We start from the raw sequence: 230,686 nt of genomic DNA, 5'->3' as shown, positions 1-230,686 counted from the left end.
CTCCTGGTCTTGTGCGTGGTTTCCAAATCCCTGCTCTAAAGATAGACACATCTGAATCTTTTAATTCGCGTGCTATTTGTAAAACTTGTGCCTCGGTTTCGGCACTGCAAGGTCCTGCGAGAACTAATGGATGCGACAAATTTAAGTTGTCCAACCATTTTCTGTTTGCTGCTGTAATTTCCATGACACAAATGTAGCATTATTCTATTTTTAACAAATCAGAATATAGGGTTTTTTTAACAAATTTGGAATAATTTGTTCCATTTTTAGAAAAGTGAGATTAAAGCAGGATGTCTTTCGCAATTTAATTTTTGCTACTTTTGTTTCAAATCAAATCACATGTCAATAGAAGTTACAGCCCTTTCGAAAAGTTACGGAACCCAAAAAGCTTTGGACAACATTACATTCTCCATTAAACGCGGAGAAATCGTGGGATTTTTAGGGCCAAATGGTGCCGGAAAATCGACATTGATGAAAATTTTGACCACGTATATTAATGCGGATTCTGGTTCAGCATCTGTAAATGGTTTTGATGTTTCGACACAAGAACAATCGGTTCAGAAATCGGTGGGTTATTTGCCGGAGCACAATCCGTTGTATGTGGATTTGTATGTCAAAGAATATTTGGCTTTCAATGCCGATGTATATAAAGTGGCGAAAAGCAGGATTCAGGAAGTGATTGATTTAACGGGTTTGACGCCGGAGAGTCACAAAAAAATTGGGCAACTTTCTAAAGGATACCGTCAGCGAGTTGGTCTTGCGAATGCGTTGTTGCACAATCCAGATGTGTTGATTTTAGATGAACCTACAACGGGTTTGGACCCCAATCAGTTGGTTGAAATTCGTCAATTGATTAAGAATGTGGGGAAAGACAAGACGGTTTTTCTGTCCACACATATTATGCAAGAAGTGGAAGCGATTTGCGACCGTGTGATTATTATTGACAAAGGTGTGATCGTAACGGACAAGAAATTAAAACAAATCATGACCGATAAAGAACAAATTCTGGAAGTGGAATTTGATCATAAAATTGAAGAACAACTGATTGCGAAACTTCCGAACTTAACGGCTTATAAAAACATTCACGGCATGATCTGGGAACTGACTTTTGTTGCCGATAAAGACATGCGACCTGCAGTGTTTGATTTTGCTCAAGAAAATGGTTTGAAAACATTGCAGTTGAATCAGAAGAATAAGAATTTAGAGGCGGTGTTTAGGGAAATGACGGGGAAGTAATACGAAAAAATATTTACCTTTTCTTACAGGTGTTTTGCTAATGCTTTATTCTTGCAAACCAAATGACGAGCAAAAACAAAAAGATAAGATACTAAATCGTGAAAGTGATTTAGCTGTCGAATCAGTTTCGAGCGAAGATTTATATTTTAAAAGCGACAGTTTAACGGAATTTTTATCTTCTCAATTAGATAAAATTGCCACTGATTCAAAGTTTAAGATTGAGAAAACATTAACCGAAAACAGACATGTTGACAATCTAAAAGACACCCTTATTGAGCGGGCTTTTAAAAACACTAAATTAACATCTTATAAAGGAGTTGGCTACGAAGCAGTAATTGAAGCGTCAATTGAAAATAGTGATTTTAAATTAAATAATTATATTCAAGTTGGAACCAGTAAAAAGGTTGTTGAAAAATCTCTTGGAATAGTAATTCCAGATGAAATCTTGAAAATTGTAAAGTTTGAACAAACTACACAATTTAGTTTAAAGTTTGAAAACGGATATTTAAAAAAAATTGAGTTTGAAGGTTATCTTGATTAATATATTTTCTAACTCGCAATAGCCTCAAGTTGCTAGAACTTCAAAACAAATAAACAAACAAATCACCAATGACCAACATTATCTACACACGAGAACTACCCCTAATGAAAAAAATATTTGGAATCGTCTTAATGCTTGGCGGCGTTGGAATATTTATTACAAGTAATATGTTTTTCGGAATCATGATTACTGTTATTGGATTAAACATGTTAGTTACTGAAGGCACAGAAATCAATTTAGAAAACAAAACATACCGCAGTTTAAAATCAATTTTGGGAATTAATTTCGGAAAGTGGAAACCTTGTCCCGAATTTGAATATATTTCTGTGTTTAAAACCAAAGAAGGAACTGAAGTCTCAGCTTATGGCGCTACCATGGCCACTTTTAAAAATGACATCATCATGCTAAACTTATTCAGCAAAGGAAACAAGCATCTAACCGTATATAAAACAGAAGATAAAGCAGATGCTTTTAAAGTCGCCGAACATTTTAAGTTAGCCTTAGCTATTGATGTTTTGGATGCTACTCAAAAGGAAAGCGTTTGGATGTAATTGCGATAAGATTAACGCTAAAATTTACTTCTTGAAACCCTATTCTAAAACTGTGTACCAAAAAAAAGCCCAATTAAAATTGGGCTTCTTAAGTACTAAAGATAAAATCTTTTTAGTTTTTTACAATTTTAGTTGTTCCTTCTCCATTTGCAGTTGCAATTTTCAAGAAGTAAACACCTGCTGTAAGATCGCCAATGTTGATTGATTGAACAGCAGAATTAATTTGCTTAACAGTTCTTCCATTTACATCTACAATAGCTGCACTTGTAATTTCCAATTGGTTCGTGTTTGAAATATTGATTACATCAGTTGCTGGATTTGGGTATACTGCAAAGTTCGTTTTAAAGAAATTATCAGTTCCTAATACTTCAGCGGTAACTTTAAAATCGTCTACTGACAAACCGTATTGATCTTCAGAAACGCAGTTAATTGAGAAATAAACCGGCTGACCATTGAAAGAAGCTGGCACTGCATACGTGTACTGAGCCCATGTAGCAGTAGCAGGAGTTGTAATAATACCTGCAGATAATAATGTCACATTAGCGGTAGTATTACCAGCTGATATTCCAACTTTAAATTTCTCATTACCATATTCAGTCGAAACAGATTTCGCCCAGAATGATACAACATTTCCTGAAGTACCAAGATTAATCTGTGGAGAAATTAACCAGTCATTGTTGATTGCAACAGGACCTGGGGAGGCTTGTGACGCCATACAATTCATGCTCTTGTTTCCTGTTCTAGCAGTCCAATCACCCTCTGCAGAGGGTAGCAATGGAGGTGTTGTTGTAGTTGTATTAAAAACCATAAAAGACCGTACTGCAGCAGCATTATCAAAGCTTGTAGTTCCTATAAAATACGGATTGTTCAAATCAACATCAATCAGGGTCCACGCCCCAACATTAGAAATTGCAAAATCGGTGTACGTTTCAAATGAATCTTCAAAAATGGTAGTTTGAGCACTTAAACCAATTGAAGATAAAAACAATAAAGAAAGTAGTGTTTTTTTCATAATTAATTATTTTAGTTTAATCAAAAATAGTAAACTTTAGATTTATTCCAAGTCTTTAAAGCAACTTTAACAAGTTTGCTATGAACTAATATCTTAAACATTATGAAAATTGCTAGGTTGATTAAAAATACATTCTTTATCTTTGCAGTCTAAAATTTAGAGGAAAAATTTGACTGATTGCAACCTCTGATACTGAAAATAATTCAGTACTCAAAAAATGCTAAAGCAGAATCCCTTCTTTAGCCTGTCCTTGCAATTATTTTTTCTCTTTTAATATAAAATAATTATGGCTTATTTATTTACCTCAGAATCTGTTAGTGAAGGACATCCAGATAAAATTGCAGATCAAATTTCAGATGCATTAATCGATAATTTCTTAGCTTTTGATCCCAATTCAAAAGTTGCGTGCGAAACATTAGTGACTACAGGTCAAGTTATTTTGGCTGGTGAAGTAAAATCAAAAACATACTTGGACGTTCAAGAAATTGCACGAGAAGTAATCCGAAAAATCGGTTACAACAAAAGCGAATATATGTTTGATGCGAATTCATGCGGCATTCTTTCCGCAATTCACGAACAATCAAGCGACATCAACCAAGGTGTTGATAAGATAAATCCAGAAGACCAAGGTGCTGGAGATCAAGGAATGATGTTTGGTTACGCGACAAATGAAACCGAAGATTATATGCCTTTGGCGTTAGACCTTTCGCACAAACTATTACAGGAATTGGCGGTAATTCGTCGTGAAAATACTGAAATTACGTACTTACGACCGGATGCAAAATCGCAAGTTACTTTAGAGTACGACAACGACAACAAACCCGTTCGTATCGATGCGATTGTAATTTCAACACAACACGATGATTTTGATGAAGAATCAAAAATGTTGGCAAAAATTAAAAGTGATTTAGTGGGTATTTTAATTCCAAGAATCATTACGAACAATCCTCAATATGCACATTTATTCAATGATAAAATTGAATACCACATCAATCCTACAGGGAAATTTGTAATTGGTGGACCTCATGGGGACACGGGTTTAACGGGACGAAAAATAATTGTTGATACGTATGGTGGAAAAGGAGCTCACGGTGGTGGTGCTTTTTCTGGAAAAGACCCAAGTAAAGTAGACCGTTCTGCAGCTTATGCGACACGTCATATTGCTAAAAATTTAGTTGCCGCTGGAGTTGCTGATGAAATTTTAGTACAAGTTTCCTATGCAATTGGTGTAGCAAAACCTATGGGAATTTACGTGAACACGTATGGCACTTCTAAACTATCCATTACAGATGGTCAGATTGCTAAAAAAGTAGAAGAATTGTTTGACATGCGACCTTACTTCATCGAACAACGATTGAAATTAAGAAACCCAATTTATAGTGAAACTGCCGCTTATGGTCACATGGGAAGAACACCAAGAACCGTCACAAAAGAGTTTACAAATCCTTACGGAGACACAAAAACTGTTACCGTAGAGTTGTTCACTTGGGAGAAATTAGATTTCGTAGAGCAAGTGAAAACTGCTTTCGGCATCTAAAATATAATTCAAACTATACTGCATAAAAAAATCGGAAAGTAAATTTCCGATTTTTTTATACCTTGTAGTTATGCTTTCTTACAACAACCATCTAGTTTTTCGTACGATGCTCGATCTGCTTTCATTTCGTCCGCATCATAGCCCATTTTAGTGATTGCTACTTTAATTTCGTCTAGATTTGTTTTCTTTCCATTGTAATAAACGGTCAGCGTCATTGCTTTTTCATCCAATTCATACATTTTCAATCCTTTGATTTTATATAAATTCTCTTGGAAGTTTTGACCACAAGTTTCGCACGCTTTACAATGATCGCAATCAATGGTGGTCTGAATCACCGCTTTTTCGTTCTTGCTGTTTTGAGCAGAAAGTGTCAAAGAGAATAGTGCAAAGAATATAAGTAATAACGTATTTTTCATAATATTTTTTTTATGTAATTTTCAAATATAAAATTTTTAAATGAATGAGGCAAGTTTCACTAAAACTTGATGTAATTAAAAGCAAATATTACAAGTGAAATAACAATAAAAAAATAGAAAATATAATATTTCTTAGGATTGAATCGGCCGTCTTTCTTTTCTAAAATCATGATGTAAAAAAAAGAAGCAATACTTGTTAATGCTAAAAAAATAGTGGCAATCAATACAAGAAATGCATTTTCATCACCGATGAAATTTCGCAATATGATGATTAATAGAACACAGACAAACGGCACAAGTCTTAACCTTTTTTCAAGTTTTAAATTATTCATATTCTTACAAATTGTATTTCAAACTAAAAATAATATACCTCGGTTGAACGGTATATTGGGACGTTCGTGTTGAAAATTGAGAAAAACTATCGTCGTTTAGCGAAGTTGTATTTAATAAATTGGTCGCCGAAACCTTATACTCCCATTTGCTGTCTTTTTTCTGATAAATCATACTGGCGGAAAGGAAATCGTATTCATTGGTAACTGATTTGTTTTTGTTGTAATAATTATAAAACTCGTATTCTGCTACAAACGAGAAACTTTTCAAGAAAAAATAATCCAATTTAGCCGAAGGACTTTCAGTATAGAAAGTAGACCCTGCATATTCATTGATTGTGATGCTGTAACCTACTTCTAGATTGGGCAGATTCTTGTAGTTCGTCGATGCTTTCAAACTGTAATTCTGCGTAAAACTTTCATTGGTAAACAACGTTTCTAAGTTCGTTTGAAAATCTTTTCTGATGTTATTGTACTTACTCCAGTTTAAACGAGCATTTACAGAAGCTTTATAATTTCGAAGAAACGAGCGTCCGTAACTTCCAAAACCTGAAATATTTTCATCTGCAAAAGCTGAATTATAAGGAGACGAGGTTTGATTTACGTTATCAAACGAAGCTTTCGTTTTTACGGCATCCATCGTTCTTGAATAATTAATTCCTGCATAAATATTTTCAAAATTGAATAAGTTGAATTTTCTGTAAAACAAACTATGTGTTTGCGCAATTGCATTTTCTAAAGTTCTATTCCCGCTAGAAAGACTGTTGTAATTATTGAAAACATATCCTTCTGCAAGTTGATTGATGTCGGTAAAATTATTTGTAAAAGCAAAGTTATACGTCAAAGATTCTGATTTTTTAATTTGGTAAATCGCCAAGAAATCAGGTAAAATTCTGTTGAAAGAAGCTTTGAAATCGGTGCCTTTCTGCGAATTATTCAATTGGTAATTGTGAATCGAAACTCCGGGAGTCAACGTGAATTTTCCCGTCAAAATTTTATAATGCAACCCTACGAAAGCATCATTAAACCGGTAATCTACCTCGTTGAAATTTTCAGGATTCGTCAATGGATTAATAGTTTCATTGTCTAAAACTTGGAAAATGGACGAATTAAAATTTTGATACGAATACGTATTTCCAAGTGTTACATTAATGTTGCTTTTTGGCGTAATCATGTAATAGTAATCAATTTTAGTATCTAATTTATTAGTTTTCACAAAACGCTCTTGATTGATGTCGTTTCTGTTTTGACCAGCGGTGTAACCCGATAAGTCAAAAGGTTGACTTGCTAAATTTGCGTTGTAAAATGGATCTTCCTCTTGAAATAAATATTGGCTTTCAACTGCAATAATGTGTTTTGGCGAAGCCGTATAATACAAACTCAAATTCTGATTTACGGAAATTGGCGCTTGATTTTTTGCTGTGAAGATCGATTCTGAATTGGAATTATTCATCACAACCGTTTCTCTTAATAACGAACTGTACTCGTCTTGTTTGGATAATTTAGTCAAAATATCGTAGTCAAACTGCAAATTTGTGTTGGGTTTGTACGAAGAACTGAATTTTATTAAACCCAATTTATTTTCTTGTAATCCCGTTTCACTTCGGTTTTCAGTCGAAGCAATTGCGTCTGAATTGGGCAATAAGAAATTCGTTGTAGATACCGTTTCTGTATCCGTTAATGATTTTGAAAAAATTCCAAAACCACTCAACGTCCACGTTTTTGTAGGATTGTACGAGAAGTTGAATGCGCCAAAATTGGTTTCAATTTCCTTCGCACGATTGTTTCTAATCAATGAAATTCCCAATCCATTAGAACCCACATTAAACGACGAACCACCTTTCGCCATCATACTACGAAAGCCACCGGTAAATTTAAAATAATCCTGAGCGGTAAGTGGCAATTCGCCAATGTTATTGAAATTCGTAATTAAATTAATGCTGTATTTGGGACTGTAATAAAATAATTTTGGGTTCACATTGTAGCGTTCTTCATCGTGTCCTACTCCAATTCCTGCCGTAACATCACCAAACCAAAAATTCTTTTTACCGTCTTTCAGTTTGATGTTCATCGCAATATTATCCTGGTTATTTTCAACACCTTTCAGAATTGAATTTTCATTATAGTTTCGCAATACTTGTACTTTATCCACTGCATCGGCCGGAATATTTTTGATTCCAAGCTTGGTGTCACCGTCAAAAAAATCCTTTCCATCAATCATTAATTTCTGGACTTTCTTTCCTTCCACTTCCACTTCTCCATCTGCATTTACTTGAACTCCGGGGAGTTTTTTAAGAATGTCTTCCAACTTACGTTCCGTTCCTGTTTTAAAAGAATCGGCATTGTATACAATTGTGTCGCCTTTGATGGAAACGGGCATTTCACGTACCACTTCTACACCGTCAAGTTCCATTCCTTCGGCAAGAACAATAATTTTAGTACTATTTTCAGTACCTGTGGTGATATTTTCTTCAAAAGTGGCGTAGCCAATGTAACTCACTTTGATTGTATAAGGCGTATTTGGTTTCAAGGAAAGCTGAAATTTTCCTTTATCATTGGTAATGGAATAACCGTCCATCGCTTTTGTTTGTTGGTTTACTGCCATGACATTTGCCATTTCTAAACCAATTTTTGTATTATCAGTCACCACTCCTTCAAGCCTGATGGTTTGTGAAATTGCACTGTACGAAACGATAATAAATAGTAGTGAGAATAATTGCTTCATCTATTTTATATTGATTTATTAATTCATGTGGATTTCAATAACGCCATCTTTATTGGTCATTTTCTCCATCTGCTTTTTTATTAGACTATCAAATTCCTTTTTTGTTACTCTTTTTCCTCTTTTTGGAATTTTAATTTCTGTTTTGTTTTTTGGATTCAAAATAATTTTAGAACATAAAACAATTGTATCATTAAAACTTGCTTCCAAAATCAAACCTGGCAAACCCCATAACTCACCTGGACCTTGACTAATAGGGATTTCTGGCGTGTACCAAACCGTTGTGATTTGTTCCCTTGGTTCAATAACTGTAAAAAAAGAAGTTTTAGAAGTTTCTTGTTTTTCTTTCTGTTTTTCATATTCGTCTACATCTTCTTTGGTTACTTTCTTCACACTTACCGCTTTGTAGCAGGTATAATTACCAATTTTCTTAGTTTCGTTTTGCAATTCCCAATTGTAAACTTTTAGCGAATCGACAATTAGAAATTCTTTTCCAAAAAACTCTTTCTCTTCAAGTTTTAGTTTACTTTTCACATTCTTGTACGTCACTTCATCATCACTAGAACCCGAAGTCCGCATCGAAAGCCCTTTAGATGGAATGTCTAATTTTACCTCCTCCTGATAAGTTGATTCATATTTATTAAAGTTCAGAATAAATGTTTTTTCAAATTGCTTTTTCAAGTCTTCCATGACTTCCTTCAAAATTTGGTCGTTCATATCCTTGCTTTCAATTTTCATATCTTTCAAGTTCTGTTTGGACTCATAAACCGCAACTCCGTGAAATTCCTGTCCATAAAATGTAGCCGAAGCCAATAACACCAATGTAATAATCAATCTGTTCATAATATATTTCTTTTAAGGTTAATCTTCTTTTTTTTGGAGCTTAATCCCGCCAACGTTTCAAGTCCCAATACTCTTAAACCCTGAGATTACTGGGCGCTTTCCACTCATATCGGGGCTAGCTTCGCCGTCTGAATCTTCTAGCTTGTACTAATCTTTTTGTATTTCAACTTTTAGTCACTAACTCAAATAACGGTATGCTGAACAACAAAGCAAATAAAGAGGTTTTATATTGAGATTTGGGTTAATGAAAGTTAACGATTGTTAACACCACCATATTTCTAATTTTCCGCCTTACTTTTGAAAAATGAAATCCAAAAATTACAAATACATTCTCACATTAATCACGCTAACCGTATTTGCAACAATTGGGTTACAAATTTTTTGGAACATAAAAAATTATAGAGAGAATAAAAGCCAACTAATTAAAGAAGTACAAACTGCTTTTGACAACAGCATTGAATACTATTATGTAGAAGATTCCAAAAATGATTTCATGGCTTTTATCGGAGATGAATCTGAAAATATAGATGAGGATTTTTTTGATAAAATTAAATTAGATACCGTTTTTGAGAAAATTAAAAAATCTAAATTTGATGTAAACACAGGTGCTAGAACAAATAATTCTGATAGCTTAAAATATAAAACTGATGGTATAAAGATTACGTCCATCGAAATTAAGAGTGATCATAAAACCGACCTAAAATCAGCTGATTTAGATAGTTCGAAAAGTGATGTTTCAAACCTGCTGCTACAAACTAAAAACTTTTTGAATGGAAAACCTGATAAAATCAAATCTATTAAGGTTTTAAAAGGAAAAAAAGCAACAGATAGTATTTCAAAGCTTAAAAATCTTGTCAACAAAGTTATATTTTCAGTGGTAAAGGATTCCATTGAATTTAAAAAAGTGAGTATAGCACTCGATAAAGAATTAGTTCGAAAAAATATAAATGTAGTTTACAGCTTTCAACATTTTAAAGCAGACACGCTGTTCGCTGAGTTTAGAAATAATAAAAAGGCAGATTTACCTTTGTCAGCAGTTTCTGGAAGCACGTATTTGCCTTCGGAACAAAAATTACAAATCTCATTTTCTGATCCTACAATTTTACTTTTAAAAAGAAGTATAACAAAAATTATTCTTTCATTATTACTTTCATTATCAATCATTTTCTGTCTACTTTATCTCTTAAGAACAATCAACAAGCAGAAAAAAATTGATGAAATTAAGAACGATTTGATTAGCAATATCACACACGAATTTAAAACACCAATCACCACAATTTCAACCGCAATTGAAGGAATTAAAAATTTCAACGCAATTGACGATAAGGAAAAAACCAATCGCTATTTAGATATTTCCACACAGCAACTCAATAAATTAGCAATCATGGTGGAAAAATTGCTTGAAACTGCTTCTTTAAATACGGACCAATTGATACTTAATAAAGAGCAATTAAATATTGTGGAGCTCATTAAATCCAATATTGAAAAGCACCAAATGGCTTCTGAAAAGAAAATTCATTTCACATCAAATCAAGAGATTATTAATTGTGAAGTAGATGCCTTTCATTTTGAAAATGCAATTTCCAACTTACTTGACAATGCCATAAAATACGGCGGTTCGAACATTTCAATTGATTTAATTCAAAGTGCTAAGCAACTAGAAATAGCAGTCGAAGACAATGGAATGGGAATCGATAAAACACAACAAGAAAAGATTTTTGACCAATTTTACCGTATTCCAAAAGGAAATATTCACGATGTAAAAGGTTTCGGAATTGGTCTTTTTTACGCTAAAAAAATCATTGAGAAACACGGAGGGACTTTAGAATTAGTTCCCAATTTGTCTACAACCACTTTCAAAATCACGCTGAACAATGCCAACTAAAATCAAAATACTTTTAGCCGAAGACGAACCAGCATTGGCTTTAATCATCAAAGAAAGCTTGGAAACCAGAAACTTTGAAGTCACGCATTGTGTCAATGGTGAACATGCATTCGATTTATTCTCAAAACAGAAATTTGATATTTTAGTATTGGATGTGATGATGCCTAAAAAAGACGGTTTTTCTGTGGCAAAAGATGTTCGGAAAATGGACAAGAACATTCCAATTATTTTTCTAACAGCGAAATCGCAAACCCAAGATGTTGTGGAAGGTTTTAATGCTGGTGGAAACGATTACCTCAAGAAACCATTCAGTATGGAAGAATTAATTGTCAGAATCCACTCTCTTTTAGGCCGAATTAATTCCGATAAAACAGCAGAAAAAAGCATTCTCGGTAAGTATTCTTTTAGCTTCACAAAACAAACATTACATTTTTCCGATCTCATTATTACACTCACACATCGCGAAGCAGAATTGCTCCAACTTTTAATTGAAAATAAAAATGAAATCCTAGATCGATCCATCGTGCTTAAAAAAATCTGGGGAAACGATGATTTTTTCAACGGCAGAAGTATGGATGTTTTCATTACAAAATTGCGTAAAAAACTAAACCTTGACCCAAACATTCAAATAATAAATGTTCGCGGTCAAGGCTATAAATTAATTTGCTAACGGTAAATTATCTTCTACTCTCTCGCATCTCTCTTAATTTTTTCTGTTCTAAATCATCATAGTCTTTTTGAGAAATTACAGTTCCTTTCGTTGGAGCATTTATCTTTAAATTATTCTTTGCATTCAGAACTATTTTAGAGCACAAAGTAATTGTTCTACCATCATTCACTTCTAAAATTAAACCAGGTAATCCCCACAAATTTTCCGGTCCATGATTAACCGGAATTTCTGGAGTGTACCAAACTGTTATATTCTGAGGCAGAAGTTTTTCAATCCCTAAAATAAGCGAGTTCCGTTGCTCTTGTTCAAGAACTCTTTTATTATAAGCTTCTTCCTCAGCTTCAGAAATTGGGATAATTCCTGTTGCTTTGTAACACGTATAATCACCTATTTTTTTAGTTTCGCTTTCTAATTTCCAATCTATTAAAACCAATGGCTCAGTGACAAGAAATTCTTTCAAAAACATATCTCTTTCAATTATCTCTTGCTTTTTTACTAAGTTCTTATATGTTTTTCCAAAACCTGAAGAGACCATTTTTATCACCATACCTTTTGTAGGAGCTGTTGGTAATTCTAATTGTTCTTCTTCTTGGTAAACCGATTCAGTTTTATTAAAATTGAGCACGAACGTTCTTTTTCGGCTATGAAAAACTTTCATACTTTCTGCCAAAGCAGCAGCTTTGTCTTTATCCAACGTGGAATCATCTAACGTAGAAACTACAGCATCAATCAATTTTACTTCATATATTGCAGTGCCCTGAAAATCTTGAGCATTTAAAAGGTTAACTTGAATAAACACTAATAAAATTATACTTCTTAATAAGTAATTCATTTTCTTTATTTAATTATTATCGCCCAAAATGCATATTTCTTCCCCCACCCATTTCTTGCATTTCCTTCATTTTTGCCGCGACAATTTCGTCGTATCCTTTTTGAGTAACCTCTTTACCCACTTTTGGCGCTTTTATATCCGCTTTTTCTTTCGTGTTCATCACTACTTTTGAACATAAGATAATCGTTTTGCCATCGTTCACTTCTAATATCAAACCTGGCAAACCCCAATAGCCTTCTGGTCCTTGATTCACAGGAATTTCAGGTGTATACCAAGCCGTAATTAAAACTTCTTTTGGCATTTCAAAATCCTCCATGAAATTCGTTGTTTTTGCCTTATCTTCTTTTTTGTCTTCTTTTTTATCATCGCCTTTAGCACGGTAATTTCTAAAATCAGAACCATCAACTGGTTTTACTGCAGTTGCTTTGTAACACGTATAACCACCAACTTGCTTGGTTTCGGATTCCATTTTCCACTCTAATTGCGGAAGCGCGTCTTTGATCAGGAATTCTTTACCCATAAATTCCTTGTCCACACTGTACATTTTTTCCTTGACATTTTTATAGTACGTTCCACCGCCACCCATCATAGACGCCATCATTCGCATACCACCATTTTGTCCTGGAGCTTCTAGTTTTTCTTCTTCTTTGTAAATAGAAGCGGAACGATCAAAGTTCAAAACAAATGTTTTTTCAAACATGCCTTTCATCCGTTCTTCAATCATTTTCTTCATTTCCGGAGTAATGTCTTTGTTGTCGTCCATCCGTTTACTCATATCAGACGTACTCGTTTTGGATTCGTAAACGGCTAAACCTTGAAATTCTTTTTGTGCGGAAACACTTAAAATTCCAAGTAGCATAAAGGCGAAAGTAAATATGGATTTGTTCATTAGACTATTTTTTTGAATTACATTATAGATTAGACTGTAAAGCTGAAAATTTGTTACACAATTACCATGCTAATAATTTATAACCTCTTTTACATTCAAAGGTTTAATCGTACTTTAGCGGTTATGAAATTGAAAATCACGCTTTTTCTTTTACTATCGTCTTTTTTTGTTTTTGCGCAAGCGGAATCAGAAACTACTGAATTGATTGACGAAATTACGATCAATGCAGATACTTTTATTGGTTACGACAAATTTGATTTTCTTTACTTCATCAAAGACAATGCGCTTTTTAAAGTCAAAGACCACATTTCGGAAACCTACAAAAATTTGGCTTTAGGCCAAATTACGAAAGTAGATTTACTTAATCCCTTAAAAATCATTGTATTTTACGAACGATTCAATACCGCGATCACGTTAGACAATCAATTGAATGAGACCTTAAAAATTAAATTTTCAGAATTAAAAACACCTTTAGTAGTAAGTAAAATAGGAATTGCATCTCAAAATCAGTTGTGGGTTTTTGATGAAATTACAAGCCAACTTTACTTATACGATACCGGAAACGGGACTTTAAAATCAGTTGGCACACCACTTTCAGAAGCGATTGTTTTCTACAATTCTGATTTTAATTATTTTGAATGGATGGACAAAAGCAAGAATTGGTATCAATGTTCCGTTTTTGGAACGATAAAGAAGTTGGATTATGCATTTGATTTCGATTCGATTTTATACAGCGACAACGAACAGATTTTTTATAAAAAAGAAGGAAAAGTATTGATTTTCAACCGAAATACGATGAAAATTACTTCGGTAGAAAATATTGATAAAACCTTTAAAAGTTTGACCTTCAAAAACCAAATTTTGTCTATTTTTACCAATCAAGGAATTAGCAATTTTAAAATCACAAAACCGTAATGCATATAGCAGTAGCAGGAAATATAGGTGCGGGAAAAACCACTTTAACCCGATTATTAGCGAAACACTTTAAGTGGGAACCGCATTTTGAAGACGTGGTAGACAATCCGTATTTAGATGATTTTTACCATCAAATGGAGCGTTGGAGTTTTAATCTTCAAATTTATTTCTTGAACAGTCGCTTTCGCCAAGTGTTGCAAATTAGAGAAAGTGGCAAGAAAATCATTCAAGACCGGACGATTTATGAAGATGCACATATTTTTGCGCCAAATTTACACGCAATGGGATTGATGACGAATCGGGATTTTGAAAACTACACTTCACTTTTTGAATTGATGGAAGGGCTTGTTGGCGCTCCGGATTTACTCATTTATCTGCGAAGTTCAATTCCAAATTTAGTGGGTCAAATTCACAAACGGGGAAGAGAATACGAAAACTCCATTTCCATCGATTATTTAAGTCGGTTAAACGAACGCTACGAAGCTTGGATTCATACTTATGATAAAGGAAAACTTTTAATTATTGATGTAGACAATATTAATTTTGTGGACAATCCCGAAGATTTAGGAATGATTATCAACCGAATTGATGCAGAAATCAACGGATTATTTTAGATACAAAAACGCCTCAATTGAGGCGTTTTCTATTTTAAAGTATCAAATATTATCTTTATTTTTATGCTTCGAGCTGGCTTATTTAATTTAATGATTCGCTTTTGATTTGGCAACAAATCAAAATAATTATCATCAAAAAATACTTCGTTTTCTGAGTAAAGATAAACGTCTTTCGCCAATACATCTGTAGAAACTTCTATCGTTAAGTCATCAATCTGTTCGACTTGAATTGTAGGTTTTGTCAATTGCAAATCTTTCGGTTTTGCAAAATAATAATTTGAAGATGCATTTTTAAACCGAACGTCTAAAACAGCTTCTTTTAAATCAAACTTTGAAAAATCTTCTTTGGCAATTTCAAAAACGATTGTACTTGAATTTTCTTCTACATTTATTTTCTTTGAACTTTGCCAAAGTATTTTTCCATCAAAAGACAATAATTTTAAAGTCAATTTATCGGAATATGTTTCAAAATTATCGTTGATCAAATACACTTTGTAGAACTCATTTTCTTCATTTACTGAAATTAATAGATTCTCAAAACTTCGTTTCGCTTGATAATGAAACGCTTTCCAATTGCCGTAAAAATCCAGCGAACTCCAAGAAGTTACGGGCCAACAATCATTAAATTGCCAATATAAAGTTCCCATATTATAAGGTTTTGCCCTTCGGTGCGCTTCCATTGCCGTTTTCATTCCATCAGCTTGCAGCAGTTGCGAAACATAAATATAATCTTCAAATTTTGTTGGAACTATAAAATCCCGTTCCATATATTCTCGGATTGTTTCGTAACCTATTGGATGTTTTTGATGGTTTTTTAAGGCTTCAGAATTGAAATTCAAATCTGTTTCAAGAACTACTTTTCTCAAAGTTTCGATGTTTGGCATACTTTGAAAACCGTATTCACTCATGAAACGTGGCACTTTAGTTTTATAGATTTCAAAAGGTTCTTTTCCCCACCAAACGCCCCAATAATGCGAATCACCTTGCGTCATACTTTCTTTTCGTCCCCAACCAATTGATGGCGACGAAGACCAATACACATTCTTTTCTTTCGAAACTAAACTATCTAACGTGTTCGGAATTACTTCGCGAAATACTTTTTTATAGTCGTTCCAAATTTGCATTGAATCCGACTTTGTGTAACTGTGTTGTTTTTGCCAACCCCAATTGTGCCAACCTTCATCATTCTCATTATTACCACACCAAAGCGCTAAACTAGGATGATTTTGAAGTCGATTTACTTGATAAATTACTTCTTGTTTTACATTTTTTATGAACTTTTTATCGCCAGGATACATGGCACAAGCAAACATAAAATCTTGCCAAACTAAAATTCCATTAGCATCGCAGGCATCATAGAAAGCTTCATCCGGATAAACGCCACCACCCCAAACGCGAAGCATATTCATATTCGCTTTCTTTGCGTTTGCAACTAATGATTTATATGTTGAATCTTTAACTCTTGGCAAAAAACTATCGGGTGGAATGTAATTTGCCCCTTTCATATAAACCATTTTACCGTTTAATTTAAACGCAAAACCTGTTCCTTTATCGTCTTTCTGCTGAATTAATTCGATCGTTCGTAATCCGATTTTCAACTGTTTTTCGTCCAACTTTTCATTGTTTTTTTGCAATTGAAAGTGAAACGCATATTGATGGGGAATTCCCAAACCATTACTCCACCACAAAATTGGATCCTTAATTTCAATTGGAATTTTAACCGTATTTATTCCTTTTTTTAAATTGAAATGAAACTGCTTTGCGCCAAAATAAATCTGATACTTACCGCTTTTCTGAACCTCAATTGTAAAAATAAAATCCAGCAAAGCTTTCTCTGCATTCAATACTTTTTGGTCGTACCGAACATTTTCGATCTTCGCTGAATTCCAAAATTTCAGTTGTACTTTTCGCCAAATTCCTGCCGTTACAAACCGCGGTCCCCAATCCCAACCAAATTGATATTGCGCTTTTCGCACAAAAATTCGTTCATTTTCAGGCAAAGTATACGGTAACTTTTCGGCTTCTTCTTTTCCTTTCTTCACTGTGGAATGAAAAACGATTTTCAAATGATTATTGTCTTTCTTCAAATATGATTTAGCAGAAATAACCCATTTCCGAAACATATTATCGGCTTCCAAAACTACTTTCCCGTTCAAGTACACGGTTGCATACGTATCTAAACCGTCAAATTCTAAATCGATATTTTGATTTTGAAATTCCACTTTTGAAAGTGGAAAGTACGTTTCATATTCCCAATTTTCGTGTTCAATCCATTGCAGTTGCTTTTCATTCGCACCAAAAAATGGATCAGGAATTAGTTTGTTTTGAAATAAATCCGTGTGAACCGTTCCCGGAATAGTAGCTTTGTACTTTTGAGCATCGTTTTGCTTATTGAACGTCCAATTTTCACTAGACAAATTTCTATGGGAAGTTTGCGCTATCGTTGAAAAGCAAATTAACAATGAAACAAAAAATAGTATTTTTTTAAACATGAATGCTTCTTTATCGGTTTGAAATGTTCTTCTTCAATTGCGCAACTTCTGCGGGATTAGCGGTTTCACTTCCGTCCGTTATTGCTGATGAATGATAGAAATTCGCGTTGACTAATTCATCGAATTCTGAAATATTTGTTGAACGCAATCCACCACCTGGCATAATTGTAATTCTGTCATTTGCTTGAAGCACCAACTCTTTCAAAACTTCTTTTCCTTCCATCACATTTGGAAAAGTTCCAGAAGTTAACATCGTAGAAAAACCACATAAAATAACATCTTCTAAAGCTGTTTTGTAATTGTCAACTTCGTCAAAAGCTCTATGAAAAGTGCAAGGAATTGGCTTTGCTAAATTTACTAATTCGCTATTTTTTTCAATGTTAACAGAATTATCCTCATTCAAAATTCCATAAACAAAACCGTTGACTGCAAGTTCCTTTCTCGCTTCAATTTCAGATTTCATTTGTTGAAATTCTTCATTCGAATAAACGAAGTTCCCACCTCTCGGACGAATCATTACATAAACATCAATTGAAAGATGCGCTTTTGCTTGCTGAATGATTTCAATACTAGGAGTTGTTCCTCCTAAATTAATTTCAGCACAAAGTTCCACTCTATCGGCTCCGTTTTCTTGAGCGATTAGGGCTGATTGTAAATTAAAACAAGCAATTTCCAGTTTTTTAGTAAACATACTTTTTGAATTTTCAAGCCACAGATTCAAAAGATTTCCACAGATTAAATAAAATCTTTTTTAATCTGTAAAATCTGTGGCAAATAACTATTATTTCAGATGATAATTCGCATCAATCAATCGATTTCCTGTAGCATCGTGAACGGCATAATTGAATCCACCTTGAACACAATACGAACCATATTCACCCTTTTTATTCAAAGCAATAAAACCAACCTGAATGTCTTTTAATTCTTTTCCACGCAGTTTGATTTTTTTGACAATTCTGGAAACCGCTTCTTCACAAGCTTTCTGTGGCGATTTTCCTTGACGCATTAATTCAACTACCAAATGACATCCTACTACTCGAATTACTTCTTCACCGTGACCTGTTGCCGTTGCAGCGCCAATTTCGTTATCCACAAACAATCCCGCACCAATTATCGGAGAATCACCGACTCTTCCGTGCATTTTAAACGCCATTCCACTTGTGGTGCAAGCTCCAGACAAATTTCCGTGACTGTCTAATGCAATCATTCCTATCGTGTCGTGGTTTTCGATATTCGCTTTGGGCAAATATTCGCTGGTTTTCAACCATTCTTTCCACTCTTTTTCAGACTCTGGCGTTAGCAAGTTTTCTTTTTTAAAACCTTGTTCTAATGCAAATTGTAACGCACCGTCACCAACTAACATTACATGTGGCGATTTTTCCATTACCAGTCGTGCGACAGAAATCGGATGCTTGATGTATTCCAAACAAGCGACTGATCCAATATTTGAAAGTTCGTCCATAATACAAGCGTCTAATGTCACTCGACCATCCCTGTCCGGACGACCGCCATATCCCACACTTCTTTCCTCTGGATTTCCTTCCGGAATTTTTACACCCGCTTCAACCGCATCTAACGCTTTACCGTTATTGTTTAGAATTTTCCACGCTTCCGCATTGGCTTCGATGCCAAAACGCCAAGTAGAAAGTACGATTGGCTTGGTTATTTTATTTGAAATTGATTTAATTTCAGGATCTTCCAGATTTCTTTTGAAAGCGGTAAACGCTAATCCAGCAGAAGCCAAAGCTGTATTCTTCAAAAAATTTCTTCTATTTGCCATTATTCTATACTTATTTCGTCCACAAATAACCAACTTTGGGAACCTGCACCAGGCATTCCGTCAGCGATAATTCCGTTATTTACAGCAATTACTTTTACAAATTTTGCTTTAGTTTTCGGGAAATTCACTTCAATTCTTCCTCCTTTTTGAGAAATTTCTTTCTGGCTAATGGTCTGAATTGTTTTGAAATTTTTTCCGTCTTCAGAAACTAAAAACTGGATTTCCTTTGGGAAATAAATCCAACTTCCTTCGCCTAATAAAGTATTGATTTTGATTTTTGAAATCGTTTCAGTTGCACCCAAATCAATCGTTGCATTCAAATCTTTTCCCCAAAACCCCAACCAATCTCTTCCATATTTAGATGGATTCCCGACCATTCCATCGACTAATGTGAAACTTCCACCGATAGAATAATTTTCATGTGGTGGAGCTACTAATTCAATCTTTTTTCCAGTAGATTTATTGATGAAAAAATCTTGTTCGATCGTAGCACTTTTCACTTTTCCTTCTTCAAAATAATTCGCTTTTACAGTTGTGTTTTCAGTAATACTAATTGGTTTTGTGTAAGAAAACGAATTTAAAACGGGTTCAGAACCATCTGTTGTATATCTAATTCCACTAGGATTAGGTGATTTCAATTCGAAAGCCACGCCTTTATCACTTGGAAGAACTGCTGAAGTGACTTCGAAAATGGACTTGCTGTAATTGATTCCCATTTTCTCATAGAAATCGAAATGCTGAATGATTCGTTTTTCAAATTCTTTGTAGTTTTTTGGATTTGAAGTTTCCCACAAAACTTCAGAAAGCGCTGCCATTCTTGGCATGATCATGTATTCGACTTGCTTGGTCGTTGGAATATATTCCGACCAAACATTGGCTTGAGCGCCTAAAATATATTTTGCTTCGTCTGCAGTTAATTCATCTGGAATTGGATTAAAAGAATATACTTTTTCCAAAGGCGTATAACCTCCTATTGCGATTGGTTCGTTTTTTGGTTCGCCTTGATAATGGTCGAAATAAACATGAGAACCCGGCGTCATCACCACATAATGTTTGTCTTTTGCTGCAATAATACCACCTTCCGTTCCTCTCCAACTCATTACGGCTGCATTTGGCGCCAAGCCGCCTTCAAGAATTTCGTCCCAACCAATGATTTGTCGCCCTTTTGAATTTAAGAATTTCTCTATTCTATTGATGAAATAACTTTGCAATTCGTGCTCATCTTTTAAACCTTTTTCTTTGATTAAATTCTGACAATGACTGCATGCTTTCCAGCGTGTTTTAGGAGATTCATCCCCTCCAATGTGAATGTATTCTGATGGGAAAAGTGCAATCACTTCCGTTAAAACATCTTCTAAAAAAGTAAATGTTTCTTCTTTTGGACAATAGACATCTTCCAGAACACCCCAAATCTTTGCTACTTCAAACGGACCTCCTGTACAAGAAAATTCTGGATAAGCGGCTAATGCAGCGAGTGAATGACCTGGCATTTCAATTTCAGGAACGATGGTTACGTGTCGCTTTTTGGCGTAGGCCACAATGTCTTTTACCTCATCTTGGGTATAAAAACCGCCGTGCTTTATAGTGTCAAATTTCTGATCGTTGTAATGTTCAATCATCGAACCTTTTCTCCAAGCGCCAACTTCCGTTAATTTGGGATACTTTTTAATTTCGATTCGCCAACCTTGGTCTTCCGTTAAATGCCAGTGAAAAGTGTTCATTTTATACATGGCGATGTAGTCAATGTATTTCTTGATAAACTCTTTTGGAAAGAAATGACGACCCACATCCAAGTGCATTCCACGCCATTTGAATTTCGGCTGGTCCTTAATTTTCACGCTTGCAATTTTAGCATTCTTCGTTTTTTCGAACGGAATACTTTGTAGCAATGTTTGAATACCATAAAACAACCCTTGATTTGCAGAAGCCGTAATCTGAATGTTACTTTTATCAATTATCAAATTATAATTTTCAGATAAATCTGTTACTGATTTAACTTCTTCAATTACAAGCTTGATTGCGTTTTTGGAAATCGGTTTCGTAGTAATTTTCAAATCCAATCCTGTTTTTACTTTTATATTTTCTTTCAAAAAAAGCGCTTCAAAAGCTTTTACGTCAGCAACCTGAATAACCGTATTGGGATTTAATGAAAAAGAATCCGCTTGGTATTCAATATTTTTAGGCATTGGAATCAACGGTTCTTTTTGGGCCAAACAAAAATTAGAAATAAGAAGTACAATAAAAAATTGCAGTATTCGCATAGTAGTAAGATTTTGGTGCATAAATATATAAAAAATGCCCCACTTTCGTAGGGCATATTATTTAAATAACAGTAAAACTATTGTGCTTTAAAAGCTTTAATTTTAGCAGCAACTTCGGCTTCAGTACCTTCAAATTCGGCATTTTCTTCGACACCGTTGATCGTTTTTGAGACTCTTGCAGAGAATTTACCATCTGTATTGGTTTGTTCTATTTGAAACTCATTCGTCATCACCGTTGTTTTTCCTGCCATTTTCATGTGTTCACAATTCATGTTGGTGCAACCCATTTTCACACATTCTTCGTTTGACATGGATTTACACATCATTTCAGTACCTTGTTTAGAACAACAGGAAGCCATTGCAGTATTTGATGACGAACCGTTTCCTAAAATTGGTGCGATAACCAACCCAATCAAACAAGTCAATTTAATCAAAATATTCATTGATGGCCCAGAAGTATCTTTAAATGGATCTCCAACCGTGTCGCCCGTTACCGCTGCTTTGTGAGCGTCCGAACCTTTGTAAGTCATTTCTCCGTTAATCAAAACACCCGCTTCAAAAGATTTTTTAGCATTATCCCAAGCACCTCCAGCATTATTTTGAAACACAGCCCAAAGTACACCAGAAACAGTAACTCCAGCCATATATCCACCTAACATCTCTGCTACTAACTGATTGTTTTCTGGATAAACTAACATTCCTAAAAGCACAATTGCAATTGGAAAACCAATCGTTAAAACTCCTGGCAACATCATTTCGCGTAAAGCGGCTTTCGTTGAAATTTCCACACATTTGCCATATTCTGGTTTGCCCGTCCCTTCCATAATTCCAGGAATTTCCTTGAACTGGCGACGTACTTCATACACCATATCCATTGCGGCTTTTCCAACAGAATTCATTGCCAAAGCGGAAAATACTACTGGAATCATTCCACCAACAAATAACATTGCTAAAACTGGAGCTTTGAAAATATTAATTCCGTCAATTCCTGTGAATGTTACATAAGCTGCAAATAAAGCTAGAGAAGTTAAGGCTGCTGAAGCGATTGCAAAACCTTTTCCTGTTGCAGCAGTTGTATTTCCTACCGCATCCAAAATATCTGTTCTTGTGCGAACTTCTTTTGGTAATTCACTCATTTCAGCAATTCCACCTGCATTGTCTGCAATTGGACCGAAGGCGTCAATTGCTAATTGCATTGCCGTAGTGGCCATCATTGCTGAAGCTGCTAAAGCTACTCCGTAAAATCCTGCTAAAGCATAAGACCCCCAAATTGCCGCTGCAAATAAAAGTACCGTTGGAAATGTAGAAATCATACCTGTTGCTAAACCTGCAATTACGTTTGTTCCAGCACCAGTTGACGATTTTTGTACAATTGCCATAACTGGTTTTGTTCCTAATCCTGTGTAATATTCTGTTACTGATGAGATAATTCCACCAACGGCTAAACCAACAATCGTTGCATAAAAAACACGCATTGATGAAATATCTTTCAATCCTTCGCCGTAGAAACTCATTTTCATAGTTTCAGGCAACATGAAGTCAACTAGAAAGTAACACGCGATTAACGTCAACAGAATTGAAATCCAGTTACCAATATTCAGTGCTTTTTGTACTTCATTTTCTTTTGCATTATCATTAGAAATTTTCACCACCATCGTTCCGATAATTGAGAATAAAATTCCAAAACCGGCGATTGCCATTGGTAATAAAATGGGTCCAATTCCGCCGAAAGCATCTTGAATACTTCCACCCATATCTTTAATTACGTAGTTTCCTAAAACCATTGCTGCAAGAACGGTTGCCACGTAAGAACCGAATAAATCGGCACCCATTCCTGCAACGTCACCTACATTATCTCCAACGTTATCTGCAATTGTAGCTGGATTTCTGGGATCATCTTCAGGAATTCCAGCTTCCACTTTACCTACTAAATCCGCACCAACATCGGCAGCTTTAGTGTAAATACCACCACCAACTCGTGCGAATAAAGCAATTGATTCAGCACCTAAAGAAAATCCTGCTAATGTTTCCAAAACGATGGTCATCGCTTCAGTGTCTTGCCAAACGCCCTCTGAAAGCACGTGAAAGAAAATGATGAAGAAGGTTGTTAAACCTAAAACGGCTAAACCTGCTACTCCAAGTCCCATTACGGTTCCACCGCCGAAAGAAACTTTTAAGGCTTGCGGCAAACTTGTTCGAGCGGCTTGCGTTGTTCTAACATTTGTTTTTGTTGCGATTTTCATTCCCATATTTCCCGCAAGAGCAGAAAAGAAGGCTCCAAAAATAAAAGCAACTACAATTAATAAATGTGTTTTAACTCCCGGTAAAAAAGTGATTCCGGCTAACGCAATACTTGCAATAACTACAAATACTGCTAATAATTTATATTCTGCTTTTAAAAAGGCCAAAGCACCTTCGTAGATGTAATCTGAAATTTCTTTCATTTTTCCGTCACCGGCGTCTTGCTTTAATACCCACGATCTTTTCATCCACATAAAAAGCAGACCAATAATTGCCATAACTATCGGTACGTAAATCATCATTGATTCCATAAAATGTTTTTGGTTTTTTGTTAATATTATGTAAATATAACGAAACGGAACGAACTACAAAACAAACTTCCCAATAGATTCTACAGTATTTTAGTAATAATACAAGTCTAAATTTAAACTATCGTCACCATTATTTCTAACACTTCCCACATGAAGTAAAAATTTTAACATTTTTATACAGCAATGCGCGTTAAAAATTCAGAATATTCAAAACTCAAAATAGTTCATAAAAAAACACCTGCAAAAATATATTTACAGGTGTTTTTATTTCATATCAGTACGTTCTTAAATAGCGAACAATCCTTCTGGCTTATTTTCGATTTCTTGGAAACGATTCACGCATTTAGAAATAATATCTCTTGCTTCGTTTACATCTCCCCAACCTTCTACATCAACTTGTTTATTTTCAAGATCTTTGTAAACTTGGAAAAAATGCTCAATTTCCTTCACTAAATGTGGATTCATATCGCTCAAATCATTTAAGTTACTCCAAATTGGATCTGAAATTGGCACACAAATGATTTTCTCATCTGGACCTTTGTCGTCTGCCATATGGAACACGCCAATTGGTTTTACTTCAATCACACAACCTGGAAACGTAGGCTCCGTGATCAAAACTAAAACGTCTAATGGATCACCATCTAACGCTAAAGTTTCCGGAATAAATCCGTAATCTGCAGGATACATCATCGATGAGAACAACATTCTATCGAATCGCATTCTTTTTAAATCAAAATCGTATTCATATTTATTTCTACTTCCTCGTGGAATTTCGATTAAAACATCGAAAGAGTGTTTTTTATCAGCTGTCATTTCTGTATTTTTCAATTTTTACGACTGCAAAAGTAAGCAAATATTAGTGTTTTTCAATACAGAATGCACGTTATCTCTACATTAACTTTTTAAATGGCTGAAAATTATTTTCAGAAATTAGAATCTTATTCCCAAAGACGCCTTCACTCCGAAATTATTTGTGTTTTCAGTACGGTAATTTCCACGCCAAGCGAATTCAATTTTCAACACTTTAAATATGTTTCCAATTCCTGCATTGTATTCGTAATAAAAATCTTCTGGTGCTTGGTATAAAAGTCCCGATGCATTGATTGCGCGATTTTCATCACTAATTGTTCCATAAACTCCTTTAATTCCAATTGTCTCTCTCCAGTTTAATTTTCTTAAAAATGGGATTCTTGAAAAAATTCGTCCACCAAAATTATGTTGCAATTGAATGGTCGCGTAGGTATCTGTTTGAAATTCGTAGAAATCAAGTAAATTAAATGTATTTGCGATCGTCCAGTAAGTTTGGTTTCCTGGAACAATACTTAATAACGACAACGGTATCTCTCCGAATGTTTTTCCCAATTCAGTCGTCACATCTAATCGTCCAATTCCGCCCATATTTAAAGGCTGTTTGTAATACAATTGTACTTTCTTGTAGTCAAAATCACTATCAAACACATCCTTAAGTCCTTGACTGTAATTTAGAAATAATTGAGCATACGGTTTATTTGTTGTTCGTCGTTCCACGCCACTTCCCACTGTTTTTCTTGAAAATGTATAATCAAGTTGCACATTAAATTCCGATTGTTTTACACGACTTTGAATTTCTCCTAATGGATTTCCGGCTGTAGGTAAAACAGTATAATAATCCATACTGAAACTGTCCGAAGCTGATATTAAAGTTCGGTAAGACATCCCGGCTGCTACTGTGAAATTTCGAGCAGGTTCAATTTCCGCAGAAAAATTAGTCAAGCTTACGTTCGTTAATTTACCATTATTTCCCGCCGAAAACAGCGAAGAAGACGCAAAACTTCTGTCCATTTCATCATTTGTTTCTGTAAAACTGGCACCAATTTGCTCCACATCGCGTCGATTTCCTAGTGAAAGAATGAGTCGACTTTTGGGTTCTACCATCCATTTTCCTGAAATTCCGTATTTGAATTTATTGTCTTTAAATCCGTAAGCGGTATATCCTTGAACACGCCATTTATCATTTTCACCAAAATAAGTTCGACCACCAACCCGCAGACGAAGACCTTCAACCTCGTTGTAACCCACTGTGGATAGAATTGGACCAACATCAAAATTACCGTAATGCAGGTATCCACTTCCTATAATTTGCACGACGTCGTATATTTGCAGAAAGCGCTTGTTGGTTTGCAACGTATCAAGCATTTTATAGACGCCTTTCTCGTCTTTATTTAAATGTTCAAAACGATTGTCTTGCCAATAATCATCAGATTTGACATACACTTGCGGATCTGAATTTTGAATTTCAGGCTTATAAAAATCCTCCGGCCTTTCCTTGTCAAAAATATGGTCGCGAAACATGGTCGTTCTTTTCCCATAAACCCCTTTCGACTTTTCTTTTTTGCTTAACGCAAAATCAGTCATGATGTAATCTCTTTTCAACAGAAAAACAGAATCGTTTAAAACGTCAAAATCTTGTTCAATGTAAATTTCTTTGACCCAGTTGATGTTGGCACTTTTAGTTACTTCAAGATTGATTTTTTTGATTGCCCAAGTGGTATCGTTTACCCAAAAATTTCCTTTAAATGTCAATTCGTTTTTTCGACGGGGATAATATACAATATTGTAACACCATTTATTCTCGATAAAAGAACTGTCTGCTAGAACGTAATTGTACACATCAATTCCAGTTCGAGAAAGCGGACTCGTAAACGCTTTATCAAAGAATTTCAAGTAATTGTCGTAGATGTCGTAATCTGCATATAAATCGCTTACGTACGATGTTATTTGCTGATTATTACTGAAACCCGAATTTTTATTGGCCACCAAAACCTCTTTTACTTTGCTTCTCACATTATCACCATAGACGTTTGAAAGTGCTTCGTTGATAAAAATAGGCAAATAAGTTTTTCCTGTAATCCTTGAAGTATCAACTGAATTAAAGATGAATTCCATGCCTTTGAACAACCGTTGCTTCATAAAAGCACTGTCAATGGTGTTCATGTCAAACTCAATTTTCTCATACTTGCCCATTTCATATTGCTTGAATTGACGCAAACCATTTTTACGTTTACGTTCCCATATTTTTCGCAAAATATCAATGGCAGGATTGTTTTTCTTGGAAGTTTTGGCACTGTAAATTTTAACCTCAGCTAATTCTTCGCCTGACGTTAAAATCACTTTCATATTATAAGTTACCGCTTTCTCTAAAGTAATGTCTTGTGTGGCATAGCCAATAAAGGAAACTTGCAGCGTCTTGCGATTCTCTTTTGACTCGAGGTAAAAAATTCCGTCTTCATTTGTAATCATCCCTTCTGCAGTGCCAAGAAACCCAACATTGGCGTAAGCCACCGGTTTTTTATTTTCGTCTAAAACGATACCGCTTACTTTTGTTTGTGCGAATGAAAATGAAATCATCCAGAATAACAAACCTAAAAATATTTTATCTTTCATATATTAAATGCTGCTAAAAAAAGAAGTTGGACTTTTATTTGGGGTAAACTTCTAAAAAAAAACTTCACCAAAGTTACCCATGATGAAGTTCAAATATAGTAATAAGTTGCAAAGAAAAAATATTTTTAATTCGTAAACTTATGGTATGTATTGATTGCAAATTACTTTTTGTAAGCTACTTTTTTAACCGCTTTAATTACGTCTTCTGCATTTGGCAACCAGTCTTTTAATAAGTTTGGAGCGTATGGAGCTGGCGTATCAGCAGTTGTGATTCTCTGAATTGGAGCATCTAAAAAGTCAAAAGCTCTTTCTTGAACCATATACGTAATTTCTGAAGCAACACTTCCAAAAGGCCAAGCTTCTTCAAGAACTACTAATCTATTTGTTTTCTTAACCGATTTGATAATCGCGTCATAATCCATTGGACGAACCGTTCTTAAATCGATAATTTCACATGAAATTCCTTCTTTTGCAAGTTCTTCAGCAGCAATATGAGCTTCTTTGATAATTTTACCAAAAGAAACAATCGTTACATCCGTACCTTCTCTTTTAACATCAGCAACTCCAATAGGAATGATGTAATCTTCTTCAGGAACTTCTCCTTTGTCGCCATACATTTGTTCCGATTCCATGAAAATAACTGGGTCGTTGTCGCGAATAGCTGCTTTCAAAAGACCTTTCGCATCATAAACCGTTGATGGAACTACTACTTTTAAACCTGGACAGTTTGCGTACCAACTTTCAAAAGCTTGAGAGTGTGTCGCACCTAATTGTCCTGCAGAAGCGGTTGGACCTCTAAAAACCATTGGCATTGGGAATTGTCCCGCTGACATTTGGCGCATTTTAGCTGCGTTATTGATAATCTGGTCAATTCCTACTAATGAGAAGTTGAACGTCATAAATTCTACAATCGGACGGTTACCGTTCATTGCTGAACCTACTGCAATTCCAGCAAAACCAAGTTCTGCAATTGGAGTATCTATCACACGTTTGGGACCAAATTCGTCCAACATTCCTTTGGAAGCTTTGTAAGCACCGTTGTATTCGGCCACTTCTTCTCCCATTAAATATATTGATTCATCGCGACGCATTTCTTCGCTCATCGCTTCACAAATAGCTTCTCTAAATTGGATAGTCCTCATATCGTAAAAATTTATCTTCTTAAATTTTGAACTGCAAAAATAAAAATTAAAACCTATATAACGACATAAATAACTTTTAAAATATTTAGGAGCTATTTCCGGCTATCCGTTTTATCTTTTTCCTGCTTAAAGAAAGCAGGAAAAAGGATGCTCACTCCTCTCCGTCCCGAGACTTCGGGATAGGGATTTTATGGTTTTCAGCTATTTTAAATTTCACACTAAAAATCTTAATTTCAATAGAAATTAAAAATATACGGCATTTACCGTATTTACTTCATTTCCAATATTGTGCAACTTTGGTAAACTATTAAAAGTTTAATCATTAAAAAAACCATATCATGAAAACAACAATTACCTCCTTATTGATTCTATTTGTTTCAATAACGGCACTTGCCCAAATCAAAGGAAAAAAATCAGAAGAAACATTTACCGCTAAAAACGGCCGAACATTTAATGTGGACGAAATCATTCAACTAAAAGAACCAAGTAACGGCGATAAGTTTGCATTTGTCTACGAATTCAAATCTTCGCTATCGCTAAAAAACATCACCAATGCAGCAAAATCAATTAATGATGTCAGAAACATGAACGTAACGGATGTCAATAGCATTTCAGCTAATCTTGACAATGTTCAAACGTTAGCAAGCAACGACATGATCAGCGACAGTATGGGAAGTTTGATGAACGCCGTAGTAAGCGAAAAATATGTAACTGAAAACGCATTAGACAAAACTGCTGCAAATACGAAATGGAAAATCGACACTTTTAAAATCTACACGGACAAAGATACCGGCGAACAAATCGTGCATGCTATGGCAAAAGGAGCTGGAAAAACAATTGCGATTTTGATTGATTTTGCCATTATAAAAGGGGAATTATAGTAAAAAAGACATTTACATTCAATAACAAAGGCTAATTTTCTAGAAGATTAGCCTTTTTTGTGTACAATTACCAACCTGATAAATAGCTCAAAATATCACTATATATTATGCATGCATAGTTCTTTTTTTAAAAAATAGTTGTATTTTCGTAGCCAAAATACGATAATCTAAATAACAATAAAGATGAAAATATTAGTTTGCATCAGTCACGTGCCTGATACTACTTCCAAGATTAATTTCACCAATGGAGACGCTGAGTTTGACACAAATGGCGTTCAATTTGTAATTAACCCTAACGACGAATTTGGTTTAACAAGAGCAATTTGGTTCCAAGAACAACAAGGAGCAAACGTAACTGTTGTGAATGTTGGTGGTCCAGATACAGAACCAACTTTGCGTAAAGCATTAGCTATTGGAGCAAACGAAGCAATTCGTGTAAACGCTGCACCAAAAGATGGCTTTTTCGTAGCGACTCAATTAGCAGAAGTAATTAAAGCAGGAAACTACGATTTAATTATCGCAGGAAAAGAGTCATTAGATTACAACGGCGGAATGGTTCCTGGGATGTTAGCGGCTATTTTAGGCTACAATTTCGTAAATTCTTGTACGGAATTAAAAGTAGATGGAACTTCAGCAACTGCTTCAAGAGAAATCGACGGTGGAAAAGAAATCGTTTCTACAACTTTGCCATTAATTATTGGTGGTCAAAAAGGTTTAGTAGAAGAGAAAGATTTGAAAATTCCAAACATGAGAGGAATTATGACAGCAAGAACTAAAGCCTTGACTGTTTTAGAGCCTGTTAATGCCGAAGTAACTACGAAAGCGGTGAAGTTTGAAAAACCAGCGGCTAAATCAGCAGTAAAATTAATCAGTCCTGATAACTTGGATGAATTAATTAATTTATTACACAACGAGGCTAAAGTGATTTAAGATGTTTGAATTTAGATTTGAGATTAAAATCTATGTCTAAAATCAAAATTAAACACGCTTCAAAAATCATAATTCTAAAATCAAATATTTAAGACTATGTCAATATTAATATATGCAGAATCTTCTTCAGAAGGAAAATTCAAAAAAGTAGCTTTCGAGTTGGCTTCTTATGCAAAAAAAGTAGCTGAATCATTAAATACAACAGTAACTGCAATTACTGTAAACAATACAAATGCAGCTGAATTATCAAAATACGGTGTAGATAAAGTGTTGAAAGTTTCTAACGACAAGTTAAAAAACTTCACAGCAAAAGCATACGCTGACATAATCAAACAAGCAGCTGACAAGGAAAACGTAAAATTAGTTTTACTTTCTTCTACAACAGACAGTTTATACATGGCTCCACTAGTTGCTGTAGGATTAAACGCAAGTTTTGCTTCAAATGTGGTTGGCTTACCAGTAAGCATGTCACCTTTTCAAGTAAAAAGAACAGCTTTCTCTAACAAGGCTTACGTTATTTCTGAATTAGAAACAGAAGTAAAAGTGTTGAGCTTAGCTAAAAACTCTTATGGATTGGTTGAAAATGCTTCAACTCTAACTGAAGAAGATTTCGCTCCAACACTTAACGACGGTGATTTCAGCGTTAAAGTGGAAAGTGTTGAAAAAGCTTCTGGAAAAGTAACGATTGCTGATGCCGAAGTTGTTGTTTCTGGCGGACGTGGATTGAAAGGTCCAGAAAATTGGGGAATGCTCGAAGATTTGGCTTCCGTTTTAGGAGCTGCAACAGCATGTTCTAAACCCGTTTCAGATTTAGGATGGAGACCTCACAGTGAACACGTTGGTCAAACTGGAAAACCAGTAGCCACCAATTTATATATTGCAGTTGGAATTTCAGGAGCTATTCAGCATATCGCGGGAATCAGCTCTTCGAAAGTAAAAGTGGTAATCAATTCAGATCCGGAAGCGCCTTTTTTCAAAGTAGCAGATTACGGAATCGTAGGTGATGCATTTGATATCGTTCCGAGATTAACTGAAAAATTACGCGAATTCAAGGCTAATTCGTAAATATTCTTTAAATTGTGCCCATATTGGGGCTATCTGAATTGAGATAGAAATATCAAGTTCAGATAGCCTTTTTTTATTTTAAAAATCAAATTTATTTCCTTAAAAATGAGCTTAGTAAAACTAACCATCAAAGGTATATCCTATAGCCAAACGCAGAATGGGGCTTACGCTTTAATACTAAATGAAGTCGATGGCGACCGCAAACTTCCAATTGTCATTGGTGCTTTTGAAGCCCAATCGATTGCAATTGCGTTAGAAAAAGAAATCAAGCCACCTCGTCCGTTGACGCACGACTTATTTAAAAGTTTTGCCGACCGTTTTGATATTGTGGTCAAACAAGTCATTATCCATAAATTAGTGGACGGCGTTTTCTTTTCAAGCATCATTTGCGAACGCGATAAAATTGAGGAAATTATTGACGCTAGAACGTCGGATGCAATTGCACTAGCCTTGCGTTTTTCGGCTTCCATTTTCACTTATAAAAACATTCTAGACAAAGCGGGAATTTATTTGAAAACCAATCCCAAAGAAGGTGAATTTGACGCGTCAGGTGATGACATTTTATCAGCTCCTGAAACTTTTGGCATTCCAGAAGAATCAAATGTAGCGGAAGGCGGAACGTATGCAAAGCAAAGTTTATCTGAATTGAATGACTTGCTTAATGAAGCTGTTGAAAATGAAGACTACGAAAAGGCAGCTAAAATTCGGGATGAGATTTCGAGAAGATAGCTTTATAGGTTCATGGTATTAGGTTTAGGGTTCAAGATGTTAGGTTAAAAAGTAGAGTAAAATACATTAAAATGAAACAAAAATTGATTTTAATAGCTACAATTTCAGCACTTTACTCCTGCAAAAATGCTACGGTTATTTTTGAAGTTAGTCAACCTGAAAATGTAAAAGAGCAAAAGGAATTTCCTAAAAAACTCATTGGCACTTACTATAATCCTGATGAAAATTCTCAATTAGAAATTGGAAAGTATTTTATTTTAAAAAAAATCACGCTAGATGACACCTTGAAAATTTCAGAATTAGACAAAAATGAACGTATTGTAAATGATACTTTATACTTGTTAAACTCAAAGGTAAAATACAAAATTTTAAAAATAAATGATTCCTTATTTAGCAATTACATTTATGCTGATACCACTTTTAATCTTAAAAAAACGTACGTTTTAAAGAAATTCAAAGGTTATTATTTTCTAAATAATAAAACTGATACTGACTTTTGGGAAGTCGAAAAACTATCTATAAATAAGGGTATTTTGCAAATTAATGGCATAAAAACCATTGATGAAATGAATTTGATGGAATCTATTACTGAAAGCAAAAAAGATACAACTAAACCTTTTAGAGTTAAACCGCCTAAGAAGCAATTTAAAGCTTTCATCAAACAAAATGGTTTTACTCAAGGTGAAATTTACATAAGACAATAAAATAAATTTGTCATTGGCGAATGCCTAAAAACTCTACAACAATGAAACAATATATTGAATTAGTTAACTACGTTTTAAAACAAGGCGTTCAAAAAGGAGACCGAACAGGAACAGGAACAAAAAGTGTTTTTGGATACCAAATGCGTTTTGATTTATCCGAAGGTTTTCCAATGGTTACAACTAAAAAATTACATTTAAAATCAATTATACACGAATTACTTTGGTTTCTAAAAGGCGAAACGAATATTGCCTATTTAAAAGAAAATGGCGTTCGAATCTGGGATGATTGGGCTGATGAAAATGGGGACTTAGGTCCTGTTTATGGCCATCAATGGAGGAATTGGAATTCGGAAGAAATCGACCAGATTACTGAAATCATCGAAACGTTGAAAACCAATCCAAACAGCAGAAGAATGTTGGTTTCCGCTTGGAATCCATCTGTTTTACCAGATACTTCAAAATCTTTTTCAGAAAACGTAGCAAACGGAAAAGTGGCTCTCCCTCCTTGCCATGCGTTTTTCCAATTCTATGTCGCTGAAGGAAAATTATCTTGTCAATTGTATCAAAGAAGTGCAGATATATTCTTAGGTGTTCCATTCAATATTGCATCTTACGCTTTATTGACAATGATGATTGCACAAGTTTGCGGACTAAAAGCAGGTGATTTTATTCACACTTTTGGTGATGCACATATTTACAACAACCATTTTGAACAATTGGAATTGCAACTTTCCCGTGATGTGAAACCATTGCCTACAATGATTTTAAATCCTGAAATCAGTAATATTTTTGATTTCAAATTTGAAGATTTCACTTTAGAAGGTTACGATCCACATCCTGGAATTAAGGGAAGTGTTGCTGTTTAATTATATTTTATAGCCATTTACAGCTGATATTCTATAATAGATATTTTACATTATCAGTAAGAAACTACTTTCTTCTATTTAAGGTTTAACACTTAAAAGCACGGATTATTGCTTTTTTTTCACTAAAATTGAATGTTTTTTTAACTTACCAAAAATGAATCATTTTAAGAAATTCTTATTTCTCTTTTTATTAGCTACGATAAGTACTTTTGCACAGCAAAAAATTACGCTTGAAGAAATCTGGGGCGGTGCGTTTCGGACGCAAGGCATGGACGAATTGCAGTCCATGAAAAACACCAACCAATATACTATCTTAAATTTCGATCGAAATTCAAGAAGTATGCAAATCGATCTTTACGACTTTGCCACACTCAAAAAAGTGGATACTTTTATTGATACCAAAAATTTTCCAAATTTCCCTTCTATTGATAGTTACACATTCAACAAAAAGGAAGATTTGATATTAATTGCTACAAATTCGGACCAAATATTCCGTCATTCTTTCGTAGCTGATTATTATTTGTATGACATCAAGAGCAAGAAGATGACCAAGCTTTTTGACTATAAAATTCAAGAGCCAACTTTTTCGCCTGACGGCAGTAAAATTGCTTTTGCCAAAGAAAATAATTTATTCGTTTACACCATTGCCAATCAATCTTTAGCACAAATTACGACTGACGGATTGAAAAACAGTATCATCAACGGAATTACGGATTGGGTTTACGAAGAAGAATTTGCTTTTGTACGAGCTTTTGATTGGAATGCATCAAGCGATAAGATTGCATTTATAAGATTTGATGAAACAGAAGTGCCTGAATTTACAATGGACATTTACGACCAAGGTTTATATCCGGTTCAGCAAACTTTTAAATACCCAAAAGCAGGAGAGAAAAACGCAATTGTGAGTTTGCATATTTACGATTTGAATGCCAAAAAACCGACAAAAATTAATTTAGATAAATACAACGACTTTTACATTCCAAGAATTAAATGGACGAATGATGCTAATGAATTGAGTGCTCAAATCATTAACCGTCATCAGAATAATTTGGATTTACTTTTTGTAAATGGAACTACAGGAACCACAAAAGTAATTCTGAATGAGAAAGACAAAGCATACGTTGACATTACAGACAACTTAACTTTTCTAGCTGATAACAGTTTTATTTGGAGTAGTGAAAAAGATGGTTTCAATCATTTATACCATTACGATAAATCAGGAAAACAAATTAGTCAAATCACAAAAGGAAATTGGGAAGTGACTTCTTATTATGGTTTGAATGAAGCAACAAAAACTATTTTTTACCAATCAGTCGAAAATGGTTCTATTAACCGCGATGTGTATTCTATTAGTTTAAACGGAAAAAATAAAAAACGTCTTTCTTCAAAAACGGGAACGAGTTCAGCTACTTTTAGTCCAAATTTTGCGTATTATATCAATACTTTTTCAGATGCAAAAACGCCAATGATTTACAGTTTGAACGACGCGAAATCTGGAAAAGAATTGCAAATCATTCGTGAAAACGAGGCGCTTTCAAAGAGAATGGAAAAGTACAACTTACCTTCCAAGGAGTTTTTAGAATTAAAAACAGATGGAGGTCAAGCACTGAACGCTTGGATGATTAAACCTAAAGATTTTGATGCTTCGAAAAAATATCCGGTTTTGATGTACCAATATTCAGGACCTGGTTCGCAACAGGTTGCAAATAAATGGTTGGATACAAATGACATGTGGTACATGATGCTTTCCCAAGAAGGATATATTGTGGTTTGTGTGGACGGAAGAGGAACTGGATTTAAAGGAGCTGATTTCAAGAAAGTGACTTACAAAGAACTTGGAAAATTTGAAGTTGAAGACCAAATTGATGCTGCGAAAACCATTGGAAAATGGAATTATGTTGATGCTTCTCGAATTGGGATTTGGGGCTGGAGTTACGGTGGCTTCATGTCGTCTAATTGTCTTTTAAAAGGAAACGATGTGTTTAAATCGGCAATTGCAGTAGCACCTGTTACAAACTGGAGATTTTATGATTCGGTTTATACGGAACGCTACATGCAAACACCTCAAGAAAATGCTTCAGGTTACGATGAAAACTCACCAATCAATCACGTAAGCAAATTAAAAGGACCTTTTTTATTGATTCACGGTTCTGCAGACGACAATGTACATGTTCAGAATTCCATGTTGATGATTGAAGCTTTGGTTCAAGCCAACAAACAATTTGATTGGGCCATTTATCCGGACAAAAACCACGGTATTTATGGCGGAAAAACACGTTTACAGTTGTATACGAAAATGACTAATTTCATAAAAGAAAATTTATAATAGTATGGCAAATTATAGAGAAATTATAAAGAGAAATGCAAGTAAACGTTTTGGAAAACCTTGTATAAGAGATACTAGAATTTCAGTTTATGATGTTTTGAATTGGCTTGCAAATGGAATGACAGCTAAAGAGATAATTGCTGATTTTAAAGAATTAAATGAGGAGGATATTTTAGCATGTTTATCCTATGCAGCAGACAGAGAACATAAAATTGAATTAGCTTAATGAAACTCTTATTTGACCAGAATATCTCATATCGAATTGAAAAGCAAATTAGTTCAATTTTTATTGACTCGAAACATGTGTCGAATGTTGGTTTATCAAACACAAACGATTCCGATATTTGGCAATTTGCAAAACAAAACGAATATGTAATTGTTACTTTTGATTCTGACTTTTATGACATTAGTCTACTAAAAGGAAGCCCACCAAAAATTATTTGGATTAGAGGAGGAAATTTAACTACGAAAAAGATTACTGAAATTTTTGAAGACAAACATCTAGCGATAAGAGATTTTATCGAAAACCAAGACAAAAAAGAAATCGCTTGTCTTGAAATCTATTAAAAAAACGAACAAAAATTAAAAACCCATGATAGAGCAAAAAGACGACTTACTAATAAAGCACTTACACAACAGAGGAATTGACGACGCGATGGTAATGAATCATCCGGCATCACTTTTCGTATTATTTTTTACAGAAATGTGGGAACGTTTTTCCTATTACGGAATGCGTGCTTTGCTAACCGTCTTTTTAGTTAGCGAACTTATGGATGGCGGTTGGGCCTGGACCAGTGAAGAAGCGTTAAAACTTTATGGTTTATACACTGGTCTTGTTTATTTAACTCCATTATTAGGAGGAATGATCGCCGATAAATTTACAGGCTATCGAAAAGCAATTTTAATTGGTGCTTTGATTATGACTTTAGGTCACGCTTCGATGGCACTTGAAGGAATTAGTCAAAACTTTTTCTATGTAGGATTACTATTTATGATTTTGGGTAACGGTATGTTTAAGCCAAATATCTCCTCAATGGTAGGCCAATTATACCCGGATTCAAGTACTAAAAAAGATGCAGGTTACACCATTTTCTACATGGGAATTAACGCGGGAGCTTTCTTAGGAATGTTACTCTGTGGTTATATTGGTGAAAAAATCGGATGGCATTTTGGATTCGGATTAGCGGGTGTTTTTATGTTCTTTGGAATGCTACAGTTTTACTTTGGACAGAAAATATTTGGTGTAATTGGACAAGATGTCAACATCGCTCAAAAATCAGAATTGACTGACGAGCAAAATTCAGAAGTTGTTTCGGCACCACATATTGTAAGAGATCGATTAATTGTAGTTGGAGTTTTCATGGTGGCGAGTATCTTTTTCTTTTTTGCTTTTGAACAAGCAGGAGGTTCGATGACTTTATTTGCAAAAGATTACACACAAAGAGCGTTAACTGGAACAACAGGAACAATTTTCAAATGGGTGGATGCAATTTTGACTATTTTCCCAATAGCTATTGTAACCTATGTATTGTATGGTTTGTCTCAAAAAATTTATAAAAAATATCCGCTTACAATTATTTTTACAGCGATTTCGTTTGTTATTATTTGGGGACTTGGAATATGGAAAGTAAATCGTGAATTTAATTTAGAAACAACTGAAGTAACTGTTTCTTGGTTTCAAATTTTAAACTCATTTTTCATTATTACGTTAGCGTCATCGTTTAGTAAAATGTGGGAAAAAGTTTGGAATCCTTCGGGACCCGTTAAATTTGCCATGGGACTTATTCTAGTAGCCGTTGGTTTCTTCTTCTTGTCTTATGGAAGTTTGAGTATTCCTCAAGGAGCAAAAACAGCAGCAGTTAGTATGATCTGGTTAATATTAGCTTACTTTTTCCACACGATGGGAGAATTATGTCTTTCGCCTGTTGGATTATCGTACGTAAGTAAATTGTCACCAAAGAAATTCGTAGGATTATTATTTGGATTGTGGTTTACCGCTTCAGCAATTGCAAATTTCATCGGAAGTTTTATGGGTGCTTACATTGACAAAATTTCGGCGGCGTATTCACTTTCGTATTTCTTTATATTTATTGCAGGAGTGCCTTTGTTTGCGGCAATTATGTTGTTGATTTTCAATAAGAAACTTGTAAAAATGATGCACGGTATTAATTAGATTAATTTATGACAGAACAAAATTCGTCAGCGTCCGCGCTTTCTTTAGCAGAAATTCAAAATTTTGAAGGAAAATACCCAAAACAGCTTTGGTATTTATTTTTAGTTGAAATGTGGGAACGTTTTTGTTTCTACGGAATGCGAGGAGTTTTAACCATTTTTATGGCAGATCAATTGCTTGGTTTGGCATTGTCAGACAAGGAAGCCAATCTAAAATACGGAGCGATTCAAGCATTTGTTTACGCTTTTACTTTCATTGGTGGAATTTTCGCAGATAAAATTTTAGGTTTTAAAAAGTCGTTGGTTTTCGGAGGAATTGTAATGGTTTTGGGTAACTTATTGATTGCTTATAATCCGCATGATTATTTCTTTTTTGGAATTACACTTTCCATTATTGGAACGGGATTTTTTAAACCGAATATTTCCTCGATGGTTGGTGACTTATATGTAGAAGGTGACCCAAGACGTGATGCTGGATTTGGATTATTCTATTCTGGAATTAACATTGGAGCACTTTTAGGAGGAGCTATTTGTGTTTATTTAGGAACAAGTGAAGATTGGGGTTGGAATTATGCGTTTTTAGCCGCAGCAATCGTAATGGTTATTGGACTGATTACGTTCGCAATCATTCGAAAAAGTTTAGGGCCAATTGGAAATTCTCCTCTTTTAGAATTGCCAAAAACCAAAAGAACTACAAGAGAAATTGCAGTATATGTTGGTTCGCTTTTAAGTTTACCGCTAATCTATTTAATGATTCGAAATACGGATTACACCGATTATTTCATGTACACTATCGGACCAATTGCCATACTTTATTTCTTGTATGAAATGTTCAAAGAGAAAGAAGTGAAAGCACAAAAGAAACTTCTAGCTGCATTTACTTTCATTATTTTCTCTATCATTTTTTGGGCGTTTTTCGAACAAAGTGGTGGTTCATTGGCTTTGTTTGCGAAAGATAATTTGCACCACAGTTTGCTTGGAATTGAAATCAATCCGAACATTGTCAACAATACTTCTAATTCACTTTTTGTAATTATTTTTAGTCCAATTCTTGGATTAATCTGGTTAGCGATGGCCAAAAAGAAAATTGAGCCTAATACCGTAATGAAGTTTGGTATTGGATTTTTATTCCTTGCAGCCGCGTTTTACACATTTTATTACACTAGATTTTTCGCTGACGTTGAAGGATTAACTTCTTTGAATTTATTTACGTTTGCGTACTTAATTATCACTTTTGGTGAATTATGCTTGTCGCCAATTGGACTTTCTATTATGACCAAGCTTTCGCCAAAACGCCTATCAGGTATGATGATGGGAATGTGGTTTTTAGCCAGTGCCTACGGACAATATGCAGCCGGATTATTAGGTGCGGGAATGTCTTCACCAGACGAAAATGCAACTTTAGTAACGAAATTACAAGGATATACAGAAGGGTATTACCAACTTTCAATTTACGCTTTAATCGCAGGAGCATTATTGATCATTGTTTCACCATTGATTCGTAAATTAATGCAGGACGTAAAGTAACATCTTAAATAAGAAATAATAAAAGCGACCTCAACAGTCGCTTTTATCATTTTGCAACAAATAGCCACTTGTATCCAATTATTCGTTTTATTTGTAAAACCAAAACATTTTAAAAATAGATTAATATAAAACTTTACTATGGAGACAACTAAAAAAGCTGGTTTTGTCCAAACCGTAACTTCATTCAACAAAACATTTTGGATTGCCAGTTTCATGGAACTAATGGAACGTTGGGCTTGGTACGGGATTTTTACACTTTTCGGATTGTACTTAGTTGGATCAACCAATGAAGGCGGATTGGGTTTTAACCACATTCAAAAAGGAAACATTATGGCGAATGTAACAGCCATCTTGTATCTACTTCCGTTATTTTTTGGCGTGATTGCCGACAGAATTGGCTATAAACTATCACTGACCATTTCGTACGTGATTATGATGGTTGGTTATTATTTTATGGGAGAAGTCAATACGTATTGGAGTATGTACATGGTTTTCTTGATGGTTGCCATTGGTGCTGCTTTCTTTAAACCTGTTGCTTCGGCAATTGTGGCACGAAATACAGATGAAACAACTGGGACCATGGGTTTCGGTATTTTCTACATGATGGTGAATATTGGAGGTTTCCTAGGACCCGCGATGTCTTCGTATTTGCGAACAGAATACGGTTGGAGAATTATCTTTATCCAAGCCGCTGTCGTAATAGGAATCAATCTTCTCGTAGTTTTATTTTTCTACAAAGAACCAAAAATTGAAAAAGGTCCTAAAACACCCATACTTACTGAATTCAAAAACTCAATTGGTAATATTATCGAAGCGTTAAAAGATAAGCGTTTGACTATCTTACTGATCTTAATGGTTGGCTTCTGGACGATGTTTAATCAGTTGTTTTATACGTTGCCCAACTTTATTGAAGATTGGATTAACTCAAATGAATTGAGCATTTGGTTGAATGAAAACATTCCGTTTCTCGGCTCTTTGATGACGCAGGACGGACAAGTAAAACCGGAATGGTTTTCAAATCTTGATGCGTTCATGATTATCATTTTGCAGGTTTTTGTTTCCTATTTTGTAATAAAAATGCGACACCTTCACGCTATTATTCGTGGAGCAATTATCGCTACAATTGGTGTTGGATTGACTTTTTACACTCATAATCCTTGGTTCACGATCTTTGGAACAATGATTTTTGCAGTGGGAGAAATGATGTCAAGTCCTACTCTATCATCATTTATTGCTATTATCACACCAAAAGGAAAAGAAGCGTTGTACCAAGGAACTTACTTTTTACCCGTTGCCGCTGGAAACTTTTTTACCGGATTTATCGCGGGAGATTTGTACCAAAAATGGTCGGATAAATTGTCCTTACTTCAAACAGAAATGGGCAAAAGAAATATTACAATGCCAGAAGTAGTCAGTAAAGAACAATATATTGAAGAAGCTTCGAAAGCATTAAATGTTTCGATCACTCAGTTTGAAACGCAATTTTCATTGAAACAAGATAACTTAGATTGGAATCTCGTTGGAACAAAAGTGTCCCAATTTGCATCAACGAAAGGAGTTGATCTTTCAAATATAGCAATGCCATTTTCGAAAAATGAATATTTTGCACTTGCTGAACAAAAATTGAGCATGTCGCATTGGGAATTAACCGACTTCCTTTGGAACAACTACCAACCCAATAAATTATGGTTTGTAGTTGTCGGAATTGGACTAATTTCAATCGTTTCTTTATTGATTTATGACAAGATGGTGATCAAGCCAATGGAACTAAAACAAGCAAAATTAAAGGACATAACATAGTTTTCAAGGTTTAACACATCGGGAATCGAATATAAAATTCGGATAATAGTTGAGTTTAAGAATTTTTTACTTTATTTGCGGGTCTTTCGACGAACCAAAAACTATTAATTGATAAATTATTTATATGAATCAAGTTACAGAAGCGGGAAATCCAGATTTTTTTGAATCAAAAGTTTTAGGACATCCAGCGGGATTATTCGTTTTATTCTTTACAGAAATGTGGGAGCGTTTTTCATTCTACGGAATGCGCGTTTTACTAATTTTATTTTTAACTGCCGCAATAACAGGCGGAAATCCAGGTTATGGATGGAGTTCTGAAAACGCAGGAGCATTGTACGGAACTTATGCCATGTTGCTTTACATTACCCCTATTTTTGGTGGAATAATAGCCGACAGATACATCGGTTACCGTTGGGCTGTAGTAATTGGTTCAATAATTATGACCCTTGGACATGCTGCGATGTTCATGGATTCTGAATTCATGTTGTATTTAGGTCTTGGATTATTAGTTATCGGTACTGGTTTCTTTAAACCAAACATGACTTCAATTTTATCAGAAATGTATAAAAATTTCCCAGAGAAAAAAGATGGTGCTTACACGATTTTCTACATGGGTGTTAATGCAGGAGCGTTCTTCGGAATGATGTTATGTGGTTATTTAGCTGCGAATTTAGGATGGCACTGGGGATTTGGATTAGCAGGTATTTTCATGTTATTAGGAACAATACAGTTTTGGTTAGCTAAACCGTTATTTGGCGATATTGGCGAAGTTCCAAATAAAGAAAAGAGAGCGATTGAATCTGCAAGAGTAGCAGCATCTAAAAATGAGGACGACAAACTAAATCCTTATACGACAGTTGATATTGCATTAATCATATTGACAACAGTAATCGGTTTATTATATGCTTTTAATGATCCTTTATCTAAAATTGGTGGAATTAATTTATTTGACTTTAAAGTAGGAAATCTTGACGGTTCAATTTTCATGATATTACTAGCTTTAGTATTATTTCTTTATTTGGTAGTAAGTCGCTTGATGCGATACACAACTGTAATTCGTCATAGAATGATTGCGGTAATTATCTTTGCCTTCTTTACCATTTTCTTCTGGATGTCATTTGAACAAGGTGCTTCGTCCTTAGTGATTTTTGCACGTGATAGTGTAGACCGCTCATTAGAAGGAACTTCATTGACCGTTTTTAACGTTGTAAATACCTTACTTACAATAGTTCCCTTATTGATTATTTCTTGGGTACTTATTTTATTGGCAAAACAAACTTATAAAAAAGCTTTAGGTTCAAATATCGTTTTAGCTATTACTTTCCTTGGAATTTGGGGAATTGCAATCTGGATGTTATTAAATGAATTCAGTAAATCTGCTTCAGAAATTGATCCAAGTTGGTTCTCAATCTTGAACTCATTCTTCATCATTGCATTCGCTTCTACGATTTCTAAAATTTGGGACAGTAAATTCAATCCACCCGCTGCTGTAAAGTACGGTTTGGGATTAATTATTATGGCAATCGGTTTTGGATTATTGGCTTACGGTTCTTACGGAATTACAACAGGAGTTAAAGTATCAATGATTTGGCTAGTGTTGGCTTACTTATTCCACACGTTAGGAGAATTATTCCTTTCGCCTGTTGGTTTATCTTATGTGTCTAAATTGGTTCCTGCACGAATGATTGCTTTTATGTTTGGAATGTGGTACTTGGCAATTGCAATTGGAAACAAATTAGCAGCTGTTTTAGGTGGCGAAATTGACAACATTACAAAAGCCTACTCATTGTCAACATTCTTCTTAATCTTTGCAATTGTACCAACGGTAGCAGGATTATTAGTAATAGCTTTGAATCCTGTATTGAAAAAATTAATGCACGGTGTACGATAGTTAAAAAGGTTAAAGTTAGCGTTAGGTTGATTTGACTTCAATCATTTGGTACTGTTTTTGAAAATAATGTAAAAAATAAAATTATGAAAAAGTATTTATTAGTTTTTGTATTAGCTATTGGAAGTTTCGCTGCTACTGCACAAGAAATAAAATGGATGACTTTCAACGAAGCTATTGCCGCTCAAAAGAAAAATCCAAAGCCTATTTTTATGGATGTTTACACGGATTGGTGTGGACCCTGTAAGATGTTAGACAAAAACACTTTTCACGATCCAAAAATCGTAGAATTAGTAAACAAGAACTATTATGCTGTAAAGTTTAATGGCGAAGGAACAGATGTAATCAATTACAAGGGAACTACCTTTAAAAACGCAAATCACAATCCGAACTCTAAAGGCAGAAACTCAATCCATGATTTCACTACTTATTTGCAATTGAGAGGTTATCCTTCCATGTATATTTTTGATGCAAAAGGTGACGTTAAAAGTCCAATAGTCGGTTATTACACAGCAGAACAATTACTGCCAATGTTGTAGTATTTATTTCTCAATTTTATAGAATCCCTTTTCTGCAACTGCATGGAAAGGGATTTTTTGTTGTTCACAAGTCGTTCTAATTCGATCTACTACATTTTTATAATTTGACGCATCAGCAATAACGATTTCAGGTTTGTAATGACGCAATAGTCGATCGAAATTAATCTTAGGTGATTGCGTAATCAGTATAATATTTGGTTTCAAATCGGCAACAAAAACAGCACTACTATCCAAAATCAAAATTTTCTTTTGGTTATAAAACATCAAGTTAGGAATTTGTTTTCTACTACTTACTGTGGTTCCGTTTGCCACATTGTAGGACTGAACGTTTCTATTTAACAATGTATCTTCACGCGAAAAAACAGCAATGTGTTTTCCTTTTCGTTCCAAGACAAGGGAACTATTTCGTTCCTGCAAAACCAAAAATTCGGTTTTGTTTTTAGATTTAAAATCAAATGAAAAATAACTGAATTGGAAAAATAGTATCGAACATAAAAGTATTGAAATCGTTCTGAAATTTCGATTGATAAAGAACCAACCCAATGCAAAAACAGCAAAATACAAGGTTGCCATCATCCAAAAATTAAAAGAAATATCTCTGAAAATAAAGGATTCGTAAGAAGCTACTTGTTCAACGATAAAATTTAAGAACCAAATCAATTTTTCTAAAATCTTCGCTACAAATTCGGGAATCGGCGTCCAAAATGCGATTAAAACCAATAACAATCCAACACCCATAATTAAGGTCAAAAGGAACATAATTAGCAAATTAGTAACGAAAAATAAGCCCGGAAATTGATGAAAATAATACAAACTCAACGGCATTGTTCCTAATTGAGCGGTTAGCGTAATTGTAAAAACTTGCCACAAATGATTCCCCACTTTATTTTTCGGATTCCAAAATTTAACTAATTCTGGTTGCAACCAAAGAATAAAAAACAAAGCTAAGTAACTCAGCTGAAACCCAACGTCAAAAAGAAAAGACGGCTCAAAAAGCAAGATCAAAAATATGGAACAGTAAAAGGTGTAAAATACGTACGTTTTTCGCTTCATGTACATTCCAACTGCTACAAATGAAAACATGGTAACTGAACGAACAACAGAAGGTGAAAATCCAGCAACCAAAGCAAAACACCATAACACAAAAATAATTGCAATGACTTTAAAAATACGATATCGGTTCGTATTCGGTAGAAAACCCAAGAAATAATTCAGAAAAAGCAATACAAAACCCACGTGCAATCCTGATACAGAAAGTATGTGAATCGCTCCTGCATATTGATAATTTTGCAGAACGCTGGGATCTAAATCTTGTCTTTGTCCGAGAATTAAAGCATGAACCACACTCAATTCCTTATCGTTAAACGAACTGTTTTTTAAGTTTTCAATTACGCGATTTCTAAAAACAGCGCTGTAATAATAGAGGTTCTTTTTATGCGTTGAAAAAAGAGCAACAGAAGTATCATCTGCATAAATTTGACCAAAAATCGATTTATTTTTTAAGAATGCACCGTAGTCAAACTGATCTGGATTAAGTGGCTTTTGAAGTGGAAGAATTTTGGAGTGTACCGCTAATTTCATTCCAACCTTCATATCTGAAGACGTTTTATCTTTTCGAAAGTTGACTAGAATTTTTCCCGAGGAAGATTTGTTGTTTAGCTGATATACCTCAGCAACAAAACGATTGTTTTTTAAAGTAGGTTTCCAGCGTTCTATAAGAACGACCTTTAAAGTAGAAACAGTGTCAAAAGCATTTGCATTGTGCGAATAATGGGTAGAATCATTGGTGTCCTGATGAGCAATGGCAGTAAAATTGCCTAATGCAAACGAAACTAAAAAACAAATTCCCGTAAAGAGTTTTAAGAAACTAGAATTTTTACTTTTGTAATTTAGCAGAAATAGAATAATAAAAATAGAGAATGAAGCTACAAGTAAAAGCAAACCGCTATTAAATGCTAGATTTAAATACCGATTGAAGATAATACCAAAAACAAAAAATAAAGTTATTTGCGTTAACGGATATTGAAGCACTTTCATTATCCGAAATTAGTGAAATATATTATAGGTTTGACAAAACCCGATTTACTTGTGCAAAAGCTTTTTTGTAGTAACTTTCTTTAGTTGAAGATATTATAACGCCTTTTGAAGTCGACGAATGTATGAATTTAATTTCATCGCCAATAATATCAACTACCATTCCCACATGATTAATCACCCTTTTACCGTTGGTTTTGAAAAATATTAAATCACCTTTCTTAACACTTGACGAATCCACTTTTTCACCCACAGTTGCCATATCTCTTGAAGAACGAGGAATTGATATGTCAAATAAATTATAAACTGCTGTAACCATTCCTGAACAATCCATGCCATCTGGCGAAGTTCCTCCACCACGGTACCGAACGCCCAAAAATTCCATAGCATTATTAATCATTTGCTTTGCAACGTAGTTTTCAGGTTTAGAAATAATAATATCTTCGTCTTCCACATCAGAAATTACTGCTTTTAAATTTGCATTAGCGACTGCAGAATTCGACTTTGCATTCTTTGCATCTGCTTTTTTACTACTTTTTTTGGAAGGCTTTTCGACATTCATAGCTACATCATTTTTAGAATCTGATGCAGGTTTTTGATAAATTCCCTTTTTTACGGCTTCTTTTTTAGAAGTAACAATTTGGCTGTGGCCAAAAGCAAACGTAAATAACAATATGAAAGTGAAAGAAAGATTTTTTGTAATGGACATATTTATTTTTATTTTTCAAGAGATTTAAACTAAACCCCTTTTAGATTTATGGATAAAAATGATTTTTATATTGTAATAAATTACATTTAAAACGTAATACAAAAAACAATTATTGTGCCAAGAACAAACTTAATCAAAAAAAACAGAACTTAAACCACAAGCGATTGATTTTTAACTAAATAAATTTTATTGAATAGCATTTACAATAAGTTTTGCGGTTTTATCACTCGCTCCTTCTCCTCCTAAATGTTGCTCCAGCTGGTTATAATCCTCAAAAATACGCATTCGATTGGTAGTATCTAAAATTTTTGAAAGCTCTACTTTTAAATTTTTAGTATTGAAATCTTCTTGAATCAATTCCTTAACCACTTCCCGATCCATAATTAAATTGACTAGCGAAATGTACTTTAACGTAATCACGCGTTTTGCAATTTGATACGAAACCCAACTTCCTTTATAACAAACCACTTCCGGAACTTTAAACAAAGCCGTCTCTAATGTGGCCGTTCCCGAAGTAACCAGTGCTGCATGAGAAATGGACAACAAATCGTATGTTTTATTCGAAATAAAATGCACGTTTTCATTTTTTAAGAACGTTTGATAGAACGAAAATTCTTGACTTGGAGCTCCAGCAATTACAAATTGATATTCTTTGAAATTTTCTACGACACTTAGCATCACAGAAAGCATCTTGGTAATTTCCTGTTTTCTACTTCCAGGAAGCAAGGCAATTATTGGTTTCTCGTCTAAATTATTCTCTTTTCTAAAATGCACTTCAGTGGTAACTTCTCGGTTTTTAATCGCGTCGATCAGCGGATGACCTACAAAGTGAACCGGGAATTTATGTTTCTTTTCATAAAAATCTTTCTCGAAAGGCAGAATAATATACAATTCATCAAAATCACGTTTTATAGCGGCAATTCGGTTTTCCTTCCAAGCCCAGATTTGAGGAGAAATGTAGTAATGTGTTTTGATTCCGCGTTTTTTTGCCCATTTTGCAATTCGCATATTAAAACCAGGGTAATCGATAAAAATAATAACGTCTGGATTAAAATGTAGAATATCTTCTTTACACATTTTAATATTTCCAAAAATCGTCTTTAGATTCATTATCACTTCTGAAAAACCCATAAAAGCCAATTCTCGGTAATGTTTCACTAGAGTTCCACCCGCTTTCTCCATTAAGTCGCCTCCCCAAAAACGGATTTCAGCGTGAGCGTCTTCCTTGTAAATAGACTTCATTAAATTTGATCCATGCAAATCTCCCGAAGCTTCTCCTGCAATGATATAATACTTCATAATCGTTTGTTGCCTCTTAATAAATTTATGCAAATATAGTCACAACTGCTAATAAAATGGTAGCGAAAACAACTCCTCGCGCCATCAGTTCCTTATTTATTTTCAACAAATAGAAGAAGACAAATAAGTTCAAAACCGTACCTAATGCGATCAACTTACCCAACTTTCCCTCTGTTTTCAAAGTCGAAAGTCCATTAACAAATTCATAATCAGTAAATAAAGCGATAAAAAGATATACGCCTATAAATGCTGTAATAAGTCCAATCAGCAAACCGTAAAGCAAATCAATCTTTTTCATTCAAGTTCCATGTATTTAATTGTTGCATCGCATAATGAGCGGTCATGTCAAATTGAACGGGAACAATAGAAATAAAACCATTCTCTAAAGCCCACTCATCAGTATCGTTTCCTTTATCGTGGTTGACAAACTCGCCAGTTAGCCAATAATAATCGCGGCCTTGAGGTGTTTGTCTTTTATCAAACTTCTCTTGCCAGACTGCTTTCGCCTGACGGCAAATTTTAATTCCTTTAATCTGATTTTCTTCGAGCTTCGGAATATTGACATTCAAAACTACACCTTCGGGCAATCCTTTATCAAGTACTTCAAGCGCGATTTTTTTAATAAACGTTTTACATTGACTGAAATCAGCATTCCAATCGTAATCCAGTAATGAAAACCCAATAGCGGGAATTCCTTCAATACCAGCTTCAACGGCAGCACTCATCGTTCCTGAATAAATGACATTTATGGACGAATTAGAACCGTGGTTGATTCCAGAAACGCATAAGTCAGGTTTTCGTTTTAAAATTTCTGTTACCGCTAATTTTACACAATCAACCGGCGTTCCGGAACAACTCAGTTCTTTGAAATCCGAATTTTTATCAGAGATTTCATTTAAATACAACGTGTTATTGATGGTGATGGAGTGTCCGGTAGCACTTTGAGGTTTGTCTGGAGCAACAACAATAATGTCGCCTATTTCCTTCATTACTGCAATTAAAGCTCGAATACCAGGTGCCGTAATTCCATCGTCATTGGTAATTAAAATTAGTGGTTTTTTTTTCATATCTTGTGTTTGTAATTTCAATAAAGCATTGAATCACCTCTTATTTATGGTCAAAAATATTTTAATGCTAAAATAAACATTTTTCACGTTAACTTAGTATTTTAGCACCTTTAACAAAAAATTATCGCTAGTGCTACTACTTGGCACGGTTTTTAACTTAATTTAGTTGAAAAATTTAGATTGTTGAAATCGATGAATATCATATTAAATTTTATGAAAAAGAATATAAAAATTATTGCCTTTGTTGCCATTCTTTCGGCAGCATTATTTAGCTTTCTACCTAACAAGGTCAAGGAAAGCGATCCTGAAAAAGACAAAGCCTTATTACAGTTAATCACATTTGTAATTGAAAAAGGACATTACGACCCTAAAGCCATTGATGATAATTTTTCAAAGTCATTATATAAAAGTTACATCGAAGGATTAGATCCTTCAAAAAGATTGTTTCTACAAGGTGACATCGATGAGTTTTCAAAATACGAGACCTTATTAGATGATCAGATTCTTGGTAAAGATTTGTCTTTTTTCGACTTGACTTACAATCGATTGATGTTGCGAACAAAAGAAAGCAAATCGTACTATAAAGACGCACTTGCAAAACCTTTTGATTACACTCAAAATGAAGAGTTAGACACCGATTACGAAAAATCACCGTACACAAAATCTACTGAGGAATTGAAAGACCGTTGGAGAAAACAAATCAAATTGTCTACATTAGCTTCATTGACTGACAAGTTAGATTTTGAGAAAAAGAAAGATTCATTATCAAAAACAGATCAAAAGAAACTAAAAAAGGAAGATCTTGAACCTAAATCTTTCAAAAAGCTTGAAGAAGAAACAAGAGAAAATTCACTAAAATCCTTAAATGAAGTGTACGATTTCATGAGTGATTTAACTCGTGAAGATTATTTCGGGATTTATTTGAACAGTATTGCTGAAAATTTTGATCCACATACCTCTTATTTGGCACCAGAAGACAAAGAGAAATTTGACGTCAGTATGAGTGGAAAATTCTTCGGAATTGGAGCGCGATTGCAAAAAAAGAACGATTATACAGAAATTACAGATTTAATTTCAGGCGGTCCAGCTTGGAGAGGAAAACAACTTGAAGCCGGTGATGTAGTTATGAAAGTTGCTCAAGGAAAAGAAGAACCCGTTGATATTGTAGGAATGCGATTAGACGACGTAGTTAAAAAAATCAAAGGTCCAAAAGACACTGAAGTTCGATTGACCGTAAAGAAAACAGATGGAAGTATTAAAGTTATTTCTATTATCAGAGACGAAGTTGAAATTGAAGAAACGTATGCAAAATCAAGTATTGTCGAGAAAAACGGCATTAAATATGGCGTGATTTATTTACCGAAATTTTATATTAATTTTGAAAACAGAGACGATCGTGACGCTGCAAAGGATGTCAAATTAGAAATTGAACGCTTGAAAAAAGAAGGCATTCAAGGAATCGTAATGGACCTGAGAGATAACGGTGGAGGTTCGCTTTCAACTGTTGTTGACATTGCAGGAATGTTCATTAAAGATGGTCCAGTAGTTCAAGTAAAAGCAGTAAATCAAGAGAGAGAAGTCCTTTCTGACATGGATAAATCGATACAATGGGACGGACCTTTAGTAGTGATGATTAATAACTTCTCTGCTTCTGCATCCGAGATATTAGCCGCTGCAATTCAAGATTACAAACGCGGAATAATTGTAGGAAGTAAACACTCTTTTGGAAAAGGAACGGTTCAAAATGTATACGAATTAAATCGTTACATCAGAAACAGCGATTTTGGAGATTTGGGTGCTTTGAAAACAACCACTCAAAAATTCTATAGAATTAATGGTGGCTCAACTCAATTAAAAGGAGTAGCAAGCGATATTCATTTGCCAGACCGTTTTTCTTATGTTGAAATTGGAGAAAGTGATATGGAAAATGCAATGCCATGGGACAAAATTGAGGCTGCAACTTATCAGACGTGGGCTATTCCAAATTACGACAATGTAATTGCAAAAAGTCGTGCTCGTTTGAAAGAAAGTGCCCAGTTCGCTTTGATTGATGACAATGCAAAATGGTTGAGCAAACGACGTGATGAACATGTGTACAGTTTGAATTTGAAAAAATTTGAAGCAGAACAAAAAGCGATTGAATTAGATATTAAAAAATATAAACCAATTACTACCTATAAAAGTAATTTAGAATTCCAATCTTTGCCGTACGAAACAGCAATTATGCAGAAAGACACTTTACTGAAAGAGAAAAGAGTCCGTTGGCATGAAAGTTTATCTAAAGACGCATATGTTGAAGAAGCTTTAAACATCTTAGACGACATGCAGCCAAATGGCGGAAAAAAAATGGCTGTTCCTGCATCGAAAACAAAAAAAGGTAAAATTGTAGGTTCTCTATAAAAAAGAATGGATAATACGACTAAGTCATTAACTGGAATCGCGCTCCAAAAATTCAAAAAGAATTTTTGGGGCGTTTTCAGTTTCTGGTTTATTGTACTTTTAATTTTTATCTCACTTTTCGCATACGTATTAACACCGGATCATTCGGAGAATGCAAATCAAATGCATCTTTCTATTCACTCAAAATCACCGGGTTTTGAAGTTGAAATGTTAGCTATTCCGTTGAATGCAAATGAGGAAGTAAAATTAAGCTATTACTTCTTCGGCTTCCCCAATAACACAACTGAAATTCCGATTACCAATTACCAGATTAAAAACCAGAAGCTAACGTACACCGAATATTCAGACAATCGTTCTTTGGCACAAACAAAAGAACTTGGACTCGACAAATTTTCAGGTTATACGTCGATGAACGAAGTAGTGAAAAAAAACATCGAGAAACAAAAATTCTATTTGGGAACAGATAAATATGGTCGTGATTTACTAAGTCGGATGATCATTGGCTCTAGAATTTCATTATCCATTGGTTTCATCGCCGTATTTATTTCCTTAATTGTCGGTATTTTCTTTGGTGCTTTAGGCGGTTATTTCGGCGGAAAAACGGATGCTTTCGTAATGTGGTTGGTCAATATTATATGGTCCATTCCTACTCTATTATTAGTAATTGCAATCACGTTAACTTTAGGCAAAGGTTTTTGGCAAGTTTTTGTCGCCGTTGGATTAACCATGTGGGTTGAAGTCGCGCGAGTTGTTCGTGGTCAGGTCATCAGCTTGAAAGAAATGCAATACATCACGGCTGCAAAAGCATTGGGTTTTGGACATTTTAGAATTATTTTTAATCACATTTTACCCAACATCATGGCTCCTGTGATTGTCATTTCTGCGGCAAATTTCGCTTCTGCCATTTTAGTGGAAAGTGGTTTAAGCTTTTTAGGATTGGGAGCTCAACCGCCAATTCCAAGTTGGGGTGGAATGATTAAAGACCATTACAGCTACATTATTTTAGGAAAACCCTATCTCGCCGTTGTTCCTGGACTTGCAATTATGTTTTTAACTCTGGCGTTTATGATGGTTGGTAACGCACTTCGCGACGCACTTGACGTCAAATCCTAAGAGTGATTCTGCACTTTTTTATTCAATTATGAACTAATGACCTGTTTTTCATAAATAAGTTTTATCTTTATTTGCTCAAAAACATACGAATGCAAAAAGAATTTCACGAACGATATGAGTATGCTCGAAATCGGATTAAAGAGAAAAAGTTTCTGTATTACCACTTTATTTTTTTTATAATTGGTAGTTTATTCATGTTTGTTGCTAATGAGTTACTCGAATATGGATTGCCGACTTTGTGGTACAAATGGGCAATTGTAATTTGGTTTTTCATATTCACTTTACATTTTATCCGTGTATACATCACCAAGCGATTTATGAATAAGGCTTGGGAACAACAGCAAATTGAACACCTTATTGCGAAACAAGACAAGAAAATTGAGCAACTCAATTCAAAATTAGATTCAGAAAACCAAAATAAATTTTCATGATTACATTAATTGCTGCAGCAGCTGAAAACAATGCTTTAGGAAAAAACAATGAAATGATTTGGCATTTGCCGGACGATTTCAAACGATTCAAACAATTGACTTCGGGACATGATATTATTCTTGGACGAAAAACATACGAAAGTTTAGACGGTCCTTTGCCTAATCGGAAGCACATTATTATAACGCGTCAAGAAAACTATGCGGAACAAGTAGATGCAGAATGTTGTATTGTAGTCGATAGTATGGAAGAAGCAATTGCGAAAACGAACCCAAATGAAGAAAATTTCGTGATTGGTGGTGGCGAAATATACAAACTTGCTTTACCGCTTGCTGATAAAATAGAGTTAACTCGTGTTCACGGCACTTTTGAAGCAGATGCTTATTTTCCTGAAATCGATATGGAAAATTGGAATTTAGCCAAAGAAGTGTATCATGCAACGGATGAAAGACACAAAGTCGATTTCACTTATCAAACGTTCGAACGAAAATAAATTAGTTTTCATTTCACAATTGTCCAATTCTATAATTAATGAATTAGACGTACATTTGCACAAATTTCTTACAATGTCAAAAAACATCACGCCTTACAAGGATTCTGAATTAGGAAAAAAAGAGCAAGTTGCTCAAATGTTTGATACTATTTCAGGTAATTACGACGGTTTAAATCGAGTAATCTCTTTTGGAATTGACGTGAAATGGCGCAAAAAAGTATTGAAATTGGTTTCCGATAAAAATCCTCAAACCATTTTAGATATTGCTACGGGAACAGGCGATTTAGCACTTTTGATGACCCAAACCAATGCGACAAAAATCATTGGTTTAGATATTTCTGCTGGAATGCTTGACGTAGGAAGAAAAAAAATTACAGAGAAAAAGCTGGATGGTAAAATAGAAATGGTACTTGCTGATTCTGAAAACATTCCTTACGAAGACGCCACTTTTGATGCAATCACTGTTGCTTTTGGAGTTCGAAACTTTGAAACTCTAGAGAAAGGTTTGGCTGAAATCTTACGCGTTCTTAAACCGGGCGGTATTTTCGTAATCTTAGAAACTTCTGTACCTGAAAAATTCCCGTTCAAACAAGGTTATAAATTCTACAGTAAAAACATTCTTCCGTTAATTGGAAAAATATTTTCGAAAGACGATTCTGCCTATCAATATTTATCAGATTCTGCTTCCGTTTTTCCTTATGGTGAAGCGTTGAACAATATTTTACGAAAAATTGGGTTTATAGATGTGAAAGCTTTACCACAAACTTTTGGTGTAGCCACTATTTATTCAGCGTCTAAAAAATAATTACTTTCGTTTTTTATTTATGAAAAAACTCATTTTACTTTTACTTTTAATCGGCTCTTTTCAAGCTCAAGCACAATTATTTGGACGCGATCCTATTGTTAATCTTGAAAATTGGGACAAACAGCGGGTGTATTGGGGTTATTTTTTAGGAATGGGTTATTACGACTTCAAATTTGAATACAAAGATCCGGGACAAGATATATTAGTGGACAACGGAATTGGATTTAATGTAGGTTTAATTGGAAATTTACGACTGACGGAACATTTAGATTTGCGTTTTGAACCGGGATTGACTTTTAACCAAAGAAATTTAACTTTCCCAGGTTTTGATAATGAATACGATGCTTTACGGGAAGTAAAATCTACGTATCTGCATTTTCCTTTATTGCTGAAATTTAGTTCTACGCGAACGGGAAATATTCGACCATTTATTATTGGTGGTGTTTCAACGGCTTTAAATTTGTCCAGTAATGTCAACAATAAACAAGACAATTCTAACAATGTGTTTAGAATGGCAAAGTGGACTAATTTCTACGAAGTAGGTTTAGGAATCGATTTGTATTTAGAATATTTCAAATTCACGCCTTCACTTCGCGGTGTTTTTAGCACAACAGATGAATTGATTAAAGACAACGATCCAAATAGTCCTTGGACCGGCAACGTAGCTTCGATGAAAACACGAGGTATCTTTTTAAACTTTACGTTTCAATAAATTTATATTTTCCGGCGAAATTCACTCAAAATTAGTGCAGTCGCAGTGGCTACATTTAAGCTTTCCGTTTTTTGCAAATCTCCAAAACGAGGAATCGCAATTTTACTTTTAATCGCGTTTTCAATCGCTACAGAAATTCCGTTAGCTTCATTTCCCATCACAACAATTCCTTCTTGTGGCAAATCCATTTTATAAATATTTTCGCCGTCCATGAATGTTCCAAAAACGGGTAAATTTGTCTTTTGAAGTATGGGCAATAAATCCGAATATACACAATTTACCCGAGCGATGGAACCCATCGTTGCTTGAATCACTTTGGGATTGTAAATATCTACGGTATCTGGCGAACAAATAATTTGGCTGATGCCAAACCAATCGCAAATTCGCAAAATCGTTCCTAAATTTCCTGGATCGCGAACACTGTCTAAAGCGACAATCAAGCCTCGCTCTTCAAAAGTTTTTGCCGGCGGAATTTTAAAAACTCCCAAACAGTTATTTGGAACAGTCAATGCGCTCATTTTTTTAAGCTCATCATCGGAAATCAACGAAATTTTATCATCAGAATACCCACTAAACATTGGCGTTGTTTCGTAAATATGTTCCAATTCAAAACGTGCATCAAGGAGTTCTTGAATCACTTTTACACCTTCTGCAATAAAGAGTTGATTCGATTGTCGAAACTTTTTTTGATGTAAACTACTGATTAACTTTATTTGGTTTTTAGTAACCATAGAAATAATGTACTTTTGATTAAATTTTCGGCCCATTTGAAAACAACTACTGCAAAAATATCATTATTTATTCTAATAGGAATATTTATTTCGGCTTGTGATGCTGTGAAACGTGTTCCTGATGGTAAATTTCTCCTGACTAAAAACACAATCACCGTTGACGGAGAGAAAGAAAAAAAGGACGAAATTCACGAATTGCTTTATCAGCAACCCAATGGCCGACTTTTAGGCATTCCGCTTGCTTTGCATATTTATAATTTGGCTAAGCCAAATCACGATTCGGTATACAAAGCAAATCTACTGGCAAATCCGAAAAAACTAGAGCGACAAGTCCGTTTTTTTTCAGCAAAGCAAGTCCAACGAAAAGGGAAATCATTTCTGTATTCAGGCATTCATAATTTTCTTGAAAAAACAGGTGAAGCTCCCGTCATTGTTCAAAATCCAAGAAATATCAAATCTACGTTGCGTTTAAAATCACACTTTTTCAATAAAGGATATTTTGATACTAAGACCAGCTTTACGATTGATACGCTAAAAAATAAAAGAGCTCAAGTAAATTATGTCGTGACAAAAGGAAAAATGTCCCGAATTGATTCTTTATATAAAGCAATCGCATCTGAAGAAGTGGATTCTCTTTATGAAGCACATAAGAATGTTTCGTTTTTGAAAGTGGGTGACCAATTCAAATCTGATAATTTCGAATTAGAACGCGAACGTTTGACTGCGTTATTTCGAAACAACGGTGTGTTTTTCATTCAACAAAGTGACTTGAATTACACCATTGACACTGTCGATACCAATCAAAAAACGAATGTTGAACTTGTGATTAAAGACGAAGTGTTGCGTGAAGGCGATTCAACATTTACCAGAAAATTTAAAATTTATAAAATCAGCGAGGTAAATATTTATACTGATTATCCGGAAAAAAACACGATAAAGGAACCACAAGATTCTGTGACGTACAATAATTTTAATTTGTACAGTTACAAGAAAATAAAATACAAACCAAAAGCAATAACTAATGCCGTTTTCATCACACCTGGCTACAAGTATGCTGACTTTGTAAATAATTTAACGAGACGTTCGTTGAGCAATTTAAAAGTATTTAACGCACCATCTATTCAGTATAAAATTGATGAAAGAGATAGTTTGCAGCATTCCTTGATTGCAAATATTTATTTATCACCTCGAGATAAATACAGTTTTGGATATTCGCTGGATTTTACGCATTCCAATATTCAGGATTTTGGAATTGAAGCTTCCACGTCGTTTACCATTCGAAACATCTTTAACGGTGCTGAAACATTTGACATTGCTTTACGGGGAAATATTGGTTCAAGCCGGGATTTTGCCAATCCAGATAATTCCTTTTTTAACGTCTCTGAATACGGTATCGATACGAGACTGAATTTTCCGCGTATTTTAATGCCGTTTAATACCGATAAAATTATCCCAAAACGAATGATTCCTTCCACTAATTTAAGTTTGGGTTTCGCAAAACAGCAAAATATTGGTTTGGACAAAGAAAATTTCACGGGAGCGTTAACTTACATTTGGAATCCAAAACGTTTTAATAACGTACGCTTTGATTTATTCAATGCACAATATGTCAATAATATCAATGTGGGTAATTATTTCAATGTGTACTCTACTTCTTTTAACGCCTTAAATAATTTAGCTCAAGACTTAAATTATATTCCACAAGATGAAAACTTACAAATTCCGGATGGAGCGAATGCTTTTATTACCGATGTTTTAAATAATCAGACCTCTTTAACACCTGCTGATCCGGGCTATAAAGATGTACGAAGCATCAACGAACGCCGAAACAGATTGAGCGAAAACAACTTAATTATCGCATCGAGCTACACGTTTTCTAAGACAACACAAAACGGATTGACTGATAATAATTTTTATTCGTTTAAAACGAAATTGGAGTCGGCAGGAAATACGCTTTCCTTATTCGCCAGTGCGTTTAAAACGATTGACGCTCAGACTTCTAAAAAAACGATATTTGACGTTCAATATTCACAATATATTAAAGGAGAATTTGAATACATCAAACATTGGAACATTTCTAGAGACCAAGTTTTAGCCGTTCGTGGATTTTTTGGACTTGCTGTTCCTTACGGAAATTCGACTAATATTCCTTTTTCTAGAAGTTATTTTGCTGGAGGCTCTAACGACATTCGTGCTTGGCAACCTTATAGTTTAGGACCAGGAAGTTCGGGTGCGATCAATGATTTTAACGAGGCAAATATGAAACTTACCGCTAGTGCTGAACTTCGTTTTAAGTTGGTTAATAATTTTAAAGGTGCGGTTTTCATTGATGCTGGAAACATTTGGAACGTCCTAGACGACACTACAGATGAATCGGCGATTTTTAATGATTTCAAATCTTTTGAAGAGATCGCGGTAGGATCTGGATTTGGTATTCGATATGATTTTAGTTTTTTTGTCGTTCGTCTCGATTTAGGATTTAAAACCTATAATCCATCGGATGAAATAGGGAAAAGATGGTTTAGGGATTATAACTTTTCCAACTCGGTTTTAAATATTGGTATTAATTACCCTTTCTAACCTAGAATTATTATTTTTGTAAATTAAATTTAAACTTTTATAAAATGGCTCATACTATTAAACCTGGAGTTGCAACTGGTGATGAAGTGCAAGAAATTTTCAGATATGCGAAGGAAAAAGGATTTGCATTACCTGCTGTAAACGTTACTGGCTCAAGTACTGTGAATTGTGTGATGGAAACGGCAGCAAAATTAAATGCTCCAGTAATCATTCAGTTTTCTAATGGTGGAGCACAATTTAATGCTGGAAAAGGAATGTCAAATGCAGAAGAGCAATCGGCTATTTTAGGCGGAATTGCTGGTGCTTTACACATTCATACTTTGGCAGAAGCTTACGGTGCAACTGTTATTTTGCATACCGATCATTGCGCGAAAAAATTATTACCTTGGATTGACGGGTTGTTAGATGCTTCTGAAAAACATTTTGCTAAAACGGGAAAACCGCTTTACAGTTCCCACATGATTGATCTTTCAGAAGAACCAATTGAAGAAAATATTGAGCTTTGCAAAAAATATTTAGCAAGAATGTCAAAAATGGGCATGACGTTAGAAATTGAACTTGGAATTACAGGCGGTGAAGAAGACGGTGTAGATAATTCTGATGTTGACAGTTCAAAATTATACACACAACCGGACGAAGTTGCTTATGCTTACGAAGAGCTGATGAAAATCAGTCCACGTTTTACAATTGCAGCTGCTTTTGGAAACGTTCACGGAGTTTACAAACCAGGAAACGTAAAATTAACTCCGGTTATTTTGAAAAATTCTCAGGAATACGTTCAGAAGAAATTTGGAACAATTGACAATCCTATTGATTTTGTTTTCCATGGTGGTTCTGGTTCTACGGTGGAAGAAATCAGAGAAGCAATTGGTTACGGAGTGATCAAAATGAATATTGACACAGACATGCAATTTGCCTACACAGAAGGTGTTCGTGACTATATGGTTTCAAAAATTGATTATTTAAAAACACAAATCGGAAGTCCTGATGGAGCCGATTCTCCAAATAAAAAATATTACGATCCAAGAAAATGGGTTCGTGAAGGTGAAGTAACATTCAATACACGTTTAGAGCAGGCTTTCGCCGATTTGAATAACGTAAACACATTGTAAGAATTGTTTAAAGTTTAAAGTTTAAAGTTATTGCGGTAACCTTAAACTTTAAACCTTAAACCAAAATAACAAAGAAACATGGCTTGGTTTAAAAGAACAGAAAAAGGAATTACCACCGCGACAGAAGATAAAAAAGACGTTCCAAAAGGATTGTGGTATAAATCGCCAACGGGTAAAGTGGTAGATGCAGATGAGTTAGAACGAAATTTGTATGTAAGCCCAGAAGATGATTTTCACGTACGGATTGGAAGTAAAGAGTACTTTGAAATATTATTTGACGACAATAAATTTAAAGAGCTTGACGCAAAATTAACTTCGAAAGATCCGTTGAATTTTGTGGACACTAAGAAATATTCAGACCGTTTAAAAGAAGCTCAAGATAAGACTAAGCTTACCGATGCTGTTCGAACCGGCGTTGGAAAATCAAAAGGCAAAGATTTAGTAGTTTGCTGTATGGATTTTGCTTTTATTGGTGGTTCAATGGGTGCTGTTGTAGGAGAAAAAATTGCTAGAGGTATTGATTATTCAATCAAGAATAACATTCCGTTTGTGATGATTTCAAAATCTGGTGGTGCTCGAATGATGGAAGCGGCTTATTCATTGATGCAATTAGCAAAAACGTCTGCAAAATTAGCTCAATTAGCTGATGCTAAAATTCCTTACATCTCCTTATGTACGGATCCTACAACTGGAGGAACAACTGCGTCTTACGCCATGCTTGGTGATATTAATATTTCTGAACCAGGTGCTTTGATTGGTTTTGCTGGTCCACGAGTGGTTAAAGATACTACCGGAAAAGATTTACCGGAAGGCTTTCAAACTTCTGAATTCTTATTGGAACATGGATTTCTAGATTTCATTACCCATAGAAAAGAGTTGAAAAACAAAATAAACTTATACCTCGATTTGATTTTAAATCAAGAAGTGAGATAAAGAGAATCCTGATGAAAGTCAGGATTTTTTTTTGACGTTTATATTTTGAAAATATAGTTTCTTATAACTGAAAATTTGGGTAAATTACCAAAATCGACTTTTTGCCTTCCTAAAAAGTATACTTTTTGGTCACGCGACAGCTCGGGAAACAAAAAAGCATACTTTTTTCCTTACCGAGCTGCCGCGCCTTTAAGAAAGTTAACTTTTTTGCTTCAAAAGCCGTCGCGTGACCCAATGTTGACACTTTTTTCCTTCCCGAGCGTTCGCGGAGGTAAAAAAGTACACTTTTCATCCTCAAAAGTTGTCGCGTGGCAAAAATGTATTCTTTTCTGAATTGCAAATTTTAAATACTACGTAAAAATGCAAGCGTAAAACAAACTAAAGGTAGTATCGAACCATTTATAGCCTCGATAGGAGTGAAAATCCTCCCGTTTTTCTCGGGAGATTGTAACGGATAGCGGGAAAACGGGTTGCTGAAAAAGCCCATCCCGACGCTTCGGGAATTCGCTCTAAATTACCATAACTTTAATAAAAACTATTTTCCTATTCTGTTGAATTTAAGTTAGAGTTGCATTACTTTTGCACCCTTAAAACTACAACACAATGAGCACAACTAAAACTATCAAATCGGCCTTGATATCGGTATTTTCGAAAGAAGGTTTGGAACCAATTGTTCGGAAACTACACGAACAAAACGTTACTTTTTACTCTACCGGAGGAACGGAAGACTTTATTAAAAACTTAGGGATTCCGGTGGTTGCCGTGGAAGATGTAACGAGTTATCCTTCGATTTTAGGGGGAAGAGTGAAGACCTTGCACCCGAAAATTTTTGGTGGGATTTTAAACCGTCAAGACCACGAAGGCGACATTCAACAAATGCAAGAATTTGACATTCCACAAATTGATTTGGTCATTGTGGACTTGTATCCTTTTGAAAAAACGGTAACTTCGGGTGCTGATGAATCGGATATTATTGAGAAAATTGACATCGGTGGAATTTCATTGATTCGGGCTGCTGCCAAAAATTTTAAAGATACGGTTATCGTTGCTTCGGTGGATGAATATTCGACATTGTTGGAAATGATTACCGAGCAAAATGGTGCTACCACTTTAGAAAACAGAAAATTATTGGCTACGAAAGCCTTCCATACTTCTTCTCATTACGATACGGCAATTTTTAATTATTTCAATAAAGAGGAAACTTTTTATAAAGAAAGTATCGCAAACGGACAGACGTTGCGTTACGGAGAAAATCCACATCAAAAAGGATTTTTCTTTGGAGAATTTGATGCAATGTTCAAAAAACTTCACGGAAAAGAATTGTCTTATAATAATTTATTAGACGTAGATGCTGCGGTAAACTTGATTAACGAATTTAAAAATGACGGACCTACGTTTGCCATTTTAAAACACAATAATGCTTGTGGTTTAGCAAGTCGACCAACAATTAGTGAAGCGTATAATGCCGCTCTGGCTTGCGACCCGACTTCAGCTTTTGGTGGTGTTTTGATTTCGAATACTAGAATTGATTTGGCTACAGCCCAAGAAATCAACAAATTATTCTGCGAAGTGGTGATTGCTCCTTCTTACGACGACGAAGCAATTAGTGTTTTAGAAGAAAAGAAAAACCGAATCATATTGGTTCAAAATGAAGTGGCACTTCCTAAAAAGCAAGTCAGAACTTGTCTTAACGGACTGTTAATTCAAGAGAGAAACGATATTACGGATACTAAAGCGCATTTAAAAACCGTTACTACAACGGAACCTACGGCAGCACAAATTGAAGATTTATTATTTGCTTCTAAAATTTGTAAAAACACAAAATCAAATACGATTGTTTTTGCTAAAAACGGCACATTAATTGCTTCAGGAACCGGGCAAACTTCGCGAGTGGACGCCTTGAATCAAGCTGTTGAAAAAGCAAAAAACTTTGGATTTAGTTTAGAAGGTGCTGCAATGGCAAGCGATGCTTTTTTCCCTTTTCCGGATTGTGTGGAATTGGCAAAAAATGCAGGAATAACTTCGGTAATTCAGCCTGGAGGTTCTATAAAAGACCAATTAAGCATTGATTATTGCAATGAAAATAAAGTTGCAATGGTTTTCACAGGAACACGTCATTTCAAACATTAATTTGTTTAACTTTGCACGTTCATTTATAATAACTTAAACCCCCAATAAAAGTATGGGATTTTTTGATTTCATGACCGAGGATATTGCAATTGACCTTGGAACCGCAAACACACTGATTATTCACAACGACAAAGTCGTGATTGACAGTCCGTCCATCGTTGCTCGAGATAGAATTTCGGGTAAAATAATTGCCGTAGGTAAGGAAGCGAATTTGATGCAGGGTAAAACCCATGAAAACATAAAAACCATACGTCCTTTGAAAGACGGGGTTATTGCTGATTTTGATGCTTCGGAGAAAATGATAAGTATGTTTATCAAAAGTATTCCGGCGTTGAAAAAGCGACTTTTCACTCCCGCTTTGCGAATGATTGTTTGTATTCCTTCTGGAATTACGGAGGTAGAAATGCGTGCCGTTAAAGAATCGTGTGAGCGTGTAAATGGTAAAGAAGTGTATTTAATTCACGAACCTATGGCTGCTGCAATCGGTATTGGTGTGGATATTATGCAACCAAAAGGAAATATGATTGTGGACATCGGAGGTGGAACTACGGAAATTGCCGTAATCGCTTTAGGTGGAATTGTTTGTGACAAATCAGTTAAAATTGCCGGTGACGTTTTTACAAACGACATCGTTTACTATATGCGAACGCAACACAATCTTTTTGTAGGTGAAGCTACTGCTGAAAAAATCAAAATAGAAATTGGTGCTGCTATTGAAAACTTAGAAACACCACCAGATGATATGTCGGTTCAAGGTCGAGATTTATTGACTGGTAAACCAAAACAAGTAGAGGTTTCTTACCGAGAAATTGCAAAAGCTTTAGACAAATCGATTCAGCGAATTGAAGATGCCGTAATGGAAACATTATCGCAAACGCCTCCTGAATTAGCAGCAGATATATACAACACTGGAATTTATTTAGCCGGTGGAGGTTCAATGTTGAGAGGATTAGACAAACGGATTTCTCAGAAAACAGATTTACCTGTTTACATTGCTGAAGATCCTTTAAGAGCTGTAGTTCGTGGAACGGGAATGGCCTTAAAAAACATTACCAAGTTTAGAAGTATCTTGATAAAATAAATTCCAAAAAACCAAGATTCCAAATTTCAACTCCTACTTATTTACGGTGAAGTTGAAATTTGGATGTTGGAATTTCCGATTAAATCCTATTAAAAATTATGCAGCAAATATTTAATTTTATATTTAAAAACAGCTATCGATTGCTGTTTTTGCTGCTTTTAGGAATTTCATTAAGTTTAACCATTCAAGCACATTCCTTTCATAAAAGTAAGGTGATTAGCTCTGCCAATTTTTTATCAGGTGGTGTTTATTCACAACTAAACTCAATTGACGAATACTTTAGTTTACGTTCAAAAAATGAGGAATTAGCCACTGAAAATGCGCGTTTAAAATCGGTGTTATTTAACCGAATTGATTCGTTAGATCTTGATAAGATTGATACCATTCGTGGAATTAAGAAAATAGATGTGATCGTCTCTAAGGTAATTCACAACACGTACAATTCTCCTGAAAATTATTTGACACTAAACTCCGGATCCAATGACGGTGTTGCCGTAGATATGGGTGTAATCAACGACTTGGGAATTGTGGGAATTATAGAAAAAACTTCCCCTCGTTACTCCACCGTTTTAAGTGTTTTAAATATCAAATCTAAAATCAACGCGAAATTCAAAAAATCGAATCATTTTGGATCTTTAGAATGGAATGGAAAAAATACAGGTTACGTACAATTGATCGATGTACCGCGATTAGCGTCTACCATTCGAAAAGGTGACACCGTTGTTACTGGTGCCCAATCGCGTATATTTCCTGAAAATATAAATATTGGAACGGTTTACAAAATATACATTGACGACAAAACCAATTATTATACAATTGATGTAAAATTATTTAATGACATGACGAATTTAGGTCACGTTTACATCATAAAAAACAACGAAAGAGAAGAATTGCTGCAACTCGAAAACGACACCAAGAAAAATGAATAGTGCTTTATTAACTAATATCGCTCGATTTATACTCCTGTTGATTATGCAAATTGCTATATTCAATAAGATGGACTTTTTTGGCTATATCAATCCGTATCCTTATATTTTGTTTATCCTTTTGTACCCAGTTAATGGCAACAAATACGGGTTACTTTTTTCTAGTTTTTTACTGGGAATTATCATGGATTTGTTTTGTAATTCCGGAGGTGTACATACCACAGCCGCTATTACTTTAGCTGCTTTACGACCTACATTTTTCAAGTTTTCCTTTGGGGTAAGTTATGAATATCAAACCATAAAAATTAACGATAAAATAACACCTGAACGCTTTTCTTTTATTGCTATTTCCGTTGTTTCTCATCACTTTATCTTATTTTTGCTTGAAGCGTTCCGATTTAGTTTCTTTTTACAAGTTTTACTTCGAACCGTATTCAGCACGCTATTCACCATCCTAATTTGTATTCTATTAATCTATTTATTTAAGCCTTCAAGACGATGAGAAAAGTCCTACTTCCAACAATCATCATAGTTTCCGCTCTTTTGATTCTGGCGCGTCTTTTCTATTTGCAAATTGTTGATGAATCCCTGAAATTAAAATCAGACAATAACGCCATTAAAATTATCTATGAATATCCCGAGCGCGGTTATATTTACGATCGAAATGGAACTTTAATTGTCGCCAATCAACCGTCGTACGATATTATGGTCACACCAAAAGATGTCAAAAATATCGACACGCTTGAACTTTGCAAATTATTAAATATTACAAAAGCCGATTTCATTCGAATTGTAGAAAAAGCGCGTGTTTACAGTCCCCGACTTCCTTCTGTATTTTTACCACAGTTGAATAAAAGAGAGTATGCAGCGTTTCAAGAAAAGCAACGAAAATTTCAAGGATTTGACATTGTAAAACGTTCTTTGAGAGATTACCAAACAACAGCTGGCTCTAATATTTTTGGATTTATCACACAGGTAAACGAGAAAAAAATTGAAAGCAATTCCTATTACAAAAGTGGAGATTTGATTGGTCAGCAAGGTGTTGAACAAGAATACGAAAATATTTTAAGAGGAATTAAAGGAGTCAAATACCGTCAAAGAGATAAATTCAACAAAGATATCGGATCGTATAAAGATGGAAAATTTGATACCATTGCCGTTCAAGGTGAAGATATCAAATTAACTATTGATATTGCTTTGCAAGAATACGGCGAAGAATTGATGAAAAATAAACGCGGCGGAATTGTTGCTATTGAGCCAAGTACCGGTGAAATTCTAGCATTAGTTACCGCTCCTTCTTATGACCCGTCAATATTAGTGGGCCGAGAACGTTCTAAAAATTATACACGATTGTATAATGATTCCATTGCAAAACCGCTGTTTGACAGAGCACTTTTAGGAGAATTCCCTCCAGGTTCGCCTTTTAAGATTCTGACCGGTTTAGTAGCTTTACAAGAAGGTGTCATTGACGAAAGAACTACTTTTTTCTGTAACCACGGATTCAGTTATGGTCGTGGTCGGTTCATGCGTTGTCATGGATCGGGACCGCATCAATTACTCAACGGAATTTCGCAATCGTGCAACACGTACTTTGCGAATGCTTTTATGCGAACCATTGATAAGTATAAAAATCCCGCTCAAGCTGTTGATATTTGGAGTTCACATATTAAAAGTTTTGGACTCGGTGATTTTATGGGCTACGATTTGCCAACAGGTAAAAAAGGTTTGATCCCTTCGTCTAAAATTTACAAACGAATTTATCCCAATGGTGGTTGGAGAAGCACCACAATTATTTCAAATTCAATTGGACAAGGAGAGGTTTTAATGACGCCTATTCAACTTGCAAATATGATGGCGGCTGTTGCCAATGAAGGAACCTATTTCACACCTCACATTGTCAAAAAAATCAAAGATCATAGAATTGACGATAAATTTCTGACAAGACATAAAACGTCAATTAATCCTATGTATTTCAAACCCGTTATTGAAGGTTTACATGCAGTGTACAATGGCGGAACGGCTTCTGCATTACGAATTGACGGAATTGAAATTTGTGGAAAAACAGGAACCGCAGAGAATTACTCTAAAATAAATGGTAAACGAACCCAACTTACGGATCACTCTATTTTCGTGGCTTTTGCTCCAAAAGACAATCCTAAAATTGCTATTGCAGTTCTGGTTGAAAACGGATATTATGGCGCTAGAAATGCAGGACCAATGGCGAGTTTGATGATTGAAAAGTACTTAAAAGGCTCAATTTCACGTAAAGATTTAGAAGTGAAAATCTACAGCAACGATTTACAGAAAGAATATGCTAAATACATTAGTGGTCAACCTTTCGGAATAAACGGAAAATAATATGAAAAATCAAAGCACTCGTAGTAATATCGATTGGATGGTCGTTTCGCTTTATTTCGTTCTAGTAGTATTGGGTTGGCTTAATATTTACTCGTCTTCTCTTCCTTTAGAAGAAACTTCTATATTTGACATGAGTCAGATTTATGGCAAGCAATTACTATTTATCCTCTTAAGTATTCCACTGATTATAATGATCCTTTCCATTGATGGTAAGTTTTTTGAAAAATTTGCAAGTGTTTTTTTCATCGTTTCCTTATTATCACTTGCGGGACTTTTTGTTTTTGGTAAAGAAATTAAAGGTCAAGCCAACTGGTATTCCTTTGGATCGTTTAGTTTACAACCTGCCGAATTTGCAAAAGCAGCTACAGCATTAGCACTATCGAAATACATGGGCGACGTTCAAGTCAATTTGAGCGCTTATAAATATCAATTTCAAGCGTTGGGAATTATATTTTTACCCATATTATTAATTATCCCACACGATCCTGGAAGTGCCTTGATTTTTAGCTCCATGATATTGGTCTTGTACCGCGAAGGTTTACCCGCTTGGTATTTATGGACTGGATTTATAGCAATTATTTTATTTATTTTGAGTTTGCTATTCGAACCCATTTATATTGTCTTGGCTGCACTTCTAGTAACGATAGCCATATTTTTCAAGTCCCGACCTATGAATAGAAATGTGGTATTAAGCAGTATTGTATTCGTTCTAATAAGTGCATTTACATTCTCTGTGGATTACGTTTTTGACAATGTGTTCCAACAGCACCACCGCGACCGTTTTAACATTTTGCTGGGGAAAGAAGTGGACATGAGAGGAATTGGGTACAACATCAATCAATCTAAAATTGCAATTGGATCTGGCGGTTGGACCGGAAAAGGATTTCTAGAAGGCACACAAACAAAAGGAGGATTTGTTCCCGAACAACATACCGATTATATATTTACAACCGTTGGTGAGGAATGGGGTTTTACAGGTTCGTTAATTGTAATCGCTTTATTTGTAGCTTTAATATTGCGAATTTTATATTTGGCCGAACGCCAAAAAACAAAATTCAGCCGCGTTTACGGGTATTGTGTCGCCTCCATATTATTCATACATTTCTTTATCAATACGGCAATGGTGTTGGGATTATTCCCTACTGTTGGAGTTCCATTACCGATGTTTTCCTACGGAGGTTCTGGGCTTTTAGCCTTTACGATCCTCATCTTTATTTTTGTGAAAATGGATGCCAATAAAGTAAATGAATGGTAATGGCTTGATGCTAAATTTCATTTACTTTACCATTTGTAAATCGTATCTTTGCCCAAATTATTTTGTACCTAATGGAAAACAACATCAACGGATTTTCAAAACTTTCGAAAGAAAAAAAAATCGACTGGATTGCTGAAACTTATTTTGCTGAACCTGAAAAAGCAATCCAACTTATTAAAAGTTATTGGAATGCTGATGCAAAACTGCAACAACTCCACGATGACTTTATAGAAAACACGATTACTAACTTCTATCTTCCTTTAGGAATAGCACCTAATTTCTTGATTAACGGAAAATACTATACCGTTCCGATGGCAATTGAGGAAAGTTCAGTTGTTGCCGCTGCAGCAAAATCTGCTAAATATTGGGTAGAACGCGGTGGATTTAAAGCAACAGTTTTCAACACGGAGAAAATTGGTCAAGTACATTTTATTTTCAACGGAGATAAAGCGAAATTAGAAACATTTTTTACAAAAATAAAAGCTAAACTTTACGAGGACACCAACGCTACAACTGCAAATATGCAAAAACGCGGCGGCGGAATTGTAGACATTGTATTGAAAGACAAAACAGCAGCTCTCGAAAATTATTACCAATTGCATGCTACTTTTCAAACGAAAGATTCGATGGGTGCCAATTTCATCAACTCTTGTTTAGAGCAATTTGCCAAAACATTGAAACGAGAAGCGGTTAATTATTCCGATTTCACTTCTGAAGAAAAAGACATCGATGTCATCATGTGTATTCTATCGAATTATGTTACCAATTGCATCGTTCGCGTAGAAGTTTCATGTCCTGTGGCCGATTTGGCAGAGAAAAAAATTTCCAATCCGAAAGAATTTGCCGAGAAAATGGTGAAAGCAATTCGAATTGCAGAAGTAGAACCTTATCGTGCAGTAACGCATAACAAGGGAATCATGAATGGAATTGATGCCGTAGTTTTAGCTACAGGAAATGATTTCCGTGCTGTGGAAGCGGGAATTCATGCATATGCTTCAAGAGACGGTCAATATACAAGTTTATCACACGCTAAAATTGAAAATGACATTTTCAGCTATTGGATGGAAATTCCGTTAGCATTAGGAACTGTTGGAGGTTTAACAAGTTTGCACCCCATGGTAAAACTGGCGTTGCAAATGCTCGAAAAACCGTCTGCTGCTGAATTAATGCAAATTGTTGCCGCAACAGGTTTGGCCCAAAATTTCGCTGCTTTACGATCACTAACCACAACTGGAATTCAAGAAGGACACATGAAAATGCACTTGGGAAATATCATCAATCAGTTTGAAGCAAACGCCGAAGAACGCGTATTGATTGAAAAACATTTTGAAAACAATCCTGTTTCTCATGCCGCAGTAGTTACTTTTATCGAAAATTTACGCAAATAAAAAATATTTTCTTTGACCAAAACATTCTACAGCAACGGAAAACTCTTAATTACCGGAGAATATTTAGTTCTTGATGGTGCGAAAGCATTTGCTGTTCCCACTAAAATGGGACAAAATCTGATTGTCACAGAAACAGAAAACGTGGGAAAAATTCACTGGAAAAGTTTTGATTTTGACTCCTCGGTTTGGTTTGAAGAAACATTGCTTGTTTCTGATATTCTCGCTTATGATCACCAAGAAGAAAGCATTGCGACTGTTTTGCAAAACATACTTTTTGAGGCACATAAACTGAACCCAGAGCTATTACTGAATAAGGGCTTTTCAATAACGACTTCCCTTACGTTTCCACGATTTTGGGGCTTAGGAACTTCATCAACATTAGTCAATAATGTAGCAGACTGGTTCAATATAGACGCTTTTCAGCTACTCAAAAATAGTTTTGGAGGAAGTGGTTACGATATTGCAAATGCGCGAAATAATACACCAATTACCTACCAACTTTTAGCTGGAAAACCAATTGTTCAGAAAGTCGGTTTTGATCCAGAATTCAAAGAAAACTTGTACTTTTTATACCTCAATCAAAAGCAAGATAGTAAAGCGGCAATTGCCATGTATTATTCAAAGCAATACGCGATTCAAGACATTAAAGAAAAAATTGATGCGATTACTAACGAGATATTAGAAGGTACGAATCAAGAGCGATTTGAGTACTTATTGCAGCAACACGAAGCGTATTTGAGTGACGTGCTCGAAATGAAAACCGTCAAAGAGAAATACTTTTCTGATTTTGAAGGAACCATTAAAAGCCTTGGCGCTTGGGGTGGCGATTTTGTTTTGGTCGTTAGCACAACGAATCCGCAAAGTTACTTTCTAGAAAAAGGTTTCACGACACTTCTCCACTATCACGAAATGATCTTATAAAAAAAATCCCGATTACTCGGGATTTTTTATGAACTAATAATTATTTTCTACTAGTAGAAAACAGGTCGGTTATCTTCAATTTCAGCATTTTCTTTCAGAGCAGAAATTACTCTTCCAGGTGCCGATGCATCTTGTCCTTTTAATTGTGCAAGATATGGAGTGTAATCCGTAATTGCTGGTGCTTTAACAACACTTTTTTGCATTACTACAAATACTGCTGAAGCTCCTTCTATTGGAGTTGAAACTTTATTTGGAGCCAAAGCAAAAGCAGTAGCAACCGCTCTTTGTTCTTGACCAAATCCTGGTAAAACTGCATTTTCAATCGTAACATCCATTGCACTTTGAACAGTTACTCCGGCTGATTTAGCCATTGCATCTAAAGTTGTTCCTTTCAATTTCGCTTTGATCAATTCTACTTTTTTCTCTTTTTTCAAACGGTTCTCAATCATTGGTCTTGCTTGATCAATTGCCATTAAGCCTTCTTTATTTACTTTTACAAGTTTCACAATTACGTTTCCTACATTTGGAACTTCGTAACGTTTAACGTCTCCAACAGATGTCTTTTTATCAAAAGCCCATTTAACCATTTGTCTTTGGTTTTGAATGACACCAATATTCTCATCCATTGCATTCAATTTGATACCAGGAATAACAGTCAAACCATTTGCTTTTGCAACTTCAGCGAAATCTTTTTCATTCGCTTGCATTTCAAAAGTAACCGCTTTGTTATATACTTTATCAGTAGTTGCTTCAGAAGCTTCCACTCTTCTAGCAATCGTTGCTAAACGAACACCGTCTTGCTTGTCCGTGATATTGATGATGTGGTAACCAAATTCAGTTTCAACTAAACCAATTTTTCCAATCGGATTGTTAAAAACAAAATCATTGAATTTTCCTGTCATTTGACCTTTAGAGAAAAAACCTAAATCACCACCTTGTTGTTTAGACGAATCATCCGAATTTATCTGAGCCAACATTGGAAAAGAAGCAGGATTTGCTTGAACTTGTGCGAAAATCTCATTTGCTTTCAACTGAGCTTCTTCTTTCGTACGTGTCACTTCAGGATTCGCTCTCATTGCATCTTTGTAAGCGATCAAAATATGACTCGCTTTTGCATTTACACCTGATTGACGACCCATTGACTTACTTAAAGCCACGTAACCGTTGAATTTGTATGGTCCGTAAATTTCACCTTGAGGCAAATTATACAATTGTTCTGCAAATTCAGCAGGCAAATCTTTCTTCGCTACATAACTAGAATCGTAAGGAACATCAGAATTCATGTTTACAAACTCACCGTTGTTTTTAGTAGCTCTAAAGCCTTGTAATGTATCGTTTTTCTGTGTCTCTTTATTGTACTGAACACTTCCATTTAGCATTTGTGCTAAGTCCGTTTTCACTTGCGCTTCATCTTCATCCGAAGCTTTATCTTCAATAACTACCATTGAAACTTCGCGCGTTTCTTCGGCTTTGTATTTTTTCTCATTCTTACGCATAAATGCAACAATTTCATCGTCAGAAACTTTTACATCGCTGTCTTTGATTGATGAGAACGGAACTGCAACAAAATCTAAATTGACTTTGTTAGCACTCATTTCGTATTTCAATTTTGCTTCAGCAGTCGTTGCATAAATACCCGATTTCACTAAAGAACTGTACATTTGATACTTTGCGTTCAAAGTAGCTTCTTTAATTCTTTCGTTCAAATTTTGTTTCAATGTTGGATTTTCATTAAAAAAAGCATTGAATTTAGCCATGTCAAAAATCCCAGCTTCGTTTAAGAATGAAGGATTTTGTCCGATGTCCTGACTTTGCTTCAAAACATCCATTACTTGCTCTTCGCTCACTCTCAAACCAAGTTTTTCAAATTGAGCATTCATCAAAGTAACAGTAACTTGTTGTTCCCACACACGCTGAACGGCTTGAGCAGAAGTTATTCCTTGTCCGCTTTTTTCAACATTGTCTACTTTCGTTCTGAAATCATCGTAAGAAATTTCTACACCGTCTACATTTCCTACATCTCGTGGAGTACTTTGAAAGCCACCACTATTAATTACATCACCTACTACAAATGCTAATAAACAAAAGCCTATCACAAGTATTAAAAGAAGTGAACGTTGTCTAATTTTTGATAAAACCGCCATTTTTTATGTTTGTTAATTTTAAAATTCAGGTTGCGAAAATACAATTATCTATTTAATAATAATAGTACTACCGTTATATTTTCCGTTAAAATGTGTTTTTTATGCTAAATCTTATTCCGTGATGGTTATTTGCACCAATTCAATCTTTTTATTCGAAGCTTGTTGAATTTCAAATTTGAAGTTTTCTATTTGTACCGTAGTGCCAATTTGCGGAATTTCATTGGTATGATGCACAATAAATCCAGATAATGTACTGTAAGAATCGCACTCTGGGATATTTAATTTGTAATTTTCATTAATGTACTCTACATCTAATCGTGCAGAAAATCGGTAAACTCCTTCTGAAAGTTCTTCTTCAATAAACGACTCAACCATCAAGTCGTGTTCGTCTTCAATTTCTCCAAAAAGTTCCTCCACAATGTCTTCGACTGTAATCATTCCGGAAGTGCCACCAAATTCATCCAAAACAATTGCCACACTTTTTCGTTTGCGCGTCAAAATATTCAACACCTCTTTTACAAAAATAGTTTCCGGCACAAATTCAACAGGAATCATAATCGATTTTATTGAATTTGGTTTTTTGAATAAATCAAAACTGTGAACGTATCCAATAATATCATCTAATGAATTTTGGTACACCAATATTTTAGAATAACCGGTATCTACAAATAATTGACGCAATTCAATTAACTTATCGTGGACTTCTACCGCTGCAATTTCCGTTCGCGGATTCATAATATCTCGGGCTTTTACACCTGAAAATTCTAACGCATTTTGAAAAATTTGAATTTCAGAATCCACTGCTTCTTGATTTTCAATCGATTTCATTTGCTCTGTAATGTAGTTTCCCAATTCAATCTTACTGAAAAGCAATTGTTCATCCGAATCTTTAATTCCGAAGAAAAATTTCAGAATAATATTAGAAGCCCAAATAATTGAAGAAGAGAAATAATAGAAAATTTGGTAGAAAAAATAAGCGGGAACGGCTAAAATCTTGATTAAAGTATTCGCGTAAATTTGAAAGAAAATCTTAGGCAGAAACTCCGATGTTAAGATAATTATTGCACTCGTAATTGCAATTTGAATTAGCAAAATCAACCATAATGGACCTGAAAATCCTTGCGTGATAAGAAAATCAAGGACTAAATTACTCATCAATATTCCGTAAATTACTAATGCAATATTGTTTCCAATGAGCATTGCAGCAATAAATTTAGATGGATTTTTAGTAAGCTTGAACAAAATGCGCGAAACGAAGGTGTCTTGCATTTTCTCAATTCCGAGGTACACTTTATTCGATGAAATGTAAGCGATTTCTACGCCCGAAAAAAAAGCAGAAAGTATCAAACAACAGACAATACTAAATGCTTCCATAGTTATGAGTTATTGTCTCTTTCCTTTGCTTTGTTGAAAAAATTACTTCGAAAGAAATACATAAATACAGAAACTGCGGCAAAACCAAAGCTCAACCAGTACGATCCCTCTTCACCGTTTATTTTTGCTATTCCGTCGTAGACGAAAAAAGCAGCAAAAATTAAGTATATGTATTTTGTAAACTGTAAATATCTCATAATTCAATTTTTATTCTGATTGTTCTACTTCGCCAGAAAATTTCTGGGTATTCATTATTGTGAAATCCTTATTGAAGTCGATTCCTTCTCCATTTGAAATTCCTTTTGGCGCTGTGAATTTAAACTTTCCTTCTGTAAAAAACCATTCGTTTTTCTGATCGAAATAGAGTTGTTGCGTTTCTAAAACCTGATTGTCTTCAGTATTAATTTTTACATTTCCTTGCAGATCAATAATATCCGTTCCTTTAAATTGAATGGCATAATCAGAACGAATGAAGGTTCTTTTTGCCTTTTGATCATACAAAGTAACATTTATACCTTTAGGAAATTCAGTAAAAGGATATTTAACCGTTGCGAAATCAAGCATTTTTGAAGCAATCAATACTGCTTTGATTCGACCAGAATCTGTATATTTTAAGGTAATAGAATCGGCGTCTCCACTGGGACTGAATTCAGAAAGATTAATTTTCTGAACGTCCTTTAAATTACTTTCGCAACTTGAAAAAAACAAGAGAACTAAAAGTGAAGCGCTAAACAAACCACCGATTTTTTTCATCTAGGGAAGGAAAAATTATATACTAGTAGTATTTTCTCTTCACAAACCATTTGTCGTTTAAAGAAAGACTCACGGTAAAGTTAATGTAATTTTCTCGAACTAAATCAGCGTACTTTGTGCCTTTTCGTCCGTATTCAAAGCCTAAGTTGACATTAGAAAAACTTCCAATAACCGGAAGACCTAATCCCACAGTCACTGCAGCATCCTCAATTGATTTATTATTTACAACTAATCCCGTATTTTCGTAACGTAATCCCGCACGGTAAGTCACACGTTTAAAATAACTTGAATAGGAATTAAATTGTGGAATGTAATACCCTCCAACAGCAATTTTTTTACCATTTTCGAAGGAAGCATTTGAAATATCTTCAAAACGATTTTGCATACTGCTAGACTGACTTAATGTAAATTCAGCACCAAGTAACCATTTTTGCTCCTGACCAAAACCTGCTCCAAAAGCGACTTTCGACGGCAATTTAATTTTTGTGTCAGCAACTTCAATTTTTTGTTCGTCAATAATAAACGGATCACTCAATCCTGAAAATTGTACGGTAGAAACCGTTCTACTATTGGTAAAATCCAACGTGCTTTCTGGGGTATAATTTAAGGAAAGAAACACTTTATGTTTTGCAGTTACTTTTTTATCCCACATCGCTCCTGCATTAAAGGTGAAACCACTAACCTGAGAAATATTTAATTCCTGCGTTCCGTATTGAACGGTTTGCAAAAATTCTAATCCTGATGTTTTAATTTCGCCAAAATTATAATCAACATTAGCACCTACTCTTAAATTTGAATTGATTTGGTACCCTGAACCTAAGAAAACACGATTGACACCACCGTTTCCTTTAAACTGATTAGAGGTAGCAAAATTCCCTTCCGTCACTGTCTGAATGCGATAACCAACCGCTGAATAAGCCATTAAACCTACACCAGCACTCCATTTTGGGCTAAGCGGAACACCCAACATTAGGTAATCAATTGATGAATTTTGTGACTTACCTGTTCCAAAGTTTGTCGCTGATTCCGTATTGTTATAACTTCCCGAAACTGAAAATGTAGTAAATTTTAAACCACCATAACCTGCAGGATTTTGCAAGTTTACGTGTATACTATCTGGAAAAATACTCACGCCACCCATGGATCTGTTCTCCGAAGTACCTTTAAATTTGGTTTCACCGATTCCGTAAAAGGAATAAGCAGATGATGTACCTCTTTGTGCAAACGTGCTGATTGACAGTAAGACACAGATGCTAACAATAATTTTTTTAATCATTTTTGATTTTATATTGATATGTAAAATTCAAACTTTCCAATAGAAAATTTGAATTGGCAAATATGGTATTTTTTAATCGTTTAGCCAAAAAATCTGCATCGCCTCCCGTTAAAATTATAATAAATTTTGAATAATCCGCTTCGTACCGGCTCAGAAATCCTTCTATTTCAAACAACAAGCCGTTAACCGCGCCTGAATGTAGCGCTTCAGAAGTGGAAGCTCCTATATAGTGGTCTGGATATTTTGTTTCTAACAACGGTAATTTTGCAGTGAAATTGTTCAACGCTTTATAGCGTAGTCGCAAGCCCAAACTAATGGCTCCACCAATATAATGGTCAGCTGCGTCAATAAAGTCATACGTTATACATGTTCCCGCATCAATAACCAACCGATTTTGTTTGGGAAATTGTAAAACCGCTCCTGAAGCCAATATCATTCGATCAATTCCCAAAGTAGAAGGAGTCGCATATTGATTTACAAACGGAAAAAGCGATTCTTGCGTGATCCATTCCATTTTTACGATTTTTTCTAGAAACAAAAACGCGTCTAAACCGATGTTTCCAACCGAAACAGCAACCAAAACATCAATTTTAAAATATTTTTTTAAAATAAATAAAATATTTTTTTGCAATTCGTCGGCATCAAAAACAAACAACTCTACGAGGTTATTATTCTCAAAAACAGCACTTTTAATTCGGGTATTTCCTATGTCAACAACTAGAATCATCTGATAAAATTTGATTTGACAAAGATAGGAATTCATTTTTTTTAAAAATTGTTTTGGATAAACTAAAAAAGCATCTATATTTGCACTCGCAATAAGCAAGGTACCTTAGCTCAGATGGTAGAGCAATGGACTGAAAATCCATGTGTCCCTGGTTCGATCCCTGGAGGTACCACAAAACCCGAAACAACTGTTTCGGGTTTTTTGTTTTTAAATTATGCTGTTTTTTTATGCATTGTTTTCTTTGCCAATTCACTTTTGAACAAGTATCTTTGCAATCCCTAAGAAAAGGGAATTATAATATTAAAAAACGCTTTGGAAGCAACGAACGACTCTTTCTCTATTAAAGCAACTTTCTTTGATTTTAAAGAAATCACTAAAGCAGGATTAGCCATTAGTGTTGTGTTTTCGTCTATTGCAGGTTTTCTATTGGGAGTTGATCATTTCAATTCGCAGTCCTGGATTACTCTTATTATGTTAGCCATTGGTGGTTATTGTATGGTTGGTGCTTCAAACGCATTCAATCAAATTATTGAAAAAGACATTGACTCCTTAATGGATCGGACTAAAAACCGACCAATTCCTTCCGGGAGAATTTCAAAAACTACCGCATTTATAATTGCAAGTATTCTTACAATAGCTGGTATTGCTCTACTTTATAACATCAATCCAAAAACAGCAATGTTTGGAGCGATTTCCATATTTTTGTATACTAGTATTTACACGCCGCTAAAAACGGTGACTTCATTGTCTGTATTTGCGGGAGCAATTCCTGGAGCAATTCCATTTATGTTGGGTTGGGTTGCGGCAAATAATGGTGAATTTGGCATTGAAGCCGGCACTTTATTCCTAATTCAATTCTTTTGGCAGTTTCCCCATTTTTGGGCTATAGGTTGGTTCCTATATGAAGATTACGAAAAAGCAGGCATCTTTATGTTGCCTTCCGGGAAGAGAGACAATACAACTGCATTGCAAATTTTGCTTTATACGGTTTGGCTAATACTAGCTTCTTTACTACCTGCTTTATTTCCTGTAATAGGTTTAACAGGAAGTGCATTATTTTTAAGTCCAATTGCTGCAATTTTAGTACTTTTGCTTGGAATTTGGATGTTGGTTTATGCCGTAAAATTATACAACAGTCGCACAGCAAAAGCGGCTCGAACATTAATGTTAGTTAGTGTTATGTACATTACCTTGCTCCAAATTGTTTACATCGTAGATAAATTTTTAAGATAAAAATTATGACCGTAGAAGAATACAACGAAAGAAGTGGCCGTTCCAAAAAGATGCTGTTATGGTTTGCCATGATCAGCTTTGTAATGGTTTTTGCTGGATTAACAAGTGCCTATATTGTAAGTAAATCCAGAGCAGACTGGAAGAATTTTGAAATGCCATCGGCGTTTTTAATCAGCACGATTGTAATTTTAATCAGCAGTATCACCTTCCATTTGGCAAAAAAAGCGATAAAAGACAACAATCGATCGCTTACTTCTATCTATTTATTGACAACACTTGGCTTGGGTATCGCATTCGTATATTTTCAGTTTGACGGCTTTGGCCAACTGATAAAACTAGGCCTTTATCCCACAGGTCCAACGAGTAGCGTCACGACCTCATTCTTGTTCGTAGTCGTTCTGGCGCATCTTTTACACCTTTTCGGAGGTTTGATATCTATTTTGGTTATAATTTATAATCATTTTAAACAAAAATACAATCCTGGTCAAACCCTTGGAATAGAGCTTGGTGCGATGTTTTGGCACTTTCTTGATTTTCTTTGGCTGTGTTTGTTTTTATTTTTATATTTCTTTAAATAAGAAAAAAACGTAAATTTGGGAACTTTTTAACGAATTAATTTTATGGGAACGACAGTTACTACTGCAAAAAGCGAAGGTAAAACCTGGGGCGGCGGAAATGAACCAATGAAGGCCAGTTATGGTAAATTGATGATGTGGTTTTTTATCGTATCGGATGCATTGACATTTTCAGGATTTCTAGCAGCTTATGGTTTATCTAGATTTAAATTTATTGAGACATGGCCATTACCGGATGAAGTTTATAATCACTTCCCATTCCTACATGGAGTAGATGCACCAATGTACTATGTTGCATTGATGACTTTTATTTTGATTTTCTCTTCTGTAACAATGGTTTTAGCTGTTGACGCAGGACATCAATTAAAGAAAGGGAAAGTGGCATTTTACATGTTCCTAACCATTATTGGAGGACTTATTTTCTTGGGCTCACAAGCATGGGAATGGAAAAATTTCATCAAAGGAGAATATGGTGCTATTGAAACACAAGGAGGAAGCATTCTACAATTCGTAGACAATGAAGGAAACCGAGTTAAATTAGAAGAATTTGCAGCCATACTTGCTGAAGACCGCGTTCAAGATACAAGAGATAAAGGAGTTTGGTTTTCATCAGAAGGCTCACTTCCAAGTTTCTCAGTAGCTGAAGTACAAGCTGGTTTTAAAGCACATCCTGAATTATTGATTCGTACAGAAAAATTGTATGAAGCTACAGAGGCTGATAAAGCTAATAAAACATTACATCCTACTTTAAATACAAAACCTAAACACAAATCTATTCTTACTAGAGAGGCTTCAGAAGACATGTTAGCGAAAGCACATTATGTTGTTGAAGGAGCAAATCTGAAAAGAAATGAATACGGAAGTCGTTTATTTGCTGATTTCTTTTTCTTTATCACCGGTTTCCACGGTTTTCACGTATTCACTGGAGTATTGATTAACATTATCGTTTTCTTCAATGTGCTTTTAGGTACGTACGAGAAAAGAAGAAGTTATGAAATGGTAGAAAAAGTTGGACTTTATTGGCACTTTGTCGATTTAGTTTGGGTATTCGTATTTACTTTCTTCTACTTAGTTTAATTTTCAAAAATTAGAAATATTATGTCACACGAGCACGTATCTAATACAAAAAGAATTTGGTTTGTTTTCGGTTTACTATCTGTAATCACCGTTGTTGAAGTTATCTTCGGAATTTTCAAACCAGAAGCACTACATTTAAATACATTCCTTTCGATGAATTATTTAAACTGGCTGTTTATAATCCTTACCATAGTTAAAGCCTACTATATTGTTTGGGCATTTATGCACATGGAAGGCGAAACCGCTAGTCTTAAAAACGCAGTGGTAACTCCGCTGGTTTTCCTTATTTTGTATCTATTTTTTATTCTTCTTGTAGAAGGAGATTATATTTACGAGGTATTTACAAATTCTACCATAAAGTGGAATTTTTAACACCTTATTAATTCATAAAAAAGGGACGCTTTGCGTTCCTTTTTTTATTTTTGCACTACAGTAATTATACTTCAGTTATGAAAAAAAATATTGTTCTTTTTTGTCTGTTTATTCTGCCTATCGTCGCGTATCTCTTTTTTGCATCGGGCGTCAATACTTTCTCCAAATTACCAATCTTGACTTCTAAAATTCCTGAATTGGGAAACTGGAAAAGCTTGTCTGGCGAAAAAATCGAACTTAATAATAAGATTACTGTATTGAGTTTTGGCGGTGCTGATATTTACAAGAATAGAGGAAATTATTTCAATTTAAATGAAAAAATTTACAAACGCTACCATACATTTAAAGACTTGCAATTTGTAGTTCTTTCGCCTATAGGAACGGAAGAAGAAGTAAAAATCATTCAACGAGAATTAGGCGCTTTCACGGAAATGGCCGAATGGAAATTTATATTTGCTACACCAAAAGAAATCGAAAGTTTCTACAATGAACTTCATCTAAAAAAAGATCGCTTAGATGAAGGATTAGGCAACAATAACGTTTACTTAATTGACAAAGAACGAAACCTTCGCGGTCGAAAAGTAAGAGACGAAAAGGAATACAAAGAAGGCTACAGTATGTTTCACGTTTCAGAGTTACACAATGAGATGCTGGATGATTTTAAAATTATCTTATACGAATACAAAGCGGCTTTGAAAAAAAATCGCAACGCTACTAAACAACTTTAATATTTATCATTTTGAAAAATAAGTCATACATCGGAATTTCATTAGTTATTTTAGTGTTTGGAATTTGGGCAGTACCCAAAATTATTGCCTCATTTAATGATAACGGGATCGTAAAAGGCGACCGTTTAAACGTAGTCACTTCTAAGAAGGAAAGCAACTTGATCAAAATAGGTGCAACTCCAAAATTCAGCTTAACTGACCAAAACAACAACACAATTACAAATGCAGATTACGATGGCAAAGTGTATGTCTTGGAATTTTTCTTTTCTACTTGTCCGACGATTTGTCCAAGAATGAATGCAAATTTAAAAGAAGTCCAACTACAATTTAAAGGTGTTAAAAATTTTGGAATCGCTTCCATAACCATCAATCCAAAAAACGATACGGTCGAAGTTTTAAAACAACATGCTGCAGAATTGGAAATTACGGATGAAAATTGGCATTTCTTAACCGGCGATAAGGACTATATTTACGAAATAGCAAACAAAGGTTTTAACATGTATGCCGCACAAAACGATAATGTCAACGGCGGATTTGAGCATTCTGGGCTTTTTGCTTTAATTGACAAAAATGGAACGATTAGATGTCGAAAAGACAACTTTGGAAATCCAATTTTGTACTACGATGGTTTAGAAAAAGCAGGAATTAAAGCATTAACAGAAGACATCAAATTACTATTACAAGAATAATGGCAAACGATTTAAACGCAGTTGAGTTAAAATACAGGAAGTGGATCATCATCCTTTCGATCGCAATTCCACTTGTAGTTGCGATTTTATTTGGAATCAAATTAAAAGATTTCGGAATTGATGTAGCACCTTTAACCTTCTTACCTCCTATTTACGCTACGGTAAATGGATTTACTGCCGTATTATTAATTGCTGGAGTACTTGCAATTAAAAATGGCAAAAGAAAGTTACATGAAAATATAATGAAAACAGCAATCGGCTGTTCCGTTGCTTTTTTATTGATGTACGTTGCGTATCACATGACTGCCGATTCCACGAAATTTGGTGGAGAAGGAACTTTAAAGTACCTCTATTACTTCATTTTATTGACGCACATCGTCTTATCAATAGTAGTGATTCCATTTGTATTAATCACGTATGTTCGCGCTTTGGCACAACGATTTGACAAACATAAAAAATTAGCACGAATTACATTTCCGCTTTGGCTTTATGTAGCCGTTACCGGTGTACTAGTTTATTTAATGATTTCCCCTTATTATGTATAATTCAAACAAAATATCGAAAAAAGGACAGAACAGCTTTTCAATAAAGAGTATTGCACTTGCATTTCTATTTACTATGTTCTATTCTTTCAATTCTTCAGCTCAATGTGCGATGTGTCGTGCGGTTTTAGAAACCGAAGAAGGCGGAGTAAAAGCAGAAGCCGTTAACGACGGAATCGTTTATTTAATGGCCTTCCCCTATATATTAGTTGGCGTTATTTTTTATATCATTTACAAAAGCAGAAAGAAAGCAAAAGCCTAATTATTCGAGACCATCGACTTTTACAGCCACTTTTCCGTCCACTGTTAAGAATGCTAAAATAGCTTTATTGGTCAATTGAATATCCGTGAAAGTAATAGTACCCATTTTACCGTTTACAAAAACACCCGGCATTGGAGAGAAATTAGAAAGATAATTCAACATCGTTTTCTTTCCATCTTCCAAATTAGGTTGCAACGAATAACGGCAACTTTCTTCCATCTTTCTTAAAATCAAACCCGATGCTAACCAGTTTGCAGTCCGAATCAAACTGCTTTTTGTATCTACCGCATAATCTAAATTATCAAAATAAATTTCTTTTGTTTTGTCATTGTACTTAGGCAAACCAGTCAAATAAATGGTTCCCGTTAAACTTCCACTCAAATCTAAAGCAATAACTATTTTATCGTTTTTGTGCCAAAGCGCCACGTTCAATACTTTTACTTTCCGACTTCCCGAACCGAATTCTTGCCCTTCAAAGTTCTTCGTTATAATTTTAGAAGCATCTTTATACGTTGAAACTGCAATAATATTTGCCGTAAAATTATCAGGCATTTTACTTACAGGTTTCAATACAATTTTATTTTTATCAAATATTTTTGCAGGCTGTTTACCAATAAGTGTTTCAATCGTGCATTTCAAACCCATTTGCATCACAATACTTTGCCCTTTGATCTGAGCTTCTGTCGCATATAATTCTGTGGGAACCACGCGAAGCCAAGATTCATATTCAGCACTCATTTCAGAGGGTGTGGCAATTTTATCTAGTGCGTCTAAAACATTTGGTTTAAAATCCATCGACTCTTCGATGGCTTGATCAATTGATTTTTCAATTTTAGATTTGAAAGCTTGAACCGCAGGATTAATCAAGTACGTAATTGGTGCATCTTTCCCAAACACCTTAATCGAAGGACTTTCTTTCCACACAATAGACTTGAATTGCGTTTTAGTTTTTAATTTCCAATTGTTTAAATTCACTGAACTCATCAGTGTAATAACTCCATCGAAATTAAATTCTTGGGTATTGTACAACGCCACACCTAAACGTTCAGTTCCTATTCTGTATTTTACATTAACTTTTAAAGGTAGAACTGTTTTTATTTTACCATTTTCATTTTCGATACCAATTGGCGCTTGTTTCCAAATTGTGATCGTATAGTCGTCGTCTTTAATGTTATTATCTTCATAAATTATTCCCGTCAAAAATTTATTAGTTTGGTTTTCAATATCTTTAATTTTCAAAGCTACAGGCAAACTTATAAACGAAGGTTTGTTGTCGTAAATCAGCGGCGAAGCATCCTCAGGTTCAGGTCGGAACGCATTAATCTTCGTTGTTGAAGAACAGCTATACAGAAAAATAACAGCAGTGAAAAATAGAAATATGCGTTTAACTAAATACATAATTATGAGGGTGTTTAAGATAGCAAAATTAACGAATACCAAAATAAATTTGACCGTAATTGTAACAAATTAATTTTTTTTCGTCTTACTACTGTAGCAGTCGCAAGATTTTATATTTTTACAACGGTTTTGCACATCCAAAAAATAAAAAAACATACTTTAAAATGATTGAAATTAAAGACTTACATAAATCGTATCAAACAGGAAGTTCCTCTTTGCATGTATTAAAAGGAATTAATTTCAACGTTGCCGAAGGTGAATTAGTCGCAATCATGGGTTCTTCCGGTTCTGGAAAATCTACGCTACTTAATATTTTAGGAATTCTAGACGAAGCTGATTCAGGCAGTTATATTCTAGACGGCGTTCCCATTAAAAACTTAAACGAAACAGTTGCTTCCCGTTACAGAAACAAATTTTTAGGATTTGTATTCCAGTCTTTTAATTTAATTAATTACAAAACGGCATTAGATAATGTGGCACTTCCACTCTATTACCAAGGTGTAAATGCAAAAGATCGCGCAGAAATTGCCATGAGTTATTTAGAAAAAGTGGGGCTAGCTTCCCATTCACACCACTTACCCAATGAACTTTCAGGAGGACAAAAACAACGAGTTGCGATTGCAAGAGCTTTAGCATCTCATCCAAAAGTTTTACTTGCTGATGAACCAACGGGAGCTTTGGATACGACCACTTCGTATGAAGTCATGGAACTAATTCAAGGTATTAACGACGAAGGAAAAACTATTTTGATTGTTACACACGAACCTGATATTGCAGCAATGTGCAAAAGAAATGTGATTTTAAAAGATGGATTAATCATCGAAGACAAGCAAATCGTCCAACAAAGAGCCAAATTATATGTTTAATATAGAAAGATGGCAAGAAATTTTTCAGGCAATTGCGAAGAACAAGTTGCGTACTTTTCTGACGGGAGTTTCCGTGGCTTCTGGAATTTTTATTTTAGTTATTCTTTTAGGTGCGGGACGTGGAATTCAGAATGGAATTCAAAATCAATTCGCCAAGGACGCCACAAATAAAATTGAAATATATCCCGGGATTACACAAAAAGAATTTAAAGGTTTAGGAATTGGACGTGAAACGCAATTTAAAAACCGAGATTACGAAATTGTCACCCAGAAATTTGAAAACTTCATTGACAACAGATCTAAATTGTACTCGGTTTGGAGTGGAAATATTGTGTATGGAAAAGAAACAGGAACTTATAGAATAGAAGGTGTCAATCCAAATTATCAGTTTATTGAAAATGCATCAGTCATTGCTGGTCGGTTCATCAATTTAAGTGATATTGAGCATTTTGAAAAGGTGGCGGTTATTGGAAAAAAAGTTTCTACAGATTTATTTAAAGACACAAAAAGCGGAATTGGTAAGAATATTAATGTATCCGGTACGATTTATAAAGTAGTAGGTGTTTTTACAGATCCGGGTGGCGAACGTGAAGAAAGTCGTGTTTTCATTCCCGTAACTACGGCTCAACGCGCTTATAGTGCCGGAGAAGACATTCGAAGTATGGCTTTCACCATGCCAAAAAGAGATAATTTTGACCAAGCACTTGCTGAATCAGAAAATTTTTCAAAGCAGTTGGACAAAATTTTGAAAGAACGACACGACATCGCACCAGACGACGAAAGCGCGTTGAACATCCAAAATTCGCTGGAACAAGCTCAGAAAATTTATCAATTAACCGACATTATTCAAGCTTTCTTTTGGTTTGTAGGAATTTTAACCATAATTGCAGGTGTTGTTGGCGTTGGAAATATCATGTTGATTGTAGTAAAAGAACGCACCAAAGAAATTGGAATTCGAAAGGCTTTGGGAGCGACGCCTTACTCGATTATAGCCATGATTTTGCATGAAGCTGTTTTCATCACATTAATTTCTGGTTTTATAGGATTAATTTTTGGATTACTACTTTGGGCAGGAATTGGACCATTTATAGAATCAGACTTTTTCAGCCATCCTGAAGTAGATTTTAATATAGCATTAACCACGGTCATATTATTAACCGTAGCGGGCGCTTTCGCAGGATTTATTCCCGCATACAAAGCAGCGAAAATTAGACCAATTGTAGCACTAAGAGACGAATAAATTATGTTTAACAAAGACCAATGGAATGAAATTCTTGAAGCCTTATCGGCCAAACCTTTGCGTACTTTTATTACAGCATTTGGTGTGTTTTGGGGAATTACGATTTTAGTTATTTTACTTTCAGCAAGTACGGGATTGGAAAATGGCGTTAAAAGAGGTTTCGGCGGCATGTCGACCAACTCGATGTTTATATGGACAAATTCGACCTCAAAACCGTATAAAGGTTTGCCACAAGGCCGCTATTTTAATTACAAAAATGGTGATATTGATGCTTTGAAACGCGAATTCAGTCAACTGAAATATGTTTCGCCTCGAAATCAACTTGGTGGTTTTAGAGGAAGCAACAATGTAGTTAGAGGAACTAAAACAGGCGCTTACAACGTATACGGAGATTATCCAGAATATATTCTGCAACAACCAATGAAAATTACCAAAGGTCGTTTTCTGAATTATACCGACATCAATCAAAAAAGAAAGATTGCCGTTATTGGAGAAGGAATCATTCGCGAGTTGTACGAGCCAGGAGAGAATGTTTTGGGAACATACGTAAAAGTGAACGGCGTTAATTTTATGGTCGTAGGTGTTTATAAAAGCATTTCAACCATGGGAGGTGATTCTGAGGAAAAGGGAAAAGAAATTTACACACCATTTACGAGCTTTCAGCAAGCCTTTAATTATGGTGATATCGTAGGTTGGATGGCAATTACCGCAAAAGATGATTATCCCATCACCGATTTAAAACCTAAAATTCTTGAACTTCTGAAAGAGCGACATACCATAGCTCCAACTGACGACAGAGCTATTGGTAATTTTGATTTATATGCAGAATATTCAAAAATCAATGGACTTTTTGGTATTTTAAAAGCAGTTTCTTATATCGTTGGTGGCTTAATTTTACTTTCTGGCGTGATTGGAATTATCAATATCATGTTGATTGTAGTAAAGGAACGCACCAAGGAAATTGGAATTCGACGTGCACTTGGAGCTACTCCTTGGGACATCAAGAAACAAATTTTAACTGAATCAGTAGTTTTATCCTTACTCGCCGGAATGGCCGGAATAATATTTTCAACCTTAATTATATTGCTTGCGAATTCTATTTTAGATGGACTTCCCGACGCCTCGGAAGTGATGTTTGCCAATCCAAGTATTAGCCTGACTGTTGTAGTCATTGCATTACTGATATTAGTACTATCCGGATTAATTGCAGGATTTATTCCTGCACGAACAGCTGTAAAAACAAAACCAATTGACGCTTTAAGAACAGAATAAAAACAAAAATTATAACGCAAAAATGAAAAAAAGAACAACAATCATCATCCTTATTATATTAGCGATCGTATTTGGTGGCGCTTTATACTATTTGTACCAAAAAAATCAGCAATCGCCAATCACGTATAAAACCGAAAAAGCGGAAGAACGTACAATTATCAAAAGCACGGTTGCGACAGGTAAAATTGTTCCGAAAGAAGAGGTTTTAATCAAACCAAATATTTCTGGAATTATTGAAGAAGTATTCGTCGAAGCAGGAGACAATATCAAAGCAGGCGATTTAATTGCTAAAATCAAAGTGGTGCCAAATGTTGCCAGTTTGAACAGCGGTTTCAACCAAGTGCAAAGTGCTAAAATTGATTTGGACAACCAAGAAAAATTATACAAACGTCAAAAAACACTCTTTGACAAAGGAGTAATTTCAGCTAATGATTTTGATTTAGCGCAAACATCGTACAAGCAATCGCAACAAAATTATCGTGCAGCTCAACAAAATGTAGAAATTATCAGAACAGGTACTTCAAAAAGCATGGCAAATGTAGCTCAAACGATGATTCGGTCTACAGTTAATGGGATGGTTTTAGACGTTCCTGTAAAAGCAGGAAATCAGGTTATTGAAAGTAATAATTTTAACGAAGGAACAACAATCGCAAGTCTTGCCGATGTTGGAAATATGATTTTCGAAGGGAAATTAGACGAGTCTGAAGTAGGAAAAATAAAATTAAATTTGCCCTTAGAAATTACGGTTGGAGCCATTGAAAACAAGAAATTCAATGCGGTACTCGATTATATTGCACCAAAAGGAACAGAAGAAAATGGAGCGGTACAATTTCCAATCAAGGGAACATTAAACAATAAAGACAACACGTTTATTCGGGCCGGCTTAAGTGCCAATGCTTCTATTATTTTAGAAAAAGCAGATAAAGTTTTAGCTATCAAAGAATCGCTAATTCAATTTGACGAAAAAACTAAAAAATCTTTTGTTGAAGTAGAAGTAGGCAGTCAAAAATTTGAAAAAAGAGACGTAGTTCTTGGCGTTAGCGACGGAATTTACGTTCAAATTAAAAGTGGAATTACAAAAGACGACAAAATTAAAGTGTGGAACATTGGCGTAGAATAAATTCTAAAAATCAATTTTCCAATTTAATAAAGCTCACAAAATGAAACAATATACAACGCTTTTTATACTTCTCATCAGCATTTTTGCGCAAGCACAAGAAAAAAAATGGACGCTAAAAGAATGTGTGGATTATGCGATTGAGAAAAACATTTCAATCCAACAATCTAAATTAGATATTGAATCTATCGCTATCGAAAGGAAAGATGCAATAGGGAATTTTCTACCAACGGCCAATGCAAGTGCTTCCCACAGTTGGAATATTGGTTTGAACATCAATCCAATTACCAATCTGGCAGAAACACAAACCTTTCAAAATACTTCGATGGGTGTTAATGTTGGTGTTGACATTTATAAAGGAATGCAAAATCAAAACCGATTACGTCGTGCAAATTTGACTAAAATTGCCGGACAATATCAGTTGACCAAAATGAAAGATGACGTTTCCTTAAATGTGGCAAATGCTTATTTACAGATTTTGTTCAACAAGGAAAATGTAAAAGTGCAAAAAGAACAATTGGCAAATAATAACAAACAAAAAAACCGGACCAAAGAACTTGTTGATGCAGGTTCAGTGGCGCGAGGTGATTTATTAGACATGACAGCTACAGTAGCAACAAGCGAACAAGCCGTTGTCAATGCCGAAAATGCGTTGTTAATTTCTAAATTAAGTTTGGCACAATTACTTCAATTAGATGATTTCAAAAATTTTGATGTTGCCGAAAATGATTATTCGATTGCCCAAAGTGAAGTAATGTTGCAATCTCCGGACGCCATTTATAATAAAGCAAAAGAAGAACGTGTAGAATTAAAAATTGCACGAGCAAATTTAGAAGTAGCTCAAAAGGATATTGAAATTGCAAAAGGAGCGCTTCAACCTTCCTTGAGTGGTTTTTACAGTTTTAGTTCAAGAGCTACAAATTCTGATCGTTATACCAGCGACGGAAACGGTAATATTGTGGTAAAAGGTCCTGATGCCATTTTCAATCAATTTAGCGATAATAAAGGAAATGCATTTGGACTCCAACTTAACATTCCAATATTAAACGGCTTTTCTGTGCGAAATAATATCGAGCATTCTAAAATCGCGTTCAAGCGTTCCCAGATTGCAGTTAGCCAACAAGAATTAGATTTAGAACGAAATGTCTACACTGCTTTTACAGATGTAAATGGCGCTTTAAATGCTTACGACGCTGCTGTAACAGCACTTGAAGCACGAACAGAATCGTTTAATTATGCCCAAGAAAAGTTCAATGTAGGTTTAATGAATGCGTTTGATTTAAACCAAGCTCAATTGTTATTTGCTAACGCAGAATCAGAGGTAATTCGCACAAAATACGATTATATTTTCCGAGTAAAAGTGGTAGAATTTTATTTTGGCATTCCAATAACAGGCAGATAATGATGACTTCAAACGACGTATATATTTTAAATATCGAAACGGCTACTAAAAACTGTTCCGTAGCGTTAGCAAAAAACGGAAAAACAATTGCTTTGCGCGAAATTGCAGAAGAAGGCTATTCTCATGCCGAAAAATTGCACGTTTTCATTGAGGAATTAATTACTGAAAGTGAAATTTGCTTCAAGGATTTAAATGCCATCGCCGTCAGTCAAGGTCCAGGTTCTTACACCGGATTGCGAATTGGCGTTTCTTCCGCTAAGGGATTATGCTATGCATTGAATATACCACTGATTGCGGTTGATACCTTGCAAAGTTTAGCCGCTCAAATTACCATTTCTACTGGTTTGATTATTCCGATGATTGACGCACGAAGAATGGAAGTTTTTAGTGCCACTTACGACAAAGATTTAAATACTATTGCGAAAGTTGCTGCTGAAATAATCACTGATGAAAGCTATCAGAATTCCGACGAAGAAATTCACTTTCTAGGCGATGGAGCTGCAAAATGTAAAGAATTTTTCCATAAAAGCAACTTCATTTTTCACGATGAAATCATTTATCCTTCTGCAAAACAGATGAGTTCTTTGAGTTTTGAAAAGCACAAAAAAAGCGACACTGTTGATGTCGCTTATTTTGAACCTTTATATGTAAAAGATTTTATGATTACGAAGAAAAAAACTTCTTAATGTAAAAAACTAACTGGTTTATAAGGTCGCAATAAACTGGCTGATCTTAGCCATGTCATCTTCATTATTCCATGAAAGCTTATTCGCTTTAAAGAAAGCATCAATTTCGCTTTTCTTACCGCTGTACATTTCTATAATCGCTTTTTTATTCTTTGGAAATGAAACTGCATCCTGGTCTTTTAATTTTATAAAGTACTCTGGATTTGCTTTCACATATTTTGCAGGAATGTAACCCGTGTAACCGTTACCTTCTCTTGCATCTTCTACTTTAACTTTATCACGTCTTAATAACGAGATGGCGTCGTTTGCGAAAATTTCAACCAAATACCCATTTACATTTTCGCCTTTTGAAGTAGTGTAGTACACATTTTTCAATACGTATTTTCCAAACTTAGTTACGATTGTATTGTACTCAGGTGTTTTTGGTAATAAAAATTCCTGATCGCCTTGGTCTTTTTTAATTTCAATTTCATCCGTTGCCGAATTATACCGAACTAAAACTTTTTCAGCAACGCCGGAAATATCAGCTAGGTAAAATTTATCATCAAGATAAGGAACACCAGAAATGTTTGCGTCCTTTTTATCAAATGCGTTGTTTCTAATTAGTGTGCTCGTTGTTCCTTCACTTACTCGGTCAAAAAGACCTTGTGCATTTGAACTGAATACAACCAAGCTCAAAGAAAAGATAGTCAGTAATTTTTTCATTAATTTTAATTTAAGTTAAACAAAAATAGCACTATTGAATAAATTGTCCTAACAGCATTTTATAAAAATATCTTAAATTAACAATAATTATGTGATTTTCATTACTGCGAAACATACCTTAAATAAATGAAGCAATTTTATACTATTTTAATCAAATATTAAATATCAGCTACATTTACTAAATAATTCGCAACATAGCACTTTATTTTAGAAGTCGTTTACAATTGAAAGCTGCACTAAAATCCAAATTCCCTTTTAAAAGTACTATCGTAACAAAAGGATAATTAACCATGGTACACTTTAGAAAAAACTATTTTACCACTTTCAATTGTGAGTAATTCACCGACCATGAGGTCGGGTTCACCATCAACTTTCCGGATGTACTCCATAAAAACACGGTAATCGTTTGATGTTAGCGATTTGACATCGTATTTCAAACTAGGCAAACGATCAAATGCATCTTGCCACCACAGACGTAATGCTTCTTTTCCAGCAATCAACCCGTTCGATTCAGGATGTTTGATTTTTAATTTCGGGCTGTAATGTTGGGCATTTTCGTCGTAAAGTCCTAATAGTTTCTCTAAGTTATGCTCGTTAAAAGCTTCAAACCATTTAAACGCAATCGTATCTAAATTCTGACTCATAAGTAATTGGGTAAACTAAAAAATCCCCTAGTAAAAGAGGATTTTAAGATAAAAAATATTTTTTTATTATGCGTTTTTCAAGTTGATGATTTCCTGCTCTGTTAAGACACGGAAATTCCCTCTTGGTAAATTTTTCTTTGTTAAACCTGCAAAAGCTACGCGATCAATACGCAATACATCATAGTCAAAGTGCTCAAAAATAGAGCGAACTACTTTTACGTTTGAACTTTTTAATTTCAACCCTACTTCACTTTTTGGTTCTTTCTCGATGTAACTAACTTCTTCAACAGCCACTTTGTGTCCATCAATCGTCATTCCTTTTTGAATCTTTTCTAAATCTTCAAATTTCAAATTTTTATCTAAAGAAACTTGATAAATTTTAGATGATTTCTGACTTGGTAAACCAAATTTTCGAATCATATCCGTGTCATTGGTAAACAAAAGTAATCCTGTTGTATTTTTATCCATTCTACCAACTGGAGCAATTTTAGAAGTCGTTGCTCCACGAAGCAACTCTAACACATTTCTGTGTTCTTCATGCTCTTCCATTGCTGTTGTAAAGTTTTTAGGCTTATTCAACAAAATATATACCTTTTTCTCTGGAATCAAAATAGCTCCGTCAAAATTAACTACATCCGTTAATTTAACCAGGTAACCCATTTCAGTAACTGGAATTCCGTTTACTTTTACATTACCCGACTGAATGTAAATATCTGCATCACGACGCGAACAAGCACCCGAATTAGAAATATACTTGTTTAATCTCAATTCATCAGCGGCTTTTTGTCTCTTTGGCGCTTGATTTGGCTTCTTCACCACTACTTCTTCTACCGGTTTTGCTTTCGCAGCAGTTTCCGTCTTTTTGGGTTTTTGCGAACGTTTTGCCATAGCAGGCTTTGACTTGTTTGAGCTTGGTCTGCTTGAACCTGAACGCTTGTTATTCCCTTCCTTATTATTCATAAATCAACATAATTTCTGCAAAGATACTATTAAAATAATTTACAATTTGATTTAGAAGGAAATAGAAAGATTTTAATAACTATGATTCACTGCATAAATTTTGAAAAGCCAGTTATCAACTAGAGTTCAACATTATTAAAAATGTACCAAACTATTGCTACTTTGAATATAATAAGATTTGACTTCCCAATTTAATTTCGTGCCAAAACATACTTTTAAAAGTACTCCACTACATTTTTTTGAATTGTGCATGATGATACAGACACATTCTGATAGCCGATTTTTAAAAAAATACCTATTTATAGTTATTTTAAAATAGTTAAAAGGACGTTAATTTCGAAATATCATAGCAATACGATTAACATCTATAACAATCAAGGTATTTGAATCAATAAAGGGCAGCTGAAAACTTAAAGAGTAGGCCAAAATTTTTAATTATTACATCATGAAAAAACAGCAATTATTTTTAGGATTTATTTTAATCACACTTTTATCGCTATTATCTTGTAGCAACGAGGAAGATGCGGTTTCAGTTTCAACTACAAAAAAGAATTTAATAGGAAGTTGGACCAAAGCCAAAGTCGAGAAAAGAACGAATGAAGGGCAATGGACTGACATAACTGAAAATTGCAATCTCGATGACGTGGAAGAATACGCGTCAAACAGCAACTGGACTTTCTATTTAGGCACACTTCGGTGTGAGTCCGGAGCTCCTGTTTTAAAAGGTAGCTGGAACTTAGCTGCAAACGACACTAAAATCATTTACGAATATGATGATTATGAAGGACAGTATGAAAAATCAATCGAAACAATCACTGAAAACGTATTGATTGTAACCCACAGTGCTAATGATTTAGCCAATTCCCAATACCGTTACACCTTCAACAAATTAGAGTAAAATCAATTTTACTTTTAAATAATATTAGGTAATTATTACAAACAGTATAGGAACTTTTTTACCTATTATTTGAATAATTAAAGCGTACTACTAACTTAAAACTAAAACGATGAAATCCAGTCAACCTAAACACCTATTCTTTTTTAAACAAAAATTTAAAACGTACGGCTTCTCGAAATTCGCTGAATCGCTAATCAAATTCCAAACTACCACATTCTTGATTGCTATCGTTCTCACAATGAGTTCTACTGAAAATGTATGGGGACAAAAGGACAATATTTCGTACAATAATTTAACCCAACCTGATAGCAGAATACATGTATCCTTAAAGCACAACAGAACAATAGGTTTTGCAGACGTCCAGTACGCTGGAGTTGTTATAAAAAACAATACAAGTGACCAACTTCTCGTTCAATTAGAATACACGGTTTACTATACTTGTGGACAAGTAAAATCAGTACGAATTGGTATTGATTCCAATAGAGGATTAGTGCTAGAACCGAACCAATTGACCGAAACTGATGGTTGGTTTGACACAGACAATACTTCGTACGATGCAGGAAACAGGAGATCTTCTGATTGTGTTAAAAATGCCAAGGCAAGGGTACTAATTGGAAAGAATGCTGAGGGTAAAAATGAATATACTGCAATAGATCGTATGTCATTTAGACTCCTTAATATCGAAAACTTGTCCTTAAAGAAAAAGAAAGAAGCAGATATCCAACTTTCTGCTAAGTTGGTCACTGAAGGAGACACAAAATCGTATGCCAAGGACTTTGATGGCGCTATTGAAAAATACAGGGAAGCCTTAAAAATCAATCCCGATAATGAAAAAGCCAAATCAAAAATAATTGAAGCTGAAAACAAAAAAGAAGACGCAGCAGTAAAGCTCAAAGAAACTGAATCTAAAATATTAAAGGAAGAAGAATTAAAAAAAACAAAAGAGGAAGAAGCTAGTAAAGTTAAGTTGGCTAAAGACTCTGAAGAACTAAAAGAAACAGAAAATAAAAAAGAGCAAAAAATCGAAGAAGAAAAGGCTCAAGCGGAGGAAAATGCTCGAATAAAACAACAAGAAAAAGAAGAGGCGGCAGAACGGTTAAGGGAGGAAGAAGCACGAAAAGCTCAAGTAAGACAACAAGAATACGATACTTGGAAAAACAATGCACAGGAAGAACGCGACCAACAAGACCTTCTTAATACTGGTGCTACATTTTCTTTTTTCACATTACTTGGTGGTTTTATTTACGATGGTATGGGCGAAGTAAATCCAGCATCTGTTTATCAAAGTCCAGCGAAAAAACTTGTACCTAAGTTTTTTTTAACGTCAGACATTGGTTTTTCATTTTCATCTAATCCTATTTTATTTCAAAGTTCTTATTCAACAATGAGTGGTGGTGATTCATCCACCAATAATAGCTTGATAGGTGAAGATGGCTATTATTTAAATATAAATGCAGAAGCAAAAATAGGAGCTGGAAACGACTTCTACAATTTCTACGGAATTATAGGAGGAAAAGTGGGATTAATACCTACCCTAACCGGTTCACGTTACGCGATGCATTATGGCGGAGGTGCAGATCTTGGAATAAAAAACATAAAGGTGTTTGGGCAATACCGTGCTTCCTTTGCAGACGATAAATCGATGGTATTATCAGACGTAGAAGAAAATGGAAGTGGCGAAGTAAGTGCACTTTCATCTGAACTCTATTACGGTTTGAAAATCACATTTGGAGGTACTCCAGATGATGACTACAAACGTTCCCATATCTACTTAGGAATGATGAGTAAACAATATACTATTGATGGACAAACGCAGTTTTACGATCCCGACTTAAATATTGTCAGAGGTGGTGACATAAAACCTATTCAAGGATATATGTTTGAATATAGAAAAGACCATACATTTAGTCTCTTCTTTAAATACTATGAGAATTACAATTTTATAGGAACTGTAGACGGAGCATACCCAAAATCTTCAGGATTAACAAGCAGTGGAGCATTTTTTGAAATAGGCTTTCTACGAGCGCTTGATTTCTTTTAATAGATGGAAAGAATATTCTAAAACGTAAAACTGTAAATAAGGACAATTAAAATTATTCCAAATTTGTAACGATTAAAGAGATAAATAATGAAAAATAAAATAATACTAAAATCAAAAATTTACAACCTTCTGCTTTCTACATTTATCTATCTTACTCTAACCAGCTGTTCAGTAAGTGAAGATCAATCAATAAATGAACCGATGGAAGAACAGAGCATACAGTTAGCAGTTGGTATAAATAAAAATATTGGCTTACCACAAATCAACAGTGTTTACATAGATAATACTTCTATTCCGTTAACAATTTTAAATTCCGAGCAAACAACGCCGGATTGCTCGTCATTCAACTCGTTCGCAACACTCCCTCCTGCCTTAAACACAAAATCGGATGGTATTAAATTCTACTTCATAAAAGTTACTTACTCGATGCAAGGAGTAGATAATGATGGCGCTTACTATACTAAAACAGACACTATGGCATATTACGCTTCTTCATTTGATAATGGATGCAATGTTTATCAGGTCAGCTTAACTCCTAACAATACATATTCTATTGTAAAGATGTAGGTGAGAACAAAAGTTATATTCGTGATTACAAATAGTGTGAATTGTTTTTCCAAATCAACTACTTTAATGAACGTTGACGATACTTATTAAATTTTATGGAAGGAATCAAAGAATAGTATTATTTGTTTAGTTTTTAAAACTGCAACAGTAAAATGTTGCGGTTTTAATTTAGTAGTGATTTCAAATAAAAAACCAACCGAAGTTGAAAGTAAAAAAAATATATTCTTAAAACTTTATATGAAAAATCTCTTAAGGAAAATTTTAATATTCGAAATTGATATAAAAAAATTTTTAAATTACACTATTGATGCAAAATGAAAATAATTTTTAAACATGACAAATACTTATGTCCAGTCTACTAATAAAGGAAATAATTCTAATAAAATTCAATGCAACATAAGCAGAAACAAAATCTCAATTTGGTTTTTAAAACCGCATTGAAATCAATAATTTTTTCCCATGAATCAAAACCGAAGGCTCAATTAGAACAATGCAGAAAACACCCGATACAATCAATACTTTCAAAACATTATGTAATTTCAAATATTGTGTTTTACTTTTTGATTTCCACAGGTACATTATAAAGAATAGCAGCACAATAAAACAGAAATAAAAGTAAATGTCCATATAACCCACATCATCCAATTCGATTAAAATATAAACGGGAATAACAGTCAAAATACTCAAAATCGTAATGATATATTTTGAAGTCTTCTCGCCGTAGACAACTGGAATCGTCTGATAATTAGCAGCAAAATCTCCTGCAATGTTTTCCAAATCTTTAATCAATTCCCTAATCCAAAGCAACAGAAACAAAAAAGCTGCATGAGAAAAAATCACGATGTAAGAATTGGTATGTTCAATATCTTTATAATACATCAAGAAAATAGCAAAAAAGGGCGCGATCGTCATTAAAGTCGACATCAAGTTCCCAATGATTGCATACCGTTTCACTTTGTGCGAATAAAACCAAATTAGAAAAATATATACCGAGAAAAACAACGCAGCCCGCCAAGATACAAGAAGTCCTAAAAATGCAGCAATAAAATTCAGTGTAAAATAAATCGTAAGTTTCGTCTTCTGACTGACTAAACGGTCCAACATCGACTTTCGTGGTCGGTTGATTAAGTCTTTTTTGCTGTCGTAAAAGTTGTTGATGATGTAACCAGAAGCAATAGTGACGGATGAAGCTAGTACAATTAGAAATAAATTTACATCGAGTAGTGTTTCTAAAGCAGATTGGTCTTTCGCCAGAATAAATATAGCCGAAAGATATTGCGCTAAAATAATAACAGGAATATTATAACCGCGAATTACAGAAAACAAACTGATAATTTTCTTTACGAAAAGCTTGTTCCTTCTGCTTAGCATCTTTGAAATGGATTGATTGGTTTATAGGTAGAGCGGAATATTTGAATTAAAAATTATAAACCACTTCAAGTTTATAGTCTTTCAAAGCAAGCCTTGCTTTTTCTAAATCTTCAGTGAAACCTAATATATAACCACCACCGCCAGAACCACAAAGTTTCAAGTAATAATCATTAGTATCAATTCCTTGTTGCCAAATTCCGTGAAATTGTTCCGGAATCATTGGTTTGAAGTTGTTCAAAACTACTTTTGACAATTTTTTCGTATTTGAAAGCAACGATTTCAAATCACCACCTAAGAAATTTTCTACGCAAAGGTCGGTATATTTAGTAAACTGATTTTTAAGCATGGCTCTAAAACCTTTGTCCTTCAAGTTCTCCATGAAAATAGTTACCATTGGAGCAGTTTCTCCAATAATTCCAGAATCCAATAAGAATACAGCTCCCTTTCCTCCTGCAGATTGCGTCGGAATACCAGTTGCTTCAATATTATCTTTAGAATTTATTAAAATTGGAATACTTAAATAACTATTTAAAGGATCTAAACCTGAACTTTTTCCGTGGAAAAAAGATTCCATCTGACCGAAAACTGCTTTAAGAATAAGCAATTTTTCACGCGTCAAATTTTCTAAAACGGTAATTTTATTATTGGCATATTGGTCGTAAATCGCAGCCACTAAAGCGCCACTACTTCCCACTCCATATCCTTGTGGAATTGACGAATCAAAATACATTCCTTTAGCAACATCAGATTTCAATCGCTCAATATCAAAACTTACTAATTCAGGTTGCTCATTTTGCAACTGCTCTAAATAAGTCGTGAATTTATGTAGACTCTCATTTGATTTCAACGAAACAGCATCGGATAAATCCGAAACTTTAAGTGCTCCATTGTAAAAATTATAAGGAATTGAAAGACCTTTCGAGTCACGAATGATTCCGTATTCTCCGAAAAGTAAAATTTTTGAGTAAAATAAAGGTCCTTTCATCTAATGTTTTTATCTAATAATATTTAAAGATAGCGAAATTTGTCTTTGTTAGCACCAATTTTCAAATAAAGTTGAAACTTAATTTAACTTTTGAGCGCCACTTCCAATTTCGTCACAAATATACTGCTGATTTTGGCAATACACAATCAATTCATTCTTAATAAATTGCAAAACTTTTTCCTTGTCATTTTCAGGATACAAAACATGAACATTCGCCCCAGCGTCTAGTGTAAAGCACACTTGAACGCCAGTATCCTGACGGAATTTCCAAATTTTATTTATAATTTCTAATGTATTTGGCTTCATTAAAATAAAATAAGGCATTGAAGTCATCATCATTGCATGCAAAGTCAACGCTTCACTTTCAACTAAACTTACAAATTTCTCAAGATTTCCATGGATTAAAATTTGCTTCATTTGTGCCAAATTCTCGTGTGCTTGTTCAAATCTATTTTTTGCAAACGGATGATTGTGCATCAATTCGTGACCAACCGTACTCGAAACTACTTTTTCGCCTTTGTCAACTAATAATATCGTGTCTTGGTAATTTTGAAAATTCGAATGAATCGTTTCTGAAAATTCAACGCCGAACAAGTCTGAACTATTTTCCACTGACTCCGTTTCTCCCCAAACTACTACCGAACCTTTAATACTTCTGCAAGCACTTCCTGAGCCTAATCGCGCAAGAAATGATGCTTTCTTCCAAAAATATTCTTCGGTCATTTCTGGGTTGAACAGTTTTTCGATTGACATTAAATTTACTGCCATCGCCCCCATTCCGCTTGCCGAAGAAGCAATTCCTGAACTGTGCGGAAAAGTGTTTTCTGTTGAAATTGCAAAATGAAAATCCTTTAAGAATGGCAAATAGATCTCCACTCTTTCAAAAAATTTCTGCATTTTCGGTTTGAAATCTTCTTTTGATTTTCCATCTAAAAACAAATCAAACGAGAAGTTTTCTGAAGTTGATTTTATAGGTTCAAATTCAAGTTTTGTAATTGTCTTGCAATTATTCAACGTAAAACTAATCGATGGATTAGCCGGAATTTGGTTTTCCTTTTTTCCCCAATATTTTACCAATGCGATATTGCTTGGTGCAGACCACTGAAAATTTCCTTTTTCAGTTACTTCATGCGTATATTCTTGAGGGATAAAATCAGTAGCTTTTGTCATTTTAAGTGCAATTTTGGCAAAGATACTTTATTTGATTTACATCAAAAAAACATCTTCTGTGGAAAGTAAAGATTTAGTAATTTTGGACAAAATATTAATTATGAAATCGCCACAAAGCACAAGAATCAAAAAAGGCGATACCATAAATGACCACTAAAAATTAAATTCTACATTTATGAAACTCGGAACAAAAATAACAATACTCATCATACTTTGTCTCGGAATCGGTTACGCTTCGAGCATCGTAACTCAAAACGGAATTGAGACTTGGTACAATACTATTGAAAAACCAAGTTTCAATCCGCCGAATTGGCTTTTCGGCCCCGTTTGGACAATGCTTTACATTATGATTGCCGTTGCTGGTGGAATTGTGTGGGATAAAATTGACACAAATCCACTGGCGAAAAAAGCAATGATCTTCTTTGGAATTCAGTTATTTCTAAATACAATGTGGTCGTTTTTATTCTTTGGACTTAAAAATCCATTAATCGCATTAATCGAAATCATTTTATTGTTATTAATGATTTACGAAACCTACATGTTATTCAACAAAATAAATAAAACGGCAGGTTATCTTTTCATCCCATATCTTCTTTGGGTCAGCTTTGCGATGTTTTTAAATGCAAGTATTTGGTGGCTGAATCGCTAAATCTCTATTTATAACGAATAAAAATTAGCTTAAAAGAACAATTCAACAAAAGTGAAATACACTTTTAAGGTTGTGTGTTACCTAGATGAAACCTATCTTTGTGACCAAAATTATTTTCCAACAAATCGATTATTATGCAATCAGATCAATTTGACTATTTTCCAATTGTAATGCAACTTATCCTAGCAGTAGGATTTGTGGTGGGAACCATTATTGTGTCTAGCTTTCTTGGACCAAAAAGGTCTTCGAAAAACAAAAATAAAAACTTTGAGTGTGGAGTAGAATCTATCGGAAATGCGCGAATGCCGTTTTCAGTAAAATACTTTTTAGTCGCTATTTTATTTGTTCTTTTTGACGTCGAGGTGATTTTCATGTATCCTTGGGCGGTTAATTTCCGCGAAATGGGAATGGAAGGAATGGTAAAAATGGGAATTTTCATGTTCCTATTGCTTGTTGGCTTCTTCTACGTGTTGAAGAAAAAAGGTTTAGAGTGGGAATAGTGATGTAAGATTTGAGATTTTCGATTTAAGGTTTGAGATTCTCCAATCTAAAAAAAACGTTGAAAACAGAATTTACGATTTACGCTTTCTTTTGAAATCAGAAATCTAAATTCTAAAATCATAAATTAAAATGAGTGATTCAAAAATAAATACAGCAGAAGCACCTGAAGGTTATGCAGGTGAAGGCTTTTTTGCTACGAAATTAAATGATGTAGTTGGTTTAGCGCGAGCAAATTCGCTTTGGCCTTTGCCGTTTGCTACATCTTGTTGCGGAATTGAATTTATGGCTACGATGGCTTCTCATTATGATGTAGCGCGTTTTGGTTCAGAACGTATGAGTTTCTCTCCTCGTCAAGCGGATATGTTACTTGTTATGGGAACAATCGCAAAGAAAATGGCACCTATTTTACGTCAAGTTTACGAACAAATGGCTGAACCTCGTTGGGTTATCGCTGTTGGAGCTTGTGCAAGTTCAGGTGGGATTTTCGATACGTATTCTGTTTTGCAAGGAATTGACAAAATCATTCCTGTAGATGTTTACGTTCCTGGTTGCCCTCCCCGTCCGGAACAAATTTTAGATGGAGTTATGCGTTTGCAAGATTTAGTAAAGTCTGAATCAGTAAGACGTAGAAGTTCTCCAGAATATACTGAATTATTGGCTTCTTATAACATACAATAGACATGGCTTTAGAAACCACGGTTATACAAACAAAATTAGTTGACAAATTTGGCGCGCAAGTTTCAAATTTCATGCAACAACACGATATTTTTACGTTCGAAGCGGCTTCAGAAAGCAATCTAGAGGTCATGCGCTTTTTAAGAGAAGATGCAACTTTGAGATTTAATTTCTTGACAGACGTTTGCGGAATTCATTATCCGGACGCAAGTAAGGACAAGGAATTTGCAGTTGTGTATCACATGCATAATTGGCTTGACAACACACGCATTCGTTTTAAATGTTTCCTATCATTAGAAAATTTAGAAATTAATACCGTTACAAGTTTATTTTCTGGTGCAAACTGGCAAGAACGCGAAACGTATGATTTCTACGGAATTATATTTAAAGGTCATCCACAGTTAAAACGTATTTTGAACATGGATGAAATGACTTCTTTTCCACTGCGAAAAGAATTTCCATTAGAAGATGGCGGACGTACGGATAAAGACGACCGTTTCTTCGGAAGAACACAAGATAATTGTTAATGCACCTGAAATAATAGCGCAAACATGCAAGACTTATTATTACCACCAGAATTACGTTACGCTGATATTATCAAGCAAAGGCAAAATGAAGACGGAAGTGAACTTTCAATTCTGAATTTAGGGCCAACACACCCGGCGACTCACGGAATTTTCCAAAACATCTTATTGATGGATGGAGAACGCATCGTTGAAGGCGAAGGAACTGTGGGTTACATTCACCGTGCTTTTGAAAAAATTGCAGAAAACAGACCTTTCTACCAAATTACGCCTCTTACAGACCGAATGAATTATTGTTCAGCTCCTATTAACAATATGGGTTGGTGGATGACATTAGAGAAAGCTTTAAATATTGAAGTCCCAAAACGCGTTCAATATATGAGAGTTATCATCATGGAATTGGCACGTATTACAGACCACGTGATTTGCAATTCAGTTATTGGTGTAGATACAGGAGCGTTAACTGGTTTCTTATATGTGTTCCAAATGCGTGAACGAGTTTATGAAATCTACGAAGAAATTTGTGGTGCTCGATTGACGACAAACATGGGACGAATTGGTGGTTTCGAAAGAGATTGGACGCCATTAGTTTTTGAAAAAATTGAAAAATTCCTAGAAGATTTTCCTGCTGCATGGCAAGAATTTGAAAACTTACTAGTTCGAAATAGAATTTTCATGGACAGAACTATTGACGTTGGTGCAATTAATGCCGAACGTGCGATGAATTATGGTTTTACAGGTCCCAATTTAAGAGCGACAGGTGTTGATTACGATATTCGTAAAATGCAACCGTACAGTTCTTACGAAGATTTTGAATTTGATATTCCTGTTGGAAAATCAGGTGATACATACGACCGTTTCTGTGTAAGAAACGCTGAAGTTTGGGAAAGTTTAAAAATCATCAGACAAGCATTGGACAAAATGCCAGAAGGTCCTTTCCATGCAAATGTGCCTGATTATTACTTGCCACCAAAAGAAGATGTTTACACGTCAATGGAAAGTTTGATTTACCACTTCAAAATTGTAATGGGAGAAATTCCTGTTCCAATAACAGAAGTCTATCATCCTGTTGAAGGTGGAAATGGAGAATTAGGTTTTTACTTAATTACTGACGGAAGTCGTACTCCATTTAGATTGCATTTCAGAAGACCTTGTTTTATTTACTACCAAGCGTATAACGAAATGGTAAAAGGTGCGATGTTGTCTGATGCGATTGCTACATTATCAAGTTTGAATGTTATTGCGGGAGAACTTGACGCTTAATAATTTAGAAATAAGATTTAGGATTTTAGAATAAATATTGATTTAAGAAAAGAGACATATAGGTTTTAGGGAATTTAGGAAACATGAATTATTTCGGTAAACGCATTTAAACCTGAATCTGAAATCTGAAATCTAACATATAGAATGGAAAGAGTAGATATAAAACAAGAGATAAACATAACTGAATCTTTGATGACACGCATCAATGAATTAATCAGTCATTATCCAGAAGGAAAACAAAAATCGGCTTTATTGCCTGTTTTGCACGAAGTTCAAGATGCTCACGACAATTGGTTGAGTATTGAATTGCAAGATAAGGTGGCTGAAATTTTGAGCATCAAACCAATCGAAGTCTATGAAGTAGTAAGTTTTTACACTATGTTCAACAGAAAACCGATTGGAAAATACATGTTTGAATTTTGTACTACTTCACCTTGTTGCTTGAATGGTGTAGAAAATTTAATGGACTATACTTGTCAAAAATTAGGCGTAAATGTTGGCGAACAAACTCCAGACGGAATGTTTGAAGTTCGCGGTGTTCAATGTCTAGGTGCTTGTGGATATGCACCAATGATGCAATTGGGCGATTTTTACCAAGAGCATTTGACAAAAGAAAAAATTGACCAACTCATCGTAGATTGCCGAGATAACAAGATTACTTTACACGATAAATAATATGTCACAAAAAATATTATTAGATAAAATCAACGTTCCAGGAATTAAAACCTATGAAGTGTACCGTCGTGAAGGTGGTTATGCTTCTGTGGAAAAGGCCATTAAAACCTTAACTCCTGATGAAGTAGTTGAAGAAGTAAAAACTTCAGGATTAAGAGGCCGTGGTGGAGCAGGATTTCCAGCCGGAATGAAATGGAGTTTTATTGATAAAAAATCAGGTAAACCAAGACATTTAGTTTGTAATGCCGATGAATCTGAACCAGGTACGTTTAAAGACCGTTACTTGATGGAGTACATTCCTCACTTGCTAATTGAAGGAATGATTACGTCAAGTTATGCACTTGGAGCAAATTTATCTTACATCTATATTCGTGGTGAATACATGTGGATTTATAAAATATTAGAACGTGCAATTGCTGAAGCGAAAGCGGCAGGATTTTTAGGTAAAAATATTTTAGGTTCCGGATATGATTTAGAATTATATGTTCAAATTGGTGGTGGTGCTTACATTTGTGGTGAAGAAACAGCATTAATTGAATCATTAGAAGGAAAAAGAGGAAACCCAAGAATCAAACCACCTTTCCCGGCGGTTTCAGGAGTTTGGTCAAATCCTACCGTTGTAAATAACGTAGAAACCATAGCTACAGTGCCGTGGATTATCAATAATTCAGGTGCTGATTATGCGAAGATTGGAATTGGTCGTTCTACAGGAACTAAATTAATTTCAGCTTCAGGACATGTTAAAAACCAAGGTGTTTTTGAAATCGAATTGGGTTTAAGCGTTTACGAATTCATGAATTCTGACGAATATTTAGGCGGAATGATTGACAGTCGGCCGTTGAAAGCATTTGTTCCAGGAGGTTCATCTGTTCCAGTTTTACCTGCAAATTTGATTTACAAAACAGCAAACGGTGACGATAGATTGATGAGCTACGAATCTTTATCGGATGGTGGTTTTGCTACCGGTTCGATGTTAGGTTCAGGTGGATTCATCGTTTACAATGATACAGCTTGTATCGTAAGAAATACTTGGAATTTCGCTCGTTTTTATGCTCACGAAAGTTGTGGACAATGTTCGCCTTGTCGTGAAGGAACGGGTTGGTTAGAAAAAGTACTGTGGAGAATCGAAAACGGTCAAGGTCGTGAAGAAGATATTGATTTATTGTGGAGTATTCAATCTAGAATTGAAGGAAACACAATTTGTCCTTTAGGTGATGCAGCGGCTTGGCCAGTTGCAGCAGCTATCAGACACTTTAGAGATGAATTCGAATACCACGTTCGTTTCCCAGAAAAAATTAAAAATAGAGAACACTTTGTTGCTGAACCTTTTTCAATTGTAAAGCATTTAGTTAGTAGTCAAACAGTTTAAAAAGAAGTGGAAAAAATTAAACACATAGAAATTAGCAATTTTAAATCTATCAAACATTTAGAAATAAATGATTGTAACAAGATAAATGTGTTTATTGGTAAACCAAATGCAGGTAAAAGTAATATTTTAGAAGCTTTGGGTTTGTTTGGATATCTTAATCATCCTCCATATTCAAGCAAAATAAGTGATTTTGTCAGATTCAATGATATCTATCAATTATGTTTTAATGGAAATGTTAAAGAAAATATTAGAATAAACATAAATACAAGAGGACAATTAAATTTTACGTTTAATAGAGACTCCATAGAGGGACCTTATTTTAAAATTGATGGGTTAAGATATAATTTTATTTCGAAGGATGGCAAATCAAGCAATTTAGTTACTGATGCCGATTTAGCAATGATAAAAAAATATGATTATAAAAACATTGTTAACCAGAAAACAGGCGATTTAAGTTTAGAATTTCCTTTTGGTGAAAATATCGGTCAGGTTATTTCGCAAAATCAGAAATTAAGAAATGAAGTAGTTCAATCATTGAAAGATAATGGTTTAAAGAGTGTCATTAAATCTGGAAATTATGAAATTGCAATTCAAAAAAATCTGGAAGACGGAACTGTTTTCGAACTACCTTATAATATGATTGCTGATACTTTACAAAGATTGATTTTTTATAAATCAGCGATTATGAGTAATGAAAATTCCGCTATGTTGTTTGAAGAGCCTGAAGCCCATTGTTTTGAACCTTATATTTTAGAATTAACAAATGGTATCAAATACGACGAGAAAGATAATCAGTTTTTCATAGTTACTCATAGTGATTTCATTGTTAAAGAATTTTTGCGAGATGAAGAAAGCAAAGAAAATACTAATATTTACCTCGTTAATAATGAAGATGGAGAAACAAAAGTAAAACTTTTGGACAAAAATAAAAATGAAGACGTTTTTGAATATGGAATGAACATATTTTTCAATTTTGAGAGTCTTTGGGAATCCAATTAATTCTATATTATGAAATTAATTGGCGTCGAATGTTGGGCAGATATGTATTTCTTTGGAAGATTAGTAAACGATAAAAGTTTAATAAGAAAAGAAAGTGGTGATGACGCCGTAATTGACGGAGTCAACATTAGAAGTAAAGATAGTTTTAGCGTCGGAATTGTTGATGTGGATAAAAATAAAAAGATTCCACCAAGTTTCTTTAAAATTTATCAAGATAATAATTCAGAAATTTTCAAACATTCTGACAAATGTCAATTTTTGATATTAATAGGTCCAAGACAGTTTGAACATTGGGTAAATGAATTTTTAAAAATTAGAAATAGTTCTGTTGAAGAATTTGAATTTATTAATTTTGTCGACTTTATGAAAAAGTCGAAATCATTAAAACCCGAGAATGACGAAAGATTTAAAAATCTGATGAATTTTGTTTTTGGAAGTTTCCAAACAGACGATAATCACATTTCGAAATTAAAGAAGCAGTTAGAATATTTAATAGAGAAGAAATATCAATTTAGTATTGAAGAATTTCAAAATTTATAAGTAAGAATGAAAGTAACAATAGACGGTCAAAGTATAGAAGTAGAACCAGGAACAACAATCCTACAAGCTGCTCGAATGATTGGTGGAGAATCTGTTCCGCCAGCCATGTGCTATTATACAAAACTAAAAGGAAGCGGTGGAAAATGCCGTTGTTGTTTAGTGGAAGTTGCAAAAGGTAGTGAAGCTGACCCAAGACCGATGCCAAAATTAATGGCTTCTTGTGTAACAGGTTGTCAAGATGGAATGGAAATCAACAGTACTGCTTCTGAACGTGTTCAAGATGCAAGAAAATCGGTGACTGAATTCCTTTTGATAAATCACCCATTAGATTGTCCAGTTTGTGACCAAGCGGGAGAATGTGATTTGCAGAATTTAAGTTTCAAACACGGAAAATCGCAAACGCGTTTTATTGAAAAGAAACGAACTTTTGAGCCGGAAGATATCGGTCCAAATATTCAATTGCACATGAACCGTTGCATTTTATGCTACCGATGTGTGATGGTTGCTGACCAATTAACCGATGACAGAGTTCACGGAGTAATGGACAGAGGTGACCATTCTAATATTTCTACTTGCATTTCAAAAGCGATTACAAACGAGTTTTCAGGAAATATGATTGACGTTTGTCCAGTTGGTGCTTTAACTGACAAGACATTCCGATTCAAATCAAGAGTTTGGTTTAACAAACCTTTTGACGCACATAGAGAATGTACAACGCCAGGATGTTGTGGAAAAACAACAGTTTGGATGTTTGGAAATGAAATTCAACGAGTTACAGGTCGTAAAGATGAGTTTCATGAAGTAGATAATTTCATTTGTAACACGTGTCGTTTTGACAAGAAAGACGTGAAGGATTGGGTTATTGAAGGTCCTCGTAAATTTGAAAAATTCTCTGTTATCAATCAAAATAATTATACTCGTGAATTAGACACTGTAGTTATTGAAACAGAAGAAGGAATTTTGAAAGGTCGTGAACAAGACCGCGTTAAAATCAGTATGCCAGAAGTTCCATTCAGAGCTGAAGAAAAAGTAGTTTTTAAAGAAGGTAATATTTAATTTAAATGGACAGTACACTTATCATAGAAAAAGGGATTTTCATTACCATCATCTTTGCAATTACGATGTTGATGGCGATGTATTCTACTTTGGCAGAACGAAAAGTTGCCGCCTGGCTTCAAGACCGAATTGGTCCAAATAGAGCCGGAAAAGGTGGAATTTTACAACCACTTGCTGATGGATTAAAATTATTTTCGAAAGAAGAATTTTTACCGGATACGCCTAACAAATTTTTATTCGTTGTAGGACCTGCAGTTGCAATGTCTGTATCATTAATGACGAGTGCTGTAATTCCGTGGGGTGATAAATTGCATTTATTTGGTCGTGATATTGTTTTGCAAGCGACGGATATTGATGTTGCGTTATTATATGTATTCGGAGTTTTATCTGTTGGAGTTTACGGAATCATGATTGGTGGTTGGGCTTCTAACAATAAATTCTCGTTAATGAGTGCGATGAGAGCTGCTTCCCAAATGATTTCTTACGAAGTTGCAATGGGATTGTCGATTATCGCTCTGATTATGATGACGGGAACATTGAGTTTAAAAGAAATTGCTGAACAACAAGCCGGAATGAATTGGAATATTTTCTACCAACCGGTTGGATTTATTATCTTCTTGATTTGTTCTTTTGCAGAAACGAATCGTACGCCATTTGATTTAGCGGAATGTGAAGCGGAATTAATTGGAGGTTATCATACGGAATATTCTTCTATGCGAATGGGTTTCTATTTGTTTGCTGAATATGCCGCGATGTTTATTTCATCTACAATTTTAGCGGTACTTTATTTAGGAGCTTACAATTATCCTGGAATGAGTTGGGCTGTTGAAAACTGGGGTGTAAATATTGCGAACGTGATTGGAATATTTGTATTGTTTGGTAAAATCTGTTTCTTTATCTTCTTCTTTATGTGGGTTAGATGGACGATTCCAAGATTTAGATATGACCAATTGATGCGTTTGGGATGGCAAATGCTAATTCCAATTGCTATTGCAAATATTGTGATTACTGGAATTGTGATTTTATTGTTTGACGGTAAGATTTAATTTTTGAACTGGTCACAAATTGTGACTGCCTCGGAAAATCCAAAAGAAAATAAACAAGCGAATAGAAACTTGTATAGCCCCGATTGAAGTGAGAAATCCTTTATTTTTTTTCTTTAAAAAAATAAAGATTGAAGCGGAAAGCGGGAATAGGGAAACCAAATACAAGAGGACGATTCGCTCCTTATAAAAAAAGAAATTAATTACGATATGTCAATAGAAACGATATCATTGTCGGGAAGCAAAAAAGAGGTTTCGAACAAAAAGATGACTTTTTGGGAGAGCTTGTACCTTGTGGCAATTATTAAAGGTTTGGTCATTACGATTAGCCATTTATTTACTAGAAAAGTTACGATTAAGTATCCGGAAGAAGTTCGCTCGCGAAGTGACGTTTATCGTGGTCAACACATGTTGATGCGTGATGATGAAGGTCGCGAACGTTGTACGGCTTGTGGATTGTGTGCTTTATCTTGTCCTGCAGAAGCAATTACGATGAAGGCGGAAGAACGTACAAAAGACGAATTGCATTTATACCGTGAGGAAAAATATGCTTCGATTTATGAAATCAATATGTTGCGTTGTATTTTCTGTGGATTGTGTGAAGAAGCATGTCCGAAGGAAGCTATTTACTTGACAAAATCGAAAGTTTTAGTTCCTGCAAGTTACGACAGAGAGGAATTTATTTACGGAAAAGATAAGTTGGTAATGCCGCTTGAAGCTGCTATTGCAAATGGTAAATTAAAAAACGCAAACTAATGTCATCAGTACTTTTAATTTTTATTATATTATCAGCAGTGACTTTGTCTTCTGCTTTTATGACTGTTTTTAGCAGAAATCCAATTCATAGTGCGATTTACTTGGTGATTTGTTTTTTCTCAATTGCTGGTCATTACTTATTATTTAACGCACAGTTTTTAGCATTCGTACACATCATTGTATATTCGGGAGCGATTATGATTTTGATGTTGTTTACTTTAATGTTGATGAATTTGAACAAAGAAGACGAAGTGCACAAACCGAGAATTACACGTTTAGGAGCGGTGGTTTCTTTTTTTATAACGGTTTCGGTTTTGATTACTATTTTCTTGCAAACAAAACCAATTGTAGGCGAATACGATACAACAGGAGAAGATTATCAATCTATAAAAGTATTGGGTAAAGTATTATTAGACCATGAAAATGGTTTTATGGTTGCTTTCGAATTTGCTTCGGTATTGTTACTTGTAGCAATGATTGGTGCGGTCTTATTGTCTAAAAAAGAAAATTCAGCTAAATAATTATGGATAATGTTTTAAACCAAATTGGTATAGAAAATTATATTTTCCTTTCAGTAATCCTTTTTTCTATTGGAGTATTTGGAGTGTTGTATAGACGAAATGCCATCATCGTTTTTATGTCAATAGAAATCATGTTGAATGCCGTGAATTTATTGTTTGTTGCTTTTTCAACTTATCACCAAGATGCGAACGGACAAGTGTTCGTTTTCTTTTCGATGGCAGTTGCAGCAGCAGAAGTTGCGGTAGGATTAGCGATTTTAGTGGCTGTTTTCCGAAATATCGGTTCGATTGATGTGGCTAATTTAAAAAACTTAAAAGGATAATTTTCAATGGATACTACTTTAGCTTTAGTTTTAATATTAGCACCTCTTTTTGGGTTTTTACTTAATATTTTCTTCGGAAAACAATTGGGTAAAACACTTTCAGGAGCAATAGGAACCCTTACGGTTATCGTTTCTTTTGCGGTAACACTTTATTTCTTTTTAAATATTACAGAAACGAATCAAGCAATTCAGGTTAAATTATTTGACTGGATTGCGATTAGTAATTTCAAAGTGGACTTTGGATTTTTGTTAGATCATTTATCATTGTTATGGCTGATGTTTGTAACAGGAATTGGTGCTTTGATTCACTTGTATTCGATTAGTTATATGCACGACGACGAGAATATGCATAAGTTCTTTGCTTATTTGAACTTGTTTGTGTTCTTTATGATTTCACTAGTTATAGGAAGTAACTTACTTATCATGTTTATTGGTTGGGAAGGCGTTGGACTTTGTTCGTACTTATTAATTGGATTCTGGTATAAAAACCAAGATTTCAATGATGCAGCGAAGAAAGCGTTTATCATGAACCGTATTGGTGATTTAGGTTTGCTTGTTGGAATTTTCATAGTTGGATTTGTATTCAAAACCATTGATTTTGCTGAATTGAAAACAATCGTTTTAGAAGGAACAATGAATAATGAAATGTGGATTACGATTGCAGCAATTGCTTTATTTATTGGAGCAGCTGGAAAATCAGCACAAATTCCATTATATACTTGGTTGCCTGATGCAATGGCGGGACCAACTCCGGTTTCTGCGTTAATTCACGCGGCAACAATGGTAACAGCTGGTATTTTTATGATTACACGTTTGTATTTCTTGTTTGATTTAGCTCCTTTAGTTCAAGAGGCGATTGCGGTTATTGGTGCAATTACTTCTTTAGTTGCTGCGACAATTGCTTTAGTGCAAACTGATATTAAAAAAGTCCTTGCCTACTCTACTGTTTCGCAGTTGGGATTGATGTTTTTAGCTTTAGGAATGGGTGCTTATGAAGTAGCTGTTTTCCACGTAATCACACACGCTTTCTTTAAAGCTTGTTTGTTCTTGGGTTCAGGTTCAGTAATTCACGCTTTGCATAACGAACAAGATATGCGTAAAATGGGTGGTTTGCGTAAAGCAATGCCAATTACATTTATCACAATGTTGTTATCAAGTTTAGCGATTTCAGGAATTTTTCCATTAGCAGGTTTCTGGTCAAAAGATGAAATTTTAATGACTGCATTTCACGGTAATCCTGTTTTATGGGTTATTGGTTCATTAGCGTCTATATTTACAGCATTCTATATGTTCCGTTTAATGTTCTTGACTTTCTTCAATGATTTCAGAGGAACAGAAGAGCAGAAAAAATACTTACATGAAAGTCCGGCTTTAATTACTTTTCCTTTAATTATTTTAGCAATTCTTGCTACAGTTGGTGGATTGATTAGTTTGCCTGGAAATTCTTGGTTGAATCATTATTTAGCTCCATTTTTCCCAAACAAAGAACACATCGCTCACGCTTTAGGTCAAACCGAGTATATCTTGATGGCAATTGCAACTGTTGGTGCTTTGGTAGGTATTGGTTTTGCTTATGCAAAATACATCAAACAAAATCAAGTTCCTGGAGCAGATGCAACGTTTACTGGAATGAGTAAAGTATTGTATAATAAGTATTATGTTGATGAAATTTATGATAAAGTAATTGTCAATTCAATTAATGGATGGTCCAATTTCTTCAGAGATTACGTAGAAGTGGGTTTATCTGCTTTTGTATTTGGTTTTGGAAAAGCAGCAAACGAGTTGAGCTTTCAAGGTAAGAAATTACAAAATGGAAGTATCGGTTTCTACTTATTTATGTTTGTCATTGGATTTTGTGCAATCATCACCTACTTATTTATAGTTTAATAATTTTCGAATAATGGATATATCTTTCTTATTAATTATACTTTTAGTTGGCGCTTTAGTTACCTTTTTAGCGGGAGACAAAATGGCTTCAAAAGTCGCTTTGTTCTTCGGATTGGTTTCTTTAGGGTTTACACTTTACTTATTAAGCCTTTTTAATGCAGGACAAAATCTTGACGTTACGATGGCTTGGATTACAAAACCTGTTATTTCTTTTTCATTAAAAGCAGACGGTTTAGCTTTTGCAATGTTGTTGTTAAACGGAATTTTGACACCAATCATTATTCTTTCCTCTTTTGGAAATGAAGTTAAAAATGCTAAAAATTTCTACGCTTTAATTCTATTCATGTCGTTTGCTATGGCAGGAACATTCTTGGCTTCAGATGGACTTTTATATTACATCTTCTGGGAATTGGCTTTGATTCCAATTTACTTTATCGCTTTAATTTGGGGTAACGGAGACGCAGAAGAACGCAAAAAAGCTGTTGTAAAATTCTTCATTTATACATTAGCAGGTTCATTGTTCATGTTAACAGCTTTCATTTATCTTTATGGTAAAGCGGGAAGTTTCCAACTTGAAGCTTTATATAATTTAGACCTTTCTGCAGACGAACAATTATGGATTTTCTTGGCATTCTTCTTTGCTTATGCAGTGAAAATTCCATTGATACCTTTCCATACTTGGCAAGCGAACGTATACCAAAAAGCACCAACTGTTGGAACCATGCTTTTATCAGGTATAATGTTAAAAATGGGATTGTACAGTGTAATTCGTTGGCAATTGCCAATCGCTCCAATGGCTGCGAAAGAATACATGAACATATTCATCGGATTAGGAATTGCAGGTGTTATTTACGGTTCAATTGTGGCTTTGCGCCAAAAAGACATCAAGAAATTATTGGCTTATTCTTCATTGGCACACGTTGGATTAATTGCAGCGGGAACGTATGCATTGAATCTTGATGGATTTCGTGGAGCAGTTTTGCAAATGATGGCACACGGGTTTGTAGTAGTAGGTTTATTCTTTGCTGCTGAAATCATCTACAGAAGATTAGACACAAGAATAATTTCGGAGATGGGTGGAATTAGAATTCAAGCACCGGCATTCGCGTCGATGTTCATGATTTTAGTTTTTGCTTCCATCTCACTTCCATCAACTTTCAACTTTATTGGAGAATTCACAGTATTGTACGGTTTGTTCCAAGTGGATATGTGGTTTGCAATCATTGGTGGAATGACTATTATTTTAGGCGCTTACTATATGTTGAAATTGTACCAACATTCTATGTTAGGTGAAACAAATACTAAAATTTTCAAAGACGTGACTTTTAGCGAAGGATTAGTATTGGTATCAATTATAGGTCTAATTATGTTTTTCGGATTCTATCCAAAACCATTGACTGATTTGATTACTCCTTCTTTAGAAACAATTTTATTACAAATAAATCGATAATCCTTAAATTCAAAAATGACAACATTAATAGCAATTACAGGTTTAGGGGTTTTATGCCTTATATTTGAAATTTTCAATTTAAGAAAAGGAATTATTCCCGTAACGATTATTGGTTTATTAGCCACTTTAGGTCTAACAATGTCGGAGTACGGAACGGAAGCTTCTTACTACAACAATATGATTGTGGTGAATAACTTTTCTGTAACTTTTTCAAGTTTATTCATCGTTTTGACCACATTTATTGTGGCGATGAGTCATAATTTTTACAGTAATCATCCTACAAAAATATCAGATTTTATTTCAATCAAACTTTTCATTTTAGCTGGAGCAATTGCAATGGTTTCATTTGGAAATTTAGCGATGTACTTCTTGGGAATCGAAATTTTATCTATCGGATTGTATGTGATGGCGGCGAGTGAACGATTGAGCATTCGAAGTAACGAAGCTGGAATGAAATACTTCTTAATGGGTGCTTTTGCCTCTGGAATTATCTTATTCGGAATCTGTTTGGTTTACGGAGCAATGGGAAGTTTTGATGTTGCAGAAATCGCTTCATTATCTCGTTCTGCTGAATTACCGGCTTGGTTTTTCATAGGTGTGATTATGATTGTGATTGGAATGTTGTTTAAAGTTGCAGCGGTTCCTTTCCACTTTTGGGCTCCTGATGTTTATGAAGGTTCGCCAACATTAACTACAGCAACGATGAGTACTTTAGTAAAAGTGGTAGCAATGGCAACTCTTTTCAAATTACTTGTAGTCTTAAATGCAGAAATGTCTTACGCGTTCCAAATGATAATTGTAGTATTATCAATTGCTTCAATGACTGTTGGAAATATCATGGCATTACGCCAAGTTAACGTAAAACGTATGTTGGCTTTCTCTGGAATTTCACATGCTGGATTTATGTTAATGACGTTGCTATCATTAAGCACTGCAGCAGGAACTTTATTATATTACGCTACTGCTTATTCATTAGCTGGAATTGCAGCTTTTGCCGTAATCCTTTACGTTTGTGGTAAAAATGAGAACGAAGATATTGTAAACTTCCACGGTTTAGGAAAAACTAATCCTGTTCTTGCGGCAGTATTAACTGGAGCTTTACTTTCTATGGGTGGAATTCCAATATTCTCTGGATTCTTTGCTAAATTATTTTTATTCAGCGATACTATTTCAGCAGGTTACTTATTCTTGGTAATCATTGCGGTAATCAACTCAATAATTAGTATTGGATATTACTTCAAATTGATTTTAGCGATGTACGGTAAAGAACCAAATGAAGAACGAACTGGAACCCCGGTTTTATATTATGCAGTTGCTGTAATTGCGATTTTATTGAATATTGCGATAGGTTTCTTTCCTTCTTTGATTATGGATTTGATGTAAGATTAAATTATATATAAAGTAAAAGCCATTCGAGAGAATGGCTTTTTTTATGGTTGTATATTTGAAATCGTAGAAGTTGTTTTACTCGCTAATTTTATTACTCTCGAAAAGGCGCCAAGACGCAAAGTGAAACAACGCAAGCTTTGCGTCTTTGCGAGACAAAATATTTTGAAATAGATTCCGAGAAACTTTCCTAGAAATTATTGCAACGCTTCCTTCAAAATTTCCAACGACCTCATCTTTGCTACCTCATCATAGAAATAATTCGTAACCATCAATTCGTCGATTTTAGTGTCTTCAATAAAACCACCTAAATTTTCATGCAACCTTTCTTTGTCGCCAATAAAAGTGCAAGCCAACATATTTTCCACCATCGCTCGGACTTCTGGAATCTGATAGGATTCACGTAATTCTCCAGCAGGTTGTAAAGGAACTCTCGCGTTAGTTACGATTCCTGTAAACATATTTATTAAACTTGTCGCGTTAAAATTTGCTTCGTCATTCGTTTCGCCACCGATAACATTCACACAAGCCATGACATGAGGTTTTACTAATTGTTTTGAAGGTCGGAAGTTGTTTCTGTAAATGGCAATCGCAGGTCGGAATTGAGCAGGTGCAAAATGAGCGGCAAAAGCATAAGGCAATCCCATTTGAGCAGCTAAATAAGCGCTGTCGGTACTTGAACCCAAAATCCAAAGTGGAATATCCAATCCTTCAGCAGGAAACGCCCGAACGGCAGCTGTACTGTTTTCAGAGTTGAAATAAGTTTGCAATTGTTTCACATCTGAAGGAAAAGACATCGAAACATCTTTTGCATTTCGGCGTAAAGCCATCGCTGTATTTTGATCTGTTCCAGGAGCGCGTCCTAAACCCAAATCTATTCTGTTGGGATAAAGTGTTTCTAATGTTCCAAATTGTTCCGCAATCACAAGCGGACTGTGATTAGGCAACATAATTCCGCCAGAACCCACACGAATACTTTTAGTTTTTCCCGCAACATGTCCAATTAAAACTGAAGTTGCAGCACTCGCGATGTTTGACATATTATGGTGTTCCGACATCCAAAAACGCTCGAAACCTAATTCTTCCGCTTTCTGTGCAAAACGAACTGTTTCTTCAATCGCTGTCGTTGCGTTTCCACCTTGTTTCACCACCACTAAATCTAATATCGAAAGAGGTATATTTTTCATTTTACAAAATTAATGAACAAAAGTGCGTTTGTGTCTTAAGAGATTGCTAAAGGTTTTTACAACAAAAAGAGCGATTTTACTAATAATAAAAACGATAAAAAATCCCGATTACAAAAACTGCAATCGGGATCAGGATTAACCGTTTAGATTTATAACTTTCTAATTTACTATGAACTTACGTGTTTGTTTTAAATTGGAATCTGTGGTGATTTCAATCAAGTAAACTCCAGAAGATAAATCGCTAACATTGATAGAAGATTGTTGTGAAGCATTACCAGAAACTGTTTTAATTGATTTTCCGATGATGTCGTAAATCGTTATGGTTTTCAACGTTTCCGACGAGTTTTGTAGTTGAATATTGACAAGTTCTTTAGCTGGATTTGGATAAACTACTAAATTATTCAAATTGAACGTACTGGAACTTAAATTCGGTCCAAAACTAGTTTGAAACGTATTAGTAATAAGGGCTGAATTAAAATCGAAATAGATTTGTGCCTTATTTTCGATAACATCACCAACTGCAAATCCAGGTTTAGTCTTGACCTTGAAAGTTAAATAGCCTTTACTTAAATCAGCACTTTCTAAATTACTAGGCAAATAAATGAAATCAAAATTCCAGTTCAATTGATTTCCTGTTCGTTCCATCGTGTAATTGTGACTTGCACTTACCATTCTCACACTTTCTTCATCTAATTGAGCATCTAATAGATCTTGTACACGAATGTTGTTAACACTTACCGTTGCATTGTTTTCGAAGTAAATGGTGTAAAATAAAAAATCATCTTGTGTAAAAGTATTGCTGTCCAATTTAGTTCCGTGGGCTTCTGTTTTATGAATAAAATTAACTTCGCTTACTACAGCTTGCGAAATTTGAAAAGAATTATTGCTTGAATTTGTATCTCCAGTCGATGACAATATGGAGATGTTGCTTGACAAAGTAGTATCTTCATTCGTCTGTCTTGCTGCAGAAAGATTCATTTGGATAATAAAAGAACGCGTTTCAAAAGGAGCTAGATTATTAAAATTATAGGTAAATCCTGTTGGCGTCACAACTACTCCGCTTTCAGTTGTAGAAATGGTTACCGACGCATCTTTAGCATAATTAATTACTCCCGAAGCAGCTATGTTTCCTACATTCTGATACACTACTTTATTAGCATAATTGGAACCAGCAACGGGCTGTCCAATTGGAATAATCGTAACCGATAAATCACTAAAACCTTGGATCTCTGTGATTGGGAAATATAAAGTTTGAGTGCCACTTCCTACAGGAACTGTTATATTTTCAAAAGAAGTTGCTCCAGAATAATAATTGGCAAATTCAGGTTGGATAGTGTACGAGACATCATAACTATCTAAAGGATTTGCACTGAAAATCGTATGTACGCCATTTGAAGAAGCAACTTCAACATTTTCGACACTATCGTTTAGTTGATATACAAATGATCCATTGGCAAAGGCAACTTCATCCGCGTCTTTCACACCATTAGTATTGGTGTCGATAAACGAAATTAATTCCAATCGATCCAAACATTGAGGCGTTCCAGAAGTAAAACTGCCTTCTTGAATAAATACCGCAGAATCATAAGTGGCATCAGCTCCATCAGCAATTACCATTTTTATATGATAGGGATTATTGGGGATGATACTCGCCGAAGCCGTCATTAACGCAGTTTGTCCGTTAAGATTTGTAGGCGAAAAAAGCCCCAAGCCTGGGCTTGCTGAATTGTCGAACGAATAACCAAAGAATTCTTGATTTGCAGATGCACAACTGCTATTGTCTTGATTATTTCTGATCGTCATGACGGATACTGGCGTGGTAGTTCCGGGAACAACACCAATGTTTTGGGTAATTCCAGTGTTTACATCGGTTAGTAAAAATGCAAATGCATCTGAAGAAATACATTGAAATTGACCAAATTCTTCAGAGGCAAATAGAAAATTGAAACTCATAAAATCATTTTGACTTGTAAAATCAAATTCCAATTTAGTCGTATTTTTAGTATCTATTTCTGTTCCAGTAGCGGACAAAATTGCCGCTTCTAAATCGCTGTCGCTGGTGTTTCTCCAAGGCAACGCATTTCCGTCACTTAATATCGTTAAATTTGTCCCTCCTACTTTTGACGCATCTCCGGTAGATAAAACCAATCCAGAGCTAATAGGGAATAGCGGATTGGTGTTTGTAAAATATCCGATTCCATTTACGGACCCAAAATTTGTTCCCGTACTTGATGTAATATTCGAAACGGCAATGCAAGGATTATTTATTAAAACATCGGAGACCAATTCCTGCGGCGTAAATTGAGTGGTATTGGCAACCAATGGAGGATCTTCATTTAAAATAAGTAAATTATAGTTGGCATTAGATGGAGCAGTTCCACCACTCCAAAAACGAATTTTGTAGGTTTGTCCCACAACTAAATTTTCAACGGTATTTACGCCCAATGTACTGCAAAAAACTTGAGTTAAATTAGCACAATTACCCGAGTACACCGAAAAGTTTAGCATAAATGGATAAATACTAGTCCAATTGAAATTAATGGAATGCCGCGTTTCAGTAGCTACAAATTCATACCAAACATCATCATCCGCTGCTGCTGCATTACATGTGTTTTCTTCACTAGATTGAGAACCGCCTTTTGCAGTGACTTGCGTTACATTCAAATTTGAGATGGTACTTGTAGGAACCAAAATAGCATTGGAACATTCGTCATTTATGGCTAATGCTATCGTTGTAACCGCAATTTTAAAACCGGCAAAATTATTACCACCTAAACTTTCGGTGTAAACTCTGATTTTATAGGTTTCGCCAATAGTTAACGTATTTAATGGAACTGAATTACTCGTTCCACATTTCTTTAGAAACATAGTTGCACAATCCGATCCTTGATAGATTGCAAGTTTTAAATTATTGGCTAAAGGACTAATATTAGACAGTGTCACCGTGTGAAACTTCGAGATTGCCACAAAACTAAACCACACATCATCATCAGCCAAACCACCGCACGTGTTTTCTAGCGCTGAATTTGTAGCGCCAAAGGTAGATGCATTAACAAAATAGTCCGTTTGATTTATCGCGTTCACTTGGAGCGGTATTGCATTGACACATTCGTCATTTGCAGGTTGCGGAACGGTAGTAATACATACTTTAACTACACCAGAAACGGGTGCCACGAAATTTTGCTTCGTCAATTTTATGGTGTATTCATTTCCAATTATCAAATCATTATGATAGCCCTGTAATACTCCCTGATAGGATTCACTTGGACTTTCTTCGCAAGCAGTTTCACTAGTAATAACACCATAGTTAGCTTCTAAAAATACCCCATCCAAATCTTCAAATTTTATAGCATGCGTTTTTGAAGTGGCCACAAATTTATACCACGTGGCATCATTCGGATGGTAATAAGGAGCTTCTCCAAAAAAACCAGCTTGTGTTATTCCTGTAGCAAATAAATCACAAGATGCTGTGGGATTTACGGGTACTTCGATGGCGTTTATACAAAGTCCATTTGGTACAATTTCATGCGTTCGTATGGAAAGATCAAAAATTGCCGAAACGTCTTCAAGTGCTGATTTTACTCTAATTATATAAGCATTTCCCACGGTGAAGTTATAATATACGTTTCCAAGATAAGTTGATCCTAATCCTTCAGCATAATATAGTAAATCTGAATTGGAGCACGTTGCATTTTCCTCAAAAAGTTCGTATTGAAATTCATTTGCTAAATTATCAAAATAAATCAAATGCTGTGTGGAAGTTGCTATGAAACGGTAATACAGATCTCGATCCGTGCTATCTGTAATTGATGGAGTCGCTCCTACTGTCGATCCTGACACAAAAAAGTTTTTCTGTAAATCGGGATTGGCAACAACTGTAATTGCATTTTCGCAGTTGTCATTTAAAGGCGCTTCAATAGTATTAATTTGAATTTTTAAAGTAGAGAGAGTTGGCGTATTATTGGTATTCTTCAAAAGTCGTAACGTATAGGTCGTTCCGACTGTAAGATTTTCTAAAACTCCTTCTGCATTACAGATTACAGGCGTTAAGCTACCGCAAGTATCACCCGTGAACAACGAGAAAACTTTATTGGTTTGATTATTATTTGCATCAAAAAAACGCACGATTTGAACTGAATTTAAAGCTGTAAAACTATACCAGGTGTCGATTTGACCATTATAACAATTTTCAATATATGGAGAAGCTGTCGCTCCTAAATCAGTAGTGTTTAAAAACAAATCGGTGGCTGTACCTTGATTAACGGGAATCGTTACCGCATTACTGCATTCATCATTTATCAGCGGATCCACGTTAAAAATAGCGAGATCGAAAGTAACCGTAGTAATTAGATTGGGATAGTAAACGCGTATTTTATAGTTTTGTCCGACCACTAAATTACTTATCACATTTTGTTCGCCATAAATACAACTAAAAGAGGGCGTAGTTCCACAATTATTCCCTGAAAACAATTGATAACTCAATGAAAGTGAGGGCTCAGAATAGACTACATTATAAAATTTGACAAACTGCATGGTTGAGGTAGCTACAAAACTGTACCAAACATCGACTTGATTTGGAACAGCACAGCCCCCTAGAATTGTTGAATAAGTAGCTCCGAGAGTTGTTCCAGAAACGGAAGAAACCAGTTCTAAAGTTGGATTTACTGGAACAGGAATAGCGTTAGAACATTGATCATTTACAGGAGGATCAACAAGTAGTGTATCCATTCCAAATGAATTTTTGCAAGTTGCATTCCCTACTTGAACACCAATAAATAAAAGCAAAATAGAAAAAAGTAATTGTTTTTTCATAAAATCCGAGGTTTTAAGTTGCCAAATATACAATGATTATCAGCTTAATAAACAATATTTGTAGGAATCCTTTGAAAAACAGGAGCACAAAAAAATCCCGATTACAAAAACTGCAATCGGGATCAGGATTATCCATTTAGATTTATAACTTTCTAATTTACTATGAACTTACGTGTTTGTTTTAAATTCGAATCTGTGTTAATTTCAATCATGTAAACTCCAGAAGATAAATCACTAACATCAATCGTGGATTGTTGTCCATTATTTGCAGTGATTACTTTAATGACCTTCCCAATGAAGTCGTAAATAACAATATTGTCAAGACGTTCAGACGTGTTCTGAAGCGATAAGTGAAGTAATGTACTCGAGGGATTTGGATACAATACAATATTGTTTTCACTAAATGTTTTTGTACTTAAAAATTCTTCAAACTTAGATTCAAACGTATTCGTCAAAATCACTGGATTGGCATCGAAGTAAATTTCAGCAGTATTTGGAATAATATCGTTCACTGCAAATCCAGGATTTACTTTTACTTTGAATGTTAAATAACCGTTGCTTAATTCTGCATCGTCACTTTCACTTGGCAAATAAATATCAGCAAACCTCCAAATCAGTTGACTTCCTACTCGTTCCATGGAATAATCATGGCTAGCTGTTACCATACGAACACTTGCTGGATCAAGCTGTGAATCAAGTATATCTTCTACTCGCACATTCATCGCACTTGCCGTTCCAGTATTTTGAAAACGGATCGTATAAAATAAATAATCCTCTTGCGTAAAAGTAGCGATGTCTAATTTAGGACCATGCGCTTCCATTTTGTCATTCGGATCGTATGAAGCAACCACGGTTTGAGACATACTGAATGTATTATTATTTGTATTGATGTCATTTGCTGGAGCAGAAATGACTACGCTACTTGTCAACAGATCGTTAATATTCACCGTTGGAATAGCAGGTACATCCAGCGAAATCATAAAAGAACGTGTTTCAAACGGTTGTAAGTTGTTAAACTCATAAGTAAAACCAACTGGCGTTCCCATAACTCCAACATCGGAACTCGAAACGATAACTGCTGCATCTTTCGTATAAGTGATTGTACCGGAAGTTGGTGTAGTTCCTAAATTTTGATATATAATTTTGTTGTAATAACTGAATCCAGCAACAGGTTGCCCAATTGGACTTATAGAAACAGTCGCATCATCATACCCTTGAATTAGTGTGATGGGAAAATACAATGTTTGTGTTCCACTTCCTATGGGAATTGTAATATCTGAAAAATTTGTTATTCCAGCAGTAAAGTAAGCAGTGTATTCCGGCTGTACACTAAATGTAAAGTCATAACTGTTTGTAGGGTTTTCATCAAAAAGCGTGAATGCACCAATTGGCGAATCAATTTCGTGAATTTCAGGCGTATCGTTTAACTGATAATTAAAAGAACCATATGTAAAACTACTTTCTGAATCTTCCTTAATACCGTTGTTATTACTGTCTATAAATGTGATTAATTTTATTTTATCGTTACAAGTACCTGAACCAAAACTTCCTCCTTCTAAAAACACTGCCGAGTCATAAGCCGAGTCATAAGCATCTGCAATTACCATCTTAATATGGTAGGAGTTTCCAATAATAACGGGAGATGAAGCCTGCATAGGTACTGTTATTCCATTAAAGTTTATTGGAGCCGTGCTAATTCCTTCGGGATTGTTGTAGTAACTTCCAAAATATTCTACGTTTTGAGAAGGACAACTTGAATTATATTGTTGATCTCGAATATTTATAACAGATACAGGCTTATCAGTACCAGGAACTATTGCCAAATTCTTTGCAGGAGTTCCCGCTGTTAAATCGGTAAGAATAAAAGCAAATGCATCACCAAAACTGCATTGAAATGTCCCATATTCCTCAGAAGCAAACATAAAGTTGAAAGTCAGTTGATCCGTTAACGCTATAAAGTCAAATTCTAATTTGGTAGTATTGTACAAAGTGGCCGTTTGCGAAGGCGTTTGAGCCGCTAAAATAGCCGACAAATCAGCGTCTCCACCTGACAAACCATTATTACCACTCAACGTAGTATTGTTTGCTCCTGCAACGGCTGTGGCGCTTCCGGTAACTAGTACAATTCCATGTTCAAAAGGAAAATCAGATTGTCCCTTACTAAAATAGCCAATACCATTATTAATTCCGGTACCTGTTGACGAAGTAATATTTGCAACCGTAGTGCAAGAACCATTAATTAACACTTCATTTACCAAATCGGATACAGTATATTGGGTCGTATCTACACTTATTGAAGTCGTACTTGTTGTAATGCACAAATCAAATTGAATAGTTTGCGGTTCTAAAGCTGCAGACCAAACTCTGATCATGTATGTATTCCCGGGAACCAAATTATTAACTACATTACTATTAATGGAGTAGCAAGAAATCAAGGATAAATTACCGCAAGTGTTCCCTGAATATAAACTACTTACCAATACTGTTGAAGTTCCCACAATATTTTGAAATTTAAGGCTATGGGTAGAAGCTGTGGCTACAAAAGTAAACCAAACGTCGTCGTCTCCACCACTACTACAAGTGTTTAGAACCGGTGATGCAGTTGCTCCAGCAAGTGTTCCCGATGTAACTTGCAAACATTCTGCATCTAAATTTACAACAGCTTGAATAGCATTGACGCACTCATCATTGGGTGGCGGTGTGGTAAAAATTGAATCGAAATTTGATACTATATTGGTTTTTGCATGTGCGAAAGTAAGGCCAACACCGAAAAACAACAGGATGTAGAGTAAAGATTTCTTCATAAGATTTGGGTTTAATTATCCCAAATATACAATGATTCTCAATTACTTACTATAATTTCATAAAATTTAATCTAAAATATTCCATTAGCTACAATAAACCCACTTGTCCATGCATTCTGAAAATTGAATCCACCGGTAATTGCATCGATGTTTACAATTTCTCCTGCAAAATATAAATTAGGATGTAATTTACTTTGCATGGTTTTGAAGTTTACTTCTTTCAAATCAATTCCACCAGCGGTTACAAATTCGTCTTTGTAAGTGCTTTTTCCACTAACCTGATAAGTTCCTTCGGTTAATTGTTCCGCCAAATTATGAATGTGTTTATTCGAAAGATCGGCCCATTTGAGGTCTTCGCCAATTTCGGCTGCAATCACTAATTTCTCCCACAGACGGTTTGGAAAATCAAAAGGAGATTTCTTGGAAATAATTTTTTTACTATGTTCTTGCTTTAATGATTTCAATAGTAGTTCGGCTTCTGCCAAATCAGTATCGTTCAACCAATTTACAGAAATCGCAAACTGGTATTTTTTCTCGGCTAAAATTCGAGCACCCCAAGCGGATAATTTCAAAATTCCAGGACCGCTCATTCCCCAATGGGTGATTAACAAAGGCCCGGTAGCTTCTAATTTTGTATTTTTAACTTTCACCGTTGCCAACGCTGAAACACCAGGCAAATCCTTGATTCGTTTGTCCGTAATATTAAAGGTGAAAAGCGATGGAACAGGGGCAACTACCGAATGTCCTAAACTTTCTAGCATTTCCCACATTTTAGGATTACTTCCCGTAGACAAAACTAATTTGGTAGCCGTAAATTTATCGTGTTGCGTATCAATTTTCCAAAAGTCTTCTTCCACTTTTTCAAAGTGATAAAGTGATTGTACACTTTGACTCGTTAAAATTTTAATTCCCGCTTTTGCGGAAGCATTCATAAAACAATCAATGATGGTTTGCGAAGAATTGGAGACCGGAAACATTCTTCCGTCTTCTTCAATTTTCAATTCAACACCGTGCTTTTCAAACCATTCAATCGTATCTCCAGAGCAGAATTGATTAAACGGACCTTTCAATTCTTTCTCGCCTCTTGGATAAAACTTCACCAATTCGTTGGGTTCAAAACAAGCATGCGTTACATTGCATCTTCCACCACCAGAAATCCTGACTTTAGTCAAGACTTCTTTACCGCGTTCTAAAATCGCAATTTTTAAACTTGGGATTTTCTCAGCGATATTGATTGCCGTAAAAAATCCTGCCGCTCCACCTCCTACACAAATTACATCAAAATGTTGACTCATATTCGATCTGAAAAATCAGTTATTATTCCGTTGATACCAAATTCTTTTACGCGTTGAATATCCTCGAATTCATTAACGGTCCAAGTATAAATTTGGTAACCTTTTTGGAGTGCCAAAGCTACATTTTCTGTCGTTAATAAACTAAAATGCGGATGAATTGCTGTTGCAGAAAATTCTTCTGCCCATTCTAATGCTTGCTCAACACTGGCTTGCGTCAGAATTCCAAGCGGAATTTTAGCATTATAATTAGCCACACTTTCCAATTCGTCTCTTTGAAAACTCGAGACGATAAAATTGCTGTAGGCAAACCCATCTTCTTGCACATTTTTTTCGATGCAATCGCAGACTAATTTTGCCGTATGTGTTCCTTTTAATTCAATATTGAGGAAGTGTTTTTTATTAAAAAGCAGTAAAACCTCCTCTAATGTTGGAATTTCAATTGAACCGTTGATCCGTAATTTCTTCAATTCGGACAAAGTTAAATCCGAAACCGCTCCTGTTCCATTTGTCGTTCGGTCAACAGTAAAATCATGAATGACGATCAGTTCACCGGATTTGCAAACGTGAACGTCAAACTCTACTCCATCTGCATTTAGATCCAAAGCTGTCTGGAAGGAAATCAATGTGTTTTCCGGTTCAAAACCTTTGGCACCGCGGTGTCCGATATTGAGCATTTTATTCATAAGCGCGATTTAGCTGGTAAATATTGTTCAGGATCTTTCGTGTCCACTATAATTGTATGAGCCCACATATCTCCAATTCGCTGGCGTTTGTCCGAATTCTTAATTGCAATTATGGCCGGTATTCCGTAAAATAAAATATCAAGTGGATCCAGCAAGTGTCTTTTCAGAGCATGTCCAAAGCTAATTTTCATTCGCCCCGTTGTTACTACTTTTAAATCAAAGCAATGATGACCAAGCGTTGCACCATTTAACGCTTCAATAACTACAAAATAAAGAAACCACGCAAGAGAAAGTGGCGTAGCCAGAATACCACTTACTGTCTTTCCACCTTCAGAATTATCGCTCCCGAAAATGAGTATGTAAATACTGAAGAACATGAAATAAATACCATAATCAATTAATGTAGCAAAAATTCGTTTTGTCAAATTCGACTTATATATTAAAATCATTTAAAAGTGTGTTTGAAGATAATTATTGAAATGTACTTCCATTATTTAGTCCTAAACTTGAATATAAAAAAAACTTCATAGATCAGTAATTAAATACACGTGGTTTGCTGAAAAATACTGACCTTTTGTTCTCAGAAAAGTAGCTGTAAAAGTATATAAAACTTGCAAATACTCCCATTAAATGTAACACAATAACCATTTTAAAAACGGACTTAATTTGTCAAATTCAAAAACGAAGGGTTTAAAATTCCCTCCTCTTTAAAAAACCCGAGCGAAACCAAAATAGAAATTAGAAACTTTTATAGCCCCGATTGAAGGGAATCTCGTATTTTAGGAACGAGATGGACGGAAAGCGGGAAAAAGAAAACCTGAAATTCACGAACGATTCGCTCCAAAAAAAAAACACAAACCGAATTGATTTGTGTTTTGAAATTTTGTTAGGGAACTAAAATATAATATTCCCAAGGTTTGAAATTATGCTTTTGTCCTTTTGTGAAAGTGACTTTTTGATTGGTCAAATAATTGGTAAACGTTCCTTCGAGTGGAAGTGTGAATGCCGTGTTTTCCTTTGATAAATTACCAATATAAACAACTTTATCTTTTTTATGCTCTCGACTAAAAGCCATAATCATCTTGTCATTTGAAGTCTGAATTCTGCTGAACGTTGCAGGTTGTTTCGCACCATTCAATGCTGTATTGCTGTTTTTTAAAGTTCCCAACTTTTCATAAAGTGCAAACATTTTTCCTTTGGCTTTCGGAATCGAATCTTTCTCAAAAAACTTTAACCTGCGTTTTAGTTCGTATTCTTGGCCGGTATAAATCAAAGGCATACCTGGCATTGTGTAGGTTAAAGCAGTAAAAGCTTCCACGCCATCGCCCATTCGTTCGTATTCCGTTCCGTTCCACGAATTCTCATCGTGATTAGAGGTAAAATTCATGAAATAAGCGGTTGGCTCGTATTCCGCTTTGATTTTAACAAAAAGCGAATCTAAACCTTCCACTGTTCTCTTTTCCTTCGCAATGTCATTCATCACGTGGTGTGCTTCCCAACCGTAACCCACATCAAACAGATTATTTTTGAGCAAATATTCCTTATTTGATTCCATTAACATGAAAAGTGGTTTGGCTTCACGCAATTTCGGGATGGCAAATTCCCAGAAGGATGTCGGCACATTATCCGCCACATCGCAACGAAATCCGTCAATATCTAAATCCTTCACCCAATACATCATTTCCTCTTTCATGACTTCGTGCAAATCCGGATTGCTGTAATCCAAATGTGCAACATCCGTCCAGCCCCAAGATTCTCCGGTTTCGGGATTTAATGGGTCGGTTACTTCGCCTGCTTTGTTTTTGTGGTAATATTCAGGATTTAATTTTATCCATTTATGGTCCCAACCCGTGTGATTCGCTACCCAGTCCAAAATAACATACATGCCGTTGTCGTGAGCGGTTTTTATCAAATCTTTGAAATCGCTTTTAGTACCTAAATCGGGATTTATTCCTCTATAGTCTGAAATCGAGTAATAACTTCCAAGATACTTTGCACGTTCTTTTTCGTCTTCAATATCAGTTACCAATCTGCCGTCCGTGGTTTTTCGGTTGGTCATTGAAATGGGTTGGATTGGCATAATCCAAATGATTTTTACGCCCAATTTCCTTAATTCAGGAATGTCTTTTGTGAATGCTTCAAAGGTTCCTTCAGGAGAATATTGACGAATATTTGCTTCGTAGATTACAGCGTTTTCTGCTGATGCATCTGTGAAAATTGCTAGTTTCTCGGGAGATTTATCGGTTTCATTGTTGTTTTTGCAACTGATAAAAGTGGCTAGAATCAGTGCTAGTAAGAATATTTTTTTCATTTATTTGTTTTTTTTTTGTCTCGCAAAGACGCGAAGACGCAAAGGGTGATAGGTTAAAAATTATATATATTATCGCGTTAGTGTTTAAGTCGCAAAGCATGATTTAAAGATTATTGACTACTCTTTTGATTCCGTCTTTTATGTATGATTCGTTGAAATTAATTAACAGCGCTAGTTTTATATCTGTTATTTTTAAGTAGGTTAAAACTTGTTTTGGATGAACGTTGGTAAGTTCAGCAACTGATTTGATTTCGATTAAAACTTTATCTTCTACAACTAAATCCGCTCTAAAACCAATTTCCAAAATAATTTCATCCCAATGAACTGGAAGTGCTTTCTGCTTTTCAACTCTCAATCCTAATTTATTTAATTCGTAGTACAAGATTGCTTCGTAAACACTTTCTAAAAGTCCAGGTCCAAGTTTTGTGTGGATTTTGTAACAAATATCTACAATGATTTTTGATAGTTCGTTTTCTGTCATGGTTTGTAATTTAGATTGATTGATTGATTTAAATTTTTATCTCGCAAAGCCGCCAAGACGCAAAGCAAAATAGTTATAAATTTACTAAATATATTGATGTAGCTAACCTCCAATATTTTATCTTTCTAAACACTAAGTTTTAGAATTTGCCTACTATTAATCAAGAAACCAAACAAGCTTACATTTTAAACTCCAAAACTTTGCGTCTCTGCGTCTTTGCGAGACCCATTTTTTAAATCATTCCAAAAAACTACCTCAACTCCAAAATCAAAACCGATTTCCCTTCCAAAGAAACTTCCTCTTTCAAATCAACTACCTTCCCAGAAATAATATCTTTCCCAGAACTAAAGCTTTTAATATTCTCCTGAAAACGATTCATTTTTATAGTCTTCGTTTCTGCAGAATTATTAATCACAACCATCACCGTTTCTTTATCGTCGTGGCGAAAATAAACATATACGTTATTCTCGGGAATGTAATGCGTCATTTTTCCAAAGTGCACCACCGATTTATTTTTTCTCCATTGAAATAATTTCGCAGTAAAATCAAAGAATTTACTTTGCTCAGCAGTCCGTCCTGATTTTGCGAAAGCATTGTTTTTATCACCTTCCCAACCACCGGGAAAATCTTGTCGAATATCCGCATCACCTTTTCCTTTATCACCAGCCATTCCAATTTCAGAACCGTAATATAATTGCGGGATTCCACGAACGGTTGCCAAAATCGTTATTGCCATTTGGTACTTCTTGAAATCATTTTTATACATTTCGTTAAAACGTCCAGTATCGTGATTTTCGACGAAAGTCAATAAATTATTCGGATTTGCATACAGAAAATCATTCGTGAAATTGTTGTAAATCTTAATCATTCCGTCGTTCCAAGAAGCATTATCTTCGTTGAATACATTCCCAAAAGCATCGTGTAAAGTGAAATCCATCACACTTGGTACATTCGAATTATAACTCTGAATCGCACTAATCGGGCTGTCTTTTTGCCAATACGAAATTTGTGCTTTGTCGTGCATCCACACTTCGGCGACGATGTTGAAATATGGATATTCATTTGTAATTGCTTTAGTCCACTTGGCAATCGCAACTTTGTCATTATAAGAATAAGTATCGACTCTGAAACCATCCAAATCTGCATATTCAATCCACCAAATTGCATTTTGAGTAATGTAATTCAGTACCAACGGATTTGACTGATTTAAGTCGGGCATTGAAGGCACAAACCAACCGTCCATACAATATTTCGCATCAATTGCCGAAGCATTTGTGTCAAATTGCGTCTCCATTCTGTAATTCGATTGTGCAAAACCAGGGAATTGATGAAACCAATCGTAAGTGGGCAAATCCTTAAACATCCAATGTTCGGCACCCCAATGATTGGTCACGTAATCTTTGATCAATTTCATGCCTCTTTTCTTCATTTCGTAAGAAAGATGCACGTATTCTTCGTTGGTTCCGTAACGTGGATCAATTCTATAAACATCAGATTGACCGTAAGTATGGTACGAATATCCTTTGTCGTTGTCCTCGCAAAGTGGTGTGCTCCAAAGTGCTGTAACGCCCAATTCTTGCAAATAATCCAAGTGATTCACTATTCCTTGAATGTCGCCACCGTGTCTTCCGCCAGGCAAACTTCTATCCGCTTTTTCGTTTAACTCTGCATTGCTATCGTTCTTCGGATTTCCGTTTGAAAAACGATCCGGCATGATTAAATACATCATATCTGATGAATCAAAACTTTTTCGTTCCGCTGAATTTACTCTTCTCGCTTTCAACGCATATTTCTTTGTAAAGGCTACTTTATTTTTGTTTTTAAACGAAAAGGTAAATTCAGAAGCAGGAAGATTTTGAGTGTCAATTGTGATGAAAATGTAGTTGGGATTTTCGGTTTTAGTTACATTTTTGATTACCACATTATCCGAAACGGATGCTTGATATTGGCCAATGTTTTTTCCGTAGAACATGATTTGTAGTTCAGGATTGTGCATTCCGGCATACCAAAAAGGCGGTTCCATTCTTTCGATTTGTGCGAAAGAGGAAAAGGAGATAAGTAAAAATAGTATTATATTTTTCATGCTATTATCATTTTTTATTTCTCGCAAAGTCGCAGAGTCGCAAAGCTAAATACGTAAAAAGCTTTGCGTCTTCGCGCCTTTGCGAGACGCTTTCTTAAACGGTTACTAAACTATTTGGCGTGACAACAACTGCGTTTCCATTTACATAAACCGTCAATTCCTTCGTTCCTTCCAAAGAAAATTTCGTTTCCTTCGCAGTAACTGAAATATGCAGAATTTGGTTTCTAAAATTAATTTTGAACGAATATCCTTCCCACTCTTTTGGAATTCTAGGCTCAAAATGAAGCGTGTCATTTTTTACACGCATTCCTCCAAAACCTTCCACAATACTCATCCACGTTCCCGCCATACTTGTAATGTGGCAACCTTCTTCTACTTCTTTATTGTAATCATCTAAATCCAGTCGAGAAGTTCGCAAATAAAACGTGTACGCCATGTCCATTTTATCCAAAACTGCTGCTTGAATCGAGTGAACACAAGGTGAAAGCGATGATTCATGAACTGTAAATGGTTCGTAGAAATCAAAATGTTTCTCTAATTCCGCTTTTGAAAAGTGGTCTTCAAAGAAGTAAAACCCTTGCAAAACATCGGCTTGTTTGATATATGGCGAACGCAAAATTCGATCCCAAGACCATTTTTGATTGATCGGTCGCTGACTTTTATCTAAATCATGTACTTTGACTAATTCCTTGTCCAAAAATCCATCTTGTTGCAAATAAACGTCGTGTTCTTCTGAAAAAGGCAAGTACATTTTCTCGGCAACTTTCTTCCATTCCTCCATTTCTGCTTGATGCAAATTGACTTTGGAAATAATTCGCATGTAATCCGATTCGTATTCTGCCGCTACTTTTTCCAATTGTTCCACCGTGTAATCGATACACCATTTTGCTAAATAATTGGTGTAGAAATTGTTATTGACGTTGTTTTCATATTCATTTGGACCCGTAACTCCAAGAATTACAAATTGGTCTTTATGTGTTGAAAAAGTCGCTCTTTGATGCCAAAAACGTGCAATCGCAATTAAAACTTCTAATCCTTTTTCAGGAATGTAACTGTAATCTCCCGTAAATCTGTAGTAGTTGAAAATGGCAAATGCAATCGCACCATTTCTATGGATTTCTTCAAATGTAATTTCCCATTCGTTGTGGCATTCTTCACCGTTCATCGTTACCATCGGATACAAAGCAGCTCCATCTTTAAAACCTAATTTGGCAGCATTTTCAATCGCTTTTTCCAAATGATTGTAACGATATTCTAATAAATTTCGCGCAACTTGTTGGTCTTTTGTCGCCATGTAAAACGGAATGCAATACGCTTCAGTATCCCAATAAGTGGAACCGCCATATTTTTCTCCTGTAAAACCTTTTGGACCAATATTCAAACGAGAATCTTTACCTAAATAAGTTTGATTCAATTGAAAAATATTAAATCGAATTCCTTGTTGTGCTTTTACATCGCCGTCAATTGTGATGTCTGACATTTCCCAAATTTTCGCCCAAGCGTCAATTTGTTCTTGTAATAAAGCTTCGTATCCTTTGGCTTTCGCCGAATTAATAACGCTTTTAGCAGCCGAAATTAATTCCGAATTTTGATGATTTAAAGAAACTGTGTAACCTCCGAATTTTTGAATTCCTGATTTCTCGCCTTTCGCAACTTCAACTTCGTAAGAAAACTGAACTTTGTTTTCAGAAGCTTGGATGAAATTTGGCGAAAGCCCTAAATTTTTATCATTTAGCAAAACGCTATTTGACGTATAAGTCGCTACATTAAAATGTGTTTTGAAGGTTCTTGCAACAACAAAAGCTTCATTTTCGGAATGATTTACGTCTAAAGGTTCCCAGAATTTTTCTTCCCAATTGGCGTCTTCATTTTTTACACCGGCGTCAATATACGGTTTGTAAATAATTTTCGCATCTTGATTTAATGGCGTAATTTCATACTTAATTACACCTAATTCATCAGCTTCTAATGAAAGAAAACGACGAACGTCAACTTGGATTTCTGTTCCGTTTTGCAATTTCGCCATAAAAGAACGATGGTACCAACCTTCTTTCATATTCAGTTCGCGCCTGAAATTCTTGATTTCAGCACACGCATTCATATCAAAACTTTCACCGTTGATTTCGATTTCAATTCCAATCCAATTTGGCGCATTCAAAACTTTTGCAAAATATTCAGGATAACCATTTTTCCACCAACCCACTTTTGTTTTATCGGGATAATAAATTCCTGCGATGTAACTTCCTTGAAAGGTTTCGGCAGAATAATTTTCTTCAAAATTAGCGCGTTGTCCCATCGCACCGTTTCCGATACTGAACAAACTTTCTGAAGATTTCACGCGTTCTGCATCAAATCCTTCTTCTATAATTGACCAATTATTTGGTATGATATAATCTTGGTTCATTGTAAAATTTGTTTAAAATTTAAAGTTCAAAAGTTTAAGTCTCAATGTTAGAATTCTTAAAATTTCAAAACTTTTATCAGTTTATGCGTCAATTAGAGAGCGAAGAAACTGTTCATTTATAGTGGTAAAATCAGGGAAAATATATTCGGCTTCGTGCAAAATTTCTTTGTCACCAATTCCGATGCTTTTCATTCGAGCTGCATTTGCTGCTTGAACTCCCGCAACTGAATCTTCAAAAACAATTGAATCTTCTGGTGCAACGAAAACCAATTGGCACGCACGAAGAAAAACTTCTGGGTCCGGTTTTGCATTTGTCACATCATTTCCATCGACAATTGCATCGAAATACGGCATAATAGCTGTCTTTTCTAAAATTGGTCGCGCATTTTTACTCGCCGAACCTAGAGCGATATATTGTCCATTTTCTTTCAAAAATTTCAACGTGTCAATGATTCCCGGCAAGAGTTCGCTTTGGTCCATGTCGACCAAATACGATAAATACAATTCGTTTTTATCAAAAAGCCACTTGTCTTTTTCTTCTTGTGTCGCTTGGATATTTCCTAAATCTAAAATAATGTCCAACGACCGAATGCGACTCACGCCTTTTAGATGCTCGTTGTGTTCAGGTGTAAACTCGATTCCCAACTCTTGAGCAAGTTTTTGCCAGGCCAAATAATGGTATCGTGCCGTATCTACAATTACTCCGTCTAGGTCGAATATGAATGCTTTTTTATTTGTCATAACCATTTTTAATCTGAAATAGCGTGTTTGTCTGTTATTAGAAAATTGCAAAGTCCAGCGAGAATTAAACAAATTCCGGCAAGAATCATTGCATTAATGTGTTCCGTTCCAATCAATTTATAAAGGAAATTAATACCTCCAAGTGCTGCAATAATTTGAGGAATTACAATAAACATATTGAACAATCCCATCATCAATCCCATCTTGTTTGGATTTACGGAACTCGAAAGCATCGCATACGGCATCGATAAAATACTTCCCCATGAAATTCCGATTAGAATAAACGAAATGTACAATGTTGAAGGTGTTGCGTAAAATGTAAATAGAAATCCAAGTCCTCCGGCGATTAGCGAAAACATGTGAATGTACTTTCTATTAATTTTATTTTTTGAAGTATAAAATGTCAAAAGCAAAGCAAAAGCCATGGACGATAATCCGTAAATTCCCATTGCAGAACCTGTGGAATCGGCTGCGGTATTATAAGCTTTATCCTTTTCTTGATAATCGGTTTTGTGTTGAATGTCTAAAAAAGCAACTTGTCCATCATTATTGACAATTACTTTGTTTTCGGCATCCACTTGAGCATATAATTTTGCATCAGGTTTTGGTGAATTATACACGTGTTCCGTTAAAGCCGGCGTTGCTAAACTCCACATGGTGAAAAAGGCGAACCAACTAAAAAATTGAATTACACCTAACTTTTTCATCGTGGAAGGCATTTCTAAATAACCTTGCCACAAATCTTTGAAAAAGCGCGATTCTTTTTTTTCTCTGTGAAATTTTTCTAAATCTGCTGGAGGATCTTCTTTTGTTGTTAGCAAAGTGTAAGTTATCGCAATGACGAAAACGGCGGCACCAATGGCAAAAGCAATTTTTACCGAAAGCGGAACAATTCCAGGAGCGGCTTCATTTGAAACACCTAACTGTGTGATTAACCAAGGTAAATTACTCGCAATCCAAGTTCCAATTCCGATGATTAAAGTTTGCACAACAAATCCGTATGAACGTTGCTCGTCCGGTAATTTGTCAGCTACCAAAGCGCGGAAAGGTTCCATGCTGATATTTATAGACGAATCTAGAATCCAAAGCAAACCTGCCGCAACCCATAAAACGGGTGAAAAGGGCATGAATAATAACGTGACTGAAGCTAAAATAGCGCCAATCAAGAAATACGGTTTCCTTCTGCCGAAACGCGGACTCCACGTATTATCGGATAAATAACCAACTATGGGTTGAATTAGTAAACCGGTAAGTGGTGCAGCAATCCATAAACCGGGAATGCTATCAACATCGGCACCAAGGGTTTGAAAAATCCTTGACATAAAACCGCCTTGCAAGGCAAAGCCAAACTGTATTCCTAGGAAACCGAAACTCATGTTCCAAATTTCCCAAAAACCTAATTTACGTTTTTCCATTATCGTAATGAATTGATTTACGATAAGCATTTCGACTTATCAAACTTTAATTTTGTTTCGAAGTAAAATTAAAAAAGCGTTGATAACGAAGTGGTAAATATATAAAAGTTTTCAATTCTATGATTTGAAATAAAAGAAATTTTAGATTTAAAAAGCAGCTTTTAATAAAAAATATTTTCGCAAAATACTAACAGACAGAAAAATAGGAACTACTACAACGTTGGCGTAGATTCTCTAATCACCAAATGCGTTTCGATAACTTCCGTCTTGTAATGTTCCTCTTCTTGTAGTTCTGTTTCTAATCGGTCGATGAGCATTTGAGCGGCTTTATTGCCCATTTCGATTCCGTTTTGTCCAACAGTAGTGATTGACGGCGAAGAATATTTAGAAATAATTCCATCTGTAAACCCGATAACTGCTAAATCTTCGGGCACATTAATTCCGTACTTTTTCGCTCCTTTAATTGCGGTTACTGCAAAAAGTTCGTTTACGGCAAAGACAGCGTCGATTTTGTTGTTTTTAATCAATGTTTCAATTTGTTCCGTACAATTGTCAATGTCTTCAATTTTTAAAATTAGATCTGGATCAATTGCAATATCATTTGTTTTCAAAGCTTTAATATAGCCGTCGGTTCTTAGTTTTCCCACACTCACATAATCGACCGTTGTAATTAAAGCGATTTTTTTGAATCCTGCATTAATCAATTTTTGAACAGCTTCGAAAGCAGCAAGGTTATCGTCAATAATTACTTTGTCGCATAAAATATCATTGGTCACGCGATCAAACATCACAACTGGCATTCCTTGATTGATGACTTCGGTAATGTGGTGAAAATCTCTACGGTATTGGGTCTCTTTTGATAACGACATAATGAATCCGTCAATACTGCCGTTCGCCAACATGTCCATATTAATCACTTCTTTGTCAAATGATTCATCCGAAAGCGTCACGATTACATTGTAGCCTTTTTCATTCGCTACATGTTCAATTCCGCTGATTACGGTGGCGAAAAAGTGGTGGACAATTTCAGGAATGATAATTCCAATCGTTTTGGTTTTTCTGTTTTTTAAACTTAAAGCAATTAAATTGGGTTTGTAATTGTATAATTTGGCGAAAGCCTGCACTTTCAAACGCGTGTCTTCACTAATTTCCGGACTGTCGCGCAACGATTTAGAAACCGTTGAAATCGAGACATCTAATTCCTTTGCAATTTGTTTAAGCGTTACTTTCCTTTTCATTATAAAATGCTGAATATTATATTGTCAATAAAGATAGAAAATGTTTTGATTTATAGCATATTTCAACCGAAAAACATCCAAAACCTATAAAGTTGTCAACACGAAAACGTTTTCGTTGCGTAGTTTCCTGAAATAGATTTTTTTAGCTGAAAAATTTACATAAATTTAACATTCGAAGTAAAATTAAAAGTTGAAAAACGAGAACAAGAAAATTTTTAACCTAAACAAAATGTATGAAAACAATTTACAATAAGTTGTTATTTTTAGTACTGCTTTTCCCTTTCAGTATTCTGGCTCAGAGTACTTTTACGGGTACAGTTCTAGATCAAGCTTCAAACCAATCGCTACCGGGAGTAAATGTAGTAGTTGAAGGAACTCAAAATGGTACTTCGACAGATTTTGACGGTAAATTTAGTTTGAATGTAAAAAAAGGCGATGTGATCGTTTTTTCTTACATCGGATATAAAAATTACGCTGTTGTTTATGCTTCGCAAAAAGACATTACTATTGTGTTGCAAGAAGATTCTTCACAGTTGAACGAAGTAGTTGTCATTGGATACGGATCGGTAAAAAAGAAAGATGCGACAGGTGCTTTGAGTACAGTATCTTCCGAAGATTTTAACCGCGGTCCACTGGTTTCAGCTGACCAATTAATTCAAGGTAAAGTTTCAGGATTACAGATCATTAATGGCGGTGGAGCTCCTGGAGAAGGTGCTCAAATTCGCATCAGAAGTGGTTCGTCTCTAAGTGCTGGAAACGATCCGTTGTATGTAATTGATGGCGTTCCCTTAGACACAGGTGGTGGTGCAGTTCAAGGAGGTAGAAATCCACTTTCTGTGATTAATCAAAATGACATTGCATCAATGACCATCTTAAAAGATGCTTCGGCAACTGCCATTTACGGTTCACGCGCTTCCAATGGTGTAATTATTATTACGACTAAAAAAGGTAAAAGTGGCGACATGCAAGTGAATTACAATGCTAATTTTTCAGTAGGTCAGATTACAGATTATGTAGACGTCCTTTCTGCAAAACAGTTTTCTGATTTTGTAATGGCAAAAGGAACCGTTGCACAACAAGGTCTTCTGGGAACTGCTAATACGGATTGGCAAAAAGAAATTTACAGAACTGCTTTAGGAACGGACCATAATGTTTCCTTTAGTGGAGGTCTTGAAAACTTAAATTACAGAGCTTCGCTGGGTTACAGTGATTTGAACGGGATCTTACAAAAAGATAATTTTCAACGTGTAACTTTAAATGTGAATTTATTAGGTAAGTTTTTTGACAATCATTTAAAAGTGGAGTTTACCAATAAAACATCTTCTAACAAAAACAATTATAGTGAACGTGGCGCTATTGGTGCGGCTGTGAGTTTTGATCCAACACAACAAATTTACGACGACACGTACGGATATGATTATTTTCAATGGTTAGGAAGTGATACGTCAAATCCTGCTGATGGAATTCCTGATCAAGAAGTAAATGCAGGTCGGAATCCACTTTCTTTAATTAATCAAAAAACAAACAAAGGACTTCAATATAGAAGTATTGGAAATGTACAATTTGATTATAAATTGCATTTTTTACCGGAATTAAAAGCAGTTGCTAACTTTGGTTACGACTACAGTTCTGGAAAAGGATATGGATTTACGGATGCGAATTATGTAGTTCTTGGTGAAAGAAATGGAAACTACAACAACTTGGAGGAAAAGAAAAACCAAGTAATGGATTTGTATTTGAATTACAATAAAACATTTGACGCGTTAAGTACAAATCTTGATTTTACGGGAGGTTACAACTACCAAAACTTCAATTACATCAACAGTAGTTTTACCAATGACGTCATTAATAACGTTGTGAATCAAGGCGCTTCTTCTAACGAAACCGTAAACTTACAGTCGATTTTTGCAAGAGCTATATTTTCTATTGCTGATAAATACATTTTAACGGGATCAATTCGTAGAGATGGATCTTCCCGTTTTACAGAAGAAAATCGTTGGGGAAATTTTCCTTCAGCAGCATTCGCTTGGAAAATTAGCGAAGAAGGATTTCTAAGAGATAATAAAGTGGTTAGCGATTTAAAATTCAGAGCGAGTTGGGGTATTACAGGTCAACAAGAAATTGGGAAACGGTATCCAACGACACCTTTGTATTTAAACTCTACAGAAACAGCAAGTTACCAAATTGGCTATGACGCAAATGGTTTGCCTATTTATTTACAACCTTACCGTCCCCAGCCGTACAACTTGAATTTGAAATGGGAAGAAACGAAACAGTTGAATCTTGGTTTAGATTTTGGATTATTCGACAACAGAATTACAGGTAGTGCTGAAGTTTACAAGAAAAACTCTTCTGATTTGATTGTATTTACCGCAAATCCGCAAGGTGTTGGTTTCTCAAATGCCGATTTCTATAACATTGGAGATATGGAATTTAAAGGAGTGGAATTAAGCATGGATGTTTATCCGGTAAAAAATGAAACGGTTCAATGGAGAGTTGGTGGAAACATCACGTTCCAAGATGCGAAAGTGACCAAACTTAATTTAATTCAGTCTGCAGATAGCGAAGGCATTATTGACGTTGGTGGAATTTCTGGTGGAACAGGAAACTTTGTACAAAACCACCAAGTGGGTTATTCACCTAATTCATTCTACGTTTTCGAACAAGTATATGATGCAGCTGGAGCGCCTGTTGAAGGTGTTTATGTAGACAGAAATAAAGACGATCAAGTAAATGAAAATGATTTATACCGTTACAAAAAGCCTTCGGCAGATTTCTACTATGGATTCAATACAGACGTTTCTTACAAAAACTTTGACTTCAGCATGTCATGGAGAGGAAGTTACGGAAACTACAATTACAACAACGTGTATTCTAACTTTGGAAGTGTTTCAACGGCTTTGCCAGGAAATGGAAACTACCTTCAAAATGCGTCTTCAAACGTGTTAGAAACCAACTTTTTCACACCTCAGTATTCTTCAGATTATTATGTTCAAGATGCTTCTTTTGTAAGATTAGACAATGTAACTTTAGGCTATTCATTTCCAGATGCTTTAGGGAAAGGAAAAAACTTAAGATTGACTGGAGCGGTTCAAAACGTATTGGTAATTACAGATTACAAAGGTATTGACCCAGAGGTTTCTGGTGGAATTGATAATAATTTATATCCAAGACCAAGAACATATACATTAGGTTTAAATGTAAATTTCTAACAAATACTTACTATGAAAAATATATATAAAACATTGAGCAAATTAGGAGTACTACTTCTTGCACTAACAATGATTTCTTGCGTCAGCGAATTAGATCAAGAAGCACCAAACGACGGAAATCAAATTTCTGGAGAAGAATTCTTTAAAGACCCAAGTTCTTACAAGCAATTTTTAGCAAAATTATATGCTGGATTAGCGGTTTCTGGACAATCAGGACCGGCGGGAAGTCCCGACATCAGTGGAATTGACGAAGGTGAAAGCCAATACATCCGTGGCTTGTGGGTCATGCAAGAATTGACCACTGACGAGGCTATAATCGCTTGGAATGATAAAACAATCAAAAACTTTCATTATCAAACGTGGACTTCGCAAGATTTATTTATCAATGCTACTTTTAACCGTTTAGATTTTCAGGTTAAATTGTGTAATGAATTTTTACGTCAAACAGATGATGCTAAATTAAATTCTAGAGGTGTAGATGATGCTTTGAAAGCAGAAATTAAAACCTATAGAGCTGAAGCTAAATTTTTAAGAGCTTTAAGTTACTGGCATTTTCTAGACTTATTTGGAAGTGTTGGTTTAGTTACGGAAGATTCTCCTTCTCAATTTTTCTTGCCACAGCAAGCCTCTAAACAAGAAATTTTTGACTTTGTTGAAACTGATTTATTAGGTGCAATGGGAGATATGAGAGTTCCAAATCCAGGTTCTGCAGATTATCCAAGAGCAGATCAAGCGGCAGCTTGGATGTTATTAGGGAAGTTGTATATGAATGCAGAAGTATACGTCAACACAAATCGCTATTCAGATGCGATGACGTATATCAAAAAAGTAACCGATGAAAGCGGATATACTTTAGCAGCAAATTACGACGAATTATTTTTAGCAGACAACGACCGTCCAGCAGTTCGACGAGAAGTAATCTTTGGCGTTGCATTTGACGGGTTGAGAACAAAAACATTTGGTGGAACTACATTTTTAACACACGCTCCAGTTGGCGGTACAATGGCTCCAGCAGAATTTGGAATCAACGGAGGTTGGGGTGGAATTAGAACTACTTCTGCTTTTGTATCTAAATTTGACGATACAGGTGTAGACAGTAGAGCACAGTTTCATTCAAACGGACAAACTTTAGAAATTGCAGACGTAGGTAATTTTACAGACGGATACGGAATTAAAAAGTATAAAAATGTGGATGTTAATGGAAATCCAGGTTCTGATGCCTCAGGAGATTTTGTGGATATTGATTTTCCAATGTTTCGTTTAGCAGATGCATATTTGATGTATGCCGAATGTAATTTACGCGGTGGCGGTGGTGACAATGTGACTGCTTTGAATTACGTAAATATGTTGCGTCAGCGAGCGTACGGAAATGCAAATGGAGCTGTTTCTAACATAAACCTGAACTTTATTCTTGACGAAAGAGCGAGAGAGCTGCATTGGGAAGGACACAGAAGAACGGATTTAATTCGTTTTGGAAAATTTACCGGTGGATCTTATGTTTGGCCTTGGAAAGGAAAAGTGCCAAATGGTGCTCCAACAGCAGCTTACAGAAACATTTTCCCTATTCCAGCAGCAGCTTTAGGCGGAAATCCAAATTTAATTCAAAATGCAGGTTATTAATATTTCAAAAAATATAAAAATGAAAAACATATCAAAATCACTAATTGCATTATTTGCAGTTTTAGCATTCTCTTGTAACTCGGACGATGTACAAGACCGACCAACAATTAAAGGTATTGATGCACCCGTATTGATGGCACCAGAAGAAGGAAATACGTATACACTAGTAGTTGCCAATGCTGAAAATCAAGCAGAACGCTTTGTATGGTCTAAAGCAAATTTTGGGGAAAATATTGCAATTAATTATGAAGTTCAATTAGATGTTGTAGGAAATACATTTGCCGCACCACAATCTTTAGGAGCGGTAATTGGAGCGACCCAATTGTCTGTTTCTGTTGAAACGTTAAACAATGCTGTTATTGCAGCTGGAGGACAACCTTTTACTGATGGTGTTTACGAAGTTCGTGTAAAAGCAAGTGCTAACGACACGTTTGAACCTATGTATAGCAATTTAGCTACTATTACAGTAAGCCCGTATTCAACTAGAAACCCACAATTATTTGTTATTGGAGATTTCTTAGAAAATGGTGGATATGGTGCAAATTGGACTAATGCTTCCACGCTTCCTTCGATTGATTCTCCTGGTTATGGTCAAGCCAACTATGAAGGTTACATTTACATGAACCAGCCTATTTCAGAATTCAAATTATTACCTCAAAGTTCTTCTTTTGAGGGAGATTATGGAGCTAATCCAGGTATTGAAGGTGGTTTGTTGCAAGAAGGAGAAGATAACATTAAAGTAATTGGAGCTGGATATTATAGAATCCAAGCCAACACTACTACATTAACCTACAACCTTACTGCTACAGAATGGGGAGTTATTGGGAACGCAACACCAGGTGGCTGGGACAATAGTACACCAATGACGTACGATCCTGCTACTAAAAAATGGTCTGTAATTGTAGTAATGACTTCGCAGTCTGCTCCAGATAACGGATGGAAATTTAGAGCAAACAATGAGTGGACAATCAATTTAGGTGATACCACTGTAAATTCAACCGACGGAACTTTAAGAGAAGGTGGAGACAACATTGGTGTTTCGGCTGGAACCTATAAAATTGAATTGGATTTAAGTAATCCAAGAGCTTACACGTACACGATTACGTTACAGTAGTAAGAAAATTAATAACAAAGGCTACTGTAATAAGTAGCCTTTGTTTTATAAAGAACATTATGAGAAAAATTACCTTCTTATTTTTATTTTTGAATTTTTGTGTATTTGCACAAACCACTACTATTCCTTCACCTGCGTTAGCAAACGGGCCTGTAGAATTAAGATTTAACAAAACGGGAACGCCTCTAGCGAGTTACAGCGGGACAATCTATGTCCACATGGGATTAACTGTTGACGGTGTTCAGTGGCAAAATGTAAAAGGATCTTGGGGAAATAACGCCACCCAACCTGCAATGGTTTTAGATTCCGGAACGACTTACAAGCTAAATTTAGGTCCAGATTTATATTCTTATTTCGGCGTTCCTTCCACAAGTACCATCACTCAAATCTGTGTGGTTTTTAGAGCGGCAACAGCTGCACCACAATCTACAGATACATTTGTACCCGTAGGTTCATTCCAATTAAATTTGACAGCACCCGTTCAAAATTCAGCAACGGTTCTGCCTTTAAGCAGCAACTTTACGGTTTCTGCAAACAACACCGGTGGAAATGCAAGTTACACCTTGAAGTCAAACGGAGCGATTATCAATACAGTCGCCAGCGCTTCAACGTATACTTTTACACAAACCAACATCACTGCCAATCAGAATTATGTTTTGGAAGCTGTTCAAGGCACATCAACGATTTCTAAAAAGTTTTCTGTAATTATTAATGGAGAAACAGCATCAGTAGCAATTCCAGCAGGACTTAAAGACGGTGTAAATTATAATACTGCTGACGCTACGAAAGCTATTCTAGTTTTAAGTGCTCCAAATAAAGATTTCGTTTATGTTGCGGGAAGTTTCAACAATTGGCAACCCGATGGTTCACATGCGATGCGAAAAGATCCTGCGTCAGGTAAATTTTGGCTCGAGTTAACAGGACTGACTTCAGGTACCGTTTATTCCTATCAATATTGGGTGGGTGATCAAACCAATCTTCCGGCAACTTCTCCAGAAATGGTAAAAACAGCCGATCCTTTTTCAACTTTAGTTTTAAGTCCATTCGACGATCCTGAAATTGCCACATTAGGTGTTTATCCTAATTTACCGGAATATCCAGAAGGCCAAGAACGTGAAGTCAGTGTTTTGCAAACGGGTCCAAATGCATTTCACCAATATTCGTGGAGTGATGCAACCACTAATTTTGCAAAACCGGCTAAGAAAGATTTAGTAATTTATGAAGTATTGGTTCGTGATTTTGATGACAATAGAACGTACCAAGATTTAGTTAATAAAATTGACTATTTCAAAAATTTAAAAATTAACGCCATTCAATTAATGCCCGTTATGGAATTTGAAGGCAATGAAAGCTGGGGTTATAATACGGCTTTTCACATGGCACTGGACAAACGTTACGGTTCTGAAACGCAACTGAAACAATTTATTGATTTGTGCCACCAAAACGGGATTGCAGTCATTCTTGATGTAGCTTTAAACCACGTATTTGGACGTTCTCCTCTCGCAAGAATGTGGATGAAAGACACCAATAACGACGGATGGCCTGATGGAACTACTGCTGAAAATCCGTATTGCAATCAAAATGCAATGCACTCATACAACGTAGGAACGGATTTAAATCACTTCAATGAGCCTGATAATCTTACTGCGAATTACGTTAAGCAAACCATTGAACATTGGATCAATGATTTTAAAATTGACGGTTTCCGTTGGGATTTAACCAAAGGTTTTACCCAAAATTGTCCGTTTACAGGAAACGGTTCGGCTCAAGAAACATGTACCAACAATTACCAAGCGGATCGTGTAGCTAAACTGAAATACTATGCTGATTTGCAGTGGAACATCGACCCAAATTTTTATGTGATTTTTGAACATTTAGGTTCGGGAGGTTCGTATAATGAAGAAGTAGAATGGGCAAATTACCGGAAAAACAACGAAACAGATGGTATTTCTAAAGGGATTATGCAATGGAGAAAAATGACCGATCCGTATGCCAATTTCTTAAAAGGAAATGCAACAAGCCTTTCAGGAGTTGCACATGAATCCGACCGATTTATTGGTTACGCAGAAAGCCACGATGAAGAACGTGTCGTTTATAAAGCATTAACGGAAGCAGGACAAACCCAAAACAACTTGCCGAAAGTCTTGAAACGTCTTTCTGCAATGGGTGCTTTACATTTATTAGTTCCAGGTCCAAAAATGATTTATCACTTTGGTGATTTAGGATACGACGACTCTATTTTCACTTGCAACAATGGTACGGTTAACACGCCAAACGGTGGTGCTGCCGGAGATTGTAAATTAGATACGAAACCGCAAAATCAATGGACGGGAAACTGGTTAACTAATGTCAACAGGAAGAAAGTCTACGACGACTGGGCTAAAATGATTGATCTGAAAACAACTCAGAACGTATTTAAAAACGGTCAGTATTCTTGGAATTCTACTACTACCGGAAAAATAAGATTAGACATTTGGACGAGCACCGTTGCAACTGCCGATTTGAGTTACGTATTTGTCCTAACGAATGCTACCAATGCCGTTTCAAATGCTCCCGGAAATTTCCCTTACACGGGAACTTGGTATAACTTAATGGATGGAACGCCACTTGTAGTTACGAGTACGACAATGAACGTTACAATTGAAGTAGATGGATTTAGAGTTTTTGGAAACAAACAAGCGATGTTGAATCAAAACGAATTCAACACTGCAAAAATTGTTTTGCAACCCAACCCTTCTACCGGAACCTTTTTTATAAATACAGCTACCAAGCAAGTTTCAGTATTTAACTTGACAGGCCAATTGGTAAAAGAATTTAATGGAGCATTTGAAGCCAACTATTCTTACGCGATCGAAGGGTTAAATCAAGGCATTTACTTGGTTAAAATCACCGACGAAAATAACAATCAATCTGCACAGAAATTGATTAAAAAATAAGGTTTATTTGTTTTAGTTAATTGGTAAAATGGTTCTTTCTCTTTTGAAAGAACCATTTTTTATATCAACGTTTTCTTCATTCCATCGGCAATGCACAACCAAAAATAGTTGTAAAAGGATTTTTCTTTTATCCGTTCCACCGAAACTTCGTTTTCAATTAATACACCATCAGAGTCGTCTTTCAGAAGTAAATTCCCAATCCATGTTTTTAATTTACTTTCCTTGTCTCGGTTTTTCTTCTGATATAATTTCACTTTTAAATCGTGGTACTTCAAAGCAAAATCACCACCTGCGGTGTTATTGTTCCCGGCAAAGTTAAAGTACACTTGGTCCAAAGTCCCTTTCGTCGTCGCGTTTAAATAAGGTTTCGTAAAAACAGCCAAACGCCCTGTTTCAAAATTCAAGATTCGGCCTTTAATTTTAAAACCATCCGATTGGTCCATGACATTGAAACGCCAATCGATTTTCATTGGCGAACGCTTCATGAATTTACAATCAATTGCAATAACAACATCCGGCAATTTAGTTTTTTGATAACCACTGTTTAAATGTGTGGCTTGCAAATTAAACGAGCTAAATTCTAAAATTCCTGGTCCTTTATCAAATGATTTTTCTTCCTCGTAAACCAGTTTTGAATTGGCAACAGTCAAGGTATCCACTTGCAGTTCAAAAGGCAATTCCCGTAACAATTTATTGTACAATGGCTTGACTGACAAATCATCTTCAGGCATCTTGCTTCGGTAAATATTCGCATTGGCTTGTTCAATTAAAATTTGATTCGTCTTAAAAAACAAAACCTCCTTTTTGAATCCCCAATCCATGTTTTTAACTGCAATTTTCTCTGCTTTCAAGGTATATAAATCTTTCTCTTTAGGCAATTGATTGACAAACTGTCGGCGGTTGAACATAGAAATCATTGAAAAATTATTAATTTCTAAGCCTGTATTGGTGGTATTGATTTTATCACTTTTAATGTGGTACAAGTCATCTGTTTGATAAAACAAACTGTCACAACTGAATGCATATTTTTTATAGGTAAAAGGAATTTTCTGTTGCAGTGTTTCATCAGAAATTGCAATGTCATCCAACTGAACAGTTACATTTTGTGCAGAAAAAAGTGTTTTATTATTTTTAAGGTTGATGATAGAGAAATTACCTTGCTCCAAATTAATATCGGCCACTTTAATCAATTGTTGGAACGGCTTTACCACTCGTGAACCCACACTTTTTGAGGAGTTAATTGTTTTGTCGTTGTCTTTAAACAAAGTCACTTTCGGACCACGCACCGTAATCGTTTGTGCTTCAATTTTGTTGCTAAACAATAATGGAAATAATGCAAAATTATCAATGGTAACGCGTTCAACGGTTGCGAAAATTCCGTTTTTTGACAAACTGTCTTTTTCCCGTTCCTTTGGAATAATCGTAATACCTCGTGCTTCAATCGTTTTAGAAAAAAGAGAAATCTCTAATTCTTGATACTTAATATGGTAAGGCGTTTCATTCTTATCCGAAATCAATTGAGGGAGTTTGACATCAATCCACCAATTTACACCGATGCTGACTACAGCAACAACTGCCATAATTCCCACTAAAATCAATCCGAATTTCTTTATATTCTTGTTCATAGACAACCAGGCTTTTTTATAAATATAAGCACAAAAAAATTTGAACTTTCTTAAAATATCTTAAAATTAAAAAAAGCTGCAACTTGGTAGTTGCAGCTTTACTATAATTTCTGAAAAAATAACCTCTTAATAATCAAAATACCAATTGAAGATATCCGATCGAACGCCGATTGTAAACCAACTTGTATTCGTTCGTTTTACGAAATCAGTTTCTTTCTCAGGATCAAAACTTCGGTACATGTAATTTGCAAATAACTTCAAATTAGTGGCAGGATTTACTAAATAACCGGCTTGTAAATCAGCAATTAAAATACTCGTTTTATTTCCTTGTCCCACTTTCACACCCGTATCAAAAGGACGGTTGTCGTCGTAATCCTTATAAATATTTCCTCCATAATTTAAACTATCCGTGGCAGTGTCAAAATCTAAACCGCGAATTCCATAAGTCAATTTTGCATCTGCGAAATAGCGGCCTTTGTGGTACCTACCGATGGCAATCAACTCCCGAGCATTTCCACCCCAAGCGTGTCCCATACTTTGATTATTGTGACCGTAATTAGTAATTGGATCGCTGTGCGAATATACATAAGGACGAATGTGATTATACTCCACTTGCAACAACAAATTAGGAATTGAAAACGCATTGTAATATTTCAATCCCAATTGATATCCGTATTTATTTTTCCAACTTTGGTCTTGGTCTTTAATATCGCCTAGCGAAAACTCATCTAAAATAAATTGACCGTAAAAATTCAATTGGTTGTTGAATTTATATTTTGTGGTCAAACCTAAAACGGCATTTCCACTTTTTGAAGAAGAAGTAAATTCAACCGTTCTGTAAAAAATAATAGGGTTGATAAAATTGGCGTCAAAACCTCTATCGTTTGAATTCGTCCAAACCACCGATTCAAAAAATCCTAAGTTCCATCGTTTGGTTACATTCCAACTCAAATAATGATTCGCCATGAATTTTGTAGCGTATGTTTTTTCAGCCGTCACTTCATCCCGAACATCTTTGAGCGACATATAGGTATTCGTGTATTTTATTTTCCAAAAGGTAGTATTGATTTTAACATACGGATAAGGACTTGCAGCATCACCCATAAGCAGCGAACGGTATCCATCTCCAATAAAATTTCGCCCGTAACCCATTTGTAAATTAATCATTTTACTTGGCGAATACGAAATATTGGCATCTGCCGAAGGAAAATCATATCCGTTGGTTTTAAACTCTTTTCCAATTCCAATTCCAGGAATAATGGCAGGATTTCCACCAGAAGGACGAATTGAATTTGCATATTGATTGTAATAATCAGCAAATTGACCTTGACTTTCGTAAACCGTAGTTGTCAATACTAAATTTTTCCCTAAACCGGCTTGTACTTGAATGCCACGCGTGTTTTGATAGGTATAGTTCAGATCGCTTGGTGTTGATTTTCCAACTCTCAGATCCAACAACGGATTCAACGTAATCCAATAATCTTCCCCCTGAAATTGGAAGAAATGTTCGTTCCATAGTTTTTTTTCCAACCAAGAATCGCTGTTTTTCATCAACTTTTCATTGATCGTTTTGAAATCATAATAAGGAGCAACTTCATTGTATGCCAAAGGTTTTGAACCCGTATGATTGTTACTTCCAACCTGATTTACTGCTGAATCAAACTGAGCATAATAACTGTGTGTAAAAGGAATATTTAATCCGCTTTCGTAAATTGGATTTTCAAATTTCTTACTTACGATGCTGTCAAATTCAGCCAATACTTTCGTCCGATTTGCTTTAATAGAATCTATTTTTGTTTCATAAGCAGAACCAACTTCTTGTTGTGGGTTCTTCAAGGGAATTGCAATTTTCAACGTATATTTTGCGAAAGCGGGTTTCCCTGCATTCATTGCCGGTTTTATCTTTGGGAACATTCCGAACACACGTTTACTTTCGGCTGTTAGTTCCGGATAAATTGCATCAACATACTGTACTTTAAAAACACCAACTGTATCCACTTCAAAAAGTACATTTACGAATCCTTTGTAATTGTTTTTCGAGACTAAATCGGGTACTTGGAAATTATCAAAAACGAATTGTTGAATTTGCTGATAAAAACAAGCATTGGTTTCAACCGCATTTTTATTTTCACAATTGGGAAATACCGGTGCTAACGAACTTGAATTTTGTGCGTGAAGCAAACCAATATGTAGAAAGAAAATAAAAAATAGAATTTTTTTCATAAAGTAATTTAATAAGTTGAATCTGATTCTGCACCAGAAGCAATTGCCTTTGCTGACGAAGTACCAATCCTTTTGACACCTAACTTGATCATTTCAACAGCATCTTCATACGTCCGAACGCCTCCAGCTGCTTTTATAGAAAGTGGCGAACCGTTTTCGAGCATCATGATGATTGCAGGAATTGTAGCTCCATTGGGCAAGTTGTTTTCAGTGACGTAAAAACCTGTCGACGATTTTACATAAACGGTATGGTACAACTCTTCTTTGAAATTTGAAACCGCGACCTTCTTGATCAAACTGCACAATTGAATGATTTGCTTTTCAGTTAAAGCGGCTACTTCAATAATCCATTTTACAATTTTATTGTGTTGCAAACCCAACCGCGTTCCTTCTAACACTTCCGTTTTAACGGTTTCTAAATCACCTTCAATAAATGCTTTATAATTGCATACAAAATCTAAATCGTCCGCTCCATTGTCAATGGCTTCTTGGGCTTCCGCTAATTTTTGTTCCAAAGAATCAACGCCTTCTGGGAAACTAATAACCGTTCCAATAGTTACTTTTGACCGCGCCTTTACAATCATCTCTTTTGCAAGACGTACTTGGTCGGGACGAATCATGATCAACTTGAACCGTTCGTCAATAGCTTCTTGAATACAAGAAGTGACAATTTTCGTGTTTTCAGCAGCACTTAAACCCGCTTGTTCGGGCGTTTTCAAGTAAGTCGAATCTAAATAGTTTTTAATATCCATATTATAAAAATAGCGAAACTTAAGCAGGTTTCACCATCAATTTAAAAGTTTAATTTATTGATTTTTAGCCCGCCATTTATTGACTATGAAAATCAAAAGCACCGCAGTAAAAGCTCCAGTTGAGTTGGCATAAATATCATTTATATCCGAATTTCGAGTGGTTGTCAAATATCCTTGACCCAATTCAATCACGGCTCCAAAAAAAAATGAAAACAAGAATGCCTTTAATAAAGCATACTTGTTTTCATTTCTATAAGTGGTTTTCCAAAATAAAAACCATAAAATTGTGATTCCAAAGTGAAAGGAAAAATGCCCCAATTTGTCAAATTCAAATACATTGACTTTTGGTAAACTTTCCGAACTTACTAAGCAGAGATAAGCTACTAATCCTGTCCAAAGAACAGTCAGTATCTGAATCGTACGTTTATGCTCCAATAAGTTCTTTATAAGCTTCACTTGATAGTAATTCATTAAAATCATTTACATCGGAAACTTTTATTTTGATCATCCAACCTGCACCGTAAGGATCAGCGTTTACTTTTTCAGGATCACTTTCTAAAGATTCATTGAATTCAACGATTTCTCCTGCTAAAGGTAAGAATAAATCGGACACTGTTTTTACCGCTTCAACCGTTCCAAAAACCTCATCTTTTTCTAAAGTTTGGTCTAAAGTCTCTACTTCTACGTAAACGATATCACCCAATTCGCTTTGTGCAAAATCAGTAATTCCTACAGTAGCGATATCGCCTTCAAGGCTAATCCATTCGTGGTCTTTCGTGTACTTTAATTCAGCTGGTATATTCATAATGTTGTTTGTTTTAGTTTGCTGTAGCAAATGTATTATATACTTCTATATTTATAAAATGTTTTGTGGAGTATTTACTTTTAATTTCCAAAATTGTAACGCATGGTAAAACCTGTTCGAATATTAGTAATTGGGAATGCGGTTGAAATAACTGCTTTTGAAAACGAATGATCGTAGAAGAAAATAGCCGTCAAATTTTTACTAAACGAATAATCTGCTGTCAATTTAACCGACCATAAATTCTGTCCACCTGCCAATTGGTTGTTGTCGTAATCTAAATAACGTACAATGGTTTGACTTTGGCGAAGCGAAAAATCAGCTTTAATATTAATATCGCTTTTAATAATTCCCGTTGGATTATCCGCTAACGCAGAGTTAAATGTCACGTCTTTGATACGGTAACCCAAACCTAAAACGTATTCTAATCCTTTTACTTCGGTCAATAAATTATTGTCAAAACTCATTGATAAAGCACGATCTTTTTTCATCTCAGCTACAATTTTAACCGAGTTTTTCATTTCCATGTCAAACTTAATCAACGGGTTGAACTGCTCTACTAAATTGACATTTGAAATCAAAAGTCGGTTTGGATAATTATCACCTGGCTGCAAATCGGCTGCTGTTAATCCAGGATTGTAATCTAAATTCGATCGAAATGCATTGACGGTATACGAAGCTTTGTATGCATGTTTCAAAGAAAAACGTTTGAATTTATCTTTGAAAAATTGGTAACGCATCAATCCCGTATACTGAACAGTCCAGTTTGGAATTGGAATGTTTCGGAAAGCATCCAGCGAAACACCACCAGCTTTCGTGTCGGTATAAGCTGCTAAAAAAGAGGGCAATAAAACAGCTTGGCTGTTCTTTCCAAATCCAATTGGGAAACCATCCGTATCTCTCGTAAACGTATCACTTCCGTAGTAATTCTGAGCTAAACGATCTGCAATAGTGATTCTATTGCTTCTAAAAGTGTTGAAAGCGGCAGAACCATTTTCGTCACTTTGGCCAAACGCCGTTCCAATCATTACAGTTGAAATGGAGAAGTTACCAGAATTATAAGGCGAACGCGATTGGTATTCGCCATTCAAAACGTCAAACTGTTCTGAGAAATTATCAATGTAACTTCTGTTGGCCACCAAATCAATTTTGAAATCCGGAAACAAATCTACATTTGCCGTAAGGTCTAAAGTTTTCGTCGCTACTTCGGTGTAATTCTGATTGAAATTAGGATAATTAGTCAAATAACCATTTCGTGCCATTTCGTACCGAATGTCGTCTTGATTACCAAAGACAAAGCCCAATCCAGGTTTTGTTGTTCCAAAAACACCAATTCCAGGTGTATATCCAGGTAAAACGGTTCCACCGGTTTCCACATAATTAATCTGCACATTTTTGATACTGGTCACCACGCCAATCAATCCATCAAGAAACACATTTCCTTCCGAAGTTGTAACTGGTCGTTTGTTGTCAATTCGCTCTCCCGGTTTTGGCGGTGCTTGATTGCCTGTTCGAACGACTGGTTTTTTTGCACTGCTTTTGGTCAAACCTACATATTTGTAAAACAAGTCCATGTTTAAAGCCGTGTTCAATCGGTGTGCTCCATTATTTTGAATGACATTTCCTAAGTTGTAAATAGAAAAAGTACCGTCTAAATTTTCAGTCTCAAAACGCGATTCTGCAATTGAAGCACGTTGCCAGTTGAAATCGCCCGTATAGGTGTACGTTGCTTTTAAGAAACTCAAGAACGGCAATTTGTTTAACGGCAATTCATAATTCACGGTCAACTGCTGGTTGTGTGTATTGGCTTCACCAAAATTCCAGTAGTCGTCCCAAATGGCGAACGAATCAATCGTATTTCCTTGATCGTCTAAATAATTTCTGACAATGTTACTAGTTGCCGCAGTATAGTTTAGTTTTAATGTTTTGGTCAAATTGTAATTGAAACCGTATTGGTAATTGAACAAATAATTTCTTCGGTACAAAGGATCAATACCAATTCCTTCCACTTCCACTTGACGGAATTGTTGGCGGTTGTATTGACGCACAATATTGGTGCTGAAATTGATATTAGAAGGCAAATAATTGAAATTAAAATCACTCAACAATTTCCAATACGAACTTTTCTTCATGAACTCATTTTTCTTAAATGGCTCTACTAATTTGGGTTGAAAACTATAATTGTAATCCACACCTGTTCGAACTTGCTGGTCTACATACTCTTTGATTTCATAATCATGCTTCTTCATTTCATTAAAAGAATAATTAAAAGTCAAATTCTCGGGATCGTAGACATGCGCTTTTTGCTCAGCACCACGGTCTTTTCGAACGCCAATAAAGTTGATGCTTTTTGTTTTTGTATATTCTATTGCACGATCTCTAATGTTGTCTTTTTCAGCTTGATCTTCAGTAATGCTGATCAACTGGTCTAACTTGATGTCTTGATTAAACGGATCGTATTCTGGCGTAATTATTTCCTCGCCTGTTGAGAAATTAAACGGTACATTGATTCCCCATTTCTTAGGCAATAATTTCCCCATATTTAAATTTGTCACCACATTGTATTGCTGTGCGTCTTCTCTACTGCGTTCGTTTGGTCCATCTTCCAAAGCACCAAAACCAATTGTACTCATTCTTCCTGTAGCAGAAATAGTAGCCAAATCAGCGAAGTTTGTATCCAAACTCAAAATCGCAGCCATTCCCCCTTTGTTGTCCATTCCTGCCAATCGAAGTTCATTAAACCATACTTCTCCTTTAATTGCTTTTCCAGGCAAATCCAGCGGCAATTTCCCCGTATTGTTTCGAACACCTACCATCAACGTCCGTACTTGTCCGAAGTTTGGATTTCCTTTTATACTGATTCTAATCCTGCTGTTTTGTGCGGGAATATTTGGATCCAGTTCGTAATCAAATTTTGAAAATACGCCTTGATCATCCAATTCGGAAGGATCGGGATTCATTGCTAAAATTTTCATTTGAGTTAACAAGTCCAAAGGCAAATCAAGATTATTTTCTACAGGCCACACTTTCTCATCCGTACTTGCGTCGTTTTTTCGCGTCACTTTCAACGGCAATTCTACTTCGTAGTAATTCTGAGTATAGTCATTTCCAAAACGCATGAAAGCCGCCATTTCACCGTCATTTAACGATTGATTGGTATCTTCTAAACCTGCTAAAGATTCGGCATGTAAAAACATTTTCAATTTTTTAAATTGACGCATGTCGATACTCAAATTCTTAAAAATAGCACGAGATTCATTTTGCAACAATCCATCAGCACCAGCTACACGAAGCGAAAGTGATTGTTCGTTCTGATTGATCACCGAGTTATTATTGTATAATTGTTCCCGAACAACTCCCGGTGGTGTACGATACGGAATAGGTTCACGGTCTAAGTTTTCCTGAATATTGACAGACAACACATCTAAATTTGTAGGATCTGGTGAAGGCAAAGCAATTCCTGTTTCAGGCGAATTTGTGTAACGACGCCACTCGCCACGTACTAAATCTAAAGTTCCAAAACGCAAGGTAATGTCGTTTGAGAAACCAGTCATGAACATTCGCATAAACCGAATCGATTTAAAATCTTCCAATCCACCGATATTGTTTTCAGGTCGGACATCTTGAATTGGAATTTTAAACTGAATCCATCTTGCTTTCACACTTGCTCCTGCTCCACCTGGAATTCTAGCTTTTTCAATAATACGTTCGTCCGTAATGTAATTTTGACCTACCGCTAAAGCGCCAGTTGAAATATCAACACTATACTGGTAATACGCATCAATGGTATTCATCGTATTGTCGCGATTCAGATCTTCTGCATCCGGTAAAGTAGAATTTCCACGTGTATTATTCGTTACTTCTACCGGAGAGTTTTTCTCTAAACCATTATAATTTTTATAGCGTTCCAATAAATTTCCTGAGACATCTAAATAGAATTCGTAATTATCTGCAGCAGGATCGGAAAGGTTTGCAAAGTTTTCAGCACCTGGCAAAAGCGCTTCCGCAGCGTCATCAATTCCATCTAAACCAACATCTTGAACCGCACGGTTTGCATTGTTGGTATCAAAAGCGTAAATCAACGATTGTGAAGACGGCACACGACCCCAAATTGATTTCGAAGTACCTTGCACTGAATTTGCTTCCGGTAAACCATTTTCATATTGTTTCTTTCCGTCTTTCAGAATATCTTCGGAAATTTCACCTAAGTTAAAATACAGTTTTCCATTATTCGTCACCGGTGTTTCATCGTTCAAGTACGGATCTAACATCCAGAACTGAATGTATTCCACATTTCCTTGTTCAAAATTTGTTGAACTTATGGCACGCATCATTCCACCAAAATTCTCTTCTGGGTTGGGAAGTACATTTCCATTTGCTGCAGGATTGAAATTGTAAGGTCCACGTTCCGTTGGATAGTACGATAAATCTAAGGTATTAATGACCGTTGATTGTCCATCTGCCACATCGGTAACAGGAAACAATTCATCCAGGTAAATGCGTCGTGTTTTATTGAAAGACAAATCAGCATCTGTTATGGCACCTGGACGTTGACTCGTGTAAAATATGGGATCAACCGTATACCAAGCTAATTTTGCTCTTTTGAAACCATAACGCAATGCATTTGGTTCGCCTTCCACTCCTAAAACATCGCCTCCAAATTCAGGATTTGAATTTCCTTTTTTTAACGGAACCGACGATAAACTCCAAGCCGAAGCCGATCGCATATCAATAGAAGTTTGCGAACCTTCAAAATCATCGACATAAATAGTAGATTCTCCTTCAAAACGATCTGCTTTTGGAGCATCGGGTTTCAAAAAGGCTATTTCACCGCGAACCGATAAATTAGACGCAACATCCGTATCTAAGTTGGGTAATTTATTTACCATGCGGGTTAAAAACGGAATTTCTGTAGCGTAATTTCCGTTCAATCCAAAAATTGTATTGTTAACCGATTCTTGTCCGAAACTCGATTTTTGTGTAAACGGTTGTTCTGACATTCTTAAGATTGTTCCTCCCAAAAGAAACTTATCCGAAAATTTATGCTCGACATTCACACCAAAAAAGCGACGTGTTTGTTGTCCAAAAACGGCGTTGTTTTCCAGTGAAACTTCAATCGGTGTATTTGACGCTTGCAAAGCCGGATCTAAAATCTGAACCGTTCCTCGCTGGTAATTTACAATATAGTCCAGTCCTTCCACCAATATTCGACCTCCAGCGGTTACTGTAACCGAACCTTGTGGCACGTTAAAAGAGTTAAGCGAAATTCCATCACTGCCGGTAGATTTATATTTTCCTTTTAACTGGAATTTGTTTTTCTCACTGTCTTGCAATGCTTTTGCCTGAGAATTGGTATACAACGTTCTGAAAACATATTTCGCCTGATTGGCATTATACGTTGAAGGATCGTCGTAATCTTCCAGGCCGGAGTTTGTGTTTTTAAGTTTTTTAAACAAGTGCGATCCAAAAGGCTCTACGGTTGTAAAAATGATTCGCCCGTTCTGAGTATCTACGGTCAATCCAGGAATGAAGTCAAAAAAACCATCTCCTTGTCGGTTGTTTTCTGGATCGTTGGTATAGTTTAAGGCGTCAATGTTAAACACTTTCAACAAAGGTGTTTCTGCAACATCAGCAGGAAGCGGAAGTGGCGGTTGGCCAATACTTCCTTTTGCTTCTGTAATATAATTCAGAGGCGACGGATCGCTGTATAAAATATTAAATCTGAAATCTTCTTGCTCTAACTGACCTCCTGGCGAAATCTGATAGATGTTTTTCATCATCAAATTCCAAATAGGACGTGTTCGTGTTACATTATTTACCGTAGTTGACACCGTTGTTAAACTACTTTTAAGCATTTTCAATACCAAACTATTGGTTTCGATTACTTGATTTTGTGGTTCATCACCGGTTACTGTTGTAGATTCCGGACCTCCATTGGCAAATTCACCCACCTGATACACTTCACTTCCGATCGTATATTGATACGCTACCGCCAAAACTTCGTCGTTGGCCAATCGTTGTTGCAACGAAATATAACCCAATTGCGGATGAAACGTATATTCGCTAGGCGATAGTTTTCGCGCATTTTCTAATTTTGCAAAATCTTGTCCTTCGGAAACATTGGCTCCTTGGACATTAAAAGACGCGTTACTTGTAGTTTCAATTTGACGAATAGAACTCAATAAAAATCCTGTAGGCGTTCCAATTAAAGCGGGATTGTACTTGTTATTTCTGTTGTCCACTGGAGAATTAGTAGGATTAAGGAAAAATCCTGTTGGAATCGTTGGTCCCAAATTCACTACCTGGTAATCTTCTAATCCTGTAAGTTGGGCTTCACCTAAATCTTGTAAAGCAACGATGTTTCTTAGATTGTTATCGGTTGTACTGACTCTGTTTTGACGGTTGGTTACCCAAACTTCCATTCGTGTAATCTGAACTCGACTGTCAATTACGGGATATTTACTCAACGAACGATCGTATAAATTTCTAAAATATTGCGACAGAAAGAAGTGTCGGTCTGCATCGTAATCCAAAGCGAACAAATCAAATTCTTGAATCGTTCCGCCGCCTTGAGCCGTTACTGATTTTGTTTGCGATTTTTGTTCCGAGAAAATGGCCGTAACCGTGGTTTTTCCAAATTGCAATTGTGTTTTCACACCAAATAAACTTTGAGCACCTCGAATAAGCGAACTGTTTAAAGGCAAACTCACATTACCAACTTCAATTTTCTGCAAAATATCGTCTTCTGTGGGCGTGTATTCCAGTTTAATTAAATTTTGAAATGCAAAAGTAGATTCTGTGTCGTAGTTTGCGTTTACAGTAAGGCGGGTTCCCACTTTACCTAACAAACTCAAACTAATTCTTTGATCAAAATCGAACGTAGTTACGGCACGATTTCGCGGAGAAAAAGCAGGATTGTCTTGTTTTGTGTACCGCATTCCCAAGTCCATTTCAACCGAACCTGTAGGTTTTACATCAATGGTGTTACTACCAAAAACCGTTTCGAAAAAACCGTTATTTACATAATACCGTGGCAATAAATCCTTTTTAGCATCTTCGGTACCGCGTTTTTTTCCATCAATTGCATTGGCTTTTTGTTGGAAATAATTCCGCATGGACTCTTTCAAAACCAAAGCTTCGTATTCTTTTGGAGTCAAAATTGCCGGGTAAGTAGTATTGAAATCGCCAACTTTTGAATTGTAAATATAGCGGTCTGTAATGGGATCGTACGTATAAGACGAAACCACGGACGGCGGATTTTGAATTTCAATTTTTCCGGAATTGTATCCTTTAATCGTATCGGTAACAGGTTCTTTCTCTTCAGGATCTATTTGAGCCTGCATTTCGAATGCAAATAAGAAAACCAACAGAAATCCGCTTATTTTCAGCACTGATTCGATACTTTTAATAAAAATTGTTTTCAAAAACTATAAATTTTTTAAAGCTTGTTTGATAATAAATTCGACTGTGGCTTCTGGATGATCTCGGGCAATTTTCTCCACCACTTTCTCTGCCGATTTCCGCATAAATCCTAAAACTTCTAATGCAGATAACGCCTCATCTTTATTTGTATTGTTTTGCACCAATGAAACTTCTTCCAAATCGTACAACTTTAACACCTTGTCTTTTAACTCAATAATCACGCGTTGTGCTGTTTTTGCTCCAATTCCCTTAATGGACTGAATCGTAGGAACATCGCCTGACGCAATGGCTTGAATGATTTGTTTGGGTTCCAGCGAGGACAACATGGTTCGCGCGATACTTGCTCCAATTCCCGAAACGGTCAACATCATTTTGAAGATTTCACGCTCTGTTTTCTCCATAAAGCCGAACAACGTATGAGCGTCTTCTTTAATTTGCACATGGGTGTACAATTTAATAAAATCAGTTGCCGGTAATAAGGAATAGGTATGCAGTGAAATATTGATGTGATAGCCCACGCCACCACAATCAATGACGACGTCGGTAGGTGTTTTTTCTACTAATTTACCCTGAATATGTGCAATCATAAACGTTAAGTTATTGCCAAATGTAACAAAAATCCTGAACTAAAGAACTTGAATTTTAAACTATTAAATATTAGCTCAAACTTCGCAACGCATTCTTGCGTTTTTCTTTCTCTTGAGCATCCACAACGGCAACGGCAGCCATGTTTACCATTTCTTCAACGCTTGCTCCAAGTTGGAAAATATGTACAGGCTTGTCCATTCCTAGAATAATAGGTCCAATCGAATCTGTTTTGTACAGTTCCTTCAATAATTTGTAAGTTATATTCGCCGATTCTAGATTAGGAAAAATCAGGGTATTCACTTTTTTACCTGCAATTTTAGAAAATGGAAATTTCTTTTGAATCAGCTCAGGATTCAATGCAAAATCGGCTTGAATTTCTCCGTCCACAATTAAATCAGGATAATATTTATGTAAATACGCCACCGCATCACGTACTTTATGCACATTCGGACTGTCTGAAGAACCAAAGTTAGAATACGAAACCATTGCCATAACCGGCTCCATTCCAAACATACGAACGGTTTTCGCAGTCATCAAAGCAATTTTTGCAAGATCGTCTGCTGACGGATTTGGATTAATCGCAGTATCCGATAAAAACATCGGACCTCTATTGGTCATCATCATATTTGCAGTAGCAATAAGCGAAATTCCAGGTGCTTTATCAATCAGTTGCATCATTGGTTTGATTACGGAAGGATAGCTTCGCGAATAACCTGTCACTAAACCATCAGCATCACCGTGATTGACCATCATTGCGGCAAAATAATTGCGTTCTCGCATCCATTTTTGAGCATCGAGCAATGAAATACCACGACGGTTTCTTGTTTTCCAAAAAATATCAGCATATTCTAATCGACGTGCGTCTTCTTCTGGTTTTTTTGGATCAAAAATAGGCACGTCTGCGTCAAATCCCAACTCTTCTTTTAATTCCAGAATGACCTCACGATCTCCTAACAAAATAGGATGACCAATGCCTTCTTCTAAAACAATTTGAGCAGCTTTCAAAACGTCTAAATGATCTGCTTCTGCAAAAACAATTCGTTTTGGATCATTTTTCGCACGGTTGGTAAGCAATCGAACCATTTTATTGTCAGAACCTAAACGTTCTAATAATTCGTGTTCATACTTTACCCAATCCGTGATTGGATGTGTTGCCACACCAGATTCCATTGCCGCTTTTGCTACTGCTGGAGCTACCACCGAAATTAATCGTGGGTCAAATGGTTTTGGGATGATATATTCGCGACCAAAATTTAATTTGGTTTCACCATAAGCAATATTCACTTGTTCGGGCACTGACTCTTTCGCTAATGAAGCCAACGCATGAACCGCAGCCATCTTCATTTCCTCGTTAATTTTTGTGGCACGAACGTCTAAAGCTCCTCTAAAAATATAGGGAAAACCTAAAACGTTGTTCACTTGATTTGGATGGTCTGAACGACCTGTTGCCATAATCAAATCTTTACGAGTGGCAACTGCCAAGTCATAATCAATTTCAGGAACTGGGTTTGCCATTGCAAAAACAATGGGATCGTCTGCCATTTCCATCAACATGGCCGGTGTCAAAATGTTCCCTGCTGAAAGTCCTAAAAATACATCCGCACCTTTTAATGCTTCGTGTAAATTTTCGTAATTGATTTCAGAAGTATATCTTTTTTGCAAGTCGGACAAGTCGGTTCTAATGTTATTTAGAAGTCCATCCTTATCAAACATGACTATATTTTCTCGGCGAACGCCTAAAAGGACGTATAAATTTGCACACGCTAAAGCTGCGGAACCTGCACCTGAAACAACCACTTTAACTTGATCAACTGTTTTCCCGGCTAATTCCAATGCATTTAGCAACGCTGCTGATGAAATAATTGCCGTTCCATGTTGGTCATCGTGCATCACCGGAATATTCAATTCTTCTTTTAAACGACGCTCAATTTCAAATGATTCAGGCGCTTTGATGTCTTCAAGATTGATTCCTCCAAAAGTAGGTGCTATATTTTTTACGGTTTGTACGAATCCATCAATATCATTGCAGTCGATTTCAATATCAAAAACGTCAATATCTGCAAAAATCTTGAACAACAATGCCTTTCCTTCCATAACTGGTTTTGAAGCTTCGGGGCCAATGTCTCCCAATCCTAAAACGGCAGTACCGTTAGTAATCACGGCTACTAAATTTCCTTTTGCGGTATATTTGTAAACGTTATTTACATCTTTGGCAATTTCTAAACACGGTTCTGCTACTCCTGGCGAATAAGCCAAGGACAAATCCCGTTGGGTTGCGTATTTTTTTGTTGGTATTACTTGTATTTTTCCTGGTGTAGGTTTGGCGTGATAAAGTAAAGCTTCTCTTCTCTTGATATTTCGTTTCATTTCTAGCTAATTTTATTTGACGGAAGTCGACTTCTTCAAAGCAATTGACTTTGTTGTTTTTATTCCGACTTACAAAGGTAAAAGACTGTATGAAAATAAGAAATTTTTAACGAATTAGTTTTTGTTAAGTTTTTGGCGAATTAGATCTGATTTTAAAAAGTTAATTTTACAGAAATTTTTATAGTTAGGATTGCTTACTTTATGGTATTCAAAACGATATTCAGTTACATAAATAATTAATCTGGATTTCTTTAACCATAATTAAAGCAGTTCGATTTTGTTATAATGAAAACTGAAATAATCTTAAAATGAAAATTATTCAAAAAGTCGTAATGTTCGTTATTGCAATCCAATTTATTTCTTGTGGTTACACCTCTGGCGAAAAGTTCGACAGTGAAAAATGGAAAAACTCAAATTTAGATGCAGAGCGAAACTGGAGTTTAAGATGGGATATGATGAATAGTTTGCGAAATGACTATGAATTGAAAGGTAAAAATAAAAACGAGATCTTTAAATTACTCGGAAAACCCGATTCTGAATCACAAACGGAATTTAATTATTATTTGGGTTATTCAAAAAGAGGTATTAATACAGGAACACTTACTTTTTACGTAGGAGCTAATGGTGAAATTTTAGACGTTGCAGTTTGGGATGGTTAGACATTAAAGTTGTAATAAACTCAAAAAAGAAGATGAGAAAGCATCGAGAATCCAATCTAGTGTTCGTTTCCAACGAGTACCCAATTACTAAGCGTTTGCAACGCGACTAAATTAAAATTACCAGAACGGTTCTACATTTACATTACAAAATATAGCATTGTCTATTTCACAATTCCGATCACTACTATTTACATAATCACGTTCATGAAAAATAATTTCTGCAGTAACGAGGTATATTTGTAAAATCGATAGCTACAAAATCAGGACATTACGAAAATCCGCGATTACTAAATGTCGTTATTTCTCCTCCAGTTCTTATAATCTCAATTAATTCCTCTTTAAAGGCAATTTCCTTAAAAAAATCAATAAGCGTAAATTTATCAATTAGTAAAAAACTCCGACAAAATAATATTTCAATTCTACATAATTTTATAATCGAAATTACTTAAAGAATTTAGATTTTTCAATAGTTTTGATAAATTCAAAATAGTCTTTGCTATATTTAACAATCCTATATTTGAAACTTTTATTGTCTTGAAATTTAAAAAATATCATCGGATAATGACTGAGCTTTTTTTTAATAGTAATTTCTTTAAGGTTTTCAATAATTAATGTTTTTTTATCTAAAAAAATCTTTTTTTGTTCAATTTCAATATAAATTAATGTTGTAGATTTCTGTTCTGAAATTTTAAAAATAAAGTTTCCAGAAATTAGTGCTGTAACAATAATTAAGATACCAAAATAATCAAAAGTCGGAATTAAATTGATTATCAGAAGACATGATAAAATGACAATTAGAACATATAAAAAAAGGCCTATTATGCTAAAGATATAAAGTTTAAAAATATTAATTTCTTCTAGTTCAAATCTTTTCATCATTTGGTGATTATTATATTATTCATTCCAAAATTTTCTTTCATTTCGGTGGGAATCGCTTCCTTCAGTTCAATTGTAAAATAGGAGATGCATTTGTTTTCATCTACGACATACGTTGCGACGGTGGTTTCCGTAGGACAGGAATCAATACAAAGCCGTACACGTCCTTTCCACCTTCCTATGGCAGGGTCGTAATCCCTAAAATCCATATCATACAAGTTTAGTCCTAATTCATCTTGATATTCTTATCAATTAAACTTAGACTGGTATCCACTTCGACCACCACCATCAATTGCAAATTAAATTTGGATGAGTGGATATGCAAACCACACAATTGATAGATTACCATTTTCTATGCACGTGCTAAGAAATAATTTTGAACCAACACATCTAAAACATTACCTATACATTACCAAAAAAGTTAAATACTACTTTTTTGAATTTTTATCGTCGTAACTAAAAATAATATTAGGTTAAAAGTGAATCCATAAACTCCAAAGACAAGGTGAGGAATTATCAGAAAAAGGAAAACCTGTATATATCTCATTATATTAAACTTATAGACAAATTCTAATCCTAAGACCTTATACCCCTTACAACCACACAGTGAGAAATAATTTTTATTTTTTTTAAATTTCGCTATCAATAACATTATCCAAAATGAGATAACAATTATTTTACTTATATAACTTTCTATCATTCTGCTAATTTAAGTGTACCATCTGAAAAAACATTATAAGTTGCACTTCTACCTGAAAAATCTGTCAATGCTTTTCTGTAAGTATCATACGTTTCAGCTAATTCTATACCAAGAATAATTGGTTGCATACCCGTTTTAGTCAATGCTCCAACTCCTGAAAAAAACAATCCTGAACCTGTTGGCAATATACTTTTTGTTTGGTTAAACAAATTATATCTTTTATCAACTTTAATTCTATCTCCTATAAATTCAGCAGCAGCATTTGCGATTGGATTTACTGATAATCCTTTACTACTAATAGTATTTGATTTATTATAACATTCTTTACAAGACAAACTGTTACCTCCAAATTCACTCGTTCCATAACTTGACGTAATAGTAGTTGTGTAAATAATTTCATTATTACTTTTTTCAATTTGAATTTTGGTAGTAATAGTTATATAATCTATTAAAGTACTAGTCCCAATAAGTTCTTGAATTATTCTTACATTAGTTTCTATAAATTGAACCATTGTAATTTCATGAACACCTTTTTTAGCATCCAATAAAGTATAAATTAATTTACCAATTAACTTAGAATCTTCGCCACCCCCACCATCATCACTTATTGACTCATCTTTAAAATAGTTTTCAAAATTACTTCCAACTCTTTCTCCAAAAGGTATATATATTCCATTGTCATCAAATCTCTCTCTACCAAAAACATCAGTACTGAAACCACCAGAACTACTATCAGCCCCACTCGGGTCAGCCCAAAAAACAGGATTCCCATCAAAGGCATTATAAGTAGATTGGCTGTAATGAACTACAGGGTCTATTCCTGTCCATCTTCCTATCCCAGGGTAATTTTTATTTAAAAAATACTGATTATCAATCTTTAAAAGTTCCTAAAACCAAAACCCATATTGATACATTGCCCATCTGATACATTATCAAAACTAAACGATGGTTACATTATGTACTACTTTAAAAACTTATACTCCATAATCACTAACTCTGAAACACTACCTAAATATCATATCAACTTTCCATTAACTAACATAAAGCAACCTACTATGATATATGTAATAAAATAAAGTAATGATGGGATTACTAAATAAAAATACATTAAAGGTTTCTCAAATCTTAAATTTATAGCTTGAATAAGCACATAAATCGATGAAAAAAAGGAAAAACCTAAAAGAGGGATGTATATATAATTATTTATGGTCATATATAATTTCATTAAAATTAGATTTTCCATATCAAAATTAGACAATATAATTCTTAAAAAAACTAACATTACAAAGCTAATAATTGAAACATACGATAATGTAGTAGTATATATATTTTTACCTTTCATTTCAATTAATTTTCTATTGAACCTATAATTTTTCCACTGCCTCGATCGTAGATTTCAACCGTTTTTTCATCTATTTCCTTTGTAACATCATACCAAATAAATAATTTGTTGTCAGTTTCATAATAATTGTTTCTCATTTTATTATCACTTGGAATAAGGTTTGAGTTGTAAAGATACTTATTGTTCGAACCTACAATAGTAATTCTAAAAAAATCATCCTCTTCTTCAGAGATTACAGCAAAGACAGTGTCTTTCTTCATAAGTGCCTTATTAATGCTTCTAAAGTCGTATATGCAGTTAAAAATTGCATCATTAACAGTTCCTTGTTTATGGGGCAAATCTATGGTTTTACAATTATTCAGTAAAAATAACGACATCAAAATTAAATTAGTAATATTTATTTTAGTAAGGTACTTTTTCATAACCCGAAGTATTGGTTGAGGGAATAAGAATGTTAAAAATTGAACTTTTGTAATCTTTTTTCCATAGATCTTTAATATCTGTGTCTTGTTGTGAAGGGGTTGTATTACCATTTGGATGAATATGAAAATTTCTTCTGGTACTCGCTTACAAAATTTACCACTTACTAAGCGTTTGCTAAGCGACTAAATTAAAAATACCACAACGGTTCTACATTTATATTTCAAAATACAGCATTGTCTATTTCACAATTCCTATCACTACTATTTACACAATCCCTTTCATGAAAAAAATTTCTGAAATACCGTAATTATGGTAAATATACGGCATTAGTTATTTTATAATTAACAAATTAACTACCATCTAGAAAAATCACAAACTATCTCGCGGCACTTGAATAAATTTAATATTCCGTACTAAACCTTGCAACTTTGTTCGCTTCACGGCCGAATTTTTAAAGACTTTAGAAAAAGTTTCAGAAGTAAGCTCGTGCCAGTCTTTTTTTGAAAACGATAATAGTTCCGGATTTGGATTGAACAAAGGTTCGCTATGTGCTTTTGAAAATCGGTTCCATGGACAAACATCTTGGCAAATATCACAGCCGAAAATCCAATCGTCCATTTTTCCTTTCATTTCTGTGGGAATTGCTTCTTTTAATTCTATAGTGAAGTACGAAATACATTTACTTCCGTCCACAACATACGGTGCGACAATAGCTTCGGTGGGACAAGCGTCGATACACGCTGTACAAGTTCCGCAATGGTCTGTAATTGCAGAATCGTATTCGAGTTCCAGATCTGTAATTAATTCCGCTACGAAGTTGAATGAGCCAATTTTTGGAGTTATTAAAAGTGTGTGTTTTCCTACCCAACCTAATCCACTTTTGGCAGCCCAAGCTTTATCTAACACTGGAGCCGAATCAACAAATGCACGACCCGAAACCTCACCAATTTCAGATTGAATACTGTGTAAAAGTTCGTTTAACTTATCCTTGATTACAAAATGATAATCTTTACCATACGCATATTTTGAAATCTTGTAGGTGTCGCTTGATTGCTGTTCTTCGGGAAAATAATTAAGCAATAAGGAAATCACACTTTTCGCACCGTCAACTAATAAAGTAGGATCAAGTCGTTTGTCAAAATGGTTTTCCATGTATTGCATTTCTCCATTGAAACTTTGCTTCAGATAGGCTTCTAAACGTGGTGCTTCTTCTTCGAGAAATCCTGCTTTGGAAATACCACAAGATAAAAAACCGAGGCGGTTGGCTTCGGATTTGATGAAATTTGTATGTTTTTCTTTGTTAGTATTCAAAACGGCAGGAAGTTGGGAGAGGGAAGTTAGAAGCACAGTAGACCGATTGACGACCTATTTAAGTTGAGATTTGAATGCTATTGACATATTCATCAGGTTAAAACAATCATTATATAGGGTAAGAAAGTGCACTTCCGTAATATAATTTCTTCTTTTCGCTTTATACAAACAAGTAACAACTTCAGCAATTGACCGTATTGCATATCCAAGAAATCTTCCAAATTCAGCTTTAGATTGTCCAATACTTCCTTCAGAAATATTCAAGGCAATTGAATCCGATGCTCTTACTATTTGCGACGATAGATTATACATTTCACTTTTAGGAAAGATATGCGACAAACTATGGATCTCTTCTCCTAAATCCATCGCTTTCTGCCAAATAATTAATTTCTCGAATTTAAAACTCATCTCCTATCTAAATTAATCAAGTTGTTCCTTACCTTCCTTCTTCCATCTTCCTTCTCCTAAAAAAGTCCTCCCTGAATTTTTAAATTCAATTTCCCCAAATGTGTATAAGCTTTTTCTGTTACTTCGCGGCCACGAGGTGTTCTCATAATGAAACCTTCTTGGATCAAAAAGGGTTCGTATACTTCCTCAATGGTTTCGCTACTTTCTGAAACGGCTGTTGCCAAAGTGGACAGACCAACAGGACCACCTTTGAATTTATCAATAATGGTATGCAGAATTTTATTGTCCATTTCGTCCAATCCGTGTGCATCCACATTTAACGCCTTTAGCGAAAATTGTGCAATTTCAATATCGATGGAACCATTTCCTTTGATTTGCGCAAAATCCCGAACACGTCTAAGTAATGCATTTGCAATACGCGGTGTTCCGCGGCTTCGTCCTGCAATTTCCAATGCAGCTTCATACGTAATAGGCATTTTGAGAATAGACGAACTTCGCTCAACAATTGTAGTCAATAGTTCACGATTGTAATATTGGAGTCGGCTTTGAATTCCGAAACGAGCTCGCATTGGAGCGGTAAGGAGTCCCGAACGTGTGGTTGCACCAACTAGCGTAAAAGGATTTAAATTAAGTTGAACGGTTCTCGCATTTGGTCCCGATTCAATCATAATATCAATTTTGAAATCTTCCATCGCCGAATAAAGGTATTCTTCCACAATAGGACTCAAGCGATGAATCTCGTCAATGAAAAGCACATCACGTTCTTCAAGATTTGTAAGCAATCCAGCTAAATCGCCGGGCTTGTCTAAAACTGGACCTGAGGTAATTTTAATCCCAACACCCAGTTCGTTCGCAAGAATATTTGCCAATGTGGTTTTACCCAAACCTGGAGGACCATGAAACAAAGTATGATCAAGTGCTTCGTCTCGTAAGTTTGCCGCTTGCACAAACACTTTTAAATTATCTAAAATTTGGTCTTGACCTGCGAAATCATCAAACGAGAGCGGCCGAAGCTTTTTCTCGATATCGAGTTCTTCGGGATTGAAACCTGAATTTGTAGGATCTAAATTTTCATTCATTTGGCAAAGATAAGTAAAGGTACTGTTAGAAAGTGCTAAAGTTAATTTCGATTATTTCTCAGAAATCAAATCGTTCCATTCCGAATGTTTTTCAATATATCCTTCAACAAAAGAACAGGAAGGAATTAATTTTAAGTTATTATCCCGAATGTACTGTAATGTTCCTGAAACTAATTTAGAACCGACACCTTTACCAGAAAGTTCTTTTGGCACTTCTGTGTGTGTTAAGTCTAGAATATTTGGCTCTAGTTTTTCAAATTCAATAATCGCCGTTGCATCTTCCACAACTAATTCAAAACGGTTTTTTTCGGTATTTAATTTTACTTCGTTCATTGTTTTTGATTTAAAGATAAAGAAAAATTGGGCAAAAAAAAACCTGCCGAAGCAGGAATTTTATCTTTTAAAGGGAGCTGATTAGTGGTTTAACACTTCTTCACCTTCTTTCATTGGAATATTTTGAGGTACAAAATCTACTTCCCATCCTGGTTTACTGTAATCGTAAGCCCAACGGTGTACTTCTGGAATTTCACCTGGCCAGTTTCCGTGAATGTGTTCTACTGGAGCCGTCCATTCTAAAGTTGTAGATTTCCATGGATTTTGAACTGCTTTTTCACCGTAGAAAATACTGTAAAAGAAGTTCCATAAAAATACAAGTGTAAATGCTCCACCAATTAACGCAAAGATGGTAATTAAAACGTTTACGTTTTGCAAATCATCAAAAAGCGGAAAGTTCGTATTTGTATAATAACGTCTTGGTAATCCTGCTAATCCGATAAAGTGCATTGGGAAAAACACTCCGTAAGCACAGACTGCAGTTACCCAAAAGTGAATGTAACCAAGATTTTTATTCATCATTCGACCGAACATTCTTGGGAACCAGTGGTAGATTCCGGCAAACATCCCGTAAAGAGCAGAAATACCCATTACTAAGTGAAAGTGAGCGATAACGAAATACGTATCGTGAACGTTGATATCCAAAGTTGAATCTCCAAGAATAATTCCTGTTAACCCACCCGAGATAAAAGTAGACACCATTCCGATAGAGAATAACATTGCAGGATTCAATTGCAGGTTTCCTCTCCATAAAGTTGTAATCCAGTTAAACGCTTTTACAGCCGATGGAATTGCAATCAACAAAGTGGTGAATGTAAATACAGAACCTAAAAATGGATTCATTCCTGAAATAAACATGTGGTGTCCCCAAACGATTGTTGACAAGAATGCAATTGCTAAAACAGAAGCAATCATCGCACGGTAACCGAAAATTGGTTTACGTGAATTTGTCGCTAAAATTTCAGAAACAATACCCATTGCAGGTAAAATAACGATATAAACTTCTGGGTGACCTAAGAACCAAAATAAGTGTTCAAACAAAACTGGTGAACCACCTTGGTAATGCAATACTTCTCCAGCAATATAAATATCAGATAAGAAGAATGAAGTACCAAAACTTCTATCCATGATCAACAACAAAGCTGCAGATAAAAGAACCGGGAACGAAACGATACCAATAATTGCCGTTACGAAGAATGTCCAAATTGTCAAAGGCAAACGTGTCATTGACATCCCTTTCGTACGCAAGTTGATTACAGTAACTACGTAATTTAAAGATCCCATTAATGAAGATGCGATAAATATAGCCATGGAAATCAACCATAAAGTCATACCCGTTCCTGAACCTGGAATTGCTTGAGGCAATGCAGAAAGTGGCGGATAAATGGTCCATCCGGCAGATGCAGGTCCTGATTCAACAAATAATGATGCAATCATAATTACTGCTGAAACGAAAAACATCCAATATGAAATCATGTTCATGAAACCAGATGCCATATCTCGTGCACCAATTTGAAGTGGTATCAGTAAATTACTAAACGTACCACTTAGTCCGGCCGTCAGTACGAAAAATACCATGATTGTTCCGTGAATGGTAACCAAAGCTAGGTAAGCGTCATTTTTCATCACTCCTCCTGGAGCAAATTTTTCACCTAAGAAGAATTTGAAAACACCGAATGCTTCTTCTGGCCAAGCCAACTGCATTCTGAAAAGCATTGACATACCAACACCAATAATTCCCATGATAATACCTGTAATCAAGTATTGTTTGGCAATCATTTTATGATCAATACTAAAGATATACTTTGTTATAAAAGTTTCTTTATGGTGGTGTACTTCTTCGTGATCGTGAATGTGTCCTTCTACTGACATATTTTTTAATTTAATTTTTTATTAAATATAGAGATTTACTATCTATTAGTTTGCAAGTACAACGATTGGTGCTTCAGCATTCATCACTGGAGCTGCTTCTTCAACTGGTGGAGCTGCATCTTTCATTTGTTGACTCATTGTTGGAATTGCAGCCAACCACGCTTTGTAATCTTCTGGTGTATCAACCACAATTTTCATTTGCATGTTGTAATGAGAAGATCCACAAATTTTATTACAAAGTAAAAGATAATCAAATTCATAAGGATCAAGTGCTACTTTTCCTTCTGCAGTCAACTCTAAACTGTGCTTTGTTCTTAATTTATTGATGTTGGCTACTTTATCTACTATTTTAGGAATCATTCTATATTCTTCCGTAGTTAGCGTAGGAATAAATGCAAACTGAGTTACCATTCCAGGAACGCAGTTCATCTGAGCTCTAAAGTGCGGCATGTATGCAGAGTGCAATACATCTTGAGAACGCATTTTGAACAACACTTTTTTTCCTTTTGGAAGGTGTAATTCAGTTGCCATCTTATCATCTTGTGCATTTTCATCACCCATGTCAACACCTAAAGTATTAATACCAGCGATGTATCTAACGTTGGCTTTACCCAAAACATTATCCTCACCAGCATAACGTGCTTCCCATCCAAATTGCTTTGCATACAACTCAATAACAATCACATCTTCTTCGTCTTCATTAACAAACATAATATTTGTCCATGCATAAAGTCCGTAAAGAATTAAACCTGCCAAAACGATTGCTGGAATAACTGACCAAATAAATTCTAATCGATTATTATCTGCAAAGTATAATGCTTTTCCATCTTTTGTGCCTCTGTATTTGAATGCAAAATAATGCAGCAATAATTGTGTAATGAACTGAACGATAAAAATTACTACCCAAGTCATATTCATTAAGAAGTCCACATCACCACCATGCTCAGAAGCGGGATTATCAAGAACCAATGGACCCCAAACAATCAAACCATAAATCATGAATATATATAGAAATGCTATAAAAGCAAACATTATATACCCTTGTACTTTGTTATCATTGTTATTCGCTACTTGTGCATTAAGTGTTGCATGACCCACTTGAGTCAAATCGAATATTTTAGTCAATTGCCAAATTGCAATAGCTAAGAGAACTAAAACTATAATTACCAACAAACTTGTCATCTGTTTCTTCTTTTAATATTAATAATGAAAATGCTTACTTTCCTCGATCAGTGGATTTCGTTTTGGCAGTAAAGGAGATTTAGTAAGTGCTGTAAACACAACCATAATAAACAAACCTATAAAGAACATTAAAGACCCAATCTCAGAAACACCAATGAACCATCTGTCTCCCACAGTAGCAGGCATGATCATGTTGTAGAAGTCAATATAATGACCTGATAAAATAATAATACCAGCCATTACAATAATCCATGTTAAACGTTTGAAATCGGTATTGATTAAAATCAATACTGGGAACACAAAGTTTAAAACTAACATACCAAAGAATGGTAAGTTATAATCTTCAATTCTAGTGATGAAGTACGTTACTTCTTCTGGAATATTTGAATACCAAATCAACATAAATTGAGAGAACCATAAATACGTCCAGAAAATACTCATTCCAAAAATAAATTTTGCTAAATCGTGAATGTGACTTGTGTTTACAAATTCTAAATATCCACGTGATTTCATGTAAACTGCAACTAAAGCAATTACTGTGATTCCGCTTACAAAGAAACTTGCAAAAACATACCATCCAAACAAAGTACTAAACCAGTGAGGATCTACTGACATAATCCAATCCCATGACATGATAGATTCCGTTACAATAAAGAATACCAAGAATGCTGCAGAAATATTGAAGTTTTTCTTGTAATATAAATTATCAGTTGCATCATCTTGCAACAAACAGTTTCTTTTTGAAAAGTAGTGGTACAAATTCCAACCAATTAAGAAAATAGCAGCTCTAATTAACCAAGCTGGTACATTTAGATATCCGGTTTTTCCTGCAACTAATGCATCGTAATTTTCATGACCTATAACATCTACACCTTCATTCATCCAAACAAATAAGTGATTGAAATGTAAACCTGACAATACCAATAAGATAAAGAAAATCACAGAACCTACTGGTAAATAAGATGAAATTCCTTGCATCACTCTAAACAATACTGGAGACCATCCAGCTTGAGAAACTTGCTGAATTGCATAGAACGCTAAAACTCCTAATGCAATTAACATCATAAAGATACAAGCCACATAAAGCGCTGCCCATGGTTTGTTTTGTAATTGGTGCAAAACATGGTTTAAATGTTTTTCGTGGTCTGCATGTGCGTCATGCACTTCATGCCCAACTGCTTTAGTCGACGTAGTAATGTCAGACGTTTTGGCTACAGAAGTTACTACTTGAGCGTCGTGATGTGTATCCGCGACTGGCGTAATTGCAATTGTATCTGCATGAACCGTATCAGCCATAGTTGCATCGTTAGTTGCATGATGTCCTGTTTCCGTCTGTTCTTTCGTAGTCGTGTGCGTTTCTGTAGCTGTATTGTGTGTTTCTGTTGCAGCATGACTACCATGGTGTTCTGCAGCTTCTTTTTCTAAAATAGCTTCAACGTCTGCTGTAGTTTTAGGTGCCATATAAAAACCATAAACTATACCCAAAGCTCCTAATACCATTAGGATGATAGCGAACGTTTTTAATCTGCTGGAAAATGTGTACATATCTTATATATCAGTGTTATACAATTATAATTCGCTCTTTAATTTTATTACATAAGATGCTACCATCCAACGCTCTTCTTGTGTCATTTGATTCGCGTGAGAACCCATTGAATTCAAACCATAAGTTACTACGTGGTAAATACTACCTTCTGTAATTTCACGATCCGCATAACTTGGAACTCCTAAGAATTTCTCTCTTTTTACCAATTTACCTTGACCGTCTCCAGCATCACCGTGACAAATAGCACAATAAATACCGTACAATTGAGCTCCTTTATCCGAAGTTTTTCCAATTGAATCTAAAGGCGATTTTGAATTAGCTTTCGCCATTTCGTACCCTTCGTTTGTATTTGGATAATCATAAGATTCAAAACCTCGTTTGATCGCTCCATCAGGAACCAGTTGACCTTCTCTTCCGTTTGCGAATGCAGCAGATTCAGAATAGGTTTCATAACCTACTGATTCGTACATGTCAGGAAAGTATTGGTAATTAGGACTGTTCTTGTCTGCACAAGAAGTTACTAATGCCGAAATCCCTAAAACAATAATTATTTTATTTAAGCTTTTCATATCTACTATTAGTGCTTTTCTATTACTTTAACTTCTACCGCTCCTGTATTCTGAAAAAAAGCAATTAACTCCTCTTCATTATTATTATTTACAGCAACTTCCATTAAAAAATGGTCATCAGTAGTTCTTACATCTGGATTTTCCGCTTGTTTAAATGGCCATAACTTACTTCTCATATAGAATGTAATGACCATTAAGTGAGCTGCAAAAAATACCGTCATTTCAAACATAATCGGAACAAACGATGGCATGTTTTCGATGTAGCTGAAACTTGGTTTTCCACCAATATCTTGAGGCCAATCCACAATCATGATGTTGTTCATCATCCAAGTTGCAAAAGCCAATCCAATAAGTCCATAAATAAACGAACAAATTGCTAAACGTGTTGGCTCAAGACCCATTGCTTTATCTAAACCGTGAACAGGAAATGGTGTAAATATTTCTTCGATGTGATGATGAGCCGCTCGTGTTTGCTTTACAGCATCCATCAAAACGTCGTCGTCATTATAAATAGCGTATATAACTTTATTACTACTCATGGTGTGAATGTTTATTTTCTTCTCTTAATTTTTTATAATTCTGTCCAGATGATTTCAAAATCGTTTTCACCTCTGCTTGTGCAATCACTGGGAATGAACGTGCATAAAGTAAGAATAATACAAAGAAGAAACCAATTGTTCCGATGAACGTTCCAATATCAACAAATGTAGGAGAAAAGTACGTCCAAGATGAAGGAAGGTAATCTCTAGTTAATGAAGTAGCGATAATTACAAAGCGCTCAAACCACATTCCAATATTTACAACAATCGAAATTACGAATGAAAACATAATACTTGTTCGCAATTTCTTGAACCACATAAATTGTGGAGAAAAAACGTTGCAAGTCATCATCGACCAATAAGCCCACCAGTAAGGTCCAGTTGCTCTATTCAAGAACGCATATTGTTCGTATTCTACTCCAGAATACCAAGCAACAAACAGTTCCGTAATATAAGCCACACCAACTATAGAACCTGTAATCATGATTACAATGTTCATCAATTCAATATGTTGTACTGTAATGTACGCTTCAAGATGAGAAACTTTTCTCATAATAATCAACAATGTATTTACCATTGCGAATCCAGAGAAAACCGCTCCAGCAACGAAGTATGGAGGGAAAATTGTAGTATGCCATCCAGGAATTACCGAAGTAGCAAAGTCAAATGATACAATCGTGTGTACAGAAAGTACTAATGGAGTTGCTAAACCTGCAAGTACCAAAGATACTTCTTCAAAACGTTGCCAATCTTTTGCTCTTCCACTCCATCCAAAACTCAAGATTGAATAAACTCTTTTTGTAAAAGGAGTTATTGCTCTATCTCTAAGCATAGCAAAATCAGGAAGTAATCCAGTCCACCAGAAAACTAATGAAACCGAAAGGTACGTTGAAATTGCAAATACGTCCCAAAGTAATGGTGAGTTAAAGTTTACCCATAATGAACCGAATTGATTCGGAATAGGTAAAACCCAGTACGCTAACCAAGGACGACCCATGTGGATAATTGGAAATAAACCTGCTTGAACAACCGAGAAAATAGTCATTGCTTCCGCTGAACGGTTAATTGCCATCCTCCATTTTTGACGGAAAAGTAAAAGTACTGCAGAAATTAAGGTTCCTGCGTGACCAATACCAACCCACCAAACGAAGTTAGTAATATCCCATGCCCAACCGACTGTTTTGTTTAATCCCCATGTACCAATACCAGTAGATACGGTGTAAACGATACAGCCAATTCCCCAAAGGAATGCTATTAAGGCGATTGTAAATACAATCCACCATTGTTTGTTTGCTCTACCTTCAACAGGTGCAGCGACATCTACTGTGATATCGTGATAAGATTTATCACCTATAATCAAAGGTTTTCTAATGGGTGCTTCGTAGTGAGACGACATAATCCTTTATATTGTTACTGATTAATTAAATATTTTGATTCTAAGTATTTCTAACTTTTACGTGATATTGAACGTTAGGTTTTGTACCAACATGCTCCAATAAATGATACATTCTATCATCTTCAAGCAATTTAGCAACCTTACTTTCTTTATCATTTATGTCTCCAAATACCATAGCACCAGAAGAACAGGCTGCCGAACAAGCCGTTTGGAATTCGCCATCTTTGATCACTCTTCCTTCACGTTTCGCTGTCAAAATAGTCAACTGTGTCATTTGAATACACATTGAACATTTTTCCATAACTCCTCTTGAACGAACGTTCACATCAGGATTCAATACCATACGACCTAAATCGTCGTTCATGTGGTAGTCAAATTCATTGTTTTTGCTGTACAAGAACCAGTTGAAACGACGTACTTTATACGGACAGTTGTTGGCACAATATCTAGTACCTACACATCTGTTGTAAGCCATTTGATTTTGACCTTGACGACCGTGCGATGTTGCAGCAACAGGACAAACTGTCTCACAAGGTGCGTGATTACAGTGCTGACACATTACAGGTTGGAAAGCAACTTGTGGATTTTCTGAAGCATGCTCCAATTGACCAAATCCACCTAGCGAACCTTTATCACCAAACAATCCATCAAAACCATCTTTCTTTTCATTATCACCTTCGAAAGTTGTTTCAGAAGAATAATAACGGTCAATACGCAACCAGTGCATATCTCTACTTCTTCTAATTTCCGATTTTCCAACTACAGGAACGTTGTTTTCTGCATGACATGCAATTACACAAGCTCCACATCCTGTACAAGCATTTAAATCAACTGATAAGTTAAAATGAGGTCCTATTGAACGGTCAAAAGACGTCCACAAATCTACTTCAACTGCTTTTACTGGATTGTGATCTAACGATACCATCGGTTGGATGTTCCACTCTTTAGCATCTTTAGTATTGAAAATTTCTAAAGTCGTTTCTTTAATAATATCTCCACGACCCATCAAAGTTTTCTGCAATTGAACACAAGCAAACTCGTGATCTCCTGCCGTCTTTTCAATAGATACTGATTGTACGTTATTAAAGTTTTTATATAAAGCGTAAGCATTAACACCTACTTGCATTTCTTCTTTTAAAGCTGCCTTTTTACCATAACCAAAAGCCAATCCGATTGTTCCGATTGCCTGACCTGGTTGAATAATAACTGGAATATTTTCCAATTTAACTCCATCAACAGTCAAAGTCACATAACTACCGTTCAAACCTCCATTAGCAACATGGAAGTTCACTAAATCTTTTGCTTCAGCATCAGCTTTAGAAACCGTTACATAATTGTCCCAAGACACACGTGTAATAGGATCCGGGAACTCTTGCAACCAAGGATTGTTTGCTTGTTGACCATCACCTAAACCTGTTTTAGTATAAAGAACCAATTCCATCGGTACTTTTACAGCAGATTGTGCTAAAGCAGACGCAGCTGAACCGAAATCTGCAGAAGCAGTTCCAATTGTTGCAGGCGTACCAACAGCAAAACCATCATGAACGATTTTATTCCAACTCATACCTGAACTGTAAGTTCCTGAATTTGCTTTTAAATAATCGTAATACGAAGTTTGATTTCCTGTCCAATCCAATAAAATTTCTTGCAATTGTTTCGTTTGCTTGAATAAAGGATTGATTGTTGGCTGTGTCAATGAATACGTACCTTTAGTAAGCATCAAATCATTCCAAGACTCTAAATAATGGGTTGTTCCAATTGCGATTGTAGAAGCTAAAGCTGTTTCATCTTCTTTAAGCGTAATGGATACGGAAAGATTTGCTTTCTTTAATCCATCTACGAACTCTTTTGCATTTGGCAAAGAATAAGCAGGATTCACTCCACTCATAATTACTGTATGAACACTTCCCGCTTTTAAGTCGGCTAAGAATTGATTCATCATTTCATTAGAACCTTTTCTAATTTGACGAATTCCTGCTCCAACAGAAGCTTCACTATTCAAAGCACTGTTAATAGCCAAAACTAATAACTGTGCATTTTTATCTTCAATTCCACAAACTACAAGTCCTTTAGAACCTGAAGCTTTTAATTGTTGAGCTGCTTTATTAACTTCAGCTTCGAATTTTTTATCTAGACTTACTGAAACATTTGCTCCAGTAACCACATTGTATATGTGAACAAGCGCTAATTTTTGCTGAGCAGCAGTCATTGCGATACGTTTGTCAGCAGCAGCACCCGCAAGAGACATATTAGACTCAAACTGAAAATGCTTAGACATCTTTCCATTTCTTGGAACACGCCCTTTTGCATAACCCGCATCATAACCACCACCTTGCCAATCTCCTAAGAAATCAGCACCAATACCAACAATAGTATCTGCTTTGAAAAAGTCATAATCAATCAAACCTCTCTCGCCATAAGCTGCTTGAAAAGCATCTAAAGCTGCAGAAGAAGAAACTGCATCATAAACTACATGTTTCGCAGTAGAATTCGCAGCGATAAACTCACCAACTAGCTTCTCAGTAGATGGACTCGCTAATGTATTTGTTAGCAAAACAACTTGTTTACCTTGTGCTTTAGCATCTGCTAAACTTTCTTTTACCTTCGTATTTACCGTATTCCAAGAAGCAGTTTTACCTTGCATCTTTGGTTCCTTTAAACGTAAACTGTCGTATAGCGATAAAATTGAGGCGTGAACGCGTGCATTTGCAGAAAATTTTGCTCCTTCTAATGTGTTGTTTTCTATCTTAATTGGTCGACCTTCTCTTGTTTTTACTAAAAGATTAGCAAAATCAAAACCGTCAAACATAGAAGTTGCGTAGAAATCCGCAATCCCAGGAATGATTTGTTCGGGTTGAACTACATAAGGAATAGATTTGATTACCGGACCTTCACAAGCTACAAGCGATGCTGCAGCTGTACTGAATCCAACGTACTTTAAGAAATCACGACGCGTGGTTGAAGACGCTGCTAATGTTGATTCATCTCCTAGAAATTCATCCGTAGGAATAGCTTCAACAAATTCGTTATTTCTTAACGCCTCAACAATAGAGCTATCTTGATTTAGCTCCTCAACACTTTTCCAGTATTTTTTGTTTGATGACATTTTATATAAATATTAGCTTCTTAAATTATTTAATTTTTACGACAAATTGTCGACAGATCAATCGTTCTTAGATTATCCGACTTTTAGTAATGGCATTTTCCACATTCCAATCCACCCATTTCTGCAGCAGTCAGTTTGTCTTTACCATATTTCTTAGCCAATTCAGCGTGGATTTTTTCGTAATATTCATTACCTTCCATTTTCACGTTCGTCTCACGGTGGCAATTAATACACCAACCCATTGTTAACGGAGCGAATTGTTTCATAATTTCGTAATTCTCTACAGGTCCGTGGCATTTTTGACATTCTAAACCAGCAACATCAACGTGTTGTGAGTGATTAAAATACACGAAATCAGGCAAGTTGTGGATACGAACCCATTTAACTGGTTTCGTTTTACCTGTATATTTCTGATTGTCTTTATCCCAACCTACTGCATCATATAGTTTTTGAATTTCAGCTGTGTAAAATTCTTTACTGTATTCAACATACGTTGAATCCGGATCACCAGAAAATTCAGCAATACTTTTATGACAGTTCATACAAACATTTAATGAAGGAATTCCTGCATTTTTACTCGTACGAGCTGCTGAGTGACAGTATTTACAATCAATACCATTTTCACCAGCGTGAATTTTATGTGAATAGTGAATAGGCTGAATCGGAGCGTAATTCTGATCAACACCAATCTGCATCAAATAACCATAAACTACCCAAGCTCCAGAAAGCATTAATAAAATTACAGTTACTAAAACTAAAAATTGATTCTTAGCATACGCTTTCCATATTGGCATTGTCGGCTCTTTATGAATGGCCTCAATTCCGTTTGCTTTCACAATTTTCTTAAGTACGCTGCTTACTAAAAACAACATAACTACAAGAATACCCATCACCAAAGCTAGAGCACCCAAGATAACAGCGTTTGAAACACCAGAACCCGAATCCGCTCCACCACCTTGAGCAGCTGCACCAGGTGCGGCAACTGTAGGAGCTGGCAAAGGTTCAGCAGTGTAAGCCAAGATGTTATCTACATCTTCTGCAGACAATTGAGGATAAGGAGGCATAATCGCCTTATTATTATCTTCAAAAAGTTTTACAGCAGCAGCGTCACCCGACTTAATCATCGCTTGACTGTCCTTAATCCAGGTATGCAACCATTCACTTGTGTGACGTTCAGTTACACCTCTCAAAGCTGGACCGGTCATCTTAGCATCTAACTTATGACAAGCCGCACAATTTGCATTAAACAATGCTTTACCAGCCGCCGCATCTCCTTCTTGAGAAAATGATTTAGCGGAAAATGTTAGCATTACTGCTAAACTCAATAGTAAAATTCTAGAAATCGAATTATGGTTACCCACCTTTTTCATATTTAAAAATGATTATCGACTAATTACGGTATGGTTTTTTCTATATGGATTACAGTCAAAACCCTATAAGGTCATTTATATTTTGCACAAAAATACGACTTATGAACTATTATCAAAACCTTAAATATATCATAATACTTAATTTATAACAGTTCTAAATAAATTTATCTTTTCCCAATCAAACGAATATCTGTACATTTGTTTAAAATACATGAAGTTATGATCAAAAAGTCCACACAACTGCAATTAATAATAACCGTTTTAACAGCTTTATCTGCAGGAAATGCATTCGCTCAAACAAGCAAAACAACGCTTTCACAAGACCAAAAATTTGAGCAATTGCTAAATGAAAAGCGAAAAATCAATCCTTCAATAGGAATGAACGAAGGATACAAGATTCAAATTTATAGCGGCGACAGCGAGAGCACAAGACGGGAATTATCACGGTTTAAAACCGACTTCAATTACATAGATGCGACCGTCATTTTTAACACGCCAACGTACAAAGTATGGGCCGGTAATTTTAAGTCGAAAATTGACGCACACCGTCACCTCATAGAGATCCAAAAGAAGTATCCGAACTCCATTGTGATTAAGCCCAGTAAATAATCAAATCTCGTAACGCACAAAAAAAACCGATAATCAATGATTATCGGTTTTTTCTTATACTTGAATGTAAGTTTACTACTTCAATTTTTTCTTAACTGCCACTTCTTGGAATGATTCAATAATATCATTTTGCTCGATATCATTGTATCCTTTAATTTGGATACCACAATCATAACCTTTAGCAACCTCTTTCACATCGTCTTTAAAACGCTTCAATGCGATCAATTCACCTGTGTGAATAACTACACCATCACGTATTAAACGCATTTTTGCAGAGCGGAATATTTTACCATCCGTTACCATACATCCTGCAATAGATCCCACTTTCGATATTTTGAAAATCTCTCTAATTTCAGCAGTACCCGTAATCTCTTCCTTCATCTCTGGAGACAACATACCTTCCATGGCATCTTTCAATTCATCAATTGCATCGTAAATAATTGAGTAGTTACGGATGTCAATTTCTTCCTTGTCTGCTAATTGTCTTGCATTTCCAGCAGGACGAACATTAAATCCAATGATAATTGCATCTGATGCAGAAGCCAACATTACGTCCGTTTCTGTAATTGCACCAACTCCCTTATGAATAATGTTGATTTGAATTTCCTCCGTTGAAAGTTTCGAGAACGAATCAGACAATGCTTCCACAGAACCATCAACGTCACCTTTCAAGATAATATTCAATTCTTTAAATTGACCTAACGCAATACGTCTTCCAATTTCCGCAAGAGTAATGTGTCGTTGTGTTCTAACAGATTGCTCACGCATCAACTGTGTACGTTTTGCAGCAATTTGTTTCGCTTCGCGCTCTTCGTTGTATACTGTAAATTTATCTCCAGCAGTTGCCGCTCCATCTAATCCCAATACTGATACAGGTGTTGATGGTCCAGCACTCATAATTACGTTTCCACGTTCATCATGCATGGCTTTGATCTTACCGTGGTGTTTTCCAGCCAACATGTAATCTCCGACATTTAATGTTCCGTTTTGAACTAAAATAGTTGAAACGTAACCTTTACCTTTATCTAAGAATGCTTCAACTACAGTTCCTGTAGACAATCTATTTGGATTCGCTTTAAGCTCTAAAATCTCTGCTTCAAGCAATACTTTTTCTAATAATTCTTTTACACCTGTTCCTACTTTCGCAGAAATATCATGCGACTGAATTTTACCTCCCCAATCTTCAACAAGTAAATTCATACCTGCTAAACGTTCTTTAATCTTTTCTGGATTAGAGTTAGGCTTATCAATTTTATTAATTGCAAAGATAATTGGCACTCCAGCTGCTTGAGCATGACTGATTGCTTCTTTAGTTGTAGGCATGATATCATCATCCGCTGCAACAACGATAATGGCGATGTCGGTAACTTGTGCTCCACGCGCTCTCATTGCTGTAAAAGCCTCGTGACCTGGTGTATCTAAAAATGCTATTTTTTGCCCGTTGTCAAGTGTTACTCCATAAGCACCAATGTGCTGTGTAATTCCACCTGATTCTCCAGCAATTACATTTTCCTTTCTAATGTAATCCAGTAAAGATGTTTTACCGTGATCCACGTGACCCATTACCGTAACAATAGGAGCTCTACCTCTTAGATCTTCTTCCGCATCAGCAACTACCTCTAAACCTTCTTCAAGTTCAGTTGTAATAAACTCAACTTCGTATCCAAATTCATCAGCTACAATTGTCAATGTTTCTGCATCAAGACGCTGGTTCATAGTTACCATGATTCCTAGTGACATACAGGTTCCGATTACTTTAGTAATTGGCACATCCATCATAATTGCAATTTCACCAACGGTAACGAACTCAGTAACTTTAATAGTTTTACTTCCTTCATCAATCGCTCGTTGCTCATCATCTGATTTCTGACGGTGCGTATCTCTCTTATCTCTTCTGTATTTCGCAGCTTTAGATTTACCACCTTTTCCTTGTAGCTTCTCTAAAGTCTCGCGAATTTGATTCTTAACTTCTTCTTCTGTTGGCTCAACTTTCGCAACAATTGCAGGACGGTTTCCTTTAACAAAACCTGGTCGAGCACTACGATTTACAGAACCTGGTGCATTTGGAACAATCTTATTGGGATTTGGTCCACTTCCTGGAGGACGTACCGTTCCTGGTTTAGTTGGGATTCTCTTGCGTTTGTTTTTATTTGCAGCAGCGTTTGCAGCAGCAGAACCTGGTTTATTAGGCGTGATTTTTGGCTCTTCCTTTTTCTTTTTAGGTTTGTCAAATTGAGACAAGTCAATTGTTTTACCTGTAAAAGTAGTTCCTGAAAGTTGCACATATTTTGTAGCAACTGGTTCATCATCAACAGTAGCTTCACCTTCTGCAGTCTTCACTGATGCAACCGTAGTTTCTTTAACTGCAGCAACTTCACCAGCTTTCTCTGCTTCCGCCTTAGGCACTTGTGGCACTTCAGCTTTTGGAGTCGCCACTTTAGGAGCTTCCACTTTTGGCTTTTCAGCTTTAGGAGCTTCTTGTTTTGGCGCTTTTTCAGTTTTCTCTTCCTTTTTAACTTCTGCTTTTTCTACAACAGCTTCTGCCTTTGGTTTTTCAACCGCAGCAACTGGAGCAACAACCTCAGGTTGTTTCTCAACAGCTTTTTCAACTGGAGGAGTAACTGGAACCGACTTTTTAGGATTAAGATCGATGGAACCCACTTTTTTCAAACCTACTACATTCGCTTTAGCTCTGATGACTTCTTGTTGCTTTTGACGCTCCTCGTCCAGCTTGCGTTTGTCTTCAATTTCTTTTTCGCGCTCCAATCGCAAAGCTTCTTTTTCTTTTCGCTTTTCTTCACTCACTTCTAGTGAAGCTTCTTTTTTCCCCTTGTCGCCAGCAAATTGATTTTGCAGGATATTAAATTCCGCATCAGAAATTTTGGCGTTTGGATTTGCATCAATAGCAATGCCTTTATCCTTAAGATAATCAACCGCTCTTTCTAACGAAATATTAAATTCCCTTAAAACCTTATTAATTCTTATTACTCTCTCTTCAGACATAAAAAACTTTTATTATACTCTTTTTTGTTGTGTTGGTGTAAGTTAAAACCTACTTAGCTATTGAACTCATCGTTCAATATTTTCATTACATCAAGAATGGTTTCTTCTTCAAGATCCGTTCTTCTTACTAAATCATTTACATCTTGCTTCAAGATGCTTCTTGCGGTATCTAAACCGATTTTAGCAAATTCTTCAATTACCCACGCTTCAATTTCATCCGAAAACTCTGTCAACTCTACATCGTCTTCTTCTTCGGCTACGTTACCTTCTCTGATAACATCAAGTTCGTAACCGGTCAATTGTCCCGCTAATTTTATGTTGTGTCCACCACGGCCAATTGCTTTTGAAACTTCTTCAAGCTTCAAGAACACTTCAGCACGTTTATTTTCTTCATCAATTTTGATTGAAGAAACTTTTGCAGGACTTAACGCTCTTGTAATATACAACTGTGTATTTGTTGTATAATTAATTACGTCGATATTTTCGTTTCCTAATTCACGTACAATTCCGTGAATTCTAGATCCTTTCATTCCCACACATGCTCCAACTGGATCAATACGGTCGTCATAAGAATCTACTGCTACTTTTGCTTTTTCACCTGGAATTCTAACTACGTTTTTAACCATAATCAAGCCGTCAAAAACCTCAGGAATTTCTTGTTCAAACAATTTCTCTAAAAACTTCTCAGAAGTTCTAGACATAATAATTTGAGGTTTGTTACCTTTTAATTCCACATTTTCAATGATTCCACGAACGTTATCTCCTTTACGGAAAAAGTCAGATGGAATTTGTTTTTCTTTTGGAAGAACGATTTCATTTCCTTCATCATCCACTAATATTACAACTCTTGGACGTACGTGGTGTACTTCCGCCGTATAAATTTCACCAATTAAATCTTTAAATTGCTTGTAAAGATTGGTGTTATCATGCTCATGAATTTTAGAAATTAAGTTTTGGCGTAAAGCCAAAATCGCTCTTCTTCCTAAATCAATCAATTTTACTTCTTCAGAAACTTCTTCGCCAATTTCGAAATCAGGCTCTATTTTTCTAGCGTCAGTCAAGGTAATTTCAAGGTGATCTAAATCCAAATCGTCATCTGCAACAATTACACGTCGCTGCCAAATTTCCATATCTCCTTTATCTGGATTAATGATAATGTCAAAATTATCATCAGAACCAAATTTCTTTTTCAATGCATTTCTAAATACATCTTCTAAAATTGCCATAAGCGTTACACGATCAATGAGTTTGTCGTCTTTAAACTCTGAAAATGATTCGATTAATGCTATATTCTCCATATATTAAAATATTATTGTAACGATTGCTTCTTTAATCTCATTATAAGGAATTTCCTGTCTTTTTTGAACAGTTTCCTTTCCTTTTCCTATTTTTTTCGGCTCCCGAGCTTCCCATGAAAGAACAATTTGCTCTTGGTTTGCTTCTTCTAATTTAGCCTCAATAGTGGTGCCATCTTGTAATTTTACAATTAACATCCTACCCACATTTTTTATATATTGGCGAACCATCTTTAATGGCGAACCCACTCCAACGGAAGCTACTTCTAATGAAAAGTCTTGTTCTTCTCTGTCTAAGTTTTGATCAATTGAACGACTCACATCAATGCAGTCCTGCAATTGCACTCCATTATCACCATCCAAAGTTACGATAATTTTGTTTGCATCCGTAATGGTTACATCAATCAGAAAGATCGAAGGTTTATCTTCTAATCCTTCATTTAATAAATTTAATACTTTTTCTTTGAATGTCATAATTTTATAAAAAGAGGGAAGCACTGCTTCCCTCATTATTAACTTTTAAATAAATAACGGTGCAAATATAGTGATTTTTTTATAAATCAAAAATCATTGTGTCGTCTAAAAATTATTCCTACCTTTAATTCATCAAAATCAATCTATTCAATTAAACCTTTTTACCCTTTTTTTATGAAAAGAATCTTAGTACCAACCGATTTTTCCGAACACGCAAGATATGCTTCAAAAGTTGCTGCACAAATCGCTAGAGAAAACAACGCTGAAATCTATTTATTAAACTTACTGGATTTGCCTTCGCACATGAACGATGCCGTAAGTAACGGTGTGAATATTCCTGAAGTGATGTTGTATTTAGCTAAAACAAGAGAGCGATTAGCAGAACGATTAGAAGACCCTATCTTCGACGGATTAACTGTTCAGGCAGATGCGAGATTGGAACGCGCTTTTGACGGTATTGTAAAATACAGTACTGAAATAAATGCAGATCTAATTGTAATGGGCTCACATGGAACTTCTGGCTTCCAAGAAATGTTTATTGGATCAAATACGGAAAAAGTAGTTCGTTCTTCTGATATTCCGGTGATCATTATCAAAAGTGAAATGGAAGAGTTCAAAATTGATAAATTCGTTTTTGCTTCTGATTTCTCCGATAAAATTAAAAAACCATTTAACAAACTAGTGGAGTTTGCAAATATATTTGATGCTAAACTTGACTTGGTCATGATCAATACACCAAATAGCTTCAAAACAAATGATGTTGCAGAGAAAATCATGCAAAACTTTGTCAGCGCGAGTGGCGTTCCGTTAAAGAATTACAGCTTGCATATTTACAACGATGCAAATATTGAAAAAGGAATTATTAATTATGCCAATAGAACGAATGCAGATTTAATAGGAATTGCAACACATGGCCGAACTGGATTAGCTCATTTCTTCAACGGAAGCGTTAGTGAAGACATCGTGAATCATTCTGTTAAACCTGTAATTACTTTTAAGATTTAAATTATTCATCTCTACACTGAATAGCTTTAGCACGAGCTAAAGGTCTTATATAAAAAAAGCGCTTAATTAATAATTAAGCGCTTTTTTAGTATTGTGAAGAATTACAAACTTTCAAAATCTTGTCGGTTGTAAAAGTTATCATCAAACATAATCTGACTTCCGTCAGGCTGTTTCCGGTAACTGTTGTAAGAAGCAACTTCATATTGCGTATTGACTAAGAATCCTTTTGCAAACCGTTTGGTCTTTGCAAAAGTTTCGTGATTAATTTCGGTTGTAATCACGTCTTTTCTATCGCGGCTAATTGTAACCATCCCAATTGGAATAATCAAATGATTTTCGCCATCTTTATTTAAGAATTCATGAATGCCATCTGAAGATTTACCATAAACATCATGTCCCACTTCAATAATAGAAGTATCCACTTCAATATCTAAATAAACCACTCGTTCTGCAGATTTACTTACTAGAAAATCATCTACTTTACCTACAACGCGACCATCTACATCTTTAACATCCCATCCTCTGACATCAGCATAATCGTCCGCTACTTTATAATCAGAAAGTTCGTTTAAGTAAAATAAGTCTTTTTTATCTTTGTCCATAATCTTTAGTTTTTAAGTTTTTTATCTATTCATTTTGTCTAATAAATCAGCAGCATCATCAAAAAACGCTTTGATCTTTTCTTTTTGATTCAAAGCCAATTCTTTTACATTTATCGCTTGCGAAGCCATTTTTGCTTTGTCCGCTTCTGCTTGTAAATTTGGAAATTTCGCTTTTTGTAAATTTTGCAAAACAGTACTAATCATATCCGTTGCCATCTTGATGTGATCTGCATGATCGGTTGCTTCTGGATTTTTAGTAATTGCATCAGCATGTTCTCTGGCTTTGTCTAAATCCATTTTCGAATCGAAATCTGTTTTTGCAGAAACTTCTTCAGTCGCCGAAATCAACTTATTTAAGGCTTCATTAGAATATTCATGATCAAGCGTCATGTTTCCGTCGTCGTTTTTGACAAATGCTACGAATGCAGCAACACCCATAAGATTAGTGTCGTCTCGGTTATTTTGCATTTCGGTTTGGTCTACAATTGTGTCATTTGTGGCAGTAGTTCCGTCCGTAACCACAGCTGTATCTTTAAAAAACAAGAAGTACACAGCCAAAGCAAGTATTAGTAGTCCAACAATCCAAGGCCAAATCGGCGCCTTTTTTTCAATTTTAATTTCTGCCATAATAGTAATATTTATTGGTTATTAAATAGTGACCAACTCTAAAACAGCTTAGAGTAAATCTTTTAGAACCATAAAATTACAGTGCATCACAAAAAAAAGTCTTACGAAACTTTAGAATAATATTATAATCAGTTCGCTTATGAAGAAAAAAGGAGGCCAATTATATTTGAATATTAGAAAAAAACTAAAGCCCTATTATTCTGTTTTTTAGCAAGTTGAAGTAAATGTGTGTTGTGCTAATTTTTAATAATCAATTTTAAAAACACATCTAAAAGCATACAATTCCTAAAAAACGAAAGTATTACAAACGAAAAAAGTCTATAATTTGTTGAATTTCAACATCTTATAGACTTTTAAAAGTTGGTCTACTAGGACTCGAACCTAGAAAGACTGCACCAAAAACAGTTGTGTTACCATTACACCATAGACCAGCTTGCTTATTGCGAGTGCAAATTTAAGACAATATTCATATCAACCAAATTTTTTAGCAAAAAAAATTAAAAAATTATTTTTATCATTTCATTACACAAAAAAGCATTTTCTTTGTAACTGAAATTTTAAACAAAAATCGTACGAAATTATGACGGAATTTAACTTTAAGAAGTGGAACACAATTACAGGATGGGTGGCATTTGCTATCGCACTTGTGACGTTTTCTTTAACGGTAGAACCCACTTTAAGCTTTTGGGATTGTGGAGAATATATTTCGACTGCTGCTAAATTAGAAGTTGGCCATCCTCCGGGAGCTCCTTTATTTCAGATGATTGGTGCGTTCTTTGCCATGTTTGCTTTAGATAATTCGCAAGTAGCATTAATGGTCAACATGATGTCCGTTTTTTCAAGCGCGTTCACTATTCTTTTTATGTTTTGGTCCACGTCTCTACTTTTGAAAAAATTAATTTCACAATTTACCACCGTAGATAAAGACAACTCCATTGCTATTTTAGGAAGTGCATTTGTAGCCGCTTTGGCATTCACATTCTCAGATAGTTTTTGGTACAATGCGGTTGAAGCAGAAGTTTATGCAATGGCATCGTTGTTTATTGCGGTATTATTTTGGCTGGGATTGCGTTGGGAACAAGATATGGACAAACCGAAAGGCAACAAATGGCTTTTGATCATTTCACTCGTTGTTGGTCTTTCATTCGGAGTGCATTTCATGGCGCTATTAACCATTCCTTCTATCGGATTTTTATATTATTTCAAACATTACAAAACAATTACGGTTAAAAATTTCATTATTGCGAATATAGTAGTCGTATCGGTTTTGTTATTTATTTTCAAATTATTACTTCCATTAACGATGGGATTCTTCGGACAATCCGAAGTCTTCATGGTAAATAATTTAGGCTTGCCTTTTAATTCAGGAACTATTTTCGTTACCGTTTTATTAATTGCTTTCTTCTATTTCGGATTAAATTACACTAGAAAAAAGGGTCAAATTCAACTGAATACGTTACTTCTAAGTATTTTATTCATCTTAATTGGTTTTTCAACTTGGATGATGTTGCCAATTCGTGCGAATGCAAATGTGGTTATTAACGAAAACCGACCTTCAGATGCTCGAGAAGTTTTGGCTTATTACAACCGGGAACAATATGGTGTAAATCCTCTTTTCTACGGTCCACAGTTTACGGATGTTTATGCAGGTTTAGACCCAGAAAATCCGTATTTAGACAAAGCACCAAATTACGAAAGAGATTATAAAACCGGTAAATATGTAATTGTAAATAATTACAAAAATGCAGTCCAAAACAGCGACGACAGTCAAAAAGCATTTTTGCCAAGAATGTGGAGTCCGGATCATGCGGCAAATTACATGACCTTTACAAAACCAGTAGAATTTAGATTAAATCCGGAGTATGCTCATGAAAAAGAGCTGGTTCAAATTGTAAATGAATTTAAAACGGCTTACAATCAAAATCAGATTGATACGGACGGTTATCATAAGTTTTTGAAAGCCTACAGCGAATATTTAATTATCGAAAAACCTTCAATGGGTGATAACTTAAAGTTCATGGTTGAATACCAGTTTGGTTATATGTACATGCGTTACTTGCTTTGGAATTTTGCCGGAAGACAAAGCGACAATCAAGGTAAATACGACAGCGTGGATGGAAACTGGATGACTGGAATCACCTTTTTTGACGAAATGCGATTGGGTTCACAAGACAATTTACCATCTGATGTATTGAACAATAAAGGACGTAATTTATATTACGGAATTCCATTCCTATTGGGATTGTTAGGATTAATTTACCACGCTAATAAAGACTTGAAAAGTTTTTATGTTCTTTTAGTATTGTTTTTATTCACAGGATTTGTATTGAAAATTTACTTAAACGAGCGCCCTTTTGAACCTCGCGAAAGAGATTATGCTTTAGTAGGTTCCTTCTATATTTTTGCAATATGGATTGGCTTTGGCGTATATGCTTTGTATGAAACCGTTAAAAATTGGCTGCAGCCAAAAATTGCTGGACCAATCGTCATCGCATTGTCTTTATTAGTAGCTCCTGTTTTAATGGCTTCTCAAAACTGGGATGACCACGACCGTTCTGATAAATATACAGCACTAGCAATGGCAAAAGCCTACTTGAGTTCTTGTGAACCCAATGCGATTTTATTCACTATTGGTGATAACGACACCTTCCCACTTTGGTATGCTCAAGAAATTGAAAATTACCGGACAGACGTTAGAATTGTAAATACAAGTTTGTTTATGACCGACTGGTATATAGACCAAATGAAAGCAAAAGCTTACGAATCTGAACCTTTACCAATTTCATTTTCACACCATCAATATGTGGGAGATAAACTTGATTATACCGTTCATAAGCCTTTGACCGAAGAACGTTGGGACATTAAAGATTTTATCAAATTTATCGCAGATGATGATCCTAGAGCGGTAATTGATTTGCAAAACGGTCAGAAAATCCATTTCTATCCGACGAACAAATTGCGAATTCCTGTAAATAAAGAAGCAGTTTTGGCAAGTAAAACGGTTTCTGCTAAGTACAGTGATTCTATAGTTCCGTATATTGATTTAGACATTAAAGGACAAGCGTTGTACAAAAATCGTTTAATGATGTTAGATATCGTGGCCAATAACAACTGGAAACGACCTATTTATTTTACAGGAGGAAGTTTTGGTGACGAGGATTACATCTGGATGAAAGACTATTTGCAATTAGACGGAATGGTTTACAAATTAGTTCCTGTGAAAAACTCCCTTGATAAAGCACCAAGTCCGTTAGATATGGGTCAGATTGATTCTGACAAAATGTTTGACATCGTAATGAAATGGGATTGGGGAAATAGCGAAAGCACTACTATTTACCACGATCCAGAAACACGTAAAAATAGCATTACCTACCGTACAAATCTCGCTCGATTGATGGAACAATTAATCAATGAAGGCAAGACTGAAAAAGCGAAGGAAATTATTGATTTAGCAATGAACAAGATGCCTTTGGAACAATTTGGTTACTACACCATGTTGGAACCATTTGCAGCTGGATATTATGAATTAGGCGAGAAAGAGAAAGCACGTAAAATTTTGACGCAGTTGATTGTCAAATACCAAGAAAATCTGAAATATTACAATACGCTAAAATCAAATGAACAAAACAACCTGTATGTTGAGATTGTAACCGGAATTGAGCGTTACAGAGACTTATTGTCCATAATGAAAGACAGAGGCGATAATGCGTTTTACGAGTCCAATAAGACCACATTTAATACCTATAACAAGATGTTTGAACGCTTCAAACGTGATATGGAGTAAGCCTATTTACATTAATTCTAGAAAAGCAGCGGTTCAATCAATCGCTGCTTTTTTTTTACCTTTACAAAAACCATACAATCACATGAAATTCTATTGGGTCAAAACACATTGGATCATCAAAAAAATCTTCTCTGGTTTTACTTGGAATTTTCCAACAACCAAGAAAATAGTTTACCTTACTTTTGACGATGGTCCAACACCTGAAGTAACGGATTGGACTTTGTCCATTTTAAAAGAATACAATGCTCAAGCTACATTTTTTTGTATTGGTGCAAACATAAAAACTAATCCGGATCTTTTTAGTAAGATTCAGCAACACGGACATACGATTGGAAACCATACGTACAACCACCTCAACGGATGGCATACAACTACCCAAGAATATATTGAAAATGTAGATTTATGCGAAAATGTGATCAAAGAATTTTCTGTTGGAAATAATTCAGATATAAAATTATTTCGCCCGCCTTACGGCAAATTAAAACGCAGTCAGTTTAAATTACTCAAACAAAAAGGATATAAAGTAATAATGTGGGATATTTTAAGTGCGGATTTTGACACGACTATTTCGCCAGAAAAGTGTGCTGAAAATGTGCTAAAAAACATTCAGTCCGGAAGTATTGTCATTTTTCACGACAGTTTAAAAGCGTCTAAAAACTTAAAGTTCGCTTTGCCAAAAACATTGGATTATTTACAAAAAAATGGCTTCGAAATGAAGGCGATTAAATTTGCTCCTGAACCAAACTAATGATTGAGTTTGCATCTAATTCTCCCGCTTGACGCCACATCATCTGACCTGATTTGTAAATCATAAGTGTGGGAACACCTTTAATTCGCAACGCATCAGCAAGCTCTTGATTTTTATCAACGTCTATTTTAATCACCTTCGCTTTGTCTCCTAAAGCTGCAGCAACATCACGAATAATTTCGTGCATCGCAACTGATTGTTCGTTCCATTCCGTATAAAAATCGATTAAAACGGGAATTTCTGCGTTAATTAATTCTCCAAATTTTGACATAAAATTGAAAATTTATTAGGGTGTACAATTACAAATGTACTATTTTTCGTGAATTATGCTACACTTGTGCCTTTTTTTAGTTCAATAACCGTAATTTCTGGCATAATCCCTACTCTTCCCGGATATGCATGAAAGCCAAAACCGCGGTTTACATAAACGTATCTTCCAACATTTTCGTATAAACCAGCCCACTGTTTGTAGACATACTGAACAGGACTCCATTTAAAAAAGCCAGGAATTTCAATACCAAATTGCATTCCGTGTGTGTGTCCCGAAAGTGTCAATTGAAAATGCTTTGCATCGTCTTTTACCTGATATTCCCAATGTGATGGATCGTGACTCAATAATATTTTAAAATCTTGAGCGGTCAAACCTTCTGAAGCTTTGCGTAAATCGCCCGCTTGCTTGAAGTTTTTCCCCCAGTTCTCAACTCCTACGATCGCTAATTTTTGATTGTCCTTTTCAATAAAAGTATGTTCGTTTAGCAAAAGTTTAAAATCAATAGCACCATATAAATCCTTAATGGCTTCAAAATTTTCGTCTTTTTGCTTTTTATTTGGCCAAGTTACATATTCCCCATAATCGTGGTTTCCTAAAACGGAATATTTACCATATTCAGGCTGCTTGATTCTTTTAAACGTTTCAATCCAAGGATGCATTTCTTTTGCATGCGTGTTGACAATATCTCCCGTAAATAAAATTAAATCCGTCTCTTGCTCATTAATTAATTCAATGGCGTATTCAATTTTTTCATGATTGTCAAAGCTTCCACTGTGAACATCTGATATCTGTGTGATTTTAAATCCGTCAAAAGCATCGGGCAAGTCGGGAAAGAATACTTGTTGTTTGATTACTTTGAAATTATATTTCCCTTCAAAAATTCCATAAATCAAGGATGCAAAAGGAATTGCGGCAATAACTAAAGCTATTTGGCTCACAAATTTTCGTCGTTCTGGAATATAGCTCGACGGATTGTCGTGTTCTACGAAGTAATTGGTCAAACCTCTTATGAGTCGAAATAAATCTTCACCAAACATAAAAATCGTCAAGAACATTTTAGGCACATAAACGACTAAAAGTAAACCTATCGTCATCAAGGATTGCTTGTTTTGCCCAACCGAACGATCAAATTGTGAAAACGACCAAATCAAATAAACCAATACAATGGCACTGATGACTTCATAAGAAACCAAAAGCCAACGGGTTTTAATTAAAGTTCTAAACGCTTGAAATGCGTAAATTTCTATAAAGACGATAACGACAATTATGAATAACCAACGAAACATTTGCATCAATTTTTAGCAAAATAACAACATAACCAACGGTTGTAAGGTTTAATTACGAAAATTTTAACGACTGAATAGCACTTGATTTTACAATTTAAAATCTTCGAGTTTCTGATACAGTTTTGCTCTTCGTTCTGAAGAAATAGACAGTGTTTCGCCGTTTTCCATAATCACCATTCCGCCATCCTGCTTTAGAATTTTAGTAATACGAGATAAATTGACAATATGACTTCTGTGAATGCGGAGGAAATTTCCCATTGCTTCTAAACGCTCAAAATCTGATATTTTTTTTGCAATTGTAATTCGGTGCTTGTCCACTGTGTAAAAGTGAGTGTAAGATCCATCTGCTTTTAAGTACAGAATGTCGTGTAATTCAAGCAAAGTAATCCCGTCTCCCGTATTCAAAGCCACTTTTTTATCAAATGGATTTTCCATATTGTTTTGGAGTGCTTTCAGTTTGTCAAGATCATTATTATTTTCCATTACTTTATGCAACGCTTTTTGAAGCGCATCCACACGAACGGGTTTTAAAATATAACCTACCGCTGAAAGTTCAAAAGCGTTAACGGCATATTCGCTAAAAGCGGTTACAAAAATGATTTTGAAGTTGATTTGACTTTCGTCAAAAAATTTCAGCAATTCTAAACCTGAATAACCGGGCATAGAAATATCTAGAAAAACAAGATCAGGCTTGTATTCATGAATAGCAGTTACTGCGGAAGGAACGTCTTTACATTCGGTCACAATGTTGATCTCCTTAAAGTTTTCCTCTAGAATTCCTCTCAGGGATAAACGGGCATTTAATTCGTCGTCTACAATAATTGCTTTCATAAAATACTGTTTTTAATTGGATTTGAAAAGTGGCTACTATATTAAGAATTATTTCAATAAGGTTGTTAAAAAAGTATGAATTTTTATCGGTCTAAAAGCGGAATGTATATTTTAATTCGCGTTCCTAATGCTTCCTCGTCACTTCCTTTCTTATCAATAACTTCAATATCAATGGTAATATCAGTGGTTCTGCTGATTAATTTGATTCGATTGTCAATGGCTTTTGTCGCAAAAGAAATATGCTTTTTAATCTTCTGGTTGATAATTTCCGACGCTTTACGTCCTATTCCGTTATCGTCAATCGTAAAACACCAAACATCGTCAAAGAGTTCTGCCTTTATAGTTAAGGTTTTTAATCCACTTTTATGCATCAGACCGTGCTTGATCGCATTTTCGACAAAAGGCTGAATGATCATGGACGGAATTGTATAGTCGCGTAAATCAATATCTTCCGGGAAGGAAATCGTGTATTCAAAATCTTCTTCAAAACGCGCCTTTTCTAAAGACACATATAAATCAATGGTCTCAAATTCTTTCTCAATGGTGACTTCATTTGAATCCGACGTATCTAAAATACGCCGCATCAAATCCGAGAATTTACCTAAATAGTCACTTGCTTTACTTTTTTGATTGGAATAAATAAGTCCTTGAACCGCATTCAAAATATTGAAAATAAAATGTGGATTCATCTGCGAACGCAAAGCGGTTAATTGCGACAATGCCAATTGCTCTTTTAACTCCTCACTTTTACGGGTTTTTACCACAGCCCAACGGTATACAAAATACATTAGGGCCAATATCAGCAAAATTATAATGGTCAAAAACCAATTTTGCAACCAAAAAGGTTTTGAAATTTCAAAGTTAATTTCCTGAATTGGCGTGTATTTTTCGCCTATTTTAATATTGATTTGGAACTTATAAACACCTGGATTTAGCGATAGAAAGTTAATATTCTTCATCGCGGATGACTGATTGAACCATTTGTCATCAAGCCCCAACAGTCTCGAACGATAAGTATAGCTCCCTAAACTTTTGTAATGAATGGTATTGAATTTAATATTGATGTTATTTTCACTGTATTCCAGCTTCACCGTATTTTCAATATTCCTTCTTTTACCATTGACTAAAAAATCAGTAAAATTAAAATTAGGCAGACTCGTCTCATCGAGTACTTTTTTATCAAAATAGAAAATACCTTGATCTGTCGCTAACGCCACGATTGATCCGTAGAGCGTCAAGTCATTAATGGTAATTCCTTTAATACATAAATTTAATTGGGCATTCTTTACACGACTTGTCTTAATATCATAGTAATCAAAACCTGTTTCTGTGACAATCCATATCCCCGAATTGTCTTTTTCAATTCGCCTACAATTATTGTCCGAAAGACCGTTCTTTACAGAAATATGTTTTATGATCTTTTGGTTCTTTATTAAAAATAGTCCTTTTTGAGAGGAGGCAATCCACATTGATCCATCGCCGTTTTGCAACATTGCAACAGCTATGATTGCCTCTCCATTTTCTGTTTTAAGTTCGCTTTCATTTCCCGCTTCATCATAAACATAAAGTCCGTCAATAAACCCAAAAAAGTACTTCTGTTCCACATTATTATAGAATACAGATCTCGCCCGCTTATCACGAAGCACCAATGTCTTAATTTTAGTAACACCGTAATCTATAATTTTATACCTGTTCTTTGGATTATCAAAATTGGGTATTTTTTTTAAATCCCTAGAAATTAATCCTCCAAATGTAGGACTGGCAATCAGTAAATTCCCTTTACGATCCAACTCAAGCCCTTTTCCATAATAATTGATATTAGAAATAAGCTTGGTGTTTTCTTGTTTAAAAAAACCGTAATTGGTCAGAATCGTGTCGCCAATAAAGTTGATGAATTCAATATTATTGTCCCACTTTGTATCGTAAATCTGAATCATTTTTCCCCAAGGAGTTGTTTCTAAGATCCGACCGTCATTTGTACCCACATAGTAATGTCCGTTTTTCGCTTGGGCAATTCGCGTATAACTCATTTTCTTTTTCTTCTCAGGCAATTCTACTTTCAACTCGAATATTTTTCGATTGGGCAATAAGAACAAACCTTCGTCAAGACTACTAATCCAGTGATTGCCTTCTAAATCTTGTACAATATCAGTGACGCGAACATCTTCTAAAAAACCAGCTTTAAACTCCTTTTTTGACTCATTATACTCATAAATACCATTATTCGTGCAAAGCCATAGATTGTCTTTAGTAGCCGACAATCGATTAAAAAATGTACTTTTTAAATCGGGAAGTGTGACCTCGATAATATCACTTCCAATAACGCATTTAGAAGAAAGCAATCGGTAACTGTAGGATAACTTATGTTTAAAAATTTCTAAGGTTTTTTGTCCAATTGTCGTATTTTGCTTTTTAATTAAGCGATCATTCTGAAAAATGTAGTTTGTACCGCCTGAAGCAGCATATAATTTTTGACTTTCCCGGTCGTAGATCATTGATATAAAATGCTCTCCGTCTTTGATTTTATAAATTTGATTGAATTTTCCATACCTATACGTATAAACCGCGTCCTGTGTTAAAATATACATCGCGTTTAATCCTATAGAAAAATCTACTAAATTTCCCTTGGTTTGGTCCAACAGATTTTTTACATTTTTATCAGGAATCAATTTCCCATCGTTCACATAGAACAATTGATTTGCAAAATTTTTACACCAGATTTTACCCGAAAAATCCTGTTGAACCCCACTTATTGAATTCCCTAAGCTTTCCTCAATTTCCATTTGTTCAAAATGAACGCCATTATAAGTAACTAAACCTTTGTCTGTACCTAGATACAAAAGTCCATTTCTGTCTACAAACAAGTCATAAACAACATCAGTAGGCAATCCATCAAGAAAAGAGATCTTTCGGGTAAGTGGTTCTTGTCCAAAACTTTTTTCAGGAAAAAAAGAGGTAGTTAGCAAAAGAAGCAACACTAAGTTAGCAAGCAAAGTAGGTATCGAAAAATTTAATTTCACACAAAAAAATTTAAACCATAAAGTTACTTAAATAACGGTTTCAAAAACACGTACTAGAAATTTAGCTGAAAAATAGTTTTAAAGCAACTTCGTTACTTTTTATAAATTTGAAATTGGCAGAAAACGGCAAAGTTTTGTACATTTGAAATCCATAGAAAATCAGATTATGTCAGCTCAAAAACGCTTATTTTTATTAGATGCCTACGCTTTAATTTTCAGAGGTTATTACGCCTTTATAAAAAATCCTCGAATCAACTCAAAAGGAATGGACACTTCAGCCATTATGGGCTTTATGAATTCCCTTTTAGATGTCATTAAACGTGAAAAACCAGACCACTTAGCCGTAGCTTTTGACAAAGGCGGAAGTCACGTGCGAACCGAAATGTTCGTAGAATATAAAGCAAATCGCGATGCCACTCCAGAAGCGATAAAACTTGCCATTCCTTATATTCAAGATCTTTTAAGAGCGATGCACATTCCGATTATTGAAATTGAAGGTTGTGAAGCCGATGATTTAATTGGAACAATTGCAAAACAAGCCGAAAAGCAGAATTACCAAGTATTCATGGTAACGCCAGATAAGGATTTTGCACAACTGGTTTCGGAAAATATTTTTATGTGGAAACCGGCTCGAATGGGTAACGGAATTGAAATTTGGGGCGTTCCTGAAGTTTTGGCCAAATTTGAAATTGAGCGTCCTGAACAAGTCATTGATTTCCTTGGCATGATGGGTGACGCTGTGGATAATATTCCAGGATTACCGGGTGTTGGCGAAAAAACAGCAAAGAAATTTTTGAAGGAATATGGTTCGATGGAAAATCTTTTGGCAAACACACATGAGCTAAAAGGTAAAATGAAAGAAAACATCGAAGCCAATAAAGAAAAAGGAATTTTGTCCAAACAATTAGCCACGATAATTATTGATTGTGATGTCACTTTTGACGAAAAAGACTACGAATTATCAAGGCCAGATATCGAGAAAACAGAAGCTATATTCCAAGAATTGGAGTTCAGAAGAATGGCAGATCAGTTTGACAGTTTATTTAGAGTCGATCATAATGCCGCTGCAAATGCTTCGCAAGATGCCAAATTGTACAAAAAACCTTCTACTAAAAATGACGATCAGTTTGATTTATTTGGCGCAAGCACAAATGATGAATCAGCAGAACGAACTTCCATCTATACTTCTATTGAAAATACAGAACATTCGTACCAAATCATTCAAGGTGATTTAGGTTTAAAATTGCTGCTGCAAAACTTAATGCAACAAAAATCGGTTTGCTTTGACACCGAAACCACCGGACTTGATGCACTTCATGCGGAATTAGTTGGCATTGCATTTTCATACGAAAAAGGAAAAGGCTTTTACGTTCCCTTTCCCGAAAGCAGAGAAAAAGCGCAGGAACTAATAGAAAAATTACGTCCATTTTTCGAAAATGAAACAATTGAAAAAATTGGTCAAAACTTAAAATACGATCTGAAAATTCTTTCAAATTATGATTTGGATGTAAAAGGACCGCTTTTTGACACCATGATTGCGCATTATTTGATCAATCCTGATATGCGTCACGGAATGGATATTTTGTCAGAAACGTATTTGAATTATTCACCAAAATCAATTGAAACACTTATTGGAAAAAAAGGCAAGAACCAAAAGTCCATGCGCGATATTGACGTAGAAGAAGCTAAGGAATATGCCGTTGAAGATGCTGATGTGACTTTGCAATTGAAAGAGTTTTTTACGACTGAATTAGATAAAACAGAAACTAAAAAATTGTTTACTGAAATCGAAATTCCGCTCGTAAAAGTACTTGCTGATATGGAGAAGGAAGGGATTAATTTGGACGTTGACTTTTTGAAAAAGATGTCGGTTGAAATGCAAAAAGACATTGACCTTTTCGAAAAGCAGATTTATGAAACAGCGGGAGAAACATTCAATTTGGCTTCGCCGAAACAATTGGGTGAAGTTCTTTTTGACAAGTTAAAAATTGGCGGAGCCAAACAGAAGAAAACTAAAACCGGTCAATATGCGACTGGCGAAGAAGTCTTATCTTACTTAGCTGATGAACATCCAATTGTTAAGGATATTTTAGAATGGCGCCAAATGGTGAAATTACAAAGTACCTATATTGATGCTTTACCAAATCAAGTGGACTCGAAAACAGGTCGAGTTCATACGGATTACATGCAAACTGTTGCCGCAACAGGACGATTAAGTTCGAATAATCCCAACTTACAAAACATTCCAATTCGTACCGAAAGAGGTCGATTAATCAGAAAAGCATTTATTGCAAGAGATGAAAATTATACCTTACTTTCTGCCGATTATTCCCAAATAGAATTGCGAATTATTGCCGCTCTAAGTGGTGAAGAAAACATGATTCAGTCGTTTAAAAATGGCGAAGATATTCACAAAAGCACAGCGTCAAAAGTATTTAATGTTCCTTTAGAAGAGGTGACGCGTGAACAAAGAAGTCATGCAAAAACAGTCAACTTTGGAATTATATACGGCGTTTCTGCATTTGGATTGAGCAATCAGACGAATCTTTCTCGTGCAGAATCAAAAGATTTGATTGATGCGTATTACGAAAGTTATCCTCGATTGAAAGCGTATATTCAAGAGCAAATTGAAATAGCTAGAGAAATGGGCTATGTTCAAACTGTTTTGGGAAGAAGACGTTATTTAAAAGACATCAATTCACAAAATGCTATGGTTCGTGGTGGTGCAGAACGAAATGCGGTCAATGCTCCAATTCAAGGAAGTGCTGCCGATATTATCAAAATTGCGATGATTAATATTCACAAAAAACTAACCCAAGAGAATTGGAAAAGCAAGATGCTGCTTCAAGTACATGATGAACTTGTGTTTGACGTTCATAATTCAGAATTAGAGAAAATTCAACCGATGATTAAACAAGAAATGGAACACGCGTTTACGCTTTCTGTTCCTTTAGAAGTGGAAATGGGAATGGGTCATAATTGGCTGGAAGCACATTAAAAAAGGTTGCAGTGGTCAGTTTTTAGTTTTCAGTTTTGAATCGTTTTCAATTTTGAAAATTTAGATTTTTTAATGATAATCCAAAATTTGATAAATACTGTAGATTGAAAAGGGCGAAAATTTTAAAAATTTTCGCCCTTTTATTTGAAGCAAAATTTGAGTTTCATTGATTTAATAACTTTCTCGTCGAGCCTCTTTGTCGCAGTTCTGTTTTAATAACTGTGGTTTCAAGAGCAGTTTCTGTTCCTTTGTTTTCTAATTTTTCGATTAGTAAACGAGCTGCTGTTTCGCCAATTTCAGGACCATGCTGACTTACCGTAGACAAACTTGGCGTCAAGCGTCGGGACCAAACACCGTCTGCAAAACCGATGATTGATAAGTCTTCCGGGATTTTATATTCGTTTTGTAGCGCTAACTTCAAACTCGAAACAGAAGAATGTTCGTCTAAAGCAAAAATTCCATCAATTTTTTGTGTGGCAATGAGTGCTTCTAACTTTGTATCAAATTCGTCCGAAGCCTCGGTTAAGATAATTAGGTTTTCGTCAATGAGGTACTTGTTTTCTTCCAAAGCTTTATAATATCCTTTTGCTCGAAGTTGGCCCACACTCAAATTATCAATCGTAGAAAGTAACGCAATCTTTTTACACCCTAAATTGATAAGGTGTTGTGTCGCGTCAAACGCAGAATCCAAATCGTCGACAATTACTTTGTCACACTTTACTTGATCCGTAACCCGATCAAACATGACAATTGGAACACCGTCATTGATGCAATCAATAAAATGTTCAAAATACTGTTCCTTTTGCGATTGTTCTGAAATAGAAAGAATAAATCCATCCACGGTTCCATTGCTTAAAAGTTCCATGGCATTGATTTCTTTTTCAAGTGATTCATTAGAAATACAGGTTATAATGTGATAGCCTTTTTCTTCGGCGACTTTCTCTATTCCTGTAAAAACCTTGGCGAAAAAGGAGTTCAACATATTAGGAAGAATAACACCAATGGTTTTTGTTTGTCGGTTTTTAAGATTTAGTGCTGTAACATTGGGTTTATAGTTTTTAAGCTTTGCAAATTCCTGAATCTTGGCTTTAGTTGTGTCGCTAATCTCCGGACTATTATTAAGTGCTTTTGAAACCGTGGAGACGGAAACCCCTAATTGTTTGGCAATTTGTTTGAGCGTCGCTTTTTCTTTCATGATGAATTATTGAAATGTAAATGTAGAAAAACTATTGAAATCAACCTTAATACAAATTCAAATGAAAATTCGATATAAAAAAAATTGACCGTAAATTTGTGAGTTGTACCAATTCGCAATAGGGATAGCAGTGGAAATCCTTTTTATTTTTTCTTTAAAAATAAAAAGATTAGTAACGGATAGCCCGGCCGTTTTCGGATTGCCCAAAAAAGATTTAAAAAAAGGTGAATTTGGAAATGAGGAAGTAATTCGTACCGTGTTCATTTTAAAAAAGATACCTTAAAAATCAGCATCTGTAAAATTATCTTTTATTGCTATTTGTATTATAAATAATTAATTGTACTTTTGCACTCCCTTTATTGGGGATGGAATGTTTAATTAAAAATATATTATGGACGCATTAAGCTACAAGACAGTATCAGCGAACAAAGCAACAGTCACTAAAGAGTGGATCGTTGTAGATGCTGATGGTCACAACTTAGGACGTCTTGCTTCAAAAGTCGCAATGATTTTGAGAGGTAAGTACAAACCAAGTTACACACCACACGTGGACTGTGGAGATAACGTAATTGTTATCAACTCAGAAAAAATCAACCTTACAGGTAAAAAAATGGATGACAAAATTTACATGCGTCATACAGGTTACCCAGGAGGTCAAAGAACTTTAACAGCTAAAGTATTGCAAGCGAAAAACCCTGCAACTCTAGTTGAAAAAGCAGTAAAAGGAATGTTACCTAAGAACAAATTAGGAGCTGAACTTTTCAGAAATTTAAATGTTGTTGTAGGTACTGAGCACAAACAAGGCGCTCAAAAACCGAGAACAGTTAACCTTAACGATCTTAAGTAATGGGAGTTATTCACAAAATCGGTAGAAGAAAAACCGCTGTTGCACGTGTTTATGTTTCGGAAGGAACAGGAGTAATCACTGTAAACAAAAAAGCATTCGCAACTTATTTCCCAACAGCTACTTTACAGTACAAAGTTTTACAACCAATGTCTATGACAGAAAACGTTGAAAACTATGATGTAAAAGTAAACGTTTACGGAGGTGGTTCAACAGGTCAAGCAGAAGCTGTGAGAATGGCACTTGCTAGAGTTATGTGTGAAGTTGGCGAAGGAAACAGAGCTATCTTAAAACCAGAAGGTTTATTAACAAGAGATCCAAGAATGGTTGAACGTAAGAAATTCGGTCAGAAGAAAGCACGTAAGAAATTCCAGTTCTCTAAACGTTAATATTACCGTCTTGTATGTTGTGTACAAGACATCGTTTATTTATTATTTAAAAAGATTTGTTGTTCCTGTCGAGGCAGGAAAATAGTTTAGCATCTAAATGAAGCCTAAAGCTCAAAGCTTAACGCCAAAAAGCCCAAAGGAACATTGCTAATTCAACAGAACGTAAACTAAAACATTAAAATGGCAATCAAAGTAGAAGTTAAAGACTTACTAGAAGCAGGTGTTCACTTTGGACACATGACTAGAAAATGGGACCCGAACATGGCTCCTTACATTTATATGGAACGTAATGGAATTCACATTATCAACCTATATAAAACAGCAGCAAAAATCGAAGAAGCTGCCGAAGCAATGCAAAAAATTGCTGCTTCAGGTAGAAAAATCTTATTCGTAGCTACTAAAAAACAAGCAAAAGATATCGTAGCTGAAAAAGCTGCAGCAGCAAACATGCCGTACATCACTGAAAGATGGCCTGGTGGAATGTTGACTAACTTTGTAACTATCCGTAAAGCTGTTAAAAAAATGGCAACTATTGATAGAATGAAGAAAGACGGTACTTTCTTGACCTTATCTAAAAAAGAACGTTTACAAGTTGATCGTCTTCGTGCAAAATTAGAAAAGAACTTAGGTTCTATTTCTGACATGTCAAGACTTCCTGCTGCATTGTTCGTGGTAGATATTAAAGCAGAACACATCGCAATTAAAGAAGCTCAAAAATTAAACATTCCAGTTTTCGCAATGGTGGATACAAACTCTGACCCAAGAGAGGTTGACTATGTAATCCCATCTAACGATGATGCTTCTAAATCAATCGATAAAATTTTGTCTTTAGTAACGGCTGCCGTTATCGAAGGAAATGCTAACAGAACTTCTGATAAGGATGGTGATCAACCAACTGAGGAAAAAACAGACAAACCAGCTGCTGAGAAAGCTGCTGCACCAGTAGCAAAAGAGGAAACTCCTGCTCCAGCTGCAACAGTGGAAACTGCAACGGAAGAAGTGAAAACTGAAGAGTAAATCAAAATAAATTCCAATTTTAAATTCCAAATTCCAAAATATAATTTTTATATCAATTGGGATTTGGAATTTTTAAATTATAAATTATAAAAACTAAAAATTATGGCAACAATTACTGCTGCAGACGTAAATAAATTAAGACAAGCTACTGGTGCTGGAATGATGGATTGTAAGAAAGCTTTAGTAGAAGCGGACGGAAATTTTGAAGAAGCAATCCAAAACTTGAGAAAAAAAGGACAAAAAGTTGCTGAGAATCGTTCTGACCGTGAGTCAACTGAAGGAGCTGCTGTATGTTTTATTAATGCTGATAAAACTAAAGGAGCGATCATCACTTTAAACTGCGAAACTGATTTCGTAGGTAAAAACGAATCTTTCGTAGCTTTAGCTAAAGAATTAGTTGAAAAAGCAATTAACTTTTCTACTAAAGAAGAATTTTTAGCTTCAGATTTCAACGGAATGACTGTTGCTGATAAATTAATCGAGCAAACTGGAGTTATTGGTGAGAAAATCGAAATTGGTGGTTTTGAAATTTTAGAAGGTGCTTTCGTTGGATCTTACGTTCACGTAAACAAAATTGCAGCTTTAACAGCAATTTCTGCTGCAATTGACAATGCTGAAACGTTCACAAAAGACATCTCTATGCAAATTGCTTCAATGGGAGCTACTACATTATCTTACAAAGATTTTGACGCTGCTTTTGTTGCTTCTGAAACAGACGCTCGTATTGCAATTATTGAAAAAGAAAATGAAGAAGCAGTACGTTTAGGGAAAACATTGAAAAATGTTCCTAAATATATCTCTCGTCACCAATTGTCTGACGAAGTTTTAAAACAAGCGGAAGAAGATGCTAAAGCGGAATTGAAAGCTGAAGGTAAACCAGAACAAATTTGGGACAAAATTATTCCAGGTAAAATGGAGCGTTTCATTTCTGACAATACTTCTTTAGATCAAGAAAAGTGTTTGTTAGATCAAAACTTTATCAAAGATGAAAGCAAAAAAGTGGGAACTTATGTTAAAGACCATAACGTTGAAATTACAGGTTTCAAACGTGTTGCTTTAGGATAAATTCCTTCGAAGGAAGGAATCTAAAAGATTTCTTTCTGAAAACAAATACAATAGATTCCTTTTTTCAAAGGAATTTAGAATCCCGATTCATTGAATCGGGATTTTTTTTGACCTTTTCATGCTGAGCTAGATTGACCCTCTTGCTCTTCATTAGACGCTCAAATAAATTCAGATTCACAAAGCAGGCAAGTCAGAAATTCTATACCCAATACTGCAATTCTCAGATCTGCATATTTTCAGTTACACTCCTTTAAATTAAATTCAGAATTTTTTGTACCTTGAACTGTAAAAATTTTTTCTCTATTGAGAAAATGGATTATTGCTGTAGACTAACTATAAAACTTCAAGGTTATGATTAAATTTTGGACACTCGGAATATTGATTTTCATCGTTATAACAATCATCTTGGCAAAATTCACTTTAAAACATTACCGAGAAAAAACGGGAGAAAAAATGTGGAAATTATGGGATGGCAGATCAACTTATTGGCGGCTTTTATCATTAACAAGCTTTGGAATAACAGTAGGAATTATGCTTTTGTTACATTGGACGGGATTTATTGTTATACAATAATTGAAGATTTACTTAAACTAAAAGAAATGAAAACACGCTGTTCTTGGTGCGAAAAAGACGATTTATACCGCAAATACCACGACGAAGAATGGGGCTTTCCCGTTTATGAAGATGCAAAACTATTTGAATTCTTGGTTTTAGAAACGTTTCAGGCTGGATTGAGTTGGCATACGATTTTAAAAAAGAGAGAAAATTTTCGTCACGCTTTTAACAATTTCGATTACAAAATAATAGCAAATTATTCTGAAGACAAAATTCAAGAATTGCTGTTGGATACAGGAATAATTAGAAATCAGCTCAAGATTCGTTCTGCGGTTTCTAATTCAAATGCTTTTATGAAAGTACAAGATGAATTTGGTAGTTTTTCAAAATACATTTGGAGTTTTGTGAATGGAAAACCAATTGATAACAATCCGAAATCTCACGGAGCTATTCCTGCTACTACTCCACTTTCAGATGAAATTAGCAAAGATTTAAAAAAAAGAGGATTTAAATTTGTAGGTTCAACAGTTATATATGCTCAAATGCAAGCGACGGGAATGGTGAACGACCACGTGGCGGATTGTTGGACGAGAATGAAATGAAAATTTATATTAAAGAAATTCTTAATTCTAAAAATAAATAATTTTAATTTGAAATTTAATCACTTATAATTTCATATTTCCATTTTTTAATTGGGTGTTTGTTTGTTGTAAATGGCACAATGAAAAGAGGTATATCCTTATTTAAAGCTACTGATGATACTATGACGAAATGGAGTGAGTTAGAATTATATGATAATGGAACTTCAGGTGCCAAACCTTTGCCATGTACTTAATATTTAAAATAGAGAAAATGAAAAATATAACCACAACAATATGCTTACTTTTTACATTCATTATTTGTAAAGCACAAACACCTGTTTTGGATTTATCAGATTTGGGTTGGGATAACATTACAGGAGCTTATTATAAAGACACTCAAAACCTTTTAAATCCTTTTATAGGAACATTTGTCTACACCAATGGTACTACTTCTTTTAAGATAGTATTGAAAAAGAAAGAGATGTCTTCAGTGAATAATGTTTATTATGAAGATATGATTATTGGCGAATATCAATATATTGAAAATGGTGTTCAGAAAGTGAGTACTTTAAGTAGTTTAATGTTTAGTCACCCAAATGCGTGGAGATATACAATTAGAGGTAATTTTATTTTAGAAGGTAAATACCTAGGGTGTGATGAATGTACAGATACAGAAAAAAGACTACGGATTAGTATTTCAGATAGACCCATAAATAGAGTTGGCGATATGGATATTCGAAAAATTATTCATAACGGACAACAGGCTATTGAAGTAAAACTTTGGTGGGATTTTGATTTGCGGCGTAGAGAAGGCGACCCTGTAATACAACCCGAACGTATTCCTTGTGGAAAATATATTATGATAAAACAATAATTAAATCATTAATTGAAAAGTGGCTTTCATTGATTTGAAAGCCACTTTTTTATTTAAGGGTTTGTATGAAAAAACTATCTTTAGGTTTTAATGGAAATCTATTTATTGAAGAAAAGTTTAAGAACGAAACGAATTTGGAGAAAATGTTTCTTGAAAATTTTGGAAATGTTGGAATTTAATTATTTGAAGAGGATGAGGAATTATCAAATTGATCTCAACTAAAACTTTCAGACTCACCACTAAATCCAGTATCAAGAACTCCTTTCAACTAATTAATAATTACTTATTATGAAAAATATATTATTTGTATTGCTATTATGCAATACCCTATTTGCTCAATCTCAAGTTGTTAATATTGAAGGTTGGGATGGCACAAGAATCGATGGTGTTTATTATAAAGATGTCAATAATCATCTGAACCAATTTGAAGGAACCTATAAATATACAGAAGGGAATACTGAAATCACAATGGTGTTCAAAAAAATTATAAATTATTACGATGGTGTTTATTATGAAGATCTTCTTATTGGAGAAGTAAAATTTGTAAAAGATGGCTTGATTTTATTTAATAATCTCTCTAAAATAAATACCGTTTATCCCAACCAGTTTTCGCATCATATTGTGGGAAATACAATTTTAGAACCAACAAATCGCCCTGTTTGTGTAGGATGCACTGCAAACCAAAAAAGAGTAGATTTAATTTTTTTCGGAAGAGAAAATAACATGGGAGGCAGTATTATTCTACAAAAAATAACACAAGGTAATCAACCTGACAAATTGAAAATTGACATTATGTATCTCGGTAGCATTTGGCTACCTGGAGAGCCTAAGCCATTAGATGCCTTAATAAAAAATGGCGAGTATCTGCTGATTAAACAGTAAGTAATAGAAATTTTATCAAAAGTGGCTTTCATTGATTTGAAAGCCACTTTTTATCTTGAGTTTGTAAGAAAGAACTATCTTTATTTTTTGATACTAAATCAAATTAAGCATCTCCATAAATTCGTCTCTTTCAATTTCTCTCGCACCTAAACTTTCCAGATGGTCGTTGTGCACTTGGCAATCAATCAATTTATATTTTCTTATTTTCAAATTCTCCACCAAAGTAATAAACGCTACTTTTGAAGCGTTTGAAACTTTGGAAAACATACTTTCACCACAAAAAACATGTTCTAGATCAATTCCATAGAGTCCACCAACTAATTCGTCGTTTTGCCAAACCTCAACAGATTTTGCATAACCTAATTCGTGTAATTTCATATAAGCTTCAATCATGTCGTCGGTAATCCATGTTCCGCTTTGACCATTTCTACTAATCTGACTGCAGTTGGAAATTACAGCTCGAAAGTCCTTGTTAAATGTAACCGTGAAAATTTCTTTCCGCAAAATACTTCGCATACTTTTAGAAACTATTAATTCATCGGGAAACAAAACCATTCGTTCTTTTGGCGACCACCATAAGATAGGTTCGTCACTATCAAACCATGGGAATATTCCACTTCTGTAAGCCAACATCAATCGTTCAGGCGACAAATCCCCGCCTACGGCAAGAACGCCGTGTCTATCGGCTTCAGAAACGTCGGGAAAGAAGAGTTCTTTTAATAAAAAATACATGAGAAGAAAATAGAATAAAGAAAATAGACTTAAGAATAGAGAGAAAAGAAAATAGACTTGATAAAAAAGAGAAACGCCGTTTTAAAAATCTAACTTCTGTTAAAATCTTAAAACGACGTCTCTATTCTATACTCTTCTTTCTATGTTCTTCCTAGAACGGCAAATCGTCGTGGTCTTCTTCTTTAAAAGTAGCTGCTGGTTCAAAAGCTTGAGCAGCCGGCATTGGTGGTGTTTGTCCTTGTGGTGCAGAAGCGCCATCTTGCACTTTTCCAATTCTCCAACCTTGAATCGTATTGAAATAAACCGTTTCTCCTTGTGGATTCGTCCATTCTCTACCTCTCAAGTTGATGTCTACTTTTACGTTATCACCTACTTTGTAAGCGTCTAATAAGTCACATTTATCTTGTACAAATTGTACTGAAATATGCTGAGGATATTGCTCATCCGTAGTCACTACAATGTCTCTTTTTCTAAATCCTGATGAACCCACTTCCTTAGTTTGTTCTACCATTTTAACTCTTCCTGTAACTTCCATATCCTTTATTTATTGTGGTTGCCTTTAGCGAACCTGTTTATACTCTTTTGGCTAATAATAATTTCCAAGCGTTTTCAACTTGATCATTCTCAAGATATTCTTTCGCTCTTTGATGCACGTTTTCTTCATCATCTGAACTCAAAACGGCTTTTATTTCAAAACTATCTTCTACAAATATATTAATTTCTTCTTTGGTAGGCAAAGATTCTACGTTTCCTAACATCCCTAAATCATTCCCTGAAAAAACCGGGCTTTTCTTGATGAAATCCGGAATAGCATCTACACCAATTCCTAAAGTCGACAACGGTTTTGGCACTTCAAACAAACCTTTATTCGAACGAGAATACCAGTTTCCACCCATTCTAGAAACTAAATCAATTTTATATTGGTCAATAGCTCCGTTTTTATCTAAAACATCTTCGCTAATGTGCAATTTTATGACTTCGCAAATCACCAAATTTCCGGCACCGCCTTCCGTTCCTAAACTGATAATTTCATTGACTTTACATTCAAACTGAACAGGCGATTCTTTCACCCGAAAAGGTTTCACCAAATCAGAATCTAACATTGTTAAACCCGCTTTCATAAATTCATTCACGCCATCCGCATATTCCGTACTTGCCAGCGAAACTTGTTGCACAATATCATAATTCACCACGCTAATCACCACTTCACGAGTCGCTTCAACGTTTAGCAAAGTATGCTTCACCGTATTATTTCGAACTCTTCGCGCAGGCGAAAAAATCAAAATTGGAGGATTAGAACTAAAAACATTAAAGAAACTAAACGGCGACAAATTCGGATTTCCATCCGCATCCACCGTACTCGCTAAAGCAATTGGCCGTGGTCCAACCGAACTCTGCAAATAACCTTGCAACTGTACACCCGAAACTTCATGTGGTTCAATACTAATCATAGTCTGGCTAAATTTTTTACAAATATAATTTTTTGGAACGAATCTTTCGGCATATTTGGCCTCCATTTTCCTGCCGTCCGGCACTATCTTTTATTTTCATAAAATAAAATAAAAGGATAGTCACCCACGTCAGGGTTATTCGGGTTTTCATTTTTGTTTCAGCGTTCTTTTTTAGTACATTTAAAAAAAATTTCACATGCAATTTTCAGAACAGACAAATAAAACCCGATGGATTATTATCGCAGCCTCGTTTGTCATTGTAACTCTTATTCTTTGGAATACCTACGATTTCTTCCAAGTCTTCAAATCTGAGGAACGTCAAAAAATGGAAATTCTAGCCGAAAGTTTGCAAAAAATCAATAAGTCTGACCCAACAGTTGATGATTTAGCATTAGAACTTTCTATTATCAGTAGCAATCTAACGATCCCTTTTATTTTAACAGACAATGAAGGTGCAATTATTAATAATTCAAACATTGAACCCCAAATTAGTGAAAATCCGGAACAACTCAGCTATTTACTAAGTCGATTCAAAAAGCAGAATGAAGCGATTATCATGGAAGACTCTTCTCAATATTTATATTATGGAAATTCCTCTTTATTGACGAAATTAAAATATTATCCGTTAGCGTTGGTTTTAATTATTGTCTTGTTCGGAATCATCGTATACAATTTTTACCGAAGTACTAAAATTGGCACACAAAACAAACTTTGGGCAGGAATGGCAAAGGAAACGGCACACCAAATTGGAACTCCGTTATCTTCCTTGATTGGTTGGGTTGAAATTATGAAAGCTGATAATGTAGATGAAACCACGGTGTCGGAAATTGAAAAAGATATTTCGCGTCTGCAAACCATCACGGACCGTTTTTCAAAAATTGGTTCCGAACCCGTTTTAGAACGAATCAATATCGTAAAAGAAACTGAAGACGCTTTATTTTACTTAAAAGCGCGGTTTTCAAAACAAGTTAACTTTTCTTTTACCGGCCCAGATTATCCTGTATTAATAAGTTTGAATCCAGGATTACACAGTTGGACCATAGAAAACCTTGTCAAAAACGCAATCGACGCGATGAAAGGAAAAGGCGATTTGACCGTTGCAATAATTGACGACAATAAATACATCCGTATTCGTGTTTCAGATACGGGAAAAGGAATTCCGAAGAAAGATTTTACCCGAGTTTTTGAACCGGGTTTTACTACTAAAAAAAGAGGTTGGGGTTTAGGCCTCTCATTAACAAAACGTATTGCTGAAGAATATCACAATGGAAACGTCAAAGTATTGTCTTCTGAAATTGGCAAAGGAACTTGTATTCAAATGAGTTTTAAAATCACATAAATAATCAGTTTAGTTATATCATTTTTAACAATCTAAGACTCCAATCATCTTCATTTATCTATTTTTGGGAAACACAAACACAACCAAATTTACCATTATGAAGAAAAATTTACTTTTACTGTTACTGCTTTGTCTTTCATTTACTGCTATTGATTCAAATGCACAAGCGCCAACAACTTTATGGGCGGATAATGCTACTACAATGTGGTACAATGGAACTTCAACAAATTTCACCATTACCTCCGCTAATGAATTAGCAGGTGTAGCGATTTTAGTGGAAGGCGGAAACAATTTTGCTGGCAAAACGATTACTATTGCAAACGATTTAGACCTTGGTGCACATTTATGGAAACCAATTGGGAAAAACACAACATTTACATTTTCTGGAACGGTAGAAGGAAATAACTTTGCAATCAGCAATTTATTTGTAACAAATACTGCTACTTCGTTCACAGGACTTTTTGGCCAAATTACAAGTGCTACTATTAAAAACATCAAATTAGTAAATCCAACAATTAGCGCAAAAGATGATGCAGGAACTATTGCTGGTGGATTATTAAATGCTTCGTTAGTATTAAATTGCCATGCAACTGGAGTGGTTATTTCTGGAACAGGTGCAAATATTGGTGGATTAGTAGGTTCACTATTAGGCGATTCTACTATTTCAAAATCATCTTCTAACGGGCAAGTCAGCGGATTGCAACAAATTGGTGGGATTGTAGGTTCTCCTTACAACAAAGCTACTATTTCAGAATGTTTCTCGGGCGGAACCGTTTCTGGTTTAATTCACGTAGGTGGAATTGCAGGTTACAGCGCTTTTGCTTTTACTCCTAACCGAACGATTCTTGTAGACAACTGCTATTCTCGCGCTAATTTAGTATGTACAAATGGACCAGTTGGCGGTATTTTTGGTGGTTCATCAGCATTATTGGTAGTTCAAAATTCATACGCAACAGGATTGATCACTTCTTCCGGAACTATTGGTGGCGTATTGGGCGGAATGGGTGCCGTTACAGCAACTAACAACTATTGGGACATCGAATCTTCAGGAGCTTCTGAAGCTGTTGCTGAATGGGCTGGAGCTCCCGGAACAGTAGATATTACAGGAAAAACAACGGCTGAAATGAAAATGGCTGAACTTGTAACATTGCTCAATCAAAATCAAACGGGAACACCTTGGACTATTGATGCAAACGTTAATGATGGTTATCCTATTTTGGCTTCAAGCCTTTTGCAAAACAATTCATTTACAACAGTAAAATCGACGGTTTTAGTCTATCCAACAATGACTGCTGACTTCGTGAACATTTCATCTGCTGTTAATCTAACAAACGCAACTGTTTATTCCATTTCAGGAAGCTTAGTAAAATCTCAATCTCTACATGGTTTAGAAAACACGATCGACCTCAGTGGAATTATTTCTGGCGTTTACTTCTTGAACATTCAAACGGAAAATGGATCAAGCACACATAAAATTATTAAAAAATAAAAATACCCAATCAACCAAAACCATTATAAATAGAAAAAAGACTGTCGAAAGACAGTCTTTTTTTATGTCAAAATCACGTATAATTGAAGAAGTGATTTTTTATCCAAATTAATTTGAAGAATACGTTAGTTCCAAAGTCTCGTCTTTCCCATCTTCGTTAACATCAACTTCTGCACTTACAACAAGAGAAGTAGCGTCTAATTTTACAATAGTTCCAACAATAATAACTCCATCTTCTATCGTCGTAATTTTATTTCCTTCCAATTTCCACGTTTCAAGATAAATATCTTCACTACAATCAAAATCGTAGTAAACTGTTTTTAAGACGCCGCCCGTTTCAAACATTTCATAATCCTTACCGCACTGAATATTTTCATGTTCATAAGGGATTGTCATTCCAAACACTTCAGTACTCACCGGAATCCACTTTTTATTTGTTAATTTTGAAGTGTCAATTGAATTGCTACTGTCATCGCTTGAACAAGAAGCTAATAGAATTAATCCTAGGGCTAGGGAGAAAAATTTTTTCATTTATTTATAATTTAATTTTTACCAATATTACTAAAATTTCCTTTCTCAAAAGTAAAAATTCTTTCTTTATTTTTTATGAAGTTAAAAATAAAAAAAAGAGAAACTCTCGTTTCTCTTTTTTTTTAATTAGCTGCAATTATATGTAAATTATAAGAATTTCTGAACGTCCTTGACGATGTTTTCAAATTCTTCTCTTTCTAATTTCACTTTATTACTAAAACGCATTTCGTCCATTTCATTCAACGGAATCAAATGCACATGAACGTGAGGAACTTCAAGTCCAACAACAGCCATTCCTACTCTTTTACAATCCACTGCTTGCTCTAAAGCGATTGCTATTTTTCGTGAAAACTGCATTAATTCAAGATACAAACTTTCGTCCATTTCAAAAATCTTGTTGATTTCGTGCTTCGGAATACACAGCGTATGCCCTTTCGCATTTGGATTCACATCTAGAAATGCCAGGAATTTATCGTCTTCTGCAATTTTATATGCGGGAAGTTCGCCGTTGATTATTTTAGTGAAAATTGAACTCATCTACTTCATATTTAAAATTAGTCGCGTGAAATTTCTAAAATGTCAAATTTCAAAGTACCATTGGGAACTGTAATTTCAGCCGTTTCTCCAACAGATTTTCCAAGCAAACCTCTTCCTATAGGAGAAGTTACTGAGATTTTTCCTGTTTTCAAATCTGCTTCACTTTCGGCAACTAATGTATAGTTCATTTCCATTCCGTTTGCCTGATTTTTGATTTTCACTTTTGACAAAACCAATACTTTTGAAGTGTCTAATTGCGACTCATCAATTAATCGAGCGTTCGAATACGTTTCTTCCATTTTGGCAATTCGCATTTCAAGCATTCCTTGTGCTTCTTTCGCAGCATCATATTCAGCATTTTCAGATAAATCGCCTTTATCTCTAGCTTCAGCAATATCCGCCGATGCTTTTGGACGCATGACACTTTTTAAATGCTCTAATTCGTCCTTTAGTTTTTTCAACCCTTCCGCTGTATAATAAGATATTGTACTCATAATTTCATCGTTTATATAAATAGAAAAAATCCCATCAGGACGGGATTTCTTTTCACAAAGATACTTTTTTTATTTTAGTGTAAATTTAATATGCTAAATCATATATAAGTCAAAGTTAATTAAATTAAATTTGTTTCAAAGTATTAAACAGAAAACTTTTGATATGAAAAAATTACTGGTTCTATTTTCTATTATTATGCTCATTTTAAGTTGTTCATCTGATAACATCAGGTACAAAAATCCGTATATTCCTGATTATGGATTTAGCACAACAATTGATGCCAACTTACCTCTATACAGTAGTTTACTTTCTGCCATAAATCCCATTATAATTTATGATGGAACTTCTGGAGCCAATGGAATTATCGTTATGAAAATATCTGATACCGATTACCGTGCTTGGGAAGCGAATTGTCCAAATCAGTATTTGAGTGCGTGTTCCAGAATGGTAATTAATGGCTTAAATGCAAAATGTCCTTGCGATGATTTTGAATACAGTTTATTTAATGGCGTGGGAATTGACGGTAAAGGAGAATATACGATGAAACCTTACCGCGTAGATATTTTATCAAAAAACATTATTCGCGTGTCTAATTAAAGTATTTTTTAGAAGCATTCCAAAAATTTTCGGCAATTTTAGAATGTGCAAAAACCTATTGAATCGCTTACCAATTTCCGCTAAAAACAAAACCCTGACTTTACAATCAGGGTTTCTCAATTAAAATAGTTTTATATGGCTTGTAAAAAAGATAACACACTCAATTATAAAGTTTGAAATCATTATAATTTGCATCAATAAGAAGATAAAAACAAACATCTTAAAACAGTAAGGTTAGTCCTGCCAAGAAATTAATTCCGGCTTGCGGATAATAACCAGCTCCTTCCATTGTTTTTATGCTTCCTGGATTGGAGCCGACATTATACGTATAAAAATAACCGTTGCTTTCATATTCATAGTCAAAAATATTATTAACTAAACCGGTAATAATAACTGACTTGAAAACAGATTTCGGTTTAAACTCATACGAAACACTTACGTCATTAACCGCGTAACTTTCTAATTTGGAATTTTTAGAATCAATATTTCCCATGTATTGTTCGCCTACAAATTTACTTAAAAGGGAAATCTGCATATTTTTTATTGGAAGAAATGTCACTGCATTTGCCACAATTACATTTGGAGAAAACGCAATATCTGTAGTTCCGAAGTTCTTTAAAGCACCATCTCGTTCAGATTCAAAATCTTGATTTTTATTCGCACTAATCGTTGCGTTTGGTCGTAAAATCCATTTGTCAGAAAGGTAAATTGACGCATCCAGTTCAATTCCTAAACGGTAACTTTTTTCTATATTGATTCGCATTGGAGATCCAACGTCATTCAAACTTCCTGTTAAAACGAGTTGGTCTTTATACGTCATCCAATAGCCGTTGATGTTGATCTTCGTTCTTGCAGAATTATAACGCCAACCCAACTCAAAATCGTTCATTTTTTCAGGCTTCGGATTATTTCCTTCATAATCTGTTCTATTAGGTTCCCGATTTGCACGAGCATAGGAAAAGTACATAGTGTTTTTATCATTTGCAGAAAAGGTAATTCCCGCTTTTGGATTGAAAAAATCAAATGTATCATCCACTAAACCTGTATCATTTCCGTTTGCTGTGTAGCTAACAGTTCTGTATTGCATGTCTCCAAAAAGATTCCATTTTGAAGTCAGTGCATAATTTAACTTTGCAAAAACATTCAAATCGTTCTTGGTAGAAAAATCATTGTAAAACTCAAAATTGTTTTCGGGAAGAATCAAACTTCTTGTCCACAACACGTTTCCTGAATGTTTTCCTTCGTAGCGGTTGTAACCTCCACCTGCGATAAAGTCGACTTTTTCTTTTTTATAATTCAGTGAAAAAGTGGTTCCGTAGAAATCATTATCCAGCCATTTTCTTCTGATTAAATCGGATATTTCAACTAAAGTTCCGTTGATGATTTGCGGTTCAATTCCGTAATCAACAACGTTTTCTGCTTGTTCGTAGTTTTCATAATAACCCAAACCTTTCGTATAATGTAAGGCAAAATTTGAACTCCAAGCGTCGCTCCATCTTTGATTCCAATGCAATTGATAGTGGTCTTGGTTGTAATTATCCGTCTCGTTATCGTAAAATCTTAGAGTTCCATCATCATCAATATATTCACCAGAAGTATTGTAGCTTCGGTCGTTTTTAAGTTTATCTAAATCTTCGATTCCATTCCACGATTGGTACGTTCGCTCCGTTCCACCAAAAACTAAGGCTTTAATTAAGGTGTTGTTTTTCAGAAAAGTTCCTTGCAAGAAGTAGGATTTCAAATCAGATTCCGCACGGTCAATAAATCCATCCGAATGAATATTAGAAAGACGTCCTGCTAATTCAAAATTATTATTCAACAAACCGGTTCCAAATTTCACCGTATGTTTTCTCGAATTAAAACTTCCAAACGAATTGGATATTTCACCCGAAGCTTCTTGATTTACAGCATCGGTTAATAAATTTAGGCTTGCGCCAAAAGCACCCGCTCCATTTGTAGAAGTTCCGACACCGCGTTGCAACTGCACGTTTTCAACAGAAGAAACAAAATCCGGCATGTTGACCCAGAACGTTCCTTGACTTTCAGAATCGTTGTACGGAATTCCATTCACTGTAACATTCACCCGACTTGCATCACTTCCCCGAACACGAATTCCGGTGTAACCGAAACCATTTCCCGCATCAGAAGTTGTCACGACAGAAGGTAGAAAATTAAGCAACATGGGAATGTCTTGTCCAAGATTTCTTTCGCGTAATTCTTTCTTGGAAAGATTGCTAAATGGCATTGGCGTTTTGTCATTTGCCCGAACGGCTTTGACCATAACGGCATCAAGTTGATTCACTTTTGTGGAATCTTGAGGCACATTTTGTGCGTAATTGTAAAAGGAAAGAAGCGAAAAAAAATAAAGAAAAAATCGCTTTTTAGAAAAAGGTTTGTGTAAACCTGCAAATAATAAAGTTTTCATTCGTAATATGAGTTACGAATAAAAGGGGTAATTATTCAATTGTTAATAAAATGGTGTTGGATTTTCTCGACGAAAAGTCAAGGTTAAATTGACTTTTCGTCTTTTCCCTAAACAGCATTACCTGTTCTAGGTTCCATGGGTATAATCTCAGCCATTACAGCACCCCTTTGAGACGGGGCAAAAGTAGTATAAAGTTAGTTGAAAAGCTAATGTGAAGTTTTAAAAAAAATTATGTCTTAAAAAAAATAATAAGTGATTTACAACTTGGGATATTTATCAGGATTTTGAGAGGTATGGAATACTGCATTTAGCAAAATCGTTTTGTTAACTTCATCAACAATAAAAAACGCAATGTATTTAAACTTTTTAAAAAGAAGCAAACGATAATTGTTATCGTGAACCTGATAAAACGGATTGTTTTGTAATGCTTTATAGGTTGTCTGAAAGTCAGCTAAAAAATCAAGAGCTACTTTTTTACTAACTTCTTTGGTGTAATATTCAACAACATCTTCAATATTTTTTGAAGCAATCGGAGAAATTATAACGCTATAAATCATATTTAGCCTTGATATCAGTAACTAATTTATCAGCATCAACATATAAGCTAGAATCTAATCCAATTTGGCTATCTAAAATTTCCTGTTGTTCATCAGTAAGATTATAAGACCTTCTCTCTGAACTCATAATTACTTTTATCTTTTCCACAATTGAAGAGTCCTGAATTTCAGTAATCCAGTTAATTATATTTAATTTATCGCTTTGCAATTGACTAGTATTCATTGTAGTAAAATTTATTTAATATAAAAGTAAGAAAAAATGAAAAGGTAACCAAGGAAATTAATTATTCCAATATTCAGCTAAAACTCCGGCCTCTTCCTATTCTTCTTTGTTTCAGAAATACTCTTTTTATCCTTCATCCGTTTTCTAATGACTGACTTGGGAATTCTTGTCTCTTTTCTGATTTTATCAATGTGCAAACTTTGCGTGATTAAATCAAAAAAACGTTTGGTAACAATCGATTTGTTTTTAAACTGACTTCGGTCTTCGTCGCAGTTTAAAATCAGGATATTTTCTTTCGTTAATCGTGTCGCAAGTTTTGAAAGCACAAGTGGCTTTTCTTCTTGTGAAAATCCATTTGAATTTTCGACATCAAAATTCAAGACGACTTTAGAAGAAACCTTATTCACATTTTGACCTCCAGCGCCACTGCTTCGCACGGCTTTAAAATTCAGTTCCGATAAAATTTGTTCTTTATCCATTCGTTTGTGCCAAATTATGTTCGTTATTTTTTATAATTTTATGCCATTCGATATAAGCCATTACAGCAAGTATCGTAAATATAACAAATTGCAAGGATAAAATTCCTAATCCGCGATAACCATATAAAGGAATCGAAATTAAATCACCGATAATCCAAAGTGTCCAATTTTCAATTTTCTTAATCGCCATAAACCACATTCCTGTGAAGAAGATTCCCGAAGTAACCATATCAATATAATTCTCCTTCTCAATCGGTCGGTCAAAAAGTTGGTAAACACCGTACATGACTACCATTGTCACAAAAAACAAAACAACACCAATTATTTTTTGCTTTTTATTTGTTCGACTGATTTGATAAACAGAAACATTATTTTTCATTTTTGACCAACTGAACCACCCGTAAACACTCATGATTGTGAAATAGGCGTTTATGGTCATGTCAGCAAAATAGCCTGCTTTGTACAAAAGATAAGTCGTGAAAATCGTCGCTACCAAACCGGTTGGATAAACCAAAATATTTTCTTTTTTAGCATACCAAACGCTCATAATTCCAAAGAAAAAGACAATTATTTCAATAATAATATCGCGAAGCGGCGTGTCTTTATACGGTTCTAAAAAAAACTCAATCATTTAAAATTTGATTAAAAAATTCGATATTATTTTCAAAAGCCGTTCCAATCACTACCATTGTGGCACCAGATTTATACGCGAGTTCGATTCCTTCCTTGGTCCGAATTCCTCCACCAACAATTATAGGGATTTCAACCGAAAGGCTAAGTTGCTCAATCATTTCTTTAGAAACCGCTTTCAAAGCACCACTTCCAGCTTCCAGATAAATTAATTTATTTCCCATTAACTCTCCTGCTTGAGCTGTTGCAACCGCTTCATCAATATTTTCTCGCGAAATAGGAACGGTTTTAGTGACTCTTTCAACAGCCGTAATTCCACCACTTTCAATTAATAAATAAGCGGTAGGAATAATTTCCAAATTTGATTTTTTCAACAAAGGAGCAGACTGTACTTGATGTTCAATTAAATAATCAGGATTTCTACCTGAAAGCAAACTCAAGAATAAAATTCCATCCGCGTTTTGAGCAATTTGAGAAGGATTTCCAGGGAAAAGTACTACTGGTAGATGAGTAAACAACTTAATTTCAGCAATAATTTTTTCGATTAAATTAGAAAAGACAACGCTTCCGCCAATTAGAATGTGAGTCGCCGGAGATTGATTTATTTTGGCAACTAGCGATTTAATTTGCTCAACATCAACTTTATCAGGATCGAGTAAAACCGCTAATAAACGTCTATTTTCTTGAAAAGCAGTAGTAATTTCTTGGTATATTTTTTGGCTTCTTGTATTCATTTCGCGTAAAATTAAAGGTTTTTCTATTCACATTTTCTATTTTTAAAAAACAATTACCTTTGTGTAGATTTCTAACCCGATTTTAAAAATACACAATGATACAAAAGGAACTTTTAGACCATTATGGTGCTGTCGAAAAACGCTATGAAAAGTCGGATGTGATTTTTGAAGTCGGCACCAACGCTCATTATTATTACCAAATTATTTCAGGAGAAGTAAAAATGAATAATTATAATGAAGAGGGCAAAGAATTCATTCAAGGTTTTTTCAAACCCGGAGAAAGTTTTGGCGAACCGCCTTTGTTTGTCAACCGTTTGTATCCTGCAAATGCAATTGCCACGGAAGACTCTGTGATTCTTGCCATCAAAAAAGATTTGTTCAAGCAATTTCTCTTAGAACATCCAAGTGAAGCCATTTCGATCATTGAAAACCTTGCACAAAGGCTCCATTATAAAGCAGTTATGGCTGCGGAAATTGCGTCCGAAGATCCGGAACATCGTGTTTTACAACTCATTGATTATGCCATTAATCACTTTGATTTATCAAAAGACGACAATGGGTATTTAGTTGATTTCACCAGACAACAAATTGGCGATTTAACGGGATTACGTGTTGAAACGGTGATTCGTGCCATCAAGTCATTGGAAAAAAAGCAAATGCTAAAAATCATTAACCGCAAGGTATATCGTGAAATTTAGACTTATGACTCAAGTCATAAATTGAAAAAGGATGTTGGTGGTAAATTTGTAATTCAAAAATTTATACATCATGGAACTTTATCAAAAATCATTCGAAAATTTTAAAGAAAGCTATATCGCATTCAGCACATTAGCGGTAATTGGCCAAAGTTGTTTGGGATCTATTGCAGCAATGTACATTCTTTCTAATGGAACAAATCCTTTGCAAATGATTCAATTGGCAATTTTAGTTATCATTTGTATGAGTGTGAATACCGCAATTTTAGCGCAACTAACTCCTAAGACCGTTTTTAATTTAATAATCACTACCGTAATTTCAAGCGTTTTCTTTATCATTGTGAATACTTTAATTATTTAATGAAAAAGCAAATCGAATCTCGCGAAGACGTCTCAACTCTTGTTCACGCTTTCTACACAAAAATCAGGAAAGATGAAGAAATAGGTCATTTTTTTAATGAGCTCATCAAAGACTGGGACGAACATTTAGAAAAACTAACTGATTTCTGGGAGATGAATCTTTTTGGCGTTCGAAATTACATGGGAAATCCGATTGAAGCCCATATTGAAGTGGACCAAAAATTTAATGGAGTTATTTCGATGAATGAATTTGGGATTTGGCTCAACCATTGGTTTGCAACCATCGATGAACTTTTTGACGGTGAAAATGCCGAAACACTTAAACGTCGTGCTCGAAAAATGAGTTCAATGTTATATCTAAATATGTTTCACAGTCGAGGTTAACTATTTCTCAAAAGCGACAACGATTATATAATTTTCGACAATTTCAAATTGGATTGAAAATTCTTTTACTTCGGTTCCAAAAGTTAAAATCGCACTTGTTTTTCCGTCAGACATTTCGAATGGAAAAACCGAAATATGGTCTTTAAAACTAATTCCAACTTGGTTTTCAATTTTGAAAATCGCTTCTTTCACGCCCCAAATCACGGTGCTTTTTTGGATAAAATCCACGTCTTTTTCTTTAGGAAGGAAGTCAAATTCGGTGTCCATGAATTTTTCTGCAATCGTGATTATTTTTTCGCGTTGCATTTCGAGATCAATTCCCGCAATTTTTTCACTTACAATAATTGCCGAAAACTCGAATGAATGCGTGATTGAAATCAGTTTTCCATCTAATAAATTGGGCTTTCCCGTTTCATCGTAAAATAAATCTTCGTCCGAATAACCCACTTCTTGCAATAACTTTCGGATGGAAAGAAATCCTTTTTGGTGCGACAACGCTTTCATGTTATTGACGCGAACGAGACTGATGTCTTTCAAATAGACTTCGTCAAACAAATCTTCGAACGATTCGGTTATTTGCCATATCAGGACTTGAACGTTTTCGCCGATGTTGAATTTTTTATATAATGGCATGCGATAGTGTTTTTTTTAGCCCGGATGGAAACGGCATCCTTTTTTTAGATTTTGCGAAGCGAAAATTTAAAAAAAGATATAGTGTACAGCCGGATTAGCTCCTAACTAAAATTATTTTTTGAATTGGGATAATGCGTTTTTTGTAAATTCAGACAAGACTAATTTTCCTGAAATCGCTGCTCTTTCTAACAGTAGTGAATCCCAATTTGAAGTATTTTCCCATAGAATTCTTTTCATATCAGCGAGTGCTTCTGGATTGTAACTTGCTAGTTTTTGTGCTAGAAAATCAACTTCTTTGTCCATTTCGGAAATTGTTTCGTACACTTTCGCAAACAAACCACGTTCTTTTGCCCAATAAGCATTTTGCCATTCGTGACCTGCAATCGTCAATTCTGCTAAAGCGGCGGTTCCCATTTTTCGTTCTACAGCGGGTGCAATTACGAAAGGCCCAATACCAATTGTCAGTTCAGAAAGCTTGATAGCAGCGGCTTCTGTGGCGAAAGCATAATCGCAAGCGGCAGCAAGACCTACGCCTCCGCCAACCGTTTTCCCTTGAATGCGACCAATAATTAATTGAGAGCATTTTCGCATTGCATTGATGACATTAGCAAAACCAGAGAAGAATTTTTCTCCTTTTTCCAAATCGTCAATTTGGAGTAATTCGTCAAAAGAAGCTCCGGCACAAAATGCTTTTTCACCTTGGCTTTTTAAAATGATGACAGAAACGTCTTTGTTTTGAGATAATTTATTCAATTCATCTGTTAATCGTTGCAGCAGAAAGCTTGGAAATGAATTACTTGCGGGATGACCAAATTCAATAGTAGCAATTTTATTTTCGATTTTAGTATATAACGAACCTTCAGGTTGAGTGGTATTCATAGCTTTTAAATTTAAAGTAAAATTAAGAAAAAATGTCGTGAATGGGCTTGCTAAAAACTTTAAAATTTAGAACGATTGCTTATGTTCTTTGTTTTGTGTAGTTATCATTCTACAAAGCTGTACAACATATCGCACGGCATAAAAGAAAGCGTAATCGTAACTTTGTAGTCTATATATCACTTCCATTCAAATTATTTTTCAATAAAAATTTATTTTAAAAATAATAATCGAGCATTACTTTGACTGAAAATATAATTGCTCTTAAAAAATTTTATATGCTATCAAAATTACTTAAAATCCGTAGTATTAGTACTTTAGTATTGACTTTTGCTGGAACCCTTTTATTTGCACAAAGTCCAACAGCACCTGCTAAAAATTTCAATGTGTTTACTTTAGGCAATACTACATTGATAAATAACGAATCTGAAGGTCCAATCGCTATTGGTGGTGATTTAACCATTGCCGGAAGTTATCAGGTAGCGGCACACAGTCCCGGAACATTTTCAGTAAACAATGTGAAAATTGGACTACTGGTAAATGGAAAAGTAAACTACCAAAGTGGCAATGCTGTTCAAGTATTATCAAATGGTTATGTGAAAATTGGCAACGCAAATGGGTCTACTGTTTGGTATGCCGATCAAAATAATGCAACACCACCTATTCGTATTACTCCAAATTCTAATTATAATTCTTCACCAAGAATTGAGTTGAATAGTAACGCACCAAGTCTCGGTGTCAGCGTAAATAACAATCCTGTTTTTCAGGCAAACTTACTTGATTTCAATGCTGCTTTTCAAACTATGAAAGCTTCGTCCTTGAGCATTTCGCAGTGTACACAAAATATTCAATTGACAAATCCAAATGGCCAATCCATTACCAATACTACTTTAACGAATCAAGTTAAAATAAATCTGCAAGATGGAACTAATATTTGGAACTTAACTGGTGCACAGTTAAATAGTGTTGATGAAATAAGTTTTAACAACGTTAAACCAAGTGCCTCTAAAGTTTTAGTGATTAATGTGGACGCTTCGGGCACTTTTAATTGGGATGTGTGGAACCAAGGCGGAATTGGTTTTCAAGACTGTCTTTATATAATGTATAATTTTTACAACACTACTACTTTAAACATTAACAATGGAGCTGCAGTGGAAGGAACTATTTTTGCGCCATTTGCTGATATTTTTAAAGGTTTAGGGAATCAATCCAATATTGAAGGACAGGTTATTGCAAATAGTTTTCGCCATTCTGGTGGTGAAGTACATTATGCGATCTTTTCGCCCAGTGTAACAGGTTGTGCTGTTCCACCTGTTGTAGGAGTTAAACCAACTTCTGATTTTGATGTTAATAGTGCAAATCAATGCTTAAATTCAAATTCATTCGTATTTACGAATACATCTAATACAGGAAGCTATATGGATGTGACTGATCCAATTTCATACCTGTGGAAATTCGGTGATGGAACTACAAGTGCAGATATGAACCCGACGAAAGTATATAGTGCTCCAGGAACCTACATCGTAAAGCTTAAAGCAAGTAATAGTTACGGTTGGAAAGTAGCCACACAAACCATGACAGTTTATGGAACTACGCTTTCAACTGTAAATCAGTCGACCGTTAGTCAAGCAACAAATTCAGTAACAAAACAATTTGTGTTGACAAATAGCTTAGATTTCACCAGTTATTCTTGGGCAGTTTCTAATGGTGCCTCAGGTTTATTCGCCAACCAGGGAACCGTGAATTTTACCTTTACGCATGCAGGATATTATGAAGTAAAATTAACTACTACAGATGTTAACGGTTGCCAATATACCTCAACAATTCCTGTAAACATTGCTTCATCTGAAGTAAACACTGGAAACGGCGGTGGTCTTGAAAGTGAAAGTTTGGGAGATCAACTTTCAAAACAGTATGTTTCGCGTAAGATGAAAAGTATTCCAACCGAATTTGTAAAAAGTGCAGCGACTCGTTTTGATAAAGTAAAATTAGTTTCAGTAGATAATTTTTCACGTGGCGGAACAAGCGATTTAACCATGACTGAAATGTTTCCTACAAATTTGCAAAGTGGAGATGTAGCAGATATTACTTCGCCAACAGACATTTTAGATTACACAATTGCACAAGAAGTTTTAAGCGTTGACTTTTCAGTTGCAGGTTCAACTAAAGCTGTTGTTTTAGGGGTTCGCACAAAAGACAAAGTTTACAATCATACAAAAGCATCCTGCGATCGTCTTCGTGGTGCAGAAATTTTGAATGTGAAAACAGTTCAAGTGGGTGGCTATAATTTCTTAATGCAGGCAATTCAACAAAGAAATGGTGTTACAGAATATGCAATTTCATTTGCAGTTGGTAAAAATCATGGAGATAGTTTTTACACACTACAAACAAATTGGTTTGTAAAAGAATATGCGGTTGCAAAAGATGTTTACAATTTCCAAGTTTGGGCAACTTTACCAGAACAAACGACGAAATTAGTCAATGACATTTTGAACAATTTACAAGCTTCAAAACCTTTATTACAAACGGAAATTCAGAAAATGCCGAAAACTTATGCTTCAAAAATATCAAGAGAAGGATCCGATTTAGTTTTGAAATTGAAAAGCGTAAAAGAAGAGCAAAGTATCGAAATTTCAATGGATCAAAATTACAGCGAAACAAATGGTTTCACACACCGATACAATCCTTTGAAATCAGAAATCAGCCAAACAATTCGTTTGAATGTAGATGATTCTTATGAATTTGATGGGTTGATTTATGTGGAGGGTGACGTTCAAGATGCATTTTACCATGCAGATGGAAATTGGGGATTGGATTACGATCCAACTTATACTTTGATTAATAAATACACCGTTTCAAATAATTTTGAACGTGAATATAAAGAAGGAGAATTAGCAATTAACAGAAATGTGAATCTAGAAGTGCACAGCGAGGATGATTATGCTACGTTGTACAAATCTTTATTACCTGGACAGATTCCAGCGGATTATAACGAGTATCAATTTGTTTCGTTCAAAGCTAAAGGCAGTGGATTATTAGAATTAGGTTTAGTGAAGTCTTCCGTTGAAAACTGGAAACACCAGTACAGAGCGATGATTAATGTGGGACAAGAGGAAAAAACGTATTATATACCTTTTAAATTCTTTACTTCATCAAAATCAACTCAGACCATTAATGCAGATGATTTAACCATGTTGACTTTTACATTCTTACCGGTTGAAGCTAAAACTAAAGATTTGAATTTGACCATCGAAGACGTAAAATTCACAAAAACAGCACCTGATGGTTACGAGGAATTATTGTACACAATGAAAAACGAGTTCATGATATACCCAAATCCTTCTCGTGGAAATGTAAACTGCATGTTGTACAGCGAAACTACTACCACAGCTACTGCAACTTTATATGATGTCTCAGGTAAAGTGATTTACGCCACTGAAGTGAAATTAAAGGAAGGTAAAAACGAAATGGATTTTAACTTCAATGTTCCTACAGGAGTGCTATTTTTTAGTATCAAAAGTGATAAAGTAAACTACGGTACTTCAAAAATATTCTTTAAATAACAGTTTTATTTTAGCGATAAAAATCAAGCCAGCACATTTATTTTTGCTGGCTTTTTTGTTTACTAACAAACTGTACAAAGTATTTTTTTAGTACCACAAATAAACTATATTTGCTTCTGAATTGGGGATGTAGCTCAGTTGGCTAGAGTGCTTGACTGGCAGTCAAGAGGTCGTGGGTTCGAGCCCCATCTTCTCCACAATAACAATCAAGCACTTACAACTTTAATGTAGGTGCTTTTTTATTTTGCCTCCAACATTACGGCAACATTAAGTATATTTGGTTATGATTAATTTTCAACCTTCAGCAATTGTAAAATTTCAAAATTTTCTTTCGACAGATAATATTGACCATTTGATAGAAGAATTTATCAAGAAGAATATTAACGAAGAAGAGCAACCATTTCATGTCGATTCTTCAAGAGGTATTGTAACTTATTACAATTCTATTAATAATGATTTTGAAGAAACCAAATTTGAAGAGCAACTATCAGAGTTACTCTTGAGGATTACAAATGAAATTAAGACCGAAATTGAACTCTCAAACATCAAACTAAATAAAAAAGAATTACTTAAATATTGGAACGGTCTACTAAATTCATTTGACTATATCGAAGCTAATAATTCTAGAGTTATAAATAATTTTCCTGCTTGCTTAAAACCAGCACTAGAGATTAAATCATACTTAAAAGAAAAACATTCCTTTCCATTAGAAAATGACAATTACGGCGGTTCATATTTTACTTTAAAACCAAAATATTCTAGAGCTGATTTACTAAAAATCTATTCATTTATAGAGGACAACGCATTTATTAATTCTGATGAATACAGCTTTGAAGACTTTTATTCTTTACTCAATTATGTTAGTGAAGATATTGTAATGCAGTTTGACTGCTCAACTGAAATAATGGTATCCCTACTGGACCACTTATCCACTTTGTTTACAGACTTCACTAGAAAAAAAATTGAACAATCTGGAAGATTTAAGACTAAATCAGGAACAATTTTATCTGTCAGTAATTATGACAACACAATAAGAAGAGTAGCCAAAAAGAACAGTTCAGAATTAAACATTGTACACGATTTCTTTTCTAAGAACTTTCCACAATAGTCTTAGAGCACCTTCTCACACATTTTCTCACACACTTCTCACACATAAAGGAATTTTCTTTCTGAAAATTTTAATATTGCACCTCACGATGCCTAAATTTTATGCTAGCAAGGTGTCATAAATTTAAATATTATGAGAAATGTAATGAACGCAGAAAATCTTCAAAGAGCACAAGTAATAGCTCATAAGGAGATATTAAGTTTTAAAGAAGCGCTAGTTTACCTAGATGTGAGTGAATCTTCTTTATACAAATTAACGCACAGAAAAGCCATTGAGTTTTTCAAGCCTAACGGAGGTAAAATTTATTTCAAAAAGATAGATTTGGACAATTGGATGTTAGAAATTGAATCAGAAAGTAAAAGAGTTTTAGAGGAAAGAATTTTTAGCCATTTAAAAAGAAATTGTAATGGTTAGAAGATTAATTGAACAACCTATTTACAATAGGCTTCCGGAAGATTTAAAAGCATTGTGTGGACCTTTTGCTACCCGGGAAAGAGATATTGTGCTTTTATCGAGTTTAGGCGTATTGAGTAACTGTCTTCCAAATGTATACGGTATTTACGATGGAGACACTATTTATCCACAATTGTATTTGATGATTATTGCTCCAGCAGCATCAGGAAAAGGGGTCATGAATTATTCAAGACTTTTAATTCAGCCAATTCATGATAAAACTTTTACTAAAAGCAAAAGTGACCACCAAATTTGCGAACAAAAAAACAGAAAAAGCAAGGATGAATTTAAACAATGTCCTGATATAGAAGTTAAAATTTTACCTGCTAATATAAGTAGTGCCGAAATGCACGCTTTTTTGAGTTCTAATAAAGATGGTTTGCTCATAATTGAGTCAGAAGCAGATACAATGAGTAATATGCTGAAAAATGACTGGAGTAATTATTCTGATGTATTAAGAAAAGCATTCCATCATGAGCCAATATCTATAAGTAGAAAAACAGAGAAGGTGTTTGTTGATATTAAAGAACCAAAATTAGCAATGGTAATTAGTGGTACACCAGACCAATTGCAGCCTTTAATAAAATCGAGAGAAAATGGTCTGTTTTCTAGGTTTATGATTTATAGTTTTGACGAAATTAGTGACTTTAAAGATGTTTTTGCGGAGAAGACAAGGAACAACAAATTGATTTTTGAAGGTGTAGGGTCAGTTATATTTGATTTATATGGACAGCTGTCGACGCTGACAAAACCTATTGAATTCTCTTTTACCGAAAATCAAAAGAAAAAGTTTTTAGATATAATTAAACCTATAAGGACAGACGTCGTAGAAAACCATTCACAGTCCTTTGTTTCTAACGTACACAGACATGGTTTGATTCTCTTTAGAATAGCGATGATATTAACAGTATTGCGTAACAAATCAGCTTTTAAAAACAAAGAAAAGTTAATCTGTTCGGACTTTGACTTTATGACTGCAACGTGGTTAATGAAAACATTGTTAAGACACAGTCAATTTACTTTTGACTCAATTGAAACTGGAGGAATATCATTACAAGATGGAAAAATTTTAGATGACTTGAACACTAATTTCACAAGGAAAGAAGCAATTGAAATCGGTAAAAAATACGATATACCTACAAGAACTATCGATGATAAATTAGTTCAATGGAAGACAAGAAAACACATTTTTAAAGACAGCAGAGGTAAATTCAAAAAATGCTAATGTAAGTATGTAATTACTGCAACAACTGTAACAACTGCTCTAATTCTAGAGCAGTTATTTTCAAACACTTAATATAAATATATAATGATAAGAGCAACAATCAAACTGATGCTTGATGGGAAACCTATGGCTGATGGTAAGCATGCCGTATACTTGAGAATTCTTAAAGATAGACGACAAAAAAAAATAAGTTTAGGACTAAATTGTAAAAAAGAAAACTTTGTGAATGAATCTTTTACAAAAGCTCATCCATTGTATCATGATGAGAACGAAATTCTGTTAATGTTAAAGACTAGAGCTTTCAAAATAATAACTGAATTTAAGAGAAATGAGACCGATTTCACATTAGAGGAATTTGAAGAAGCCTTTAGAGATGATAAAAAACAGAAAGAGATGAGCGTCATTGACTTTTTTAATGAAATCATAGAGGAAATGATGAGGTCTGGAAGGATTTCCAATGCTAAAGCCTATCTAAGCACTAGAGATTCAATAATCAAGTTCAAAGGGAAGAGCATTAAGTTTAAAGAAATTACGACAACCTTCCTAGATAAATACGAAGTTTTTCTTCGAGAAAATGGAAACAATCATGGAGGTATTGCTTTTAAGATGAAGGAGCTCAAGGCTTTATTTAATAAAGCGAGAAAAAGAAAGTTGATTCCAAAAGAGCCATATCCATTCGAAGATTATAAGATTTCTAAACTAAAATCTGAAGTATCAAAAGTTGCCTTGACAATTGAAGAATTTAAAAAAATAAGGGATTTAGATTTAAGTTTTCATTCTCATCTAGTTGAGGCACATAATTACTTTATGTTTTCTGCCTATGCTAGAGGGATGAATTTTAAAGATATGGTAGACTTAAAATGGTCCGTGGATATACTAATTTAGCTGGGAGTTTAAGTTAAGAGAAAAAAACTTAATTTTAACTTATGACAACAGATAGAAAAAAATATGATGCAGCATTTAAGATAAAAGCTGTAGAATTAAGTAATGAACGTTCTAACATTACTGAATTAGCTAGAGAATTAGGTATCCGAGTTAGTATGCTTTATAAATGGCGCAAGGATTACGATAAGTTTGGTGCTGTTAGTTTTCCTGGTAATGGAATTATAAAACAGACAGCAGAACAAAAATTAATTAGCGAATTAGAGGCGAG

The 230,686-nt window shown here is 35.1% G+C and carries 199 protein-coding genes and 3 tRNA genes (1 of these 202 cut by a window edge); 105 read left to right on the top strand and 97 right to left on the bottom strand.

Annotation, left to right across the window (positions count from 1 at the left end; translation table 11 throughout):
* Positions 1 to 184 carry the 5' end (the start) of a bifunctional 3-deoxy-7-phosphoheptulonate synthase/chorismate mutase type II gene (locus YWA_RS0101060; protein WP_022826643.1) on the bottom strand. Its footprint begins 899 nt before the window's first position, so the window shows 184 of its 1,083 coding nt (coding positions 1-184); its start codon is at positions 182 to 184; the stop codon falls past the left edge of the window.
* 155 nt (positions 185 to 339) lie between these two features.
* Here YWA_RS0101060 and gldA point away from each other — a divergent pair, with 155 nt between their 5' ends.
* From gldA to YWA_RS0101045, 3 genes are all read left to right on the top strand, one after another.
* The gene (gene gldA / locus YWA_RS0101055; RefSeq protein WP_022826642.1) at positions 340 to 1,236 is read left to right on the top strand and encodes a gliding motility-associated ABC transporter ATP-binding subunit GldA; all 897 of its coding nucleotides are present in this window, start codon (positions 340 to 342) and stop codon (positions 1,234 to 1,236) included.
* A 40-nt stretch (positions 1,237 to 1,276) separates the two neighbouring features.
* Positions 1,277 to 1,777 (top strand): hypothetical protein, encoded by a 501-nt coding sequence (locus YWA_RS0101050; protein ID WP_022826641.1) that lies wholly within the window; start codon positions 1,277 to 1,279, stop codon positions 1,775 to 1,777.
* Between the two features lie 104 nt (positions 1,778 to 1,881).
* Positions 1,882 to 2,328 carry a hypothetical protein gene (locus YWA_RS0101045; RefSeq protein ID WP_022826640.1) on the top strand — a complete coding sequence of 149 codons (447 nt, stop codon included), beginning with the start codon at positions 1,882 to 1,884 and terminating at the stop codon, positions 2,326 to 2,328.
* Positions 2,329 to 2,440: 112 nt separating this feature from the next.
* Here YWA_RS0101045 and YWA_RS0101040 read toward each other — a convergent pair whose 3' ends face one another.
* Positions 2,441 to 3,340 carry a T9SS-dependent choice-of-anchor J family protein gene (locus tag YWA_RS0101040; protein WP_022826639.1) on the bottom strand — a complete coding sequence of 300 codons (900 nt, stop codon included), beginning with the start codon at positions 3,338 to 3,340 and terminating at the stop codon, positions 2,441 to 2,443.
* 286 nt (positions 3,341 to 3,626) lie between these two features.
* Here YWA_RS0101040 and metK point away from each other — a divergent pair, with 286 nt between their 5' ends.
* Entirely contained in the window at positions 3,627 to 4,877 is a 1,251-nt protein-coding gene (gene metK / locus YWA_RS0101035; protein ID WP_022826638.1) for a methionine adenosyltransferase, read from the top strand.
* Between the two features lie 68 nt (positions 4,878 to 4,945).
* Here metK and YWA_RS0101030 read toward each other — a convergent pair whose 3' ends face one another.
* The 4 genes from YWA_RS0101030 to YWA_RS0101015 are packed head-to-tail and all read right to left on the bottom strand — an operon-like array spanning position 4,946 to position 9,187.
* Positions 4,946 to 5,293 carry a heavy-metal-associated domain-containing protein gene (locus tag YWA_RS0101030; protein ID WP_022826637.1) on the bottom strand — a complete coding sequence of 116 codons (348 nt, stop codon included), beginning with the start codon at positions 5,291 to 5,293 and terminating at the stop codon, positions 4,946 to 4,948.
* Between the two features lie 59 nt (positions 5,294 to 5,352).
* Complete coding sequence (locus YWA_RS0101025) at positions 5,353 to 5,625, bottom strand: hypothetical protein (RefSeq protein WP_022826636.1); 273 nt, start codon at positions 5,623 to 5,625, stop codon at positions 5,353 to 5,355.
* 4 nt (positions 5,626 to 5,629) lie between these two features.
* On the bottom strand, positions 5,630 to 8,347 hold the full coding sequence (locus tag YWA_RS0101020) for a carboxypeptidase regulatory-like domain-containing protein (RefSeq protein ID WP_022826635.1): 2,718 nt from the start codon (positions 8,345 to 8,347) through the stop codon (positions 5,630 to 5,632).
* Between the two features lie 18 nt (positions 8,348 to 8,365).
* The gene (locus YWA_RS0101015) at positions 8,366 to 9,187 is read right to left on the bottom strand and encodes a GLPGLI family protein (protein WP_022826634.1); all 822 of its coding nucleotides are present in this window, start codon (positions 9,185 to 9,187) and stop codon (positions 8,366 to 8,368) included.
* 304 nt (positions 9,188 to 9,491) lie between these two features.
* Here YWA_RS0101015 and YWA_RS0101010 point away from each other — a divergent pair, with 304 nt between their 5' ends.
* Together YWA_RS0101010 and YWA_RS0101005 are read left to right on the top strand one after the other, a co-directional pair.
* The gene (locus tag YWA_RS0101010) at positions 9,492 to 11,072 is read left to right on the top strand and encodes a sensor histidine kinase (protein WP_022826633.1); all 1,581 of its coding nucleotides are present in this window, start codon (positions 9,492 to 9,494) and stop codon (positions 11,070 to 11,072) included.
* Positions 11,062 to 11,742: a response regulator transcription factor gene (locus YWA_RS0101005; RefSeq protein WP_022826632.1), complete on the top strand. Its 681-nt coding sequence runs from the start codon at positions 11,062 to 11,064 to the stop codon at positions 11,740 to 11,742. Before YWA_RS0101010 ends, YWA_RS0101005 begins: the two co-directional genes overlap by 11 nt.
* A gap of 7 nt (positions 11,743 to 11,749) precedes the next feature.
* Here YWA_RS0101005 and YWA_RS0101000 read toward each other — a convergent pair whose 3' ends face one another.
* Positions 11,750 to 12,574, bottom strand: coding sequence for a GLPGLI family protein (locus YWA_RS0101000; protein ID WP_022826631.1), 825 nt, complete (start codon positions 12,572 to 12,574; stop codon positions 11,750 to 11,752).
* Between the two features lie 16 nt (positions 12,575 to 12,590).
* On the bottom strand, positions 12,591 to 13,463 hold the full coding sequence (locus YWA_RS0100995) for a GLPGLI family protein (RefSeq protein ID WP_026718492.1): 873 nt from the start codon (positions 13,461 to 13,463) through the stop codon (positions 12,591 to 12,593).
* Positions 13,464 to 13,586: 123 nt separating this feature from the next.
* Between YWA_RS0100995 and YWA_RS0100990 the strand changes: the two genes are divergently transcribed.
* Together YWA_RS0100990 and YWA_RS0100985 are read left to right on the top strand one after the other, a co-directional pair.
* Positions 13,587 to 14,378, top strand: coding sequence for a hypothetical protein (locus YWA_RS0100990; RefSeq protein WP_022826629.1), 792 nt, complete (start codon positions 13,587 to 13,589; stop codon positions 14,376 to 14,378).
* Complete coding sequence (locus YWA_RS0100985; protein WP_022826628.1) at positions 14,378 to 14,992, top strand: deoxynucleoside kinase; 615 nt, start codon at positions 14,378 to 14,380, stop codon at positions 14,990 to 14,992. The genes YWA_RS0100990 and YWA_RS0100985 overlap by 1 nt, the downstream gene beginning before the upstream one ends.
* Positions 14,993 to 15,021: 29 nt before the next feature.
* Here the strand turns inward: YWA_RS0100985 and YWA_RS0100980 are convergent, their stop codons facing one another.
* From YWA_RS0100980 to YWA_RS0100945, 8 genes are all read right to left on the bottom strand, one after another.
* Positions 15,022 to 17,409: a beta-mannosidase gene (locus tag YWA_RS0100980; RefSeq protein ID WP_084682980.1), complete on the bottom strand. Its 2,388-nt coding sequence runs from the start codon at positions 17,407 to 17,409 to the stop codon at positions 15,022 to 15,024.
* Between the two features lie 85 nt (positions 17,410 to 17,494).
* Positions 17,495 to 18,175, bottom strand: coding sequence for a copper homeostasis protein CutC (locus tag YWA_RS0100975; RefSeq protein WP_022826626.1), 681 nt, complete (start codon positions 18,173 to 18,175; stop codon positions 17,495 to 17,497).
* A gap of 90 nt (positions 18,176 to 18,265) precedes the next feature.
* Positions 18,266 to 19,264: an isoaspartyl peptidase/L-asparaginase family protein gene (locus YWA_RS0100970; RefSeq protein ID WP_022826625.1), complete on the bottom strand. Its 999-nt coding sequence runs from the start codon at positions 19,262 to 19,264 to the stop codon at positions 18,266 to 18,268.
* Positions 19,264 to 21,525 carry a family 20 glycosylhydrolase gene (locus YWA_RS0100965; RefSeq protein WP_022826624.1) on the bottom strand — a complete coding sequence of 754 codons (2,262 nt, stop codon included), beginning with the start codon at positions 21,523 to 21,525 and terminating at the stop codon, positions 19,264 to 19,266. The genes YWA_RS0100970 and YWA_RS0100965 overlap by 1 nt, the downstream gene beginning before the upstream one ends.
* Positions 21,526 to 21,602: 77 nt before the next feature.
* Positions 21,603 to 24,077 (bottom strand): sodium-translocating pyrophosphatase, encoded by a 2,475-nt coding sequence (locus YWA_RS0100960; protein ID WP_022826623.1) that lies wholly within the window; start codon positions 24,075 to 24,077, stop codon positions 21,603 to 21,605.
* Positions 24,078 to 24,362: 285 nt separating this feature from the next.
* The gene (locus YWA_RS0100955) at positions 24,363 to 24,890 is read right to left on the bottom strand and encodes an inorganic diphosphatase (protein ID WP_022826622.1); all 528 of its coding nucleotides are present in this window, start codon (positions 24,888 to 24,890) and stop codon (positions 24,363 to 24,365) included.
* 117 nt (positions 24,891 to 25,007) lie between these two features.
* Positions 25,008 to 27,500, bottom strand: coding sequence for a DUF5686 and carboxypeptidase-like regulatory domain-containing protein (locus YWA_RS0100950; protein ID WP_022826621.1), 2,493 nt, complete (start codon positions 27,498 to 27,500; stop codon positions 25,008 to 25,010).
* Positions 27,501 to 27,661: 161 nt separating this feature from the next.
* Positions 27,662 to 28,642 (bottom strand): pyruvate dehydrogenase complex E1 component subunit beta, encoded by a 981-nt coding sequence (locus YWA_RS0100945; RefSeq protein WP_022826620.1) that lies wholly within the window; start codon positions 28,640 to 28,642, stop codon positions 27,662 to 27,664.
* A gap of 338 nt (positions 28,643 to 28,980) precedes the next feature.
* Here YWA_RS0100945 and YWA_RS0100940 point away from each other — a divergent pair, with 338 nt between their 5' ends.
* The 14 genes from YWA_RS0100940 (at position 28,981) to YWA_RS0100875 (ending at position 44,069) form a co-directional block, all read left to right on the top strand.
* Positions 28,981 to 29,523: a hypothetical protein gene (locus tag YWA_RS0100940; RefSeq protein WP_022826619.1), complete on the top strand. Its 543-nt coding sequence runs from the start codon at positions 28,981 to 28,983 to the stop codon at positions 29,521 to 29,523.
* Positions 29,524 to 29,706: 183 nt separating this feature from the next.
* Complete coding sequence (locus YWA_RS0100935) at positions 29,707 to 30,453, top strand: electron transfer flavoprotein subunit beta/FixA family protein (protein ID WP_022826618.1); 747 nt, start codon at positions 29,707 to 29,709, stop codon at positions 30,451 to 30,453.
* A 96-nt stretch (positions 30,454 to 30,549) separates the two neighbouring features.
* Positions 30,550 to 31,518, top strand: coding sequence for an electron transfer flavoprotein subunit alpha/FixB family protein (locus YWA_RS0100930; protein WP_022826617.1), 969 nt, complete (start codon positions 30,550 to 30,552; stop codon positions 31,516 to 31,518).
* A gap of 105 nt (positions 31,519 to 31,623) precedes the next feature.
* Positions 31,624 to 32,247 (top strand): bifunctional nuclease family protein, encoded by a 624-nt coding sequence (locus YWA_RS0100925; RefSeq protein WP_022826616.1) that lies wholly within the window; start codon positions 31,624 to 31,626, stop codon positions 32,245 to 32,247.
* Between the two features lie 71 nt (positions 32,248 to 32,318).
* Complete coding sequence (locus YWA_RS0100920) at positions 32,319 to 32,951, top strand: hypothetical protein (protein WP_022826615.1); 633 nt, start codon at positions 32,319 to 32,321, stop codon at positions 32,949 to 32,951.
* Positions 32,952 to 32,992: 41 nt separating this feature from the next.
* Positions 32,993 to 33,817, top strand: coding sequence for a thymidylate synthase (locus tag YWA_RS0100915; protein ID WP_026718490.1), 825 nt, complete (start codon positions 32,993 to 32,995; stop codon positions 33,815 to 33,817).
* Positions 33,818 to 33,971: 154 nt separating this feature from the next.
* Entirely contained in the window at positions 33,972 to 36,143 is a 2,172-nt protein-coding gene (locus YWA_RS0100910) for a S9 family peptidase (protein WP_022826613.1), read from the top strand.
* A 4-nt stretch (positions 36,144 to 36,147) separates the two neighbouring features.
* On the top strand, positions 36,148 to 36,369 hold the full coding sequence (locus tag YWA_RS0100905; protein ID WP_022826612.1) for a DUF433 domain-containing protein: 222 nt from the start codon (positions 36,148 to 36,150) through the stop codon (positions 36,367 to 36,369).
* Positions 36,369 to 36,710, top strand: a complete 342-nt coding sequence (locus YWA_RS0100900) for a DUF5615 family PIN-like protein (RefSeq protein ID WP_022826611.1) — start codon at positions 36,369 to 36,371, stop codon at positions 36,708 to 36,710. Before YWA_RS0100905 ends, YWA_RS0100900 begins: the two co-directional genes overlap by 1 nt.
* Positions 36,711 to 36,735: 25 nt before the next feature.
* Positions 36,736 to 38,316: a peptide MFS transporter gene (locus YWA_RS0100895; RefSeq protein WP_022826610.1), complete on the top strand. Its 1,581-nt coding sequence runs from the start codon at positions 36,736 to 36,738 to the stop codon at positions 38,314 to 38,316.
* An 8-nt stretch (positions 38,317 to 38,324) separates the two neighbouring features.
* Positions 38,325 to 39,842: a peptide MFS transporter gene (locus YWA_RS0100890; protein ID WP_022826609.1), complete on the top strand. Its 1,518-nt coding sequence runs from the start codon at positions 38,325 to 38,327 to the stop codon at positions 39,840 to 39,842.
* A gap of 138 nt (positions 39,843 to 39,980) precedes the next feature.
* Complete coding sequence (locus tag YWA_RS0100885) at positions 39,981 to 41,642, top strand: MFS transporter (RefSeq protein ID WP_022826608.1); 1,662 nt, start codon at positions 39,981 to 39,983, stop codon at positions 41,640 to 41,642.
* 124 nt (positions 41,643 to 41,766) lie between these two features.
* A complete protein-coding gene (locus YWA_RS0100880; RefSeq protein ID WP_022826607.1) occupies positions 41,767 to 43,533 on the top strand; it encodes a peptide MFS transporter in 1,767 nt (588 codons plus the stop codon).
* An 83-nt stretch (positions 43,534 to 43,616) separates the two neighbouring features.
* Positions 43,617 to 44,069, top strand: a complete 453-nt coding sequence (locus tag YWA_RS0100875; protein ID WP_022826606.1) for a thioredoxin family protein — start codon at positions 43,617 to 43,619, stop codon at positions 44,067 to 44,069.
* A gap of 3 nt (positions 44,070 to 44,072) precedes the next feature.
* Here the strand turns inward: YWA_RS0100875 and YWA_RS0100870 are convergent, their stop codons facing one another.
* The 5 genes from YWA_RS0100870 to surE all read right to left on the bottom strand — a co-directional run bounded on the left by YWA_RS0100870 (position 44,073) and on the right by surE (position 49,178).
* Positions 44,073 to 46,106: a ComEC/Rec2 family competence protein gene (locus YWA_RS0100870; RefSeq protein WP_022826605.1), complete on the bottom strand. Its 2,034-nt coding sequence runs from the start codon at positions 46,104 to 46,106 to the stop codon at positions 44,073 to 44,075.
* A 22-nt stretch (positions 46,107 to 46,128) separates the two neighbouring features.
* Positions 46,129 to 46,812: a C40 family peptidase gene (locus YWA_RS0100865; protein ID WP_022826604.1), complete on the bottom strand. Its 684-nt coding sequence runs from the start codon at positions 46,810 to 46,812 to the stop codon at positions 46,129 to 46,131.
* Positions 46,813 to 46,998: 186 nt separating this feature from the next.
* Entirely contained in the window at positions 46,999 to 48,111 is a 1,113-nt protein-coding gene (lpxB, locus tag YWA_RS0100860) for a lipid-A-disaccharide synthase (RefSeq protein WP_022826603.1), read from the bottom strand.
* A gap of 25 nt (positions 48,112 to 48,136) precedes the next feature.
* Positions 48,137 to 48,409, bottom strand: coding sequence for a hypothetical protein (locus YWA_RS0100855; protein WP_022826602.1), 273 nt, complete (start codon positions 48,407 to 48,409; stop codon positions 48,137 to 48,139).
* The gene (gene surE / locus YWA_RS0100850; protein ID WP_026718487.1) at positions 48,396 to 49,178 is read right to left on the bottom strand and encodes a 5'/3'-nucleotidase SurE; all 783 of its coding nucleotides are present in this window, start codon (positions 49,176 to 49,178) and stop codon (positions 48,396 to 48,398) included. The genes YWA_RS0100855 and surE overlap by 14 nt, the downstream gene beginning before the upstream one ends.
* 192 nt (positions 49,179 to 49,370) lie before the next feature.
* Between surE and YWA_RS0100845 the strand changes: the two genes are divergently transcribed.
* The 6 genes from YWA_RS0100845 (at position 49,371) to porT (ending at position 55,130) form a co-directional block, all read left to right on the top strand.
* Positions 49,371 to 51,578 carry a carboxy terminal-processing peptidase gene (locus YWA_RS0100845; RefSeq protein WP_022826600.1) on the top strand — a complete coding sequence of 736 codons (2,208 nt, stop codon included), beginning with the start codon at positions 49,371 to 49,373 and terminating at the stop codon, positions 51,576 to 51,578.
* Between the two features lie 6 nt (positions 51,579 to 51,584).
* On the top strand, positions 51,585 to 52,691 hold the full coding sequence (locus YWA_RS0100840; RefSeq protein WP_022826599.1) for an ABC transporter permease: 1,107 nt from the start codon (positions 51,585 to 51,587) through the stop codon (positions 52,689 to 52,691).
* A gap of 89 nt (positions 52,692 to 52,780) precedes the next feature.
* On the top strand, positions 52,781 to 53,122 hold the full coding sequence (locus YWA_RS0100835) for a 2TM domain-containing protein (RefSeq protein WP_022826598.1): 342 nt from the start codon (positions 52,781 to 52,783) through the stop codon (positions 53,120 to 53,122).
* On the top strand, positions 53,119 to 53,613 hold the full coding sequence (locus YWA_RS0100830; RefSeq protein ID WP_022826597.1) for a dihydrofolate reductase: 495 nt from the start codon (positions 53,119 to 53,121) through the stop codon (positions 53,611 to 53,613). The genes YWA_RS0100835 and YWA_RS0100830 overlap by 4 nt, the downstream gene beginning before the upstream one ends.
* A 73-nt stretch (positions 53,614 to 53,686) precedes the next feature.
* Positions 53,687 to 54,418, top strand: a complete 732-nt coding sequence (ubiE, locus tag YWA_RS0100825; RefSeq protein WP_026718486.1) for a bifunctional demethylmenaquinone methyltransferase/2-methoxy-6-polyprenyl-1,4-benzoquinol methylase UbiE — start codon at positions 53,687 to 53,689, stop codon at positions 54,416 to 54,418.
* Positions 54,419 to 54,437: 19 nt separating this feature from the next.
* Positions 54,438 to 55,130, top strand: a complete 693-nt coding sequence (gene porT, locus YWA_RS0100820) for a type IX secretion/gliding motility protein PorT/SprT (protein ID WP_022826595.1) — start codon at positions 54,438 to 54,440, stop codon at positions 55,128 to 55,130.
* 2 nt (positions 55,131 to 55,132) lie between these two features.
* Here porT and YWA_RS0100815 read toward each other — a convergent pair whose 3' ends face one another.
* Positions 55,133 to 55,861, bottom strand: coding sequence for a TrmH family RNA methyltransferase (locus YWA_RS0100815; RefSeq protein WP_026718485.1), 729 nt, complete (start codon positions 55,859 to 55,861; stop codon positions 55,133 to 55,135).
* A gap of 36 nt (positions 55,862 to 55,897) precedes the next feature.
* Here YWA_RS0100815 and tamL point away from each other — a divergent pair, with 36 nt between their 5' ends.
* The 11 genes from tamL (at position 55,898) to YWA_RS0100755 (ending at position 70,545) form a co-directional block, all read left to right on the top strand.
* Complete coding sequence (gene tamL / locus YWA_RS0100810) at positions 55,898 to 58,441, top strand: translocation and assembly module lipoprotein TamL (protein WP_022826593.1); 2,544 nt, start codon at positions 55,898 to 55,900, stop codon at positions 58,439 to 58,441.
* Between the two features lie 44 nt (positions 58,442 to 58,485).
* Positions 58,486 to 59,553 (top strand): class II fructose-bisphosphate aldolase, encoded by a 1,068-nt coding sequence (gene fbaA, locus YWA_RS0100805; RefSeq protein WP_022826592.1) that lies wholly within the window; start codon positions 58,486 to 58,488, stop codon positions 59,551 to 59,553.
* 78 nt (positions 59,554 to 59,631) lie between these two features.
* Complete coding sequence (gene accD, locus YWA_RS0100800) at positions 59,632 to 60,486, top strand: acetyl-CoA carboxylase, carboxyltransferase subunit beta (RefSeq protein ID WP_022826591.1); 855 nt, start codon at positions 59,632 to 59,634, stop codon at positions 60,484 to 60,486.
* Between the two features lie 603 nt (positions 60,487 to 61,089).
* A complete protein-coding gene (gene purH, locus YWA_RS0100790; protein WP_022826589.1) occupies positions 61,090 to 62,616 on the top strand; it encodes a bifunctional phosphoribosylaminoimidazolecarboxamide formyltransferase/IMP cyclohydrolase in 1,527 nt (508 codons plus the stop codon).
* 52 nt (positions 62,617 to 62,668) lie between these two features.
* Positions 62,669 to 63,697: a rod shape-determining protein gene (locus YWA_RS0100785; RefSeq protein WP_022826588.1), complete on the top strand. Its 1,029-nt coding sequence runs from the start codon at positions 62,669 to 62,671 to the stop codon at positions 63,695 to 63,697.
* 98 nt (positions 63,698 to 63,795) lie between these two features.
* Positions 63,796 to 64,626 (top strand): rod shape-determining protein MreC, encoded by an 831-nt coding sequence (mreC, locus tag YWA_RS0100780; RefSeq protein WP_022826587.1) that lies wholly within the window; start codon positions 63,796 to 63,798, stop codon positions 64,624 to 64,626.
* Positions 64,619 to 65,125, top strand: a complete 507-nt coding sequence (locus YWA_RS0100775) for a hypothetical protein (RefSeq protein WP_022826586.1) — start codon at positions 64,619 to 64,621, stop codon at positions 65,123 to 65,125. Before mreC ends, YWA_RS0100775 begins: the two co-directional genes overlap by 8 nt.
* On the top strand, positions 65,122 to 66,981 hold the full coding sequence (mrdA, locus tag YWA_RS0100770) for a penicillin-binding protein 2 (RefSeq protein WP_022826585.1): 1,860 nt from the start codon (positions 65,122 to 65,124) through the stop codon (positions 66,979 to 66,981). The genes YWA_RS0100775 and mrdA overlap by 4 nt, the downstream gene beginning before the upstream one ends.
* A gap of 1 nt (position 66,982) precedes the next feature.
* On the top strand, positions 66,983 to 68,236 hold the full coding sequence (gene rodA / locus YWA_RS0100765) for a rod shape-determining protein RodA (RefSeq protein ID WP_022826584.1): 1,254 nt from the start codon (positions 66,983 to 66,985) through the stop codon (positions 68,234 to 68,236).
* 71 nt (positions 68,237 to 68,307) lie between these two features.
* Entirely contained in the window at positions 68,308 to 69,624 is a 1,317-nt protein-coding gene (locus YWA_RS0100760) for a hydroxymethylglutaryl-CoA reductase, degradative (RefSeq protein WP_022826583.1), read from the top strand.
* Positions 69,625 to 69,636: 12 nt separating this feature from the next.
* Positions 69,637 to 70,545 carry a GYDIA family GHMP kinase gene (locus YWA_RS0100755; protein ID WP_022826582.1) on the top strand — a complete coding sequence of 303 codons (909 nt, stop codon included), beginning with the start codon at positions 69,637 to 69,639 and terminating at the stop codon, positions 70,543 to 70,545.
* Positions 70,546 to 70,595: 50 nt separating this feature from the next.
* Here the strand turns inward: YWA_RS0100755 and YWA_RS0100750 are convergent, their stop codons facing one another.
* The 6 genes from YWA_RS0100750 to YWA_RS0100725 form a co-directional block, all read right to left on the bottom strand.
* On the bottom strand, positions 70,596 to 72,689 hold the full coding sequence (locus YWA_RS0100750; protein ID WP_022826581.1) for a peptidylprolyl isomerase: 2,094 nt from the start codon (positions 72,687 to 72,689) through the stop codon (positions 70,596 to 70,598).
* 111 nt (positions 72,690 to 72,800) lie between these two features.
* Positions 72,801 to 74,063, bottom strand: a complete 1,263-nt coding sequence (locus YWA_RS0100745) for a hemolysin family protein (protein WP_022826580.1) — start codon at positions 74,061 to 74,063, stop codon at positions 72,801 to 72,803.
* A gap of 2 nt (positions 74,064 to 74,065) precedes the next feature.
* A complete protein-coding gene (locus tag YWA_RS0100740; RefSeq protein WP_022826579.1) occupies positions 74,066 to 74,260 on the bottom strand; it encodes a hypothetical protein in 195 nt (64 codons plus the stop codon).
* A gap of 10 nt (positions 74,261 to 74,270) precedes the next feature.
* On the bottom strand, positions 74,271 to 74,816 hold the full coding sequence (gene lptC / locus YWA_RS0100735; RefSeq protein ID WP_022826578.1) for an LPS export ABC transporter periplasmic protein LptC: 546 nt from the start codon (positions 74,814 to 74,816) through the stop codon (positions 74,271 to 74,273).
* 22 nt (positions 74,817 to 74,838) lie between these two features.
* Positions 74,839 to 76,092, bottom strand: coding sequence for a porin family protein (locus tag YWA_RS0100730; protein ID WP_022826577.1), 1,254 nt, complete (start codon positions 76,090 to 76,092; stop codon positions 74,839 to 74,841).
* Entirely contained in the window at positions 76,085 to 76,819 is a 735-nt protein-coding gene (locus YWA_RS0100725) for a type III pantothenate kinase (protein WP_026718484.1), read from the bottom strand. The genes YWA_RS0100730 and YWA_RS0100725 overlap by 8 nt, the downstream gene beginning before the upstream one ends.
* Positions 76,820 to 76,918: 99 nt before the next feature.
* Between YWA_RS0100725 and YWA_RS0100720 the strand changes: the two genes are divergently transcribed.
* The 9 genes from YWA_RS0100720 (at position 76,919) to YWA_RS0100680 (ending at position 82,297) form a co-directional block, all read left to right on the top strand.
* Positions 76,919 to 76,991 (top strand) — tRNA-Phe (locus YWA_RS0100720).
* 140 nt (positions 76,992 to 77,131) lie between these two features.
* On the top strand, positions 77,132 to 78,052 hold the full coding sequence (gene cyoE, locus YWA_RS0100715) for a heme o synthase (protein ID WP_022826576.1): 921 nt from the start codon (positions 77,132 to 77,134) through the stop codon (positions 78,050 to 78,052).
* A 5-nt stretch (positions 78,053 to 78,057) separates the two neighbouring features.
* Positions 78,058 to 78,630: a cytochrome c oxidase subunit 3 gene (locus tag YWA_RS0100710; RefSeq protein WP_022826575.1), complete on the top strand. Its 573-nt coding sequence runs from the start codon at positions 78,058 to 78,060 to the stop codon at positions 78,628 to 78,630.
* Between the two features lie 42 nt (positions 78,631 to 78,672).
* A complete protein-coding gene (locus tag YWA_RS0100705; protein ID WP_022826574.1) occupies positions 78,673 to 79,704 on the top strand; it encodes a cytochrome c oxidase subunit 3 in 1,032 nt (343 codons plus the stop codon).
* Between the two features lie 21 nt (positions 79,705 to 79,725).
* Positions 79,726 to 80,076, top strand: coding sequence for a cytochrome C oxidase subunit IV family protein (locus tag YWA_RS0100700; protein WP_022826573.1), 351 nt, complete (start codon positions 79,726 to 79,728; stop codon positions 80,074 to 80,076).
* A 77-nt stretch (positions 80,077 to 80,153) separates the two neighbouring features.
* Positions 80,154 to 80,804, top strand: coding sequence for a hypothetical protein (locus YWA_RS0100695; RefSeq protein WP_022826572.1), 651 nt, complete (start codon positions 80,154 to 80,156; stop codon positions 80,802 to 80,804).
* Positions 80,805 to 80,812: 8 nt separating this feature from the next.
* Positions 80,813 to 81,493 (top strand): SCO family protein, encoded by a 681-nt coding sequence (locus YWA_RS0100690; RefSeq protein ID WP_026718483.1) that lies wholly within the window; start codon positions 80,813 to 80,815, stop codon positions 81,491 to 81,493.
* Positions 81,493 to 82,038 carry a DUF420 domain-containing protein gene (locus YWA_RS0100685; RefSeq protein WP_022826570.1) on the top strand — a complete coding sequence of 182 codons (546 nt, stop codon included), beginning with the start codon at positions 81,493 to 81,495 and terminating at the stop codon, positions 82,036 to 82,038. Before YWA_RS0100690 ends, YWA_RS0100685 begins: the two co-directional genes overlap by 1 nt.
* Before the next feature lie 73 nt (positions 82,039 to 82,111).
* Positions 82,112 to 82,297 (top strand): hypothetical protein, encoded by a 186-nt coding sequence (locus YWA_RS0100680; protein WP_051126914.1) that lies wholly within the window; start codon positions 82,112 to 82,114, stop codon positions 82,295 to 82,297.
* On the opposite strand, the gene YWA_RS0100675 is transcribed toward YWA_RS0100680, so the two are convergent.
* Entirely contained in the window at positions 82,298 to 83,695 is a 1,398-nt protein-coding gene (locus YWA_RS0100675; RefSeq protein WP_022826568.1) for a DUF4403 family protein, read from the bottom strand. It abuts the gene before it with no gap.
* A gap of 164 nt (positions 83,696 to 83,859) precedes the next feature.
* On the opposite strand from YWA_RS0100675, the gene YWA_RS0100670 reads away from it, so the two are divergent.
* From YWA_RS0100670 to tsaB, 6 genes are read left to right on the top strand one after another with little or no spacing between them, the layout of a single operon-like run.
* Positions 83,860 to 84,561: an ABC transporter ATP-binding protein gene (locus tag YWA_RS0100670; RefSeq protein WP_022826567.1), complete on the top strand. Its 702-nt coding sequence runs from the start codon at positions 83,860 to 83,862 to the stop codon at positions 84,559 to 84,561.
* Positions 84,554 to 85,801, top strand: coding sequence for an ABC transporter permease (locus YWA_RS0100665; protein WP_022826566.1), 1,248 nt, complete (start codon positions 84,554 to 84,556; stop codon positions 85,799 to 85,801). Before YWA_RS0100670 ends, YWA_RS0100665 begins: the two co-directional genes overlap by 8 nt.
* A 3-nt stretch (positions 85,802 to 85,804) precedes the next feature.
* On the top strand, positions 85,805 to 87,073 hold the full coding sequence (locus tag YWA_RS0100660; protein WP_022826565.1) for an ABC transporter permease: 1,269 nt from the start codon (positions 85,805 to 85,807) through the stop codon (positions 87,071 to 87,073).
* A 22-nt stretch (positions 87,074 to 87,095) separates the two neighbouring features.
* Positions 87,096 to 88,193: an efflux RND transporter periplasmic adaptor subunit gene (locus YWA_RS0100655; RefSeq protein WP_022826564.1), complete on the top strand. Its 1,098-nt coding sequence runs from the start codon at positions 87,096 to 87,098 to the stop codon at positions 88,191 to 88,193.
* Between the two features lie 40 nt (positions 88,194 to 88,233).
* A complete protein-coding gene (locus tag YWA_RS0100650; RefSeq protein ID WP_022826563.1) occupies positions 88,234 to 89,592 on the top strand; it encodes a TolC family protein in 1,359 nt (452 codons plus the stop codon).
* Positions 89,592 to 90,278 (top strand): tRNA (adenosine(37)-N6)-threonylcarbamoyltransferase complex dimerization subunit type 1 TsaB, encoded by a 687-nt coding sequence (gene tsaB / locus YWA_RS0100645; protein WP_022826562.1) that lies wholly within the window; start codon positions 89,592 to 89,594, stop codon positions 90,276 to 90,278. The genes YWA_RS0100650 and tsaB overlap by 1 nt, the downstream gene beginning before the upstream one ends.
* 18 nt (positions 90,279 to 90,296) lie before the next feature.
* On the opposite strand, the gene YWA_RS0100640 is transcribed toward tsaB, so the two are convergent.
* The 3 genes from YWA_RS0100640 to YWA_RS0100630 all read right to left on the bottom strand — a co-directional run bounded on the left by YWA_RS0100640 (position 90,297) and on the right by YWA_RS0100630 (position 92,587).
* The gene (locus YWA_RS0100640) at positions 90,297 to 90,983 is read right to left on the bottom strand and encodes a hypothetical protein (protein WP_022826561.1); all 687 of its coding nucleotides are present in this window, start codon (positions 90,981 to 90,983) and stop codon (positions 90,297 to 90,299) included.
* 284 nt (positions 90,984 to 91,267) lie between these two features.
* The gene (locus tag YWA_RS0100635; protein ID WP_022826560.1) at positions 91,268 to 91,627 is read right to left on the bottom strand and encodes a nuclear transport factor 2 family protein; all 360 of its coding nucleotides are present in this window, start codon (positions 91,625 to 91,627) and stop codon (positions 91,268 to 91,270) included.
* Positions 91,628 to 91,693: 66 nt separating this feature from the next.
* The gene (locus YWA_RS0100630; protein ID WP_022826559.1) at positions 91,694 to 92,587 is read right to left on the bottom strand and encodes a pseudouridine synthase; all 894 of its coding nucleotides are present in this window, start codon (positions 92,585 to 92,587) and stop codon (positions 91,694 to 91,696) included.
* Positions 92,588 to 93,032: 445 nt separating this feature from the next.
* Between YWA_RS0100630 and YWA_RS0100625 the strand changes: the two genes are divergently transcribed.
* From YWA_RS0100625 to YWA_RS0100615, 3 genes are all read left to right on the top strand, one after another.
* Positions 93,033 to 93,485 carry a hypothetical protein gene (locus YWA_RS0100625; RefSeq protein WP_022826558.1) on the top strand — a complete coding sequence of 151 codons (453 nt, stop codon included), beginning with the start codon at positions 93,033 to 93,035 and terminating at the stop codon, positions 93,483 to 93,485.
* 109 nt (positions 93,486 to 93,594) lie between these two features.
* Positions 93,595 to 95,526 (top strand): tetratricopeptide repeat protein, encoded by a 1,932-nt coding sequence (locus YWA_RS0100620; protein WP_022826557.1) that lies wholly within the window; start codon positions 93,595 to 93,597, stop codon positions 95,524 to 95,526.
* Between the two features lie 87 nt (positions 95,527 to 95,613).
* Positions 95,614 to 96,093, top strand: a complete 480-nt coding sequence (locus YWA_RS0100615; protein ID WP_022826556.1) for a hypothetical protein — start codon at positions 95,614 to 95,616, stop codon at positions 96,091 to 96,093.
* A 426-nt stretch (positions 96,094 to 96,519) separates the two neighbouring features.
* On the opposite strand, the gene YWA_RS0100610 is transcribed toward YWA_RS0100615, so the two are convergent.
* The 3 genes from YWA_RS0100610 to mvaD form a co-directional block, all read right to left on the bottom strand.
* A complete protein-coding gene (locus tag YWA_RS0100610) occupies positions 96,520 to 97,464 on the bottom strand; it encodes a geranylgeranylglycerol-phosphate geranylgeranyltransferase (RefSeq protein ID WP_022826555.1) in 945 nt (314 codons plus the stop codon).
* A gap of 46 nt (positions 97,465 to 97,510) precedes the next feature.
* Entirely contained in the window at positions 97,511 to 98,449 is a 939-nt protein-coding gene (locus YWA_RS0100605) for a mevalonate kinase family protein (protein WP_022826554.1), read from the bottom strand.
* A 78-nt stretch (positions 98,450 to 98,527) separates the two neighbouring features.
* On the bottom strand, positions 98,528 to 99,619 hold the full coding sequence (mvaD, locus tag YWA_RS0100600) for a diphosphomevalonate decarboxylase (protein WP_022826553.1): 1,092 nt from the start codon (positions 99,617 to 99,619) through the stop codon (positions 98,528 to 98,530).
* A gap of 13 nt (positions 99,620 to 99,632) precedes the next feature.
* On the opposite strand from mvaD, the gene YWA_RS15600 reads away from it, so the two are divergent.
* The 18 genes from YWA_RS15600 to YWA_RS0100510 all read left to right on the top strand — a co-directional run bounded on the left by YWA_RS15600 (position 99,633) and on the right by YWA_RS0100510 (position 115,233).
* Positions 99,633 to 99,776 carry a hypothetical protein gene (locus YWA_RS15600; RefSeq protein ID WP_022826552.1) on the top strand — a complete coding sequence of 48 codons (144 nt, stop codon included), beginning with the start codon at positions 99,633 to 99,635 and terminating at the stop codon, positions 99,774 to 99,776.
* Positions 99,777 to 99,794: 18 nt separating this feature from the next.
* Positions 99,795 to 100,268 carry a TspO/MBR family protein gene (locus YWA_RS0100590; RefSeq protein WP_022826551.1) on the top strand — a complete coding sequence of 158 codons (474 nt, stop codon included), beginning with the start codon at positions 99,795 to 99,797 and terminating at the stop codon, positions 100,266 to 100,268.
* 134 nt (positions 100,269 to 100,402) lie between these two features.
* Positions 100,403 to 100,768 (top strand): NADH-quinone oxidoreductase subunit A, encoded by a 366-nt coding sequence (locus tag YWA_RS0100585; RefSeq protein ID WP_022826550.1) that lies wholly within the window; start codon positions 100,403 to 100,405, stop codon positions 100,766 to 100,768.
* 130 nt (positions 100,769 to 100,898) lie between these two features.
* A complete protein-coding gene (locus tag YWA_RS0100580; RefSeq protein WP_022826549.1) occupies positions 100,899 to 101,447 on the top strand; it encodes an NADH-quinone oxidoreductase subunit B in 549 nt (182 codons plus the stop codon).
* 2 nt (positions 101,448 to 101,449) lie between these two features.
* Positions 101,450 to 101,971, top strand: coding sequence for an NADH-quinone oxidoreductase subunit C (locus YWA_RS0100575; protein WP_022826548.1), 522 nt, complete (start codon positions 101,450 to 101,452; stop codon positions 101,969 to 101,971).
* A gap of 24 nt (positions 101,972 to 101,995) precedes the next feature.
* The gene (nuoD, locus tag YWA_RS0100570; RefSeq protein ID WP_022826547.1) at positions 101,996 to 103,231 is read left to right on the top strand and encodes an NADH dehydrogenase (quinone) subunit D; all 1,236 of its coding nucleotides are present in this window, start codon (positions 101,996 to 101,998) and stop codon (positions 103,229 to 103,231) included.
* A gap of 144 nt (positions 103,232 to 103,375) precedes the next feature.
* On the top strand, positions 103,376 to 103,906 hold the full coding sequence (locus YWA_RS0100565) for a complex I 24 kDa subunit family protein (RefSeq protein ID WP_022826546.1): 531 nt from the start codon (positions 103,376 to 103,378) through the stop codon (positions 103,904 to 103,906).
* Position 103,907: 1 nt separating this feature from the next.
* Positions 103,908 to 105,275, top strand: coding sequence for an NADH-quinone oxidoreductase subunit NuoF (gene nuoF, locus YWA_RS0100560; RefSeq protein WP_022826545.1), 1,368 nt, complete (start codon positions 103,908 to 103,910; stop codon positions 105,273 to 105,275).
* 6 nt (positions 105,276 to 105,281) lie between these two features.
* Positions 105,282 to 106,274: an AAA family ATPase gene (locus tag YWA_RS0100555; protein ID WP_022826544.1), complete on the top strand. Its 993-nt coding sequence runs from the start codon at positions 105,282 to 105,284 to the stop codon at positions 106,272 to 106,274.
* Between the two features lie 9 nt (positions 106,275 to 106,283).
* Entirely contained in the window at positions 106,284 to 106,814 is a 531-nt protein-coding gene (locus tag YWA_RS0100550) for a hypothetical protein (RefSeq protein WP_022826543.1), read from the top strand.
* Positions 106,815 to 106,820: 6 nt separating this feature from the next.
* On the top strand, positions 106,821 to 107,870 hold the full coding sequence (locus YWA_RS0100545; protein ID WP_022826542.1) for a 2Fe-2S iron-sulfur cluster-binding protein: 1,050 nt from the start codon (positions 106,821 to 106,823) through the stop codon (positions 107,868 to 107,870).
* Between the two features lie 5 nt (positions 107,871 to 107,875).
* Positions 107,876 to 108,916 (top strand): NADH-quinone oxidoreductase subunit NuoH, encoded by a 1,041-nt coding sequence (gene nuoH, locus YWA_RS0100540; RefSeq protein WP_022826541.1) that lies wholly within the window; start codon positions 107,876 to 107,878, stop codon positions 108,914 to 108,916.
* A 207-nt stretch (positions 108,917 to 109,123) separates the two neighbouring features.
* Complete coding sequence (locus tag YWA_RS0100535; protein ID WP_022826540.1) at positions 109,124 to 109,669, top strand: NuoI/complex I 23 kDa subunit family protein; 546 nt, start codon at positions 109,124 to 109,126, stop codon at positions 109,667 to 109,669.
* Positions 109,669 to 110,190 carry an NADH-quinone oxidoreductase subunit J family protein gene (locus tag YWA_RS0100530; protein WP_022826539.1) on the top strand — a complete coding sequence of 174 codons (522 nt, stop codon included), beginning with the start codon at positions 109,669 to 109,671 and terminating at the stop codon, positions 110,188 to 110,190. Before YWA_RS0100535 ends, YWA_RS0100530 begins: the two co-directional genes overlap by 1 nt.
* A 2-nt stretch (positions 110,191 to 110,192) precedes the next feature.
* Entirely contained in the window at positions 110,193 to 110,513 is a 321-nt protein-coding gene (gene nuoK, locus YWA_RS0100525) for an NADH-quinone oxidoreductase subunit NuoK (protein ID WP_022826538.1), read from the top strand.
* Positions 110,514 to 110,519: 6 nt separating this feature from the next.
* On the top strand, positions 110,520 to 112,400 hold the full coding sequence (gene nuoL, locus YWA_RS0100520) for an NADH-quinone oxidoreductase subunit L (RefSeq protein ID WP_022826537.1): 1,881 nt from the start codon (positions 110,520 to 110,522) through the stop codon (positions 112,398 to 112,400).
* A 13-nt stretch (positions 112,401 to 112,413) separates the two neighbouring features.
* Positions 112,414 to 113,850, top strand: coding sequence for a complex I subunit 4 family protein (locus tag YWA_RS0100515; RefSeq protein WP_022826536.1), 1,437 nt, complete (start codon positions 112,414 to 112,416; stop codon positions 113,848 to 113,850).
* Between the two features lie 15 nt (positions 113,851 to 113,865).
* On the top strand, positions 113,866 to 115,233 hold the full coding sequence (locus tag YWA_RS0100510) for an NADH-quinone oxidoreductase subunit N (RefSeq protein ID WP_022826535.1): 1,368 nt from the start codon (positions 113,866 to 113,868) through the stop codon (positions 115,231 to 115,233).
* A 200-nt stretch (positions 115,234 to 115,433) separates the two neighbouring features.
* On the opposite strand, the gene YWA_RS0100505 is transcribed toward YWA_RS0100510, so the two are convergent.
* The 13 genes from YWA_RS0100505 to YWA_RS0100440 form a co-directional block, all read right to left on the bottom strand.
* On the bottom strand, positions 115,434 to 116,423 hold the full coding sequence (locus YWA_RS0100505; RefSeq protein ID WP_022826534.1) for an LLM class flavin-dependent oxidoreductase: 990 nt from the start codon (positions 116,421 to 116,423) through the stop codon (positions 115,434 to 115,436).
* Between the two features lie 159 nt (positions 116,424 to 116,582).
* Positions 116,583 to 121,235 carry a choice-of-anchor L domain-containing protein gene (locus tag YWA_RS0100500; protein ID WP_022826533.1) on the bottom strand — a complete coding sequence of 1,551 codons (4,653 nt, stop codon included), beginning with the start codon at positions 121,233 to 121,235 and terminating at the stop codon, positions 116,583 to 116,585.
* A 152-nt stretch (positions 121,236 to 121,387) separates the two neighbouring features.
* Positions 121,388 to 124,039, bottom strand: a complete 2,652-nt coding sequence (locus YWA_RS15245) for a choice-of-anchor L domain-containing protein (RefSeq protein ID WP_022826532.1) — start codon at positions 124,037 to 124,039, stop codon at positions 121,388 to 121,390.
* A 71-nt stretch (positions 124,040 to 124,110) separates the two neighbouring features.
* Complete coding sequence (locus YWA_RS0100490) at positions 124,111 to 125,334, bottom strand: BaiN/RdsA family NAD(P)/FAD-dependent oxidoreductase (RefSeq protein WP_022826531.1); 1,224 nt, start codon at positions 125,332 to 125,334, stop codon at positions 124,111 to 124,113.
* Positions 125,331 to 126,017 (bottom strand): glycerophosphodiester phosphodiesterase, encoded by a 687-nt coding sequence (locus YWA_RS0100485; protein ID WP_022826530.1) that lies wholly within the window; start codon positions 126,015 to 126,017, stop codon positions 125,331 to 125,333. The genes YWA_RS0100490 and YWA_RS0100485 overlap by 4 nt, the downstream gene beginning before the upstream one ends.
* Positions 126,014 to 126,466, bottom strand: a complete 453-nt coding sequence (locus YWA_RS0100480) for an RDD family protein (protein ID WP_022826529.1) — start codon at positions 126,464 to 126,466, stop codon at positions 126,014 to 126,016. Before YWA_RS0100480 ends, YWA_RS0100485 begins: the two co-directional genes overlap by 4 nt.
* Positions 126,467 to 126,903: 437 nt before the next feature.
* Positions 126,904 to 128,328 carry an alpha-amylase family glycosyl hydrolase gene (locus YWA_RS0100470; RefSeq protein ID WP_022826527.1) on the bottom strand — a complete coding sequence of 475 codons (1,425 nt, stop codon included), beginning with the start codon at positions 128,326 to 128,328 and terminating at the stop codon, positions 126,904 to 126,906.
* Between the two features lie 103 nt (positions 128,329 to 128,431).
* Entirely contained in the window at positions 128,432 to 128,809 is a 378-nt protein-coding gene (locus tag YWA_RS0100465) for a GxxExxY protein (RefSeq protein ID WP_022826526.1), read from the bottom strand.
* Positions 128,810 to 129,059: 250 nt separating this feature from the next.
* Positions 129,060 to 130,892 carry a glycoside hydrolase family 13 protein gene (locus YWA_RS0100460; RefSeq protein WP_022826525.1) on the bottom strand — a complete coding sequence of 611 codons (1,833 nt, stop codon included), beginning with the start codon at positions 130,890 to 130,892 and terminating at the stop codon, positions 129,060 to 129,062.
* Between the two features lie 94 nt (positions 130,893 to 130,986).
* Positions 130,987 to 133,296 (bottom strand): glycoside hydrolase family 65 protein, encoded by a 2,310-nt coding sequence (locus tag YWA_RS0100455; protein ID WP_022826524.1) that lies wholly within the window; start codon positions 133,294 to 133,296, stop codon positions 130,987 to 130,989.
* Between the two features lie 81 nt (positions 133,297 to 133,377).
* Positions 133,378 to 134,037: a beta-phosphoglucomutase gene (gene pgmB / locus YWA_RS0100450; RefSeq protein WP_026718478.1), complete on the bottom strand. Its 660-nt coding sequence runs from the start codon at positions 134,035 to 134,037 to the stop codon at positions 133,378 to 133,380.
* An 8-nt stretch (positions 134,038 to 134,045) separates the two neighbouring features.
* Complete coding sequence (locus tag YWA_RS0100445) at positions 134,046 to 135,452, bottom strand: MFS transporter (RefSeq protein ID WP_026718477.1); 1,407 nt, start codon at positions 135,450 to 135,452, stop codon at positions 134,046 to 134,048.
* A gap of 212 nt (positions 135,453 to 135,664) precedes the next feature.
* Positions 135,665 to 136,690: a LacI family DNA-binding transcriptional regulator gene (locus YWA_RS0100440; RefSeq protein ID WP_022826521.1), complete on the bottom strand. Its 1,026-nt coding sequence runs from the start codon at positions 136,688 to 136,690 to the stop codon at positions 135,665 to 135,667.
* Positions 136,691 to 136,923: 233 nt separating this feature from the next.
* Here YWA_RS0100440 and YWA_RS0100435 point away from each other — a divergent pair, with 233 nt between their 5' ends.
* Genes YWA_RS0100435 through YWA_RS0100420 form a run of 4 tightly spaced genes read left to right on the top strand, consistent with a single transcriptional unit; the run spans position 136,924 to position 145,572 of the window.
* Positions 136,924 to 139,902: a SusC/RagA family TonB-linked outer membrane protein gene (locus tag YWA_RS0100435; RefSeq protein WP_022826520.1), complete on the top strand. Its 2,979-nt coding sequence runs from the start codon at positions 136,924 to 136,926 to the stop codon at positions 139,900 to 139,902.
* A 12-nt stretch (positions 139,903 to 139,914) separates the two neighbouring features.
* A complete protein-coding gene (locus YWA_RS0100430; RefSeq protein WP_022826519.1) occupies positions 139,915 to 141,522 on the top strand; it encodes a RagB/SusD family nutrient uptake outer membrane protein in 1,608 nt (535 codons plus the stop codon).
* A 19-nt stretch (positions 141,523 to 141,541) separates the two neighbouring features.
* A complete protein-coding gene (locus YWA_RS0100425) occupies positions 141,542 to 142,636 on the top strand; it encodes a SusE domain-containing protein (protein WP_169627246.1) in 1,095 nt (364 codons plus the stop codon).
* 59 nt (positions 142,637 to 142,695) lie between these two features.
* On the top strand, positions 142,696 to 145,572 hold the full coding sequence (locus YWA_RS0100420) for an alpha-amylase family glycosyl hydrolase (protein WP_022826517.1): 2,877 nt from the start codon (positions 142,696 to 142,698) through the stop codon (positions 145,570 to 145,572).
* 59 nt (positions 145,573 to 145,631) lie between these two features.
* On the opposite strand, the gene YWA_RS0100415 is transcribed toward YWA_RS0100420, so the two are convergent.
* The 8 genes from YWA_RS0100415 to YWA_RS0100380 all read right to left on the bottom strand — a co-directional run bounded on the left by YWA_RS0100415 (position 145,632) and on the right by YWA_RS0100380 (position 161,351).
* Complete coding sequence (locus YWA_RS0100415; protein WP_022826516.1) at positions 145,632 to 147,197, bottom strand: AsmA family protein; 1,566 nt, start codon at positions 147,195 to 147,197, stop codon at positions 145,632 to 145,634.
* A 126-nt stretch (positions 147,198 to 147,323) separates the two neighbouring features.
* Entirely contained in the window at positions 147,324 to 149,420 is a 2,097-nt protein-coding gene (locus tag YWA_RS0100410) for a protein involved in gliding motility RemB (protein ID WP_022826515.1), read from the bottom strand.
* Between the two features lie 8 nt (positions 149,421 to 149,428).
* Positions 149,429 to 150,172, bottom strand: coding sequence for a deoxyribose-phosphate aldolase (gene deoC, locus YWA_RS0100405; RefSeq protein WP_022826514.1), 744 nt, complete (start codon positions 150,170 to 150,172; stop codon positions 149,429 to 149,431).
* Between the two features lie 54 nt (positions 150,173 to 150,226).
* Positions 150,227 to 150,643, bottom strand: coding sequence for a VanZ family protein (locus YWA_RS0100400; protein WP_157505272.1), 417 nt, complete (start codon positions 150,641 to 150,643; stop codon positions 150,227 to 150,229).
* Positions 150,597 to 150,977, bottom strand: coding sequence for a glycine cleavage system protein GcvH (gene gcvH / locus YWA_RS0100395; protein WP_022826512.1), 381 nt, complete (start codon positions 150,975 to 150,977; stop codon positions 150,597 to 150,599). The genes YWA_RS0100400 and gcvH overlap by 47 nt, the downstream gene beginning before the upstream one ends.
* A gap of 80 nt (positions 150,978 to 151,057) precedes the next feature.
* The gene (sov, locus tag YWA_RS0100390; RefSeq protein ID WP_026718474.1) at positions 151,058 to 158,365 is read right to left on the bottom strand and encodes a T9SS outer membrane translocon Sov/SprA; all 7,308 of its coding nucleotides are present in this window, start codon (positions 158,363 to 158,365) and stop codon (positions 151,058 to 151,060) included.
* Between the two features lie 36 nt (positions 158,366 to 158,401).
* A complete protein-coding gene (gene ruvA / locus YWA_RS0100385) occupies positions 158,402 to 158,983 on the bottom strand; it encodes a Holliday junction branch migration protein RuvA (protein WP_022826510.1) in 582 nt (193 codons plus the stop codon).
* Between the two features lie 70 nt (positions 158,984 to 159,053).
* Positions 159,054 to 161,351 (bottom strand): NADP-dependent malic enzyme, encoded by a 2,298-nt coding sequence (locus YWA_RS0100380; protein ID WP_022826509.1) that lies wholly within the window; start codon positions 161,349 to 161,351, stop codon positions 159,054 to 159,056.
* Between the two features lie 308 nt (positions 161,352 to 161,659).
* Here YWA_RS0100380 and YWA_RS0100375 point away from each other — a divergent pair, with 308 nt between their 5' ends.
* Complete coding sequence (locus YWA_RS0100375) at positions 161,660 to 162,010, top strand: hypothetical protein (RefSeq protein WP_022826508.1); 351 nt, start codon at positions 161,660 to 161,662, stop codon at positions 162,008 to 162,010.
* A 441-nt stretch (positions 162,011 to 162,451) separates the two neighbouring features.
* Here YWA_RS0100375 and YWA_RS0100370 read toward each other — a convergent pair whose 3' ends face one another.
* The 16 genes from YWA_RS0100370 to YWA_RS0100285 all read right to left on the bottom strand — a co-directional run bounded on the left by YWA_RS0100370 (position 162,452) and on the right by YWA_RS0100285 (position 180,062).
* On the bottom strand, positions 162,452 to 162,889 hold the full coding sequence (locus YWA_RS0100370) for a hypothetical protein (protein ID WP_022826507.1): 438 nt from the start codon (positions 162,887 to 162,889) through the stop codon (positions 162,452 to 162,454).
* Entirely contained in the window at positions 162,886 to 163,095 is a 210-nt protein-coding gene (locus YWA_RS15880; RefSeq protein ID WP_022826506.1) for a 4Fe-4S double cluster binding domain-containing protein, read from the bottom strand. The genes YWA_RS0100370 and YWA_RS15880 overlap by 4 nt, the downstream gene beginning before the upstream one ends.
* A gap of 487 nt (positions 163,096 to 163,582) precedes the next feature.
* Entirely contained in the window at positions 163,583 to 164,131 is a 549-nt protein-coding gene (locus YWA_RS0100355) for a hypothetical protein (RefSeq protein WP_022826504.1), read from the bottom strand.
* A gap of 802 nt (positions 164,132 to 164,933) precedes the next feature.
* Positions 164,934 to 165,350, bottom strand: a complete 417-nt coding sequence (locus YWA_RS0100345) for a hypothetical protein (RefSeq protein WP_157505271.1) — start codon at positions 165,348 to 165,350, stop codon at positions 164,934 to 164,936.
* Positions 165,351 to 165,720: 370 nt separating this feature from the next.
* Positions 165,721 to 166,662 (bottom strand): tRNA epoxyqueuosine(34) reductase QueG, encoded by a 942-nt coding sequence (gene queG / locus YWA_RS0100340; protein ID WP_022826501.1) that lies wholly within the window; start codon positions 166,660 to 166,662, stop codon positions 165,721 to 165,723.
* A 54-nt stretch (positions 166,663 to 166,716) separates the two neighbouring features.
* Positions 166,717 to 167,070: a four helix bundle protein gene (locus YWA_RS0100335; protein WP_022826500.1), complete on the bottom strand. Its 354-nt coding sequence runs from the start codon at positions 167,068 to 167,070 to the stop codon at positions 166,717 to 166,719.
* Positions 167,071 to 167,126: 56 nt separating this feature from the next.
* Positions 167,127 to 168,149, bottom strand: a complete 1,023-nt coding sequence (ruvB, locus tag YWA_RS0100330) for a Holliday junction branch migration DNA helicase RuvB (RefSeq protein WP_022826499.1) — start codon at positions 168,147 to 168,149, stop codon at positions 167,127 to 167,129.
* A gap of 51 nt (positions 168,150 to 168,200) precedes the next feature.
* Positions 168,201 to 168,482 carry a GNAT family N-acetyltransferase gene (locus tag YWA_RS0100325; RefSeq protein WP_022826498.1) on the bottom strand — a complete coding sequence of 94 codons (282 nt, stop codon included), beginning with the start codon at positions 168,480 to 168,482 and terminating at the stop codon, positions 168,201 to 168,203.
* A gap of 81 nt (positions 168,483 to 168,563) precedes the next feature.
* Entirely contained in the window at positions 168,564 to 170,354 is a 1,791-nt protein-coding gene (locus YWA_RS0100320; RefSeq protein ID WP_022826497.1) for a cytochrome c oxidase subunit I, read from the bottom strand.
* A gap of 45 nt (positions 170,355 to 170,399) precedes the next feature.
* Positions 170,400 to 171,536 (bottom strand): cytochrome c oxidase subunit II, encoded by a 1,137-nt coding sequence (locus tag YWA_RS0100315; RefSeq protein WP_022826496.1) that lies wholly within the window; start codon positions 171,534 to 171,536, stop codon positions 170,400 to 170,402.
* An 18-nt stretch (positions 171,537 to 171,554) separates the two neighbouring features.
* Positions 171,555 to 173,081, bottom strand: a complete 1,527-nt coding sequence (locus tag YWA_RS0100310; RefSeq protein WP_026718471.1) for a hypothetical protein — start codon at positions 173,079 to 173,081, stop codon at positions 171,555 to 171,557.
* A gap of 24 nt (positions 173,082 to 173,105) precedes the next feature.
* Positions 173,106 to 173,651 carry a c-type cytochrome gene (locus tag YWA_RS0100305; protein ID WP_022826494.1) on the bottom strand — a complete coding sequence of 182 codons (546 nt, stop codon included), beginning with the start codon at positions 173,649 to 173,651 and terminating at the stop codon, positions 173,106 to 173,108.
* Positions 173,652 to 173,659: 8 nt separating this feature from the next.
* On the bottom strand, positions 173,660 to 174,190 hold the full coding sequence (locus YWA_RS0100300; RefSeq protein ID WP_022826493.1) for a DUF3341 domain-containing protein: 531 nt from the start codon (positions 174,188 to 174,190) through the stop codon (positions 173,660 to 173,662).
* Positions 174,183 to 175,586 (bottom strand): NrfD/PsrC family molybdoenzyme membrane anchor subunit, encoded by a 1,404-nt coding sequence (gene nrfD / locus YWA_RS0100295; protein WP_022826492.1) that lies wholly within the window; start codon positions 175,584 to 175,586, stop codon positions 174,183 to 174,185. The genes YWA_RS0100300 and nrfD overlap by 8 nt, the downstream gene beginning before the upstream one ends.
* A 40-nt stretch (positions 175,587 to 175,626) precedes the next feature.
* Positions 175,627 to 178,692: a TAT-variant-translocated molybdopterin oxidoreductase gene (locus tag YWA_RS0100290; protein WP_022826491.1), complete on the bottom strand. Its 3,066-nt coding sequence runs from the start codon at positions 178,690 to 178,692 to the stop codon at positions 175,627 to 175,629.
* Between the two features lie 83 nt (positions 178,693 to 178,775).
* Entirely contained in the window at positions 178,776 to 180,062 is a 1,287-nt protein-coding gene (locus tag YWA_RS0100285; protein ID WP_022826490.1) for a cytochrome c3 family protein, read from the bottom strand.
* A gap of 219 nt (positions 180,063 to 180,281) precedes the next feature.
* On the opposite strand from YWA_RS0100285, the gene YWA_RS0100280 reads away from it, so the two are divergent.
* Entirely contained in the window at positions 180,282 to 180,671 is a 390-nt protein-coding gene (locus YWA_RS0100280; RefSeq protein ID WP_022826489.1) for an SPOR domain-containing protein, read from the top strand.
* A gap of 75 nt (positions 180,672 to 180,746) precedes the next feature.
* Here the strand turns inward: YWA_RS0100280 and infB are convergent, their stop codons facing one another.
* Genes infB through rimP form a run of 3 tightly spaced genes read right to left on the bottom strand, consistent with a single transcriptional unit; the run spans position 180,747 to position 185,443 of the window.
* The gene (infB, locus tag YWA_RS0100275) at positions 180,747 to 183,674 is read right to left on the bottom strand and encodes a translation initiation factor IF-2 (protein WP_022826488.1); all 2,928 of its coding nucleotides are present in this window, start codon (positions 183,672 to 183,674) and stop codon (positions 180,747 to 180,749) included.
* Positions 183,675 to 183,727: 53 nt separating this feature from the next.
* On the bottom strand, positions 183,728 to 184,972 hold the full coding sequence (gene nusA, locus YWA_RS0100270; protein WP_022826487.1) for a transcription termination factor NusA: 1,245 nt from the start codon (positions 184,970 to 184,972) through the stop codon (positions 183,728 to 183,730).
* Between the two features lie 3 nt (positions 184,973 to 184,975).
* Positions 184,976 to 185,443 carry a ribosome assembly cofactor RimP gene (gene rimP, locus YWA_RS0100265; RefSeq protein WP_026718469.1) on the bottom strand — a complete coding sequence of 156 codons (468 nt, stop codon included), beginning with the start codon at positions 185,441 to 185,443 and terminating at the stop codon, positions 184,976 to 184,978.
* A 174-nt stretch (positions 185,444 to 185,617) separates the two neighbouring features.
* Here rimP and YWA_RS0100260 point away from each other — a divergent pair, with 174 nt between their 5' ends.
* Positions 185,618 to 186,448 (top strand): universal stress protein, encoded by an 831-nt coding sequence (locus tag YWA_RS0100260; protein WP_022826485.1) that lies wholly within the window; start codon positions 185,618 to 185,620, stop codon positions 186,446 to 186,448.
* Between the two features lie 101 nt (positions 186,449 to 186,549).
* Here YWA_RS0100260 and YWA_RS0100255 read toward each other — a convergent pair whose 3' ends face one another.
* From YWA_RS0100255 to YWA_RS0100245, 3 genes are all read right to left on the bottom strand, one after another.
* Positions 186,550 to 187,050, bottom strand: a complete 501-nt coding sequence (locus tag YWA_RS0100255; RefSeq protein ID WP_022826484.1) for a PRC-barrel domain-containing protein — start codon at positions 187,048 to 187,050, stop codon at positions 186,550 to 186,552.
* A 21-nt stretch (positions 187,051 to 187,071) separates the two neighbouring features.
* A complete protein-coding gene (locus YWA_RS0100250) occupies positions 187,072 to 187,677 on the bottom strand; it encodes a hypothetical protein (RefSeq protein ID WP_022826483.1) in 606 nt (201 codons plus the stop codon).
* Positions 187,678 to 188,037: 360 nt separating this feature from the next.
* Positions 188,038 to 188,108 (bottom strand) — tRNA-Gln (locus YWA_RS0100245).
* Between the two features lie 149 nt (positions 188,109 to 188,257).
* On the opposite strand from YWA_RS0100245, the gene YWA_RS0100240 reads away from it, so the two are divergent.
* Both YWA_RS0100240 and YWA_RS0100235 read left to right on the top strand, forming a co-directional pair.
* A complete protein-coding gene (locus YWA_RS0100240; RefSeq protein WP_022826482.1) occupies positions 188,258 to 191,461 on the top strand; it encodes a glycosyltransferase family 117 protein in 3,204 nt (1,067 codons plus the stop codon).
* A complete protein-coding gene (locus YWA_RS0100235; protein ID WP_316928388.1) occupies positions 191,433 to 192,209 on the top strand; it encodes a polysaccharide deacetylase family protein in 777 nt (258 codons plus the stop codon). Before YWA_RS0100240 ends, YWA_RS0100235 begins: the two co-directional genes overlap by 29 nt.
* On the opposite strand, the gene YWA_RS0100230 is transcribed toward YWA_RS0100235, so the two are convergent.
* The 4 genes from YWA_RS0100230 to YWA_RS0100215 form a co-directional block, all read right to left on the bottom strand.
* Positions 192,184 to 192,480: a thioredoxin family protein gene (locus tag YWA_RS0100230; RefSeq protein ID WP_022826480.1), complete on the bottom strand. Its 297-nt coding sequence runs from the start codon at positions 192,478 to 192,480 to the stop codon at positions 192,184 to 192,186. The two genes, YWA_RS0100235 and YWA_RS0100230, sit on opposite strands and share 26 nt — an antisense overlap.
* Before the next feature lie 53 nt (positions 192,481 to 192,533).
* Entirely contained in the window at positions 192,534 to 193,766 is a 1,233-nt protein-coding gene (locus tag YWA_RS0100225; protein ID WP_026718467.1) for a metallophosphoesterase, read from the bottom strand.
* A gap of 87 nt (positions 193,767 to 193,853) precedes the next feature.
* Positions 193,854 to 194,597, bottom strand: coding sequence for a LytR/AlgR family response regulator transcription factor (locus YWA_RS0100220; protein WP_022826478.1), 744 nt, complete (start codon positions 194,595 to 194,597; stop codon positions 193,854 to 193,856).
* 83 nt (positions 194,598 to 194,680) lie between these two features.
* Positions 194,681 to 197,617, bottom strand: coding sequence for a sensor histidine kinase (locus YWA_RS0100215; RefSeq protein WP_022826477.1), 2,937 nt, complete (start codon positions 197,615 to 197,617; stop codon positions 194,681 to 194,683).
* Between the two features lie 166 nt (positions 197,618 to 197,783).
* On the opposite strand from YWA_RS0100215, the gene polA reads away from it, so the two are divergent.
* Positions 197,784 to 200,615: a DNA polymerase I gene (gene polA, locus YWA_RS14445; RefSeq protein ID WP_022826476.1), complete on the top strand. Its 2,832-nt coding sequence runs from the start codon at positions 197,784 to 197,786 to the stop codon at positions 200,613 to 200,615.
* Between the two features lie 163 nt (positions 200,616 to 200,778).
* Here the strand turns inward: polA and YWA_RS0100200 are convergent, their stop codons facing one another.
* A complete protein-coding gene (locus YWA_RS0100200; RefSeq protein ID WP_022826475.1) occupies positions 200,779 to 201,810 on the bottom strand; it encodes a LacI family DNA-binding transcriptional regulator in 1,032 nt (343 codons plus the stop codon).
* A 391-nt stretch (positions 201,811 to 202,201) separates the two neighbouring features.
* On the opposite strand from YWA_RS0100200, the gene rplM reads away from it, so the two are divergent.
* From rplM to YWA_RS0100150, 7 genes are all read left to right on the top strand, one after another.
* The gene (gene rplM, locus YWA_RS0100190; protein ID WP_022826473.1) at positions 202,202 to 202,657 is read left to right on the top strand and encodes a 50S ribosomal protein L13; all 456 of its coding nucleotides are present in this window, start codon (positions 202,202 to 202,204) and stop codon (positions 202,655 to 202,657) included.
* The gene (rpsI, locus tag YWA_RS0100185) at positions 202,657 to 203,043 is read left to right on the top strand and encodes a 30S ribosomal protein S9 (protein WP_022826472.1); all 387 of its coding nucleotides are present in this window, start codon (positions 202,657 to 202,659) and stop codon (positions 203,041 to 203,043) included. The genes rplM and rpsI overlap by 1 nt, the downstream gene beginning before the upstream one ends.
* A gap of 180 nt (positions 203,044 to 203,223) precedes the next feature.
* Positions 203,224 to 204,060, top strand: a complete 837-nt coding sequence (gene rpsB / locus YWA_RS0100180; protein WP_022826471.1) for a 30S ribosomal protein S2 — start codon at positions 203,224 to 203,226, stop codon at positions 204,058 to 204,060.
* A 102-nt stretch (positions 204,061 to 204,162) separates the two neighbouring features.
* Positions 204,163 to 205,125: a translation elongation factor Ts gene (tsf, locus tag YWA_RS0100175; protein WP_022826470.1), complete on the top strand. Its 963-nt coding sequence runs from the start codon at positions 204,163 to 204,165 to the stop codon at positions 205,123 to 205,125.
* Positions 205,126 to 205,724: 599 nt separating this feature from the next.
* Positions 205,725 to 206,282 carry a DNA-3-methyladenine glycosylase I gene (locus YWA_RS0100170; RefSeq protein ID WP_026718466.1) on the top strand — a complete coding sequence of 186 codons (558 nt, stop codon included), beginning with the start codon at positions 205,725 to 205,727 and terminating at the stop codon, positions 206,280 to 206,282.
* Between the two features lie 250 nt (positions 206,283 to 206,532).
* Positions 206,533 to 207,135: a DUF6705 family protein gene (locus tag YWA_RS0100160; protein ID WP_157505270.1), complete on the top strand. Its 603-nt coding sequence runs from the start codon at positions 206,533 to 206,535 to the stop codon at positions 207,133 to 207,135.
* A 288-nt stretch (positions 207,136 to 207,423) separates the two neighbouring features.
* Positions 207,424 to 208,017, top strand: a complete 594-nt coding sequence (locus YWA_RS0100150; RefSeq protein ID WP_022826465.1) for a DUF6705 family protein — start codon at positions 207,424 to 207,426, stop codon at positions 208,015 to 208,017.
* A 93-nt stretch (positions 208,018 to 208,110) separates the two neighbouring features.
* Here YWA_RS0100150 and aat read toward each other — a convergent pair whose 3' ends face one another.
* The 3 genes from aat to YWA_RS0100135 all read right to left on the bottom strand — a co-directional run bounded on the left by aat (position 208,111) and on the right by YWA_RS0100135 (position 210,200).
* Entirely contained in the window at positions 208,111 to 208,749 is a 639-nt protein-coding gene (gene aat / locus YWA_RS0100145) for a leucyl/phenylalanyl-tRNA--protein transferase (protein ID WP_022826464.1), read from the bottom strand.
* Between the two features lie 151 nt (positions 208,750 to 208,900).
* Positions 208,901 to 209,284, bottom strand: coding sequence for a DUF3127 domain-containing protein (locus YWA_RS0100140; RefSeq protein ID WP_022826463.1), 384 nt, complete (start codon positions 209,282 to 209,284; stop codon positions 208,901 to 208,903).
* Between the two features lie 37 nt (positions 209,285 to 209,321).
* A complete protein-coding gene (locus YWA_RS0100135) occupies positions 209,322 to 210,200 on the bottom strand; it encodes a flavin reductase family protein (protein ID WP_022826462.1) in 879 nt (292 codons plus the stop codon).
* A 196-nt stretch (positions 210,201 to 210,396) separates the two neighbouring features.
* On the opposite strand from YWA_RS0100135, the gene YWA_RS0100125 reads away from it, so the two are divergent.
* Both YWA_RS0100125 and YWA_RS0100120 read left to right on the top strand, forming a co-directional pair.
* Positions 210,397 to 211,539, top strand: a complete 1,143-nt coding sequence (locus tag YWA_RS0100125; protein WP_022826460.1) for a sensor histidine kinase — start codon at positions 210,397 to 210,399, stop codon at positions 211,537 to 211,539.
* Positions 211,540 to 211,636: 97 nt separating this feature from the next.
* Positions 211,637 to 213,028 carry a T9SS type A sorting domain-containing protein gene (locus YWA_RS0100120; RefSeq protein WP_022826459.1) on the top strand — a complete coding sequence of 464 codons (1,392 nt, stop codon included), beginning with the start codon at positions 211,637 to 211,639 and terminating at the stop codon, positions 213,026 to 213,028.
* A 108-nt stretch (positions 213,029 to 213,136) separates the two neighbouring features.
* Here the strand turns inward: YWA_RS0100120 and YWA_RS0100110 are convergent, their stop codons facing one another.
* The 3 genes from YWA_RS0100110 to greA all read right to left on the bottom strand — a co-directional run bounded on the left by YWA_RS0100110 (position 213,137) and on the right by greA (position 214,590).
* Positions 213,137 to 213,559 (bottom strand): hypothetical protein, encoded by a 423-nt coding sequence (locus tag YWA_RS0100110; RefSeq protein WP_022826457.1) that lies wholly within the window; start codon positions 213,557 to 213,559, stop codon positions 213,137 to 213,139.
* A gap of 147 nt (positions 213,560 to 213,706) precedes the next feature.
* Complete coding sequence (locus tag YWA_RS0100105; RefSeq protein WP_022826456.1) at positions 213,707 to 214,096, bottom strand: HIT family protein; 390 nt, start codon at positions 214,094 to 214,096, stop codon at positions 213,707 to 213,709.
* 17 nt (positions 214,097 to 214,113) lie between these two features.
* On the bottom strand, positions 214,114 to 214,590 hold the full coding sequence (gene greA / locus YWA_RS0100100) for a transcription elongation factor GreA (protein ID WP_022826455.1): 477 nt from the start codon (positions 214,588 to 214,590) through the stop codon (positions 214,114 to 214,116).
* A gap of 163 nt (positions 214,591 to 214,753) precedes the next feature.
* On the opposite strand from greA, the gene YWA_RS0100095 reads away from it, so the two are divergent.
* Positions 214,754 to 215,188: a Rieske (2Fe-2S) protein gene (locus YWA_RS0100095; RefSeq protein WP_022826454.1), complete on the top strand. Its 435-nt coding sequence runs from the start codon at positions 214,754 to 214,756 to the stop codon at positions 215,186 to 215,188.
* A 220-nt stretch (positions 215,189 to 215,408) separates the two neighbouring features.
* On the opposite strand, the gene YWA_RS0100090 is transcribed toward YWA_RS0100095, so the two are convergent.
* From YWA_RS0100090 to YWA_RS0100065, 6 genes are all read right to left on the bottom strand, one after another.
* On the bottom strand, positions 215,409 to 217,613 hold the full coding sequence (locus tag YWA_RS0100090; RefSeq protein WP_022826453.1) for a TonB-dependent receptor: 2,205 nt from the start codon (positions 217,611 to 217,613) through the stop codon (positions 215,409 to 215,411).
* A 257-nt stretch (positions 217,614 to 217,870) separates the two neighbouring features.
* Entirely contained in the window at positions 217,871 to 218,170 is a 300-nt protein-coding gene (locus YWA_RS0100085; protein WP_022826452.1) for a type II toxin-antitoxin system RelE/ParE family toxin, read from the bottom strand.
* Complete coding sequence (locus tag YWA_RS0100080) at positions 218,160 to 218,393, bottom strand: hypothetical protein (RefSeq protein ID WP_022826451.1); 234 nt, start codon at positions 218,391 to 218,393, stop codon at positions 218,160 to 218,162. Before YWA_RS0100080 ends, YWA_RS0100085 begins: the two co-directional genes overlap by 11 nt.
* Positions 218,394 to 218,470: 77 nt before the next feature.
* Positions 218,471 to 218,872: an alternative ribosome rescue aminoacyl-tRNA hydrolase ArfB gene (gene arfB / locus YWA_RS0100075; RefSeq protein WP_022826450.1), complete on the bottom strand. Its 402-nt coding sequence runs from the start codon at positions 218,870 to 218,872 to the stop codon at positions 218,471 to 218,473.
* Positions 218,865 to 219,503 carry a nicotinamide riboside transporter PnuC gene (gene pnuC, locus YWA_RS0100070; RefSeq protein WP_022826449.1) on the bottom strand — a complete coding sequence of 213 codons (639 nt, stop codon included), beginning with the start codon at positions 219,501 to 219,503 and terminating at the stop codon, positions 218,865 to 218,867. Before pnuC ends, arfB begins: the two co-directional genes overlap by 8 nt.
* A complete protein-coding gene (locus tag YWA_RS0100065; RefSeq protein WP_022826448.1) occupies positions 219,496 to 220,236 on the bottom strand; it encodes a geranylgeranylglyceryl/heptaprenylglyceryl phosphate synthase in 741 nt (246 codons plus the stop codon). Before YWA_RS0100065 ends, pnuC begins: the two co-directional genes overlap by 8 nt.
* 95 nt (positions 220,237 to 220,331) lie before the next feature.
* Between YWA_RS0100065 and YWA_RS0100060 the strand changes: the two genes are divergently transcribed.
* The 3 genes from YWA_RS0100060 to YWA_RS0100050 all read left to right on the top strand — a co-directional run bounded on the left by YWA_RS0100060 (position 220,332) and on the right by YWA_RS0100050 (position 221,675).
* Positions 220,332 to 220,934, top strand: coding sequence for a Crp/Fnr family transcriptional regulator (locus YWA_RS0100060; RefSeq protein ID WP_022826447.1), 603 nt, complete (start codon positions 220,332 to 220,334; stop codon positions 220,932 to 220,934).
* A 70-nt stretch (positions 220,935 to 221,004) separates the two neighbouring features.
* Entirely contained in the window at positions 221,005 to 221,292 is a 288-nt protein-coding gene (locus YWA_RS0100055; RefSeq protein WP_022826446.1) for a hypothetical protein, read from the top strand.
* Positions 221,292 to 221,675 (top strand): group III truncated hemoglobin, encoded by a 384-nt coding sequence (locus tag YWA_RS0100050; protein WP_022826445.1) that lies wholly within the window; start codon positions 221,292 to 221,294, stop codon positions 221,673 to 221,675. The genes YWA_RS0100055 and YWA_RS0100050 overlap by 1 nt, the downstream gene beginning before the upstream one ends.
* Here the strand turns inward: YWA_RS0100050 and YWA_RS0100045 are convergent, their stop codons facing one another.
* Positions 221,676 to 222,308, bottom strand: a complete 633-nt coding sequence (locus tag YWA_RS0100045; protein ID WP_022826444.1) for a 4'-phosphopantetheinyl transferase family protein — start codon at positions 222,306 to 222,308, stop codon at positions 221,676 to 221,678.
* A gap of 111 nt (positions 222,309 to 222,419) precedes the next feature.
* A complete protein-coding gene (locus tag YWA_RS0100040; RefSeq protein ID WP_022826442.1) occupies positions 222,420 to 223,187 on the bottom strand; it encodes an enoyl-CoA hydratase/isomerase family protein in 768 nt (255 codons plus the stop codon).
* Positions 223,188 to 223,462: 275 nt separating this feature from the next.
* On the opposite strand from YWA_RS0100040, the gene YWA_RS15240 reads away from it, so the two are divergent.
* The 7 genes from YWA_RS15240 to YWA_RS0100005 form a co-directional block, all read left to right on the top strand.
* Positions 223,463 to 226,747, top strand: a complete 3,285-nt coding sequence (locus YWA_RS15240; protein ID WP_022826441.1) for a collagen-binding domain-containing protein — start codon at positions 223,463 to 223,465, stop codon at positions 226,745 to 226,747.
* A gap of 123 nt (positions 226,748 to 226,870) precedes the next feature.
* Positions 226,871 to 226,944 (top strand) — tRNA-Ala (locus YWA_RS0100030).
* Positions 226,945 to 227,030: 86 nt separating this feature from the next.
* Entirely contained in the window at positions 227,031 to 227,855 is an 825-nt protein-coding gene (locus tag YWA_RS0100025; protein ID WP_022826440.1) for a hypothetical protein, read from the top strand.
* Positions 227,856 to 227,999: 144 nt separating this feature from the next.
* Entirely contained in the window at positions 228,000 to 228,269 is a 270-nt protein-coding gene (locus YWA_RS14435) for a helix-turn-helix domain-containing protein (RefSeq protein ID WP_051126910.1), read from the top strand.
* Positions 228,262 to 229,533 (top strand): DUF3987 domain-containing protein, encoded by a 1,272-nt coding sequence (locus YWA_RS0100015; protein ID WP_022826438.1) that lies wholly within the window; start codon positions 228,262 to 228,264, stop codon positions 229,531 to 229,533. Before YWA_RS14435 ends, YWA_RS0100015 begins: the two co-directional genes overlap by 8 nt.
* Before the next feature lie 84 nt (positions 229,534 to 229,617).
* The gene (locus YWA_RS14430) at positions 229,618 to 230,418 is read left to right on the top strand and encodes a phage integrase SAM-like domain and Arm DNA-binding domain-containing protein (RefSeq protein ID WP_022826437.1); all 801 of its coding nucleotides are present in this window, start codon (positions 229,618 to 229,620) and stop codon (positions 230,416 to 230,418) included.
* Between the two features lie 41 nt (positions 230,419 to 230,459).
* Positions 230,460 to 230,686 (top strand): IS3 family transposase (locus YWA_RS0100005; RefSeq protein WP_022826436.1); only part of this gene is annotated, 227 nt, incomplete at its 3' end.

Origin of the sequence: Flavobacterium antarcticum DSM 19726, assembly GCF_000419685.1 — a bacterium.
GTDB classification, from domain to species: domain Bacteria; phylum Bacteroidota; class Bacteroidia; order Flavobacteriales; family Flavobacteriaceae; genus Flavobacterium; species Flavobacterium antarcticum.
The sequence above is the reverse complement of the archived record's forward strand: the minus strand, read 5'-3'. Positions and strand labels throughout refer to the sequence as shown.

What these genes read in the sequence shown, in the direction of transcription:
- YWA_RS0100615 (WP_022826556.1), top strand. Translation starts at nt 95,614, where the DNA reads ATGAAAAATAAAATAATACTAAAATCAAAAATTTACAACCTTCTGCTT.
- YWA_RS0100500 (WP_022826533.1), bottom strand. Translation starts at nt 121,235, where the DNA reads ATGAAAAAACAATTACTTTTTTCTATTTTGCTTTTATTTATTGGTGTT.
- YWA_RS0101020 (WP_022826635.1), bottom strand. Translation starts at nt 8,347, where the DNA reads ATGAAGCAATTATTCTCACTACTATTTATTATCGTTTCGTACAGTGCA.
- YWA_RS0100605 (WP_022826554.1), bottom strand. Translation starts at nt 98,449, where the DNA reads ATGAAAGGACCTTTATTTTACTCAAAAATTTTACTTTTCGGAGAATAC.
- YWA_RS15245 (WP_022826532.1), bottom strand. Translation starts at nt 124,039, where the DNA reads ATGAAGAAATCTTTACTCTACATCCTGTTGTTTTTCGGTGTTGGCCTT.
- YWA_RS0100280 (WP_022826489.1), top strand. Translation starts at nt 180,282, where the DNA reads ATGATCAAAAAGTCCACACAACTGCAATTAATAATAACCGTTTTAACA.
- YWA_RS0100680 (WP_051126914.1), top strand. Translation starts at nt 82,112, where the DNA reads ATGTTCTATTCTTTCAATTCTTCAGCTCAATGTGCGATGTGTCGTGCG.
- YWA_RS0100420 (WP_022826517.1), top strand. Translation starts at nt 142,696, where the DNA reads ATGAGAAAAATTACCTTCTTATTTTTATTTTTGAATTTTTGTGTATTT.
- YWA_RS0100670 (WP_022826567.1), top strand. Translation starts at nt 83,860, where the DNA reads ATGATTGAAATTAAAGACTTACATAAATCGTATCAAACAGGAAGTTCC.
- YWA_RS0101045 (WP_022826640.1), top strand. Translation starts at nt 1,882, where the DNA reads ATGAAAAAAATATTTGGAATCGTCTTAATGCTTGGCGGCGTTGGAATA.
- YWA_RS0100865 (WP_022826604.1), bottom strand. Translation starts at nt 46,812, where the DNA reads ATGTCCATTACAAAAAATCTTTCTTTCACTTTCATATTGTTATTTACG.
- YWA_RS0100975 (WP_022826626.1), bottom strand. Translation starts at nt 18,175, where the DNA reads ATGTTTACTAAAAAACTGGAAATTGCTTGTTTTAATTTACAATCAGCC.
- YWA_RS0100120 (WP_022826459.1), top strand. Translation starts at nt 211,637, where the DNA reads ATGAAGAAAAATTTACTTTTACTGTTACTGCTTTGTCTTTCATTTACT.
- YWA_RS0100285 (WP_022826490.1), bottom strand. Translation starts at nt 180,062, where the DNA reads ATGAAAAAGGTGGGTAACCATAATTCGATTTCTAGAATTTTACTATTG.
- YWA_RS0100745 (WP_022826580.1), bottom strand. Translation starts at nt 74,063, where the DNA reads ATGGAAGCATTTAGTATTGTCTGTTGTTTGATACTTTCTGCTTTTTTT.
- nusA (WP_022826487.1), bottom strand. Translation starts at nt 184,972, where the DNA reads ATGGAGAATATAGCATTAATCGAATCATTTTCAGAGTTTAAAGACGAC.
- YWA_RS0100225 (WP_026718467.1), bottom strand. Translation starts at nt 193,766, where the DNA reads ATGTTTCGTTGGTTATTCATAATTGTCGTTATCGTCTTTATAGAAATT.
- YWA_RS0100935 (WP_022826618.1), top strand. Translation starts at nt 29,707, where the DNA reads ATGAAAATATTAGTTTGCATCAGTCACGTGCCTGATACTACTTCCAAG.
- YWA_RS0100515 (WP_022826536.1), top strand. Translation starts at nt 112,414, where the DNA reads ATGGATATATCTTTCTTATTAATTATACTTTTAGTTGGCGCTTTAGTT.
- YWA_RS0100890 (WP_022826609.1), top strand. Translation starts at nt 38,325, where the DNA reads ATGACAGAACAAAATTCGTCAGCGTCCGCGCTTTCTTTAGCAGAAATT.
- YWA_RS0100345 (WP_157505271.1), bottom strand. Translation starts at nt 165,350, where the DNA reads ATGAAAAAGTACCTTACTAAAATAAATATTACTAATTTAATTTTGATG.
- YWA_RS0100105 (WP_022826456.1), bottom strand. Translation starts at nt 214,096, where the DNA reads ATGAGTTCAATTTTCACTAAAATAATCAACGGCGAACTTCCCGCATAT.
- YWA_RS0100485 (WP_022826530.1), bottom strand. Translation starts at nt 126,017, where the DNA reads ATGAATAAAATGCTCAATATCGGACACCGCGGTGCCAAAGGTTTTGAA.
- pgmB (WP_026718478.1), bottom strand. Translation starts at nt 134,037, where the DNA reads ATGACAAATAAAAAAGCATTCATATTCGACCTAGACGGAGTAATTGTA.
- YWA_RS0100840 (WP_022826599.1), top strand. Translation starts at nt 51,585, where the DNA reads ATGGATAATACGACTAAGTCATTAACTGGAATCGCGCTCCAAAAATTC.
- YWA_RS0100695 (WP_022826572.1), top strand. Translation starts at nt 80,154, where the DNA reads ATGAAAAAAAATATTGTTCTTTTTTGTCTGTTTATTCTGCCTATCGTC.
- YWA_RS0100505 (WP_022826534.1), bottom strand. Translation starts at nt 116,423, where the DNA reads ATGAAAAATATACCTCTTTCGATATTAGATTTAGTGGTGGTGAAACAA.
- YWA_RS0100915 (WP_026718490.1), top strand. Translation starts at nt 32,993, where the DNA reads ATGAAACAATATATTGAATTAGTTAACTACGTTTTAAAACAAGGCGTT.
- YWA_RS0100440 (WP_022826521.1), bottom strand. Translation starts at nt 136,690, where the DNA reads ATGAAAAGGAAAGTAACGCTTAAACAAATTGCAAAGGAATTAGATGTC.
- YWA_RS0100110 (WP_022826457.1), bottom strand. Translation starts at nt 213,559, where the DNA reads ATGAAAAAATTTTTCTCCCTAGCCCTAGGATTAATTCTATTAGCTTCT.
- YWA_RS0100315 (WP_022826496.1), bottom strand. Translation starts at nt 171,536, where the DNA reads ATGACAAGTTTGTTGGTAATTATAGTTTTAGTTCTCTTAGCTATTGCA.
- rimP (WP_026718469.1), bottom strand. Translation starts at nt 185,443, where the DNA reads ATGACATTCAAAGAAAAAGTATTAAATTTATTAAATGAAGGATTAGAA.
- YWA_RS0100200 (WP_022826475.1), bottom strand. Translation starts at nt 201,810, where the DNA reads ATGAAAGAAAAAGCGACGCTCAAACAAATTGCCAAACAATTAGGGGTT.
- YWA_RS0100065 (WP_022826448.1), bottom strand. Translation starts at nt 220,236, where the DNA reads ATGAATACAAGAAGCCAAAAAATATACCAAGAAATTACTACTGCTTTT.
- YWA_RS0100990 (WP_022826629.1), top strand. Translation starts at nt 13,587, where the DNA reads ATGAAATTGAAAATCACGCTTTTTCTTTTACTATCGTCTTTTTTTGTT.
- YWA_RS0100445 (WP_026718477.1), bottom strand. Translation starts at nt 135,452, where the DNA reads ATGGAAAAACGTAAATTAGGTTTTTGGGAAATTTGGAACATGAGTTTC.
- YWA_RS0100305 (WP_022826494.1), bottom strand. Translation starts at nt 173,651, where the DNA reads ATGAAAAGCTTAAATAAAATAATTATTGTTTTAGGGATTTCGGCATTA.
- YWA_RS0100750 (WP_022826581.1), bottom strand. Translation starts at nt 72,689, where the DNA reads ATGGCGGTTTTATCAAAAATTAGACAACGTTCACTTCTTTTAATACTT.
- YWA_RS0100430 (WP_022826519.1), top strand. Translation starts at nt 139,915, where the DNA reads ATGAAAAATATATATAAAACATTGAGCAAATTAGGAGTACTACTTCTT.
- YWA_RS0100170 (WP_026718466.1), top strand. Translation starts at nt 205,725, where the DNA reads ATGAAAACACGCTGTTCTTGGTGCGAAAAAGACGATTTATACCGCAAA.
- YWA_RS0100550 (WP_022826543.1), top strand. Translation starts at nt 106,284, where the DNA reads ATGAAATTAATTGGCGTCGAATGTTGGGCAGATATGTATTTCTTTGGA.
- YWA_RS0100530 (WP_022826539.1), top strand. Translation starts at nt 109,669, where the DNA reads ATGTCATCAGTACTTTTAATTTTTATTATATTATCAGCAGTGACTTTG.
- YWA_RS0100465 (WP_022826526.1), bottom strand. Translation starts at nt 128,809, where the DNA reads ATGACAGAAAACGAACTATCAAAAATCATTGTAGATATTTGTTACAAA.
- rodA (WP_022826584.1), top strand. Translation starts at nt 66,983, where the DNA reads ATGAAAAATCAAAGCACTCGTAGTAATATCGATTGGATGGTCGTTTCG.
- YWA_RS0100950 (WP_022826621.1), bottom strand. Translation starts at nt 27,500, where the DNA reads ATGAAAGATAAAATATTTTTAGGTTTGTTATTCTGGATGATTTCATTT.
- YWA_RS0100905 (WP_022826612.1), top strand. Translation starts at nt 36,148, where the DNA reads ATGGCAAATTATAGAGAAATTATAAAGAGAAATGCAAGTAAACGTTTT.
- YWA_RS0100455 (WP_022826524.1), bottom strand. Translation starts at nt 133,296, where the DNA reads ATGAACCAAGATTATATCATACCAAATAATTGGTCAATTATAGAAGAA.
- YWA_RS0100510 (WP_022826535.1), top strand. Translation starts at nt 113,866, where the DNA reads ATGACAACATTAATAGCAATTACAGGTTTAGGGGTTTTATGCCTTATA.
- rpsI (WP_022826472.1), top strand. Translation starts at nt 202,657, where the DNA reads ATGGGAGTTATTCACAAAATCGGTAGAAGAAAAACCGCTGTTGCACGT.
- YWA_RS0100705 (WP_022826574.1), top strand. Translation starts at nt 78,673, where the DNA reads ATGGGAACGACAGTTACTACTGCAAAAAGCGAAGGTAAAACCTGGGGC.
- YWA_RS0100710 (WP_022826575.1), top strand. Translation starts at nt 78,058, where the DNA reads ATGACCGTAGAAGAATACAACGAAAGAAGTGGCCGTTCCAAAAAGATG.
- fbaA (WP_022826592.1), top strand. Translation starts at nt 58,486, where the DNA reads ATGGCTCATACTATTAAACCTGGAGTTGCAACTGGTGATGAAGTGCAA.
- nuoH (WP_022826541.1), top strand. Translation starts at nt 107,876, where the DNA reads ATGGACAGTACACTTATCATAGAAAAAGGGATTTTCATTACCATCATC.
- lpxB (WP_022826603.1), bottom strand. Translation starts at nt 48,111, where the DNA reads ATGAAGTATTATATCATTGCAGGAGAAGCTTCGGGAGATTTGCATGGA.
- YWA_RS0100060 (WP_022826447.1), top strand. Translation starts at nt 220,332, where the DNA reads ATGATACAAAAGGAACTTTTAGACCATTATGGTGCTGTCGAAAAACGC.
- gcvH (WP_022826512.1), bottom strand. Translation starts at nt 150,977, where the DNA reads ATGAATATACCAGCTGAATTAAAGTACACGAAAGACCACGAATGGATT.
- YWA_RS0100775 (WP_022826586.1), top strand. Translation starts at nt 64,619, where the DNA reads ATGAATAGTGCTTTATTAACTAATATCGCTCGATTTATACTCCTGTTG.
- YWA_RS0100400 (WP_157505272.1), bottom strand. Translation starts at nt 150,643, where the DNA reads ATGAATTACTATCAAGTGAAGCTTATAAAGAACTTATTGGAGCATAAA.
- ruvB (WP_022826499.1), bottom strand. Translation starts at nt 168,149, where the DNA reads ATGAATGAAAATTTAGATCCTACAAATTCAGGTTTCAATCCCGAAGAA.
- YWA_RS0100665 (WP_022826566.1), top strand. Translation starts at nt 84,554, where the DNA reads ATGTTTAATATAGAAAGATGGCAAGAAATTTTTCAGGCAATTGCGAAG.
- YWA_RS0100585 (WP_022826550.1), top strand. Translation starts at nt 100,403, where the DNA reads ATGCAATCAGATCAATTTGACTATTTTCCAATTGTAATGCAACTTATC.
- YWA_RS0100880 (WP_022826607.1), top strand. Translation starts at nt 41,767, where the DNA reads ATGAATCAAGTTACAGAAGCGGGAAATCCAGATTTTTTTGAATCAAAA.
- YWA_RS0100900 (WP_022826611.1), top strand. Translation starts at nt 36,369, where the DNA reads ATGAAACTCTTATTTGACCAGAATATCTCATATCGAATTGAAAAGCAA.
- surE (WP_026718487.1), bottom strand. Translation starts at nt 49,178, where the DNA reads ATGAAAAAAAAACCACTAATTTTAATTACCAATGACGATGGAATTACG.
- YWA_RS0100250 (WP_022826483.1), bottom strand. Translation starts at nt 187,677, where the DNA reads ATGGCAGAAATTAAAATTGAAAAAAAGGCGCCGATTTGGCCTTGGATT.
- YWA_RS0100845 (WP_022826600.1), top strand. Translation starts at nt 49,371, where the DNA reads ATGAATATCATATTAAATTTTATGAAAAAGAATATAAAAATTATTGCC.
- YWA_RS0101025 (WP_022826636.1), bottom strand. Translation starts at nt 5,625, where the DNA reads ATGAATAATTTAAAACTTGAAAAAAGGTTAAGACTTGTGCCGTTTGTC.
- nuoL (WP_022826537.1), top strand. Translation starts at nt 110,520, where the DNA reads ATGGATACTACTTTAGCTTTAGTTTTAATATTAGCACCTCTTTTTGGG.
- YWA_RS0100160 (WP_157505270.1), top strand. Translation starts at nt 206,533, where the DNA reads ATGAAAAATATAACCACAACAATATGCTTACTTTTTACATTCATTATT.
- YWA_RS0100835 (WP_022826598.1), top strand. Translation starts at nt 52,781, where the DNA reads ATGCAAAAAGAATTTCACGAACGATATGAGTATGCTCGAAATCGGATT.
- YWA_RS0100565 (WP_022826546.1), top strand. Translation starts at nt 103,376, where the DNA reads ATGGAAAGAGTAGATATAAAACAAGAGATAAACATAACTGAATCTTTG.
- YWA_RS0100260 (WP_022826485.1), top strand. Translation starts at nt 185,618, where the DNA reads ATGAAAAGAATCTTAGTACCAACCGATTTTTCCGAACACGCAAGATAT.
- YWA_RS0100885 (WP_022826608.1), top strand. Translation starts at nt 39,981, where the DNA reads ATGGAGACAACTAAAAAAGCTGGTTTTGTCCAAACCGTAACTTCATTC.
- YWA_RS0100135 (WP_022826462.1), bottom strand. Translation starts at nt 210,200, where the DNA reads ATGATTAGTATTGAACCACATGAAGTTTCGGGTGTACAGTTGCAAGGT.
- YWA_RS0100015 (WP_022826438.1), top strand. Translation starts at nt 228,262, where the DNA reads ATGGTTAGAAGATTAATTGAACAACCTATTTACAATAGGCTTCCGGAA.
- YWA_RS0100335 (WP_022826500.1), bottom strand. Translation starts at nt 167,070, where the DNA reads ATGAGTTTTAAATTCGAGAAATTAATTATTTGGCAGAAAGCGATGGAT.
- aat (WP_022826464.1), bottom strand. Translation starts at nt 208,749, where the DNA reads ATGTATTTTTTATTAAAAGAACTCTTCTTTCCCGACGTTTCTGAAGCC.
- polA (WP_022826476.1), top strand. Translation starts at nt 197,784, where the DNA reads ATGTCAGCTCAAAAACGCTTATTTTTATTAGATGCCTACGCTTTAATT.
- YWA_RS0100090 (WP_022826453.1), bottom strand. Translation starts at nt 217,613, where the DNA reads ATGAAAACTTTATTATTTGCAGGTTTACACAAACCTTTTTCTAAAAAG.
- lptC (WP_022826578.1), bottom strand. Translation starts at nt 74,816, where the DNA reads ATGAAAAAAATCGGTGGTTTGTTTAGCGCTTCACTTTTAGTTCTCTTG.
- YWA_RS0100290 (WP_022826491.1), bottom strand. Translation starts at nt 178,692, where the DNA reads ATGTCATCAAACAAAAAATACTGGAAAAGTGTTGAGGAGCTAAATCAA.
- porT (WP_022826595.1), top strand. Translation starts at nt 54,438, where the DNA reads ATGAAAAAACTCATTTTACTTTTACTTTTAATCGGCTCTTTTCAAGCT.
- YWA_RS0100620 (WP_022826557.1), top strand. Translation starts at nt 93,595, where the DNA reads ATGAAATCCAGTCAACCTAAACACCTATTCTTTTTTAAACAAAAATTT.
- YWA_RS0100655 (WP_022826564.1), top strand. Translation starts at nt 87,096, where the DNA reads ATGAAAAAAAGAACAACAATCATCATCCTTATTATATTAGCGATCGTA.
- YWA_RS0101050 (WP_022826641.1), top strand. Translation starts at nt 1,277, where the DNA reads ATGCTTTATTCTTGCAAACCAAATGACGAGCAAAAACAAAAAGATAAG.
- YWA_RS0100725 (WP_026718484.1), bottom strand. Translation starts at nt 76,819, where the DNA reads ATGATTCTAGTTGTTGACATAGGAAATACCCGAATTAAAAGTGCTGTT.
- YWA_RS0101010 (WP_022826633.1), top strand. Translation starts at nt 9,492, where the DNA reads ATGAAATCCAAAAATTACAAATACATTCTCACATTAATCACGCTAACC.
- YWA_RS0100545 (WP_022826542.1), top strand. Translation starts at nt 106,821, where the DNA reads ATGAAAGTAACAATAGACGGTCAAAGTATAGAAGTAGAACCAGGAACA.
- YWA_RS0100095 (WP_022826454.1), top strand. Translation starts at nt 214,754, where the DNA reads ATGAAAAAATTACTGGTTCTATTTTCTATTATTATGCTCATTTTAAGT.
- YWA_RS0100040 (WP_022826442.1), bottom strand. Translation starts at nt 223,187, where the DNA reads ATGAATACCACTCAACCTGAAGGTTCGTTATATACTAAAATCGAAAAT.
- YWA_RS0100490 (WP_022826531.1), bottom strand. Translation starts at nt 125,334, where the DNA reads ATGAGTCAACATTTTGATGTAATTTGTGTAGGAGGTGGAGCGGCAGGA.
- YWA_RS0100310 (WP_026718471.1), bottom strand. Translation starts at nt 173,081, where the DNA reads ATGTACACATTTTCCAGCAGATTAAAAACGTTCGCTATCATCCTAATG.
- mvaD (WP_022826553.1), bottom strand. Translation starts at nt 99,619, where the DNA reads ATGACAAAAGCTACTGATTTTATCCCTCAAGAATATACGCATGAAGTA.
- mreC (WP_022826587.1), top strand. Translation starts at nt 63,796, where the DNA reads ATGCAGCAAATATTTAATTTTATATTTAAAAACAGCTATCGATTGCTG.
- YWA_RS0100610 (WP_022826555.1), bottom strand. Translation starts at nt 97,464, where the DNA reads ATGCTAAGCAGAAGGAACAAGCTTTTCGTAAAGAAAATTATCAGTTTG.
- YWA_RS0100025 (WP_022826440.1), top strand. Translation starts at nt 227,031, where the DNA reads ATGATTAATTTTCAACCTTCAGCAATTGTAAAATTTCAAAATTTTCTT.
- YWA_RS0100050 (WP_022826445.1), top strand. Translation starts at nt 221,292, where the DNA reads ATGAAAAAGCAAATCGAATCTCGCGAAGACGTCTCAACTCTTGTTCAC.
- YWA_RS0100575 (WP_022826548.1), top strand. Translation starts at nt 101,450, where the DNA reads ATGGCTTTAGAAACCACGGTTATACAAACAAAATTAGTTGACAAATTT.
- YWA_RS0100580 (WP_022826549.1), top strand. Translation starts at nt 100,899, where the DNA reads ATGAGTGATTCAAAAATAAATACAGCAGAAGCACCTGAAGGTTATGCA.
- YWA_RS0100320 (WP_022826497.1), bottom strand. Translation starts at nt 170,354, where the DNA reads ATGTCAGTAGAAGGACACATTCACGATCACGAAGAAGTACACCACCAT.
- YWA_RS0100675 (WP_022826568.1), bottom strand. Translation starts at nt 83,695, where the DNA reads ATGTATTTAGTTAAACGCATATTTCTATTTTTCACTGCTGTTATTTTT.
- YWA_RS0100985 (WP_022826628.1), top strand. Translation starts at nt 14,378, where the DNA reads ATGCATATAGCAGTAGCAGGAAATATAGGTGCGGGAAAAACCACTTTA.
- YWA_RS0100635 (WP_022826560.1), bottom strand. Translation starts at nt 91,627, where the DNA reads ATGAGTCAGAATTTAGATACGATTGCGTTTAAATGGTTTGAAGCTTTT.
- YWA_RS0100785 (WP_022826588.1), top strand. Translation starts at nt 62,669, where the DNA reads ATGGGATTTTTTGATTTCATGACCGAGGATATTGCAATTGACCTTGGA.
- YWA_RS0100080 (WP_022826451.1), bottom strand. Translation starts at nt 218,393, where the DNA reads ATGAATACTAGTCAATTGCAAAGCGATAAATTAAATATAATTAACTGG.
- YWA_RS0100425 (WP_169627246.1), top strand. Translation starts at nt 141,542, where the DNA reads ATGAAAAACATATCAAAATCACTAATTGCATTATTTGCAGTTTTAGCA.
- YWA_RS0100875 (WP_022826606.1), top strand. Translation starts at nt 43,617, where the DNA reads ATGAAAAAGTATTTATTAGTTTTTGTATTAGCTATTGGAAGTTTCGCT.
- YWA_RS0100700 (WP_022826573.1), top strand. Translation starts at nt 79,726, where the DNA reads ATGTCACACGAGCACGTATCTAATACAAAAAGAATTTGGTTTGTTTTC.
- YWA_RS0100470 (WP_022826527.1), bottom strand. Translation starts at nt 128,328, where the DNA reads ATGAAAAAAATATTCTTACTAGCACTGATTCTAGCCACTTTTATCAGT.
- YWA_RS0100740 (WP_022826579.1), bottom strand. Translation starts at nt 74,260, where the DNA reads ATGAGATATTTACAGTTTACAAAATACATATACTTAATTTTTGCTGCT.
- YWA_RS0100085 (WP_022826452.1), bottom strand. Translation starts at nt 218,170, where the DNA reads ATGATTTATAGCGTTATAATTTCTCCGATTGCTTCAAAAAATATTGAA.
- ubiE (WP_026718486.1), top strand. Translation starts at nt 53,687, where the DNA reads ATGTCAAAAAACATCACGCCTTACAAGGATTCTGAATTAGGAAAAAAA.
- YWA_RS0100960 (WP_022826623.1), bottom strand. Translation starts at nt 24,077, where the DNA reads ATGGAATCAATGATGATTTACGTACCGATAGTTATGGCAATTATTGGT.
- purH (WP_022826589.1), top strand. Translation starts at nt 61,090, where the DNA reads ATGAGCACAACTAAAACTATCAAATCGGCCTTGATATCGGTATTTTCG.
- YWA_RS0100150 (WP_022826465.1), top strand. Translation starts at nt 207,424, where the DNA reads ATGAAAAATATATTATTTGTATTGCTATTATGCAATACCCTATTTGCT.
- YWA_RS0100640 (WP_022826561.1), bottom strand. Translation starts at nt 90,983, where the DNA reads ATGAAAAAATTACTGACTATCTTTTCTTTGAGCTTGGTTGTATTCAGT.
- metK (WP_022826638.1), top strand. Translation starts at nt 3,627, where the DNA reads ATGGCTTATTTATTTACCTCAGAATCTGTTAGTGAAGGACATCCAGAT.
- YWA_RS0100300 (WP_022826493.1), bottom strand. Translation starts at nt 174,190, where the DNA reads ATGAGTAGTAATAAAGTTATATACGCTATTTATAATGACGACGACGTT.
- YWA_RS0100855 (WP_022826602.1), bottom strand. Translation starts at nt 48,409, where the DNA reads ATGAAAAAGATTGATTTGCTTTACGGTTTGCTGATTGGACTTATTACA.
- YWA_RS0100380 (WP_022826509.1), bottom strand. Translation starts at nt 161,351, where the DNA reads ATGAAACGAAATATCAAGAGAAGAGAAGCTTTACTTTATCACGCCAAA.
- YWA_RS15880 (WP_022826506.1), bottom strand. Translation starts at nt 163,095, where the DNA reads ATGGATTTTAGGGATTACGACCCTGCCATAGGAAGGTGGAAAGGACGT.
- pnuC (WP_022826449.1), bottom strand. Translation starts at nt 219,503, where the DNA reads ATGATTGAGTTTTTTTTAGAACCGTATAAAGACACGCCGCTTCGCGAT.
- YWA_RS0100625 (WP_022826558.1), top strand. Translation starts at nt 93,033, where the DNA reads ATGAAAAAACAGCAATTATTTTTAGGATTTATTTTAATCACACTTTTA.
- YWA_RS0100220 (WP_022826478.1), bottom strand. Translation starts at nt 194,597, where the DNA reads ATGAAAGCAATTATTGTAGACGACGAATTAAATGCCCGTTTATCCCTG.
- tsf (WP_022826470.1), top strand. Translation starts at nt 204,163, where the DNA reads ATGGCAACAATTACTGCTGCAGACGTAAATAAATTAAGACAAGCTACT.
- YWA_RS0100535 (WP_022826540.1), top strand. Translation starts at nt 109,124, where the DNA reads ATGTCAATAGAAACGATATCATTGTCGGGAAGCAAAAAAGAGGTTTCG.
- YWA_RS0100650 (WP_022826563.1), top strand. Translation starts at nt 88,234, where the DNA reads ATGAAACAATATACAACGCTTTTTATACTTCTCATCAGCATTTTTGCG.
- YWA_RS0100685 (WP_022826570.1), top strand. Translation starts at nt 81,493, where the DNA reads ATGGCAAACGATTTAAACGCAGTTGAGTTAAAATACAGGAAGTGGATC.
- YWA_RS0100945 (WP_022826620.1), bottom strand. Translation starts at nt 28,642, where the DNA reads ATGAGGACTATCCAATTTAGAGAAGCTATTTGTGAAGCGATGAGCGAA.
- YWA_RS0100760 (WP_022826583.1), top strand. Translation starts at nt 68,308, where the DNA reads ATGGAAAACAACATCAACGGATTTTCAAAACTTTCGAAAGAAAAAAAA.
- YWA_RS0100910 (WP_022826613.1), top strand. Translation starts at nt 33,972, where the DNA reads ATGAATCATTTTAAGAAATTCTTATTTCTCTTTTTATTAGCTACGATA.
- nuoD (WP_022826547.1), top strand. Translation starts at nt 101,996, where the DNA reads ATGCAAGACTTATTATTACCACCAGAATTACGTTACGCTGATATTATC.
- YWA_RS0100055 (WP_022826446.1), top strand. Translation starts at nt 221,005, where the DNA reads ATGGAACTTTATCAAAAATCATTCGAAAATTTTAAAGAAAGCTATATC.
- YWA_RS0101040 (WP_022826639.1), bottom strand. Translation starts at nt 3,340, where the DNA reads ATGAAAAAAACACTACTTTCTTTATTGTTTTTATCTTCAATTGGTTTA.
- rpsB (WP_022826471.1), top strand. Translation starts at nt 203,224, where the DNA reads ATGGCAATCAAAGTAGAAGTTAAAGACTTACTAGAAGCAGGTGTTCAC.
- YWA_RS0100965 (WP_022826624.1), bottom strand. Translation starts at nt 21,525, where the DNA reads ATGCGAATACTGCAATTTTTTATTGTACTTCTTATTTCTAATTTTTGT.
- YWA_RS0101015 (WP_022826634.1), bottom strand. Translation starts at nt 9,187, where the DNA reads ATGAACAGATTGATTATTACATTGGTGTTATTGGCTTCGGCTACATTT.
- nuoF (WP_022826545.1), top strand. Translation starts at nt 103,908, where the DNA reads ATGTCACAAAAAATATTATTAGATAAAATCAACGTTCCAGGAATTAAA.
- YWA_RS0100925 (WP_022826616.1), top strand. Translation starts at nt 31,624, where the DNA reads ATGAGCTTAGTAAAACTAACCATCAAAGGTATATCCTATAGCCAAACG.
- YWA_RS0100325 (WP_022826498.1), bottom strand. Translation starts at nt 168,482, where the DNA reads ATGAACGAAGTAAAATTAAATACCGAAAAAAACCGTTTTGAATTAGTT.
- YWA_RS0100370 (WP_022826507.1), bottom strand. Translation starts at nt 162,889, where the DNA reads ATGATGAAAAGATTTGAACTAGAAGAAATTAATATTTTTAAACTTTAT.
- YWA_RS0100920 (WP_022826615.1), top strand. Translation starts at nt 32,319, where the DNA reads ATGAAACAAAAATTGATTTTAATAGCTACAATTTCAGCACTTTACTCC.
- mrdA (WP_022826585.1), top strand. Translation starts at nt 65,122, where the DNA reads ATGAGAAAAGTCCTACTTCCAACAATCATCATAGTTTCCGCTCTTTTG.
- YWA_RS14435 (WP_051126910.1), top strand. Translation starts at nt 228,000, where the DNA reads ATGAACGCAGAAAATCTTCAAAGAGCACAAGTAATAGCTCATAAGGAG.
- YWA_RS0100255 (WP_022826484.1), bottom strand. Translation starts at nt 187,050, where the DNA reads ATGGACAAAGATAAAAAAGACTTATTTTACTTAAACGAACTTTCTGAT.
- YWA_RS0100410 (WP_022826515.1), bottom strand. Translation starts at nt 149,420, where the DNA reads ATGAAAAAAATTCTATTTTTTATTTTCTTTCTACATATTGGTTTGCTT.
- YWA_RS15240 (WP_022826441.1), top strand. Translation starts at nt 223,463, where the DNA reads ATGCTATCAAAATTACTTAAAATCCGTAGTATTAGTACTTTAGTATTG.
- nrfD (WP_022826492.1), bottom strand. Translation starts at nt 175,586, where the DNA reads ATGTCGTCTCACTACGAAGCACCCATTAGAAAACCTTTGATTATAGGT.
- YWA_RS0101005 (WP_022826632.1), top strand. Translation starts at nt 11,062, where the DNA reads ATGCCAACTAAAATCAAAATACTTTTAGCCGAAGACGAACCAGCATTG.
- YWA_RS0100140 (WP_022826463.1), bottom strand. Translation starts at nt 209,284, where the DNA reads ATGGAAGTTACAGGAAGAGTTAAAATGGTAGAACAAACTAAGGAAGTG.
- YWA_RS0100460 (WP_022826525.1), bottom strand. Translation starts at nt 130,892, where the DNA reads ATGAAAAATATAATACTATTTTTACTTATCTCCTTTTCCTCTTTCGCA.
- YWA_RS0100830 (WP_022826597.1), top strand. Translation starts at nt 53,119, where the DNA reads ATGATTACATTAATTGCTGCAGCAGCTGAAAACAATGCTTTAGGAAAA.
- YWA_RS0100375 (WP_022826508.1), top strand. Translation starts at nt 161,660, where the DNA reads ATGAAAATTATTCAAAAAGTCGTAATGTTCGTTATTGCAATCCAATTT.
- YWA_RS0100895 (WP_022826610.1), top strand. Translation starts at nt 36,736, where the DNA reads ATGATAGAGCAAAAAGACGACTTACTAATAAAGCACTTACACAACAGA.
- arfB (WP_022826450.1), bottom strand. Translation starts at nt 218,872, where the DNA reads ATGGATAAAGAACAAATTTTATCGGAACTGAATTTTAAAGCCGTGCGA.
- YWA_RS0100930 (WP_022826617.1), top strand. Translation starts at nt 30,550, where the DNA reads ATGTCAATATTAATATATGCAGAATCTTCTTCAGAAGGAAAATTCAAA.
- YWA_RS0100870 (WP_022826605.1), bottom strand. Translation starts at nt 46,106, where the DNA reads ATGAAAGTGCTTCAATATCCGTTAACGCAAATAACTTTATTTTTTGTT.
- YWA_RS0100240 (WP_022826482.1), top strand. Translation starts at nt 188,258, where the DNA reads ATGACGGAATTTAACTTTAAGAAGTGGAACACAATTACAGGATGGGTG.
- YWA_RS0100955 (WP_022826622.1), bottom strand. Translation starts at nt 24,890, where the DNA reads ATGACAGCTGATAAAAAACACTCTTTCGATGTTTTAATCGAAATTCCA.
- YWA_RS0100480 (WP_022826529.1), bottom strand. Translation starts at nt 126,466, where the DNA reads ATGATTTTAATATATAAGTCGAATTTGACAAAACGAATTTTTGCTACA.
- ruvA (WP_022826510.1), bottom strand. Translation starts at nt 158,983, where the DNA reads ATGATTGCACATATTCAGGGTAAATTAGTAGAAAAAACACCTACCGAC.
- infB (WP_022826488.1), bottom strand. Translation starts at nt 183,674, where the DNA reads ATGTCTGAAGAGAGAGTAATAAGAATTAATAAGGTTTTAAGGGAATTT.
- deoC (WP_022826514.1), bottom strand. Translation starts at nt 150,172, where the DNA reads ATGGATATTAAAAACTATTTAGATTCGACTTACTTGAAAACGCCCGAA.
- YWA_RS0100630 (WP_022826559.1), bottom strand. Translation starts at nt 92,587, where the DNA reads ATGAATAATAAGGAAGGGAATAACAAGCGTTCAGGTTCAAGCAGACCA.
- YWA_RS0100940 (WP_022826619.1), top strand. Translation starts at nt 28,981, where the DNA reads ATGAAAACAACAATTACCTCCTTATTGATTCTATTTGTTTCAATAACG.
- YWA_RS0100230 (WP_022826480.1), bottom strand. Translation starts at nt 192,480, where the DNA reads ATGTCAAAATTTGGAGAATTAATTAACGCAGAAATTCCCGTTTTAATC.
- YWA_RS0100415 (WP_022826516.1), bottom strand. Translation starts at nt 147,197, where the DNA reads ATGAACAAGAATATAAAGAAATTCGGATTGATTTTAGTGGGAATTATG.
- YWA_RS0100970 (WP_022826625.1), bottom strand. Translation starts at nt 19,264, where the DNA reads ATGGCAAATAGAAGAAATTTTTTGAAGAATACAGCTTTGGCTTCTGCT.
- YWA_RS0101030 (WP_022826637.1), bottom strand. Translation starts at nt 5,293, where the DNA reads ATGAAAAATACGTTATTACTTATATTCTTTGCACTATTCTCTTTGACA.
- accD (WP_022826591.1), top strand. Translation starts at nt 59,632, where the DNA reads ATGGCTTGGTTTAAAAGAACAGAAAAAGGAATTACCACCGCGACAGAA.
- YWA_RS0100435 (WP_022826520.1), top strand. Translation starts at nt 136,924, where the DNA reads ATGAAAACAATTTACAATAAGTTGTTATTTTTAGTACTGCTTTTCCCT.
- gldA (WP_022826642.1), top strand. Translation starts at nt 340, where the DNA reads ATGTCAATAGAAGTTACAGCCCTTTCGAAAAGTTACGGAACCCAAAAA.
- YWA_RS0101000 (WP_022826631.1), bottom strand. Translation starts at nt 12,574, where the DNA reads ATGAATTACTTATTAAGAAGTATAATTTTATTAGTGTTTATTCAAGTT.
- rplM (WP_022826473.1), top strand. Translation starts at nt 202,202, where the DNA reads ATGGACGCATTAAGCTACAAGACAGTATCAGCGAACAAAGCAACAGTC.
- YWA_RS0100125 (WP_022826460.1), top strand. Translation starts at nt 210,397, where the DNA reads ATGCAATTTTCAGAACAGACAAATAAAACCCGATGGATTATTATCGCA.
- YWA_RS0100995 (WP_026718492.1), bottom strand. Translation starts at nt 13,463, where the DNA reads ATGAACAAATCCATATTTACTTTCGCCTTTATGCTACTTGGAATTTTA.
- nuoK (WP_022826538.1), top strand. Translation starts at nt 110,193, where the DNA reads ATGGATAATGTTTTAAACCAAATTGGTATAGAAAATTATATTTTCCTT.
- YWA_RS14430 (WP_022826437.1), top strand. Translation starts at nt 229,618, where the DNA reads ATGATAAGAGCAACAATCAAACTGATGCTTGATGGGAAACCTATGGCT.
- YWA_RS0100045 (WP_022826444.1), bottom strand. Translation starts at nt 222,308, where the DNA reads ATGCCATTATATAAAAAATTCAACATCGGCGAAAACGTTCAAGTCCTG.
- tsaB (WP_022826562.1), top strand. Translation starts at nt 89,592, where the DNA reads ATGATGACTTCAAACGACGTATATATTTTAAATATCGAAACGGCTACT.
- greA (WP_022826455.1), bottom strand. Translation starts at nt 214,590, where the DNA reads ATGAGTACAATATCTTATTATACAGCGGAAGGGTTGAAAAAACTAAAG.
- YWA_RS0100730 (WP_022826577.1), bottom strand. Translation starts at nt 76,092, where the DNA reads ATGATTAAAAAAATTATTGTTAGCATCTGTGTCTTACTGTCAATCAGC.
- YWA_RS0100660 (WP_022826565.1), top strand. Translation starts at nt 85,805, where the DNA reads ATGTTTAACAAAGACCAATGGAATGAAATTCTTGAAGCCTTATCGGCC.
- YWA_RS0100815 (WP_026718485.1), bottom strand. Translation starts at nt 55,861, where the DNA reads ATGGTTACTAAAAACCAAATAAAGTTAATCAGTAGTTTACATCAAAAA.
- YWA_RS0100590 (WP_022826551.1), top strand. Translation starts at nt 99,795, where the DNA reads ATGAAACTCGGAACAAAAATAACAATACTCATCATACTTTGTCTCGGA.